The sequence below is a fragment of the Allobosea sp. P4_C6 genome (assembly GCF_056402015.1).
This window is the reverse complement of sequence record NZ_JBFUIF010000001.1, coordinates 111,463-336,132: the sequence shown is the minus strand read 5'-3', so window position 1 is coordinate 336,132 and position 224,670 is coordinate 111,463. Positions and strand designations below refer to the sequence as shown.

At 67.0% G+C, this 224,670-nt stretch carries 207 protein-coding genes, 1 tRNA gene and 2 pseudogenes (1 of these 210 only partly in view); 97 read left to right on the top strand and 113 right to left on the bottom strand.

All coding sequences use genetic code 11. The features are described from left to right. Positions 1–121 precede the first annotated feature (121 nt). Entirely contained in the window at positions 122–481 is a 360-nt protein-coding gene (locus tag AC1DVA_RS01630) for a DUF1127 domain-containing protein (protein WP_265052200.1), read from the bottom strand. Positions 482–663: 182 nt separating this feature from the next. Between AC1DVA_RS01630 and AC1DVA_RS01625 the strand changes: the two genes are divergently transcribed. Next, positions 664–1,545, top strand: a complete 882-nt coding sequence (locus AC1DVA_RS01625; protein ID WP_265052199.1) for a LysR substrate-binding domain-containing protein — start codon at positions 664–666, stop codon at positions 1,543–1,545. Positions 1,546–1,566: 21 nt separating this feature from the next. Here the strand turns inward: AC1DVA_RS01625 and AC1DVA_RS01620 are convergent, their stop codons facing one another. From AC1DVA_RS01620 to AC1DVA_RS01605, 4 genes and pseudogenes are all read right to left on the bottom strand, one after another. Further along, positions 1,567–1,743, bottom strand: coding sequence for a Flp family type IVb pilin (locus tag AC1DVA_RS01620; protein ID WP_265052198.1), 177 nt, complete (start codon positions 1,741–1,743; stop codon positions 1,567–1,569). A 95-nt stretch (positions 1,744–1,838) separates the two neighbouring features. Beyond that, positions 1,839–3,218, bottom strand: a complete 1,380-nt coding sequence (locus tag AC1DVA_RS01615; RefSeq protein WP_476804754.1) for a glutamate--cysteine ligase — start codon at positions 3,216–3,218, stop codon at positions 1,839–1,841. Between the two features lie 176 nt (positions 3,219–3,394). Continuing rightward, a pseudogene (locus AC1DVA_RS01610) lies at positions 3,395–4,563 on the bottom strand (carboxylate-amine ligase). Positions 4,564–4,667: 104 nt separating this feature from the next. After that, positions 4,668–5,414, bottom strand: a complete 747-nt coding sequence (locus AC1DVA_RS01605; RefSeq protein WP_476804753.1) for a 16S rRNA (uracil(1498)-N(3))-methyltransferase — start codon at positions 5,412–5,414, stop codon at positions 4,668–4,670. Positions 5,415–5,609: 195 nt separating this feature from the next. Between AC1DVA_RS01605 and AC1DVA_RS01600 the strand changes: the two genes are divergently transcribed. Together AC1DVA_RS01600 and ubiA are read left to right on the top strand one after the other, a co-directional pair. After that, on the top strand, positions 5,610–6,089 hold the full coding sequence (locus tag AC1DVA_RS01600) for a hypothetical protein (protein WP_476804752.1): 480 nt from the start codon (positions 5,610–5,612) through the stop codon (positions 6,087–6,089). Positions 6,090–6,103: 14 nt separating this feature from the next. After that, on the top strand, positions 6,104–7,075 hold the full coding sequence (gene ubiA / locus AC1DVA_RS01595; protein ID WP_476804751.1) for a 4-hydroxybenzoate octaprenyltransferase: 972 nt from the start codon (positions 6,104–6,106) through the stop codon (positions 7,073–7,075). Here the strand turns inward: ubiA and AC1DVA_RS01590 are convergent. After that, on the bottom strand, positions 7,072–7,593 hold the full coding sequence (locus tag AC1DVA_RS01590; RefSeq protein ID WP_476804750.1) for a DUF6101 family protein: 522 nt from the start codon (positions 7,591–7,593) through the stop codon (positions 7,072–7,074). The genes ubiA and AC1DVA_RS01590 overlap by 4 nt on opposite strands. Positions 7,594–7,850: 257 nt before the next feature. Between AC1DVA_RS01590 and AC1DVA_RS01585 the strand changes: the two genes are divergently transcribed. The 5 genes from AC1DVA_RS01585 (at position 7,851) to lpxK (ending at position 12,081) form a co-directional block, all read left to right on the top strand. Further along, positions 7,851–8,669, top strand: a complete 819-nt coding sequence (locus tag AC1DVA_RS01585) for a 3'(2'),5'-bisphosphate nucleotidase CysQ (RefSeq protein ID WP_476804771.1) — start codon at positions 7,851–7,853, stop codon at positions 8,667–8,669. A gap of 89 nt (positions 8,670–8,758) precedes the next feature. Next, a complete protein-coding gene (locus tag AC1DVA_RS01580) occupies positions 8,759–9,001 on the top strand; it encodes a DUF4170 domain-containing protein (protein ID WP_265052191.1) in 243 nt (80 codons plus the stop codon). A 28-nt stretch (positions 9,002–9,029) separates the two neighbouring features. After that, complete coding sequence (locus AC1DVA_RS01575; RefSeq protein WP_476804749.1) at positions 9,030–9,767, top strand: lysophospholipid acyltransferase family protein; 738 nt, start codon at positions 9,030–9,032, stop codon at positions 9,765–9,767. Next, positions 9,764–11,068 (top strand): 3-deoxy-D-manno-octulosonic acid transferase, encoded by a 1,305-nt coding sequence (locus AC1DVA_RS01570; protein ID WP_265052189.1) that lies wholly within the window; start codon positions 9,764–9,766, stop codon positions 11,066–11,068. The genes AC1DVA_RS01575 and AC1DVA_RS01570 overlap by 4 nt, the downstream gene beginning before the upstream one ends. Continuing rightward, entirely contained in the window at positions 11,068–12,081 is a 1,014-nt protein-coding gene (lpxK, locus tag AC1DVA_RS01565) for a tetraacyldisaccharide 4'-kinase (protein WP_476804748.1), read from the top strand. Before AC1DVA_RS01570 ends, lpxK begins: the two co-directional genes overlap by 1 nt. Here lpxK and AC1DVA_RS01560 read toward each other — a convergent pair. Next, on the bottom strand, positions 12,058–12,279 hold the full coding sequence (locus AC1DVA_RS01560) for a DUF2093 domain-containing protein (protein ID WP_265052187.1): 222 nt from the start codon (positions 12,277–12,279) through the stop codon (positions 12,058–12,060). The genes lpxK and AC1DVA_RS01560 overlap by 24 nt on opposite strands. A gap of 110 nt (positions 12,280–12,389) precedes the next feature. On the opposite strand from AC1DVA_RS01560, the gene AC1DVA_RS01555 reads away from it, so the two are divergent. Then, positions 12,390–13,202, top strand: a complete 813-nt coding sequence (locus AC1DVA_RS01555; protein ID WP_265052186.1) for a dienelactone hydrolase family protein — start codon at positions 12,390–12,392, stop codon at positions 13,200–13,202. 3 nt (positions 13,203–13,205) lie between these two features. On the opposite strand, the gene xseA is transcribed toward AC1DVA_RS01555, so the two are convergent. Further along, entirely contained in the window at positions 13,206–14,798 is a 1,593-nt protein-coding gene (xseA, locus tag AC1DVA_RS01550) for an exodeoxyribonuclease VII large subunit (protein ID WP_476804747.1), read from the bottom strand. 93 nt (positions 14,799–14,891) lie between these two features. Here xseA and purD point away from each other — a divergent pair, with 93 nt between their 5' ends. The 3 genes from purD to AC1DVA_RS01535 are packed head-to-tail and all read left to right on the top strand — an operon-like array spanning position 14,892 to position 18,016. Further along, entirely contained in the window at positions 14,892–16,169 is a 1,278-nt protein-coding gene (gene purD / locus AC1DVA_RS01545) for a phosphoribosylamine--glycine ligase (RefSeq protein WP_476804746.1), read from the top strand. 9 nt (positions 16,170–16,178) lie between these two features. Next, the gene (locus AC1DVA_RS01540; RefSeq protein ID WP_476804745.1) at positions 16,179–17,117 is read left to right on the top strand and encodes an alpha/beta fold hydrolase; all 939 of its coding nucleotides are present in this window, start codon (positions 16,179–16,181) and stop codon (positions 17,115–17,117) included. Positions 17,118–17,140: 23 nt separating this feature from the next. Beyond that, positions 17,141–18,016: a patatin-like phospholipase family protein gene (locus AC1DVA_RS01535; RefSeq protein WP_265052182.1), complete on the top strand. Its 876-nt coding sequence runs from the start codon at positions 17,141–17,143 to the stop codon at positions 18,014–18,016. Here the strand turns inward: AC1DVA_RS01535 and AC1DVA_RS01530 are convergent. Next, positions 17,976–18,830: an ArsR/SmtB family transcription factor gene (locus AC1DVA_RS01530; protein WP_265052181.1), complete on the bottom strand. Its 855-nt coding sequence runs from the start codon at positions 18,828–18,830 to the stop codon at positions 17,976–17,978. The two genes, AC1DVA_RS01535 and AC1DVA_RS01530, sit on opposite strands and share 41 nt — an antisense overlap. On the opposite strand from AC1DVA_RS01530, the gene AC1DVA_RS01525 reads away from it, so the two are divergent. Further along, positions 18,829–19,572, top strand: coding sequence for a sulfite exporter TauE/SafE family protein (locus AC1DVA_RS01525; protein ID WP_476804744.1), 744 nt, complete (start codon positions 18,829–18,831; stop codon positions 19,570–19,572). The genes AC1DVA_RS01530 and AC1DVA_RS01525 overlap by 2 nt on opposite strands. Before the next feature lie 102 nt (positions 19,573–19,674). Further along, positions 19,675–19,926 (top strand): hypothetical protein, encoded by a 252-nt coding sequence (locus AC1DVA_RS01520; RefSeq protein WP_476804743.1) that lies wholly within the window; start codon positions 19,675–19,677, stop codon positions 19,924–19,926. Positions 19,927–19,929: 3 nt separating this feature from the next. Here AC1DVA_RS01520 and AC1DVA_RS01515 read toward each other — a convergent pair whose 3' ends face one another. After that, positions 19,930–20,394: a nucleoside deaminase gene (locus tag AC1DVA_RS01515; protein WP_476804742.1), complete on the bottom strand. Its 465-nt coding sequence runs from the start codon at positions 20,392–20,394 to the stop codon at positions 19,930–19,932. Between the two features lie 236 nt (positions 20,395–20,630). Here AC1DVA_RS01515 and AC1DVA_RS01510 point away from each other — a divergent pair, with 236 nt between their 5' ends. The 4 genes from AC1DVA_RS01510 to AC1DVA_RS01495 all read left to right on the top strand — a co-directional run bounded on the left by AC1DVA_RS01510 (position 20,631) and on the right by AC1DVA_RS01495 (position 24,632). Further along, positions 20,631–22,883: a pseudouridine synthase gene (locus tag AC1DVA_RS01510; protein WP_476804741.1), complete on the top strand. Its 2,253-nt coding sequence runs from the start codon at positions 20,631–20,633 to the stop codon at positions 22,881–22,883. Between the two features lie 3 nt (positions 22,884–22,886). After that, positions 22,887–23,447 (top strand): 16S rRNA (guanine(966)-N(2))-methyltransferase RsmD, encoded by a 561-nt coding sequence (gene rsmD / locus AC1DVA_RS01505; RefSeq protein WP_265052177.1) that lies wholly within the window; start codon positions 22,887–22,889, stop codon positions 23,445–23,447. 163 nt (positions 23,448–23,610) lie between these two features. Next, the gene (locus AC1DVA_RS01500; protein ID WP_476804740.1) at positions 23,611–24,261 is read left to right on the top strand and encodes a hypothetical protein; all 651 of its coding nucleotides are present in this window, start codon (positions 23,611–23,613) and stop codon (positions 24,259–24,261) included. Positions 24,262–24,275: 14 nt separating this feature from the next. Continuing rightward, positions 24,276–24,632: a DUF2019 domain-containing protein gene (locus tag AC1DVA_RS01495; RefSeq protein WP_320109539.1), complete on the top strand. Its 357-nt coding sequence runs from the start codon at positions 24,276–24,278 to the stop codon at positions 24,630–24,632. 46 nt (positions 24,633–24,678) lie between these two features. Here AC1DVA_RS01495 and mutL read toward each other — a convergent pair whose 3' ends face one another. The 9 genes from mutL to AC1DVA_RS01450 form a co-directional block, all read right to left on the bottom strand. Further along, positions 24,679–26,484 carry a DNA mismatch repair endonuclease MutL gene (gene mutL / locus AC1DVA_RS01490; protein ID WP_476804739.1) on the bottom strand — a complete coding sequence of 602 codons (1,806 nt, stop codon included), beginning with the start codon at positions 26,482–26,484 and terminating at the stop codon, positions 24,679–24,681. A gap of 174 nt (positions 26,485–26,658) precedes the next feature. Beyond that, entirely contained in the window at positions 26,659–27,984 is a 1,326-nt protein-coding gene (locus AC1DVA_RS01485; RefSeq protein ID WP_265052174.1) for a glucose-6-phosphate isomerase, read from the bottom strand. A 36-nt stretch (positions 27,985–28,020) separates the two neighbouring features. Next, on the bottom strand, positions 28,021–29,316 hold the full coding sequence (locus AC1DVA_RS01480; RefSeq protein ID WP_265052173.1) for a M16 family metallopeptidase: 1,296 nt from the start codon (positions 29,314–29,316) through the stop codon (positions 28,021–28,023). A 58-nt stretch (positions 29,317–29,374) separates the two neighbouring features. Continuing rightward, positions 29,375–30,664: a M16 family metallopeptidase gene (locus AC1DVA_RS01475; RefSeq protein ID WP_476804738.1), complete on the bottom strand. Its 1,290-nt coding sequence runs from the start codon at positions 30,662–30,664 to the stop codon at positions 29,375–29,377. Positions 30,665–30,784: 120 nt separating this feature from the next. Continuing rightward, a complete protein-coding gene (locus AC1DVA_RS01470; protein ID WP_265052171.1) occupies positions 30,785–31,441 on the bottom strand; it encodes a hypothetical protein in 657 nt (218 codons plus the stop codon). A gap of 72 nt (positions 31,442–31,513) precedes the next feature. Next, entirely contained in the window at positions 31,514–31,999 is a 486-nt protein-coding gene (lspA, locus tag AC1DVA_RS01465) for a signal peptidase II (RefSeq protein ID WP_265052170.1), read from the bottom strand. Next, the gene (ileS, locus tag AC1DVA_RS01460) at positions 31,999–35,076 is read right to left on the bottom strand and encodes an isoleucine--tRNA ligase (RefSeq protein ID WP_476804737.1); all 3,078 of its coding nucleotides are present in this window, start codon (positions 35,074–35,076) and stop codon (positions 31,999–32,001) included. Before ileS ends, lspA begins: the two co-directional genes overlap by 1 nt. Positions 35,077–35,282: 206 nt before the next feature. Next, positions 35,283–36,281, bottom strand: a complete 999-nt coding sequence (locus tag AC1DVA_RS01455; protein ID WP_265052168.1) for a bifunctional riboflavin kinase/FAD synthetase — start codon at positions 36,279–36,281, stop codon at positions 35,283–35,285. A 95-nt stretch (positions 36,282–36,376) separates the two neighbouring features. Then, entirely contained in the window at positions 36,377–36,832 is a 456-nt protein-coding gene (locus AC1DVA_RS01450) for a MaoC family dehydratase (protein ID WP_265052167.1), read from the bottom strand. A gap of 253 nt (positions 36,833–37,085) precedes the next feature. Between AC1DVA_RS01450 and AC1DVA_RS01445 the strand changes: the two genes are divergently transcribed. After that, on the top strand, positions 37,086–37,472 hold the full coding sequence (locus AC1DVA_RS01445) for a response regulator (RefSeq protein ID WP_265052166.1): 387 nt from the start codon (positions 37,086–37,088) through the stop codon (positions 37,470–37,472). A 103-nt stretch (positions 37,473–37,575) separates the two neighbouring features. Here the strand turns inward: AC1DVA_RS01445 and AC1DVA_RS01440 are convergent, their stop codons facing one another. The 3 genes from AC1DVA_RS01440 to AC1DVA_RS01430 form a co-directional block, all read right to left on the bottom strand. Further along, entirely contained in the window at positions 37,576–38,445 is an 870-nt protein-coding gene (locus AC1DVA_RS01440; protein ID WP_476804736.1) for a TIGR01459 family HAD-type hydrolase, read from the bottom strand. Positions 38,446–38,553: 108 nt separating this feature from the next. Next, a complete protein-coding gene (locus AC1DVA_RS01435; RefSeq protein ID WP_476804735.1) occupies positions 38,554–40,044 on the bottom strand; it encodes an EAL domain-containing protein in 1,491 nt (496 codons plus the stop codon). A 140-nt stretch (positions 40,045–40,184) separates the two neighbouring features. Then, positions 40,185–41,978, bottom strand: coding sequence for a tetratricopeptide repeat protein (locus AC1DVA_RS01430; protein WP_476804734.1), 1,794 nt, complete (start codon positions 41,976–41,978; stop codon positions 40,185–40,187). Positions 41,979–42,156: 178 nt separating this feature from the next. Between AC1DVA_RS01430 and aptA the strand changes: the two genes are divergently transcribed. Beyond that, the gene (aptA, locus tag AC1DVA_RS01425; RefSeq protein ID WP_265052162.1) at positions 42,157–43,497 is read left to right on the top strand and encodes an omega-aminotransferase AptA; all 1,341 of its coding nucleotides are present in this window, start codon (positions 42,157–42,159) and stop codon (positions 43,495–43,497) included. A 55-nt stretch (positions 43,498–43,552) separates the two neighbouring features. After that, a complete protein-coding gene (locus AC1DVA_RS01420) occupies positions 43,553–44,614 on the top strand; it encodes a serine hydrolase domain-containing protein (RefSeq protein WP_476804733.1) in 1,062 nt (353 codons plus the stop codon). 12 nt (positions 44,615–44,626) lie between these two features. Here the strand turns inward: AC1DVA_RS01420 and AC1DVA_RS01415 are convergent, their stop codons facing one another. The 5 genes from AC1DVA_RS01415 to AC1DVA_RS01395 form a co-directional block, all read right to left on the bottom strand. After that, positions 44,627–45,121, bottom strand: coding sequence for a peptide deformylase (locus tag AC1DVA_RS01415; protein ID WP_476804732.1), 495 nt, complete (start codon positions 45,119–45,121; stop codon positions 44,627–44,629). A 16-nt stretch (positions 45,122–45,137) separates the two neighbouring features. Continuing rightward, complete coding sequence (locus AC1DVA_RS01410; RefSeq protein WP_476804731.1) at positions 45,138–47,342, bottom strand: FAD-dependent oxidoreductase; 2,205 nt, start codon at positions 47,340–47,342, stop codon at positions 45,138–45,140. A gap of 167 nt (positions 47,343–47,509) precedes the next feature. Further along, positions 47,510–48,718: an acetyl-CoA C-acetyltransferase gene (locus AC1DVA_RS01405; RefSeq protein WP_265052158.1), complete on the bottom strand. Its 1,209-nt coding sequence runs from the start codon at positions 48,716–48,718 to the stop codon at positions 47,510–47,512. A gap of 136 nt (positions 48,719–48,854) precedes the next feature. After that, the gene (locus tag AC1DVA_RS01400; RefSeq protein ID WP_476804730.1) at positions 48,855–50,651 is read right to left on the bottom strand and encodes an acyl-CoA dehydrogenase C-terminal domain-containing protein; all 1,797 of its coding nucleotides are present in this window, start codon (positions 50,649–50,651) and stop codon (positions 48,855–48,857) included. A 195-nt stretch (positions 50,652–50,846) separates the two neighbouring features. Further along, positions 50,847–51,305, bottom strand: a complete 459-nt coding sequence (locus AC1DVA_RS01395) for a MerR family transcriptional regulator (protein WP_265052156.1) — start codon at positions 51,303–51,305, stop codon at positions 50,847–50,849. A gap of 347 nt (positions 51,306–51,652) precedes the next feature. On the opposite strand from AC1DVA_RS01395, the gene AC1DVA_RS01390 reads away from it, so the two are divergent. The 3 genes from AC1DVA_RS01390 (at position 51,653) to AC1DVA_RS01380 (ending at position 56,905) form a co-directional block, all read left to right on the top strand. After that, on the top strand, positions 51,653–55,030 hold the full coding sequence (locus tag AC1DVA_RS01390) for a hypothetical protein (RefSeq protein WP_476804729.1): 3,378 nt from the start codon (positions 51,653–51,655) through the stop codon (positions 55,028–55,030). A gap of 178 nt (positions 55,031–55,208) precedes the next feature. Continuing rightward, positions 55,209–56,138: a sulfite exporter TauE/SafE family protein gene (locus tag AC1DVA_RS01385; protein WP_265052154.1), complete on the top strand. Its 930-nt coding sequence runs from the start codon at positions 55,209–55,211 to the stop codon at positions 56,136–56,138. After that, the gene (locus tag AC1DVA_RS01380) at positions 56,135–56,905 is read left to right on the top strand and encodes a TIGR02186 family protein (RefSeq protein ID WP_265052153.1); all 771 of its coding nucleotides are present in this window, start codon (positions 56,135–56,137) and stop codon (positions 56,903–56,905) included. The genes AC1DVA_RS01385 and AC1DVA_RS01380 overlap by 4 nt, the downstream gene beginning before the upstream one ends. A gap of 169 nt (positions 56,906–57,074) precedes the next feature. Here the strand turns inward: AC1DVA_RS01380 and AC1DVA_RS01375 are convergent, their stop codons facing one another. After that, positions 57,075–58,319, bottom strand: coding sequence for a molybdopterin molybdotransferase MoeA (locus tag AC1DVA_RS01375; RefSeq protein ID WP_476804728.1), 1,245 nt, complete (start codon positions 58,317–58,319; stop codon positions 57,075–57,077). 182 nt (positions 58,320–58,501) lie between these two features. Here AC1DVA_RS01375 and AC1DVA_RS01370 point away from each other — a divergent pair, with 182 nt between their 5' ends. From AC1DVA_RS01370 to AC1DVA_RS01360, 3 genes are all read left to right on the top strand, one after another. Further along, complete coding sequence (locus AC1DVA_RS01370) at positions 58,502–58,729, top strand: sulfurtransferase TusA family protein (protein WP_265052151.1); 228 nt, start codon at positions 58,502–58,504, stop codon at positions 58,727–58,729. Between the two features lie 109 nt (positions 58,730–58,838). Then, entirely contained in the window at positions 58,839–59,954 is a 1,116-nt protein-coding gene (locus AC1DVA_RS01365) for an Mrp/NBP35 family ATP-binding protein (RefSeq protein WP_476804727.1), read from the top strand. Positions 59,955–60,199: 245 nt separating this feature from the next. Then, the gene (locus AC1DVA_RS01360) at positions 60,200–60,601 is read left to right on the top strand and encodes an SRPBCC family protein (protein ID WP_476804726.1); all 402 of its coding nucleotides are present in this window, start codon (positions 60,200–60,202) and stop codon (positions 60,599–60,601) included. Positions 60,602–60,616: 15 nt separating this feature from the next. On the opposite strand, the gene mobA is transcribed toward AC1DVA_RS01360, so the two are convergent. Both mobA and AC1DVA_RS01350 read right to left on the bottom strand, forming a co-directional pair. Continuing rightward, entirely contained in the window at positions 60,617–61,243 is a 627-nt protein-coding gene (gene mobA / locus AC1DVA_RS01355) for a molybdenum cofactor guanylyltransferase MobA (protein WP_476804725.1), read from the bottom strand. Positions 61,244–61,277: 34 nt separating this feature from the next. After that, positions 61,278–61,793: a DUF2478 domain-containing protein gene (locus AC1DVA_RS01350; protein ID WP_476804724.1), complete on the bottom strand. Its 516-nt coding sequence runs from the start codon at positions 61,791–61,793 to the stop codon at positions 61,278–61,280. A gap of 188 nt (positions 61,794–61,981) precedes the next feature. On the opposite strand from AC1DVA_RS01350, the gene AC1DVA_RS01345 reads away from it, so the two are divergent. Then, complete coding sequence (locus AC1DVA_RS01345) at positions 61,982–63,238, top strand: peptide ABC transporter permease (protein WP_476804723.1); 1,257 nt, start codon at positions 61,982–61,984, stop codon at positions 63,236–63,238. Between the two features lie 8 nt (positions 63,239–63,246). Here AC1DVA_RS01345 and argE read toward each other — a convergent pair whose 3' ends face one another. After that, complete coding sequence (argE, locus tag AC1DVA_RS01340; RefSeq protein WP_476804722.1) at positions 63,247–64,395, bottom strand: acetylornithine deacetylase; 1,149 nt, start codon at positions 64,393–64,395, stop codon at positions 63,247–63,249. 175 nt (positions 64,396–64,570) lie between these two features. Between argE and AC1DVA_RS01335 the strand changes: the two genes are divergently transcribed. After that, positions 64,571–65,539 carry a threonine ammonia-lyase gene (locus tag AC1DVA_RS01335; protein WP_476804721.1) on the top strand — a complete coding sequence of 323 codons (969 nt, stop codon included), beginning with the start codon at positions 64,571–64,573 and terminating at the stop codon, positions 65,537–65,539. A 9-nt stretch (positions 65,540–65,548) separates the two neighbouring features. Here the strand turns inward: AC1DVA_RS01335 and AC1DVA_RS01330 are convergent, their stop codons facing one another. Further along, complete coding sequence (locus tag AC1DVA_RS01330; RefSeq protein WP_331489861.1) at positions 65,549–65,956, bottom strand: peptidoglycan L,D-endopeptidase MepK; 408 nt, start codon at positions 65,954–65,956, stop codon at positions 65,549–65,551. A gap of 354 nt (positions 65,957–66,310) precedes the next feature. Here AC1DVA_RS01330 and AC1DVA_RS01325 point away from each other — a divergent pair, with 354 nt between their 5' ends. Together AC1DVA_RS01325 and AC1DVA_RS01320 are read left to right on the top strand one after the other, a co-directional pair. Next, complete coding sequence (locus tag AC1DVA_RS01325) at positions 66,311–67,483, top strand: M20 aminoacylase family protein (protein WP_476804720.1); 1,173 nt, start codon at positions 66,311–66,313, stop codon at positions 67,481–67,483. Between the two features lie 9 nt (positions 67,484–67,492). Further along, positions 67,493–68,599 (top strand): NAD(P)/FAD-dependent oxidoreductase, encoded by a 1,107-nt coding sequence (locus AC1DVA_RS01320; RefSeq protein ID WP_476804719.1) that lies wholly within the window; start codon positions 67,493–67,495, stop codon positions 68,597–68,599. A 134-nt stretch (positions 68,600–68,733) separates the two neighbouring features. Here the strand turns inward: AC1DVA_RS01320 and eda are convergent, their stop codons facing one another. The 8 genes from eda to AC1DVA_RS01280 form a co-directional block, all read right to left on the bottom strand. Continuing rightward, positions 68,734–69,378 carry a bifunctional 4-hydroxy-2-oxoglutarate aldolase/2-dehydro-3-deoxy-phosphogluconate aldolase gene (gene eda / locus AC1DVA_RS01315; RefSeq protein ID WP_476804718.1) on the bottom strand — a complete coding sequence of 215 codons (645 nt, stop codon included), beginning with the start codon at positions 69,376–69,378 and terminating at the stop codon, positions 68,734–68,736. Between the two features lie 39 nt (positions 69,379–69,417). Next, positions 69,418–70,104 (bottom strand): 6-phosphogluconolactonase, encoded by a 687-nt coding sequence (gene pgl / locus AC1DVA_RS01310; RefSeq protein ID WP_476804717.1) that lies wholly within the window; start codon positions 70,102–70,104, stop codon positions 69,418–69,420. After that, positions 70,104–71,606 carry a glucose-6-phosphate dehydrogenase gene (gene zwf, locus AC1DVA_RS01305; RefSeq protein ID WP_476804716.1) on the bottom strand — a complete coding sequence of 501 codons (1,503 nt, stop codon included), beginning with the start codon at positions 71,604–71,606 and terminating at the stop codon, positions 70,104–70,106. The genes pgl and zwf overlap by 1 nt, the downstream gene beginning before the upstream one ends. Before the next feature lie 170 nt (positions 71,607–71,776). Continuing rightward, on the bottom strand, positions 71,777–72,529 hold the full coding sequence (locus tag AC1DVA_RS01300) for an ABC transporter ATP-binding protein (protein ID WP_476804715.1): 753 nt from the start codon (positions 72,527–72,529) through the stop codon (positions 71,777–71,779). After that, positions 72,526–73,398, bottom strand: coding sequence for an ABC transporter ATP-binding protein (locus tag AC1DVA_RS01295; protein ID WP_476804714.1), 873 nt, complete (start codon positions 73,396–73,398; stop codon positions 72,526–72,528). The genes AC1DVA_RS01300 and AC1DVA_RS01295 overlap by 4 nt, the downstream gene beginning before the upstream one ends. 4 nt (positions 73,399–73,402) lie before the next feature. After that, positions 73,403–74,311: a nickel transporter permease gene (gene nikC, locus AC1DVA_RS01290; protein ID WP_265052137.1), complete on the bottom strand. Its 909-nt coding sequence runs from the start codon at positions 74,309–74,311 to the stop codon at positions 73,403–73,405. 10 nt (positions 74,312–74,321) lie between these two features. Beyond that, positions 74,322–75,386 carry an ABC transporter permease gene (locus tag AC1DVA_RS01285; RefSeq protein WP_476804713.1) on the bottom strand — a complete coding sequence of 355 codons (1,065 nt, stop codon included), beginning with the start codon at positions 75,384–75,386 and terminating at the stop codon, positions 74,322–74,324. A 140-nt stretch (positions 75,387–75,526) separates the two neighbouring features. Beyond that, the gene (locus tag AC1DVA_RS01280; RefSeq protein ID WP_476804712.1) at positions 75,527–77,119 is read right to left on the bottom strand and encodes an ABC transporter substrate-binding protein; all 1,593 of its coding nucleotides are present in this window, start codon (positions 77,117–77,119) and stop codon (positions 75,527–75,529) included. 245 nt (positions 77,120–77,364) lie between these two features. Between AC1DVA_RS01280 and AC1DVA_RS01275 the strand changes: the two genes are divergently transcribed. The 3 genes from AC1DVA_RS01275 to AC1DVA_RS01265 all read left to right on the top strand — a co-directional run bounded on the left by AC1DVA_RS01275 (position 77,365) and on the right by AC1DVA_RS01265 (position 84,238). Beyond that, positions 77,365–80,751, top strand: coding sequence for a transglutaminase family protein (locus tag AC1DVA_RS01275; RefSeq protein ID WP_476804711.1), 3,387 nt, complete (start codon positions 77,365–77,367; stop codon positions 80,749–80,751). A gap of 86 nt (positions 80,752–80,837) precedes the next feature. After that, positions 80,838–83,363, top strand: a complete 2,526-nt coding sequence (locus tag AC1DVA_RS01270) for a circularly permuted type 2 ATP-grasp protein (RefSeq protein ID WP_265052133.1) — start codon at positions 80,838–80,840, stop codon at positions 83,361–83,363. After that, on the top strand, positions 83,360–84,238 hold the full coding sequence (locus AC1DVA_RS01265; protein ID WP_476804710.1) for a transglutaminase family protein: 879 nt from the start codon (positions 83,360–83,362) through the stop codon (positions 84,236–84,238). Before AC1DVA_RS01270 ends, AC1DVA_RS01265 begins: the two co-directional genes overlap by 4 nt. 4 nt (positions 84,239–84,242) lie before the next feature. Here the strand turns inward: AC1DVA_RS01265 and AC1DVA_RS01260 are convergent, their stop codons facing one another. Beyond that, entirely contained in the window at positions 84,243–84,605 is a 363-nt protein-coding gene (locus tag AC1DVA_RS01260; protein ID WP_476804709.1) for a winged helix-turn-helix transcriptional regulator, read from the bottom strand. 99 nt (positions 84,606–84,704) lie between these two features. Between AC1DVA_RS01260 and AC1DVA_RS01255 the strand changes: the two genes are divergently transcribed. Then, positions 84,705–85,718 (top strand): zinc-binding alcohol dehydrogenase family protein, encoded by a 1,014-nt coding sequence (locus tag AC1DVA_RS01255; RefSeq protein WP_476804708.1) that lies wholly within the window; start codon positions 84,705–84,707, stop codon positions 85,716–85,718. A 24-nt stretch (positions 85,719–85,742) separates the two neighbouring features. Here AC1DVA_RS01255 and AC1DVA_RS01250 read toward each other — a convergent pair whose 3' ends face one another. The 3 genes from AC1DVA_RS01250 to AC1DVA_RS01240 all read right to left on the bottom strand — a co-directional run bounded on the left by AC1DVA_RS01250 (position 85,743) and on the right by AC1DVA_RS01240 (position 87,861). Beyond that, positions 85,743–86,075 (bottom strand): four-helix bundle copper-binding protein, encoded by a 333-nt coding sequence (locus AC1DVA_RS01250; protein ID WP_476804707.1) that lies wholly within the window; start codon positions 86,073–86,075, stop codon positions 85,743–85,745. A 62-nt stretch (positions 86,076–86,137) separates the two neighbouring features. Then, positions 86,138–87,583, bottom strand: a complete 1,446-nt coding sequence (locus AC1DVA_RS01245; protein ID WP_476804706.1) for an aldehyde dehydrogenase family protein — start codon at positions 87,581–87,583, stop codon at positions 86,138–86,140. Positions 87,584–87,708: 125 nt separating this feature from the next. After that, positions 87,709–87,861 carry a hypothetical protein gene (locus AC1DVA_RS01240; RefSeq protein WP_265052127.1) on the bottom strand — a complete coding sequence of 51 codons (153 nt, stop codon included), beginning with the start codon at positions 87,859–87,861 and terminating at the stop codon, positions 87,709–87,711. Positions 87,862–88,004: 143 nt separating this feature from the next. Here AC1DVA_RS01240 and AC1DVA_RS01235 point away from each other — a divergent pair, with 143 nt between their 5' ends. Next, positions 88,005–88,493 carry a pyridoxamine 5'-phosphate oxidase family protein gene (locus AC1DVA_RS01235; protein WP_265052126.1) on the top strand — a complete coding sequence of 163 codons (489 nt, stop codon included), beginning with the start codon at positions 88,005–88,007 and terminating at the stop codon, positions 88,491–88,493. A gap of 18 nt (positions 88,494–88,511) precedes the next feature. Here AC1DVA_RS01235 and AC1DVA_RS01230 read toward each other — a convergent pair whose 3' ends face one another. From AC1DVA_RS01230 to AC1DVA_RS01215, 4 genes are all read right to left on the bottom strand, one after another. Further along, entirely contained in the window at positions 88,512–89,204 is a 693-nt protein-coding gene (locus tag AC1DVA_RS01230; RefSeq protein WP_476804705.1) for a phosphatase PAP2 family protein, read from the bottom strand. Then, the gene (locus AC1DVA_RS01225) at positions 89,197–90,117 is read right to left on the bottom strand and encodes a diacylglycerol/lipid kinase family protein (protein WP_476804704.1); all 921 of its coding nucleotides are present in this window, start codon (positions 90,115–90,117) and stop codon (positions 89,197–89,199) included. Before AC1DVA_RS01225 ends, AC1DVA_RS01230 begins: the two co-directional genes overlap by 8 nt. Before the next feature lie 46 nt (positions 90,118–90,163). Then, positions 90,164–91,051 (bottom strand): transglutaminase-like domain-containing protein, encoded by an 888-nt coding sequence (locus AC1DVA_RS01220; RefSeq protein ID WP_476804703.1) that lies wholly within the window; start codon positions 91,049–91,051, stop codon positions 90,164–90,166. A 263-nt stretch (positions 91,052–91,314) separates the two neighbouring features. Continuing rightward, on the bottom strand, positions 91,315–91,695 hold the full coding sequence (locus AC1DVA_RS01215; protein ID WP_320109537.1) for a PRC-barrel domain-containing protein: 381 nt from the start codon (positions 91,693–91,695) through the stop codon (positions 91,315–91,317). A gap of 244 nt (positions 91,696–91,939) precedes the next feature. Between AC1DVA_RS01215 and AC1DVA_RS01210 the strand changes: the two genes are divergently transcribed. Beyond that, positions 91,940–92,200 carry a glycine zipper domain-containing protein gene (locus tag AC1DVA_RS01210; RefSeq protein WP_265052122.1) on the top strand — a complete coding sequence of 87 codons (261 nt, stop codon included), beginning with the start codon at positions 91,940–91,942 and terminating at the stop codon, positions 92,198–92,200. An 85-nt stretch (positions 92,201–92,285) separates the two neighbouring features. Here the strand turns inward: AC1DVA_RS01210 and hutC are convergent, their stop codons facing one another. Next, complete coding sequence (gene hutC / locus AC1DVA_RS01205) at positions 92,286–93,035, bottom strand: histidine utilization repressor (protein WP_265052121.1); 750 nt, start codon at positions 93,033–93,035, stop codon at positions 92,286–92,288. An 8-nt stretch (positions 93,036–93,043) separates the two neighbouring features. Beyond that, positions 93,044–94,411, bottom strand: coding sequence for a formimidoylglutamate deiminase (locus AC1DVA_RS01200; RefSeq protein WP_476804702.1), 1,368 nt, complete (start codon positions 94,409–94,411; stop codon positions 93,044–93,046). Positions 94,412–94,581: 170 nt separating this feature from the next. On the opposite strand from AC1DVA_RS01200, the gene hutI reads away from it, so the two are divergent. The 5 genes from hutI (at position 94,582) to AC1DVA_RS01175 (ending at position 100,495) form a co-directional block, all read left to right on the top strand. Further along, positions 94,582–95,748, top strand: a complete 1,167-nt coding sequence (gene hutI / locus AC1DVA_RS01195) for an imidazolonepropionase (RefSeq protein WP_265055025.1) — start codon at positions 94,582–94,584, stop codon at positions 95,746–95,748. After that, positions 95,745–97,277, top strand: coding sequence for a histidine ammonia-lyase (hutH, locus tag AC1DVA_RS01190; protein ID WP_476804701.1), 1,533 nt, complete (start codon positions 95,745–95,747; stop codon positions 97,275–97,277). Before hutI ends, hutH begins: the two co-directional genes overlap by 4 nt. Beyond that, positions 97,274–98,083 carry an N-formylglutamate deformylase gene (hutG, locus tag AC1DVA_RS01185; protein WP_265052118.1) on the top strand — a complete coding sequence of 270 codons (810 nt, stop codon included), beginning with the start codon at positions 97,274–97,276 and terminating at the stop codon, positions 98,081–98,083. The genes hutH and hutG overlap by 4 nt, the downstream gene beginning before the upstream one ends. Further along, complete coding sequence (gene hutU / locus AC1DVA_RS01180) at positions 98,080–99,747, top strand: urocanate hydratase (RefSeq protein ID WP_265052117.1); 1,668 nt, start codon at positions 98,080–98,082, stop codon at positions 99,745–99,747. Before hutG ends, hutU begins: the two co-directional genes overlap by 4 nt. 187 nt (positions 99,748–99,934) lie before the next feature. Beyond that, entirely contained in the window at positions 99,935–100,495 is a 561-nt protein-coding gene (locus AC1DVA_RS01175) for a HutD/Ves family protein (protein ID WP_476804700.1), read from the top strand. Positions 100,496–100,610: 115 nt separating this feature from the next. Here AC1DVA_RS01175 and AC1DVA_RS01170 read toward each other — a convergent pair whose 3' ends face one another. Continuing rightward, positions 100,611–101,690, bottom strand: coding sequence for a citrate synthase/methylcitrate synthase (locus AC1DVA_RS01170; protein WP_476804699.1), 1,080 nt, complete (start codon positions 101,688–101,690; stop codon positions 100,611–100,613). A gap of 85 nt (positions 101,691–101,775) precedes the next feature. On the opposite strand from AC1DVA_RS01170, the gene AC1DVA_RS01165 reads away from it, so the two are divergent. After that, positions 101,776–102,915 (top strand): citrate/2-methylcitrate synthase, encoded by a 1,140-nt coding sequence (locus AC1DVA_RS01165; protein WP_476804698.1) that lies wholly within the window; start codon positions 101,776–101,778, stop codon positions 102,913–102,915. Positions 102,916–103,067: 152 nt separating this feature from the next. On the opposite strand, the gene AC1DVA_RS01160 is transcribed toward AC1DVA_RS01165, so the two are convergent. The 9 genes from AC1DVA_RS01160 to AC1DVA_RS01120 form a co-directional block, all read right to left on the bottom strand. After that, positions 103,068–104,282 (bottom strand): class I SAM-dependent methyltransferase, encoded by a 1,215-nt coding sequence (locus AC1DVA_RS01160; RefSeq protein ID WP_476804697.1) that lies wholly within the window; start codon positions 104,280–104,282, stop codon positions 103,068–103,070. Positions 104,283–104,446: 164 nt separating this feature from the next. Continuing rightward, the gene (locus AC1DVA_RS01155) at positions 104,447–105,853 is read right to left on the bottom strand and encodes a TRAP transporter large permease (protein ID WP_476804696.1); all 1,407 of its coding nucleotides are present in this window, start codon (positions 105,851–105,853) and stop codon (positions 104,447–104,449) included. Between the two features lie 3 nt (positions 105,854–105,856). After that, complete coding sequence (locus AC1DVA_RS01150; protein WP_476804695.1) at positions 105,857–106,441, bottom strand: TRAP transporter small permease; 585 nt, start codon at positions 106,439–106,441, stop codon at positions 105,857–105,859. A 96-nt stretch (positions 106,442–106,537) separates the two neighbouring features. After that, on the bottom strand, positions 106,538–107,509 hold the full coding sequence (locus tag AC1DVA_RS01145) for a sialic acid TRAP transporter substrate-binding protein SiaP (RefSeq protein ID WP_265052110.1): 972 nt from the start codon (positions 107,507–107,509) through the stop codon (positions 106,538–106,540). Then, positions 107,506–108,303 (bottom strand): FadR/GntR family transcriptional regulator, encoded by a 798-nt coding sequence (locus tag AC1DVA_RS01140; protein ID WP_476804694.1) that lies wholly within the window; start codon positions 108,301–108,303, stop codon positions 107,506–107,508. The genes AC1DVA_RS01145 and AC1DVA_RS01140 overlap by 4 nt, the downstream gene beginning before the upstream one ends. A gap of 114 nt (positions 108,304–108,417) precedes the next feature. After that, positions 108,418–109,197 (bottom strand): ABC transporter ATP-binding protein, encoded by a 780-nt coding sequence (locus AC1DVA_RS01135; protein ID WP_265052108.1) that lies wholly within the window; start codon positions 109,195–109,197, stop codon positions 108,418–108,420. Then, the gene (locus tag AC1DVA_RS01130; RefSeq protein WP_476804693.1) at positions 109,194–109,967 is read right to left on the bottom strand and encodes an ABC transporter permease; all 774 of its coding nucleotides are present in this window, start codon (positions 109,965–109,967) and stop codon (positions 109,194–109,196) included. The genes AC1DVA_RS01135 and AC1DVA_RS01130 overlap by 4 nt, the downstream gene beginning before the upstream one ends. Continuing rightward, positions 109,964–110,479, bottom strand: a complete 516-nt coding sequence (locus AC1DVA_RS01125) for a mismatch-specific DNA-glycosylase (protein ID WP_265052106.1) — start codon at positions 110,477–110,479, stop codon at positions 109,964–109,966. The genes AC1DVA_RS01130 and AC1DVA_RS01125 overlap by 4 nt, the downstream gene beginning before the upstream one ends. Positions 110,480–110,489: 10 nt before the next feature. Next, a complete protein-coding gene (locus tag AC1DVA_RS01120) occupies positions 110,490–111,449 on the bottom strand; it encodes an ABC transporter substrate-binding protein (protein WP_265052105.1) in 960 nt (319 codons plus the stop codon). 239 nt (positions 111,450–111,688) lie between these two features. Between AC1DVA_RS01120 and AC1DVA_RS01115 the strand changes: the two genes are divergently transcribed. Then, positions 111,689–113,245: an acetolactate synthase large subunit gene (locus AC1DVA_RS01115; RefSeq protein ID WP_476804692.1), complete on the top strand. Its 1,557-nt coding sequence runs from the start codon at positions 111,689–111,691 to the stop codon at positions 113,243–113,245. 160 nt (positions 113,246–113,405) lie between these two features. Next, on the top strand, positions 113,406–114,152 hold the full coding sequence (locus tag AC1DVA_RS01110; protein WP_476804691.1) for an acetoacetate decarboxylase: 747 nt from the start codon (positions 113,406–113,408) through the stop codon (positions 114,150–114,152). A 10-nt stretch (positions 114,153–114,162) separates the two neighbouring features. Here the strand turns inward: AC1DVA_RS01110 and AC1DVA_RS01105 are convergent, their stop codons facing one another. The 3 genes from AC1DVA_RS01105 to AC1DVA_RS01095 all read right to left on the bottom strand — a co-directional run bounded on the left by AC1DVA_RS01105 (position 114,163) and on the right by AC1DVA_RS01095 (position 117,107). After that, positions 114,163–115,206, bottom strand: coding sequence for a histone deacetylase family protein (locus AC1DVA_RS01105; protein ID WP_476804690.1), 1,044 nt, complete (start codon positions 115,204–115,206; stop codon positions 114,163–114,165). A 126-nt stretch (positions 115,207–115,332) separates the two neighbouring features. Next, positions 115,333–115,932 carry a TetR/AcrR family transcriptional regulator gene (locus tag AC1DVA_RS01100; RefSeq protein WP_476804689.1) on the bottom strand — a complete coding sequence of 200 codons (600 nt, stop codon included), beginning with the start codon at positions 115,930–115,932 and terminating at the stop codon, positions 115,333–115,335. Beyond that, positions 115,929–117,107: an acyl-CoA dehydrogenase family protein gene (locus AC1DVA_RS01095; RefSeq protein ID WP_265052100.1), complete on the bottom strand. Its 1,179-nt coding sequence runs from the start codon at positions 117,105–117,107 to the stop codon at positions 115,929–115,931. The genes AC1DVA_RS01100 and AC1DVA_RS01095 overlap by 4 nt, the downstream gene beginning before the upstream one ends. Positions 117,108–117,344: 237 nt before the next feature. On the opposite strand from AC1DVA_RS01095, the gene AC1DVA_RS01090 reads away from it, so the two are divergent. Both AC1DVA_RS01090 and AC1DVA_RS01085 read left to right on the top strand, forming a co-directional pair. Further along, positions 117,345–118,922: an acyl-CoA carboxylase subunit beta gene (locus tag AC1DVA_RS01090; RefSeq protein WP_476804688.1), complete on the top strand. Its 1,578-nt coding sequence runs from the start codon at positions 117,345–117,347 to the stop codon at positions 118,920–118,922. A 205-nt stretch (positions 118,923–119,127) separates the two neighbouring features. Continuing rightward, complete coding sequence (locus AC1DVA_RS01085) at positions 119,128–121,119, top strand: acetyl/propionyl/methylcrotonyl-CoA carboxylase subunit alpha (protein WP_476804687.1); 1,992 nt, start codon at positions 119,128–119,130, stop codon at positions 121,117–121,119. Positions 121,120–121,156: 37 nt separating this feature from the next. On the opposite strand, the gene AC1DVA_RS01080 is transcribed toward AC1DVA_RS01085, so the two are convergent. The 7 genes from AC1DVA_RS01080 to AC1DVA_RS01050 all read right to left on the bottom strand — a co-directional run bounded on the left by AC1DVA_RS01080 (position 121,157) and on the right by AC1DVA_RS01050 (position 130,518). After that, positions 121,157–122,236 carry a diguanylate cyclase domain-containing protein gene (locus AC1DVA_RS01080; RefSeq protein WP_476804686.1) on the bottom strand — a complete coding sequence of 360 codons (1,080 nt, stop codon included), beginning with the start codon at positions 122,234–122,236 and terminating at the stop codon, positions 121,157–121,159. Between the two features lie 539 nt (positions 122,237–122,775). Then, complete coding sequence (locus AC1DVA_RS01075; RefSeq protein ID WP_476804685.1) at positions 122,776–123,732, bottom strand: succinylglutamate desuccinylase/aspartoacylase family protein; 957 nt, start codon at positions 123,730–123,732, stop codon at positions 122,776–122,778. A gap of 11 nt (positions 123,733–123,743) precedes the next feature. Continuing rightward, positions 123,744–124,565, bottom strand: coding sequence for an ABC transporter permease (locus tag AC1DVA_RS01070; protein WP_476804684.1), 822 nt, complete (start codon positions 124,563–124,565; stop codon positions 123,744–123,746). A 14-nt stretch (positions 124,566–124,579) separates the two neighbouring features. Then, entirely contained in the window at positions 124,580–125,515 is a 936-nt protein-coding gene (locus AC1DVA_RS01065) for an ABC transporter permease (RefSeq protein WP_476804683.1), read from the bottom strand. Positions 125,516–125,652: 137 nt separating this feature from the next. Further along, positions 125,653–127,239 (bottom strand): ABC transporter substrate-binding protein, encoded by a 1,587-nt coding sequence (locus AC1DVA_RS01060; RefSeq protein WP_476804770.1) that lies wholly within the window; start codon positions 127,237–127,239, stop codon positions 125,653–125,655. Positions 127,240–127,365: 126 nt separating this feature from the next. Continuing rightward, positions 127,366–128,982, bottom strand: coding sequence for an amidohydrolase (locus AC1DVA_RS01055; RefSeq protein WP_476804682.1), 1,617 nt, complete (start codon positions 128,980–128,982; stop codon positions 127,366–127,368). A gap of 51 nt (positions 128,983–129,033) precedes the next feature. Beyond that, on the bottom strand, positions 129,034–130,518 hold the full coding sequence (locus AC1DVA_RS01050; protein ID WP_265052091.1) for a M81 family metallopeptidase: 1,485 nt from the start codon (positions 130,516–130,518) through the stop codon (positions 129,034–129,036). A gap of 187 nt (positions 130,519–130,705) precedes the next feature. On the opposite strand from AC1DVA_RS01050, the gene AC1DVA_RS01045 reads away from it, so the two are divergent. The 3 genes from AC1DVA_RS01045 to AC1DVA_RS01035 all read left to right on the top strand — a co-directional run bounded on the left by AC1DVA_RS01045 (position 130,706) and on the right by AC1DVA_RS01035 (position 132,622). Beyond that, positions 130,706–131,728: a DNA topoisomerase IB gene (locus AC1DVA_RS01045; RefSeq protein WP_265052090.1), complete on the top strand. Its 1,023-nt coding sequence runs from the start codon at positions 130,706–130,708 to the stop codon at positions 131,726–131,728. A gap of 64 nt (positions 131,729–131,792) precedes the next feature. Continuing rightward, positions 131,793–132,083, top strand: coding sequence for a hypothetical protein (locus tag AC1DVA_RS01040; protein WP_476804681.1), 291 nt, complete (start codon positions 131,793–131,795; stop codon positions 132,081–132,083). Positions 132,084–132,415: 332 nt separating this feature from the next. Then, entirely contained in the window at positions 132,416–132,622 is a 207-nt protein-coding gene (locus AC1DVA_RS01035) for a hypothetical protein (protein ID WP_476804680.1), read from the top strand. Between the two features lie 270 nt (positions 132,623–132,892). Here the strand turns inward: AC1DVA_RS01035 and hemC are convergent, their stop codons facing one another. Then, entirely contained in the window at positions 132,893–133,831 is a 939-nt protein-coding gene (gene hemC / locus AC1DVA_RS01030) for a hydroxymethylbilane synthase (RefSeq protein WP_265052087.1), read from the bottom strand. A 104-nt stretch (positions 133,832–133,935) separates the two neighbouring features. Further along, positions 133,936–135,318 (bottom strand): aminotransferase-like domain-containing protein, encoded by a 1,383-nt coding sequence (locus AC1DVA_RS01025; RefSeq protein ID WP_265052086.1) that lies wholly within the window; start codon positions 135,316–135,318, stop codon positions 133,936–133,938. A gap of 151 nt (positions 135,319–135,469) precedes the next feature. Between AC1DVA_RS01025 and AC1DVA_RS01020 the strand changes: the two genes are divergently transcribed. The 16 genes from AC1DVA_RS01020 (at position 135,470) to AC1DVA_RS00945 (ending at position 152,410) form a co-directional block, all read left to right on the top strand. Then, positions 135,470–136,345, top strand: a complete 876-nt coding sequence (locus AC1DVA_RS01020; protein WP_476804679.1) for a DMT family transporter — start codon at positions 135,470–135,472, stop codon at positions 136,343–136,345. A 116-nt stretch (positions 136,346–136,461) separates the two neighbouring features. Then, positions 136,462–137,046 carry an ANTAR domain-containing response regulator gene (locus AC1DVA_RS01015; protein ID WP_265052085.1) on the top strand — a complete coding sequence of 195 codons (585 nt, stop codon included), beginning with the start codon at positions 136,462–136,464 and terminating at the stop codon, positions 137,044–137,046. Further along, positions 137,043–138,116 (top strand): CmpA/NrtA family ABC transporter substrate-binding protein, encoded by a 1,074-nt coding sequence (locus tag AC1DVA_RS01010; RefSeq protein WP_476804678.1) that lies wholly within the window; start codon positions 137,043–137,045, stop codon positions 138,114–138,116. Before AC1DVA_RS01015 ends, AC1DVA_RS01010 begins: the two co-directional genes overlap by 4 nt. Before the next feature lie 287 nt (positions 138,117–138,403). Then, positions 138,404–139,732, top strand: coding sequence for an ABC transporter substrate-binding protein (locus AC1DVA_RS01005; RefSeq protein ID WP_476804677.1), 1,329 nt, complete (start codon positions 138,404–138,406; stop codon positions 139,730–139,732). Between the two features lie 3 nt (positions 139,733–139,735). Beyond that, positions 139,736–140,950, top strand: coding sequence for an NAD(P)/FAD-dependent oxidoreductase (locus AC1DVA_RS01000; RefSeq protein WP_476804676.1), 1,215 nt, complete (start codon positions 139,736–139,738; stop codon positions 140,948–140,950). Next, entirely contained in the window at positions 140,950–143,637 is a 2,688-nt protein-coding gene (locus AC1DVA_RS00995; protein ID WP_476804675.1) for a molybdopterin-dependent oxidoreductase, read from the top strand. The genes AC1DVA_RS01000 and AC1DVA_RS00995 overlap by 1 nt, the downstream gene beginning before the upstream one ends. A gap of 41 nt (positions 143,638–143,678) precedes the next feature. Further along, positions 143,679–144,587, top strand: a complete 909-nt coding sequence (gene ntrB / locus AC1DVA_RS00990; protein WP_476804674.1) for a nitrate ABC transporter permease — start codon at positions 143,679–143,681, stop codon at positions 144,585–144,587. Positions 144,588–144,597: 10 nt separating this feature from the next. Next, positions 144,598–145,389 (top strand): ABC transporter ATP-binding protein, encoded by a 792-nt coding sequence (locus AC1DVA_RS00985; RefSeq protein ID WP_476804673.1) that lies wholly within the window; start codon positions 144,598–144,600, stop codon positions 145,387–145,389. A gap of 11 nt (positions 145,390–145,400) precedes the next feature. After that, entirely contained in the window at positions 145,401–145,823 is a 423-nt protein-coding gene (locus AC1DVA_RS00980) for a globin family protein (protein ID WP_476804672.1), read from the top strand. Positions 145,824–145,844: 21 nt separating this feature from the next. Further along, entirely contained in the window at positions 145,845–147,644 is a 1,800-nt protein-coding gene (locus AC1DVA_RS00975; RefSeq protein ID WP_476804671.1) for a NirA family protein, read from the top strand. Then, the gene (locus tag AC1DVA_RS00970) at positions 147,641–149,224 is read left to right on the top strand and encodes a sulfite reductase subunit alpha (RefSeq protein ID WP_476804670.1); all 1,584 of its coding nucleotides are present in this window, start codon (positions 147,641–147,643) and stop codon (positions 149,222–149,224) included. The genes AC1DVA_RS00975 and AC1DVA_RS00970 overlap by 4 nt, the downstream gene beginning before the upstream one ends. Before the next feature lie 308 nt (positions 149,225–149,532). Continuing rightward, positions 149,533–149,811, top strand: a complete 279-nt coding sequence (locus AC1DVA_RS00965; protein WP_476804669.1) for an AraC family ligand binding domain-containing protein — start codon at positions 149,533–149,535, stop codon at positions 149,809–149,811. Continuing rightward, a complete protein-coding gene (locus tag AC1DVA_RS00960) occupies positions 149,769–150,362 on the top strand; it encodes a helix-turn-helix transcriptional regulator (protein ID WP_476804668.1) in 594 nt (197 codons plus the stop codon). The genes AC1DVA_RS00965 and AC1DVA_RS00960 overlap by 43 nt, the downstream gene beginning before the upstream one ends. A 97-nt stretch (positions 150,363–150,459) precedes the next feature. Then, positions 150,460–151,185 carry an alanyl-tRNA editing protein gene (locus AC1DVA_RS00955; protein WP_476804667.1) on the top strand — a complete coding sequence of 242 codons (726 nt, stop codon included), beginning with the start codon at positions 150,460–150,462 and terminating at the stop codon, positions 151,183–151,185. 8 nt (positions 151,186–151,193) lie between these two features. Then, on the top strand, positions 151,194–152,129 hold the full coding sequence (locus AC1DVA_RS00950) for a DMT family transporter (protein ID WP_476804666.1): 936 nt from the start codon (positions 151,194–151,196) through the stop codon (positions 152,127–152,129). Continuing rightward, positions 152,126–152,410, top strand: a complete 285-nt coding sequence (locus AC1DVA_RS00945) for a hypothetical protein (protein ID WP_476804665.1) — start codon at positions 152,126–152,128, stop codon at positions 152,408–152,410. Before AC1DVA_RS00950 ends, AC1DVA_RS00945 begins: the two co-directional genes overlap by 4 nt. A gap of 213 nt (positions 152,411–152,623) precedes the next feature. Here AC1DVA_RS00945 and AC1DVA_RS00940 read toward each other — a convergent pair whose 3' ends face one another. The 13 genes and pseudogenes from AC1DVA_RS00940 to AC1DVA_RS00880 form a co-directional block, all read right to left on the bottom strand. Continuing rightward, positions 152,624–154,018, bottom strand: coding sequence for an FAD-dependent oxidoreductase (locus AC1DVA_RS00940; protein WP_476804664.1), 1,395 nt, complete (start codon positions 154,016–154,018; stop codon positions 152,624–152,626). Between the two features lie 59 nt (positions 154,019–154,077). Continuing rightward, positions 154,078–154,392 (bottom strand): ArsR/SmtB family transcription factor, encoded by a 315-nt coding sequence (locus tag AC1DVA_RS00935; protein ID WP_265052070.1) that lies wholly within the window; start codon positions 154,390–154,392, stop codon positions 154,078–154,080. 58 nt (positions 154,393–154,450) lie between these two features. Beyond that, positions 154,451–155,503 (bottom strand): ACR3 family arsenite efflux transporter, encoded by a 1,053-nt coding sequence (arsB, locus tag AC1DVA_RS00930; protein ID WP_476804663.1) that lies wholly within the window; start codon positions 155,501–155,503, stop codon positions 154,451–154,453. Between the two features lie 6 nt (positions 155,504–155,509). Next, positions 155,510–156,034 carry an arsenate reductase ArsC gene (locus AC1DVA_RS00925; RefSeq protein WP_476804662.1) on the bottom strand — a complete coding sequence of 175 codons (525 nt, stop codon included), beginning with the start codon at positions 156,032–156,034 and terminating at the stop codon, positions 155,510–155,512. Then, positions 156,027–156,383, bottom strand: a complete 357-nt coding sequence (locus AC1DVA_RS00920) for an ArsR/SmtB family transcription factor (protein ID WP_476804769.1) — start codon at positions 156,381–156,383, stop codon at positions 156,027–156,029. The genes AC1DVA_RS00925 and AC1DVA_RS00920 overlap by 8 nt, the downstream gene beginning before the upstream one ends. Before the next feature lie 563 nt (positions 156,384–156,946). Next, positions 156,947–157,522, bottom strand: a complete 576-nt coding sequence (locus tag AC1DVA_RS00915; protein WP_476804661.1) for a hypothetical protein — start codon at positions 157,520–157,522, stop codon at positions 156,947–156,949. Positions 157,523–157,716: 194 nt separating this feature from the next. Continuing rightward, a complete protein-coding gene (locus AC1DVA_RS00910) occupies positions 157,717–158,235 on the bottom strand; it encodes a SpoIIAA family protein (protein ID WP_476804660.1) in 519 nt (172 codons plus the stop codon). A 53-nt stretch (positions 158,236–158,288) separates the two neighbouring features. Continuing rightward, the gene (locus AC1DVA_RS00905) at positions 158,289–158,552 is read right to left on the bottom strand and encodes a hypothetical protein (protein ID WP_265052066.1); all 264 of its coding nucleotides are present in this window, start codon (positions 158,550–158,552) and stop codon (positions 158,289–158,291) included. A gap of 393 nt (positions 158,553–158,945) precedes the next feature. Next, a pseudogene (locus AC1DVA_RS00900) lies at positions 158,946–159,101 on the bottom strand (IS5/IS1182 family transposase); the annotation flags it as partial. Between the two features lie 133 nt (positions 159,102–159,234). Further along, positions 159,235–159,310: transfer RNA gene (locus AC1DVA_RS00895), tRNA-Thr, on the bottom strand. 78 nt (positions 159,311–159,388) lie between these two features. Beyond that, complete coding sequence (locus tag AC1DVA_RS00890) at positions 159,389–160,327, bottom strand: prephenate/arogenate dehydrogenase family protein (RefSeq protein ID WP_476804659.1); 939 nt, start codon at positions 160,325–160,327, stop codon at positions 159,389–159,391. Positions 160,328–160,332: 5 nt separating this feature from the next. Next, entirely contained in the window at positions 160,333–161,433 is a 1,101-nt protein-coding gene (gene hisC, locus AC1DVA_RS00885; protein ID WP_476804658.1) for a histidinol-phosphate transaminase, read from the bottom strand. Between the two features lie 39 nt (positions 161,434–161,472). Further along, positions 161,473–162,306, bottom strand: a complete 834-nt coding sequence (locus tag AC1DVA_RS00880; protein ID WP_476804657.1) for a chorismate mutase — start codon at positions 162,304–162,306, stop codon at positions 161,473–161,475. 173 nt (positions 162,307–162,479) lie between these two features. Here AC1DVA_RS00880 and metX point away from each other — a divergent pair, with 173 nt between their 5' ends. Both metX and metW read left to right on the top strand, forming a co-directional pair. Continuing rightward, positions 162,480–163,649, top strand: coding sequence for a homoserine O-acetyltransferase MetX (metX, locus tag AC1DVA_RS00875; protein WP_476804656.1), 1,170 nt, complete (start codon positions 162,480–162,482; stop codon positions 163,647–163,649). A gap of 196 nt (positions 163,650–163,845) precedes the next feature. Next, positions 163,846–164,478: a methionine biosynthesis protein MetW gene (metW, locus tag AC1DVA_RS00870; protein ID WP_476804655.1), complete on the top strand. Its 633-nt coding sequence runs from the start codon at positions 163,846–163,848 to the stop codon at positions 164,476–164,478. Here metW and AC1DVA_RS00865 read toward each other — a convergent pair. After that, the gene (locus AC1DVA_RS00865; protein WP_476804654.1) at positions 164,469–165,110 is read right to left on the bottom strand and encodes a class I SAM-dependent methyltransferase; all 642 of its coding nucleotides are present in this window, start codon (positions 165,108–165,110) and stop codon (positions 164,469–164,471) included. The two genes, metW and AC1DVA_RS00865, sit on opposite strands and share 10 nt — an antisense overlap. A gap of 148 nt (positions 165,111–165,258) precedes the next feature. Then, positions 165,259–167,877 (bottom strand): ATP-dependent chaperone ClpB, encoded by a 2,619-nt coding sequence (gene clpB, locus AC1DVA_RS00860; RefSeq protein WP_476804653.1) that lies wholly within the window; start codon positions 167,875–167,877, stop codon positions 165,259–165,261. 174 nt (positions 167,878–168,051) lie between these two features. On the opposite strand from clpB, the gene AC1DVA_RS00855 reads away from it, so the two are divergent. Both AC1DVA_RS00855 and AC1DVA_RS00850 read left to right on the top strand, forming a co-directional pair. Next, the gene (locus tag AC1DVA_RS00855) at positions 168,052–168,366 is read left to right on the top strand and encodes a DUF2293 domain-containing protein (RefSeq protein ID WP_265052058.1); all 315 of its coding nucleotides are present in this window, start codon (positions 168,052–168,054) and stop codon (positions 168,364–168,366) included. A gap of 80 nt (positions 168,367–168,446) precedes the next feature. Beyond that, entirely contained in the window at positions 168,447–169,232 is a 786-nt protein-coding gene (locus AC1DVA_RS00850) for an MOSC domain-containing protein (RefSeq protein ID WP_476804652.1), read from the top strand. Between the two features lie 66 nt (positions 169,233–169,298). Here AC1DVA_RS00850 and AC1DVA_RS00845 read toward each other — a convergent pair whose 3' ends face one another. The 6 genes from AC1DVA_RS00845 to otsA all read right to left on the bottom strand — a co-directional run bounded on the left by AC1DVA_RS00845 (position 169,299) and on the right by otsA (position 177,094). Continuing rightward, the gene (locus AC1DVA_RS00845) at positions 169,299–170,315 is read right to left on the bottom strand and encodes a DUF4167 domain-containing protein (protein WP_476804651.1); all 1,017 of its coding nucleotides are present in this window, start codon (positions 170,313–170,315) and stop codon (positions 169,299–169,301) included. A 405-nt stretch (positions 170,316–170,720) separates the two neighbouring features. After that, positions 170,721–171,560 carry a peptide chain release factor N(5)-glutamine methyltransferase gene (gene prmC / locus AC1DVA_RS00840; protein ID WP_476804650.1) on the bottom strand — a complete coding sequence of 280 codons (840 nt, stop codon included), beginning with the start codon at positions 171,558–171,560 and terminating at the stop codon, positions 170,721–170,723. Between the two features lie 62 nt (positions 171,561–171,622). Next, on the bottom strand, positions 171,623–171,874 hold the full coding sequence (locus AC1DVA_RS00835) for a hypothetical protein (RefSeq protein WP_476804649.1): 252 nt from the start codon (positions 171,872–171,874) through the stop codon (positions 171,623–171,625). A gap of 74 nt (positions 171,875–171,948) precedes the next feature. After that, complete coding sequence (gene prfA, locus AC1DVA_RS00830; protein ID WP_476804648.1) at positions 171,949–173,034, bottom strand: peptide chain release factor 1; 1,086 nt, start codon at positions 173,032–173,034, stop codon at positions 171,949–171,951. A gap of 52 nt (positions 173,035–173,086) precedes the next feature. Continuing rightward, positions 173,087–175,354 carry a phosphoenolpyruvate--protein phosphotransferase gene (ptsP, locus tag AC1DVA_RS00825; protein ID WP_265052052.1) on the bottom strand — a complete coding sequence of 756 codons (2,268 nt, stop codon included), beginning with the start codon at positions 175,352–175,354 and terminating at the stop codon, positions 173,087–173,089. A 183-nt stretch (positions 175,355–175,537) separates the two neighbouring features. After that, the gene (gene otsA / locus AC1DVA_RS00820) at positions 175,538–177,094 is read right to left on the bottom strand and encodes an alpha,alpha-trehalose-phosphate synthase (UDP-forming) (protein ID WP_476804647.1); all 1,557 of its coding nucleotides are present in this window, start codon (positions 177,092–177,094) and stop codon (positions 175,538–175,540) included. A gap of 279 nt (positions 177,095–177,373) precedes the next feature. Here otsA and otsB point away from each other — a divergent pair, with 279 nt between their 5' ends. Together otsB and AC1DVA_RS00810 are read left to right on the top strand one after the other, a co-directional pair. After that, complete coding sequence (gene otsB, locus AC1DVA_RS00815) at positions 177,374–178,174, top strand: trehalose-phosphatase (protein WP_265052050.1); 801 nt, start codon at positions 177,374–177,376, stop codon at positions 178,172–178,174. A gap of 2 nt (positions 178,175–178,176) precedes the next feature. Next, positions 178,177–180,018 (top strand): glycoside hydrolase family 15 protein, encoded by a 1,842-nt coding sequence (locus tag AC1DVA_RS00810; protein ID WP_476804646.1) that lies wholly within the window; start codon positions 178,177–178,179, stop codon positions 180,016–180,018. Positions 180,019–180,037: 19 nt separating this feature from the next. On the opposite strand, the gene AC1DVA_RS00805 is transcribed toward AC1DVA_RS00810, so the two are convergent. Next, the gene (locus AC1DVA_RS00805; RefSeq protein WP_476804645.1) at positions 180,038–180,262 is read right to left on the bottom strand and encodes a hypothetical protein; all 225 of its coding nucleotides are present in this window, start codon (positions 180,260–180,262) and stop codon (positions 180,038–180,040) included. Positions 180,263–180,373: 111 nt separating this feature from the next. Between AC1DVA_RS00805 and AC1DVA_RS00800 the strand changes: the two genes are divergently transcribed. Continuing rightward, positions 180,374–180,958, top strand: a complete 585-nt coding sequence (locus AC1DVA_RS00800) for a TetR/AcrR family transcriptional regulator (protein ID WP_476804644.1) — start codon at positions 180,374–180,376, stop codon at positions 180,956–180,958. A 7-nt stretch (positions 180,959–180,965) separates the two neighbouring features. Here AC1DVA_RS00800 and AC1DVA_RS00795 read toward each other — a convergent pair whose 3' ends face one another. Continuing rightward, complete coding sequence (locus tag AC1DVA_RS00795; RefSeq protein WP_476804643.1) at positions 180,966–182,174, bottom strand: M20 family metallopeptidase; 1,209 nt, start codon at positions 182,172–182,174, stop codon at positions 180,966–180,968. A gap of 187 nt (positions 182,175–182,361) precedes the next feature. Beyond that, positions 182,362–183,891 (bottom strand): catalase KatA, encoded by a 1,530-nt coding sequence (gene katA, locus AC1DVA_RS00790; RefSeq protein WP_476804642.1) that lies wholly within the window; start codon positions 183,889–183,891, stop codon positions 182,362–182,364. Between the two features lie 138 nt (positions 183,892–184,029). Between katA and AC1DVA_RS00785 the strand changes: the two genes are divergently transcribed. Continuing rightward, complete coding sequence (locus AC1DVA_RS00785; protein WP_265052045.1) at positions 184,030–184,980, top strand: hydrogen peroxide-inducible genes activator; 951 nt, start codon at positions 184,030–184,032, stop codon at positions 184,978–184,980. A 9-nt stretch (positions 184,981–184,989) separates the two neighbouring features. Here AC1DVA_RS00785 and AC1DVA_RS00780 read toward each other — a convergent pair whose 3' ends face one another. Genes AC1DVA_RS00780 through AC1DVA_RS00770 form a run of 3 tightly spaced genes read right to left on the bottom strand, consistent with a single transcriptional unit; the run spans position 184,990 to position 186,737 of the window. Next, positions 184,990–185,529, bottom strand: a complete 540-nt coding sequence (locus AC1DVA_RS00780; protein ID WP_265052044.1) for a chromate transporter — start codon at positions 185,527–185,529, stop codon at positions 184,990–184,992. Next, on the bottom strand, positions 185,529–186,095 hold the full coding sequence (locus tag AC1DVA_RS00775) for a chromate transporter (protein ID WP_265052043.1): 567 nt from the start codon (positions 186,093–186,095) through the stop codon (positions 185,529–185,531). The genes AC1DVA_RS00780 and AC1DVA_RS00775 overlap by 1 nt, the downstream gene beginning before the upstream one ends. Positions 186,096–186,104: 9 nt before the next feature. Then, a complete protein-coding gene (locus tag AC1DVA_RS00770; RefSeq protein ID WP_476804641.1) occupies positions 186,105–186,737 on the bottom strand; it encodes a LysE family translocator in 633 nt (210 codons plus the stop codon). A 178-nt stretch (positions 186,738–186,915) separates the two neighbouring features. Here AC1DVA_RS00770 and AC1DVA_RS00765 point away from each other — a divergent pair, with 178 nt between their 5' ends. Further along, entirely contained in the window at positions 186,916–187,491 is a 576-nt protein-coding gene (locus AC1DVA_RS00765; RefSeq protein ID WP_265052042.1) for a GNAT family acetyltransferase, read from the top strand. Between the two features lie 72 nt (positions 187,492–187,563). On the opposite strand, the gene AC1DVA_RS00760 is transcribed toward AC1DVA_RS00765, so the two are convergent. The 3 genes from AC1DVA_RS00760 to AC1DVA_RS00750 form a co-directional block, all read right to left on the bottom strand. Next, on the bottom strand, positions 187,564–188,070 hold the full coding sequence (locus tag AC1DVA_RS00760) for a DinB family protein (RefSeq protein WP_265052041.1): 507 nt from the start codon (positions 188,068–188,070) through the stop codon (positions 187,564–187,566). A gap of 13 nt (positions 188,071–188,083) precedes the next feature. Further along, a complete protein-coding gene (locus AC1DVA_RS00755; RefSeq protein ID WP_265052040.1) occupies positions 188,084–189,307 on the bottom strand; it encodes an NAD(P)/FAD-dependent oxidoreductase in 1,224 nt (407 codons plus the stop codon). A gap of 95 nt (positions 189,308–189,402) precedes the next feature. Further along, complete coding sequence (locus AC1DVA_RS00750) at positions 189,403–190,317, bottom strand: LysR family transcriptional regulator (RefSeq protein ID WP_265052039.1); 915 nt, start codon at positions 190,315–190,317, stop codon at positions 189,403–189,405. 150 nt (positions 190,318–190,467) lie between these two features. Between AC1DVA_RS00750 and amaB the strand changes: the two genes are divergently transcribed. The 4 genes from amaB to AC1DVA_RS00730 all read left to right on the top strand — a co-directional run bounded on the left by amaB (position 190,468) and on the right by AC1DVA_RS00730 (position 196,511). Beyond that, entirely contained in the window at positions 190,468–191,988 is a 1,521-nt protein-coding gene (gene amaB / locus AC1DVA_RS00745) for an L-piperidine-6-carboxylate dehydrogenase (RefSeq protein ID WP_265052038.1), read from the top strand. Between the two features lie 196 nt (positions 191,989–192,184). Continuing rightward, positions 192,185–193,381, top strand: a complete 1,197-nt coding sequence (locus AC1DVA_RS00740) for an acyl-CoA dehydrogenase (RefSeq protein WP_265052037.1) — start codon at positions 192,185–192,187, stop codon at positions 193,379–193,381. Between the two features lie 115 nt (positions 193,382–193,496). Continuing rightward, complete coding sequence (locus AC1DVA_RS00735) at positions 193,497–194,702, top strand: CaiB/BaiF CoA transferase family protein (protein WP_476804640.1); 1,206 nt, start codon at positions 193,497–193,499, stop codon at positions 194,700–194,702. A 132-nt stretch (positions 194,703–194,834) separates the two neighbouring features. Further along, positions 194,835–196,511 (top strand): thiamine pyrophosphate-binding protein, encoded by a 1,677-nt coding sequence (locus tag AC1DVA_RS00730; protein ID WP_476804639.1) that lies wholly within the window; start codon positions 194,835–194,837, stop codon positions 196,509–196,511. Here the strand turns inward: AC1DVA_RS00730 and AC1DVA_RS00725 are convergent. Both AC1DVA_RS00725 and AC1DVA_RS00720 read right to left on the bottom strand, forming a co-directional pair. Further along, positions 196,496–197,050: a cytochrome b gene (locus AC1DVA_RS00725; protein WP_476804638.1), complete on the bottom strand. Its 555-nt coding sequence runs from the start codon at positions 197,048–197,050 to the stop codon at positions 196,496–196,498. The two genes, AC1DVA_RS00730 and AC1DVA_RS00725, sit on opposite strands and share 16 nt — an antisense overlap. 11 nt (positions 197,051–197,061) lie before the next feature. Beyond that, positions 197,062–197,628: a YceI family protein gene (locus AC1DVA_RS00720; protein WP_476804637.1), complete on the bottom strand. Its 567-nt coding sequence runs from the start codon at positions 197,626–197,628 to the stop codon at positions 197,062–197,064. Between the two features lie 189 nt (positions 197,629–197,817). Between AC1DVA_RS00720 and AC1DVA_RS00715 the strand changes: the two genes are divergently transcribed. Next, positions 197,818–198,336 (top strand): hypothetical protein, encoded by a 519-nt coding sequence (locus AC1DVA_RS00715; protein WP_265052032.1) that lies wholly within the window; start codon positions 197,818–197,820, stop codon positions 198,334–198,336. On the opposite strand, the gene AC1DVA_RS00710 is transcribed toward AC1DVA_RS00715, so the two are convergent. From AC1DVA_RS00710 to AC1DVA_RS00690, 5 genes are all read right to left on the bottom strand, one after another. Further along, entirely contained in the window at positions 198,317–198,916 is a 600-nt protein-coding gene (locus AC1DVA_RS00710) for an HdeD family acid-resistance protein (RefSeq protein ID WP_476804636.1), read from the bottom strand. The two genes, AC1DVA_RS00715 and AC1DVA_RS00710, sit on opposite strands and share 20 nt — an antisense overlap. 159 nt (positions 198,917–199,075) lie before the next feature. Further along, positions 199,076–200,041, bottom strand: a complete 966-nt coding sequence (gene tal / locus AC1DVA_RS00705; protein ID WP_476804635.1) for a transaldolase — start codon at positions 200,039–200,041, stop codon at positions 199,076–199,078. 222 nt (positions 200,042–200,263) lie between these two features. Beyond that, on the bottom strand, positions 200,264–201,100 hold the full coding sequence (locus AC1DVA_RS00700) for a carbohydrate ABC transporter permease (RefSeq protein ID WP_265052029.1): 837 nt from the start codon (positions 201,098–201,100) through the stop codon (positions 200,264–200,266). Next, the gene (locus AC1DVA_RS00695) at positions 201,097–201,972 is read right to left on the bottom strand and encodes a carbohydrate ABC transporter permease (RefSeq protein ID WP_442865061.1); all 876 of its coding nucleotides are present in this window, start codon (positions 201,970–201,972) and stop codon (positions 201,097–201,099) included. Before AC1DVA_RS00695 ends, AC1DVA_RS00700 begins: the two co-directional genes overlap by 4 nt. A gap of 209 nt (positions 201,973–202,181) precedes the next feature. Further along, complete coding sequence (locus tag AC1DVA_RS00690) at positions 202,182–203,564, bottom strand: ABC transporter substrate-binding protein (protein ID WP_476804634.1); 1,383 nt, start codon at positions 203,562–203,564, stop codon at positions 202,182–202,184. Between the two features lie 240 nt (positions 203,565–203,804). On the opposite strand from AC1DVA_RS00690, the gene AC1DVA_RS00685 reads away from it, so the two are divergent. The 3 genes from AC1DVA_RS00685 (at position 203,805) to AC1DVA_RS00675 (ending at position 207,958) form a co-directional block, all read left to right on the top strand. Beyond that, entirely contained in the window at positions 203,805–204,797 is a 993-nt protein-coding gene (locus tag AC1DVA_RS00685) for an ABC transporter substrate-binding protein (RefSeq protein ID WP_476804633.1), read from the top strand. Positions 204,798–204,828: 31 nt separating this feature from the next. Continuing rightward, positions 204,829–206,580 carry an ABC transporter permease gene (locus AC1DVA_RS00680; protein WP_476804632.1) on the top strand — a complete coding sequence of 584 codons (1,752 nt, stop codon included), beginning with the start codon at positions 204,829–204,831 and terminating at the stop codon, positions 206,578–206,580. A 91-nt stretch (positions 206,581–206,671) separates the two neighbouring features. Next, positions 206,672–207,958: a GGDEF domain-containing response regulator gene (locus AC1DVA_RS00675; protein ID WP_476804631.1), complete on the top strand. Its 1,287-nt coding sequence runs from the start codon at positions 206,672–206,674 to the stop codon at positions 207,956–207,958. Between the two features lie 52 nt (positions 207,959–208,010). On the opposite strand, the gene AC1DVA_RS00670 is transcribed toward AC1DVA_RS00675, so the two are convergent. Further along, entirely contained in the window at positions 208,011–208,811 is an 801-nt protein-coding gene (locus AC1DVA_RS00670; protein WP_265052023.1) for an SDR family NAD(P)-dependent oxidoreductase, read from the bottom strand. Between the two features lie 193 nt (positions 208,812–209,004). On the opposite strand from AC1DVA_RS00670, the gene AC1DVA_RS00665 reads away from it, so the two are divergent. Then, a complete protein-coding gene (locus AC1DVA_RS00665) occupies positions 209,005–209,454 on the top strand; it encodes a MarR family winged helix-turn-helix transcriptional regulator (protein WP_265052022.1) in 450 nt (149 codons plus the stop codon). A gap of 19 nt (positions 209,455–209,473) precedes the next feature. Here the strand turns inward: AC1DVA_RS00665 and AC1DVA_RS00660 are convergent, their stop codons facing one another. Next, entirely contained in the window at positions 209,474–210,403 is a 930-nt protein-coding gene (locus AC1DVA_RS00660; protein WP_476804630.1) for a LysR family transcriptional regulator, read from the bottom strand. A gap of 123 nt (positions 210,404–210,526) precedes the next feature. Between AC1DVA_RS00660 and AC1DVA_RS00655 the strand changes: the two genes are divergently transcribed. The 9 genes from AC1DVA_RS00655 to AC1DVA_RS00615 all read left to right on the top strand — a co-directional run bounded on the left by AC1DVA_RS00655 (position 210,527) and on the right by AC1DVA_RS00615 (position 218,014). Then, entirely contained in the window at positions 210,527–212,023 is a 1,497-nt protein-coding gene (locus AC1DVA_RS00655; protein WP_476804629.1) for a CoA-acylating methylmalonate-semialdehyde dehydrogenase, read from the top strand. A gap of 23 nt (positions 212,024–212,046) precedes the next feature. Beyond that, positions 212,047–212,604, top strand: a complete 558-nt coding sequence (locus tag AC1DVA_RS00650) for a hypothetical protein (protein ID WP_476804628.1) — start codon at positions 212,047–212,049, stop codon at positions 212,602–212,604. Further along, positions 212,601–213,755, top strand: a complete 1,155-nt coding sequence (locus tag AC1DVA_RS00645; protein ID WP_476804627.1) for an isobutyryl-CoA dehydrogenase — start codon at positions 212,601–212,603, stop codon at positions 213,753–213,755. The genes AC1DVA_RS00650 and AC1DVA_RS00645 overlap by 4 nt, the downstream gene beginning before the upstream one ends. Positions 213,756–213,871: 116 nt before the next feature. Continuing rightward, complete coding sequence (gene mmsB / locus AC1DVA_RS00640; protein WP_476804626.1) at positions 213,872–214,759, top strand: 3-hydroxyisobutyrate dehydrogenase; 888 nt, start codon at positions 213,872–213,874, stop codon at positions 214,757–214,759. A 43-nt stretch (positions 214,760–214,802) separates the two neighbouring features. Next, entirely contained in the window at positions 214,803–215,759 is a 957-nt protein-coding gene (gene nudC, locus AC1DVA_RS00635) for an NAD(+) diphosphatase (protein WP_265052016.1), read from the top strand. Positions 215,760–215,813: 54 nt separating this feature from the next. Beyond that, positions 215,814–216,986, top strand: a complete 1,173-nt coding sequence (locus tag AC1DVA_RS00630) for an amidase (RefSeq protein ID WP_476804625.1) — start codon at positions 215,814–215,816, stop codon at positions 216,984–216,986. Next, positions 216,983–217,387, top strand: coding sequence for an oxalurate catabolism protein HpxZ (gene hpxZ / locus AC1DVA_RS00625; RefSeq protein WP_320109535.1), 405 nt, complete (start codon positions 216,983–216,985; stop codon positions 217,385–217,387). The genes AC1DVA_RS00630 and hpxZ overlap by 4 nt, the downstream gene beginning before the upstream one ends. Before the next feature lie 163 nt (positions 217,388–217,550). Further along, complete coding sequence (locus AC1DVA_RS00620; protein WP_442864902.1) at positions 217,551–217,778, top strand: helix-turn-helix domain-containing protein; 228 nt, start codon at positions 217,551–217,553, stop codon at positions 217,776–217,778. A gap of 5 nt (positions 217,779–217,783) precedes the next feature. Next, positions 217,784–218,014, top strand: a complete 231-nt coding sequence (locus tag AC1DVA_RS00615) for a hypothetical protein (protein ID WP_265052014.1) — start codon at positions 217,784–217,786, stop codon at positions 218,012–218,014. Positions 218,015–218,056: 42 nt separating this feature from the next. On the opposite strand, the gene AC1DVA_RS00610 is transcribed toward AC1DVA_RS00615, so the two are convergent. Both AC1DVA_RS00610 and AC1DVA_RS00605 read right to left on the bottom strand, forming a co-directional pair. Beyond that, on the bottom strand, positions 218,057–218,911 hold the full coding sequence (locus tag AC1DVA_RS00610; RefSeq protein WP_265052013.1) for a prephenate dehydratase: 855 nt from the start codon (positions 218,909–218,911) through the stop codon (positions 218,057–218,059). Between the two features lie 16 nt (positions 218,912–218,927). Continuing rightward, positions 218,928–219,662: a 3-deoxy-manno-octulosonate cytidylyltransferase gene (locus AC1DVA_RS00605; RefSeq protein WP_265052012.1), complete on the bottom strand. Its 735-nt coding sequence runs from the start codon at positions 219,660–219,662 to the stop codon at positions 218,928–218,930. Positions 219,663–219,865: 203 nt separating this feature from the next. Between AC1DVA_RS00605 and AC1DVA_RS00600 the strand changes: the two genes are divergently transcribed. The 4 genes from AC1DVA_RS00600 to AC1DVA_RS00585 all read left to right on the top strand — a co-directional run. Next, entirely contained in the window at positions 219,866–220,408 is a 543-nt protein-coding gene (locus AC1DVA_RS00600) for a c-type cytochrome (RefSeq protein ID WP_265052011.1), read from the top strand. A gap of 190 nt (positions 220,409–220,598) precedes the next feature. Beyond that, entirely contained in the window at positions 220,599–222,467 is a 1,869-nt protein-coding gene (locus AC1DVA_RS00595; protein ID WP_265052010.1) for an extracellular solute-binding protein, read from the top strand. Between the two features lie 172 nt (positions 222,468–222,639). Continuing rightward, positions 222,640–223,725, top strand: coding sequence for a microcin C ABC transporter permease YejB (locus tag AC1DVA_RS00590; RefSeq protein WP_265052009.1), 1,086 nt, complete (start codon positions 222,640–222,642; stop codon positions 223,723–223,725). A gap of 2 nt (positions 223,726–223,727) precedes the next feature. Continuing rightward, positions 223,728–224,670, top strand: the 5' portion of a protein-coding gene (locus AC1DVA_RS00585; RefSeq protein ID WP_476804624.1) for an ABC transporter permease. It continues 233 nt past the right edge of the window; the window shows 943 of its 1,176 coding nt (coding positions 1–943); the start codon lies at positions 223,728–223,730; the stop codon falls past the right edge of the window.

Below are 224,670 nucleotides of genomic sequence, written 5' to 3'. Positions count from 1 at the left end.
TGGGCAGATTTCCGTCAGAATGGTGAAATTTACGTTATTCGGCGAAGGAAACCGTCAACCAAGACATAAAAAAGGGCGGAAGCACGAAGCTCCCGCCCGCAGGGACGCTGGCGCCAAGGGGTCAGGCGCAGCGTGCAACCGCTAGATCGATGTTGGCCGCCCGTTTCGGGTGGGCCGGCGCATGGAGAAGCGCGTGCTCACGGCGGGCCGCGGCCGTGTCCGTCAGCGCCTGCGAACGATCCGCGAGGACGGCCGACGGGTCCTTGAACCACGGCGTCGCCAGCGCACCGGCGATATCGGAGCGCACGAGCCCGATGTCCTTGAGACCGCGCTCGTCGAGCTCGGCGAGGCGCATCACCTCGCGACGGTGGATGACGGCGCGAACGAATTGGGCAATCCCGCCGAAACCCACCGTGGCAATGCGCGTGATCCCAACCGAAACGGACGAGAGCGACTTCGCGGCAATGGTCATGAGCAGCATGACGGCCTCCTGGGGCGGACGGGTGAAAGGATGGTTCGGCATCTCCTCCCGGTCCGGACTCACCATTGACTGGGGGAACTCGGAGATTACGAAGACCATATCGAGGCTCTGGTCATCAGCCAAACGAATGGTTATGATGTCTCGCAACACTGAAATTGATGAACAGTGGATGGGGATCGCCAATGGCCCATGTGCTCGATGCCGATCAGCTCAAGACCTTTGTCGCCATCGCCGATACCGGCTCCTTCACCCGCGCCGCCGAGATCGTCTTCAAGACGCAGTCGGCGGTCTCGATGCAGATGAAGCGGCTCGAGGAGCGTGTCGGCCGCCCCCTGTTCGGGCGTGACGGTCGCCACGCCAAGCTGACGGAAGATGGCGAGCGCCTGCTCGATTATGCCCGCCGCATCGTCCGGCTGAACCTCGAATGCGTCGCCTCCTTCGCCGATGCCGACCTCAAGGGCCGCATTCGCCTCGGCGTGCCCGACGACTATGCCGACCGCTATCTGCCGGAGATCCTCGCCCGCTTCGCCCATTCGAACCCGCGCGCCGAGGTCACGGTCGTCTGCGAGCCGACCCCGATGCTGGCCGAGCGGATCGCGACCGGCGACATCGACCTCGCCATCATCACCCATGTCGAGAGCCGCGGTCAGGGCGAGATCATCCGGATCGAGCCGTTGCTCTGGGTCACCTCGGCACGCCATGGCGTCCATGAGGAGGATCCGTTGCCGCTGGCGCTGGGGCGGCCGACCTGCAACTGGCGACAGGCCGCGGTGGATGCGCTGGAGTCGAAGGGACGCCGCTTCCGCGTGCTCTATGCCAGCTGGAACTCGACGGCTGTCGGCGCTGCGGTGCTGGCGGGGCTGGCGGTTTCGGTGCTGCCGGAAAGCGCCGTCAGGCCGGGCATGCGCATCCTCGGCCCGTCCGAGGGTTACGCCACCCTGCCCTCGTGCAAGATCGGGTTGCTGCGCACCCGTTTTGACCCGTCGGTGCTCTCGAACGCGCTGGCCGAGCACATCATCCAGAGCCTGGACAATCTGGCGAGCTTCAAGACGGCGGCGGAATAAGGCGAGGCCCCGATCGGCGGGCTATTTCCCGAGGCCGGGGACAACGCCCTCGAACAGTGTGTTGAGGCGCGTGCCGATCAGCGTGACGGCACCGAGGATGACGATCGAAACCAGGCTGGCGATAAAAGCGTACTCGATCGACGTGGCGCCACGCTCGTCGCTCAAGAACCCCGCAAAGCTGGCGCCGATCTGCTTCATGCCGTTAGGTTATGCATGAAGTTTCCGCCAACTCGTTAATTTCGGCGGCAGAATGCGCCGGAAATCACGATTCCGGCGTGAGCCTGCGTGTCGAGCTAAAGGCTCAGCTCGGTCATGACCGGCTCGACCTTGCCGTTCCAGGCAGAGCGGAAGCGCTCCTCCAGGCGTTCTGCGAGACTTTGGCGGCGCGCCACGATCTCATGCACAGGCGCCAGGAAGACGCTCTCGTCCTGGCCCGCAGCGTTCCGGCTGGCGCGCCGGACGAGACCGGCGCGCGAGAGTTCGACCACCTCGGCCGCGATCTCGCTCAGCTTGCGGCCCGCGATCGTCGCGGCAAGCCCTTTCTTGGGAACGGCATCGCGGAGCGCCTGGCGCTCTTCCGCGCTCCAGCCCTTCACGATGTCCCAGGCGGCATCGAGGGCCGATTGGTCGTAGAGCAGCCCCACCCAGAACGCCGGCAGAGCGGTCAGCATGTCGGCGGGGCCGGCATCGGCGCCACGCATCTCGAGGAAGCGCTTCAGCCTGACTTCCGGGAACAGCGTCGAGAGATGATTGGCCCAGTCCGAGATGGTCGCACGCTCGCCCGGCAATTGCGGCAGCTTGCCGGCGAGCAGATCGCGGAAAGAGGCGCCGGCCACGTCATGATAGGTATCGCCGCGCTTGACGAAATACATGGGCACATCGAGCGCCCAGTCGACATAACCCTCGTAGGACATGCCCTCGTCGAAGGCGAAGGCGATCATGCCCGAGCGCGCATTGTCGGTATCTCGCCAGATCTCGGAGCGCATCGACTGGAAGCCGTTGAGCCTGCGCTCGAGGAAGGGCGAAGAGGCGAACAGCGCCGTCGCCAACGGCTGCAGGGCGAGCGAGACACGGAGCTTGCGCACCATGTCGGCCTCGGTGGCGAAGTCGAGATTGACCTGCACCGTGCAGGTCCGAAACATCATGTCGAGGCCGTGCGTGCCGACCTTCGGCATGTAGTTCGCCATGATCTTGTAACGGCCCTTGGGCATCATCGGCGTTTCGGCACGCGTCCAGAGCGGAGATGCGCCCAGCGCCGTGAAGGCGATGCCATGGGGGGCAGCGACGGCGTTCACGTCGGCGATATGCGCAGCGAGTTCGCTCTGCGTTTCATGCAGCGTGGCCAGGGGTGCGCCCGACAATTCGAACTGGCCGCCCGGCTCCAGCGAGATCGCGCCGCCGCCATCGGGGCCGGCGAGGCCGATGATGTTGCCGGCATCGAGGATCGGCTCCCAGCCGAGGCGCTGCTGCATGCCTTCCAGCAGCGCACGGATGCCGCCAGCTCCGGCGCGCCCCTCATAGGGAACGGGCGCGAGATCGCTGCGGTAGAACGGGAACTTCTCGTGCTCGGTGCCGATCCGGAAAGCGGATTCCGGTTTCTCGCCGGCTGCGATCCAGGAGACCAGTTCATCCTTCGAACCGATCGGGGTCGAATCGGACACGTCGCGAGCCATGGGTGCTCCGGCAGAACAGACATGAAGGACCCGCAGCCCACCGGTGGAAGCCGGGGGCAGCAGGTGCGGGAGGACACACATAGGCGAGCGCAGAACGCTCGACAACGACCCGGTCCTTGCATTCGCGAAAGGCCGTCCGGCGCTGGCAGCAGGCCTCGGAGTTGCCGGCAAGCCGTTCAGCCGGCGCGAAGCAGGCCCTGCGCTGCCTCTTCGCCGCACTCCACGCCCCCAACGCGGCGGGTTTCGGCGGCGATCCAATCGACCGTCGCGGCCAGCGCCGCTTGGTCGCCATCGCGCTGGCGGGACTCTTCGTGTGTCGCGAGCTGCCGGTCGGCGCTGGTGCCGTCGCGAGCGATGACACCGCACCGCGCCAGCTCGGCCTCGCAGCCGAGCGCCGAGGCATCCTCCGCCAGGCGGCCGATCCAGCCTTCCACGATATCCGCGACCGGGCGCATGCCGGTGCCGGCGCCATCGATGAAGCCGCCATGGATGCCGTAGCGCTGCGCCCGCCAGAAGTTCTCCAGCGCATGCCGCGCGTCGCCGGCGCCGGCCTCGCATTCACCGCCGGGTTGCGCAGGAGATAGCGGACGAGGCAGCGATAGAGCGCGGCGATCGCAAGCGTGTCCTCGAGGCGGGTGCAGCTGTCGGCGATGCGCAGCTCCAGCGTGGGATGGCGCATCGAGGGCCGCATGGCCCACCAGATGTAGCTCTCGTCCTTGATCGCACCGGAATTCACCAGTGCCGCGATATAGGACCGATACTCGTCCGGCTCGACGAAGAGTTCCGGCAATCCGGTGCGCGGCAACTCGGCATAGGCGGCGAGGCGATAGCCCATCAGCCCGGTGCGCCGCCCCTGCCAAAAGGGGGATGAGGTCGAGAGCGCCAGCAGCAGCGGCAGATACGGCATGATCCGCGCCATCAGCCGGATACGCTCGTCCTCGTCGGGCACCTCGACATGCACATGCAGCCCGCAGAGCTGGTTGCGGCTGCCGATCATCTGCAGTTCCTGCATCAGGCGATCGTAGCGAGCGGCCTCGGTGACGCGCTGCCGCGACCAGATCGCGCTGGGATGCGTGCCGGAAGCCAGCAGCAGCAGGCCGTGCCGTCCGGCTATATCTGCCAATCCCGAACGGAGCCTTGCGAGCGCCGATCGCGCTTCGCCCATCGTGGTGCAGATCGCGGTCGCGACTTCGATCTGCGATTGCAGCATCTCCCGCTGCACTTCATCCGGCAAGGCTTTTTGCGCATCGTCGATGAAGGCGGGCGGCACCTTGCGCACGGCGCCGCGGCTTGCGGCATCCGCCAGAAAATACTCTTCCTCGATTCCGAAGCGCTGCGCAGCCATCAATCCGTCCCGATCGGTTTCATCACACGGGGACGCAGTCGGCCCTTGTCCGGCAGCCACGCATGCCCCGCCTGATGAACGTCGCAGGGGCGCCGGCGTTCCGCTCAGCGCCGGGACCAGTCCCCGAGCGTGGCCTGGACCACGGCGAGCGCGGCGACCGCCGCGGTATCGGCGCGCAGGATGCGCGGGCCGAGCGAGATCGGCAGGGTGTTCGGCCGAGACCTGATCAACTGCCGTTCGGCCTCGTCGAAGCCGCCCTCCGGTCCGATCAGAACCGCCAGCGGTGCCGGTTCCCGCTCCGCCAGTGCCGCTATGGGACTCGCCTCCCCCGCGGCCTCGTCGCAGAAGATCAGCAGCCGCTCCGGCGCCAGAGAAGCAAGAGCGGCCTGCAGCGGCATTTCGGCCTCGACGGAGGGCAGGCTCAGGATTCCGCATTGCTCCGCCGCCTCGATGGCATTGGCGCGCATGCGGTCGAGGTTGAGACGCGAAACCTGCGTGCGCCGGGTGATGACCGGCTGGAGGACGCTTGCCCCCATCTCGACCGCCTTCTGCGCCATATAATCGAGGCGGGCATGCTTCAGCGGTGCGAAGAGACAGTGCAGATCCCCCGCAGGCGGCTGCGGCTTCACCTGTTTGACGAGGGCGAGCGTCGCCTGCTTGCGTCCCTCTGGCACGACGCTCGCCAGCCATTCTCCGTCGCGGCCGTTGAAGACGAGCACCGTATCGCCCGCCTTGAAGCGCAGGACGTTGAGCAGATAGTTCGCCTGCTCGCGCTCCAGCGGAAGCGCCACACCCGGTACCAAGGCTCCATCGATGAAGAGCCGATGGCGGGCGAAATCTGGGACGGACATGTGGGCAGGCGTCTCCGCAAAAGGGTAAAGCTGTTGAGAGCGGCGTGAAAAACGCCACAATCATCGATTAGCAGCGAGCCACTTCCGACATACGAAGAGTAGACTCGCTAGGGTCGTTCGCGTTAACAGCGCCCTGCTGTTAAGGACATATTTAAAGATCGGCCAGACCCGGCCGGCAAGCTGGAGAGGAACATCATGCGGCGCAGGATGGCATCAGGCGTAGTCGCGACGGTCGGCCTCGCCGTGGCTTCGTTCTTGTCCGCCGCACCCGCCAGCGCCCAGGTTTCCGGCTGCGAGCAGATCCAGAAGCTGCTCGTCGAGCGCCAGACGATCGTCGCCCGGCTCCAGGCTTCCCAGAAGGCCAAGAAGAAGATGACGCCGCAGGAAGCCTGCAGCACCTTCGGCCGGCTGGCCAACAACGGCGAGTCGGCCATCAAGTTCGCCACTGCGAACCAGGATTGGTGCCAGATTCCGCCTTCCTTCATCGACGGCATGAAGACCGACAATCAGAAAGTTCTGACGTTCCGCGGCCAGGCCTGCAATGCGGTCAAACAGCAGGCCGTGATGCAGCGGCGGGCCCAGCAGCAGGCGCAGGGCGCGAATCCGTTTGGCGGCGCCGATTCGATCACGAGTGGCGCCGGCGGTGGCCTGCGCGTTCCGCAAGGCGCGCTCTAACCGGCGAGCCGATCATGCCGGAGCCGGCACCGCTCCACGCCACTCCCGGAACTGACACCGTCCTGCCCGACGCGCTAAAAGGGCATTGGGTCGATACGTGGGCGCCACGCGCGACCCGTCCCTTTCTGAAGCTCGCCCGTATCGAGCGGCCGATCGGCTGGTGGCTCCTGCTGCTGCCGTGCTGGTGGGCGGCGGGGCTCGCCGCGATCGCCGCCGGCCGGCCCTATCCCGATCCCTGGCACAGCCTGCTCTTCCTGGTAGGCGCGGTCCTGATGCGCGGAGCCGGCTGCACCTTCAACGACATCATCGATCGCAAGCTCGATGCCGAGGTGGCGCGCACGCGCGGCCGGCCGCTGCCGTCCGGGCAAGTGACGGCCAAGGCCGCCGCGCTGTTCATGATCGCGTTGTCGCTCGGCGGGCTTGCCGTGCTGCTGCAGTTCAACCGCTTCACGATCCTGCTCGGCATCGGCTCGCTGGCGATCGTCGCGATCTATCCCTTCATGAAGCGGATCACGAACATGCCCCAGTTCGTGCTCGGGCTGGCCTTCTCCTGGGGTGGGCTGCTGGGCTGGAGCGCCGTCTTCGGACGGCTCGATCCGCCAGCCTATCTGATCTATGCGGCAGCGATCGCCTGGACGGTCGGCTACGACACGATCTATGCGATGCAGGACATCGAGGACGACGTCATCGCCGGCATCAAGTCGAGCGCCCGCTATTTCGGCGATCATACGCGCGAGGCCGTGGCGCTCTGCTTCGGGCTGGCGGTGGCGCTCACCGGTATCGCGATCTGGCTCGTCGGTGGCGGTGCCTTCGCCTGGCTTGGGCTCGCCGCCTTCGCCGCTCATCTCGGCCGGCAGGTCACGCGCCTTGCGGGCGCGAGCTCGCCCGAGGCCCTGGTGCTGTTCCGCTCGAACCGCAATGCGGGGCTGCTGCTGGCCGCCGGGCTGGCGCTCGACACGATCAGCCGGGCGCTGCTGGCAAGTTAGTCGGTCAGCCTGTCGCCGGAAACGATCACCGGCAGCTCCGCGATCCGCCCGGTCTTGCGACGCGTCAGGAAACGGGGGCGACGGCCATTGAGCAGGCCGTGGCGACGCCTGATCCGCACCGGGCCCAGCGCGACGCGGCCGATCTGCGGGAAGGGTTCGCTCACCACGCCGTCAGCAGTCTCGAGCAACAACGGCAAGCCGCTGGCGCGGCCGAAATCACGCCAGAGAGCGACGGCATCGGCCTCTTCGGCACAGGCGACCACGATGGAGCGGCCATCGCCGGCCGTCAGCGCAAGCTCGAAACGCTCGTCGTCACCCGCCGGGTTGGCGAGACGCAACGCGACCCCGCGCCAATTGGCGGAGCCGCGCAGGATCCGCACGGAAGCCAGGCGCTCGATCGCGGGCGCCACCGGCCGGGCCGGCATCGGGTTGCTGGAAACGATCGCTGTGGTTGTCGAGCCGCCGGGGAGATGCGGCGCAAAGCCACCCTCCCCGGCAGCCGGCGTGACGCTGGCCATCGGTTATAACGCCTCTCTCAATCCCTGCTGCTACGGAGCCCTCTGTCGATGCCGGGGCTCTCGTGCTTGCCAGATGAGGATGGTCGCCAGCCGTGTCCGAGCGCTTAAGGTGTTGGGTTAAAGGATGGTGTTTTCGCCCCTGGCGCGGTCCGTTGTGCTTGTTTCAGCTCTGATGCTTGACGGAATCTTTCGCAACCCGCCCGCATTTTCGGCTTGAAACCGCAACTTTCGCGACCGATACGAAGGGCATGAGTGCAATGACGCTACCGATCGCGGGCGAGCTGATGAAGGCGGCCTGCGAAAGCTGCCTGGAAGCCGGGGCCCTCGCACTGGATCTCTTCCGCCCGGGCGCGCAGACGGTGGCACGCACATGGTCCAAGAGCGGCGGCTCGCCGGTGACGGAGGCCGATATCGGCGTCGACACCTTCCTGCGCGTTCGCCTGTCGGCCCTGTTGCCGGAAGCTGCCTGGCTCTCCGAGGAGACGGTCGACGACGCCTTGCGCCTGTCGCACCGCTTCGTCTGGGTCGTCGATCCGATCGACGGCACACGCGCCTTCATGAGCGGCTCGCCGGACTGGGCCGTCTGTGTCGCGCTGCTGGACGCCGGGGAGCCGGTCCTCGGCATTGTCCACGCCCCCGCCTGCGACGCGACCTATACGGCACTGCGCGGCGGCGGCGCGAAGCGCAGCGGCGACACTATTCGAACCTCGCCGGCCGGTAGCCTTACCGGCGCAAGGATTGCCGGGCCCAAGCCGATGCTCGACGCGCTGGCGCAGTTCGAGCAGTTCGAGGCAGCCGCCAAGATCCCCTCGCTCGCGCTCAGGCTGACGCGCATCGCCGACGGCACGATCGACGCCGGGCTGATCTCGTCCGATGCACGCGACTGGGACCTCGCAGCGGCCGACCTCGTGTTGAGCGAGGCCGGCGGGCGGCTCAGCGACGCCACCGGAGGGGCTGTCGCCTATAACCGCCCCACTCCCGTGCATGGCATGCTGATTGCCAGCAATGGCGCGCTCGCGGCCCCGCTTCTGCATGCAGTCGGGCGGCTGCGCGACGGACAGACGCAGTCCGTCTGAGGCTTTTTTTGAAGGCTTGCCACCCGGCCCGCTCGCATGCGCAGCGCGGATGGCTTATGGGGGGCGCCAGAGCCCTGCAGGAGACACTGATGAGCGCGGAACCAGATCAGAAGCAGCTTCTCCATCTCGTCTTCGGCGGCGAGCTCGCCTCGCTGGAAGGCGTCACCTTCAAGGATCTGGCGAAGCTCGACATCGTCGGGATCTTCCCGAATTATGCCAGCGCCCACATGGCCTGGAAGGCCAAGGCCCAGCAAACGGTCGATCAGGCGCAGACGCGCTATTTCGTCGTGCATCTGCACCGCCTTCTCGACCCCGAAGCAACCAAGGCCTGAACCGGCACAGGATCTCGACGACAGGCAGATGGGGTTTTCCCTCCTCAAGACGCGCGCGGCGCAGGAAACGCTCGGCCGATTGCTGGCCGGCTATCTGCGCCTCGTGCAGCGCACCAACAAGATCGTCTTCGAACCGGCGGACATCTATGACGATGTCCGGCCGGAGCTGCCCGTCATCTTCGCGATGTGGCACGGCCAGCACATCATGATCCCCTTCGCCCGGCCGGACTGGATGCCGGCCTGCTCGCTGGTCTCCCGCCATGGCGATGGCGGCTTCAACGCCGTGGCGCTGCGCGAACTGGGGATCGGCGCGATCCGCGGCTCCGGCGCGCTGGGCAAGAAGGTGCGCGAAAAGGGCGGCGCCAGCGCCTTCCTGGCGATGGTGCGCCGTCTGGCGGCGGGCGACACGATGGTGCTGACCGCCGATATCCCCAAGCGAGCCCGCATCGCCGGCCCCGGCATCATCGCGCTGGCGCGCGCTTCCGGCCGGCCGATCCGCGCCGTCGCGGTCGTGACCAGCCGCCGCATCGACTTCAACAGCTGGGACCGCGCCTCGATCGGCCTGCCCTTCGGGCGCGGCGCGATCATCGTCGGCGAACCGATCCTGGTCGCGCGCGATGCCGACGAGGCGACGCAGGAAGCGGCCCGCCTCGCCCTCCAGGCGAGCCTCGACGACGTCCACGCCCGCGCCTATGCGCTCGTTGGCGGCCGCGATCCGGGCGCAGGCCTGCGTGAGCGGCAGCAGCCGGCCGGGGCGCCGGCATGAGCGGCAAGGGCGCGATCCTCAGGAGCTATCGCTACGCCACGGCCCTGCTCGAACCGGCCGCAGCCGGGCTGCTGCTGTGGCGCCGGCGGCGCGGCAAGGAGGATCCGGAGCGCCTGCCCGAACGCCGCGGCCATGCGGGGGTCAAGCGGCCGAACAAGCCCGTCGTCTGGCTGCATGGCGCCAGCGTCGGCGAGACGGTGACGCTGCTGCCGCTGATCGCCAAGCTGCAGAAGCGCGGCCTCGGCGTGCTGGTGACGTCCGGCACCGTCACCTCAGCCAAGCTCCTGGCGGCGCGGCTGCCCGCGGGCGTGATCCACCAGTACCTGCCGCTCGACGTGCCCCGCTATATGCGCCGCTTCCTCGATTACTGGCGGCCCGAGCTCTGCCTGATCTGCGAATCCGAGATCTGGCCCAATCTGCTGATCGAGGCGCAGCGCCGCACGATCCCGGTTGTCATGGTCAACGGGCGGATGTCCGAGCGCTCCTTCGCCCGCTGGTACAAGATGCCGAGGACCTCGCGCTTCCTGCTCTCCTGCTTCGAGGCGTGCCTCGCGCAGTCGCAGGGCGATGCGGAGCGGCTCGCCCAGCTCGGTGCGCCACGCGTCAGCGTCGCCGGCAACCTCAAATTCGATGTGCCGGCCCCGCCCGCCGAGCCGAACATGCTCGGGATCCTCGACGGCATGACGACCGGGCGCCCGGTCTGGATCGCCGCAAGCACGCATCCGGGCGAGGACGAACTCGTGCTCGCCGCCCATCTCGCGATCAAGCCCTATCTGCCGAAGCTCCTGACCATCATCGCGCCGCGCCATCCGCAACGCGGCCCCGATATCGAGGCGCTGGCGCAGGCCAACGGCGTCGCCATGTCGCGCCGGGCCACCGGTGAGAACCCGGAGCGCGATGTCGAGCTCTATGTCGCCGACACCGTCAACGAACTCGGGCTGTTCTACCGGCTGTCGCAGGTCGCCTTCCTCGGCGGCTCGCTGGTCGAAGGCATCGGCGGGCACAACCCGATCGAGCCTGCCAAGCTGGGCTGCGCGCTGCTGCACGGCCCCTACGTCCACAACAATGCCGAAATCTTCGGGGCCTTCGACCAGGATGGCGGCTCGCGCTCCGTCGCCGACGCGCAGGCCCTGGCGGGTGCCGTGCATCGCTGGCTAAGCGATCCGGCAAGCGCGCGGCAGGCAGCGCGGGCGGCGGCGCAGACGGCGACGCAGCTCGGCGGCGCGCTCAACCGCACGCTCCATGCCATCGAGCCGCTGCTGATGCGCGTGGCGCTCGGGCAGCGCGACCCCACCTCCTGATGCTCAGCGCGCCACGCTTCTGGTGGCTGCCTAAGCCGACGCTCCCCGCCTGGCTGCTCTGGCCGCTCGGCTGGCTCTATGGCGCGATCACACTGCGGCGCATGCGGCGAACCGGCTCCGATCTCCCCATCCCGGTCATCTGCGTCGGCAACTTCGTCGCCGGCGGCGCCGGCAAGACGCCGACGGCGATCGCCATCGCGGAGCTGCTGAACCGGCGCGGCGAGACGCCGTTCGTGCTGATGCGCGGCTATGGCGGCCGGCTGGCTGGCCCCGTCGAGGTCGATCCTGACTATCATGCCGCTGCCGATGTCGGCGACGAGCCGATGCTGATGGCGCGCCATGCCCGCACCGTCATCGCCCGCGACCGGGTTGCCGGCGCGCGGCTGGCCAATGGGCTCGGCGCCAGCGTGATCGTCATGGACGACGGCTTGCAGAACCCCTCGCTCACGAAGCGCCTCAGGCTGGCCGTGGTCGACGGGCTTTCAGGCGCGGGCAACGGGCTCTGCCTGCCGGCCGGTCCGCTGCGGGCGCCGCTCGCGGATCAGATCGGTGAGGCCGACGCCGTGATCGTCATCGGCGAGGGCGAGGCCGGCCGGCAGGTTGCGGCCGCCGCCCGGTCCCAGAGCCGGCCGGTCATTGTGGCCCGGCTGGAACCGCTGGGCACAGCGACCGAGCGGCTGAGGGGGCGAGACGTCCTGGCGCTTTCGGGAATCGGCAGACCGGAGAAGTTCGCCGTGACGCTGCGGGAAGCCGGCGCCCTCATTGTCGCGGAGCGAGCCTTCGGCGATCACCATGCCTATACGCAAGCCGATATCGCCCAAGTCACGGCCGAGGCGAAAAGGCGCGACGCGCTCATCGCCACCACGGAAAAGGACTGGACCAAGCTCGCGGCGCTCTGGCCGGAGACGGAGATCGATCGGATCGTCGTCGTGCCCGTCAGGCTCGTCTTCGCAGAGCCGGAGCGTCTCGAAGGCCTGCTCGCTGCTGCGTCAGGCGCGCCCGGCCCGGCGTAACCTGAGCAGGACCGCTTCCGGCGAGGCGTAAGCCTCCTGCCATTCGATGGACCAGTAGCGCAGCTCCTCCAGACGGATCGGCACGGACGTCACGGCGCAGCGTACGAAGGCGCCGGGCTTCATGACGCGGAACTCGCCGGGGCCGTAATCCAGGACCGCCTCGGGCCCGCTCGGAGGAAGACGCTCGCTGATGTTCATCAAATTCGTATCAAATCATTGATCGGGAAACGGAAAACCGGAATACTCCAGAGCTTGTGATAATCTTCTGGTCGGTGATGTCCAGTCTCAAGCGCCTTGCCGCGTGTCTGATGAGCCTTTTACTGCTTGGAGCCCCGGCCGCCCTGGCCGCCGGCTACGAGCGCGTCTCGCTTCCGCTGGACGACGGGCATCTCGAAGGCGTCTTCTACCGCCCAGCCGGACCGGGGCCTTTTCCAGCTGTGGTCGCGCTGCATGGTTGCGGCGGTCTGTGGCGCGAGCAAGGCAAATTGTCGGTGCGGCATATGGACTGGGGCGAGCGGCTCGCTGCTGCCGGTTTCGCCGTGCTGATGCCGGACAGCTACGGTTCGCGCGGGCTCGGCTCGCAATGCGGCGTCAAGGACCTGACCGTGCGCGCCGGGCGCGAGCGCGTGAGCGACGCCGCCGCTGCGCGGAACTGGCTGCAGCACCGCAGCGATATCCGGCCCGGCATGATCTCCCTGCTCGGCTGGTCGGGCGGCGGCTCGACGGTTCTGGCCGCGATCCGCAAGGACCGGCTTCCAACCGACGGGCGGCCGGATTTCAAGCGCGCCATCGCGTTCTATCCAGCCTGCCGCGTGCAATCGGAATCGCCGAGCTTCTCGGCCCGCCTGCCGTTGCTGATCCTGATGGGGGATGCCGACGACTGGACGCCGGCAGCGCCCTGCGGCTACCTCGCCAAGGCAGCGCAGGCGCGCGGCGAGCAGGTCGGCCTCGTGCTCTATCCCGGCGTCCTGCATGATTTCGACCATCCGCGCCTCGAGGTGAGAGAGCGCGACAACATCGCCTATTCCGCCAGCGGCACAGGCAAGGTCACGGTCGGCACCAACATGGCCGCGCGCGAGGATGCGCTGAAGCGCGTCAACACCTTCCTCAACGCGCCCTGAGCTTCAGAACAAATCGCCCTGCCCTGCCGGGGCCGGACCCTTGCGCAGCGGGCGCGGCGCCGGCTTCGGCCCGCCGGGCTCGCCTCCGGCCACGGTGACGCCGAAGCTGCCATCGCCGAGCTGCACCGTCAGCGCCCGGCCCGGAAGCGCTTCACCGACACTGCGCACCAGTGCGCCGGCCTCGTCGCGGATCAGGGCGTAACCACGCGCCAGCACGGTTTCGGGGCCGAGCGAGCGGATGAGCGTCCATAACGAGGCAAGACGATCGCCGCGCCGATGCAGGCTCTGCCCGAAGGCGCGCTCGGTCCGCTCGGCCAGTGCGGCACCGCGGTCGCGACGCTGGATCAGGCTCTGGCCGAAGGCGTTGCGGGCGCGCGCATCGAGTGTCGCCAGACGATCGCGGGCATGGGCGATGCGGGTGCGCTCCTTCTCCAATGCGTTCGTCCTGGCGTTGGCGAGGACGCGCGCAAAGCCAGCGAGTTCAGCCCTCAATTTGGCAAGCGCCACGCGGGGCGAACGCGCCTCCAGCCGGCGCGACAGGCCCTGCAGCGCCTGCTCATGAGCGCGGGCGTTGCGCGCCAGCGCCGGAGCCAGCCGTGTCCCGGCGAGGTCGAGTCGCTGACGCGGGCCGGACAGCACCGCTTCCGGCCCAGGAAGGGCGCGAGCCAGCGCCCTCAGGTCGCTGCGGCGGCGGTCGGAGAGGCGAAGCATCGCCCCGGCGTGGCGCCGCGACAGGTCCGCCACGAAGCTCATCAGTTCGGCGCGGACCGGCACGACCTTCTCGGCCGCGCCGGTCGGCGTCGGCGCGCGCAGATCGGCAGCGTGGTCGATCAGGGTCCAGTCGGTCTCGTGGCCGACAGCCGAGACGAGCGGGATGCCGGAGGTTGCGGCGGCGCGCACCACGACCTCCTCGTTGAAGCTCATCAGGTCTTCGAGCGAGCCGCCGCCGCGCGCGACGATGATGACGTCCGGTCTCGGGATGCGCCCGCCCTGCGCCAGCGCGTTGAAACCGGCGATGGCGTTGGCGACCTCCGCCGCACTGGTCTCGCCCTGCACCCTCACCGGCCAGACCAGGACATGGCGGGGGAAGCGATCCTCCAGCCGGTGCAGGATGTCGCGGATGACGGCGCCGGTCGGCGAGGTCACGACGCCGATGACGGAGGGCAGATAGGGGATGAGCTGCTTGCGCTCCTCGGCGAAGAGTCCCTCGGCCGCCAAGCGCTTGCGCCGCTCCTCCAGCAGCGCCATCAGCGCGCCGGCGCCGGCCAGCTCCAACGAATCGATGACGATCTGGTAGCTCGACTTGCCGGCGAAGGTGGTGATCTTGCCGGTGGCGATGACCTCCAGCCCCTCCTGCGGCCGCGTCTTCAGCCGGCCGAAGACGCCCTTCCAGATCACCGCGTCGATCTTGGCGTTGGTGTCCTTCAGCGAGAAATAGACATGGCCGGAAGCGACCGGGCCGCGATAGCCCGAAATCTCGCCGCGCACGCGCACGAAGCCGAAATTATCCTCGATGGTGCGCTTCAGCGCGCCGGAGAGGTCCGAGACGGACCATTCCGGGGCATTGCCGGTCGGCAGGGGCGATTCGGTGTTCATGACCGGACCATAACGGCCCTGCCCGCACAGCAGAAGCGTTGCCGCCGCAGCGATCGACCGCTATTGCGCCCGTGACGGAGCGGAGATGGCGCCATGAAAATTCTTCTGATCGGATCGGGCGGGCGGGAGCATGCGCTCGCCTGGGCGATATCGGCATCGCCGCTCTGCGACCTGCTGTTCATCGCGCCCGGCAATCCCGGCACGGCGCAATGCGGCGAGAACGTCGCGGTCGATGTCGCCGACCACAATGCGGTGATCGCCTTCGGCCGGTTGCAGGGCATCGACCTCGTCGTCGTCGGGCCTGAAGGGCCGCTTGTCGATGGCATCGCCGACGATCTCCGCCAGGCCGGGATCAAGGTCTTCGGCCCGTCGAAGGCGGCGGCGCAGCTCGAAGGCTCGAAGGGCTTCACCAAGGAGCTCTGCGCCGAATTCGCGATCCCGACCGCCGCCTTCGGGCGCTTCGGCGATGCGTCTTCCGCCAAGGCCTATGTCGCCGCTCAGGGCGCGCCGATCGTGATCAAGGCCGACGGGCTCGCCGCAGGCAAGGGCGTGATCATGGCCGAGACGCTGGACGAGGCGAATGAGGCCATCGACATGATGTTCGCCGGCGGGCTCGGCGAGGCCGGCGCCGAGGTGGTGGTCGAGGAATGGATGATCGGCGAGGAGGCCAGCTTCTTCGCCCTCTGCGACGGCACGCATGCGCTGGCGCTGGCCTCGGCGCAGGACCACAAGCGCGTCGGCGATGGCGACACCGGCCCCAACACCGGCGGCATGGGCGCCTATTCGCCCGCCCCCGTGATGACGCCCGCCATGGAAGAGCGCGTCATGGCCGAGATCATCAGGCCGACCCTCGCCGGAATGGCCAAGCGCGGCACGCCGTTCCAGGGCGTGCTCTTCGCCGGGCTGATGATCACGGCGCAAGGCCCCAAGCTGATCGAATACAATGTCCGCTTCGGCGACCCCGAATGCGAGGTGCTGATGCCGCGCCTCAAGAGCGACATCGTGCCGGCCCTGCTCGCGTCCTGCGACGGCGTGCTCGCCAGCGTCGATCTGCGCTGGCGCGACGAGGCGGCGCTGACCGTCGTGCTCGCGGCCAGGGGCTACCCGGCGAAGCCCGAAACCGGCAGCGTTATCCGTGGCGTCGAGAAGGCCGAAGCGCTGGACGACGTCCTCGTCTTCCATGCCGGCACCAAGCTGAAGGAAGGCGAACTCACCGCCAATGGCGGGCGCGTGCTCAACGTCGTCGGTCTCGGCAAGAGCGTGCGGGAGGCGCAGGTGCGGGCCTATGAGGCGGTCGACCGGATCGACTGGCCGGAGGGTTTCTGCCGTCGCGACATCGGCTGGCAGGCGGTGAAGCGCGAGCAAGGCTGACAGCTCGCCATGACCGGGTCTATGCTCCCGGCCATGGCGAACATCGACACGCTCTTCCCCGGCTTCAAGGCACACTGGATCGACGGGCCGATCGGCAAGATCTTCGCCCGCGTCGGCGGCGAAGGGCCGCCGCTGGTGCTGATCCATGGCTTCCCGCAGACCCATGCCGAATGGCACAGGCTCGCGCCGGAACTGGCCAAGACCCACACCGTCGTCTGCCCAGACCTGCGCGGCTATGGCTGGTCGGCGGCGCCGCATGGCGACGGAGGCAAGGCGACCTACACCAAGCGCGGCATGGGCGAGGACATCGTCGCGGTGATGCAGGCGCTCGGTCATCTGCGCTTCGGCGTGATCGGCCATGACCGCGGCGCGCGCGTCGCCTACCGGCTGGCCCTCGACCATCCCGGCCGCGTCGAGAAACTCGTGCTCCTCGATATCCTGCCGACCGTCTCGATGTGGGAGGGCATGGACGCCGCGCGCGCGATGCAGGTCTATCACTGGACCTTCCTGGCGCAGCCCGAGCCGGTGCCGGAGAACCTGATCAAGGCCGATCCGGTCGGCTGGCTCGACCACACCATCGCAAGCTGGAGCCGGGCAAAGAACCTCGACCTGTTCGACCCGCTGGCGATGCGATCCTACGCCGAATCCTTCAACGATCCCACGCGCATCCATGCGGCCTGCGAGGATTACCGGGCGGGCGCCACCACCGACATCGAGCATGACAAGGCCGATCTCGCCGAAGGCAAGCGCATCCTCTGCCCGACGCTGGTGCTCTGGGGCGAGGCTGGCATCCCGGCCAAGGGCGCGAGCCCGCTCGAGACGTGGCACCAGAGCTTCGCACCGCAGGCCGAGGGACAGGCGATCGACAGCGGGCATTTCCTGCCCGAGGAAAATCCGGAGGCGACGCTGGCGGCGCTGAAGCCCTTCCTGGCTCGGGCGGTGGCTTGAGGCAGAGGACGGGAACGGAAGGCATGCCGGGCTCCCGTACCGCCATCTCCTCACAAGGAACCGGTCGCGCGCCGGAAATCGCGCTCGTGCTGGGTGCCGGCGGTGCGCGAGGCCTCAGCCATATCGCGGTGCTGGAGGCCTTCGACGAACTTGGGCTCAAGCCGTCGCAGATCGCCGGCTGCTCGATCGGCGCCATCATCGGCGCGGCCTATGCCGCCGGCCTCTCCGGCCGTGACCTGCGCGAGCATGCGCTGCAGAGCTTCCGCGACCGGGCCCGCGTGATCGCAAAGCTGCTCGACGCCCGCGTCGGCAAGCTCACCGACCTCGTGCGCGGGCTTGGCAACCCCGTGCTGATCGACGGCGAGCGGCTGCTGGACCTGTTCTGGCCGGAGGCGGTGCCGGATCGCTTCGAGGAGCTGGCGATCCCCTTCACCGCCGTCGCGGCCGACTACCATCGCCATGCCGAGGTGCTGCTCGACGAGGGGCCGCTGACGCCGGCCGTCGCGGCCTCGCTCGCCATCCCCGGACTGGTGCGGCCGGTCGCGCTCGGCGGGCGCGTGCTGATCGACGGCGGCGCCATCGACCCCCTGCCCTATCAAGGCCTGCTGGCGCCCGGCCGCATCGTCATCGCTGTCGATGTCAGCGCACCCACAACGGCAACGAGCGACACGCGCATTCCCGGCGCCATGGAGGCGATCGTCGGGGCATCGCAGATCCTGACCCGGACGCTGGTCCAGAGCATGGTCGAGCGCCGGCCGCCCGATATCCTGATCCGGGCGGGCGCCGATCGCATCGGCGGGCTCGACTTCTTCAAGGCCAAGGCGATCCTCGCGGCGGCCGAGCCGATCAAGGACGAGGTCAAGCGAGCGCTGGCGCGCGCTCTCGCAGCGGCGGGCTGACGGTTTCCGGCGCATCGCAGCGGAAACCGGGAAGCGCCGCTTCGAGCACGGTGCGGCCGTCTTCCGTCAGGCTGACGGCGCGGCTGTCCTTGCGACGACGCACCCACTCCATCTCGAAGCAGCGGCAGGCCAGCGCCGCTGCGAGATGTCCGGCAAGATGCGGCCGCCGCTCGCTCCAGTCGAGACAGGGACGCAAGGCGGCGCGGCGGCTCCTGGCGCTTGCTTCGGGATCGACCCCGAGCGCGACGAAGATGGCTTTCCCCGAATTGGTCAGCGCATAGCCGCCTTCGCTGGCAGAGAGATGGTCGCCCGTCATCAGCGCGTCGTGGATGCCGATGCCGAGCCGGCCGGCGAAATGGTCGTAGCAGGTGCGGGCCTGGCTCAATTCGGCGCCGACGCGCGACGGCAGGCGCCGGCTCGTCCCGTCCAGATTGGCGAGCACCATCAGGCCTTCGAGCGCCGCTGCAACTTCCGGCCCGGCCAGCCTGTAATAGCGGTGGCGCCCCTGCACGGCGACGTCGATCAGGCTGCCCTGCATCAGCTTGGCGAGATGGCCGCTCGCAGTCTGCGGCGCGACGCCGGCTATCCAGGCGAGTTCCTTGGCCGTGAGCGCACGGCCGTCCATCAGCGTGTGCAGCATGTTGGCGCGGGCAGGATCGCCCATCAGATGGGCGATCTCGGCGAGGTAGGGACCTTGCGTGTTCATGGGCCGCATGATGCGCCAACCCGCCACCACCGCAAGCGGGAACGCTACGGCGCCGGCCGTAGCATCGGCCCGCGACAGCCGCCGCCCCCAATGCCACAAGCGGGACATGGACAACACGACTCTCCTCCTCTTCGTCACCGCGACCTTCGTGCTCGCCGGCTTCGTCAAGGGCGTGATCGGGCTGGGCTTGCCGACCATCGCGGTCGGCATTCTCGGCGTGGTCATGGCCCCGGCCCAAGCTGCGGCGCTGCTGGTCGTACCCAACCTCGTCACCAATGGCTGGCAGATCGCGACTGGCCCGAAGCTCTGCGCGACGCTGCGGCGGCTCTGGCCGATGCTCGCAACCATCTGCTTGGGCACCTGGGCCGGCGCGGGCCTGTTGCAGCAGCAGAAGGACGGCTCCGCGACGCTCTGGCTCGGTCTGGCTTTGGTGCTCTATGCGCTTGTCGGGCTGAAGGCGGCGAAGCTGCGCGTGCCGCCGGCCTGGGAAGGCTGGCTCGGCCCCGTCATCGGCTTCACGACCGGCGTCGTCACCGCCGCGACCGGCGTCTTCGTGCTGCCGGCCGTGCCCTATCTGCAGGCACTCGGCTTCGACAAGGACGAGCTGGTGCAGGCGCTCGGCATCTCCTTCATCGTCTCGACGCTGGCGCTCTCCCTCGGATTGATCGGCGCCGGCGCGCTCAACGGCACAGTCGCCTGGCAATCGCTGCTGGCTCTTGTGCCCGCACTGGCAGGCATGGGCGCGGGCCAGTTCATCCGTAGCCGCATCTCGCCCGCGACCTTCAAGATCTGCTTCTTCGCCGGTCTCTTGGCGCTCGGCGCCTATCTCTGCTGGCGCGGTCTTGCCTGACGGCGCGCATCTTGCTTCACGACCCTGGACCACCTCGCCGGCCGTTAACGCTGCGCTAACCATACGGGCGCAGCCTCGGCGGGCAGCAACAGGAGCGCCTGCATGGATGCCTTCACCATGGTCGTCATGGCCTGCGTCGCTGGGGAGCCCCAGTGCACGACCGCGCGGATCAGCGAGATGGAGTTCACCACCGCCCAGGCTTGCGAAGCGCGGGTCGACGACATCATCGGCACGATGACCAAGGAATTCGGCAAGCGCCCCGAGTTCAAGGGCCGGCAGGTGACCTACGACGTCTCCTGCATGGACCGCATACAGCTCGCGCAGAAGTTCGGCATCACCTCGTCGGACACCTGAGGCTCAGCGCCGCTCGCGGAAGAAATCCCGGAGTAGCGCCGCGGCATCGGTCTCGCGCAGGCCGCCATAGATTTCCGGCACATGGTGGCAGGTCGGGCTCTCATAGAGCCTGACGCCGTTCTCGATCGCGCCACCCTTCGGATCGCCCGCGCCGAAATAGAGCCGCCTGATCCGGGCGAAGGAAATCGCGGCGGCGCACATCGGGCAGGGCTCGAGCGTGACGTAGAGATCGCAGCCGATCAGTCGCTCGCTGCCGATCGCCTCGCAGGCGCGACGCAGCGCCAGCATCTCGGCATGGGCGGTCGGATCCTTCAATTCCAGCGTACGATTGCCGGCGCGGGCGAGGACCGCGCCGTCGCGCACCACCACCGCGCCGACCGGCACCTCGCCGCGCAGGGCGGCCGCTTTCGCCTCGTCGAAGGCGAGCGCCATCGCGTCTGGCGCGGGAGACGGTTTCGGCTGCGGCATCATCAACCCCTGCTTTGGCGCTCGCAGCGAGGAAAAGCCTCTGCTACAAGCGCCGGTCATAGAGCCGGATCCGATCAGGTGGGATCAACCTGATCGGTGAATCCGTCTCTCAGATATTGATAGAGAACGCGTTATCCGATCAGATTGCGTCGCAAGCTGATCGGCGCGCGCTCTAGCGAATAAGCGAGCCAGGCCTCTCCGCAAAGCGGTTGTGCTCGGCCGGCTCAGGAGCAACCATGAAAGACGACAGCAACAACAGAGGCCGCGGCCCCCACAAGGGCGGTGGCGCCGGCGGCCGTGGCCCCGGCAAGGGCTTCGGCGGCAAGGGCTTCGGCGGCCGTTCCGGCGGGGAAAGCCGTGGGCCGGCGCGTGACGGCGAACGCAAGCCGTTTCGGGCTCACTCCGCCAGCGACGGGCGCCCCGCCCGCGATGGCGAGCGCAAACCGTTCCGCGGCCATTCGGCCGGCGACGAGCGCCCGGCCCGCCGTTTCGAGCGACCGGCCGGCAGCGAGGGCGAAGCCCCGCGTCCGCGCCGCTTCGACGGTGAAAGGCCCGCCCGCTTCAAGCCGGAAGGCGAGGGCCGCAGTTTCCGCGAGCGTTCGGGCGATGAGCGGCCCCGGCGCCCGGCAGGAGCGGGCGATCGCCCCTTCCCGTCTCGCGACAGGGCGCAGGGCGGCGCCGACCGGCCGCCGCGCGGCGAGGGCCGCGACGGCGAGAAGCGTTTTTCGCGGCCGCGCACGCCGCGCTTCGAAGGTGGCGGAGGCCATGACGAGCGGCCGCGCCGTTCGCACGACGCCGCACCCGAGCGCAAGCTGATCACGGCGGAGGAGCCGGAGCGGATCGCCAAGGTGATGGCGCGCGCCGGTGTCGCCTCGCGCCGCGACAGCGAGGCGATGATCGCGGAAGGCCGCGTCAGCGTGAACGGCACGGTGCTGGAAAGCCCGGCCCTCGACGTGAAGCCGACCGATATCGTGCTGGTCGACGGCGAGCCCTTGCCGGCGCGCGAGCGCACGCGGCTGTGGCTCTACCACAAGCCCCGCGGCGTGGTGACGACCAATTTCGACCCGGAAGGCCGGCCGACCGTCTTCGACGCGCTGCCGGAGGACCTGCCGCGCGTGCTGACCATCGGCCGGCTCGACATCAACACCGAGGGCCTGCTGCTTCTGACCAACGACGGCGGGCTGGCGCGGGTGCTGGAGCTGCCGGAGACTGGCTGGCTCAGGCGCTACCGCGTGCGCGCCTTCGGCGAGGTGACGCAGGACGTGCTCGACACGGTGAAGGACGGCGTCACCATCGACGGCATCCATTACGGGCCGGTGACCGCCCGCTTCGAGCGCCAGCAGGGCTTCAACACCTGGCTGACGGTCGATCTGCGCGAGGGCAAGAACCGCGAGGTCAAGACGGTGCTCGAGCATCTCGGGCTGACGGTGAACCGGCTGATCCGCATCTCCTTCGGCCCCTTCCAACTCGGCGACCTGCCCGAGGGAGAGGCCGACGAGATCCGCTCGCGCGTGCTGCAGGACCAGCTCGGCACCGAGCTCGCCGCCCAGGCCGGCGCCGACTTCGAATCGCCGCGCCGCGACGCACTGCCCGCCGCGCCGCGCCCGGCTCCGGCGGGCGACGACCGCCCGCGGCGCCGCCGCGACGAAACGGGACGCGATGGCGAACCGGCCCGCGCGCCCTTACGCGGCGACAAGCCGTGGACCCGCACGGTCTGGCGCGATGCCGAGACCGAGCCGCAGCGCGAGCGGAAGGCACCGCCGCGCCGTGGCGCCGACCCCAAGCTGGAACGCCAGAGCCGCGAGGAGAGCGGCGGCGTCGCGCGCCGGCGCGACAAGGCCATCGCCGATCCCAAGGGCCGGCGCGTGCTGGTCGAGCGTGTCGCCGCCCCCGCGCGCGCGGAGCCGGAGGCACCGCGCGAGAGCAAGCGCAGGCCCGATCGCAAGCCGCGCCAGGAACGGGGCAGCGCCGAGGCTCGGCCTCCGCGCTCCTTCGACCGCCCGAGCGGCGGCGAGAGACCGGCGCGACGCCCGCGCGAGGACGCCGGAGCGCGAGACCGCGCCGATGAGCGGCCCTGGCAGGATCGCGCGCCGCGCGGGGACCGCCCCGACCGCGCCCCTCGCGACGGAGCCGAGCGCCCTGCCCGCCGCTTCAGCGAGCGGCCGGCCGAGGATCGCCCCCGCAGCCGCAGCTTCGATGACAAGCCCGGTGGCGGCAGAAGCTTCGGCGGCGGCAAGAGCTTCGGCGCCCGTTCCTCCGAGCGACCTTCTGATGACCGGCCGCGTGGCCGCAGCTTCGGCGACAAGCCGGGCGGCGGCAAAGGCTTCGGCGGCAAGAGCTTCGGCGCCCGCTCCTCCGAGCGGCCGGCCGGCGGCGGACGCCCCTTCGGCGGCAAGCCGGGCGGCGGGCGGCCTGGTGGTGGCAAGGGCCCGCGCCCCGGCGGCGGTGGCAGAGGTCCGCGCCCTGGCAGTGGCGGTAACCGCGGCTAAGCGATGCGGATCGTCGGCGGACGCCTGGGCGGCCGGCCACTGGCCGGCCCGAAACCGGGGATCGGCAGCATCCGGCCGACCTCGGACCGCCTGCGCGAATCCCTGTTCAACGTGCTCGCCCATGCCTATGGCGATGCGATCGAGGGCGCGCGCGTGCTCGATCTCTTCGCCGGCACGGGAGCTCTCGGCTTCGAGGCGCTGTCGCGCGGCGCCGGCTTCGCCCTGCTCGTCGATGACGGGACGGAGGCCCGCGGCATCATCCGCGAGAACCAGATGGCGCTGGGCATCGCCGGCTTCAGCCGCATCTTCCGGCGCGACGCGACCAAGCTCGGCCCGATCACCGGCATGACCCCCTTCGGCCTCGTCTTCTGCGACCCGCCCTACCGCAAGGGGCTGGGCGAAAAGGCTCTGGTCTCGGCCCGCGAAGGCGGCTGGCTGGAGCCGGAGGCGCTGATCGTGCTGGAAGAGGCGGCGGATGCCGAGATCGTCCTGCCCGAGGGCTTCGAGGAGCTGGAGCGGCGGGGTTATGGCGAGACGCAGGTGATGGTGCTGCGGGCCTCATAGAGCCACGGCGGCGCCAGCGAACTTATCCCCACCCGCTGTTTCGCGCTTAGTCTCCGCATCCGCCGCGGAGACCCAGCGCCGGATGCCCACCCTACGATCCATCGAACCTTGCGGGCACGCTGCCCGCCACCATGCCGTTGCTTGCCGGCTCGCCGGCGATCGCATGATGCGTGCCCTCGCCCGCCTGCAGGCGCTGATCGAGAAGGGCGGCTTCAATCCGGATCAACCGCGTGTTCCGGCGGGCAGCCCCGAGGGCGGCCAATGGGGTGGCGGCGAGGGCTCCGGCCAAAGCCGGCAGCCCGGCATCGGCGACAATGGCGGCCCGGCGCTCGACCTGCCCAAGGATACAGCGAGGGGCCAGCCTTCAAAGACACAGGCCGCAAAGGCGCTGGCCAAAGCGATCGCGCTTCAGGCTCTGCGCCGAGCAGGTCCGGTCGGCGTCGTCATTACAGCGATCGAAGTGGGGCACTGGCTCTATACGGAGTATCCCTCGATCCGCTCCTATCAGGACGAGCCGAAGTCGCTCGACGAGTTGCAGCAGCATGTCGGTCAGCAGCGACCGGGCTATGACGACCACCATATCGTCGAACAGCACACGCGGTTGAACCAGGACTTTTCGCGCTCCATGATCGATAGCGTCGAGAATGTGGTCAGTATCCCGCGATACAAGCACCACGAGATCAGCGGGTGGTATGGTAGGCGAAACTGGAAGCTCGGCATGCAGACGCCACGCGACTATCTTCGAGGCAGAGACTGGTCGGAGCATGTGCGGATCGGTCATCAAGCCTTGCGGCAGTTTAAGGTGCTCAAATGATGCGGCAACGAGATTTGAAGTCCCTGTCGAACGCCGAGATCGTGCGACTTTTTGAACAGCTCTGCATCGAGCAATACGATGCGATCGAGCGTAACGAAAACGCACGAGCCAATCGCCTAATCTTGAAAACATGGGCTCTGGCAACTGAACTCAAATCCCGTCGTGGAGATCAGAGGCGCGTCCTCATGGAACTCTTTGGTCACCCCAACATGCAAGTCCGCCTGACGGCTGCGCATGCCAATCTCGCGGTCGACTACGTCGCTGCGCGACGCGAACTTCAGGCCATCGTCGACGAGCAATGGTTTCCACAAGCCGGCGATGCCGGCATGACGCTGGACAATCTCGATTCCGGTTTCTATCGACCGAGTTGATCGCAGTCGCGCCGGGCCCCCATCCGCCGGCGCCGTGATCGTTCCCTCACCGCCGCCCGAACAGCCGCTCGATATCGCTGAGCTTCAGCTCGACATAGGTCGGGCGGCCGTGATTGCACTGGCCGGAATTCGGCGTGATCTCCATCTCGCGCAGCAGCGCGTCCATTTCCTCGGGGCGCATCCGGCGGCCGGCGCGGACCGAGTTGTGGCAGGCCATCGTCGCCAGCACATGGTCGAGCCGGCGCTCCAAGGAGCCGGCCGTGCCATGCTCGGCCAGCGCATCGGCGACATCGCGGACGAGGCGCTGGAGATTGCCGCCGGCGAGCTGGGCCGGCGCCTCGCGCACCAGCACCGCGCCCGGGCCGAAGGCTTCGATGACGAGGCCGAGGCTTTCAAGCTCGCTCCCGGCAGCGACCAGCCGGTCGGCATCGACGGGGTCGAGTTCGACCACCTCGGGCAGCAACAAGGGCTGGCGGGCGATGCCGGAGCGGGCACGCTCGGCTTTCAGCCGCTCATAGACCAGCCGCTCATGGGCGGCGTGCTGGTCGACGATGACGACACCCTCGCGGGTCTGGGCGACGATATAGGTTTCGTGGAGCTGGGCGCGCGGGGCGCCGAGCGGCCGGTCGAGCGCGTCGGCTGACGGCTCGGCGAGATGCGCGCGGGCATCGGCGGAAGGCGCGGCGAAATCGGAGAAGCCGGATTGCGGCGGTGAGTACGAGGCCGACGCTGCGGCACTCCAGCCCGGCGTCTCCGGAAAAGCGGGACGCGGGATGGCGTTGCCGCTGCCGCCCATCGAGAAAACGGCGCGGAAGGCATCGAGCGTGCGCGCGCCACCGGTCGTGGTGGCGCGGTGGCCGGCGGCGGCGAGCGCCGCCTTCAGGCCGGAGACGACGAGGCCGCGCACCAGCGCCGGATCGCGGAAGCGCACCTCGCTCTTGGCCGGATGGACGTTGACGTCGACCGAGCGCGGATCGCAGCCGACATCGACGAAGAGCACCGGATGCCGGTCGGAAGGGACGACGTCGGCATAGGCTCCGCGCACGGCCGAGAGCAGCAGCTTGTCGCGCACCGGGCGGCCGTTGACCGCGAGATGCACGCCGGCCGAGGTGCCGCGATGGAAGGTCGGCAGGCCAGCGAAACCGCTGATGCGGAAGCCTTCGCGCTCGGCATCGATCTTCAGCGCATTCTCGGGGAAGTCCCGGCCGAGCGCGCGGCCGAGGCGGCGCAGAAGCCCTTCCTCGCCGAGCGGCTCGGCCGCCCAGTCGAAGGCGCTGACATGCTCGCCTTCGAGCGAAAAGCGGATCTCGGGATGGGCGATGGCGAGGCGCTGCAGCATCTCGGAAACGGCCTGCGCCTCGGCGCGGTCGCTCTTCAGGAATTTGAGGCGCGCCGGGGTGAAGATGAAGAGGTCGCTGACCTCGATCCGCGTGCCGGGCGCGGCGGCAACGGGGCGGACCACGCCCTTCTCGCCGGCCTCGACGACGAGGCCGTGCCCTTGCGGCGCTTCGCGCCGGCGGGTCGCGATCGAAAGCCGCGCCACCGAGCCGATGGAGGGCAGCGCCTCGCCGCGGAAGCCGAGCGAGCGAATCGCGAAGAGGTCCCCCTCGGGCAGCTTCGAGGTGGCGTGGCGCTCGACCGCGAGTTCGAGGTCTTCCGGCGTCATGCCGGCGCCGTCGTCGACGACGCGGATCAGCTCGCGCCCGCCGCCCGCGATGGTGACGGCGATCGCGCGCGCGCCGGCATCGATCGCGTTCTCGACCAGTTCCTTCACGGCCGCTGCCGGGCGCTCGATCACCTCGCCGGCGGCGATGCGGTCGACCAGGACGGGATCGAGGCGGCGGACGGTCATGGACTCGCCGTCATTCCGGGGCTTCGCGTCAGCGAAGAGCCCGGAATCCATGAACACCGGAGCTTGCCGACAGGGGCTGCTGCGGTCGAGGGAACCATGTCGGACCTGCGGTTATGGGTTCCGGGCTCAGGCCTTCGGCCTGCCCCGGAATGACAATGCGGCCAGCCGATTCGCTCAGCTGCGCCCCTCGGCAAGATAGCTCTTGGCGAGGAGCTTCGCCTCCTCCACCGCGGGCTGGTCGAAGGGATCCACACCCATGGCGTAGCCGGTCAGGATCGTCTCCAGCATGAAATGCATCAGCACCTCGCCATGGCTGGTCTCGTCGATCCGCTCGACATGGAAGCGGCGGACCGCGCAGCCATTCTTGGCGAAGGTGTCGATCATGGCGATGCCCTGCGCCGCCACCAGATCGCCGATCGTCTTGCCGGCGAAATCGGCCTGCCCGATCTTCTCCGCCAGGGCTGCGTCGATCTTCGGACCCTTGCCCTTCACGTTCGTGGTCAAGACCGTGAAGAACTTGTCCTTCGGCCCGGCGAGATAGAGCTGCTGCTGCGAATGCTGGTCGACGGGGCCGAGCGCGCCGACCGGCTGCGTGCCCTGCCCGTCCTTGCCGAGGCTCTCGGCCCAGAGCTGCATCCACCAGCGGGTGAGCAGCGCCAGCTTGTCGGCATAGGGCATGAGCACGGCGATGTTCTTGCCGGAGCGCATGGCGGCGAGGTGAAGCGCGGCTCCGACCGCCGAGGGCGTCTCGCGGACATCCTTGCCGGCCAGCAGCGGCGCCACCGCCCTTGCCGCGCCAAGCCGCAGCGCCTCGATGTCGAGGCCGAGCACGGCGGCCGGCAGCAGGCCGCAATTGGTCAATACCGAATAGCGGCCGCCGACATCGGTGTGGTGCTCGAGGAAGGGCGTGCCATAGGGTTCCAGCAGCGCGCGCAGCGGGTGCAGCTTGCCGGCTTTGGCCGGCTCGGACAGCCCCTGGAAGTGATCACCGATCTGCTTGTCGTCGAGATGCGCGCCCCGCAGCGCCTCGATCGCAGCGATCGACTGCAGAAGGGTCTCGCCGGTGCCGCCCGATTTCGAGATCGCGACGAACTTTGTCGTCTTGAGCGGCAGCCTGGCGAGCAGCGCCGCATATGTCGCCGGGTCGAGATTGTCGATGAAGTGGACGCGCGGGCCGGAGGTGAACTGGGAGAGGCCGGGGATGCCGTAGCCGGTGAGTTGCGCGAGAGTCTGGCCGCCCAGGCTGGAGCCGCCGGTGCCGAGCACGAGCACATCGGTGGTGCCGCCCTGCTTCAAGCGCTCGGCGGCAGCCTTCACGGGGCCGAGATCGGCCGTGTCGCTCGGCAGCTTCAGCAGCGGAAGCGAGCCATCCCTGGCCTGCCCCTGCAGCTTCGCCAGCGCAGGCTTGAGATCCCCCAGCGCCTTTTCGAAGGCCGCATCGGGAATGCCCCCTTTGCCGACCTTGGATTCGAGCGCGAGATCGAAGCTTTGCTGAAGCATGGGCACTATCCGTATCGACAGGAAGACAGGGCTATTTCAGACCAGCCCGACCGGCTTGCCAACCGCCTGGACGAGCAGGTCGGGATTGCCGAACAGGCGCTGCGCGACGCGCTTGACGTCGGCCAGCGTCACGGCAGCGAAGAGGCCATTGCGCCGGGCGAGGAAATCGGGCGTGTCGCCGCGCAAGGCGAGATGCAGCAATTCGCCGGCGATCTTCGGGGAGGTGTCGAAGCGCAGCGGGTAGGAGCCGATGATGTAGCGCTTGGCTTCCTCGACCTCATGTTCGGTCGGGCCCTCGCTGGCGAGCTTCATCATCTCCTCGCGGATCACCTTCATCGACTCTGCGGCGCGGTCGTTGCGGGTGGCCGTGCCGCCGACCAGCATGGCGCTCTCGCGCAGCGGCATCATGCTGGAGGAGACGCCATAGGCGAGGCCGCGCTTCTCGCGCACTTCCATGAAGAGGCGCGAGGTGAAGGCGGAGCCGCCGAGGATGTGGTTGAGCACGCTCGCGGGGATGAAGTCGGGGTCGTGCCACATCAGCCCCGGTCCCACGAAGCGCAGGACGGTCTGCGGCACGTCGAGATCGATGACATGTGTCTGGCCGAGGCCCTGGATCGGCAGCGGCTCGGAAGGGCGCGGACGCGCTTCCCCGGCCGGCAAGCCGCCGAACAGCAGGTCGAGGCGCCCGGCGAGCTCGGCAGCCGTGATGTCGCCGACCACGACGACCTTGAGCCCGCCGCGATCGAGCAGGTCCGGCGTCAGCACCCTGAGCGCCGGGGCTTCCAGTTTCGAGACGCTGTCGACATCGCCTTTCTCCGGCCGGCCGTAGGCATGGCCCGGGAAGGCCGCGGCGAAGAGTGCGTTGCGGCACATCACTTCGGGATTCTGTGCCTGGCGCTGCAGACCGGCGATGATCTGCGCCCGGACGCGGGCAACGGCGTCCGCATCGAAACGCGGCTGGTTGAGCGCCAGCGCCAGCAGTTCGAAGGCGGTGTCGCGGTGGCCCGCCAGGGTCTGCAGATGACCGTGGAAATCATCCCGGCGGGCCTCGAAGCCGAGGCTGATCGCGTGGTCCGCCAGCCGGCCCTGGAAGGCTTCGGCGTCGAGATTGCCGGCACCCTCGTCGAGGAGTCCCGAGATCAGATAGGCACTACCGGTCGCGTTCTCCGGATCCCGGCTGGCGCCGCCGTCGAAGGCGAAATCGACCGCGATCAACGGCAGGCTATGGTCTTCGACGAGCCAGGCCTCGATGCCGCCGGGCGAGCGGACGGTCTGGACCGCGATGGCGGGGCCGGCGGTATTGAGCTTGGGGGTCGGAATCGGCGCGTTCATGTCGCTTCCTGTCGGCGGGCCCTGAAGCCCGCCCGTTCGAAAGGGTAAGACCGCGAGGTCAGGCGGGCAGGAGCAGGCCGGTGACGCTGCGATCCGGCTTCAGATAGCGGCGGGCAGCCTCGACGACGGCGTCGCGGCTGATCGCCTCGATGCGCTGCGGCCAGGCGATTACGTCCTCGACGGTCTCGCCGACAGCCAGGGCCGAGCCGAAGATGCGGGCGAGCGAGGCCTGATTGTCGCGGGCAAAGATCGTCTCCGCGACGAGCCGCGTGCGGGCGCGCGCCAATTCGAGCTCGCTCGGCCCCTCAGCCAGGAAGGTCGCGAGGACGGCGTCGAGGCCTGCCTCCATCGCGGCCATCTCGACGCCCGGGCGCGGGCTCGCCGAGAGCTGGAAGGCCGAACGATCGACCATCGAGCCCATGAAATAAGCATTGGCGCCGGCCGCCAGCTCGTCCTCGACACAGAGCTTGCGGTAGAGCCGCGAGGTCGTGCCGCCGCCGAGGATCTCGGCGACGAGTTCGAGCGCCAGAACCTCGTCGCGGTCTCCGCTGGTGTAGGTCGGGGTCAGCCAGCCACGGCGCAGCGAGGGCTGCTGCACGCGGCGGTCGTTCAGCGTCACACGTCGCGAGGCGCGGGGCTCGGGCTCGATCGGGCGGCTGCGGACCGGCGCCGCGCCGCGGGCCGCGATCTTGCCATAGCTCTCCTCGGCGAGACGGCGCACCTCGGCGGCATCGGTGTCGCCGGCGACGACGAGGATCGCGTTCTCGGGCGTGTAGAAGCGCTGGTAATAGGCGAAGGCGTCGTCCCGGCTCAGGCCCTCGATCTCATGTTCCCAGCCGATGATCGGGGTGCCGTAGGGATGGTGGAAGAACAGCGTCGCGGAAAATTCCTCGCCGAGTTCGGCAGCCGGGTCGGAATCGACGCGCATGCGCCGCTCCTCCAGCACCACGTCGCGCTCCGGCGCGACGACGCTCTCGTCGAAGGAGAGACCGGTCATCCGGTCGGCCTCGTAGTCCATCATCGCGCGCAGATGCTCCTTTGGCACGCGCTGGAAATAGGCGGTGTAGTCGAAGGAGGTGAAGGCGTTCTCCTGGCCACCATAGCCGGCGACGATCTTGGAGAACTCGCCGGCGGGCCAGCGCTGCGTGCCCTTGAACATCAGGTGTTCAAGGAAATGCGCGATGCCCGACTTGCCGGCCGGATCATCCGCCGAGCCGTTGCGGTACCAGACCATGTGGGTGACGACCGGCGCGCGCTGGTCCTTCACGACCACGACATCGAGACCATTACCGAGGCGGAAGGACTCGACGGGCTCCGCCGCGTCGGGCTGGCGCGCGTGGATATTCACCTGATGCCGTCTCCTGCTCAGATAAGAAGGGGCGGGCACGATGCGCCCGCCCCAAAGAGAACTTGGTCAGCTTGCCCGGCTTCGGCAAGGGCTCGCCTCAGCCGATTCCGCGGATCGCCCCTATTCGGGTTTGATCTGCATCACCGGGCCTTGGCCGGTCACGAATTCGCGCTGGCCGACGGCCTGCTTGTCCTCGACCGGGCCACCGCGACCGGGGCCGAATGCGGCCGTGGCTGCCGGGCGACGATATCCGGTCGGCGGCTCGCTCAGCAGGCGACGCGGCGGCTCGCTGCCATAGGCCAGCGTCTCCTCGGCAGCCTGATTGCGGCGGGCAGCCAGATCCTTGCCGATGCGGATCGGCTGAATCTGGTTGTTATAGTTGCTGTGTTCCTCGACGATGGTCGGCGCCACCTCGCCCCGCGAGATCCGGCCGCGGCGCAGCTCTTCCTGCGACAGGACCGGGTTGTTGCGCGCCTTCTCCGTCAGCACATAGGCTGGGCGATTGGCCTCGTCCTTGCGGCGCTGGACGTCCGGATCATTGGGCCAGGCGGCACTGCGGGCGCTGGCAGGATCCTGCGGACGCGGCAGCGTCGAATTCGGCGGCACGACCAGCGGCGGCCGAGCGCGATACTCGATATCGCCGCCGGCACCACGGCCGCCAAAAGTTCCCTCGATCAGGTTCTTGAACAGCATGCCCTCCTGCGCAAAGGCAGGTTGAGCGGCCAGCACGAGCCCGCCGGCGAGCAGCAGATGCGTCACGCGGATGCGTTGCGCCATGTCAAATCTCCCTTTGGACGATCTCAAGACCCGCCTCAACCACGGAGGAGCGGCGAAAGGATGGCGAGACCGTCACTCAGCTGTCTTTTCCCCAGCCGGTCGGAAGGACTCATACAGGAGCCCGACCACGCCGACAACGATCGCGACATCGGCGATGTTGAAGATGTACCAGCTGAAATTACCCCAGTGAAAGTGAACGAAGTCCACAACCGCGCCGTAGACAGCACGATCAACGCCGTTGCCCAGCGCCCCACCGATGATCAGGGCGAGGCTCAGGACCGTCAGCCTGTCAGGACTGCGCCACATCCAGCGCCAGAGCCAGATGGCCGCGACGAAGGAGATCACCACCAGGAACCAGCGGCCGAGATCGGTGCCCTGCTGGAACAGGCCGTAGGAGATGCCGCGGTTCCAGGCGAGCACGATCGTCAGGAACGGGGCGAGATCGAAGGGGCCGTTCTCGGCCAGCCCGACATTGTAGAGCAGCCAGGATTTCAGGACCTGATCGGAGATGAAGACGATCAGGACCGTGGCCAGGCCGAGGCGGCGGGCAGGCGTCATCAGGCGCGCACTCCCAACTCCTTCAGCGCCTTCGCGTCGCGTGGCGTCACCTGCGGATAGGCCGGGTCGGCCGTCGCCGGGTCGAAATACTTCCAGGAACGGGCGCATTTGATGCCGTCGGCGCGATGCGGCACCACTGCCACGCCCGGCACATCGAGGAGACGGAAGGCCTCGGCCGGCCCCTCCCCGTTCTCGATGCGAACATCGGAGGTGATGCCGATCTCGGCGAGATCGACGCCCGACAGGGCTGCGTAGAGATCGGCGTCGGAAACGAAGACCTGGGGAGCAGCTTCAAGCGAGGAGCCGATCCGCTTGGCGGCGCGCTCAAGCTCGAGCGCGCCGGTGACGACGCGGCGGACGCGGCGGATCTTGCTCCAGCGCTCGGCGAGCTCGGGATCGAGCCAATCCTCCGGGGCGCGTGCGAAGAGTTCGAGATGGACCGAACCCTCGGCGGCCTTCTGCTCCGGGTAGCGTTCGAGCCAGGCTTCCTCGGAGGTAAAGACGAGGATCGGCGCCAGCCAGGTGGTGAGGCTGCGGAACAGATGATCGACCACCGTCAGCGCGCTCTTGCGGACGTGGCTCGACAGCGGGTCGCAGTAGAGCGCGTCCTTGCGGATGTCGAAATAGAAGGCCGACAGCTCGGTGTTCATGAACTGCGAGAGCAGCGTCACGACCTTCTTGTAGTCATAGGTGCGGTAGGCCTCCGCGACCTGCGGCCCCAGTTCCGCGAGCCGGTGCAGCATCAGCAGCTCCAGCTCCGGCATGGTCTGCACGTCGGAGACGCGGACATCCTCGCTGAAATGCGCGAGCGTGCCGAGCATCCAGCGCTGCGTGTTGCGCAGCTTGCGATAGGTCTCGACGAAGGTCTTCAGGATCTCCTTGCCGATGCGCAGATCGTCGGAATAATCCGCCGCCGCGACCCAGAGGCGCAGGATGTCGGCGCCGGAATCCTTGATGATGTCCTGAGGGGCGGTGACGTTGCCCTTCGACTTCGACATCTTCTCGCCCTTCTCGTCCAGGCAGAAGCCATGGGTCAGGACGATGTCGTAGGGCGCACGTCCGCGCGTGCCGCAGCTTTCAAGCAGGCTCGAATGGAACCAGCCGCGATGCTGGTCCGAGCCTTCGAGATACATCACGCGGTCCTTGCCGCCCTCGTCCTTGCGGCGGGCGCGCAGATCGGCCCGCTTCTCCAGGGTGAAGGCGTGGGTGGAGCCGGAGTCGAACCAGACGTCGAGCACGTCGGTGACGCGCTCATATTTCGCCGGATCATAGCCGAGCGGCTTCAGGAAGCGGGCGCCGTCGGTGTCGGTGAACCAGGCATCGGCGCCCTCGGCCTCGAAGGCCTCGGCAATGGCGGCGTTGACCTTCGCGTCGATGAGGATCTCCTTCGTCTCCTTCTCGACGAAGACGGTGATCGGCACGCCCCAGGCGCGCTGGCGCGAGACCACCCAGTCGGGCCGATTGGCGATCATGCCGTTGATGCGATTCTCGCCAGCGGCCGGCACCCACTCGGTTTCCTTGATCGCCTTCAGCGCGCGGTTGCGCAGCGTGTCGGCGTTGCCACCCGCGACCGGCTGCGGATCGGCTACGTCCGGCGCGCCGGCCTCGCCGATCGGCTTGTCCATGGCGATGAACCATTGCGGCGTGTTGCGGAAGATCACCGGCTTCTTCGAGCGCCAGGAATGCGGATACTGGTGCTTCAGGCGGCCGCGCGCGACGAGGTTGCCGGCCTCGACCAGCGCCTTGATGACGACGTCGTTGGCGTTGCCCTTCTCGCCCTTGTCGGTGATGACCTGCGCGCCCTCGAAGCCCGGAGCCTCCTTGGTGAAGCGGCCATCGGCATCGACGGTATAGGGGATGCGGGTCTCGATGCCTGCCTTCACAAGCTTCTGGCCGTTCGCCATCCAGACGTCGAAGTCTTCGCGACCGTGGCTCGGTGCCGTGTGAACGAAGCCGGTACCGGCTTCGTCGGTGACGTGATCACCATCGAGCAGCGGAACGTCGAAATCATAGCCGCGGCCGCGCAGCGGGTGAGCACAAAACATCGTTCTGAGCTCGTTGGCCTCAACGGCCTTGATCCGATGAAAGCTCGATACCTTGGCAGCCTTCAGGACGGATTCCGCCAGCTTGTCAGCGAGGACGAACTTGGCTCCCGGCTTCACCCAATTCCCTTCGGGCGCGTCGTCAACCTTGTACACGCCATAGGACAACTTGGAGGAGTAGGCGATCGCCCGATTACCGGGAATGGTCCAAGGCGTCGTCGTCCAGATAACGACCGAGCAATCGATAAGCGCATTCACCTCCTCAAGCTGCGTTTCAAGCGCGCTTGGGTCTTCCGGCGGCTTGCCGAACTCGTAAACCACCGGAGCCTGCTCAACATCGATGATCGGAAACGCCACGAAGATCGTGTCGCTCGTATGCTCCTCGTACTCGACCTCGGCCTCGGCGAGCGCCGTCTTCTCGACGACCGACCACATCACCGGCTTGGAGCCGCGATAGAGCTGGCCGGTCTCGGCGAACTTCATGATTTCGCGGGCGATCTGCGCCTCGGCGGGATAGGCCATGGTCAGATAGGGGTGGGCCCAGTCGCCCTCGACGCCGAGGCGCTTGAACTCCTGACGCTGCACGTCGACCCAGTGCTCGGCGAAGGCGCGGCATTCCTTGCGGAACTCGACGACATCAACGTCGTCCTTGTTCAGCCCCTTGGCGCGGTACTGCTCCTCGATCTTCCACTCGATCGGCAGTCCGTGGCAGTCCCAGCCGGGCACGTAGTTGGAATCGTAGCCGAGCATCTGCTGCGAGCGTGTGACGAGGTCCTTCAGGACCTTGTTGAGCGCATGGCCGATATGGATGTTGCCGTTGGCATAGGGCGGGCCGTCATGCAGGACGAAACGGTCCCGGCCCTGCCCGGCCTGGCGCAGCTTGCGGTAGAGGTCGAGCTTCGCCCAGCGGGCGAGCAGCTCCGGCTCGCGCTGCGGCAGGCCCGCGCGCATCGGGAATTCGGTCTGCGGCAGGAAGAGCGTCTGCGAATAGTCGACACTCTCGGCAACTTGGGCGGTCTTGGTGCTGTCAGTCATCATCCGGCTCGGGCAATCGGAACGGCGGGCCTTCGATCAGGCCCCGGCGCGTCCACTCTTGAAACGGGAAAAGCGGTCTTCAACCCGGACTGCGCAAGCGCCCGCGCCTGTCTAGCGCGAGGCGGCAGCCGGGCCCGTAATTCGCCGGGGAAAATCGATCAGCATGGCGCGTTCAGCGGGCATGAGGGGCTTCTAGCAGGCGCCGCTCACGGAAGGAAGGGCGGCGCGTCGAAAGCAGGGGCCTTGGTCAGAATGTCGCGCGCGCGGGCGCTGTCTGCGTCCATCTGCACGATCAGGGCATCGAGCGAGTCGAACTTCGCCTCGCCGCGCAACCAGTCGACAAAAGCGACTTCGACGCGCTTGCCGTAGAGATCGCCCGAGAAATCGAAGACGAATGTCTCCAGCCGCGGCGCGCCGTCGTCGAAGGTGGGGCGGCGGCCGAAGCTCGCGACGGCGTCATGCCAGGCGCCATCGATGCGCATGCGCACGGCATAGATGCCGTGGCGCAACCGGCAATCGCGAGCGAGGTGCATGTTGGCGGTGGGGTAGCCGAGTTCGCGGCCGCGCTTGTCGCCGTGAGCTACGAGCCCGCGCACGAACCAGGGGCGGCCCAGGAACGCTGCGGCGCGGGCGGCATCGCCCTCCTCCAATGCCTGGCGGATCAGCGTCGAAGACACCGCCTCGCCCTGCCACGCGAAGGGCGGGACGACCCTGACCGGGATGCCGGCCGCAAGGCAGTGAGCCTGCAGCATCTCCGGCGAACCGGTGCGGCCCTTGCCGAAATGGAAATCGTAACCGCAGACGAGGCCGGAGGCGCCCAGCCGGCCGATGAGCAGATCGTCCACGAAGCGCTCGGCGGGAATCGCCGCGATGTCGCGGTCGAAGGGCAGGACGAAGACTTGGGCCAGGCCGGAATCGGCCAGCAATTCGAGCTTGAGCTGCGGCGGCGTTAGCCGAAATACCGGCTCCTCCGGGCGGAAGACGCTGCGCGGATGCGGTTCGAAGGTGAAGGCGGCGGGCCTGGTTCCGAGGTCACTCGCCATGGCGCCCGCCACGCGCGCCAACTCGGCGTGGCCCCGATGGACGCCGTCGAAATTGCCGAGCGCCAGGACGGCGCCGCGCAGGCTATCGGGTATGGGCTTGTCGAGGTCGAGGACCACGGCCGCCGGCTCTGGGCGCAACGGCGCATCGGCTGGGGATGACATCGATCGAGAACGTCCGTCTGCCCGCGAAAGCCGGGCGTCGGTCGTCTTTGCGGCGAAGGCCGGCGAGGCGTCAAGGCCACGGCCGGCCGAACGCCTCAGGATTTCGGCCTCGGCGGCATCGCCACCCAGGCCTCGCCCTCCATCACCGCCTTGCCGTCAACCAGGCATTCGCAGAAGAAGCGCGCCCTGCGGCGCTCAGTGACGAGCTCGACGACCTCGACCCGGGCGGTGACGACATCCCCGATCTTCACGGGTGCCAGGAAGGTCAGCGTCTGCGAGAGATAGACGGCACCCGGCCCTGGCAGGCGCGTGCCTAGCAGCGCCGAGACGAGGCTCGCCGTCAGCATGCCATGGGCGATGCGCTGGCCGAACTTGGTGCCGGCAGCGAAATGATCGCACAGATGAATCGGATTGGCATCGCCCGACAGCTCGGCGAAGAGCGCGACATCGCGTTCCATCACGGTCCGCATCAGGCTCTCGTTCTGGCCGACGGCCAGATCCTCGAAGGCATGAACGGTATAGAGCGCGCCGGGCATCGGCTGAACTGTCATGGATCTCTCTCGGCTTGCAGGCGGCCCCCAGCCCCTGTCAGCGATCGGGTTAAGCATCTCGCAACTGCAATATGACGGCAATTGAACTTTGGTGCGGCGCGCCATCATGTCGTTACGTCACTCGGCAATCGGATTAACCGCTTCGCAACGTGCCGGAGCTATCACCGAATGCGAGTGGAGGCCGCCCCGAACGGGCGGCGTGGCGCTGGTATGTTCCGGCGCCGGAACCGCTGCACTGCCCTGGAGCGTCTCGATGGCTCTCGATCCAACCATGCCGATCCTCGTGGTCGACGACTACCAAACGATGATCCGCATCATCCGCAACCTGCTGAAGCAACTCGGCTTCGAGAATGTCGACGACGCCTCGGACGGCTCGGTGGCGATCGCCAAGATGCGCGACAAGAAATACGGGCTCGTGATCTCCGACTGGAACATGGAGCCGATGAGCGGTTTCGAGCTGCTCCAGAAGGTGCGCGAGGAGACGCGGCTGGCCGAGACGCCCTTCATCATCGTCACGGCCGAATCGAAGACCGAGAACGTCATCGCCGCCAAGAAGGCCGGCGTCAGCAACTACATCGTCAAGCCGTTCAACGCCCAGATGCTGAAGACCAAGATCGAATCGGTCTGCGTGGCCGCATAGAGCATTTCCGCGTTCTCAGCGCGAAATGCTCCACCTCTTTGTTGCGCCGCATTTTCTTCACGCGAACCGGTATCGACTTCGCTCGAAAATGCTCTGGCGCCGCTCACCAGACCAGATGCGGCATGGCATAAGCCGGGCGGTGCGTCTGCCGGCCAAACCAGCCGTGACGCTCCTCCCACGACGCTTCCATCAGATCCTGGGCGTGGATGCCCGCCAGCACCATGACGCCGGCCGCGCCGAAACCCTCGGCTCCGGCGATGTCGGTGCGGATCGCATCGCCCACGGCGCAGATCCTGTCGCGGGCGATCGGGGCACCGCGGTTCTCCTCGGCCGCGGCCAACGCTGCCTCGTAGATCGGCAGATGCGGCTTGCCGGCATAGATCACCTGCCCGCCGATCTCCTCATAGGCAAGCGCGACCGAACCGGCGCAGGGGATGATGCGGCCGCCGCGCTCGACGACGAGGTCTGGGTTGGCGCAGATCAGCGGCAGCTTCCGCGCGGCGAAGCCGGCCAGCAGATCGGCATAGGTCGCCGCCGTATCGTTCTCGTCGTCGAAGAGGCCGGTGCAGAGCACATACGCCGCCTCATCAGGGCCGGTTTCCCGCACGTCTAGACCCGCGGTCAGCGGCAGGTCGCGATCCGGACCGAGGCGGAACATCGATTCGCCGGCGCGTGCGCGGATCAGGGACCGGCAGACATCACCGGATGTGACGATCGCGTCCCAGGCCTCGCGCGGCACACCGAAATTGTCGAGCTGACCGACGATGACATCGCTCGGACGCGGCGCATTGGTGACGAGCACGACGCTGATGCCACGTTCGCGCATGCGCATCAGCGCCACGATCGACTCGCGATAGGCGGCAACGCCGTTATGCACCACGCCCCAGACGTCGCACAGGCAGAGATCGAAGCGGTCCGCGACCTCGGAAAAGCCCGATAGCGCGATGGTTGATGCGATCCCCGATGGCGACACTGTCTCGATCTCCGGCGGCTGGAAGCGATGCGGAAGCCGCCTCGCGCAGGCAGGTCTAGACGGGATTTGCAGAGAGCGGAACCGGATGTTGCGGCGCACCGCCGCGCGTCAGGCGGTGGCGCGGCGCAGGACGGAGCGGAAGGGCAGTCGCTCGGGGCGGCTTTCCGCCTGCTGAGTGGGTAGGGCCGGAGGCGGCTCGGCAGACACCATCGGACGCACGACGTCGTTTGCTGCGTCCTGCTGCGGGGCCTGCGACGAGACTGCCTGAGACAGCGCAGAAGCAGCCTCCGGCTCGGCGAAGACTTCCGGCTTGACCGGGCGCGGCGGAGAGAACGCCTGACCCTGCCCCATCGTGACGCCGAGCTCGATCATGTCGGCCGCCAGCGGGTTGTCCTCGACCTGCTCGGCGACGAGCGTGACCGATGCGCGGCCCATCATCGCCGCGAGATCGCCGGCCGCGATATCGCTGGCAATCCTGCCCTCGACATGGTCCCGCAGCAGCGCCGCCGGAGCCTTGACATAGCGCACGCCCCGCTCGAACAGCGCATGCGGATCGAGCCTGAGATCGACGAGATGATCGAGTGCGAAGCGCACGCCGTTCGCGGACATCGCGCCGAGCAGGCCGAGGCTGGTCGGATCAAGCTTGCGGAAGACGGCCTGCGGCATCTCGATGACGAGATGCCTGGTGTGGTCGCGATACTTGTCGAGAATGCGCGTCAGGGCGGCCAATGCGCGCGACGAATCCCAGGTCGCGGCGCTGAAATTGCAGGAGACGAAGATATCGCCATCCTTCGAGCCAAGATGCCGGGCGATCGCCAAGGCGCGCGTCAGGACAAGCGCATCGAGCGTCGGCCCGAAGCCGCGGGCTTCGACGGTATCGAGAAATTCATGCGGCAGAAGCAGCGTGTTCTCGTCGAGCCGCAGCCGCGCCAGCGCCTCATAGCCGCGGGTGCGGCGCTGCGGCAACGACACGATCGGCTGGAGGTGGACTTCGAGACGCCCCTCGCTGAGCGCGGTGCTGATGAGGGCGGCACGCTCGGCTTCGGCCTCTTCCCGGGCAACCTTGGCCGCGGCAGCGCGTTCGGCGGCGAGCTGTTCTGCCCGCGCGCGCCGCGCCGCTTCCGGATCGAGAACGACCTCGGGAATGGCTGAAGCCGCTGGCGCCGGCGCGGCTGCGGCCGGTTCGGGCAGGCGGGCCAGCACGTTCTCATGATCGGCCAGCGTCGTCGCCACCTGATGGATGAGATCGCCGAGGAGCCCGACCTCGGCGGTGAGCTCATGGATCGCCGCCCGCGCCGGCGCCGCATCGACATCCCGCATCGGCATCTGCTCGACACGCTGCGACAAGGCATCGAGACGGATGGCATTGGTGGCGAGCCGGACCTTGACCTCGCCGAGTCCGGCAAGAGCCTGCTCATGCCGCGCGAGGCCATAGCGCTCGAAGGCACGGATGGTGGCCAATACGCCAGCGCCCGAGGCGAGCAACCCCAACGCCGAGCCGAGCGCGCCAGGCAACAGGATCGTCATCACCGCGCCGGCCGAAAGGCCGGTGATCGCGCCGGCGAGAGGATGCAAGGCTTTCAAGCGCAAGGGGGCCACGGCAGCGTTCGCGCTACAAGGGTGGATCGGAAAGCGGGGAACGAATCACAACACTGAGCCGCAGAGTACCTGCGCGCACAATGTTATGCGAGCAGCGTCACATGGGAGCGCGGGCGCTCTGGGCGGCTTGCAGAAAACGCCTAGGACTTGTCGAGCCCGAGCGCGGTCAGGATTTTGCCCGTCACCTCTTCGGCGAACCCCTTTCGGGCCAGATAGGCGCGCGGATCCCTGGCGAAGAGCGGCGCCTTGTCGCGCAGCCCTGCGATGGCCTTGGCCTGTGCCGGCGAGTCGTCGTCCGATGCGGCGCGCAGTGCCTGGGCCAGCAGGCCGAACGGGCTGGTGTCGGCGGCGAGCGTGGCGGCATAGGTCTCGGAAACCTTCTTCGCCCCGATCAGATAGGCCCCCAGAAAGGCATAGAAATCGTAGCGCGGCGGGCGCCCGACACTCAGCGCCGTCGCGCGCTCGAGCAGCGGCAGCCCCTCGATCGGCCGGCCGAGCCGGACATAGAGCGACCCGAGATCGGCCATGATGTCGGGATCATAGGGATTGCGCGTCAGAGCTTCCCGCCCCTTCTGGATCGCCTCCTCGGTCGATCCGCGCAAGAGCAGGACCTTCATCATCGCCTGATAGGCGCGCGCGCCGGACGGAGCCAGGCGAATGGCAGTGAGAGCCGCGGCCAGCGCACGGTCGAGCGGTGAACGGCCCTTGTCGTCCAGGTTCTTGGGAACGAGGGTCTCGGGATTGAAACCGGAGCCGTGCTCGCCAAGCGTCATGATCGCAAGATGGGCCCAGGCAGGATAGAAGCCCGGCTCCTGCTCCACCAGTTTTTCGAGGCAAGAGCGGGCGGCGAGAAGGTCGTCCGGCAACATCGAGCGCCGGGCATCGAAGGATTGCAGGACGCAGCCAACCGCCGGTGTCGGCGGCGACTGGCGCGCATCGGCCGGGATGATGCCGAACGGCTCGATCAGCCTTGTCGCCAGCCTGCGGGCCATCTCGGCAAGGTCGGATTCCTGCAGCAGTTCGAGCGATGGCCGGCCGGAGGACGCCGTCCAGACGATGCGTCCGTCCCGAACGGAACGCAGGCGACCCAACCCCTCGACGCCGCCATCGACGGCCTGGACGTTCATCTCGAAAACATAGTCGACGTCGGCCGGCGCCGCCGCCCCTGGCGCAGGAGCCTTGATCGTCACGAGATCGTCGAAGCGGGCCATCGCATCGACGAGCAGATCGGAGAACCGGCGCAGGATGCCTGCCAGCTTGGGATCGGACGGCATGGTGGGGATCGTGATCGCGACGCGGACAAGCTGCAGTGAAGCTGCGATGCCCTGCGGTGTGCCCGCGCCCTGTTCTATTCCCGCCGTTTTGGCCGAAGCGAGCTCGGCCGGCGCGTCGGGCAGCGCCAGATACCACCAGCCGAGCGCGAGAAGGCCGAGCGCGAGCGCCGCAATGGTAGCCACGGACCACCGACGCGCGGCGACGCGATCGGCGGGTTTTGCGGCCCGTGGCGCCGCCATGGTGTCCTCGTCCCGACGGACGGGAGCCGGAACCCAACCAATCTCTTCATTCGCGTCGACGATCTCGAAAACGGGAACGTATCCGCCGACCGGCATAGAGATCCCGACCGGATCGCCCTGGCCCTCGCCGCCATAATACTGCGTCAACGCACGCCTGAGCCGGCCCGCCTCTACCCTGACGATCGGGTCGATCTGAGGGTTGAAGTCGGCCGGCCGGCCGAGACCCTCGACGGCTATTGTGTAGCCCTTCAATTCGGCGGCGCGGCCTTCGATCGTGCGCTCGACGATGAAGCTCAGGAAAGCCGAAAGCTGAGGCGCGGCGCGAAAAGCGTCGGACGCAAGGACACGGGCCAGCTCCGCGCGGATGATCGCTGCGGCCCGTTCGTCCAGCCGTCCAGGATCACCATCGCCTTCTATCATCGGGGTCCGTTCAGTCTGCGCCCCAAGTGGGGAGATTACGCCATCGACGACCTAACGTCACGTGCAGCCTTGCCCAGACCGCTATTTGTCCGGTGCAGCCATGGCGCACCATGATGGCGATTTACAGCCCGCTTTCGCCTGCTAGGTTCAACGAAGGTTAATCCACAGGGGCCCTTCGATGACTTCAGCACCTTCCGCCATCGGCACGCCGAACGATCTCGAAGCCTATTGGATGCCGTTCACGGCCAATCGGTCGTTCAAGAAGAACCCGCGCATGGTCGCGCGGGCCGAGGGCATGTTCTACTATACGCCGGACAACAAGCCGGTCATGGACGGCACGGCGGGCCTGTGGTGCTGCAATGCCGGCCACGCCCGCGAGCCGATCATCCAGGCGATCCAGGCGCAGGCGCGCGAGCTCGACTACGCGCCGTCCTTCCAATACGGCCACCCGAAGGTGTTTGCCGCCGCCGCCCGGATCGCGGCGCTGGCGCCAGGCGATCTCGACCATGTCTTCTTCGCCGGCTCGGGCTCGGAAGCGGCTGATTCGGCCCTCAAGATCGCGCTTGCCTATTGGAACGTCTCGGGCAAGGGCTCGAAAACCCGTCTGATCGGCCGCGAACGTGGCTATCACGGCGTCGGCTTCGGCGGCATCTCGGTCGGCGGCATGGTCAACAACCGCAAGTTCTTCGGTGGATTGCTGACCGGCACCGACCATATCGCCCACACCTATGACCGCGAGAAGCAGGCCTTCAGCAAGGGCGAGCCGGAATACGGCGCGCATTTCGCGGATGATCTCGAACGCGTCGTCGCGCTGCATGACGCCTCGACCATCGCCGCCGTCATCGTCGAGCCGATGGCGGGATCCACCGGCGCGCTGCCGCCGCCGAAGGGCTATCTCAAGCGCCTGCGCGAGATCTGCGACAAGCACGGCATCCTGCTGATCTTCGACGAGGTCATCACCGGCTTCGGCCGCCTCGGCTTCGCCTTCGCCTCGGAGCGCTACGGCGTTATCCCGGACATGATCACCTTCGCCAAGGGCGTGACCTCCGGCACCGTGCCGATGGGCGGCGTGATCGTGCGCAAGCATATCTACGACGCCTTCATGAACGGCCCGGACAACGTCATCGAGCTGTTTCACGGCTACACCTATTCGGGCCACCCGCTGGCAGCGGCCGCTTCGCTGGCGGCCCTCGACATCTATCGCGAGGAAGGGCTGTTCGAGCGCGCCCGTGCGATGGAGGATGCCTGGGCCGATGCGGTGATGAGCCTGAAGGGCGAGCCCAACGTCGTCGACATCCGCACACTCGGCCTCGTCGGCGCCGTCGATCTCGCTCCGCGCGCGGAAGGCGCGGGCAAGCGCGGCTACGAGGCGATGGACCGTGCCTTCCGCGAGGAAGGGCTGATGGTCCGCACCGCCGCCGACACGATCGCCTTCTCGCCGCCGCTGATCATCACGGAAAGCCAGGTCGGCGAACTGGTCGAGAAGCTGCGCCGGGTGATCCGGGCTGTGGCGAACTGATTCGCACCAGGCCATGGACCGCCGCGCTTTCCTGGCAGCGACGGGCATGGCCCTTATGGCTGCCCCTGTCGCCGCACGACAATCGACGAGAGAGTGGCAGAGCCTCTCGCTCGTCGAGGCCGGTTTCCGGGCAGATGCCGGCGAACGCATCGACAAGGCCTTCGCCGCTGGAGAGCTGAAAGGCCTCCACGGCGTTGTCGTGCTTCGACACGGCAAGATCGCACTCGAGCGATACTTCCCCGGCGCCGACGAGATCTGGGGCGATAGCCGCGGCGTCGTCGCCTTCGATGCCGGCGAATTGCACGACCTGCGCTCGGTCTCGAAAAGCATCGTGGGGCTGCTCTACGGAATCGCGCTCGCGGACGGGCTGGTGCCAGGGCCGACCGCGCCCTTGCTGGCGAGCTTCCCGGAATACCCGGACCTCGCCGCCGACGCGGCCCGCCAGCAATTGCGCGTATCGCATGTGCTCGCGATGACCATGGGCACGCAGTGGGACGAATCCCTGCCCTATAGCGATCCGCGCAACAGCGAGATCGCCATGGAACGCGCTCCGGATCGCTATCGCTTCATCCTCAACCGGCCGATCGACCGGCCGCCCGGGGAGGCCTGGACCTATAGCGGCGGCGCAACCGCGCTGCTCGGCCATCTGATCGCGAAGGGCAGCGGCATGCCACTCGGTTCGTTTGCCCGCGAGCGCCTGTTCGCCCCGCTGGGCATCGGCGATTTCGCCTGGATCAAGGGCTCGAACGGCGTGGAGGCCGCGGCTTCCGGCCTGCGCCTGCGCCCGCGCGATCTCGCCGCCATCGGCCAGCTGCTGCTCGACAAGGGCGCATATGGCGGCCGGCAGGTCGTCCCCGCCGATTGGCTGGAGGCGAGCCTGACCTCGCGCATCAGGACGGGCGACGGCCTCGATTACGGTTATCACTGGTACTTGCCGCGCTATGGCACACCCTCGGTGCGATACGGCGCCTTCGGCAATGGCGGCCAGCGCCTGGTCGTCGCACCGGACCTCGATATTGTCGTCGCGGTCACCGCCGGCAATTATAACCAGCCGAATGGCTGGCAGACATCGGTGAAGCTGACGAACGAGTTCGTCTTCGGCGGGTTGGCGCGATAGCCGGCGATCAGTTCACCCGCGCCCCAGCTTGTTGTAGCGCGCGACCAGCCGGTCGCGCTTGAGGCGCGACAGGCGGTCGATCCAGAAGATGCCGTCAAGCTGGTCGATCTCGTGCTGATGGCAGATCGCCCGAAAGCCTTCCGCTGCCTCGGTCCGCTCGACGCCGTCGAGATCGCGATAGCCTATCGTCACCCGCGCCGCGCGCTCGATCTCGTCGACTACGCCCGGCATCGAGACGCTGCCCTCGCCATGGCGGATCGTCTCGGACGACGCCTCGGCGACGACCGGATTGACGTAGACCGCGACCTCGCCCGGCGTCAGCTCCAGCACGACCAGCCGCAGCGGCACGCCGATATGCGGCGCGGTGATGCCGACGCCCGGCGCCGCCCGCATCGTATCGCGCAGATCATCGGCAAGCGCCCGCAAATCGGCGTCGAAACGGATGACGGGCTCGGCCACCACGCGCAGACGCGGATCCGGGAACCGCACGATCTGGCGGATAGCCATGGGCGGCGGCTCGTCGTCAGGCCGCCGCCTTCTTCTCCGCCGTGGCGTAGAAGCTCTCGCCGGTCTTGGCCATGCGCTTCAGCAGCCGGTTCGGCTTGAAGCGCTCGCCATGGGCCTTGGCCAGCTTCTCGCAGAGCTTCACGAAGACGGCCGCGCCCATGTTGTCGATGTAGGAGAGCGTGCCGCCCGAGTAAGGCGCGAAGCCGAAGCCGATGATCGAGCCGACATCGGCCTCGCGCGGATCGGTGACGACGCTTTCCTCATAGGTACGGGCTGCTTCCAGGGCCTGCGTGACGAGCAGGCGCTGCTGCAGCTCCTCCATGTCGACGCTTTCCGGATCGAGCCGCTTGCCGACGAGATCGGCCAGGCCCGGCCAGAGCCGCTTCGGCCCGGCTTCCGGATAATCGTAGAAGCCCTTCTTATTCTTGCGGCCCAGCCGCCCGTGCTTCTCGACCATGTCGGAAAGCAGCTTCTCCTGCGCCGGATCGACGGCAGCGTCGCCGAGTTGGGCCTTGGTGGCCTTCAGCACCTTCCAGGCGAGATCGACCGCGACCTCGTCATTGAGCGAGAGCGGGCCGACCGGCATGCCGGCCTGCTTGCCGGCAGCCTCGATCATCGCCGGCGGCACGCCCTCCATCAGCATGAGATGGCCTTCGCGGATGTAGTTGCCGACGCAGCGATTGGCATAGAAGCCGCGGGTGTCGTTGACGACGATTGCCGTCTTCTTGATGGCGCGGACATAATCCAGCGCCATGGCGAGCGCCTTCTTGCCCGTCTTCTTGGCCATGATGACCTCGACCAGCAGCATTTTCTCGACCGGCGAGAAGAAATGGATGCCGATGAAGTTCTTCGGGCGCTGGCTGTTTTCCGCGAGGCCGGTGATCGGCAGCGTCGAGGTGTTGGAGCCGAAAATGGTGCGCGGGCCGACCACGGCCTCGACCTCGGCGATGACCGCGGCCTTGACCTTCGGATCCTCGAACACGGCCTCGACGATCAGGTCGCAGCCCTTGAGGTCGGTATAGTCGGACGAGGCCTTGATGCGGCCAAGCAGCGCGTCGCGGTCGGCGGTCTTGGCGCGGCCCTTCATGATCTGGTCGGAGACCAGCTTGTGCGAATAGGCCTTGCCCTTCTCAGCCGCCTCGATGTCCCTGTCGATTAGCACGACGTCCAGGCCAGCCTGCGCCGTGACATAGGCGATGCCGGCGCCCATGAAGCCGGCGCCGATGACGCCGACCTTCTTGAGCTTGGAGGGCGGCACGTCGGCCGGGCGGCGGGCGCCCTTGTTCAGCTCCTGCATCGAGACGAAGAGCGAGCGGATCATCGAGGCCGCCTCCTTCGTCCGCAGAATCTTGGCGAAGTAGCGGCTCTCGACCTTCAGCGCGAGATCGATGGGCAGTTGCAGCCCCTCATAAACAGCCGAGAGGATGGCGCGGGCGGCCGGATAGTTGTCGTTGGTCTCGCGACGATAGATCGCGTTGGCCGGCGGCCAGATCTGCATGCCGGCTGGCGAATGCACCTTGTTGGAGGGCAGCTTGAAGCCCTTCTGGTCCCAGGGCGCGGTCGCCTGCGGGTTGGCCTTGAGCCAGTCCTTGGCGTTCTGGACGATGTCGGCGCGCGGCACGACGGCGTGGACGAGGCCGGAATTGCGCGCCGGCAGCGACTTCACCTGCTCGCCCTTGAACATCATCTGGAGCGCGTCGCCGGTCTGCATCAGACGCGCGACGCGCTGGGTGCCGCCGGCGCCGGGGAAGAGCCCGACCTTGATCTCGGGCAGGCCGACGCGGGTCGAGGCATCGTCCGAAACGACACGGTACTGGCAGGACAACGAGAGTTCGAAGGCCCCGCCGAGGCAGACGCCATGGATCGCGGCGGCGAAGGGCTTCCCGCAGGTCTCGAGCTTGCGGTAGAGCAGCGAGAGCTTGCGGCTCTCGTCGAAGAAGCTCTGCATCGCGACCGCCTCGCCCTTCTCCTTGGCGAGTTTCACATAGAGATCGCGCAGGCCCTGGAGCATGGTGAGGTCGGCGCCGCCGGAGAAGCTCTCCTTGCCGGAGGTGACGACGCAGCCCTTGATGGCTTCGTCAGCGGCGACCTTGTCGACGATCTGGTTCAGCTCCTCCATCGCCTCGGGGGTGATGACGTTCATCGAGCGGCCCGGCATGTCCCAGGTCGCGACGGCGATACCGTCGGCGTCGGTCTCGAAGCGGAAATTGGTGAGGTTCATCTGAAATCCTCCCTCGTCATTCCGGGGCCGAGCGCAGCGAGGAGCCCGGAACCCATGAACGACGTGTGATGTTGTTTGCTGCGGCAGCCGCTGCGCCTCTTCCGCAGCGGCTGGTGGTCATGGGTTCCGGGCTCGCCGCTATGCGGCGCCCCGGAATGACGGCGGCGCTAGACCCTCTCAATGATGGTCGCAACGCCCATTCCGACCGCGACGCAGAGCGTCACCAGCGCGGTCTGCTTGTCCTGCCGCTCCAGCTCGTCGAGCACGGTGCCGAGCACCATCGCGCCGGTCGCGCCCAGCGGGTGGCCCATCGCGATGGCGCCGCCGTTGACGTTCAGAACGTCGTCGTCGATGTCGAGCGCCTGCTGATAGCGCAGGACCACGGAGGAGAAGGCCTCGTTCAGCTCGAAGAGGTCGATGTCCTTCAAGGTCATGCCGGCCTTCTTCAGCACGAGCTGGGTGACGTCGATCGGGCCGGTCAGCATCAGCGCGAGGTCGGAGCCGACCGTGGCGAAGGCCTTGATGCGAGCGCGCGGCTTCAGGCCCGCCGCGCGGCCAGCGCGCTTCGAGCCGACGAGGACGGCCGCCGCGCCATCGACGATGCCCGACGAATTGCCGGCGTGGTGGACGTGGTTGACGAACTCGACATCCGGATGCGCGGCAGTCGCGACCGCATCGAAGCCGCCCATCTCACCCATCTGGACGAAGGAGGCCTTCAGCGCGGCCAGCGCCTGCATGTTGGCCTCGGGACGAATGGTTTCGTCGTGGTCGAGGATGATGAGGCCGTTGACGTCGGTCACGGGGATGATCGAGTTCTTGAAGCGTCCTTCCTTCCAGGCCTTGGCGGCGCGCTGGTGGGAGCGGACGGCGAAGGCGTCGACATCGTCGCGCGAGAAACCATATTTCGTCGCGATCAGGTCGGCCGAGATGCCCTGCGGCATGAAATAGGTGTCGATCGCGACACTGGGGTCGACGGCGATGCCGAAGCCGGAGGCGCCCATGCCGACGCGGGACATGGATTCGACGCCGCCGCCGATCGCCATCTCCTTCTGGCCGGACATGACCTGCGCTGCCGCGAGATTCACCGCATCGAGGCCGGAGGCGCAGAAGCGGTTGATCTGCACGCCCGGCACTTCCTTGCCGTAGCCGGCCTTGAGCGCGACCGTGCGGGCGATGTCGGCCGCAGCCTCCCCGACCGGATCGACGCAGCCGAGCACCACATCCTCGACGAGCAGCGGATCGAGGTTGCTGCGGTCCTTGATAGCGCGCAGGGCCTGCGTGCCCAACTCGATCGCCGTGACCTCGTGCAGCGAGCCATCGGCCTTGCCCTTGCCGCGCGGCGTGCGGACGTGATCGTAGATGAATGCGTCTGCCATTTGGTGGCCTCCCGGGGCGCCGTCGGCCGGCGCGTTCTGGTGCCGGACGTCATGGTCGGGCTTGTCCCGACCATCTCGTCATCCAGCGGGTTCTGCAAGAGATGCCCGGGTCGAGCCCGGGCATGACAGTCGATCGTCAGAACTGCTCAGGCGTCAGCGCCATGGTCGTATCGGCACCGGCAGTGATCCGCGCCAGATGCGCGGCAGTCTCGGGCAAGGTGCGCTCCATGAAGAAGCGGGCCGTGACCAGCTTGGCGTTCATCCGCTCGGTCGCGCCGTTGGCGCCGGCCTTGAGCTTCTCCTGCGCGACCTTGGCCATCCTCGCCCACATGTAGCCGAGCGAGACCAGACCGAGCAGGTGCATGAAGTCGTTCGCCCCCGCGCCGGCATTGTCCGGCTTGGCGAGCGCGTTGTTCATGAACCACATCGCCGCCTGCTGGAGATGGCCGAGCGAGACCTGGAGCGGCCCGAGCAGAGGCTTCAGAGCCTCGTCCTCGGCGTTGTCCTTCAGGAAGCCGCCGACCTCGTTGAAGAAGGCCATGATGGCACGCCCGCCGTCGCGGCCGAGCTTGCGGCCGACGAGATCCATGGCCTGCACACCGTTGGCGCCCTCATAGATCATGGCGATGCGGGCATCGCGGACGAACTGCTCGACGCCGGTCTCGGCGATGTAGCCGTGGCCGCCGAACATCTGCTGCGCCTTCACGGCATTGTCGAAGCCGATATCGGTGAGCACGCCCTTGAGCACCGGTGTCATCAGGCCGAGCTGGTCGTCGGCCGCCTGGCGCTCGGCGGCATCGCCCGAGCGATGGGCGATGTCGGATTGCAGCGCGTTCCAGAGCACGAAGGCACGGGCGGCCTCGTTGAACGCCCTGATCGACATCAGCGTGCGGCGCACGTCGGGATGGACGATGATCGGGTCGGCCGGCTTGTCGGCTGCCTGGGCGCCGGTCAGCGCCCTGCCCTGCAGGCGTTCCTTGGCGTAGACGACGGCATTCTGGTAGGCGACCTCGGACTGGGCGAGTCCCTGGATGGCGACGCCGAGACGGGCCTCGTTCATCATCACGAACATGGCGTTGAGGCCCTTGTTCTCGGCGCCTATGAGCCAGCCCTGCGCACCCTCATAGTTCATGACGCAGGTCGAATTGCCGTGAATGCCCATCTTGTGCTCGATCGAGCCGCAGGAGACGTGGTTGTTCTCCCCGACGGAGCCGTCCGCGCCGACCTGGTTGCGCGGCACGACGAAGAGCGAGATGCCCTTCACGCCGGCCGGCGCGCCCTCGATGCGGGCAAGCACGAGGTGGATGATGTTCTCGGTGATGTCCTGCTCGCCGGCCGAGATGAAGATCTTGGTGCCGGTCAGCCCGTAGGAGCCGTCGCCGTTCGGCACGGCCTTGGTCTTGAGCAGGCCGAGATCGGTGCCGCAATGCGGCTCGGTCAGGTTCATCGTGCCCGACCAGGTGCCTTCGATCATCTTCGGCAGATAGGCCCGCTTCTGCTCGTCGGAGCCATGGACGTAGAGCGCGGCGATCGCGCCCATGGTCAGGCCCGGATACATGGCGAAGGCCATGTTCGCGGCGGAGGCATATTCGTTCATCACGGCGCCGAGCGTGTAGGGCAGGCCCTGGCCGCCATATTCGGGGTCCATGGCGAGGCCGATCCAGCCGCCGCCGGCATAGGCCTCATAGGCCGCCTTGAAGCCTTTCGGCGTCGTCACCCGGCCGTCGGGATGGCGCGTGCAGCCCTCCTGGTCGCCGGAATAGTTGATCGGCTGAAGGACTTCCTCGCAGAGCTTGGCGCCCTCGCCGAGCACAGCCTCGACCACATCCGCGCTCGCATCGGCGAAGCCCGGGAGATTGTTGTAGCGCTCGATGTTGAAAACGTCGTTGAGCAGGAAAAGCGTATCGTCGACGGGCGCCTTGTAGACCGGCATCTGGTCCTCCCTCTCGTCGCTGAGCGGCACTTCGTCAACCGGGCCGCTTGAAGATGGTTCATATATAAACAATCCCGGTCGACATGCAACCGGGTACACCGCCTTTTTGTCGTTCTGCGGACGGCCGCTGGGCATGCGGCATAAAAAAACCCCGGCAAAGCCGGGGTTTCGTGGGTAGCCAGAACGAAAAGGAGATCAGGCTTTCGGGAAGCGGGCGAGCGAAGCCTCAAGCTCCGAGATCGCGCTTTCGATCTCGGCACGCTGGCTGCGCAGCAGCTCGAGCTGCTCGACGATCTGGTCGCGGCTGAGCTGAAGGCCACCGACATTGGCGGCCTTGTCCCCGGCCCCGCCCTTCTTGTCCTCATTGGCGAGCATGGCGCGGATCTCGACCAGCGTGAAGCCGAGCTGCTTGCCCTTGAGGATCAATGCGAGCCGCGCGCGATCGCGCGCAGAATAGATGCGCACCATCCCCGAACGCGTCGGCGTGATCAGGCCGCGCGACTCGTAGAAGCGAAGGGTACGCAGCGTGACGTCGAAGTCGCGAGCGAGATCGCTGATGGTGAATTCGCCGGCCTCATCGGCCTCGGCGGGTGCGTTTATAGAGCGGGCTTCATGACTCGAAGAACCCGCCATAGCCAGGCTTTGGCGCGACATGGAGGTCTCGTTCCTTGCGGGAGATCGAATCGCTGCCCATACGGCAGCATCGATCAGGATACCTCCTCATACGGAAGACGCTTTCGTTGCGTCAGGTAATACGTCGCTTTGCCCGGGTAAGTTACCGTTACATCGCGGCCCGGCCGATGTTCCCATGAGTCAATGGCGGAAAATTAACGGTTCGGAAGCCGTTTCTTAACTCGTTGTTTACCATGGCCGTCAAATGTCGGGAACGCGCATCGGCGTCGTCAACATTATCTTCACGACTGCCCAGGTTCGCGCGGCGGGTTTGCGGCATCAGGGGGCCGCACCCGACGTGGAGATCGGCCCCGTAGGCGAGCGAGAACATGGCCAACAGCTTGCCCTGGAGCGTCAAGGGCGTTGATCCCCGGACGCGCGACGCGGCAAAGGCAGCGGCACGGCGCGCCGGCATGACGCTCGGCGAATGGCTCGACCACAAGATCCGCGACGAGAGCGGGGAGCCCGAGTTCGCCCCGACACCGACACCCGCCAAGCCCGAGCAGCTGGATATCGCGGCCCTTTCCGAAAGGCTCGCACGCCTGTCCCAGGGACAGATGGATACCGCGCCGCGCAACGCCGTTCCCGACCTGTCGCGTTTCGAACTCGATGCCGTGGTCAACCAGGCCGCCAGCATCGAACGCCTGACCCGGGAGGCCAGCACCCGCACCGCGGGCGCGCTCGATTCCATCGCCCGCTGGATCGAGAAGACCGAAGACCGCATGTCGTCGAGCGAGCGCGGCTCCGCCGAACGACAGGAGCGCGCGACCAGCGTCATCGCCGAGACGATCAAAACGATGGGCGAACGCATCGCCGACATCGAGCGGCGCAGCCAGGAGATCCAGCAGAACCGGGCCGAGCATTCGCCGCGTCTCGCCTTCAGCCGCGACGGGCTGGCGGCGGCCGTCACCGACATCCGCACGCGCCAGCGCGTTCTCGACACCGAGGAAACCGTGCCCTCGCGTGCCGCAAGCGTCGCGCCGGAACGTATCTCCGCGTTGCGGGAGGATTTGCGGGAGCTGGAATCGAGACTCTCCCTCGGGACCCGGCGCACCTCGGCACAGCGCCCCGCCGCTCCGCAGCCGCGCCAGGCGGACACCAGCATCATCGAGAACAAGATCGCCGGCCTCGCCGAGCGTCTCGACCGCTTCGACCGGCGCGACCAGTTCGAACCTTTGCTCAAGCCCCTGGCCCGGATCGAGGCCGAGGTCTCGCGGCTGTCGCAGGATCGCACGGGCGACAGCTATCAGCGCTTCCAGCTCGAAATCGCGCATCTCGCCGCCAAGATCGACGCGCTCGCGGCGCGCGGCGGCGAGACGGCCAACCTCGACCCGGTGATGCGCGACATCGCGGAGCTGCGCAGCCTGGTCGCATCCGGCGGCCAGGATCACCGGCTCGAGGACCTCGCCCAGCAGGTCGCCTCGCTCGGCTTCGAGATCGGCCGGTTGCGCGAAATCCAGCCGGACCCGCGGGAGATGCGTACGCTCTCGGCTGCGATCGAGGACGTGCGCAGCACGGTCCTGTCCAGCCGGCCACAGGACTTCGACGCCGCGCCCCTGGCTTCGCTCGCGACGCAGATCGAAATGCTGTCGCGCAAGTTCGACGACGTCACGGCGCAGCGGCATGGCGACCATCTCGACGATCGCATCGACGCCTTGCAGCACCGCATCGAGCTCCTCGCCGAGCAGGGCCCATCCGCCGTCACCCGCCAGATCGAAGCGCTGGCCGGCCGGATCGAGAGCCTCGCCGCATCGAGCCAGCTCAACCGCATGGTCGGCACAGGCGACCCGGCGACGCCGGTCGATCTCGGCCCGATCGAGCAGATGCTGCGCCATCTCGCCGACAAGATCGACGAAGCCGGCGCCCCCGGCGCCGACTCGCAATCGTTCGAAGCCCTGGAACAGCAGATTTCAGGCATTGCAACTCGCCTCGACGAGGCGGCAGCGACACGTACGGCCGAAACCGGCATCGAGCGCACGCTGCAGGATCTCGTCGTGCATCTGCGGTCGATGCGCGAGGAGACTGCGGCCGAGCGGGCGGCCCTCGTCCAGGCGACCAGCACGGCCGCGGCGCCCGGCAAGGGCATCGCCGAGCTGTCGAACCTCGTCACCGGCCTGCGCGACACCCATGTCTCGTCCGAGCGCCAGACGCAGGATGCGCTGGGCGCCGTCCACATGTCGCTCGAGGCGATCATGGGCCGGCTCTCCGGGCTGGAGGCCGAGCTGCAAGGCGAGCGCCGGAATGCACCCCCCCGCGCTCAGACAATGGCGCGTGCCGAGGAGACGACCGGCCGCGCGCCTGCTGCTCCCGCTCGCGAAAGCACCGGCCCCTCCGTCAGCGCCGCCGCTCAGGATCGCTTTGGGGCGCCTGCCTCCTCCTCCCGCGTCGAGAGCGCTCCGACGCTGCCGAATACGGCCTTCGACCTGCCGCTGGAGCCGGGCTCCGGCCGTCCCCGCCCCGAAAGCAATGTCGCCACAGGTCAGGACCAGCAATCGGTCCGCCAGAGCCTGATCGCCGCCGCGCGGCGCTCGGCGAAAGCTGCCAGCGAGGCGGCAGCGAGCGCGCCCTCGGCCAGCCTTGAGCCGACAACGAAAAGCTCCGGCCGGCTCAAGGAAATCCTGGAGAAGCGCAAGCGGCCGCTGCTGCTCGGTCTCGCCGCGCTCGTCCTGGCGATGGGCACGGCCCACATCGTCACCGGTGCGCTGCGCGGCGACGGCACCAAAACCGCCAACGCGAACGGCGAAGCGCGCAGCCTCGTCGCTCCGCCGGTGGCCCAGCCGGAAGCGCCGGCCGAGCCGTCGCAGGCGCCGGTCAAGGATCAGGCTGCGGCTAAGGACCAGTCCTCGGCACTGTCGTCGGCTCCCCCGAATCCGGCGCCGGCCATTGTTGCGCCGGCCATCGTTGCGCCGGAACAGATTGCGGCCTTGCCCCCCGGTCCTGTCGGTCCGGCCGCGATGGACAGCCAGGCGGCTCCTGCCCCGGCGACGGAATCGAATGTGCAGGCGGTGACCGGCCTCGGCGACCTGCCGGCGGGCTTCGGCAGTGCCGGGCTGCGCAAGGCCGCCTTCGATGGCGATGCGCGCGCCGTCTACGAGCTGGCAAGCAAGGCCGTCGACGGTCCCGCCGCCCAACGCGATGCCAAGCTCGCGCTGCGGCTGTTCGAGCGCGCGGCCGTGGCGGGGCTCGCTCCTGCCCAGTTCCGCGTCGGCAACATGTTCGAGAAGGGCATCGGCACGCAGCGCGATCTCGCGCTCGCCCGCATCTGGTACCAGCGCTCCGCCGAGCGTGGCAACGCCAAGGCGATGCACAACCTTGCGGTGCTCCACGCCGAGGGCGTCTCCGGCAAGGCGGACTATGCAGTCGCGACCGAGTGGTTCCGCCGCGCCGCCGAGCTCGGGGTGCGCGACAGCCAGTACAATCTCGCGGTCCTGCTCGGCCGCGGCCTCGGGGCGCCGACCGATCTCGCCCAATCCTTCGTCTGGTTCTCGGTGGCCGCCACGCAGGGCGACGAGGATGCCGGCCGCAAGCGCGACGAGGTCGCCCAGCGCATGAAGCCGGAAGAGCTCGCCGCCGCCAAGGCGACCGCCAGCAACTGGAAGCCCAAGGCGCTCGATGCCGTCGCCAACGACGTGACGCCGCCGGCCAAGGGCTGGGACGCCGGCCCGACCGCAGCGGCAGCCAAGCCGAACAAGCCGGCGCGGAGTTGAGCCCGGCGCCGGCGCGTCATGCTTTCGACGTGTTGACGCGGCAAGCAGAACGATAGTCTCTTGAGGCGGGCCGGTAGCGGCCCGTCTTCCATTTCAGCAACATCTTTTAACCTGGGCGGTTCAGTCTGGGACAAATCGGTGCAAGCAGCGGCTATGCACCCGCCTGCGAGGGGTAAGAGTGCAGATTTACCTGCCGATCGCCGAGCTTCCGATCAGCGTGCTGATGGTGCTCGGCCTGAGCGGCGCGGTCGGCTTCATCTCCGGCCTGTTCGGCGTCGGCGGCGGCTTCCTGCTCACGCCCCTCCTGATCTTCCTCGACATTCCCCCCGCCGTCGCGGTCGCGACGGTCGCGGCGCAGGTCGCCGGCTCGTCGATGACCGGGGTGCTGACCTATCTCAGGCGCAAGGCGCTCGACCTCAAGCTCGGGGGCGTCCTGGTCTCGGGCGGCATCGTCGGAACGGTCCTCGGCGTGCTGTTCTTCAATACGATGCGCCGGCTCGGCCAGCTCGAGCTCGTCATCACGCTGTCCTATGTCACGCTGTTCTCGATCATCGGCGGGCTGATGCTCTACGATGCGCTGCGCGCCATGCTGCGCGTCCGAGCCGGCAAGCCGGCGCGGCTGAAGCGGCGCGGCGGCATGCATCCCTGGTGGATGGGCCTGCCCTTCCGCCAGCGCTTCTATCGCTCCGGCCTGTATTGCAGCGTCCTGCCTATCGCCCTGCTCGCCATCATCATCGGCTTCATCGGCGCCGTGCTCGGCGTCGGTGGCGGGTTCATCCTGGTGCCCGGCCTGATCTACTTCTTCCGGATTCCGCCGGCCGTGGTGGTCGGCACCTCGCTCTTCCAGATCCTGGTGACGATGACGGGCGCGACCATCCTGCATGCGGTCACCAACCAGTCGGTCGACCTCATCCTCGCGACGCTCCTGCTTCTGGGCGGCGTCATCGGCGCGCAGTTCGGCGGACGGGCGGCGCGCAACCTCAACGTCGAGTCCTTCCGGCTCCTGCTGGCGCTGCTGATCCTCTCGGTCGGCCTGCGCTTCGCCATCGAGCTCTTCATTCCGCCGAACGAGCCCTTCTCGGTCGTTGTGCCGGAGAGCGCGCGATGAAGCGGGTCCTCGGCCTCCTCGCCGCGCTCTGCGCCGGTCTCGCGACAGTGGCGGCCCGGGCCGAGACGCTGATCGCCGCGATGTCGAGCCACCAGATCCAGATCACCTCGAACTACACCGGCAGCCAGCTGACGGTCTTCGGACTGGTCGAGCGCGACGGACGCACGGTCTCGCGCGGCGATCCCTACGACATCATCGTCACGGTCCGCGGGCCCCGGCGCATGCTGCTGGTGCGCGAGAAGGAGCGGCTCGGCCCGATCTGGATCAACCGGACGCAGCGGCGCTTCCCTGACAACCCGGTCTTCCTGCACGTCGCCAGCAACCGGCCGATCGCCGAGATGATGAACGCTGAGACCGCACGTCGCGGCCGCATCGGCCTCGCCAATGCCGAACTGCCGCAGGGAAACTGGGTCGATCTCGATCCCAGTTCGATCCGCTTCCGCGAAAGCCTCACCCGGATCATGCAGGCGAAGGACCTGTACGGCTACGAGGAACGCGGCGTCACCTTCCTGTCGAACGCCTTGTTCAGCGCGCCGATCGACATCCCGGCCACGGCGCCGACCGGCTCCTACACCGTCGACATCGTGCTGTATTCCGGCGGGGTTCCGCTGGCGCGCCAGCAGACCAGCTTCGAGGTGATCAAGACCGGCATCGAGCAGCGCCTCGCTTCCGGAGCCTATGACTGGCCGCTGCTCTATGGTTTCGCGACGGCGCTGCTGGCGCTGCTCCTCGGCTGGGGAGCGAGCGTCGTATTCCGACGCGATTGAGGCGGGCGGCCGCGCTGGAGCCTGCTTCGTTTTCAGGGGAATGCGGGTCATCCCGGCCGGAGCGAAGCGGAGGGCCGGGATCCAAGCCTGAACCTCTATCGGCGGCGTTCCGGCATGGATCCCGGGTCAGGCCCGGGATGACGCCGTGGTTCCGTGAAAAATCAGCGAGCTAGTCGAGCAGACCGCCATAAGGCAGGAAGGCGACGCTCTCGCCCTCTTCCAGTTGCTCGACATGCTCGGCCAGCACGACAAGCCCGTCCGACTGCGCGAGCGAGGCGAGCGAGCCGGCGCCTTCGCCCGGATGCTTGCGCGCGATTACGACTCCATCGTCACGCCGTTCGATGCTCACGCGCAGGAACTCGCGCCGCCCGCCCTTCTTGCGATGACGGAAGCCCGCCGTGACCGGCAGGGCGACTGATGCCTCGAAGGCCGTGCCAGCAAGCCGGGCCAGCACCGGCCGGGCGATGAACATGAAGCCCACGAAAACGGCAACCGGATTGCCGGGCAGGCCGATGAAGGGCGTGCCGGCGACCGACCCGACGGCGATCGGCTTGCCCGGCTTGATCGCGACGCGCCAGAGATCGAGCGCCCCGCAGGCGGCCACCGCATCCTTGACGTGATCGGCCTCTCCGACGGACACGCCGCCGGAGGTGACGACGAGGTCGCAGGCGCCGGCCGCCTCGCGCAAATGCCGCTCCAGCTCGGCGGGTTCGTCACGCAGGATGCCGAGATCGGCGACATCGGCGCCCGCTCGCGCCAACAGGGCGCGCAGCATCGCCCGGTTTGCGTCGTAGATCGCCCCCAGCGCGAGGGGCTGCCCAGGCTCGGTCAGCTCGTCGCCGGTCGAGAACACGGCCACGCGCGGGCGACGCCGCACCCGGACGTGATCCAGCCCCAGTGCCGCCAGCAGGCCGAGGTCCTGCGGCCTCAGGCGTCGCCCCGCCGGCAAGGCCACCTGCCCGCGCGCGATATCCTCGCCTGCCAAGCGCAGATTAGCACCGCGCTTCAGGCCGGGAGGCAGACTGACCTCCCCGCCGTTCGGCGTGACATCCTCCTGCATGACGACAGTGTCGGCGCCGGCCGGAATCGGCGCGCCGGTGAAGATGCGCCAGGCGCCCCGCCCGAGCATTCCGCCCGTATCGCCCGCCGCGCTGCGGCCGAGGATCGGGAGACGGGTTTCAGCGCCGGGCGAGAGATCGGCAGAGCGGACGGCATAACCGTCGACCGCCGAATTGGAGAAAAGCGGCAGATCGAACGGCGCGATCACGGCCTCGGCCAGGGTGCGGCCATCTGCTTCGCCCAGGGGCAGAGCGAGAGCATCGGCCACCGGCGCGACCAGCGCGGCCGCGCGAGCCCCGGCTTGCTCGACAGTGATGAGCCCGGAATCCGTCCGGGCGCCGCTCAGCCGCGCCATCACGGCCCTCGCCCGCTTCGGCTCTTCGCTAGCATCGCCGCCGGCACTCCGTGTTATCCTGCCCGACCTTCATCGTCGCGGCGACGAGGCGGGTCAAGCATGCGGCATGGCGGCGGTTGCTCCAACCCGAACAGCCGTCCTATGAAGCAGGGCGACGACAACGGCCCGGCGGGCGCGAGACCATGGACACCATTCCGCTCGATCTGCGCGGCCTGAAATGCCCGCTTCCGGTGCTGCGCGTGCGCAAGGCGCTTCGCGGCGCGCGGGCCGGCAGCCTGCTCGTCGTGCAATGCACCGATCCGATGACGGTGATCGACCTGCCTAATCTCGCGCGCGAAACGGGCGATGCCATCGAGTTGCAGGGGGATGCGGACGGCGCCCTCGTCTTCCATATTCGCAAGGCGGCCTAGACAACCGCGTCATGCTCGGGCTTGACCCGAGCATCTCCTCGAAGAGATTCTCGGCTCTGCGCTGCGCTCCGCCCGAGAACGACGCTTCCGACAAACGGAGTTCGACAACGTGACCGTCTCCCAAGCCGATGTCCTGCGGGCGCTCGAACTGGTGAAGCTGCCGGCAAGCGGGCAATCGCTCGCCGCCTCCGGCCGCATCGGCGATATCCTGGTCGATGGCGGCAAGGTGATCTTCGCCATCGGCATCGACGCGACCGAGGCCGGCGCGATGGAGCCGGTGCGCAAGGCGGCCGAAAGCGCGGTCGGCGGCTTGCCGGGCGTGACCCAGGTCCTCGTCGGGCTGACCGCGGACAAGGCAGCGGCTTCGGCGGGCATGCAAGCCCGGCAACAGGCGCAGCGCCCCGGCCCCGGCGGCGCGCCCAAGCCTACCGGCGTTCCGGGCGTGAAGCAGATCATCGCCGTCGCCAGCGGCAAGGGCGGCGTCGGAAAGTCGACCACCGCGGCCAATCTCGCCGTCGCGCTCTCGACGCTCGGCCTCAAGGTCGGCGTGCTCGATTCCGACATCTACGGGCCGTCCATGCCCAAGATATTCGGCATCACCGGCAAGCCCCAGCTCGTCTCCGGCCGGACTCTGGCGCCGATGGAGGCCTATGGGCTCAAGGTGATGTCGATCGGCTTCCTCGTCGACGAGGAGACGCCGATGATCTGGCGTGGGCCGATGGTGATCTCGGCGATCACGCAGATGTTGCGCGAGGTCGCCTGGGGAGAGCTCGACATCCTCGTCGTGGACATGCCGCCCGGCACCGGCGATGCGCAGCTCACCATGGCCCAGCAGGTGCCGCTCGCCGGCGCCGTCATCGTCTCGACGCCGCAGGACCTGGCCCTGCTCGACGCGCGCCGTGGCGTCGCGATGTTCAGGAAGGTCGCGGTGCCGATCCTCGGCATCGTCGAGAACATGAGCTATTTTATCTGCCCGCAATGCGGGCACCAGTCCGATATCTTCGCCCATGGCGGGGCGCGGCACGAGGCCGAGCGGCTCCATATTCCCTTCCTCGGCGAGATCCCGCTGGCCATGCCGATCCGCGAGACCTCCGACGGCGGCCGGCCAATCGTCGCCAGCGACCCGCAGAGCTCGCATGCCAAGGCCTATATCGCGGTGGCGCGACAGGTGCAGGCCGGCCTCGGCGGCGCCATGCGGGCAGCACCCCGGATCGTCATCGAGTAGCGCCGACCGGCCGATGTCGGGGCTTGACAAACCGGCGTATATGTTCTTCTTTTGTTCTAGTTATATATCAGCTTTTCACGGCATCACGCCGTCATCCGGGACTTGATCCGGGATCCATGCCGAAGCGCTTCCGATGGAGGTTCAGGCATGGATCCCGGCTCTCCACGGAGTTCACCCTTGGGCCGACCAAAAGGCCGGACCCGAGGGCTCCGGCTGGGATGACCCGCGTTGGAAAGGACAGAGCCATGCCCGTCCAGCACGCCCGCCATATCGGCATCGGCATCGATCGCCCGGTGGAGGAGGTATATGCCTTCCTGGCCGAACCGGCGAATTTCCCGCAATGGGCCGAAGGCCTCGGTCATAGTTTCGTGCATGTCGAAGGAATGACCTGGCGCGCCGAGACGCCGACGGGGCCGATGCGCGTCCTGTTCAGCGAGCCGAACAATCACGGCGTGCTCGACCATGCCGTGATCCCCGAGCATGGGCCGGCCATGCACAACCCGATGCGGGTCGTCGCCAATGGCGACGGCGCCGAGCTGGTGTTCACGCTGTTCCAGCGCGAGGGCGTGTCCGACGACGAGATGGCGCGCGACGCGGCCATGGTGTCCCGCGATCTCGCGGCGCTGAAGGCCTTGCTGGAGCGATAATGTCCGCCGCCGTGGCTAGATCGGCAACCCCGCGAGGCGTTCCGCTTCGATCAGGTCTTCCGGCGAATTGATGTTGAAGAAGGGATCGTACGGCTCGGCCGGCCACTCGGCGACGGCAACGCCCTGCGCCTGCGTCCAGCGGCTGATCTTGCGTTCACCGGTCGCCAAGGCCTGGCGCAGCTCCTCTCGCAGCGAGACGGGCCAGAGCCCGATGGCATGGTGCGCCTGCCCGGCGGAGGCGGCGCAGGCGAGCGGCGTAACGGCCGCGATGCGGGCCCGGTGCAGACGCGCAGCAAGATCGGTCGGGATGAACGGCGTATCGGCCGCGATGCTCAGCAGCCAGCCCATGTCCGGCCGATGGCCGGCGAGCCAGTCGAGGCCGGCCAGGATGCCAGCAAGGGGGCCTGCGAAATCCGGCACCGTATCGGCGACGACCGGCAGGCCGCATGCCGCGAAGCGGGCTGGATCGCCATTGGCATTGAGGAGAAGGCCGTCGCACTGCTCACCGAGCCGCCCGATGACATGGGCGAGGATCGGCCGGCCGGCGAGCATCTTCAGGGCCTTGTCGCCGCCGCCCATCCGGCGCGCGAGGCCGCCCGCGAGGATGAGGCCGAGCGTGGGCGGCAGCGTGGTGCCGGTCATGCCAGACAATCCCGGGGCCGCGCCACGGCGCCGGTCAGGCAGCGAGCCGGATCGCGGCCGCGACCCAGCGTTCGACCGCCACAGCGTCGGCCGCCAGCTCGACCCAGTCGTCTCCGGCGAAATCACGCCAGGCCGGCAGGAAATCGTGCCGTACCGCGATCAGCACTGGCAAGCCGGCCATCACCGCATCGGCGATCTCCTGGCGCAGCCCCTCGCCCAGTGCTTCCTGCTTGCCGAACTTGTTGACGATGACGAGATCGACCCGCTCGGCCAGCGCGCCGGCAAAAGCGGCCGAGGCAGCGGCAAGCCCGGCCGCATCCAGATGGCAACCTGCTGCGGCGGCGCCGAGATCCTGGCTGATCGGGAAGCGCCGGCCGCTGCCGAGATCCTCAAGCGACATCGCCATGCAGCGATCGTCGCAGGCATCATCATTGTGCTGGACGACCCCACCGAGACGCAGACCGCGCTGCCTCAACTGCGCCGCCAATCCGTGCATGAAGGCGTCGATCGCGGAACCGCTCGCATAAGGAATGGCAGCCAGCATCGTCATGCCGGATTCCTCTCACGAACGGCCGCGCGACGCCAGAGGCGGTGGCTGGAAGACTATGTTACGCGACCGAGAGATGCCGGCGCAGTGTTGCGCCGCACCTACAGTCGTGCGCTTACAGTCTCGCTAGGGTGGCGAAGGTTTGTCTCGGGCAACCGGGCCGGCCGCTGCCCATCACGCCGTCGGAACGCATGATCCGCAACAACGCCCAAACCCCGCTCGACCCGGCGACCGACGCCGCACTGCTGCTGCGGCGCATCGGCTTCGGCACGCTCGCGCTCGTCCTACCGCTGGCGGCGCTGGTCTCGCGCCGTGCCGCCGTGGTGCTCGTGCCGATCGGCATCGCGCTGCTGATCATCGCGGCGCTGGTCGAAGAGCCCGGCAGGTTCGCCGGCGCGTTCAAGGAAGCCGTGCTCAGCCGCCCGGGCCTGATCCTGCTCGGCCTCGTGGCTTGGGCGTTCCTCTCGCTGGTGTGGAGCCCCTTCCCGGCTGCCGCGGCCGAGAAGGCCGGCAATCTGATGCTCGCCGTCGTGCTCGGCTTTGCCGGTCTTTCCGCCCTGCCCGAGCGGATGCGCTCCTCGAACCTGAACCTCTCGCCGCTCGGCACCGGCAGCGCCGGCATCTTCGCGCTCGGGCTGATCATCATCGCGGCGCTCAGGCATGCCGAAACGCCGCCCGGCGCGGTCGAGCGCGGCGTCTCGGTCGTTCTCATCACGGCCTGGCCGGCGCTCGCCTGGCTGCTGTCACGCGAAAGGGGGATGAGCGCGCTCGGCCTCGCGCTCGTCGTGGCGCTGCTGGCGCTGACGCGCTTCGAGGACGGCGAGACCGTCGCGATGATCTTCGGGGCCGTGGCCTTCGGGGCCGTGACGGCCAGCCGCGAGCGGGCCGCGCAGGTGATCGCCACGATCATCGCCGGGCTGATGCTGTTCGCGCCGATCCTGCCCTTCCTGCTCGCGCCGCTGGTATCGGCACTGCCCGACAGCGCCGACGGCTTCGCGCAGATGCTCTCGATCTGGGCGGATGTGATCCGCCAGTCGCCGATCGAGCTCGTCACGGGGCACGGGCTCGACACGGTCGTCCGCGGCCAGATGAACGGGACGCTGCCGCAGCCGGCGCCGGCCACGCTGCTGTTCGAGACCTGGTATGAGCTCGGGCTGGTCGGCGCCGCAGCCGCCGCCGCCTGTCTCTATTTCGCGATCCGCGCCGCCGGCCGGATGCCGGGGGCGCTGGCTGCCGGCGGCGTCGCGGCCTTCACCACGGCCTTTGCGCTCAGCGTCTTCGGCTTCGCGCCATTGCTGCCGTGGTGGCTGATGACGCTGACCTCCGTCGTGCTGCTGTTCGGCGCCATCGCCCGCGGCCAGTACCGGACCGACCGGCCGGCGGTGCCGCTGCCGATGCGTCCCGCCAGCCATAAGCGGCCAAAAGCGGGCGAACCGCCCGCAGCCTGACGGCTGCCTCAGCGGGAGAGCTCGGCGATAAGCGCGCGCTGGAACGTGGCGCCAGCTTCGAGCTGCGAGACGGCGATGAACTCGTCCGGTTGATGCGCCTGGGCGATGTCGCCGGGACCGCAGACGACGGTCGACCAGCCGGCGCGCTGGAACAGCCCGCCTTCGGTTCCGTAGGCGACGACATGGCTGCCATTGTCGCCGGTGAGCCGCCGGCAGAGCGCCTCGGCCGCACCGTCCGTCTCGGGGCCCATGGCGGGTGTGTTCGAGGTGATCTCGAAGCCGATGCCGCTTTTGGGCGCGATCGCCTGCATCCGCGCCTCGATCTCGGCGAGCCTGGCGCGATAGCGGGCGGCGTAGTCCTCATGGCTGTCGCCGGGGACGCAGCGCACCTCATGGGCGAAGGTGCAGTGCTCCGCCGTGATGTTCACCGCCGTGCCGCCCTGGACGACGCCGACATGCAGCGTGCTGTAGGGCGGCTCGAAGCCGTTATCGGGCGCCGCGGCCTTGTTCTGCGCCATCACCTCGTTGTGCCAGTGGATCAGCTCGCCCGCGACCATCACGGCGGGCACACCGATATCGACGCGGCTTGAATGCACGGCGTGACCGCGCACGGTCGTGCGCATCCGCATGGCGCCCTTGTGGCCGGTCACGACCTGCATCATGGAGGGCTCGCCGACGATCACGGCCGCGGGATTCATCCCATCAGCCTGCATCGCCTCGATCATCACCCTCGCGCCCCGGCAGCCGACCTCCTCGTCATAGGAGAGCGCGATATGGATCGGCCGCTTCAGCGGCGCCGCCAGCATCTCCGGCACGAGCGCCAGCGCGATCGCGTCAAAGCCCTTCATGTCGCAGGCACCGCGGCCATAGAGCCTGCCGCCGCGCTCGGTCAGGGTCCAGGGGTCGGACGTCCAGGCCTGCCCGGCTACCGGCACGACGTCGGTATGGCCGGAGAGCACGACGCCGCCATCGCCCTTCGGCCCGATCGTCGCATAGAGATTGGCCTTCTGCCCGTCCTCGCTCGGCGCGAGCCTGCTCTCGACGCCAAGCAAGGCGAGATAGTCGCGGCAGAAATGGATCAGGTCGAGATTGCTGCGCTGCGATTCCGTGTTGAACGAAACCAGCTTCGCAAGCATCTCTTTCGGCGTCATCGTCATCGCATCCCTCTTCCAAAGGCCCTGCTGCGCGCAGGTTTCGTGACAGCAAGCTAGGACCTGCCAGGGAGCAGGGACAAGGCGAAACCCGTCTCGCTCGCGCTTGACGGCCTTGCACGGGACGCGCTCTCGTGCGGCAACAGGTGCCGCCGCGCCCAGAACAGGACCGAAACCCGCCATGCCGTTCGATGTCACCCTCGCCGATATCCAGGCTGCCGCCGTTCGTATCGCCGGCAAGGTCCGCCGCACGCCGACCTATCACAGCGCCGGCCTGTCGGAGCGGCTCGGGGTCGAGACTTGGGTGAAGCTCGAAAGCCTGCAGCTCGGCGGCTCCTTCAAGGTGCGCGGCTGCTTCAACAAGCTGGCGGCGCTGAGCGCTGCCGAGCTGGCGCGCGGCGTCGTCACCGTCTCCGGCGGCAACCACGCCATCGCTGTCTCGCTCGTCGCGCGGGCGGTCGGCACCCGGGCGCTGGTGCTGATGCCGAAGGCGACGCCGGCCCTCAACATCCGGCTGACCGAGGAGGCCGGCGGCGAGGTCGAGCTCTGCGACGATTCGATCGCCGCCTTCGCCAAGGCCGAGGACTATGCCGCAGCGGGCATGATCCACGTCCATTCCTATGACGACCCGGCGATCATCGCGGGCCATGGCACGCTGGGGCTCGAACTCGCCGCCGATGCCGGCGGGCGCATCGACCATGTCTTCATCTCGATCGGCGGCGGCGGTTTCTCGGCCGGGGTCGGCGCGGCTCTGAAGGGGCTCGACCCGGCGGTGCGGCTGCACGGCGTCGAGACCGAGGGCGCGACGACGATGACGCAGGCGCTCGCCGCCGGTGAGCCCGTCCCGATCCGCTCGACCTCGATCGCACGCACGCTTGGAGCGCCCTTCGCCACCGAGCGCACCATGGCGGCTGCACGGCAATTCCTCGAGGAGATCGTCGTGGTTCCGGATGCGGACGCGGTGCGGGAACTGGTCTGGGTGCTGCAGAACGAGCGCGTGCTGGTCGAGCCGGCGGCCGCCTGCGTGGTGGCCGCCGCGCTGGCGCGCAAAGAGAAGTTCCGACCCGGAGAGCGCGTTTGCCTCGTGCTCTGCGGATCGAACGTCGCGATCGAGGATATCGCGCGCTGGCGGACCGAATTCGGGCTCTGAACGGTTAGATCAACCGCCGTTGCGGGCCAGCTTCGCGTAGCGGCTGCGCTTGCCGGCGGAGGCATAGCGGCTGCGCTTCTGGCCGTGCCAGGAGACCTCGCGCTCGCCGATATCGGCATGAACGAGGCCGTTGGAGTAGGTACCCACACCGCCGACATTTTCGAGCGCGCGGGCGATCGCAGCCGCTTTCCGTGGCGAGGTCCCCAGCGGCCGGAAATCGATCGCCTTGCCGCTATAGTGCTGCGAATGGCGGGCGTGGCGGCCGCCGCAGGTCGAGGTGATCTGGATCGGCCCGATTTTCGCGATGAGCTCGGCGACCATCGCCAGCGTCTCGGGCTTGAGGCAGCCCAGGCCCTTGACCTGAGGCTGAAAGGAAATTTTCTCGGAGGGAATGTTGGCCAGGGCCACCGCAGGCAAGAAACCGAACATCAACGCAAGCAACAACGAACGACGCATCATCTACCAAACATGAGAAGGGGGAAAGGAATGATCAGGTCAGAGATTCTCGATGACCTGAGCGAACGCCGCCTCCGCTATTGGCAAAGGAAGGCCAAATCATGGCTGGCGGCTTTCCGATCTATTACGTAGATGCAATCCAAGAGGCCTTCGGAGCGGAATCAACGGCACATCATCTTGTCAGATCACTGACCGCCATTCCGCAAAGGCCCGCCCCCTGCGCGCTGCCGGCTTGGACAGGCGGGCCGGGCCTGGGCTAGCGTGCGGACGGCACCCGCTTTCTGCGCGGCGCCCCATGCTATCTCAGAGGATACGATGCCCAAGACCGACATCATCGCGGCGCTGACTCCGGAAATCACCGCGATCCGCCGCGACATCCACCGCCACCCCGAGCTGATGTACGACGTTCACCGGACTGCCGGCCTCGTCGCCGACAAGCTCAAGGAATGGGGCGTCGACGAAGTCGTCACCGGCATCGGCCAGACCGGCGTGGTCGGGATCATCAAGGGCAAGGGCCAGAATTCCGGCAAGGTCATCGGCATGCGCGCCGACATGGACGCCCTGCCGATCCATGAGGAGACCAATCTCGAGCACCGCTCGACCGTGCCTGGCAAGATGCATGCCTGCGGCCATGACGGCCACACCGCCATGCTGCTCGGCGCCGCGAAGTACCTGTCCGAGACCCGCGACTTCGACGGCACCGCCGTGCTGATCTTCCAGCCTGCGGAGGAAGGCGGTGCCGGCGCCAAGGCGATGATCGACGACGGGCTGATCACCCGCTTCGGCGTGCAGGAGGTCTACGGCATGCACAACAGGCCGGGGCTCGCGCTCGGCCGCTTCGAGATCACCAAGGGGCCGGCGATGGCCGCAGCCGACCGCATTCACATCAAGATCGAGGGCAAGGGCGGACACGCGGCAGCACCGCACAACGTCAACGACCCGATCGTCGCCTCCTGCGCTCTTGTCAGCGCCCTGCAGACGGTCGCCTCGCGCAATGCCGACCCGCTCGAATCCATCGTCGTCTCGGTCACCGCGCTCAATGCCGGCGAGGCCTTCAACGTCATTCCGCAGACGGCGGAGATCAAGGGCTCGGTGCGCACGCTGACGCCGAAGACGCGCGAACTCGCGCAGAAGCGCATCACCGAGATCGTCGAGGGCGTGATGAAGGCCTTCGGCATGAAGTACGATCTCGAATACCATCTCGGTTATCCCGTGACCTTCAACCATGCCGGCCAGACCGATTTCGTGACCAGCGTCGCCAAGGAAGTCTTCGGGTCGGATGCAATCACCACCGACATCCCGCCGACCATGGGCTCGGAGGACTTCTCCTACATGCTGGAGGAGCGCCCCGGCGCCTTCATCAACATCGGCAACGGCGACTCGGCGGGGCTGCACCACCCGGCCTATGAGTTCAACGATGCGGCGATCCCCGTCGGCGTGAACTACTGGGCGAGCCTGATCGAGATCGCCATGCCGCAGCGGGCCTGACGCCTCACGATGAGCGACATCGATTGCCTGGTGATCGGGGCCGGCGTCGTCGGCCTCGCGGTGGCCCGCGCGCTGGCGCTGGCCGGCCGCGAGGTCGTCATCGCCGAGGCTGCCGACGGCATCGGCACCCAGACCTCGGCGCGCAACTCCGAGGTCATCCATGCCGGGATCTACTACCCGCCCGGCTCGCTGAAGGCCCGTGTCTGCGTCGAGGGCCGTCAACAGCTCTACCGCTACCTCGAAGAGCGCGGCCTGCCGCACAAGGCCTGCGGCAAGCTGATCGTCGCCACCTCCCAGGCGCAGAAGCCGGCGCTGGAGACGATCATGGCGCGGGCGAAAGCCTCCGGCGTCGATTCGCTGCGCTGGCTCTCGGGCGCCGAGGCCAAGGCGATGGAGCCGGAGGTGCGCTGCGAGATCGCCCTGCTCTCACCCGAGACCGGCGTCGTCGACAGCCATGCGCTGATGCTCTCGCTGCTCGGCGAGTGCGAGGCGGCCGGCGGCTCGCTTGCGCTGAACACGCCGATCGCCGGTTGGCGGCGCGAGGCGGAGGGTTTCAGCGTCGATTTCGGCGGCGCGGAGCCCGCGACCTATTCCGTGCGGACGATCGTCAATTCGGCGGGGCACGGCGCGCCGAAGCTGCTGGGCCTGCTCCCAGGCTTCCCGGCCGAGCATGTACCGGTCCAGCACTACGCGAAGGGCAACTACTTCGCGCTGACCGGGCGGCAGCCCTTCAGCCATCTGGTCTATCCGGTGCCGGAAGCGGCCGGCCTGGGCATCCACGCCACGATCGACATGGGTGGGCGCGTCAAGTTCGGCCCCGATGTCGAATGGGTCGGGAGTGACCAGGATCTGGTGGTCGACCCGGCGCGGGCGGAGAAGTTCTACGCGGCGATCCGGACCTACTGGCCGGCATTGCTGGATGGAGCGCTGGTCGCCGACTATGCCGGCATCCGACCGAAGCTGCACGGCCCGACCGAGCCGATGCCGGATTTCCGCATCGACGGACCGGAGGTGCATGGGGTGGCGGAGCTGGTCAACCTCTTGGGCATCGAGAGCCCGGGGCTGACGAGTTCGCTAGCGATCGCGGAGATGGTGCGGGAGAAGCTGGCGGCATAGAGCGCGTCATGCTCGGGCTTGACCCGAGCATCTCATGCCGAAAGAAACTCCAGAGCCGCATCCTGCCAGAGATTCTCGGGTCTGCGCTTCGCTCCGCCCGAGAATGACGCAGGGCGTACGCGCATGCGGCGAAGTCAGCTCCGTGCCTTCACAAACGCTTCCTTCGCCTCGCGCGCCAGCGTTGTGATGCGGCTCCAGTCGCCGGCGGCGATCGCATCGGCCGGGACGAGCCAGGAGCCGCCGACGCAGATCACCTGCGGCAAAGCGAGGTAATCACCGAGGTTCTTGAGGCCGACGCCGCCGGTCGGGCAGAAGCTCATCTGCGGGAACGGGCCGGAGAGCGCCTTCAGTGCCGGCGGGCCGCCGGCCTGCTCGGCCGGGAAGAACTTGGCGGTGGTCCGGCCGGCCGCGACCGCGCGCATGCAGTCAGACGCCGTGGCGACGCCCGGCAGCCAGGGCAAGCCCGCCTCGCGCAAAGCCGCATCGACGCCTTCGCTGAAGCCGGGGCTGACCACGGCCTGCGCGCCGGCATCCTTGACCTGCGTCACCTGGGCCGGAGTCACCACCGTGCCGGCCACGGCCAATGCCTTCGGCACCGACTTCGCGATGGCGGCAAGCGCCTCCATCGCCCCGGGACGGCGCAGCGTGACCTCGACGACGTCGATGCCGCCGGCGACCAGCGCATGGGCGAGATCCACAGCACGCGAGGCGTCCTCGATCACGACGACAGGGATCACGCCGCAGCTCTTCAACCGGGCAATCGCGGCAGTTTCGTCCATGGCCTCGTCTTTCAATCGATTTGAGCGGGTGAGCGGGCTCTACTCCTTCGCCCAGTAGACGTCGAGCCCCTGCTCGCGGCCGATCAGCATGTCGACCGGCAGCGGTGCCTTGCGGTTGGAGGCCTCCTTGAGGACGGCTTCCTTGGCGCCGCCGGAGACGAGCAGGCCCGCCCAGCCGGCATGGACGAGGCGCGCCGGCGAGAGCGACAGTCGTGGCGGCAGGCCGGGCGGGCGCGCGACGACGATGCCGCTATCGGGCACCGCGCTGAACGTGGCCTCGGCGCCGGGAAAGAGCGAGGCGACGTGACCATCCGCGCCCATGCCGCTGACAAGCAGGTCGAGCGGCGGAAGTTCGGCAAGTCGCGCGCCAAGCAGGGCTGCCGCAGCCTCGATATCGCTGCCGTGGCCGTGGAAGGAGATGAAACCGGCGCGTCCCTCGGCCAGCGGCGCGAACTGCTCTCGGATCATGCGCTCGTTCGAGGCCTCGTCGTCGGACGCGACGAAGCGCTCGTCGGTCGGCAGCAGCGTGACCTTGTCCCAGGCGAGATCTTTCTGCCCGAGAGCGGCGAGAAAGCGCGCCGGCGTCGTGCCGCCGGGGACTGCGAGCAGCGCCTTGCCCTTCTCGGCGATGACCTCCCGCAACCGCACCGCGACGGCCTCGGCCAGCGCCTCGGAGGCGTCGGCAAGGGTGGCGAAACGCTGCCAGGCAAGCGGGCCGGCCGTCATCAGACGAAATCCGGATCGGCCCAGGAACGGCCGTCGCGCTCGATCAGACCGATCGCCTGCGACGGCCCCCAGGAGCCGGCGGCATAGCGATGCGGATGCGGGCTGTAATCCTGCCAGCCGGCGATGATCGGATCGACCCAGGTCCAGGCCTGTTCGACCTCGTCGCGATGCATGAACAGGGTCTGGTCGCCGCGGATCACATCCGTCAGGAGGCGCTCATAGGCATCCGGCGTGCGCTCGTCGAAGGCGGTGGAATAGCGCAGGTCGAGCTGGCGCGGCACGATCTTGAGGCGTCCGGAGCCCGGCACCTTCATCATCAGCTGGAGCTGGACGCCGTCGTTCGGCTGCAGGCGGATGAAGAGGCGGTTGGCGTCGAGCCGGTCGCAGGTGCCGTTGCCGAAAATCGAGTGCGGCACCGGCTTGAAGGTGACCGCGATCTCGGAGTAGCGCTGCGCCATGCGCTTGCCGGTGCGCAAATAGATCGGCACGCCGGCCCAGCGCCAGTTGTCGATCTCGCAGCGCACGGCAACGAAGGTCTCGGTGTTGCTGCCGTGGCCTAGCTCCTCGGCATAGCCGCGAACACGCTGGCCGTCGATCTGGCCAGGCCCGTACTGGCCGCGCACGGTGTAGCGCTGGACGTCAGGCCCGACGATGGGACGCAGCGCCTTCAGCACCTTGATCTTCTCGTCTCGGACGGCGCCGGCTTCCAGCATGTTCGGCGGCTCGATAGCGAAGAGAGTGAGCAGCTGCATGAGATGGTTCTGCACCATGTCGCGCATATGCCCGGCCTTGTCGTAATAGCCGGCGCGGCTTTCGAGACCGACCGTCTCGGCCACGGTGATCTGGACGTGATCGATGTCGCGGCTCGACCAGGACCGCTCGAACAGCGTGTTGGCGAAGCGCAGGACGAGCAGGTTCTGCACCGTCTCCTTGCCGAGATAGTGATCGATCCGGTAAGTGCGGCTTTCGGGCAGGATACGCCCCACGGCGTCGTTGATCTGGCGCGCCGAGGCGAGATCGCGGCCGAGCGGCTTCTCGAGGATGACGCGCGAGGTCGGCGTCAGGATATCGGCCTTGGCGAGGTTCTCGCAGATCGGGATGAAGAGATCGGGCGGGGTCGAGAGATAGAAGGAGCGGACGCGCTCGCTGTCGCCCAGCGCCTTCTTCAGCGCCTTGTAGGTCTCCGGCTGGACCGCATCGAGCAGCACCATGGTGAGCCTGCGCAGGAAGGACTCGACCTGATCCTTCGGGATGCCTTCCTCATGGAGCCGCTGGGCGATCTGCTTCGGCAGGCCCTCGACATCCTCCTCCTTGCGGACGATCGCGAAGATGCGGCTTTCCTCGGGCAGAACCCCTTCGCGATTGCGCTGGCCAAGAGCCGGAAAGAGCTTGCGCAAGGCGAGATCGCCGCCTGCGCCGAAGATCACCAGATCGAAGGGCGGGACCGGCGTCCTCTCCGGAATGCTCTCGGGCCGAAGCGCATTGTCGACGATGGCGTCCATGGAACTCACAACTCCGTAAGGCGGTGCCGGTTTCGTAATGCCGGCGCAAAGCCTTGCCGCTCGACCGGCCTGTGTCGAACGCGAAGCGCATAGCGCAAGGCTGCGACCAGAGTGAGACGATTTGGCCCCGCTGCAAAGAGGCAATGGCGCTCGGCCGTTGCGCGTCCCGTTCAGCCGGCGCGGCTGAACCCCGCGCTCGCCGCCAGAAGCTGCTGCGCATAAGCCGTCTGAGGCTGGCGCGCGGCCAGCGTCTCGACGGTCATCTCCTCGACGGCGCGGCCGAACTGCATGACCAGCAGCCGCTCGCACATATGGCCGACGACCGCGAGATCATGGCTGACGAGGATATAGGTCAGTTTGCGCTCCTGCCTGAGCGCCGCGAGCAGGTTCAGCACCTCGGCCTGGATCGAGACGTCGAGCGCCGAGGTCGGCTCGTCGAGCAGCAGGATCGACGGTTCGAGCACGAGGGCGCGAGCGATGGCGACGCGCTGGCGCTGGCCGCCAGAGAGCTGGTGCGGATAGCGGAAGCGGAAGGAAGCGGGAAGGCCGACATCGGAGAGCGCCTTGCCGATGCGCGCCTCGGCATCGCGGGCACCGTGGATGGCGAGCGGCTCGGCCAGGGTGTCGTCCACGGTCTTCTTGGGATGGAGCGAGCCATAGGGGTCCTGAAAGACCATCTGGACATGGCGGTAGAAGGCCTTGTCCCGGACCTTGGGCTGCGCCGCGCCTTCGATCGCGACCGCGCCGCCCCAGTCGCGGTTGAGGCCGGAGAGCACGCGCAGCACGGTCGACTTGCCGGAGCCGGACTCGCCGACCAGGCCGTAGCTCTCGCCATGGTTCACGGTGAAGGAGAGATCCTTCACGACATGGGAATCGCCGAAGGAGACGTTGAGCTTGTCGACGGAGATCGCAGCGTTCGTCATGCCAGCCAGGCCGGGTCGCGGTTGAGGGTGGCGAGCTTCGCCCGGGGATGGCCGAGGTCCGGCAGGCATTCGAGCAGGCCGAGCGTGTAGGGATGGCGCCGGCTGCGTGCGGAAGGGTCGGCGAGCTCGGCCGCCGGCAGCGTCTCCATGACCTTGCCGCCATACATGACGATGACGCGGTCGCAGAAGGATTGCACCAGATGCAGGTCGTGGCTGATGAAGATCAGCCCCATGCCGCGCTCGGTCACGAGATCGTCGAGGATCTTGAGGATCTGGAGCTGGACGGTGACGTCGAGCGCCGAGGTCGGCTCGTCGGCGATCAGGATCTCGGGCTCGGCGATCAGCATCATCGCGATCATGACGCGCTGGCCCATGCCGCCTGAAACCTCGTGCGGGTAGAGGTCGTAGACGCGCGCGGGCTCGCGGATCTGCACCTGCTCCAGCATGGCGAGGCTGCGCTCGCGCGCCTCGCGGCCGCCGGCCTTGCGGTGGATGCGATAGGCCTCGGCGATCTGGCTGCCGACAGTCTGGACCGGGTTCAGCGAGAATTTCGGGTCCTGCATGACCATGGAGATGTGCCGGCCACGCAGCTTGCGCCGTGCGCCCTTGTCCATCGTCATCAGGTCCTGGCCGCGGAAGCTCATGGCGTCGGCGCTGACGACGCCGGGCTGCGGGATCAGGTCGAGGATGGCCCGGCCGGTCATCGACTTGCCGGAACCGGACTCGCCGACGATGCCGAGGCGCTCGCGCCCGAGCGTGAAAGAGAGCCCGCGCACGGCATGGACGATGCCGGTCGCGGTGTGGAAATCGACCTTGAGATTGTCGACTTCGAGAAGCGGCTGTTCGCTCGTCATGGCCTCGCGCGTCATGGCTTCACCTGGCATCCATGACGTCGCGCAAGCCATCGCCGAGCAGGTTGAAGCCGAGCGCGACGACGCAGATGGCGAGGCCGGGGAAGGTCGCGACCCACCACTGGTCGAAGATCTGCTCGCGCCCGGCCGAGATCATCGCGCCCCATTCCGGCATGGGCGGCTGCGCGCCGAGGCCGAGGAAGCCGAGGCCCGCGGCGGTGAGGATGATGCCGGCCATGTCAAAAGTGGTGCGCACGATCAGCGAGGGCATGCACATCGGCACGACATGCTTCCAGATGATGCGGGCGCGAGAGGCGCCCTGCAGGCGCATCGCCTCGATGTAATCCTGGTTGCGGATCACCATGGTCTCGGCGCGGGCGACGCGGGCGTAGGGCGGCCAGGTCGTGATCGCGATGGCGATGATGGCGTTGACGATGCCTGGCCCGAGCGCCGCGACGAAGGCCAGCGCCAGCACGAGACGCGGGAAGGCCAGGAAGACGTCGGTGATGCGCATCAGCAGCCGGTCGACCCAGCCGCCGAAATAGCCGGAAACGGCGCCGATCAGCAGGCCGAAGGGCCCGACCGTGACGACGACCAGCAGCACGATGACCAGCGTGATACGCGTGCCGTAGACGATACGGCTGAAGATGTCGCGCCCGAGCGCGTCGGTGCCGAACCAGTTGGTCATGGAGGGCGGCAGCAGCCGCTTGTCGAGTGCCTGGGCGAGCGGGTCGAAAGGCGCGATCAGCGGCGCGAAGGCGGCGACCAGCAGCAACAGGACGATGATGGCGAGGCCTGCCACCGCCATCGGGTTGCGCCGGAAGGCGAGCCATTGCCGATAGAGCTGGCCGAGCCGGGCCTGTCGGCGCGACTCCGGTGAATCGCTGATAAGCCAGGCATGCAAGCCGGCGGAGGGGGAGGTGTCGCTCATATCCGCCTCCTCAGCGCACGCGCGGATCGGCCAGCCGGCCGATGATGTCGGTCAGCAGATTGACCGCGATGAAGACGACGCCGACCACCAGCGTGCCGCCGAGCACCGCGTTCATGTCGGCATTGAGCAGGGCGTTGGTGAGATAGCGGCCGAGCCCCGGCCAAGCGAAGATCGTCTCGGTCAGCACCGAGCCTTCGAGCAGGTGCATGTAGGACAGCGCGATCACGGTGAAGAGCGGCACGGCGGCGTTGCGCAGGGCGTGGCGCCAGATCACCGCCGTTTCGGAGACGCCCTTCACGCGGGCGGCGACGACATATTGCTGCTGCAGCTCGCTGATCATGAAGCTGCGGGTCATGCGGCTGATATAGGCGACGGAGAGCAGGCCGAGGACGAGCGCCGGCAAGATCAGATGCGAGAAGGCATCCCAGAAGGCTTCCCATTCGCCTTCCAGTGCCGCGTCGATGAGGATCACGCCGGTGCGGGTGGTGACGATGTCCTGCCAGACCACGGAGATGCGGCCGGGCCCCGCGACCCAGCCGAGCTTGGCGTAGAACAGCAGGAGCGCCATCAGGCCGATCCAGAAGACCGGCACGGAATAGCCGACGAGGCCGACGACGCGGGCCACCTGATCCTGCCAGCGCCCCTGATTGACCGCCGCGAGGATGCCGAGCGGCACGCCGATCAGCACGCCGATCACCGTCCCCAGCGTGGCGAGCTCCAGCGTCGCCGGGAAGACGCGCCTGATGTCCTCGGTGACCGGATTCGAGGTCAGCACGGAGGTGCCGAGGTTCCCGGTGAAGACCTTGCCGATATAGATGGCGAATTGCTGCCAGAGCGGCTTGTCGAGGCCGAGATCGATGCGCGCCGCCTCATAGGTCTCGGGGCGGGCATTGTCGCCGACGACGGCGAGCACCGGGTCGATCGGGATGACGCGGGCGATGAAGAAGGTGACGAGCAGCAGGCCGAACATGGTTATGGCCACGGTCGTCAGCTCGCGGGAGAGCACACGGGCCCATCGGCGTAGCGCGCCGGCAGCCGATGGTTTGCGGACGGAAGTTTGCGTCACGGCCGTCATGACCCGCCTCCGATTCTTGTGGTTGCCAGGGCGCTTCGGGCAGCTACGGGGCGCGAAGCAGGAGCGGGCCGGGACAGGGCATGGCAAAGGCGCCCGCCGCGGCTTTGGCGCCGCAGCGGGTCTCCCACCCCTGACAGGACTCAGTTCTTGACGATGGTCGCGTAGAAGTTGGTGTCCGAGCTCGGTCCGATGACCCAGCCGTTCACGTTCTTGCGCTCGGCCGAGACCTCGATCTGCTGGAACATGATGACGAAGGGCGAGACCTTCTGGTGGTCGCGCTGCAGCGCCTCATAGGTGGTCGTACGCTTGGCGGCATCAGATTCCAGCACCGCGCCCTGCGTGACCTTGGTCATGTCCGGGATATCCCAGGCATTGCGCCAGGCCAGTGTCTTCGACTTCGCCTCCTCGCCATTGTCCTCGTTGATGGCGAAGGTCTCGGCATTGGTGTGCGGGTCGAGATAGTCCGGACCCCACTGGCCGATATAGATGTCATGTGTGCGGGCGCGGTACTTGGTCAGGGTCTGCTTGCCATCGCCCGGGATGATCTCGAGCTTGACGCCGGCCTGGGCCCAGGTCGCCTGGATCGCCTGGGCGATGTCGGTGATCGGCGCGACGGAGCGGGTATCCATGGTGACGGTGAAGCCGTTGGCGAGGCCGGCCTTGGCCAGGAGCTCCTTCGCCTTGGCGACGTCGAGCTTGTAGGGCTTGTCCGAGATCGCCCCGAGGAAGCCCTGCGGCAGGAAGGATTCGTGGCCCTTATAGGTACCTTCGACGATGTTCTTCTCGATCGAGCCGTAATCGACCAACAGCTTCAGCGCCTCGCGCACCTCGGGCTTGGCGAGGTTCTGGTTCTTCTGGTTAAGGCCGAGATAGAGGATGTAGCCCTTGTCGCCCTGGACGATCTTGATGGCGTCATTGCTCTTGACCGCCGCAAGCTGGTCCTTGGAGAGGTTGCGGGCGATGTCGATGTCGCCCTTCTCCAGCAACAGGCGCTGCGAGGCGGGCTCGGCGACATGGCGGACGACGACGCGCTTGCTCTTCGGCGCGCCCTTGTACCAGCTCTCATTGGCGTCGAGCGTATATTGCTCGTTCGGCCGGTAGCTGCGGACCTTGTAGGCGCCGGAGCCGGCCGAATTGAGCTTCAGCCAGCCATTGCCCCAGTCGCCATCCTTCTCGTTGGCCTTGACCAGCTTGGTGTCGACGATCGAGGCGACGCCCGAGGTCAGGCAGTTGTAGAAGAAGGTCGGAGCGAAGGGCTTGGAGACGGTGATCTGGACGGTGTTCTCGTCGAGCGCCTTGACCTTGTCGAGCACGTTCTCGGCGACGAAGCCGAACTGGCGCAGGATGAAGCCCGGCGACTTGTTCAGTGTCACGGCGCGCTGGAAGGAATAGACGACGTCGGCGGCGGTCAGCGGGTTTCCGGAGTGAAACTTGACGCCTTTGCGCAGCTTGAAGGTGTAGGTCAGGTTGTCGGGGGTGACGGTCCAGCTCTCGGCCAGTTCCGGGACGAGCGCGTTGTTGTTGGCGATATCGACGCCGATGAGCTTGTCATAGGCGTTGGCACCAACCTCGACGCCGGAGAACTCGAAGGCCTCGGCCGGGTCCAACGTGATGATGTCGTCGATCTGCTTGGCCATGACGACCGTGTCCTTCGGCGTCTGCGCGAAGGCCGCCGTCGTCGTCATCAGCGCGGTAAAGGCCGAAACGGCCATCAACTTGGCTACGTGACGCATCGAATTCCCCGTTGTTCGTATCTGCGGGCCGCCAAACAGCCCATTGCGCGCTATCTGGAACCACTCCGCCGCGACTGTCCAGCCATCGGCGGATCATGCGCACGCCATTGTGCACATCTCTTGGGCAGATACTGCCCGCACCGCCGACCCCATCTCCATAACGGCGCTTTGCGCGCGTCTGCCGGCTCGCTAACCTGTCTTCGTCGGCGGTTTCCGCCCTTGCCAGCGTCCAGGAGAGCCGAGCCTTGGCCATCATCGCCGCGCTGAACCACGTTACGCATTACCGCTATGACCGGCCGGTCACGCTGGGGCCGCAGATCATCCGCCTGCGGCCGGCACCGCATTGCCGCGCCGCGATCCAGAGCTATTCGCTGAAGGTGTCGCCCGCGCAGCATTTCGTGAACTGGCAGCAGGACCCCGCCGGCAACTGGCTGGCGCGCTTCGTCTTTCCCGAGCCGGTCAACGAGTTCCGCATCGAGGTCGACGTCGTCACCGAGCTGTCGATCATCAACCCGTTCGATTTCTTCGTCGAAACCGACGCCGAGACCTTCCCCTTCACCTACACGCAGGACCTGCGCGAAGAGCTCGCCCCCTATCTCGTCACGGAGCCGGTCGGCCCGCTGCTCGAAGCCTTCCTGGCCGAACTGCCGACGGAGCCCGTCAACACCGTCAACTTCGTCGTCGATCTCAATGCGCGGCTGCAGCGCCTGATCGCCTACGGCATCCGCATGGAGCCGGGCGTGCAGGAGCCGGAGCATACGCTGTCGATCCGCTCCGGCTCCTGCCGCGATACGAGCTGGCTCTTGGTGCAGGCGCTCAGGAATCTCGGCCTCGCCACCCGTTTCGTCTCCGGCTACCTGATCCAGATGAAGGCCGACATCGATCCGCTCGAGGGCCCGCGCGGAACGGACAAGGACTTCACCGACCTGCACGCCTGGGCGGAGGTTTATATTCCCGGTGCCGGCTGGGTCGGGCTCGATCCGACATCCGGGCTTCTCACCGGCGAAGGCCATTTGCCGCTGGCGGCCACCGCGCATTATCGCGCCGCCGCGCCTGTCAGCGGCGTGGCGAGCTATGCCGAGACCACCTTCGACTTCCACATGAGCGTCGAGCGCGTGCATGAGGTGCCGCGCATCACCCTGCCCTTCTCGGACGAATCCTGGACCGAGCTCGACCGGCTCGGCGAGCAGGTCGAGACCGATCTTCAGGCGCAGGATGTCCGCCTCACCATGGGCGGCGAGCCGACCTTCGTCTCGATCGACGACCAGACCGGCGAAGAGTGGAACATCGACGCCGTCGGACCGACCAAGCGCCAGCGGGCGGACACGCTGATCCGGCGCCTGCGCCAGCGCTTCGCGCCGGGCGGCATGCTGCATTACGGCCAGGGCAAGTGGTATCCGGGCGAGAGCCTGCCGCGCTGGGCCTTCGCCCTGTACTGGCGCCGCGATGGCGAGCCGATCTGGCGCAATGCCGATCTCATCGCCCGCGAGCCGGGCGCACAGACGGGCGGCGATCGCGAACTTGAGACCAAAGCCACCACGCATGACGCCGAGGCCTTGGCCAAGGGCCTATCGGACAAGCTCGGCCTCGGCGCCGACTATGTGCTGCCGGCCTATGAGGACACCGGCCACTGGTTGCTGAAGGAGGCGCAGCTCCCGGACAATGTCGACCCGCTCGATCCGCGCCTGGCCGATCCGGAGGAGCGGGCGCGGATGGCGCAGGTCTTCCAGCTCGGCCTCGGCAATCCGCGTGGCTATGTCATCCCGGTGCAGCGCTGGCAGGCGGCGGCGAGCGACCGGCGCTGGCGCTCCGAGAAGTGGCGGCTGCGCCGCGGCAAGCTGTTCCTCGTGCCGGGCGATTCCCCCGTCGGCTACCGGCTGCCGCTCGGCTCGCTGCCGGTGGTGCCCAAGGCCGAGTATCCGCATATCCATCCGCAGGACCCAATGGAGCCGCGGCAGCCCCTCGCCCCGGCGGGATCATCCGGGCCTGCACCCGCCGCGGGCGCCGGAAGCCCGCCGGCGCCGGCCGCGCCGACGAGCTTCGCCCCGCATCCGCAGATGGTGCGCGCCGTCGAGACCGCAAACGGCTCCGCGCAGGATCGGCGCGAGCAGGAGATCGGCGGCGAGCATGTCCGTACCGCGCTCAGCCTCGAGATCCGCGACAATGTGGTGTGCGTCTTCCTGCCGCCGGTCGAGCAGTTGGAGGATTATCTCGATCTCGTCGCCTCGGTGGAGGCGGTTGCCGAGGAATTGGGCCAGCCCGTCCATATCGAGGGCTATGCCCCGCCCTTCGACCCGCGCCTCAATGTCATCAAGGTCACGCCCGACCCCGGCGTGATCGAGGTCAACATCCACCCGGCGACGGACTGGCGCGACGCCGTCGCGATCACGCAGGGCGTCTATGAGGAGGCGCGGCTTTCGCGGCTCTGCGCCGAGAAGTTCATGGTCGACGGGCGCCATACCGGCACCGGCGGCGGCAACCATGTCGTGCTCGGCGGCGTGACGCCTGCCGATTCGCCCTTCCTGCGCCGGCCGGACCTCCTGAAGAGCATCGTGCTCTACTGGAACCGGCACCCCTCGCTGTCCTATCTGTTCTCGGGCCTGTTCATCGGCCCGACCAGCCAGGCTCCGCGCATCGACGAGGCCCGGCAGGACCAGCTCTACGAGCTGGAGCTCGCGATGGCGCAGGTTCCGAAGGCGGGCGAGACGCCGATCCCGCTCTGGCTGGTCGACCGGCTCTTCCGCAATCTTCTCGTCGACGTCTCCGGCAACACGCACCGCACCGAGATCTGCATCGACAAGCTCTATTCGCCGGACGGGCCGACGGGGCGGCTCGGGCTGATCGAGTTCCGCGGCTTCGAGATGCCGCCGGATTCGCGCATGTCGCTCGCCCAGCAATTGCTGCTGCGGGCGCTGGTCGCCTGGTTCTGGCGCGAGCCGCAGGAGGGCAAGCTGGTGCGCTGGGGCACGGCCCTGCACGACCGCTTCATGCTGCCCGAGATGGCCTGGCGGGATTTCCAGGATGTGCTCGCCGATCTCAAGCGCGCCGGCTACGCCTTCGATCCGGTTTGGTTCGAGGCACAGGCCGAATTCCGCTTCCCCTTCTTCGGCAAGGTCGCGCATGGCGGGGTCGAGATCGAGATCCGGCAGGCGCTCGAGCCCTGGCACGTCATGGGCGAGGAGGGCGCGATCGGCGGCACGGTGCGCTATGTCGATAGCTCGGTGGAACGCCTTCAGGTCAAGGCAAAGGGCTTCGTGCTCGGCCGCCATCTGATCACCTGCAACGGGCGGCGCCTGCCGATGACCGAGACCGGCTCGTCGGGCGAAGCGATCGCGGCCGTGCGCTTCAAGGCCTGGCAGCCGGCCTCGGGCCTGCATCCGACGATCCCCGTGCACGCGCCGCTGACCTTCGACATCGTCGACAGCTGGGTGGGCCGCTCGCTGGGTGGCTGCGTCTATCATGTCGCCCATCCGGGCGGTCGCAATTACGAGACACCGCCTGTGAATTCCTACGAAGCGGAGGCGAGACGGCTCGCACGGTTCGAGGCGATCGGTCATAGTCCCGGCGCTCTGGCGATTCCGTCGGAGGAAAGCAGCGCCGAATTCCCGCTCACGCTGGATCTGAGGCGCTAGAGCAGGCTTTTTCATTGGCGCGAGCTTTATCGTTCGGCGGTTTCCTGCCGGACGGAAAGCGCGCTAGCGGGGGTTAGACCAAGCGGATGGCTGTGCAGAGCCGCACCCGGTCGGGGGGACGCAGCAGAGCCGAGCGGCGCGCCGCGCTGCTCGCCGGCTATCGCCCCTTCCCCGGCGCCTTTGACGAGTTCGTCGATGCAGCCGGCACCGTTCGCCCGCATTGGGAGCCGTTCCTGGCGGAATGGTGCGCGCTGACGCCGGCCGAGCTCTCGCAGCGTTTCGGGCTGGCGGACCGGCATGTCCGCGACACCGGCGTCTCCTACCGCGTCCACGGCGACATCGACGCGAACGACCCGGGCTCCGGCGAGCGCTCATGGCCGCTTTCGCATGTGCCGCTCGTCATCCCCGAAGCGGAATGGCAGGTGATCGCGGCGGGCGTGACGCAGCGCGCGCAACTGCTGTCGACGCTGCTCGACGACATCTACGGACCGGGCGAGCTGATCGCGAACGGCCTGTTGCCTGCCGCCATCGTCACCGGCAGCCCCGACTACCTACGCCCGCTCCACGGTGCGCCGGGGGGCGGCGCGCTTCAGATTTACGCCGCCGATCTTGGACGCGGCCCCGACGGGCGCTGGTGGGTGCTGCAGGACCGGACGCAGGCGCCTTCGGGCGCCGGCTATGCGCTGGAGAACCGGCTGGCGCTTGCCCGCGCCTTCCCTGACATGTTCCGCAGCATGAACATCGAACGGCTGGCGGCCTTCTTCCAGGGTTTACGGGCCGGGCTCGTCGCGCGCTCGAAGCGGGTCGAGCCGCGCATCTGCCTGCTCACACCCGGCCCGCTCAACGAAAGCTATTTCGAGCAGGCCTATCTCGCGCGCTATCTCGGTTTCCTGCTGGTCGAGGGCGGCGACCTGCTGATGCGCGAGGGGCGCGTGCATGTGCGCACCATCGCGGGGCTGAAGCGGGCCGACGTGATCTGGCGGCGGATCGACGGCGATTTCGCCGATCCACTCGAACTCAATGCCCGCTCGGCGCTCGGCGTGGCCGGGCTCGTCGAGGCTGTCAGGCAGGGCCATGTCCATGTCGCCAACGGGCTCGGTTCCGGCGTCGTCGAGGCCCGCGCCCTGATGGGGTTCATGCCGGCCATCGCCGAGCAGCTCACCGGCGAGGAGCTGATCCTGCCGAATGTCGCGACCTGGTGGTGCGGCCAGCCGCAGGAGCGGCAGGCCGTGCTCGACCGGCTCGGTGAAATGAGCGTCGCGCCCGCCTTCCGCAGCGCCGGCGGCGGGTTCGACACGGCCCCGATCCTGGCCGGCGATCTGGCGGCGGCCGAGCGCGACGCGCTGCGCCAGCGCATCGAGGAGCGCGGCATGGACTATGTCGGGCAGGAGGTGGTGCGGCTCTCGACCATGCCGGTCTTCCAGAACGGCCGGCTCGAACCCCACCCGATGACGCTGCGCGTCTTCGCCGCCGCGACGCCGGAAGGCTGGAAGGTGATGCCTGGCGGCTTCTGCCGCATCTCCGACGAGCCCGATGCGCGCGCCGTCAGCATGCGCAACGGCGTGCGTTCCAGCGATGTCTGGATCACCTCGGAGGAGCCCGTCGCGCAGATCAGCCTGCTGCCGACGCCCGATCGCATCAGCATCCGCCGCTTCACCGGCACGCTGCCGAGCCGCGCCGCCGACAATCTGTTCTGGCTCGGGCGCTATCTGGAGCGCGGCGAAGCGGTCCTGCGCCTGGTGCGCGCGCTGCTCGGCAGGCTGATCGACGCGGACCCGGCGCCCGGGCGCAACGATACGGTGCGGCAGCTCGGGAGCATGCTCGTCGCCTGGGGCGCGGCAGCCGGCGGACAGGGCCAGAGGAATCCGGCCGCCCAGGCCTATGCGGCGCTCTACAGCCTCGACGACTATGGTTCCGCCGCAGCCTCGGTGCGCGAGGCGAGGCGCACGGCCTCGGTGATCCGGGAACGGCTCTCGGTCGATGCCTGGCGGCTGTTCGGCGATCTGCAGCGCCAGCTCCTTCCCGAGGAAGGGCGCAAGCCGAGCGAAGGCGAGACCTACGAGATCGCCGATCGGGCGCTGAAGACGCTCGCCGCCTTCTCCGGCCTCAGCCAGGAGAACATGGTGCGCGGTCCCGGCTGGCGCTTCCTCGACATCGGCCGGCGTCTGGAGCGCGGCGTCGCGACCTGCCGCTTCGCCCGGCAGTTCGCCGACAGCCATGCGTCGGGCGACAGCCTCGACGCCCTGCTCGACCTGACGGATTCGCAGATCACCTACCGCTCGCGCTACCTGCTCGGCGCCAGCCTGCAGCCGGTGCTCGATCTGGTGATGCTCGACCCCTATAATCCGCGCTCTGTCGCGTTCCAGGTCGAGCGGCTCGACGCCGAGATCGCCGACCTGCCGACGCTCGCCGATGACGGCATGCTGGAAGCGCCGCGCCGGCTGGTGCTGCGCCTCGCCGCCGATTGCCGCACCACCGAGGCGGGGCGCCTCGACCGGACCAGCATCCTGCTGTTCGAGCAACTGCTGATGGGTCTCTCCAGCGCCATCGCCGACCGCTATTTCCTGCAGAACAGCGGGCCCGAGGGCTCGCGGATGACGGGCATCGCGTGATCTACGATCTCCGCCACGTCACCACCTATGGCTACAGCCGGCAGGTGCCCTTCGCTCGCTGCATCATGCGGCTGCTGCCGCATGACGGCGGCGGCCAGATCGTGCGCAAGGCCGAGCTCTCGATCTCGCCCAGGCCGGCGGAGCGCAACGACGGCATCTGCTTCTTCGGCAACCGGATGACGGCTGTCACCATCACCAAGCCCCACCGGGAATTGAAGGTGGAGATGCGTGCCCGGATCGAGGTTCAGCGGCCGACACCACCGCATGCCGGCCTGACGCGCGGCTGGGAAGAGGTCGCCAAGCTGGCGTTGGCGTCGAGCAGCCTGGCTCCGGTTTCGCCGGCCCATCATCTTTATCCGAGCCGGCTCGTCCCCCAGGTTCAGGCGGTGATCGCCTATGCCGATGAAAGCTTCGGCGGAAAGCGGCCGGTGCTCGAAGCCGCCTGCGAGCTGATGGCGCGGATCCGGCGCGACTTCACCTATGATCCGGAGGCGACCGAGGTCACGACCCCGATCGCCGAGGCCTTCGCCCAGCGGCACGGCGTCTGCCAGGACTTCGCCCATATCATGATCGGCGGCCTGCGGGGTCTGGGCCTGCCTGCCGCCTATGTCAGCGGCTATATCCGCACCATCCCGCCGCCCGGGGAAAAGCGGCTGGAAGGCTCCGATGCCAGCCATGCCTGGGTGATGCTCTGGTGCGGCCCGGAAACCGGCTGGATCGGACTCGACCCGACCAACGACCTGATCGTCGCGGACGACCATATCGTCACCGCCATCGGCCGGGACTATGCCGATGTGGCTCCGCTCGACGGCGTCGTGATCGGCCCCGGTTCGCAGAAGATCGGCATCGCAGTGGATGTAATCCCGGTCGGCTGACCGCTCAGGCGGCCTTGTCCGCCGAGGCCGCCTGCGGCGTTCGCGCATGAGCCTCGCCCCAGATTTTCAACGCCATGATGACCGGCTCCAGCGTGCGCCCCTTGGCGGAAAGGCTGTATTCGACGCGCGGCGGCACCTCGGGATAGACGACCCGTACGACCAGCCCGTCCGCTTCGAGCTCGCGCAATTGCGTCGTCAGCATGCGCTGGGTCACGCCGGGAATGCGCCGCCGTATCTCGTTGAAGCGCAGCGTCCCGCCCATCAGGTGATAGAGCGCGATACCCTTCCATTTGCCGCCGATCAGGCCGAGCGCCGCCTCGACCGGGCAGCCGGCTGAGCAATAAGGCTCCTGGAAACGCGGCGGCATGACGGTATCCTTTTCGACACTATAGGCTGAAATTGTGCGTTCTTGCGCCCGTCGATGGTTATGCGCATTTCGCCGCTATCGCAACGCAGGAGAGACGCCATGCGCGCCGTCGGATACCGCCAATCGCAGCCCATCATCGCCGAGACCAGCCTGATCGATCTCGACCTGCCCGAGCCGGTGGCGGACGGGCGCGACCTGCTGGTCGAGGTCAAGGCGGTCTCGGTCAATCCGGTCGACACCAAAGTGCGGTTGGGCAACCAGCCGACAGAAGGACATGCGAAAGTGCTGGGCTGGGATGCGGCTGGTATCGTCAAGGCGGTCGGCCCGCAGGTGACCGATTTCAAGCCGGGCGACGCCGTGTTCTATGCCGGCGCGATCGACCGGCCGGGCTCGAATGCCGAATTCCACCTCGTCGACGAACGCATCGTCGGCCCCAAGCCGGAGACACTGAGCTTCGCGGAGGCCGCGGCGCTGCCGCTCACCGCCATCACCGCCTGGGAAATGCTGTTCAACCGGCTCGACATCCGCAAGCCGGTGCCGGGCGGGGCCCATGCGCTCCTGATCATCGGCGGAGCCGGCGGCGTCGGCTCGGCCGCGATCCAGCTCGCGCGCAAGCTCACCGACGTCACGGTTATCGCGACCGCGTCACGTCCCGAGACACAGAGCTGGGCACAGCAGCTCGGCGCGCATCATGTGATCGACCACACGAAGCCGCTGCCGGCGCAGATCGCAGCGCTCGGCATCGGGGCGCCGGCTTTCGTCTTCTCGACGACGCATACCGACGCGCATCTCGCCGGAATCGTCGAACTGCTGGCACCGCAGGGACGGCTCGGCCTGATCGACGATCCGAAGGCGCTCGACGCCAACTCGCTGAAGCGCAAGAGCCTGTCACTGCACTGGGAGCTGATGTTCACCCGCTCGCTGTTCAAGACTGCGGATATGGACGAGCAGGGCAAGCTGCTGGCAGAGGTGTCGCGCCTCGTCGATGACGGCACGATCCGGACCACGCTCGCCGAGCATTTCGGCCCGATCAACGCCGCCAATCTCAAGCGGGCGCACGCGCTGATCGAGAGCAATCGCGCCAGGGGCAAGATCGTGCTGGACGGTTTCTGAGAGAGCCCGCCGCGCGACCGGCTGTCACGCGATCAGGGCAGCACAGGCACTGGCACAAGACCGGCAGGCCGCGACGCAGGAGTCCATGCCACCGACGCGCTCGCAGTCGGCGGCGCAGGCCCCGCAGACCTCCGCGCATTCGCTCGCCAGATGGCGGCCATGGACCGAGTCCATCAGCAGCAGATGCGCCGTGGTGCGGCAGATTTCGGCGCAGGCCAGCATCAGCGTGAGATGCCCGCGCTCGGCATGGGCTCCGCCGACGGCGAGACAATGCGTCGTCGCCATGCTGTGGCAGTGCTTGTAGCAGTCGAGCGCGAGGTCGGCGGCGTTGCGCGTCTTCGGGTCGAGGTGGTGCATGTCGCGGCTCCGATCGGGAAGAGTTCCCGATCAACTGCCGCGACAGCCCGCTGTTCCGGCGATCAGGCCAGCGTGTAGGCCGTCTTGACCGTGGTGTAGAACTCCTTGGCGTAGGCGCCCTGCTCGCGCGAGCCGTAGCTGGAGCCCTTCCGGCCGCCGAACGGCACGTGGTAATCGACGCCCGCGGTCGGCAGGTTGACCATCACCATGCCCGCCTCGCTGTTGCGCTTGAAGTGCGTCGCATACTTCAACGAGGTCGTGCAGATGCCGGAGGAAAGGCCGAACTCGGTGTCGTTGGCGAGGCTGAGCGCTTCCTCGTAATCCTTGACGCGGACGATGTTCGCGACAGGGCCGAAGACCTCCTCGCGCGAGATGCGCATGGCGTTGGTGGTCTCGGTGAACAGCGCCGGCTGCAGATAGAAGCCGGGGGTCTCGCGCTTCAGCAGCTCGCCGCCGAAGACCAGCTTGCCGCCCTCGTCCTTGGCGATCTGGATGTATTTCAGGTCCTGGTCGAGCTGGCTCTGGTCGACGACCGGGCCGATATGGGTGCCGCTCTTCAACGCATCGTCGACGACGACGCCCTTCAGCCGCTCGATGCAGGCCTCGACGAACTTGTCATGGATGCCAGCCTGCACGATCAGGCGCGAGGAGGCGGTGCAGCGCTGGCCGGTGGAGAAGAAGGCGCCGTTGACCGCGACTTCCACCGCCGTCTTGAGATCGGCGTCATCGAGCACGACGAGCGGGTTCTTGCCGCCCATCTCGAGCTGGACCTTCTTCATCGGGTTTCCGGCGATGCAGGCAGCGGCGACCTTGCGACCGGTCGCGACAGAGCCGGTGAAGGAGATCGCCTGCACGTCCTTGTGCTCGAGCAGCGCCTGGCCGACGACCGAGCCGCGGCCCATGACGAGGTTGAGCGCGCCCTTCGGCAGGCCGGCACGCTGGATGATGTCGACCAGCGCCCAGGCCGAGCCGGGCACCAGATCGGCCGGCTTGATGACGACGCAATTGCCCCAGGCGAGAGCCGGCGCAATCTTCCAGGCCGGGATCGCGATCGGGAAGTTCCAGGGCGTGATCATGCCGACGATGCCGACCGGCTCACGCGTGATCTCGACGCCGACGCCGGGGCGCACCGAGGGCACGGCCTCGCCGCCGAGCCGCAGGCATTCACCGGCGAAGAAGGCGAAGACCTGGCCGGCGCGGGTGGCTTCGCCGATGCCCTCGGCAAGGGTCTTGCCCTCCTCGCGCGAGAGCAGGCGACCAAGCTCGTCCTTGCGGGCGAGGATCTCGTCCGAGGCCTTCTTCAGGATCTCGTAGCGTTCCTGCGGGGTCGTGCGGCTCCAGGACGGGAAAGCGGCCTTTGCAGCGGCAACCGCATTATTGAGGTCCTCGACCGAGCCCTGGGCATACTCGCCGACGACGTCGTTGGTGTCGGAGGGGTTGATGTTGCGCGAGGCGTTGGATGCACCGGCCCATTCGCCGGCGATGAGGTTCTTGAAGGGCGCGTTCATCTCGTTCTCCCACGAAACTGGCTCGTGGCAGGGTGTTAGCGCCTTTGAGCCGTGAAGGCCAATGCCACCCCGTCAAGCGGCCACCCGCTGGCCGCATCGCCGGGGCGGGCAAGAAGGCTGTGCGCCTACTTCTCCTTGATCGACAGCCCGTTCTTGCCGACCGAGATCTCCACGCCGTCAGGCTGCTTCTTTTCCTGGTAGAGCGAATAGCCGGTCACGGCGAGGGCGGCGACAAGGACGACGACGAGGACGACCAGCAGATTGCGCGAAGCGAGCATGAAGTTTCCTTGAAGAAGCGGCCGAGCGGCAGCGCCCTCCAAACGTCGGCCGCAGGACAATGTTCCGCGAAGGGGAACGTTGCTACGCCGCCGGCGTTCCCATTCGGCGCGGGCCGTGGAATAATCGCGCGCTGGAGGGAGCGATGGCCGAGACCGAACTGCAAGAGAGAATCTGGACGGCGCTGGCCGCGCATCCCGTCTACATGGTCTCGCTGCTGGCCGAGAACGACATCAAGACGCGGCCGATGTCGGGGCATCTCGACCGCGATCACCATCGGCTGCTCTTCATCAGCCACCGCCACACCGGCATCGTCGGGGCAGCGCTCCGCTCGCCCTCCGTCTCGATCGCGATCAGCCACGAGGACCGGAACTTCTATGCCGCGATCTCGTGCTCGGCTTCCGAGGTGCCCAGCCGGGAGACGCTGCGCCAGCTCTGGACGCCGATGGCCAGCGCCTGGTTCCCCAACGGCCCGGACGACCCCGACGCCACGCTGCTGGCGCTGACGCCGATCTCGGCCGAGATCTGGGACGGCCCTTCGAGCAGCGTGCTGGTCGCCTTCAAGCTGGCGACGGCGAAAATCCTGGGCCGTACGCCCGATCTCGGCGTCAACGCGACCATCGACATGCGCTGAACCCGACCGCGGCGCGGGTCAGGCCGGGTCGGAGGCCGCCATCTTGCGGCCGAGCCAGGCGATCGCGATGCTCGACCAGGCGATGCCGAGGCACCAGCCGCCGATGACATCTGTCGGCCAGTGAACGCCGAGATAGATCCGGCTCAGGCCGATCAGCACGATCATCACCCACGCCAAAACGATGCACAGGCGCTTGATGTCCTCGCGCCGCGAGGCGAGGCCGACGAAGCCCGCGATGCTGAGCAGCGTCACCGCCGAAAGGAAGGCGTGCCCGCTCGGGAAGCTGGCGGTGAAGGTGAGCGCCGCGTGGGTGACGACATCGGGGCGCTCGCGTCCGATCACGATCTTCAGGCCGTTGCTGGCCAGCAGGGCCGCGAGCAGGCTGACGACAAGGCCGATGGCGAGGTGGCGGAAGCCGCACAGCCAGAGCGCCAGCGTCGCCGTCGTCGCCATGAAGAACAGGCCGACGAAGCTGCCGAGCGCGGTCATGTCCCGCACGGCTTCCTGGAACCAGGCCGGACCGATCGGCACGGCCGGATTGGCCGGATCGCGGAACAGCATGATCAACCTGGTGTCGAAGGCGAAGCTGCGGTCCGACGCGATGAAGGCGGCGAGACCGAGAAACGCCAACGCCGCCGCGACCGGCACGAGGACGCGCGGCTGCCACCAGGACGACGATGCCCAGGACAAGGCGTGCGCAGGCTCAGACATGGTGGCTTTCACTCCGGAGGCTGGTCGGCCGCGCAGCAATGACGGTCAACGCCCGGGGTAGCAAGCCATAGGCCAACGGGCCGACCTTGCGCTCCACTTCGCCGTCGAAGGTGATGTGCCCGCGCCGCTTGTCGCGGCGGGCGAGCGTCACGGCGTTGCCCGTGAACGAGCTCAGATTCTGCGAGGAGCGCCAGCGACCGGAGGCGACGGACAAAGCCGCCTTGCTGCGCGAATAGAGGCCACCGGCATTCAGTACATGAACCTCGAAGATACCGCCATCGAGCTTATCGCGCCGCCACTCGGACCCGTCGAAGCGGTTGACGGTGACCAGCACCGCATCGGCCTCGACGACGTGGCTCTCCTCGCCGACGGCGATCTCGACCGTGATCGGGCGGGTGAACAGGATCGAGCGTGTCGCGGCCACACCGAAGGCGGCGGCCCGGCTGAACGGGAAGCGGCGGCGCGCATATTCGCGCTCGCGAGCCATGAGACTGAAGAAACCCATGCCCGAGATCGAATGGAAGAGCCGGTCGTTGACCCTGCCCACATCCATCGCCACGGGCTCGCCATGGCAGAGCGCCTCGACCTGCTGCTCCAGCGAGCCGAACAGGCCGAGATCGCGGCCGAGCACGTTGACGGTCCCCATCGGAAGAATGCCGACCGGGCGATCCGCCTGAATCAGAATGGGTAAAGCACCGTTGATCGTGCCATCGCCGCCAGCGAGGACCGGTATCGTCTGATCCTTCTCGATCGCCAGGGACAGCGCGCTGCCGATCTCGCGCGGCAGAACCAGCTTGACCTCTGCATGGCAGCTATGAGCGGCGAAGGCCGCCTGAAGACGCGCCGCAAAAGCATCGGCACCGGCCTCCAGGACCGCGCCGGCGCGAGCGTTGACGACAACGGTGTGACGCATGGTGCAGGCGAAGATAGGCGCCTGCCCCGCGGACACAAGGGCAGCCCTATGCCGCCGCCGGGTGGGCGTCGAACTGCGCCGGCATTGGACGCCTCAACGGCATCGGCGTTTCCTGGACCTCTTCGGTGATCACCTCGAAACGCTGCAGCGTGTGGCTGCCGAAGGAGCTGATCATCGCCACATCGGTTGCGTCGCGGCCGCGCGCGATGACGATTCGGCCGATGCGCGGCTCGTTGTGGCGGGCGTCGAAGGTGTACCAGCGCCCGCCGAGGAAGACCTCGAACCAGGCGTTGAAGTCCATCGGCGCCGGATCGGGCGGCACGCCGATATCACCGAGATAGCCGTTGCAGTAGCGCGCCGGGATGTTCATGCAGCGGCAGAGCGCGACGGCGAGATGGGCGAAATCCCGGCAGACGCCGATCCGCTCCTCGAAGGCTTCGGCCGCCGTGCGCGTGTTGCGGGCGAAATGATAGCCGAAGGTCAGGTGATTGTGGACGAAGTCCACGATCGCCTGCACGCGCTGCCAGCCCGGCTGGACCTGACCGAACAGGGACCAGGCCTGCCCGAAGAGCTTGTCGGTTTCGCAGTAACGGCTGCCGAGCAGATAGACGAGCACATCATCGGGCAGGCGCGAGGGCTGCACTTCGCGCGCGGCCGGGTTGACGGGGTCCACCTCGCCGGAATCATGCATGACGCCTTCCGACTCCAGGCGGATGCCGCCGGGCGGCGCGACCATGCGCCGGCAGATATTGCCGAAGGCGTCGAGATGCTGCGTGACGGTGATCGGAAGCGACGGATCGGCAAGCGCGCTCACCCGCATCTCGTCGGGCATGGTCAGATCGTGGCGCCGCGACGGATGAACGTCCAGCAGCGTCACCAACGGCATCTCATGAGCGCAAACCAACTCGATCCGATAGCCATAACGGATGCGCATCTGGTCTCTCCTGATGTGAGGGACGGCTACATCGCGACAGCGTCACAGCAGCTCATCGGGTCTCGAATTCCCCCACGCAAAAGACGCGCTGGGGCGGGCTCGGGTTCCCGGGTTCAGCCGAAAAAACGCAACGCCGGATCTCCTTCGGGGCCGAGCAAAAGGCACCGTCAAAAAAGAAGATGCGGGCCTTTCGGCCCGCATCCCGCCGCCACGGCGGTTCGGCTGGGGGGATAGCAACCGCCGCGACCTGCGTCTGGCAGCCGCTACATCATCCAGTAGGGCATCGTGCCGTAATAGTCGTGGACACGCTTGCCGTAAGCCTTGTCCTCCCAGTCGGGCTCACCCTCGCTGTCGTACATCGGGGCGGCTTCGAGCTTTTCCTTTGTGAGAGGCACGACATAGCCACCGCGCTGCGGGTCATAGTCGAGAACGCTCCACGGGATCGGATGGTACTTCTCGCCAAGCCCGAGAAAGCCGCCAAAGGACATGATGGCGTAGGCGACCTTGCCGGTCTGCTTGTCGAGCATCACGTCATAGATTTCGCCGAGATGGTCGCCACCCGCATTGTAGACGTCGGTGCCTGCGACGCGGGCGCCGGCAATCAGCGGATTGGACGTCGTGGTGGACGTGGTGGACATCGTCATGTCGGTTCCTCCAAGTGGTCGGTCGCACATCGCTGCAGCGCTGAAACTTGCCTTCTCAACGTCTCGCCGATGCGAAAGGTTCCGGCATTTTTCGGCGAGTTTCTGTGCAATCCTCCTGCAGCGAACGTCCTGCTCTTAGCTCTTACGGGCGCGGTCCCCGCGCGCGCCGGGAACCTTTGCCCGCGTGACGGGTTTGGGGTTCCGAAGTTCGATCGCCGTTTTGTGAAGAAGAGGAACAGGCAGCATGAAAAAGTTCATGGTCATCGTGGGTCTCGCCGCCGCCATCGGCGCCTGCACCCCGCGTGAACAGAATGCGGGCACTGGTGCTCTGATCGGCGCAGGCGCAGGCGCCATCATCGGCGGCGCAGCGACGGGCCGGGCGGGCGGCGCCCTGGCAGGCGCGGCCATCGGCGGCGCGAGCGGTGCGCTCATTGGCGGCGCGGCGACGCGTCAGACCTGCTACGGCCGCGACGAGTGGGGCCGGCGCTTCGCTTACGAGTGCTGAACTATTTCCCGATCGCCTGAAGGGAAGGCTCGCCAATCCGGCGGGCCTTTTTTTCTTTCGAGGAGGGTCTGCTGCTGCGAGCGTCTCAGACCTGTCCATAGGGGCCGAAACGCCCGACGAAACGATGGCGGAAGCCCGGATAGAGCAGGCGCACGGCGGTGACCGGCTGCGCCTGGTTCCAGGTGCGACGCTCGACCAGCAGGCAGGGTTCGCCGACCGTGACATCCAGCAAGGCCGCCTCCTCGGGCCCCGCTCCGACGGCGCTGATCGCATGCTCCGCCTGCGACCAGAGGCTGTGCCGGAGCAGCCAGTCGCCGGGCGGCGTTTCGGCGAAGTCTTCCTCGGCCACTCCCGGGATGCCGGCGGCGTGGATGATGCGCTCCTCCAGCACATGCGGTTTTCCGCCGGCGCGATGCAGCACGACGAGGTGAGCTACCTTGTCGGAACGCTTCAACCCGAACCGCTCCGCGACCTCGGACGAAGGACGCCCATCTTCACGCGAGAGCACGTCGTAGGCATAGGCCTGGCCAAGCTGGCTCACCTCCTCCGGGATCGAGAGGATGTCGAGCATGGCGTGGCTCGCCGGAGGGCTCGCGACGATGGTTCCCGAGCGGCGCCGACGCACGATGAGCCCCTCGCGCGCCAGCTGCACCAAAGCGCGGTGCACGGTCATCCGCGAGGCGCCGAGCTGTTCCATCAGGGCATGTTCGGGCGGCACGCTGGTGCCGGGTGGCCATTCCCCGCTGAGCACGAGATCGCGGATCGCGCGCCGGATCTGGTCGTAGACCGGCCCGGCGCCGTCCAGTTTCACCGCGTCGAGCCGGGTCTCGGTCATCGTGCTTCCTAAGCTGCCGCGAGCAGGCGCCGCATCACGCCGGCAAAGCGCGCACGCACCGAATCGCGGGCGGTATGCCGACCCTCGGTCACTACCCTCCTGCCACCGACAACGACATCGCGCAAAGGCAGGGCGTTGGCGGCGAAGATCGCGCTGTCGAGCGCCTCCGCGCCAGACTTCCCGACGATGGCGGGGTGATCGACATCGAGCGTGATGAAGTCGGCACGGCAGCCCTGTGCGATCGCGCCGATCGCGCGGCCGCAGGCCTGCGCGCCGCCGGCGCACGCCGCCTGCCAGAGCGCGACACCCGTCGAGGCGCCCTCCTCGGCGTAGAGCGCGCGGCGGCGATCACGCAGGCGCTGCGAATATTCGAGCTGCCGCAATTCCGCACCGGCATCGATCTGGATGTTGGAATCGCTGCCGACCCCGAACGCACCGCCCGCATCGCGGTAGCGGACACCGTCAAAGATTCCGTCGCCGAGGCTCGATTCGGTGATCGGGCACAGGCCGGCCACCGCACCGCTGCGAGCAATGCCGTCGCGCTCGGCATCGGTCAGATGGGTGGCGTGGATCAGGCACCAGCGGCGGTCGAGCGGGATCGTGTCGATCAGCAGTTCGACTGGGCGCTTGCCCATGATCTTCACGCTGTCGTCGACCTCGCGCATCTGCTCGGCGATGTGGATATGCACCGGCTCGCCTGGCCGGAGCGAGGAAACCCAGCCGAGATCGTCGAGCGCGACCGCGCGCAGCGAATGCGGCGCGACGCCGAGCCGCGCATCCGGCAGATCCCGAATAGCCGCCGCGCTGCCCTCCAGCAGGCGCTGGTAAGACTCGCGATCGTTGACGAAGCGGCGCTGGCCGTGGACCGAAGGCGCCTCACCGAAATTGCCGAAGCGATAGAGCACCGGCAGCAGGGTAAGGCCGAGCCCGGTTTCAGCGGCGGCTGCGGCGACCGCCTGCCCCATCGCCGCGATGTTAGCGTAAGGGCGCCCATCCTTGTCGTGGTGGAGGTAGTGGAATTCGGCGAGTGCCGTGAAGCCGCCTTCGAGCATCTCGACGAAAGCCTGCGCGGCGATGGCCTGCACGTCATCGGGATCGAGCCGGTCGAGGAAGCGATACATCACCTCGCGCCAGGTCCAGAAGGAATCCTCCGGCGCGCCGCGCTGCTCGGACAGGCCCGCCATGCCGCGCTGGAAGGCGTGGCTGTGGAGGTTCGGCATGCCCGGCAGCGCCATTCCGGCGAAGCTATGCCCTGCATCCACCGGCGCGGCGCCAGGCTCGACGGCCGTGATGACGCCGCCTTCGATGGTGATTTTCACATTGCTGGCAAAGCCTTGTGGCAGAAGCGCCTCGGCCAGATGCAGGGTTTTGGTCACGCCATCGCTCCATGGATTAATTGCATATGCAATTAAGCACTTGCCATTTGCATATGCAATTAGATAGCATATTCGAAATCGAAGGATAGCGGGGAGGATGCGACGTGGCGAAGGCGCCGGGCGAAACGCTGGCTTGCGACAAGCTCTGGACGAATGCGCGGCTGGCGACGATGTCACCCACGGCCGGCGCACCCTACGGCGCCATCGAGGATGGCGTGATCGCAGCCAGCGACGGGCGCATCGTCCATGCCGGCCCGCGCTCGGAGGCGCCGGCCTTCGCGGCGGCCGAGACGATCGATTGCGCGGGACGCTGGATCACGCCCGGGCTGATCGATTGCCACACCCATCTCGTCTATGGCGGCGACCGCGCGCATGAGTTCGAACTGCGCCTGCAGGGCGCGACCTATGAGGAGATCGCACGCGCCGGCGGCGGCATCCTCTCCACGGTCACCGCGACCCGCAATGCGAGCGAGGACGAGCTTTTCGCATCGGCCGACCGGCGCCTTGCCGCGCTGATCGCCGAGGGCATCACCACCGTCGAGATCAAATCCGGTTACGGGCTGGAGCAGGCCGCCGAGCTGAAGCAGCTTCGTGTCGCACGCCGGATCGGCCGCGAGCGGCCGGTGACGGTGCGCACGACATTCCTCGGCGCCCACGCCGTGCCGCCGGAGTACAAAGGCCGCTCGGGCAACTACACCGCGCTCGTTGCCGGGCCGATGCTCGATGCCGTCGCAGCCGAGGGGCTGGCCGATGCGGTCGACGCCTTCTGCGAGGGCATCGCCTTCTCGCCCGACGAAACCCGCCAGGTCTTCGCCGCCGCCAAGGCCAAGGGCCTCGCGATCAAGGTCCATGCCGAGCAGCTCTCCAACCTCAACGGCGCCAAGCTCGCCGCCGAGATGGGGGCGCTCTCCGCCGACCATCTCGAATATCTCGACGAGGCCGGGGTCGAAGCGATGGCCAAGGCCGGCACGGTCGCGGTCGTGTTGCCCGGCGCCTTCTATTTCCTGCGCGAGACGCAAGTGCCGCCGATCGCGCTGCTGCGGAAGCACGGCGTCGCCATCGCGCTCGCGACCGATGCCAATCCCGGTTCCTCGCCGCTGACCTCGCCGCTGCTCGTGCTGAACATGGCCTGCACCCTCTTCCGCATGACGCCGGAGGAAGCGCTAGCCGGCCTGACCCGCCACGCCGCCAAGGCGCTCGGCCTGCAGGACGAAATCGGCACGCTGGAGGCCGGCAAGCGCTGCGACCTCGCGATCTGGGACATCGAACGCCCGGCCGAGCTCGCCTACCGCATCGGTTTCAACCCGCTTCACACCCGCATCTGGAACGGACAATGACGACGCTTTCCCTGATCCCCGGCGCCGCCGGCCTCACCGACTGGCGTGCCATCCTCGACGGCGCCGTCGCTTCGCTCGCCGGAGACAGCGCCGCCTCCATCGCGTCGGGACAGAAGATCGTCGAGGAGATCGTCGCGGCCGGCACCGTGACCTATGGCGTCAACACCGGCTTCGGCAAGCTCGCCAGCGTTCGCATCGCAGATGCCGACCTCGCCACGCTCCAGCGCAACCTCATTCTCTCGCACGCAGTCGGCACCGGCCCCGCCTTGCCCGACGGCGTCGTGCGCCTGCTGCTGGCAATGAAGGCGGCGAGCCTGGCGCGCGGCGCCTCCGGCGTGCGGCCGGTCGTGGTCGAGGCGCTGGTCGCCGCGCTCAAGGCCGATGCCCTGCCGGTCATCCCCGCCAAGGGCTCGGTCGGCGCCTCCGGCGACCTCGCCCCGCTCGCCCATATGACCGCAGCCCTGATGGGCGTCGGCGAGGTCAGGCTGAAGGGCGAGACGCTGCCCGCCGCCGAGGCGCTGAAGCGCGCCGGCCTGGCGCCGCTGACGCTCGGCGCCAAGGAAGGGCTCGCGCTCATCAACGGCACGCAGGTTTCGACGACACTCGCGCTGACCGGCCTTGCCGCCATCACCCGCGTCTTCGACGCGGCGCTGGTGGCCGGCGCACTTTCGGTCGATGCGCTGAAGGGCTCGGACACACCGTTCGATCCGCGCATCCAGAGCCTGCGCGGCCAGCCGGGCCAGATCAAGGTCGCCAGGATCCTGCTCGAGCTCATTGCCGGCAGCGCGATCCGCGAGAGCCACCGCCATGGCGACAGCAAGGTGCAGGATCCCTACTCGCTGCGCTGCCAGCCACAGGTGATGGGCGCGGTTCACGGCCTGCTGGGGAGCGTCGCGGCGACGCTCGGGATCGAGGCCAACGCCGTCACCGACAACCCGCTGGTGCTCGGGCCGGGAGAAATCGTCTCGGGCGGCAATTTCCACGCCGAGCCTGTCGCCTTCGCCGCCGACATGTTGGCGATGGGCGTCTGCGAAATCGGCAACCTCTCCGAGCGGCGCATGGCGCTGCTGGTCGACCCCGTCATGAGCGGGCTGCCGCCCTTCCTCGCCCGCGACGCCGGATTGAATTCCGGCTTCATGATCGCGCAGGTCACGGCCGCGGCCCTAGCCTCCGAGAACAAGCAGAAGGCCTATCCGGCTTCGGTCGACACCATCCCGACCTCCGCCAACCAGGAAGACCACGTCTCGATGGCAACGCATGGCGCCTTCCGCCTGATCGACATGGCTCGCAATGCCGCGAGCATCATCGGCGTCGAGCTGATGGCGGCTGCGGAAGCGATCGAACACCACCGGCCGCTCAAGACCAGCGCACGACTGGAGCCGGTGCTGACGCTGCTACGCGAGAAGATCGCCCCGCTGACCGAGGATCGCTACCTTGCGCCAGACCTCGCTGCGGCAACCGAGTTCGTTCTCTCAGGCGCCTTCGGCAAGGCGGCCGGCCTCGACAGCTTCGCGGAGTTCGGGGCGTGAGTGCGGACGTTGTCGCGGTCACGCGAGGCTCCTCCCCGCTCATCCTCTCCATGCCGCATCCCGGCACGGCGCTGCCGCCGGAGGTCGGAGCGGCGCTGAACGAGCGCGGCCGGCAGGTCGAGGACACTGACTGGCATATGCGCCAGCTCTACGGCTTCGCAGATCGTTTCGCGCCCACCGTCGTCGAAGCGCAGCTCTCGCGCTTCGTGATCGACCTCAACCGCGACCCCGCCGGCGTCTCGCTCTATCCGGGGCAGGCGACGACCGAGCTCGTGCCGGGCACGACCTTCGACGGCGCGCCGATCTGGCTGATGACACCGGACGCCGCCGAGATCGAGCGGCGCAAGGCTGCCTATTTCCAGCCCTATCATCAGGCGCTCGCTGCCGAGATCGACCGGGTGAAGGCCGAGCACGGGTACTGCCTGCTCTGGGACTGCCACTCGATCAAGTCGGAGATTTCGCGCCTGTTCGAGGGCACGCTGCCGACGCTGAACCTCGGCACCAATTCCGGCGAGAGCGCCGCCCATTCGGTCGAGGCGGCAGCCGTCGCCGCCATGGCGGGCCACCCCTTCACGCAGATCGTCAACGGCCGCTTCAAGGGCGGCTGGATCACGCGCCATTACGGGCGCCCGCATAGCCGCGTGCACGCGCTGCAGATGGAAATCGCGCTCTCGGCCTATCTCACCGAAGAGGCCGCTCCCTGGACCTTCGACGCGCCGAAGGCCGCCCTGCTTCAGACCGCCTTATCCGCCACCATCGAAGCCGCCCTCGGCGCGGCCGCTGCCCTCGAACGGAGCCGCTCATGACCCGCCTCGACAACACCCGCACCATCCGCGCCGCGACCGGCACCGACCTCACTGCCAAGAGCTGGCTGACCGAAGCGCCGCTGCGCATGCTGATGAACAATCTCGACCCCGACGTCGCCGAGAACCCGCATGAGCTCGTCGTTTATGGCGGTATCGGCCGGGCCGCGCGCAGCTGGGAGGATTTCGACCGCATCGTCGCGACGCTGCGCCAGCTCGAAGCGGACGAGACGCTGCTCGTCCAGTCCGGCAAGCCGGTCGGCGTCTTCCGCACGCACAAGGATGCGCCGCGCGTGCTGATCGCCAATTCCAACCTCGTGCCGCATTGGGCGAACTGGGACCATTTCAACGAGCTCGATAAGAAGGGGCTCGCGATGTACGGCCAGATGACGGCCGGTTCCTGGATCTATATCGGGACGCAGGGCATCGTGCAGGGCACCTACGAGACCTTCGTCGAGGCGGGGCGCCAGCACTACAATGGCAGCCTCAAGGGCAAATGGGTGCTGACCGGCGGGCTCGGCGGCATGGGCGGCGCGCAGCCGCTGGCGGCGGTGATGGCCGGCGCCTCCTGCCTCGCCGTCGAGTGCAACCCGGACTCGATCGATTTCCGCCTGCGCACCCGCTACCTCGACGAAAAGGCTGGGACGCTCGACGAGGCGCTCGAGATGATCGCCCGTTGGACCAAGGCCGGCGAGGCGAAGTCAGTCGGACTGCTCGGCAACTGCGCCGAGATCCTGCCCGAGATGGTTCGCCGCGGCATCCGGCCCGACATGGTCACCGACCAGACATCGGCCCACGACCCCGTCAACGGCTACCTGCCGAAGGGCTGGACCATGGGCGAGTGGAAGCAGCGGCGCGAGGGCAACCCCAAGGCGGTCGAGAAGGCGGCGCGCGCCTCGATGCGTGAGCATGTCGAGGCGATGATCGCCTTCCAGGACATGGGCATCCCGACCTTCGACTATGGCAACAATATCCGCCAGGTCGCCAAGGAGGAGGGGCTGGAGAACGCCTTCGCCTTCCCCGGCTTCGTGCCGGCCTATATCCGCCCGCTGTTCTGCCGTGGCGTCGGCCCCTTCCGCTGGGCCGCGCTGTCGGGCGATCCGGAGGACATCTACAAGACCGACGCCAAGGTGAAGGAGCTGACCCCCGGCAACACGCATCTGCACAACTGGCTCGACATGGCGCGCGAGCGCATCGCCTTCCAGGGTGTGCCGGCGCGCATCTGCTGGGTCGGCCTCGGCGACCGCCACCGGCTGGGTCTCGCCTTCAACGAGATGGTCCGGAACGGCGAGCTCAAGGCCCCGGTCGTGATCGGCCGCGACCACCTCGACTCCGGCTCGGTCGCCTCGCCGAACCGCGAGACGGAAGCGATGAAGGACGGTTCGGATGCCGTCTCCGATTGGCCGCTGCTCAACGCCCTGCTCAACACGGCGTCGGGCGCGACCTGGGTCTCGCTGCACCATGGCGGCGGCGTCGGCATGGGCTTCTCGCAGCATTCGGGCGTCGTCATCTGCGCGGATGGCACGGACGATGCCGCCGCCCGCCTCGGGCGTGTGCTGTGGAACGACCCCGCGACCGGCGTGATGCGCCATGCCGATGCCGGCTACGACATCGCGCTGGATTGCGCCCGCGAGAAGGGGCTGAACCTGCCGGGGATTCTGGGCTGAGCCAGCCTCGCTGTCATTCAGGGGCGGCGCATCAGCGCCGAACCCGGAACCCAGAACCGAGACCGGTTTTCCCGTGAGCTCGGCCTACCTACCGGCTTTTTCGGGTAGGGTATCGGTTCTGGGTTCCAGGCTCATGGCTTCGCCATCCCCGGAATGACGCTGTGGTTCCGAGCGGAGAACAAGCAACATGCGCATCATCCGCGCCGCCGACTGCAAGGTCATGCCGTGGAAGAACGGCGGCGGCACCACCACAGAAATCGCGGTTTTTCCCGAGGGAGCCCCCCTCAGCGATTTCGGCTGGCGCATCTCGATGGCGCATGTGGGCACAGACGGGCCGTTCTCGTCCTTCCCCGGTATCGACCGGACCTTGTCGCTGCTGACCGGCAACGGCATCCATCTCGCCTTCGGCGATGGCGAGACGGTCGCGCTCGACAAGGGGACCGAGCCCTTCTTCTTCGCTGCCGACCGAGCCGTCGATGGCGTGCTGGTCGATGGGCCGATCGACGATCTCAACGTGATGAGCCGGCGCGGGGCGTGGAGCCACAAAGTCGAGCGCCTGCCCGGCGGATCGCACGAGATCGCGAACGAGCGTGGATTGCTGGTTCTGGTCGCGCGCCGCGGCGTTTGGCAAGTGAACGGCTCGGCTTTGGCTGCCGGGGACAGCGCGGTCCTCCCGGCACCCACAACCGTCTCGTTGCGCGCCGAAAGCGGCGGCGAACTCTTCGCCATCCGCCTTTCGCGGGCCTGACCTATGCCGTCATTCTCGGGCGGAGCGCGGCTCCGACCCGAGAACCTCTTGCCGGAGAAGGCACTGGTTCAAGAGATACTCAGGTCAAGCCCGAGCATGACGCCCTTCCCTCACCTCACGCCGCCTGCCGCGGCTGCGGGCCGACATAGACCGATTGCGGGCGGATCAGCTTACCGCCGGCGATCTGCTCCTTGGCATGGGCGAGCCAGCCCATCGTGCGACCGAGCGCGAAGACGCAGGTGAAGGAGTCCGGCGTGAAGCCGAGCGCTTCCAGCAGCAGCGCCGTGTAGAACTCGACATTGGTCTCGAGCGTCCGGTTCGGTTTGCGCTCGCGCAGGATGGCGAGCGCCGCCTGCTCGACGGCCTCGGCCAGCGCGAGACGCCCGCTATCGGCACCGAGCCGGCGGATCGCGCCCTTCAGCGCATCGGCGCGCGGATCGCGCACACGGTAGATGCGGTGGCCGAAGCCCATCAGCCGGTCACCGCGATCGAGCGCCGTTTCCAGCCAGGCCCGAGCATTGGCGGGCGTGCCGATCGCATCGAGCATCTCGATCACCGGGCCGGGCGCGCCGCCATGGAGCGGGCCCTTCAGCGCACTGACGCCAGCGAGCACGGCCGAGACGAGCCCCGCGCGGGTCGAGGCAACGACGCGAGCGGCGAAGGTCGAGGCGTTGAGGCCGTGATCAGCGACCGTGACAAGATAGGTATCGAGCGCGGCGGCCTGCTGCTTCGTCGGCGCCGTGCTCGTCAGCATGCGCAGCGTATCGGCGGCCTGCGACAGGGACGGATCGGGCGCGACTGGCACGAGCCCCTGCCGCAGGCGCAGGGACGCGGCGGTGAAGACGGCAGGCGCAGCCAGAAGCCGCAGCACCGTGCCGGCGTCCTCGCCATCGGGAATCAGCGCAGTCATCGCCCGGATCATCTCGACCGGGCCGAGTGTAACGGGCACCGCCGCCTTGGCGACGACCGTCTCGAACAGCTCCTGCCGGGCCGAGCCCAGCGCCGCCGGCAGGTCCTTCATGGCGGGCAGGTCCGGCACGAAGCCGTCGAGCATCAGCGCAGCCATCTCCTCGAAGGAGGTGTGGCCCGCCAGCTCATCCAGGCTGTGGCCGCGCACCACCAGCCGGCCCGCTGCTCCATCAACCTCCGAGAGCACGGTGTGGGCGGCAACGACGTCTTCAAGGCCATCGGACATGGCGATCTCTCCTACAAACGATGGCTTGAGGATTGGGAGCTTCATCGCTAGAATCAATCTTGAACAATATAATCAATGTATTTCGATGACCGACTGGCTGACGGCGCAACAGGTGATGGCGCGACTCGGGCTGAAGCCGCAGACGCTCTATGCCTATGTCAGCCGCGGGCTGATCGAGGCGCGCGGCGACGCGGACGATTCGCGCCGCCGGCTCTACCGGGCCGAGGATGTGGCGCGGCTGGAGCACCGCAAGGCGCGCGGGCGGAAGCCTGCCGCGATCGCGGAGGATGCGATCGCCTTCGGCGAGCCGATCCTGGCGTCCTCCATCGCCACGATCCAGCGCGGCAAGCTCTGGTATCGCGGGCAAGATGCCGAACAGCTCGCGCAGACGGCTAAGCTGGAGGATGTCGCGCGGCTGCTGTGGGATTGCGGCTCGCAGCGCTTTCCACCGCTGTTCACGCTCGTCCCGGAGGCTCCTGCCCTGCAGCGGATCTTCGGCGTGATCGCCACGCGGGCCGCAGGCGACACCGCCATGGCGGGGCGTGCCAGAAAGGCGCTTTATCTCGAAGCGGCCTCGGTGCTCGACGCGCTGGTCGATGCCATCGCCGGACGGCCTGGACAGGGTCCCATCCATCACCGGTTGGCGCAGGCCTGGGGATGCGATGCGGCTGGCGCCGACCTGATCCGCCGGGCGCTGGTGCTGCTCGCCGACCACGAACTCAACGCCTCGACCTTCGCGGTGCGCGTCGCCGCCTCGACCCGCGCATCCCTCGCAGCCTGCGTGCTGGCCGGGCTCGCGACGCTGTCGGGACCGCTGCATGGCGGCATGACGCCGCGCGTGCTCGGGCTGATGCGGGAGATCGCGAGCGAGGGCGCCGAGCCCGCGATTTCCGCCCGCCTCGCGGCCGGCATGCCGCTGCCCGGTTTCGGCCATCCGCTCTATCCGGACGGCGACCCGCGAGCGCGAGGGTTGCTCGCCGTGTTCACGCTGCCTCCGGCCTATGAAGAGGCTCGCCGCGCCGTTACCGCACTCACCGGCGAGGAGCCCAATATCGACTTCGTGCTGACGGCGATCGCCACCGCGTTGAGGCTCTCGTCCGACGTTCCCTTCCAGATCTTCGCCGCCGCGCGCTGCACGGGCTGGATCGCCCATGCGCTGGAGCAGAACGAGACGGGGCGGCTGATCCGCCCCCGCGCCCGTTATGTCGGCCCGGAGCCGGCTTGAAGCCCATTCATTTTCTGCGCAACTACGGGGTCATCCCGGGCTTGACCCGGGATCCATTCCGGAACGCTTCCGAGGAAGTTCAGGCATGGATCCCGGATCTCCGCTTCGCTGCGTCCGGGATGACCCGCGTTTCAACACGAGCACCGTGCGCTCTACGCCACCCTGCCGAGCGCGCCCTCTCGCTCCGCGATATATCCGCGCGTGATCGGTAAGCCGTCGAGCTTCTTCGCCAGCTGGAACTGGAAGACGACGAGATCGTCATGCCGGAAGCTCGCCTCGCAAGCAGCGAGATAGAACTCCCACATGCGGGCAAAGCGCTCGTCATACATCGCCACCGCCTCATTGCGCCGGGCGAGGAAGTTCTCGCGCCAGGCCTTCAGCGTTTCGGCGTAATGGATGCGCAGCACCTCGACATCGGTGATCACAAGCCCTTCCTTCTCGATCGCCGCCGAAACCTCCGACATGGCGGGGATGTAGCCTCCGGGGAAAATATATTTGGCGATGAAGGGGTTGGTGGCGCCGGGCGGCGACGAGCGGCCGATGGTGTGGATCAGCGCCACGCCGTCATCGCTCAGCAATTCGCGGATCTTGCGGAAGTAGTCGCGATAATAGCCGACGCCGACATGCTCGAACATGCCGACCGAGACGATACGGTCGAAGGGCTCGGCCAGATGGCGATAATCCTGCAGACGGAATTCCACCGGCAGGCCGGAATCCGCGCCCCGCTGCTTGGCGATGGCGAGCTGTTCTTCGGACAGAGTGATGCCAGTGACCGCGGCGCCGGTCTCGCCGGCGATCGACAAGGCCATGCCGCCCCAGCCGCAGCCGATGTCGAGCACGCGCTGGCCCGGCTGCACATCGAGCTTCGCTATGATGTGGCGCTTCTTGGCGAGCTGAGCCTCGGCCAGCGTGACGCCGGGCCGCTCGAAATAGGCGCAGGAATACTGCATGTCCCTGTCGAGGAAGAGCCGGAAGAAATCGCTCTTCAGGTCGTAGTGATGCGCGACGTTGCGCTTCGCCAGCGCGGGCGTGTTGTGCTGATGGAAGCGCCGCACCGCGGTGCGCAAGCCCGTCAGCACCTTGCCCCAGCCCTGCGGGCGGGCCTTGTGCATAGCCGCGACCAGCGCATCCAGCAGATCGTAGAGCGAGCCTTGCTCGACCACGACGCGCCCGTCCATCACGGCCTCGCCCAAAGCGAGTTCGGGATTGAGCGCAAGTTTCAGTTCAGTCGGCGCATCCACGATCCGCATGCGCAATCGCGGTGCGGCGCCCTGCCCGATCGACTGCAGCGTGCCATCGGGAAAAACAACATCGATACGTGGCTCGATCGCGAGCCGAGACAACATCCTGGCAATCAGCGAATGCATTGGCCCCACCTTCGGCAGCGCCCCTTTCGCCAAAAGATGGCAAGCCTCTATGTGTTCGTAACGAGGCCTTCGTGCAAGGCAGCCCTACGCCTGCGGCATGACCGCGCAGGCGAGGTATATCAGTTCTGCATCGGCGTCAGGTCGCCGCCATGCGTTTCCCGATCCTAGCGAAGCATGCCCATCGTCCGCGGCAGCCAGAGCGTCAGCTCCGGGATGAAAGTGATGGCGATGAGGGCCGCGAAGAGCGGTATCAGCCATGGCAAGATCGCCATCGTCGTCTGCTCGACGGATAGCTTGGCCACCCGCGAGAGCACGAACAACACCATACCGAGCGGCGGGTGGAGCAGGCCGATCATCAGGTTCAGCGTCATGATCAGCCCGAAATGGATCGGGTCGACGCCGAGCTTGAGCGCGATCGGCAGCAGGATCGGCACGACGATGGTGATCGCCGCGATGGTGTCGAGGAAGCAGCCGATGAAGAGCAGCAGCAGATTCACCAGGATCAGGAAGACCCATTTGTTCTGGGTCAGGCCGAGGATCGCGTCGGAGAGGATCTGCGCCGTGTTCGAGACCGTGAGCAGCCATGCGAAGATCGAGGCGGCCGTGACGATGAAGAGCACCGAGGCGGTCGTCTCGATCGTGTCGAACGTCGCTTTGGCGAGCGAGCGCATGGTCATCGAGCGATAGCGCACGAGGCCGAGGAAGAGCGACCAGATCACGGCTGCGGCGGCGGCCTCCGTCGGCGTGAACCAGCCCAGCGTCATGCCGCCGATCAGGATCACCGGCGTCATCAGCGCCATAACCGCCGAGAAGTCGAAATAGTAGTCGAGCGCGAGCAGAGCGGCGAGCGCGAGCCCGATCGCGACGTTCTCGGACAGCCCCGCCCAGACGAGGAGATAGGCGAGGATGGGGAAGCCCATCACGACGAGCACTTCGAGCCCGGCATTGCCGATCTGCCTCAGCGAAAACGGCGAATCTGAGCCCCAGTTGCGCAGCCGGGCGAAGATCGTGACCGTCGCCATCATGAACAGCGTCATCACCACGCCGGGGATCACGCCGCCGAGGAAGAGCGCGCCGATCGAGGTATTGGCCATCATGCCGTAGATGACGAAGGGCAGCGAAGGCGGGATGATCGGGCCCAGCGTCGCGGAAGCGGCGGTGACGCCGACCGCGACGTCCATCGGATAGCCGTGGTCCTTCATCGCCTTGATCTCGATGGTGCCGATACCGGCCGCATCGGCGATCGCGGTGCCCGACATGCCGGAGAAGATCACCGAACCGATGATGTTCACCTGGGCGAGGCCGCCGCGCATCCAGCCGACCAGCGCCACGGCGAAGGCGTAGATCCGGCCGGTCACGCCGGCGATGTTCATCAGGTTGCCGGCGAGGATGAAGAACGGCACCGCCAGTAGCGGGAAGCTCTCGACACCGGCGATCATGCGCTGGGCCATGATGACGTCCGGCACGGTGCCGGTCGCGATGATGTAGGTGAGCGAGGCGACCGCCATCGAGATGGCGACGGGAACGCCGAAGATCATCAGGGCGAGGAAGGTTCCGACGAGGATCAGCATGGATCAGGCCTCCGATCCGTCGAAAGCGGCGGGGTTTTCGAGGACGGAGTAGCCGCGGCGCCAGTTCTGCCAGGCGACCTGCAGGGCTCGCAGCGTCATCAGCGCGAAGGCGGCGAGCACGGAATAGAAGACGATCGATTTCGGCAGATCGACCGTGGTCATCATCTCGTCCGGGATGAGGGAGGCGTATTTCCAGACCAGCCAGGTGGCGTAGCCGAGGAAGCCGATGCGGATGGCATCGACCGCCGTCGCCAAGGCACGGCCAACCGGTTTCGGCACGTAGCGATAGAGGAAATCGACCTGGATATGGCGCGAAGCGCGTACGCAGAGCGAGGAACCGAGGAAGACGACGACGATCAGGGCGTAGATCGCGATCTCCTCCGTCCAGGCCAGGCTGTTGTTGAGGACGTAGCGCGTGAAAAACTGCGCCACGACGCAAGTGACCATCAGCCAGAAGACGGCGAGCGTCGCCCAATCCTCAACCCCATAGCACGAAAGATCGGCCGGCGGAGGCGGCTCATCGAAGACGTGAGCGATCTCCTCGATCGTCACCTGAGTATGGACTTCCGGCTGGCTGGCGCTTGTCACGGGGAACCTCTCGGCACGTCAGGCGCGTCGGATCGACAAGGGTGAGAGACGGCCCGGCAGTCGCCAGCCGAGCCGCGGAGCTGGGCGGCAGCCGCCTTACTTGATCGCCTGGATGCGATCCCAATCGGCCTTGCGGTAGCCGAACTGCTCGAAGGTGACGTTCTTCTGGACGTTGGCGAGGAAGTCGGCCTTGTCGATCTCTGTCACCGTCAGGCCCTTGTCCTTGAAGAGCTGGACCAGCTTCACCTCATCGGCCTGGATCTTCTTGGTCGTGCGCTCGGCCGCCTCCTGCGCGACGTCAGTGAAGATCTTGCGATCCTCAGGCGAGAGCTTGTCCCAGAGCTGCTTGGCGACGACCGTGTTGAGGTGGTCGACGATGTGGCCGGTCAGGACGATGTGCTTCTGCACCTCGTAGAACTTCTTGGCCTCGATGGTCGTCAGCGGGTTCTCCTGCGCCTCGACCGTGCCGTTCTGGAGCGCGAGATAGACCTCGGCGAAGGCTATCGGAGCGGTGTTGGCGCCGCAGGCGCGCGGCATGGCGAGATAGGCCGGCACGTCGGGCACGCGGATCTTGAGCCCCTTCATGTCGGCGCAGGCCTTGATCGGCTTGTTCGAGGTGGTGTGGCGCGTGCCGTAATAGCTGACAGCGACGATCTGGTGCCCGCTCTTCTCCTGATAGCCCTTCGCCATCTCCTTGAAGATGTCGGTCTTGGTGTAGGCGAGGAGATGCTCGGGATTGCGGAAGGTGAAGGGGTAGTAGGTCACGCCGATCGGCGGATAGGCGCGTGCCGCGAAGCTCGATCCGGAAATGATGATGTCGACGGTGCCGAGCGTCAGGCCCTGGTTGATGTCGGTCTCCTTGCCGAGCTGCGAGGCTGGATAGACCGTGATCTCGTATTTGCCGTTGGTGCGCTTCTTGAACTCGTCGGCCGCCCAGACGGACTCGGTGTGGAACGGCTCCGACGTCTCGTAGACATGGGCCCATTTCAGTTTGGTCTGCGCCTGCGCGGGCGCGCCGAGCAGGCCGAGGCCGGCGGCGAGCGCGGCCACGGTGAGATAGGTCTTCATCGGGCTTCTCCCTGTTTGCGTTTCAATCCCGTGATGCGCCCGTTCTTCTTGTTCGGGTCGGCCTTGGCGCCGGCCGGCCCGTTGCTCTTTCCAGCATCGCCGAAGCTCTGCGAAAAGCGTTCCTGTGAGTTCTGCAGATGCCGGCGCATCGCCTCGCGCGCCGCCGCCCCGTCGCCCCGCGCCAAAGCGTCGCGGATCGCCCGGTGCTCGGCCACCGCGCGGCGCCACGAGTCGGGGCTTTCGAAATAGCGGGCAAGCTGCCGGAAATACGGGCTGATGCGCTGGTCGAAGAGATCGCCGACGCAACGGACCAATACGCCGTTGCGGAGAATGCCGGCCAGCGCGACGTGGAAGGAGCGGTCGAGTGCGACGAGATCGTCGCTGCTCAGTCCCGATGCGGCCATCTGCTCCAGGACCATGTCGAGAGCCGCGATATCGGCGGGCTCGACAAGGCCCACGGCGTCCGAGCAGATCGCGCTCTCGATCAGCTCGCGCGCCTTCAGAACCTCGAACGGGCCTTCGGGAGCCCGGTCGCTCCAGAGCCGGGCGATGGCCTGAACCGGCGGATCGACGACATAGACGCCCGAGCCCATGCGAATGCGGACGCGGCCCTCGACCTCCAGCGCGATCAGCGCCTCGCGGACCGACGGGCGCGAGACGCCGAGCTTGTCGGCAAGCTCGCGCTCGGACGGCAACCGGCTACCGACCGGGAACTCGCCGCTCTCGATGAGATGGCGAAGCTGGTCGGCTATCTGACGATACAGGCGTGACGTCTCGACGGCCTCGATCGGCACGGACGGCTCCCCGGTTCCCTCTCGATGACCCCGGTTCGTGCCGGGGTCGTTTTGGCCATGTGGTCAGGCCAATTCAGGCGAGGGAAACAAAGGTGCGACAATCTGTCAACCGGCTTAGTGGTCGGCGGCGATGACCTCGGCCCGGATTTCCTCGACCAGCCGTTCCTTGAGGGAGACGAATTCCGGCGTGGTCTTGATCGTGTAGGGCCGCGGATGCGGCAGGTTGACCGGGATGTCGGCCTTGATCCGCCCCGGACGCGCGCTCATCACCACGACGCGGGAGCCGACGAAGATCGCCTCCTCGATGTCATGGGTGACGAAGAGCACCGTCTTCTGCTCGCGTTCCCAGATGCCGAGCAGCATCTCCTGCATCAGCGCACGCGTCTGGTTGTCGAGCGCGCCGAAGGGCTCGTCGAGCAGCAGGATCTTGGGGTCGTTGGCGAGCGCACGGGCAATCGCCGTGCGCTGCTGCATGCCGCCCGAAAGCTGCTTCGGGAAATGGTCGACGAAGCCGGAAAGCCCGACGCGCGCCGCCCAGTCGCGAGCGATCTTCAGCCGCTGCGTTTCGGAAACGCCCTTCTCGCGCAGGCCGAAGGCGATGTTCTGCTGCACGGTGAGCCAGGGAAAGAGCGTGTAGCTTTGGAAGACGAAGCCGCGATCGGCGCCGGGCCCCAAGACCGGGGCGCCGTCCAGCATGATGCGCCCCTCGCTCGCCGTCTCCAGCCCGCCGATGATGCGCAGTAAGGTCGACTTGCCGCAGCCGGAGGGGCCGAGGATGGTGATGAAATCGTTGTCCGCGACGGTGAGCGAGGTCGGCATCAGCGCGCGCGTCGGCTCGCCGCCGCGCTGGCCCGGGAAGACCTTGCCGACGTTCTCGATGACTAGCTTGCTCATGCGCGCGCCCATGGAAAGAGGCGCTGGTTGACCGCCTTGAAGAGGAAATCCGAGACCAGCCCGATCAGGCCGATCACGATGATGCCGAAGATGATCTGCCCGGTGTTCAGCAGCGCCTGGCTGTCGGTGATCATGTGGCCGATGCCCGACGAGGAGCCGATCAGCTCGGCGACGATGACATAGGTCCAGGCCCAGCCGAGCACGAGGCGGAAGATTTCGGCGATCTCGGGCGCCGCATTCGGCAACATCACGCGGCGCACCACCGAGCTGTCGGTCGCGCCCAGCGTATAGGCGGCATCTACGAGATCGCGCCGGATCGAGCCGACCGAGACCGCGATCATCAGGATGAGCTGGAAGACCGAGCCGATGAAGATGACGAGCAGCTTCTGCGTCTCGCCGATGCCGGCCCACAGGATCAGCAAGGGGATGAAGGCAGAGGCCGGCAGATAGCGCGCAAAGGAGACGAACGGCTCCAGGAACGCCTCGATCGGCTTGTAGGCACCCATCAGGATGCCGAGAGGCAGGGCGACGATGACGGCGATGATGAAGCCGCCGAGGACGCGCCAGATCGTCATCATGATGTCGAAACTGAAGCCGTAGCGCACCAGCAGGTTGTAGCCCTCGGCGACCATGGTCAGCGGATCGGCCAGGAAGAGGCGCTGGACGTAGCCGCCGAAGGTCGCGACCGACCAGAGCGCGACGAAGAGTACGAAGAAGGCCAGGCCATAGCCGATGCGGGCCGTGGCGGAGACGGGTTGCAAAGGTCTCATCGCGCTGTCGTTCCGGTCACGGCCATGGCCAGTTGCTTCCAGGGTTCGATCGACCAGAAGCCGGCGGCAGCGCCGGAGGTCGAGGGGAGGATATAGATTTTGGCGCCCGCCAGTTTTCCGGGCTGAAGCCCGTAGGCGAGACGGCCTTCGCGAATTCCGAGCGCGGCCTGCGCGGCGCGCTTGCCGTTGAAGGCGACGATACCGGGCGTGCTGGCTGCAATCCGCGCCGTGAAGCCAGCCACGTCGAAATGGCCGCCTCGCAGCGCCGAGTCGGGGCCGGAGGTTCGCTTGGCGACATCGGTGAGGCCGATGCCGTAGCGCGGCAGGCTCCGGAACTCTTCCGGCGCCAGCTTCACCGGCAGCAGCCCGGTCTGGTGAAGCACCGTCCAGAACTTGTTGCCGGGGCCGGCATAATAGGCTCTCCGCCGGGCCGAGACGGCCCCGGCCTGCGTGCCGCAGAAGACGACGCGCAGGCCGGGTTCGAGGACGTCCGGAAGGATGTCTTCCGTCACGCGTCGGCGTTCACTTGCCGGCGACGAACTTCGTGTCGACCAGCGAGGCGAGATCAGGCTTGGCCTTGATCAGGCCGATCTCGAGCAGCAGGTCGGCGGCCTTGGCCGAGAAGGCCTGCCAGTCGCCGGCGAAGAACGCCTTGTTGCCCTCGGCATCGGACCAGCGCAGGAACGCGGCCGACTTGCCGAACTGCTCGCCGGTCTGCTTCACATCCGCGCCCATGATCTCATAGGCCTTGGCCGGGTCCTTCTTGATCATCTCCAGCGCCTCGAAATAGCTCTGGGTCAGCGCTGCCGCGGCCTTGTCGTTGACGAGGAAGGCCGGCGTGCAGCCGAAGGTGTCCATCACCATAGGGTATTCGAGCGTGGTCGCGATGATCTTGCCGGCATCGGGCTTGTCGCGGACGGAGGAGAGATAGGGCTCATAGGTCATGGCGGCGTCGTTCTGGCCGGCGATGAAGGCCTGCGCGGCCGGGCCGGGCTCCATGTTGACGACGCTGACATCCTTCACCGACAGGCCGTTCTCCTTGAGGAACCAGGCCAGCGCGAAATAGGGCGAGGTGCCGGGCGCCGAGGCCGCCACCGTCTTGCCCTTGAGGTCCTTGATCGAGCCGACACCGCTGCGCACGGCCATGCCGTCGGCGCCGTAGCTCTTGTCGAGCTGGAAGATCTGCTTGGTCTTGATGCCAGCGGCATCCCAGACGATCCAGGTCTCGACCGTCGTCGCGGCGCACTGGATGTCGCCCGAGGCGATGGCGAGGTGGCGATCCTTCTGCGGGATCTTCTTGATCGTCACGTCGAGGCCGTTCTTCGCGAAGATGCCGGCTTCCTTGGCGAGAACCAGCGGCGCGAAGCCGGTCCAGCCGGAGATGCCGATATTCACCTTGGTCTGTGCCTGAGCGCCGCCCGCCGCCAGGAGCGCGGCAAGGCCAAAGCCGACTGCGGCGCCCATGCGCTTGAATGCTGCCATGATCGAAACCCTTCCCCTGTTTTGCGGCGAACGCGCCACTCAGGACGCTAGACAGCGTCATTCGCGGCGGGATGCAACCTTCGTTCCAAATCAGGTTAAATGCATATGCAAATCCGTCAAGCGGCCGATCAGCGTCGCTTGGGAAAGCCATGACATTCTCTCGTTTGACAGGGCGGGAGGAATTTCCTCCCCTCTCGCCCGCTGGCGCAAGGGCGCCCTTTCGAGTCGAGGTTTCCAGTATGAACGGCGCCGACCGCCTTTGCGACACGCTCCTGATCAACGGCGTCGATACCTGCTTCGCCAATCCCGGCACGTCCGAGATGCATTTCGTCGCGGCGCTCGACCGCAAGCCGCAGATGCGCTGCGTGCTCGGCCTGTTCGAGGGCGTGGTGACCGGCGCAGCCGACGGCTATGCCCGCATGGCCGACAAGCCCGCCGCCACGTTGCTGCATTGCGGGCCGGGCATGGCGAATGCGCTGGCCAACATGCACAATGCGCGGCGCGCCCGCACGCCGATGATCAACGTCGTCGGCGACCATGCGACCTACCATCTCGTCCATGACGCGCCGCTGACCAGCGACATCGAGAGCCTCGCGCATCCGATGTCGCATTTCGTCCGGCGCATCGCCACGGCGGAGGACGTCGGCCCGGCAATCGGCGAGGCCTATGTCGCCTCGCTGACGCTGCCGGGCGTCACCACCGTGATCCTGCCGGCCGACTGCGCCTGGGGCAGCGTCGAGCCGGCCGATCTCAAGCCGACGACGTTGCCGGCATTGAAGAGCGTCGATTCCGCCGCGATCCGCGCGGTCGCAGCCGGCCTGCGCAAACACGGCGCGCGCGCCGCGATCATGCTGACGGGCCTTGCCCTGCGCGAGAAGCCGATGGAGATGGCGGCGCGCATCTGCGCTTCGACGGGTGCCAAGGTCTTCAGCCAGATGTCGAACGGGCGCATCCAGCGCGGCGCCGGCCGCGTCGCCATGCCCAAGGTCTTCTATCCGATCGACAAGGCGCTCGAGCAGTTGAAGGACATCGACTATCTCGTGCTCGTCGGCGCGCAGACCCCGGTCGGCTTCTTCGCCTATCCGGGCAAGCCGGGCCGCCTGATCCATGACGGCTGCGAGGTCGCGACGCTGGCCAGCCCCGGTGACGACCTGCCGGCATCGATCACCGCGCTCGCCGAGGAGATGGGCGCGACGAAGATCGCCCCCGCCTATATCGCCCCGCCGCGCAAGGAGCAGCCGGCGCTGCCGACCGGCAAGCTCGACGCCGACAAGGCCTGCGCCATCGTCTCGGCGCTGCTGCCGGAGAACTGCATCGTCTGCGACGAGTCGGTCTCCTCGGGCCGCAGCTTCTACTATGACTGCCACAGCGCGCCGCAGCACGACTACATCCAGCTCACCGGCGGCGCGATCGGCGAAGGCATCCCGCTCGCCATCGGCGCGGCCGTGGCCTGCCCGGACCGCAAGGTCATCGGCATGCAGGCCGACGGCTCGGGCATGTACACGGTGCAGGGGCTTTGGACGCAGGCGCGCGAGAACCTCGACATCGTCACCGTCGTCTTCGCCAACCGGACCTACCAGATCCTGCACGGCGAGATGCGCGCCGTCGGCGTCAACGATTTCGGCCGCAACGCCACGCTGATGCTGAACATCGACGAGCCGGCGCTGGACTGGGTCTCTATGGCCAAGGGCATGGGCGTGGAAGCAGCGCGTGCCACGACGGCCGAGGAGTTCACCAGCCTTTTCAAGGCGGCGCTGGCCAAGAAGGGGCCGTTCCTGATCGAGGCGGTGATCTGAGAAGCCGTTCGGGACAAAGCACCCTCCACCCGAGGAACACGGGTGGAGGGTGATCTTTGCGCGAGCCATGAGGAGAAGCTTCCCTATTCATCCGGTCCCCATCAATCTGTATCGGGGCCCCTGCCAGAGTTGCGGCTGATTTCCAGAAGGAGCGACCAGCATGAATCGGGACGAGATCCTCAAGGCGCCGTCGATGCCGGTCTTCAGCCCGAGCTACCCGCATCCGCCAAACCGCTTCATCAAGCGGGAATATCTGATCATCACCTACGAGACCGACCTCGAGATCATCCGCGCCGCGCTGCCGGAGCCACTCGAACCCGCACCCGGCAACCTCGTCTTTTATGAATGGATGAAGATGCCGGATTCTTCCGGCTTCGGCGATTACGAGGAAAGCGGCACCGGCATCCGGGCGATCTACAACGGCGAGCCCTGCAATTTCTCCGTCCAGATGTATCTCGACGACGAGCCGCCCATCACCGGCGGACGCGAGATCTGGGGCTTTCCCAAGAAATACGGCGTGCCGCGCCTCGGCGTGATGAAAGATACCCTGACCGGAACGCTGCATTATGACGGCGAACGCGTGGCGATGGGCACGATGACCTACAAGCATCGGAGCCTCGAGGACCAGCTCGACAAGGTCCGCGACGGCATTGCCGGGCTGAACGTCAACCTGAAGCTGCTGCCCGATGTCGACGGCTCGCCAAAGGTGGCGCAACTCGTCGGCTATAACCTCACCGACATCACGGTCCACGGCGCCTGGGAGGGCGAGGCGCGACTGCACCTCATCCCGCATGTCAACTGCCGGGTCGCCGATTTTCCGGTGCGGAGGATCGTGAGCGCACGCCACCAGGTCGTCGACTTCACCCTGCCTTTTGGCCGGGTGCTGCACGACTACCTGGCGGAGTGACGCCGAAGCCCTATTGCTTGAACCCACCCAGGAATGCATCGAGGCAGTCGCCGATCGCCTCGATGGCGTAGCCGCCTTCCTGCACGACGAGCGTCGGCAGGCCCAGGCCCTTCACCTGCCGGCCGATCGTGCCGAAATCGCTTGCCTCCAGCTTCAGCACGCCGATCGGATCGTCCTTGTGCGCGTCGTAGCCGAGCGCGACGACCAGCACCTCGGCGCCGAAATCGCGGATCGCCTTGCCGGCGCGGTCGACGGCAGCCTGCATCTCGGCCCCGCCGGCTCCGTGCGCCAGCGGCAGGTTGAAGTTGAAGCCCTCGCCCGGCCCGTTGCCGCGCTCGTCCTCATAGCCGGTGAAGAAGGGATAGTAGTTCACCGGATCGGCATGGACGGAGATCGTCAGCACATCGTCGCGGCGATAGAAGATCTGCTGCGTGCCGTCGCCGTGATGGGCATCGGCGTCGAGGATCGCGACCTTACCGAATTTGGAGCGCAGGCGCTGGGCGGCGACGGCCGAGTTGTTGATGTAGCAGAAGCCCGAGGCCCGGTCGGCACGGGCGTGGTGCCCTGAGGGCCGGCACAGCGAATAGACCGCGCGCTCGCCCGCCAGGACCGCATCGGCACCGGAGACTGCGGTCTCGGCCGAGCGCAGCGTGGAATGCCAGCAATGCTCGCCGACCGGCACCGAGAGATCGCCGAGATACCAGCCCATCTGTCCGACGATGCCGGTCGGCCGGCAGGGCGGGCGGACATCCTCGTCCGAACGGCCGCTCCAATAGGGGAAGGTGTTGGGCCAGGCTTCAGGGCCGCGCTCGGGCAGGTCCTTCCAGCGGTCCCACAGTCCCTCGAGGAAGCGCACGAAGCCCTCGTCATGGATTTTCAGGATCGGATCGACGCCATGAGCCGCCGGCTGCTCCGGCGTGATGCCATGCTTCGCCAGCGCGCCGAGCAGCCGCTCGGTCCGTTCCGGCAGGTCCTTGGGAGCGACGACCTTGCCGAAGCGCATATATTGCTGGGGATCATGAAGAGCTTGATCGGGGTGGTAGAAGGCGCGCATCAGGCGAAGCATCCTCGTCAGACAACGAGGCAACCAACGACCTCGCGGCGCGATGCTAGCACGGCAGCGGCGCCCGTCAGCAGCGTCGGTGCGATCCGCCTCTGCGTTGGCGGCGGAACGGCCCGTTCATGAGATCGGCGACAACAACGCCGCGAACTCGCGCGCGAGCGCATCGATCTCGAAACGCTCCGGCCGGTACCAGTCGGTCGAGCCGTTGAGCGCGCCCAGCAGGAAATTGCGCAGGACGTCCGGCGAGCGCCCGACCGGCAGCGTGCCGGCCTGCTGCAGTTCGGCGATCAACTCGCTCCAGACCTCCTCGTAGGCGCGGCGCACGGCCCGCACGCTCGCCGGCGCCGGCGCGGCGCCGAAATTGAACACCTTGATGCTGGCGGTGGTGTAGTCGCCATGGCCGTGCAGCGCCGCGAGATGACCGCGAATGGCCGCCTCCAGCCTCTGCCGCGGCGGCGCACCCTCCGTCGCAACGAGCGCCGCGACGACGCCCTCGTGCACGAAGCGGACGCCGTCATTCACCACCGCCTCGACGATCTCCTCCTTTGAGGCGAAATGGTAATAGAGGCTCGCCTTGCGGATGCCGACGGCCTCGGCGATCTCGCGCAACGTGGTCTGATGGTAGCCGCCATTGCGCAGCAGGCGCGCGGCATGGTCGAGGATCAGGCGGCGCGAGCCACCTTCGGGTGCTGCCCGCGCGATTTGGGCTTCGCTCACAGCCGCTTCGCGACCTCTTCCAGCATGACCTCGGTCGCGCCGCCGCCGATGGACTGGACGCGCGCGTCGCGGGTCATGCGCTCGATCGCGCTTTCGCGCATATAGCCCATGCCGCCGTGGAACTGCAGGCAGTCATACATGACTTCATTGACCAGCTCGCCGCAGTAGGCCTTGACCATCGAAACCTCGCGGGTGGCATCGAAGCCCTGCGCATCGAGCCAGGCGGCATGGTAGACGAGCTGGCGGCCGGCCTCGACCTTGCCCGCCAGTTCCGCAAGGCGCTGGCGGATCGCCTGCTTCTCCCAGAGCGGCGCGCCGAAGGCCTTGCGCGTCTTCACATAGTCCAGTGTCAGGTCGAGGGCGGCCTGCGACTCGCCGATCGCCATGGCGCCGATCACGGTGCGCTCGTTCTGGAAATTGCTCATGATCGCGTAGAAGCCGCGCCCCTCCTGCCCGAGCAGATTCTCGGCCGGCACGCGGCAATCGACGAAGGACAGCTCGGCCGTATCCGACGAGCGCCAGCCATGCTTGTCGAGCGCGCGCGAGACAGAAAAGCCGGGCGTGCCCTTCTCGACGAGGAAGATCGAGACCGACTGCGAGGGCCGGCCCTGCGGATCGGTCTTGGCGGCGACGCAGTAGAGATCGGCATGGACGCCGTTGGTGATGAACATCTTGGCGCCGTTGAGGACGTAGTGGTCGCCCTCGCGCCGCGCGGTGGTGCGGATGCCCTTCACGTCCGAGCCGGCATCGGGCTCGGTGACGGCGACAGCGACGATCTTCTCGCCGGCGATGATGGCGGGCAGGTACTTGTCCTTCTGCGCCTGACTGCCGGCATTGGCGATGTGGACCGAGGCCATGTCGGTATGGACCAGCGCCGTGATGGCGACGCCCGAGAAGGTCGAGCGTCCCAGTTCCTCCGCCAGCACGACGGTCGCCATCGTGTCCATCTCGGAGCCGCCATATTCGGCGGGGTAGCGGATGCCGAAGAAGCCGAGCTCGCCCATCTTGCGCAGCACGGCGCGCGGGACGAAGCCGTCCTCTTCCCATTGCAGGGCGTGCGGCTTGATCTCGGTCTCAACGAAGCGGCGGACCTGATCGCGCAGCGCCTCGTGCTCCTCGGTGAAATAGGGCGAACGACGGGCGCCTTCGCCTGCAAGCTTCTCGACTGCCGACATCACGTCCTCCTGCTTGACCGCGGCGCCGCGATCTGACTACCTACCGGACGGTAGGTGAATGTCGCAGCGAGATCAAGACGCCCATTCTACCTTGGATCGACGGAAACCCGTCATTCCGGACAAGCCGCGACAGCGGCGCTGATCCGGAATCCATCATAGAGCACGATGCCCTTCGATGGATTCCGGGTCTCCGCTTCGCTGCGCCCGGAATGACGGCGGCTTTGGAGGAGTGCGCCCATGTCTGAGACAGCATCGCAAGCTGCAACGGCCCCTCCCCCGCTCTCCGCCATGCTGGAGACATTGCGCGAGCGCCATAGCCTCGTTGCCCAAGGCGGCGGCGAGAAGCTCCGCGCCCGCCACAAGTCTCGCGGCAAGATCATGGTGCGCGAGCGCATCGATCTGCTGCTCGATCCACAGACGCCTTTCCTCGAATTGTCGCCACTGGCGGCCCACGGCCTTTATGGCAACGAAGTACCGGGCGCCGGCATCGTCATCGGGATCGGGATAGTCGCGGGGCGCGCCTGCATGCTGATCGCGAACGACGCGACGGTGAAGGGCGGCTCCTTTTTTGCGGAGACGGTCCGCAAGCATCTGCGCGCGCAGGAGATCGCAGAGGAACATCGGCTGCCCTGCCTCTATCTCGTGGATTGCGGCGGCGCATTCCTGCCCGAGCAAGACCGTGTCTTCCCCGATCGCGACCATTTCGGCGGCAGCTTCTACAACCAGTGCCGGATGTCGGCAGCGGGCATCCCGCAGATATCGATCGTCTTCGGCGGCGCGACGGCCGGGGGCGCCTATATCCCGGCGCTGTCCGACCAGGTCATCATGGTCAAGGGCACCGGCCGCATCCACCTCGGCGGCCCGCCGATCGTGAAGGCAGTGATCCATGAGATCGTCGATGGCGAGACGCTGGGCGGCGCCGAGATGCACACGCTCGTCTCCGGCGTCAGCGATCATCTCGTCGAGAGCGAGATGGAAGGCCTCGCCAAACTGCGCGAGATCGTCGGTGCGCTCAGCGAGATCGGACGCATCGCGCCGCCTCCACAGCCGGCCGCCGCGCCGAGGCTCGATCCGGCGGAGCTCGTCGACATCGTGCCGACCGATCTGCGCCGGCCCTACGACATCAGCGAGGTCATCGCCCGCATCGTCGACAACAGCGCCTTCAGCGCCTTCAAGCCCGATTACGGTGCAACGCTCGTCACCGGCTTCGCCCATATTCACGGCTACCCGGTCGGCATCCTCGCCAATAACGGCGTGCTGTTCTCCGAGTCCGCGATCAAGGGCGCGCATTTCATCGAGCTTTGCGACCAGCGCCAGATCCCGATCCTCTTCCTGCAGAACATCACCGGCTTCATGGTCGGCACCGAGGCCGAGCGTGGCGGCATCGCCAAGCACTCGGCCAAGCTGGTCTATGCCGTCTCGAATGCGCGCGTGCCGAAATACACCGTGCTGATCGGCGGATCGTATGGCGCCGGCAATTACGGCATGTGCGGTCGCGGTTTCCGGCCGCGCTTCCTGTTCTCCTGGCCGAATGCCCGCATCGCGACGATGAGCCCGGAGGTGGCGGCGACGGTGGTGACGGAGCTGCGCCGGCAGTCCCTGAAGGGCTCGGGCGACGAAGCCGCCATCGCCGAACTCGACAAGCGCACGCGCGCGCAGTTCGAGGAGCAGAGCGATCCCTATTACGCCACGGCCCGGCTCTGGGACGACGGCATCATCGAGCCCCAGCAGACGCGCGACGTGCTCGGCCTGTGCCTCGCTCTTTCGGCGGGCGAGGCCCGCGACACCGGCCCCCGGCCGGTCTACCGGATGTGATGACGATGCTCGGGAACCTCCGCCGTCATTCCGGGGCATTGCATAGCAATGAGCCCGGAACCCAGAATCGACGCCTTCACAGAACGAGGCCTATCGGCCCGTCGCTCCTTCTTGTTCCCGCATCGGTTCTGGGTTCCGGGCTCGCCGCTACGCGGCGCCCCGGAATGACGGATGCGGCTCCAGCGCGCTTCCGGCGAGGCATCTGATGTTCGACACCCTCCTCATCGCCAATCGCGGCGAGATCGCCTGCCGGATCATCCGGACCTGCCGCAAGCTCGGCATCCGCACCGTCGCGGTCTATTCGGACGCCGACAAGGATGCGCTGCATGTGCGACTCGCCGATCGGGCCGTGCGTATCGGTCCGGCTCCGGCGCGCGATTCCTATCTCCGCGCCGACCGCATCATCGAAGCGGCGCTCGCGACGGGCACGCAGGCGATCCACCCGGGCTATGGCTTCCTCTCCGAGCGTCTCGACCTGATCGCCGCCTGCGAGGCGAACGGCATCGCCTTCGTCGGCCCCTCGGCTGGCGCCATCGAGGCGATGGGCGATAAGATCCGCTCCAAGCAGATCGCGCGCGAAGCCGGCGCGCCCGGCGTTCCCGGCTATGACGGCGCCGATCAGGCGCCCGGGACGCTGAAGCGCGAGGCATTGCGCGTCGGCCTGCCGGTGATGGTCAAGGCTTCGGCCGGCGGTGGCGGCAAGGGCATCCGCAAGGTCGAGAGCCAAGCCGAGCTGGACAACGCCATCATTGCCGCCAGCCGCGAGGCAGAGGCCGCCTTCGGCGATGGGCGCCTGCTGATCGAGAAATTCGTGACGCGGCCGCGCCATGTCGAGGTGCAGGTCGCCGGCGACAGGTACGGCAACATCGTCCATCTGTTCGAGCGCGACTGCTCGGTGCAGCGCTCGAACCAGAAGCTGCTCGAGGAGGCGCCGGCGCCGAACCTCAAGCCGGAGGCGCGCGCCGCGCTGCATGCGCACGCGCTGAAACTCTCGCGTGCCATTTCCTACGACAATCTCGGCACGGTGGAGTTTCTGGTCGATGCCGTGACGCAGGAGGTGTTCTTCCTCGAGATGAACACGCGGCTTCAGGTCGAGCATCCCGTGACGGAGGCGATCACGGGGCTCGATCTGGTCGAATGGCAGATCCGGATCGCGGCCGGCGAAACCCTGCCGCGCTGTCAGGAGGAGATCACCTGCGCCGGCCACGCCATCGAGGCGCGGCTGACGGCCGAACGGGCGGATGAAGGCTTTCGACCGGATACCGGCACGATTGCGCTCTGGCGCGAGCCGGAGGGCCTGCGCGTCGACAGCGGCGTCGAGACCGGAAGCACCGTCTCGCCCTTCTACGATTCGATGCTCGCCAAGGTCATCGCCTACGGCCCCGACCGTGACGCCGCCCGGCGGCTGCTCGCCGATGGCCTCGAGCGAATGACGGTGCTCGGCCCGGCGACGATCCGGCCCTTCCTGATCGACGCGTTGAGGGAGCCGGCTTTCGCGGATGGCGAGGCGACGACGCTCTTCATCGGGGAAACCTGGCCTGGCGGCTGGCAGCCCTCGGCCGGCGACGCCGCGGAACGGGACGCCATCGCCGCCGCGATCTGGCTTTCGACCCGGGGGCAGGTTCCGGCCGGACCGTGGGGCACGCTGACGAATTTCCGCGTCCTCGCTCCGGCGGGCAGGCTTGGCGCCTGCCATCTCGTACTGACGTCGGCGGGCGAGGCACGACCGTTGCGCGCAGAGGCGCTTCACAGCGGCTTCCGCATGACGATCGGCGAACGACAGTTCGATATCGCCGTCATCGACGACGCGGCCGGTGGAACATCGCGATCCGTGCTGCTCGACGGCCAGCGCCGGTCGATCGATGCGGTGCTCGATCGCACCGGGATTTTCCTGCGTCACGGCACCTTCGAGGGGCGCATCGACATCATGCTCGCGGTAGTGGCCGCCGCAGCCGCGCGCGATGCGCAGGGACATGGCGGAGACTCCATCCGTGCGACCATGCCCGGCACCGTCGCGGCCATCCATGTCGGCGAAGGAGACAGCGTCATCGCCGGTCAGGTCGTCGCCGTGCTCGAATCGATGAAGCTCTTCATGGAGCTGAAGAGCCCGATAGCCGGAACGGTCGCCCGCATCGCGACGAAGGCGGGAGCGACGGCGGCAGCCGGCGAACTGCTGATCGCGCTAGACCCTGCCTGATCGGCCGCCTGACGTCACCGGTCAGGGCGACATCGTCCTAGGCAGCGATCATGCTGCGCCCCTTGCCGGCGCGCTTGGCGCCGTAGAGGGCCTGATCGGCCGAGCGCTTGAGGGTCTCGACCGTCCAGCGTTCCGAATCCTGCGCCGACATGACCGCGACGCCGACGCTGGCACCGACAGATGCGAACTGGCCGAGCACCGTGAACGGCGCCTGGAGAACGGACAAGGCCCGGTCGGCCACATCCGACAGCACCGCGACATCGTCGGTTCCGCGCACGACGATCGCGAATTCGTCTCCGCCGAGGCGCGCCACGACGTCGCCCGGCCGCGTGACGCCCTGGAGCCGCGCAGCGACCTGCTTGAGCAGATCGTCACCGCCATGATGGCCATGCCGGTCGTTGACCTGCTTGAAGCCGTCGAGATCGAGCAGGAGCAGGCCGAGCGCCTGTCCCCCGGCGCAGGCTTCGTCGAGGACGCGGTCCAGCCCCCTGCGATTGGCGAGCCCGGTGAGCGGATCGTGGCTGGCCGCGAAATCCAGCTCGCGCCGCACCATCATCAGCTCCTCGAACTGGCCGATGATGTGATCGGAGCTTTCGAAGATCGAATAGAGATAGACGGCGAGCAGGATGCTGAGCGCCTGGTACAGCGCATCGCCCGAGAGCAGGAAGGCGGCGATCTGAGCCCCGATGGCGAGCGAGGAAAGCCCGGCGCAGATCCAGTAGCGCAGCGTGCGCAGGTATGAGCCGGCCGTCAGCGCCATGTTGAGGCCGAGGCTGAGCACGAAGCCGCCGGGATGGCCGAGATAGGCGGCCGTGATGGTCAAGGTCGCGATGACGCCGGTGAACGCGAAGGCCGTGTAGGCGTAGCCCTTCTCCCAGCGCCGCGCCTCTTCCAGCGTCAGCTTCTGCGCGGGGTCGCGACGCTTGAAGCCGATGATGTTGACGATGCGCGCGATCGTCGTCAGCACGCCGGCGCCGGTGAGCCACCAGAAGATCGGCTCGGCCGTCTGAACGGCCATGATGGCGGAGCCGATGATCAGGCCGGCCGCGATGCAGAGGATTTGCGGCAAGGCGGCGAAGAGACGCGAGATGATCTCGATCTCGATTTCGGCGGGCAACCGCGTCGCTCGCCTGCGGGGCCTCATCAGCAGGTGCATAGTATTATTTAATAGCTCTACGGGCCTAAGACTCCGTCAGCCCGATCCCGGGCCTTTTAACGATCCGGCGGAAAGCGGCTCAGCTTCCGTTCATCGCTCGCAGGCTAGAACGGCCGCACTCTCGTCGCCGGCCACTGGCCGCGGCGAGACAATGGAAAGGGAAGACCATGTCGCGCCACGGGCTGGTCCTCTCGGCATTCGCCGGGGCCATGCTGCTGTCGGCCATTCCGGCCGGCGCTCAGTATTACGACCCCTATCGCCCCCCGCCGCCCTACGGCTATGACCGGCCGCCACCGCCCTATGGCTACGACAGGCCGCCTCCGCCATCCTACGGTTACGGATACGACCGGCCGCGCTACAGGCCGCGTTACGGCAATATTTGCGTCACCGGCCGGGGAGAATGCCCGACGCCGCCGCTGCCCTATGGCGCAGGCTGCGGCTGCTACATCCCGGCTTCGGACAGAAGCGCGGCGTCGTCCAGTGACCGACGCGACCTGATCTCACGGCCGGCGGTGGCTTGCGCTGCCGAGATAGCAGATGCCCTCGCCGGGCTTGGCCTTGGGATTGGGGAAGATGATGAAACCGTCGCGCGGCATCGCCACGATGCTGCCGTCGGCGCGGCGGGCGATGGGCGTGCCCTTCGCGACCCGGTCGCCTGTCTTCCACGTTCCCTCGACGCGATCGCCCTCCGCCTCGCAGATGACGAGATCGTCCATATGGACGACGAGGCGCTTCTCGGCGGCCGGAGCGGCCTCGTCCGTCAGCCCGACATGCGCGAGCACGTTGCGGATCGCCTTGTAACCGACATCGACCGAGGTCGGGTCGTCATGGCGGCCGCATTCCAGCGTCACGCCATAGCCGCCGGCAAAGCGCATGAACTCGGTGGTGCCGTAGCCTTCCGTCACGGCCAGCCTGGGCAGGTTCAGGCGCTCGCGCGCCGCGATCAGGCGGACATAGATGTCGAGCCAGCCATGGATCATCAGGTCGACGCCGAGGCTGGCGGCAAAGGCTGCCTCGGCCGGGCCATGGCGGAACGGCTCGAGATCGCCGCGATTGTCCTCCGGTCCGAAGAAGACGAAGGGCACGCCCTCCCCGGTGAAGGAGTGGACGTCGAGCAGGATGTCGTGCTGGCGCAGGATGGCGGAGAGGCGATTGCCGATCCGGTCCTCGTTGTCGACCGGTTGCGGCCGCTCGCGCAGGTCGCGGTTGAGGTTGCGATCCCCCTCGCGGGTATCCTGCCGATAGGCCTTCGGATTGGCGACGGGCAGGAATGTGACCTCGCCGCGCTGAATCGAGACGCGGCCGGCACGGCAATCCTCGACGACGCGGGCGATCGCATTCGGCCCGCAGGTTTCGTTGCCATGGACGGCACCGAGCACGAGGAGCTTCGGCCCGGCCTTCAGCCCATGGAAGCGAATGGTCTCGAGCGGCGGATCGATCAGGTCTGGCGTGGTCATAGGCTCTGCTATCAGGCTTTGCGAAGCTGCGAGTGGGGGTCGAGGATGTCGCGCAGACCGTCACCCAGAAGGTTGAGGCCGAGCACGGTCATGAAGATGGCGAGACCCGGAAAAACCGAGATCCAGGGCGCGGTGGTGATCTGGTCGCGCGCATCCGAGAGCATGCTGCCCCAGCTCGGGAAAGGCGGGCGGATGCCGAGTCCCAGGAAGGACAGCGCGGCCTCCGCCAGCACGGCGCCGCCCATGCCGAGCGTGCCGATGACGATGATCGGGCCGGCGATGTTGGGCAGGATCTGCAGCAGCATGATCCGCAGGTTGCTCGAGCCGAAGGAGCGCGCCGCCTCGACATAGCCCTGCTGCTTGATCGACAGCGTCGCAGCCCGCGACAGCCGGCAGGTATAGGACCAGTTGGTCAGGCCGAGCGCGATCAGAAGGCTGGTCAGGCCCGGCTGGAGGATCGCCATGATGGCGAGCGCGAAGACCAGCGAGGGGATCGACAGCATGAGGTTGGTCAGGCCGTTGACGAAATCGTCCCACCAGCCGCCGAAATACCCCGCCGACATGCCCAACGCCACGCCGATCACCGTGTTGATCATCTGCGAGACGATGCCGACCGTCAGCGAGATGCGGGCGCCGTGGAGCACCCGGCTGTAGATGTCGCGACCCTGCGCATCCGTGCCGAACCAGAACTCGGCGCCGGGCGGAACCTCGGCATTCATCAGATTGGCATCCATGACGGGATCGGTATGCGCCAGCCAGGGCGCCAGCGTCCCGCCGACCACGACGGCGGCGAAGAGCACGCCACCGATCCAGAGATTGGCTCGGAATTTCATCTGCTGCCCAACCTCTAGGTATATTTGATGCGCGGATCGATCAGAGCGCAGAGCACGTCCACGATGATGTTCACGACGAGGAAGAAAAGCACGAGCAGCAGGATGCAGGCCTGGACAACGGGAATGTCGCGCAGCGACACGCTGTCGACCAGCAGCGAGCCGATGCCCGGCCAAGCGAAAAGCTTCTCGATCACGACGGCGCCGCCCATGATCGAGCCGAACTGCAGGCCCAGCGTCGTCAGCACGATGACCATCGCGTTGCGCGCCACATGCCAGCGCATCACCCGGACCTCGCTGTTGCCCTTGGCGCGAGCAGTGCGGACGAAGTCCGCGTTCATGACCTCGAGCACGGCAGCCCGCGTCGTGCGGGCCAGCAGCGCGAGTGGCGCCACGCCGAGCGCGACCGCCGGCAGCACGATGTAACGCGGATTGCCTTCGCCATAGCCGAAGCTGGGAAACCAGCCGAGAACCAGCGCGAAGGCATACATCAACATCAGCCCGAGCCAGAACTGCGGCAGGGACAGGCCCGACACGGCGACGAACATCGATTGCATGTCGAGCCAGCCGCCCGGTTTCAGCGCAGCCAGGAAGCCGAGCGGAATGCCGAGGGCGATGGCGAACACCATTGCGGCGACGGCCAGCTGCAGACTGGGCCAGATCCGCTCGAGCAGAGAATTGATCACCGGCTGGCGGGTGCGGAACGAGGTGCCGAGATCGAGAGTCGCAAGCTTCGCGGCGTATTTCGCAAAACGCACATGGAGGGGATCGTCGAGGCCGAATTGCTTGTTCATGCGCGCGACCTGCTCTGCATCGACGACCGAACGGCCATCGGACATCTGGGTCGAGGCGAAATCGCCGGGAATGACGCTGAACATCACGAAGACAAGCCCCGCTACCGCAAGCAGGATCGGGATGGCCTGCAGCAGACGGCGGACGACATAGGGCAGCATGATCAACTCCTGATCGCCGCCGCAAGGCGGACTCAGGTCAAGGCTCGAAAGTCTCCGTCACCCCGGACGGACGGCGAGGCCGCACCGATCCGGGATGACGGATGTCTTCGAGCTGGCGGGAACCTCCGCGGAGGCGCTTACTTCGCCGCGGGCGAAGACGCGTCGACCCAGAGATCCTCGTAGCGCTGGAGCGCGAGCTCGGTCGCGTTCGGCTGCAGGCCGCGCAGCCAGGGCTGATAGGCCAGCACCGCCTTGTTGTAGTTGAAGAACCAGACCGGAGCCTCGTCCTGCAGCATGGCGTTGGCCTTCCTGAGCATGCCGAGCTGCTTGGCCGGATCGCTCTCGGCCGCGGCCGCGTCGATCAGCTTGTCGTATTCGGCGTTCTTGAAGGTGGTGTAGTTGCAGGAGGAACGTGGCGTGGCGGAATGGAAGCACTTCAGCCGCGTCAACGCATCCGGGCCGGAGGTGTTGGACCAGATATAGGCCTGAAAATCGCCCTTCGCGACGACGCCACCGAGCGCCGAGGTCTCGACCGGCTTGACCTTCACCTTGATGCCGACCTTGGCGAGCATCGGGATCGTCGCCTCGACGATCGGGATACCCCAGCTTTCGTTCGGCGTCGCGGTCCACTCGAACTCGAAACCGTCGGGATAGCCGGCTTCGACGAGCAGCTTCTTGGCCTTCTCGGGATCGAAGGCGTAGGGCTTGGCGTCCTTGTCGAAAGCCGGGACCGAACTCGGCAGCCAGCTTACCGCGCGATAGGCCTTGTCGCGGACGAGGCGCTTGATGATGAGTTCGCTGTCGATCGCATGGTTGATCGCCTGGCGCACCCGCTTGTCGGAGAAGGGCTTGAACTCCGGGTTCATGCCCATGTTGCGGGTGAAGACCTCGGCGACCTCCAGGATGCCCTTGGAGAGGTTCGGATCGGCCTTGTAGGCGACATACTGGGTCGAACCGAGGATCGAGACGTCGATCTCCTTGTTGCGGAAGGCAACGTCGCGTGCAGCTGCCTCGCCCATCGGCGAAATCACCAGCTTGTCGGCATAGGGCTTGCCGGGCTTGTAGTACTTCTCCCAGCGATCGAAGACCATGCGCGAACCGGGCACGTGCTCGACGAACTTGAACGGCCCCAGGCCGATCGGCTTGTTGAAGAAGTCCGGCTCCTGCGCCTCCTTGGCCGGCAGGATCGCAGTGGTCGCGCTGTAGAACAGGAAGCCCGGATCGACCTTGTCGGTCATCGTCATCTCGACGGTGGAATCGTCCACCTTCTTCAGGCCCGAGATCTCCTTGGCCTGGCCCTTCTGAACCTCCGTCGCACCCTTGATACGGGCGACGTAGAGGGCGCCCGGATAGTTCTTCGATCCGTCCATGATGCGGGTGAAGGACCAGATCACATCGTCAGCAGTGAGCTTGCGACCATTATGGAAAAAGGCCTCGCGCAGCTTGAGGGTATAGGTCAGGCCGTCGGCCGAAGCCGTGACGCTTTCCGCGACTTCCGGCATCGGCTTGCCGGCGTTCGAATCCCAGCGGAACAGCATGCCATGCAGCGCGTAGCCGTAGATCTCGTCCTGGATCTGGTTCGAGACGTGGCTGTCATTGCTGACGAAGGACGCGCCATAAGGCGCCGTGAAGCGGATCGTCCCGCCGCGGCGCGGCTCCTGGGCCTGCGCCTGCACCGTAAAGGCCGCCAGCGTCAGCGCTGTGGCGAAGGCAAGTTTCTTCAACAACACGATTATTCCTCCCGTTTTATCCGCTCCGGCTGATCCGGAGTTTTTTGCTTCCAAGTGGAACCATAGCGGCTGAGCCGCGCATGTCTTCCCCGTCCGCTCAATTTTTTGGCATGACTTCCATCAACGCTCGTAGACCACTTCGCCGCCGAGGATGGTCAGATCGCAGCGCGTATCCTTGAGGATGTCGGCCGGATCGGCTTCGAGCAGGTTGCGCGAGAACACTGCGACGTCGGCAAGGAAGCCCGGAGCGAGACGCCCCTTCACGTTCTCCTGCTTCTGCGAGAAGGCGCCGAACTCGGTGTAGGCCTGAAGGGCTTCCTCGATCGAGACGCGCTGGCCTTCATCCATCACCGTGCCCTTCCAGGTCTGGCGGGTCAGCATGGTGTGGAAGTTCGGGAAGGGATTGGGGTCGCAGACCGGCGCGTCGCTGCCGGTCGCAGGCTTCAGGCCGAGATCAAACCAGGTGCGGAAGGGATAGCTCGGCAGCGCGCGCTCCGGGCCGAGCACCTTGACGTAGGCGTCGCCGAAATCATGGATGAAGACCTGCTGCGGGCAGGGATAGATGCCGGCCTTGACCATGCGCTCGTGCTGGGCCGGCGTCGAGAAGCCGCAATGCTCGATGCGGTGGCGCCGGTCGGGGTCCGGATAGGCGGCAAGCGCTTTCTCATAGGCGGTGATGAGCTGCTCGATCGCCGCGTCGCCGATGGCGTGGCAGGCGAGCTGGTAGCCCTTCCTGTGGGCGTCGAGCACCATGCGCTCGAGCTCGGCATCGTCCCACATCCACACGCCGGTGGTCTTGTCCTCGCCGAGATAGGGCTCCGTCATCCAGGCGGTGCGCCCGCCGGCCGAGCCGTCGAGGAAGAGCTTGACCGCACCGACCATCAACATGTCGTCGCCGGTGCCCGAGATCAGCCCGGCGTCGTAGCATTGGGGCACGATCGAGCGGCCGTCATCGCCCAGCAATGTCAGCCAGGTACGGACCGGCAGGCGCCCGTCGCGCTTGGCACGATGATAGGCCGCGATCTCGCGGAAACCACCCTTCTGGCCGACAGCGGCATCCATGCAGCTGGTGATGCCGAGCGAGAGCAGATAGCGGCCGCCGCGCTCGATGCCGGCGATGATGTCCTCCTCGGTCGCGGCGGGGACCGCAGCCTGCACCGGAGCGCGGGCATTTTCGGCAAGCAGGCCAGTCAGGCGGCCGTTCTGCTGCTCGATCAGCCCGCCCTGCGGTGTCGGGGACTTCTCGTCGATGCCGCCGAGACGGAGCGCCTCGGAGTTGCAGATCGCGATATGGCCGCAGGCCCGCACCAGCATTACCGGGTTGTTCGGGGCCGCGCGGTCGAGTTCCTCGCGATAGGGGTGGCGGCCGGTATCGAGCTTGGTCTGGTCGTAGCCGCGCGAGAGGATCCATTCGCCGGGCTTCAGCGTCGCGGCGCGGGCCGAGATGGCGCCGAGCAGCGCCTCCAGCGTCGGCGCCGCCTCAGGCTTGGAATCGACCCAGCCCATGGTCATGCCGAGCGAGACGAGATGCAGATGCGAGTCGTTGAGACCCGGCGTCGCCAGCCGGCCCTTCAGATCGATCACGCGGGTCTGCGGCCCGACGAGAGGTGCGATCTCGCTATCCGGCCCGGCCGCCAGCACCCTGCCCTGCCAGATCGCCAGCGCCTCGACGACGCCATCCTCGCGCCCGCACCAGATCGGCCCGTTGCGCAGCACGATATCGGCATGAACCGCCATGGTTTCTCTCCTCATCCAGTCTTGTCGTCGCCGGCTTTTCGCAGCCCGGCGTCAGATATCATCGAGCGGGAAGATCGGCCTGCGCACCTTGCGGTAGGGCCGCTCCTTGAAATTGCGGGTCGAAAGCGCGCCGGTGTCGACCTCCAGCACCTCGTGCGCGATCGGCTCGAAGGCGGCTCGGAAATGCTGCATCGACTTGACGATCACGGTCGATTTCCGGGTCGGATCGACACCGAGCGAGGTGAACTGGGCGAGGTCGGTCGCCTGGCCGTTATGGGTGATGACGACGATCTCAACATCATCGACCCGCAGCAGCGCCGAGAGGCCGTAGTTGCGCCAGACGCCGCCTGCCATCGGGCCGTAGCAGATGAAATGTCCGTCCGTGATCGCGACGACATGGGCGTCAAGATCGAGCGGACCGCCGCCCATGCTCGGATCGACCTTGCCACCCAGCCTGAGCTTGACGCGGTTGCCGACACCGGCCGCCTGCGCGGCCAGCGCCGCTTCTGGGTCGCAGATCGCATGGAAGCCGACATTCTTCAGTCGTGCGTCGAGAACAGCGCGCAGCAGGTTGGTCGCGTCGCCATAGGCGCCGGAGCCGGGGTTATCGGAATAGTCCGAGATCACCAGCGGCTTGTAGCCGGGTTTGCCGGCATCGGCCTCGCCGGCCTTGGCTGCAGCGATGGCTTCCGCGAGCGGCGTGAAATGGATCGAGGAAAAGCGGCGCTGCTCCCAGGCGTAGTCCATCAGTTCTTCGGCGATGGCCTGCGCCTTGCCGCGATCATCGGCTGTCACTGCGATGGAAGGGCCGATGTCGTGAACATCGGCAGAAGAGAAGCCGGCCTGGACGCTGACCACGAGCGCGTCTCCCGCGGCTTCCAGCACATCGCCACGGCGCAGCAACTCCAGGAAAGGCGGCGAGGTGGTGCGCCCGCCATCGAGCGCATAGAGGATCGGGCGCCGGGCAAGCGCGACCTTCGGCCGGATCTCACCCTTCATGGCGCGCTCCAGCAGTTCCGCCGCCTGCCAGGTCCGCTCGTACTGGTCGATATGCGGATAGGTTCGGTAGGAAATCAGCGCATTGGCATTATCCGCCATGAGCTGCGTGACCGTGGCGTGCAGGTCGAGCACCGCGACGACCGGCACATCAGGGCCGATGCGCTTGCGCAGGCGCGCCAGCAATTCGCCCTCGCCATCATCGGAGCTTTCCGTCGCCATGGCGCCGTGCAGATGCAGCAGCACGCCGTCGACACCATCGGCGGCATCGACGATGTGAGCGGCGAAGACATCGAAGGCGGCATCGGTCACGCGGCCGGAAGGGTTGGCGCCGGTCACGAGCGGATGCGTGAGGCTCCAGCCGAACTTGTCGGCTGCCTCGAAGGCAGCACCCATCGAGGTACGCGTGCCGCGGAAAGCCCCGGGAATCGCGTTGCCCAGAAAGACGCCATGCGCCCGGAAGGTGGCCTCGTCCGTGAGCTGAACACTGAAGGTGTTCGTCTCGTGCATGAACTCAGCGATCAGTACGCGCCGCGCCATTGTCCCCTCAGACTCCCCGTTCAAATTTTTTGACACTCTTGGCGAGCCGCCCGGCCATTTCTACCGATTTCCGCGCATATGCGTCCTCTGGCGGGAGCGCTTGCCGAATTGTGGTGAATATGCTCGACTTGGCGGAACCAACCCGGCGATGGCGCATTCTCCGCAGCAGAAATCTGCGAGCACCGCCATGCCGGCTTCCCAGCACGCTAAACCACGCCCGCCCTCGACGCGACTGCGGCGTGTTTCGTCGGACGAACTGACGATCCGGCGCGTCCGGCATGGCCGCTCCTTCGGCTATCGCGATGAGGACGACGCGAAGATCACGGATGAGAGCACGCTGGCCCGCATCCGCTCCCTCGCCATTCCCCCGGCCTATCAGGGTGTCCGCATCGCCGCCGATCCACGCGCGCACCTGCAGGCCGTCGGCCATGACGAAGCCGGGCGTATTCAGCATCGCTACCACCCGGAGTGGGAGAAGGTGCGCGAGCGGCGCAAACTGAAACGCCTCGCCCAGCTGATCGCGGCCCTGCCGAAGCTGCGCGCCCGGATCGTAGCCGACATGAAGGCGCGCACGCTATCGCAGGAAAAAGCCCTCGCCTGCGCCGCGGCCATCATCGACCGCGGCCATCTGCGCGTCGGCAACGAGGCCTACGCCAAGGCCAATGGCAGCCACGGCACCTCGACGCTGCTCAAGCGGCATGTGACGCTGACGGGGACGCGGGTCGCGCTCCATTTCCGCGGCAAGAGCGGCAAGGACATCGCCTGCGCGATCGACGAGGCGCCGCTCGCGCGAGCGCTGGCGCGCATCGCCGCGTTGCCGGGGCGGCGGCTGCTGCAATATCGCCGCGAGGACGGCTCGGTGGCGGCGATCCATGCGACCGATATCAACGCCTATCTCAAGACCGCCTGCAGCCTCCCGATCAGCAGCAAGGACCTGCGAATGCTCGCCGCCAACGCCGCCGCGGCGGAGCTTCTGCTGGCCGGCGAAGTGATGGCGACCGAAACCGGGCGCAAGCGCCAGCTCGCCGACATCATGCGCGCGATCTCGGAGCGGCTGGTCAACACGCCTGCTGTGGTCCGCAAGAGCTATGTCCACGCCATCGTCATCGAGGCCTATGCCAGCGGCCGGCTGCAGCGCAGCTACGCGAAGGCGCGTGCCCGGCCGGGCTGTTCGCGGATCGAGCGCGCGCTCGGGCTGCTCGCGGCCTGACCTGCCGGGAACAATGCCGCGGCTCGGGGCTTGGTCGGGAAAGCCCTTCCACAGGAGAGCCGACATGGCCGAGCCCGACAGAAAGCGTGAAAACCCTGCCCTGCTCGACGATGAGCGCAAGGTCTCCAATCCGGCCGAGGCCGGCATCGACACCGATCCAGCCAGCCACCGCGTCAGCGACCGGACAAATGTCCATGATGCCGGCAGCGACGCCAACGACACGCCGGACGGGCTGACGGAATCGGAAGAGGCCGTTCGGCAGGCCGCCGAAGACATCCCGACCGGCAGCTCGCCCAGCGGACCGACCGAGTCGGTGCCGGTTTTCGATCGCGGCTCGCTTCCGCCCAAGGTCTGAGCGGCAGCGGAGGAGAATGACGTGGCCAACCTCATCGGTTCGCAAAAACCCGTCGGGACAACGCAGCGGAGATGAGTTCCATGGCGGGAGACTGGAGTTTCATCGTTTGGATCGTCGTAATCGCGATTCCGCTTGGAATCGGCTTCTCAGCCTTTTGGGCGCGCTCGCGCGGGCCCGGTGCGGCCATGCTCGACAAGCCCGGCGCCGACGATCCGCGTGACCCGATCTAAGCACTTGAGATCGCGACGTTATTAAATTTCTCGCATTTTTGGGGAACCTGCCGGGCCGATTCGACGTTCCGTCGCCGCTGAATCTTCGCGGCGGAGACGGACATGGACAAAGACAGAATCAAGCGGATCGCTCGTGCGATGTGCCGGGCAGCGCGCCTGGACCCCGACAAGCCGGCCGGCAACAAGGGGCCCTATACGATTTCGATGCGGGAACCCGGTTATGAAAGCCCGCAGCCGGCCTGGATGCTGTTCCGCCAGGAGGCGGCGCTGTTTGCCGCCCGTCACCGCGATGTCGCGGTAAGGCTCTAAGAAAACCCCAAGCGGTCGCTCGCCTGCAGGCGAAGGTGGCCATGACAAGGCCCGGTACTCCGATCAGGAGGCCGGGCCTTTTCTGTCGGCAACAGCTGCTCTCGCGTTGCCGGAACGAGAGCCTCTGCATTTTCGTGGAAAGGCTCGTCATCCCGGACGGAGCGAAGCGCAGATCCGGGATCCATGTTGAACCTCGACCGGACGCGCTCCGGCATGGATCCCGGGTCAAGCCCGGGATGACGCCTGGGTTCCGGACAAAACCAGCACGCTCTAGAGCGTCTTGAAGGTCGGATAGTAGCCGCGATAGCTCTTCTCGAGAATCGCTCCGCCGCCGCGCTCTTTCAGGATTTCTGCAACGGCGAGGCCGAGTTCCCGTGCCTGTTCAGGCGCGGCGCTGTCGCTGGCGACGACGCGTTCCGCGCCGTCGACGGAGGTGACCTGCGCGTGGAGCGTCAGGCGATCGCCTTCCCAACTCGCGCAGGCGCCGACCGGCAGGCTGCAGCCTGCCCCCAGCGCATGCATCATCTCGCGCTCGGCTTCCACCTCGGCACGCGTTTTCGGGCACTGGATCGCCTGCAGGATCTCGATCACCGCAGCATCGTCGGCGCGGGCTTCAAGTCCAAGCGCTCCCTGCCCCACGGCATAGGGAAACAGCGACGAGGCCAGAACCTCCGACGAAGCCTCGTCCAGTCCGAGGCGGCGTAGGCCGGCTTGGGCGAGAATCACGGCATCAAGAGCATCCTCGCCCCCGATCTTGGCGAGGCGCGGCCCGACATTGCCCCGAATGGGAACGACGGTGACATCGGGCCGCAGATTCAGGATCTGGGCGCGGCGCCGCAGCGAACCGGTGCCGACCCGCGCGCCCTGGCGGAGCGAGGCCATCGTCACACCGCAAAGCGCATCGCGCGGGTCCTCCCGCGGCGGCACGGAAGCGAGAACGAGCCCATCATGCAGGGTCGTCGGCAGATCCTTCAGCGAATGGACGACGAAATCGACCTCACGGCGCACGAGCTGCTGCTCGTGCTCGACGGCGAAGACGCCGACCATGCCGAATTGATGGAATTCGGAGACGCGGTCGCGATCCGCGATCGTCGCGATCTGGCAGAGGGTGAATTCCGTCTCCGGGAACTTCTCCCGGATCAGCCCCATGACGTGGTTGGTCTGGGCCATCGCCAGCGGGCTGCGGCGCGTGCCGATCCTCAGATGCATGCCTTGAAACTTTCGATCCTATCCGGCCGGGCCGGTTGCGGGGTCTATAACAGGGGGGCCGCGGGCTGACGAGAGCGACTCATGCAGGCAAGCGCTGCGCCGGCTCAGCCTGTGGCGGCTCCGCCCTGCCGCAACTGCTCGAACCCTTGCCGCAGCACTTCCATGACGCGCGGATCGCGCGATTGGGCCACGTTGAAGCGCATGAAGCCACCGGCGCTCTGCGAGACGCTGAAGACGTTGCCGGGCGCCAGAACGACCTCCTGCGCCACGGCCAGCCGGGCCAGCTCGGCGGAATCGACGCCTTCGGGCAGGCTGCACCAGAGATAGAAGCCGCCGCGCGGCATCAGCCAGGGCCGGATGCCGAGCTCCTCCAGCCGGCCCGCGATCTCGCGCCGTGCCTGCGTGAGGCGGCGGCGCACCTCCTCCATATGCTTGCGGTAACCGCCTCCAGCGAGGACGCCCGCGATCAGATCGGCCGCGACCGGGCTCGGCCCGCCGAAATTCGTGGCGAGCTGGAAATCGATGAGGCCTTCGATCCAGTCGGATCTTGCGGCAATGTAGCCGCAACGCACGGAGGCCGAGAGCGTCTTCGAGAAGCTACCGATCCGTATGACCCGATCGAGTCCATCCAACAAAGCGAGGCGCGGCGAAGGCTCCGGTTCGAAATCGGCGAAGATCTCATCCTCGACGATCGTCAGGCCATGAGCAGCTGCAGCTTGCAGGATGCGGAAGGCCGTCTGCGGCGAGAGGCTCGCGCCGGTCGGATTGTGCAGCCCGGAATTGGTGATGTAGAGACGCGGTCGCTCGGCAGCGGCCAACGCCTCGAACGCGACGGCATCGGGCCCGGACGGGGTATAGGGCACGCCGAGAACGCGGAGCTGATGCGCCCGCAAGAGGGCCTGGAAATTGAAATAGCAGGGATCGTCGACCAGGACCGTATCGCCCGGCCGCAGCAGAAAACGGCAGACCAGATCGAGAGCCTGCGTGCCCGAGCCGGTCAGCATCAACTGCTCCGGGCCGACTGCCAGCCCCTGCTCGACGAAGCGGCCGAGCAGATGGCGGCGCAAATCCGATGACCCGCGCGTGCTGCCATAATCGGACAGCAGCGCATCCGGGGCCCGTGCCAGCGCGCGAAAGCCCCGACGAAGCGCCTCCCCCGGCATCCAGTCGGCCGGCAACCAGCCACAGCCAGGCTTGAGGGCGGTGTCCTCCGCATCGAGCGACTGCCGGGAAACCCAGAACGGATCGACAGCGCGCTCGCGCGGCGATGCGGCCTGCGTCAGCGTCAAGGGCGGCAGGCCATTGCCGGTGACATAGAAACCCGAGCCATGGCGGGCACGGATCAGGCCTTCGGCCGCCAACCGGTCATAGGCCTCGACGATGGTCGATGGCGAAACCCGCATCGTTGCGGCGAAACGGCGGATCGACGGCAGCCGGTCGCCGGGAGCCAGCGACCGCGCCGCGAGCCTGTCCCGAACGGCCGCCATGACGGCCGCCGTGCGTCCGGGCCGGCTCGTCGTTTCTTCCGTTGCCACAACTGTCATGCTGTCCATAGCCATACAGTTTGCCATGATTGTATCAGACTGTCGCTATCGTCGTGGTCCGAAGCCGCCTAAGCCGTCGACGGAACAGGACTGGATGACGACGATGCAGCAGGGATGGGCCGGCAAGGGCTGGGGCAGCGGCCTTCTGGGCGTGTTGATCTTCAGCGGCTCCCTGCCGGCGACGCGCGTCGCCGTCGGCAGCTTCTCGCCACTCTTCCTCACCTCCGCCCGCGCCGTGATCGCGGCGCTGCTGGGCGGCGCCTTCCTCGTCCTGCTGCGGCAAAAGCGGCCGAGCGGCTCCGATCTCGGCCCGCTTGCCATCGTGTCGATCGGCGTCGTCCTTGGCTTTCCGCTACTGACGGCGCTGGCGCTGCAGCACATCAATGCCGCGCGCTCGATCGTGTTCATCGGCCTGCTGCCGCTGGCGACCGCACTCTTCGGCGTGCTGCGCGGCGGCGAGCGACCGAAACCGGCCTTCTGGCTGTTCTCGGTGGTCGGCGCGGCGACCGTCGCCGGCTTCGCTCTCGTCCATAGCGAGGGCGGTTCACTGACCGGTGACCTGCTGATGATCGCCGCCGTCCTGCTCTGCGGGCTCGGCTATGCCGAAGGTGCCGGGCTCTCGCGACGGCTCGGAGGCTGGCAGGTGATCTCCTGGGCATTGCTGCTGTCGCTGCCGGCGATGGGCCTGCTCGCGCTGCTATTCCTGCCGGCCTCCTGGCAAGGGATCGGGACGCCGGCCTGGCTTGGGCTCGCCTATGTCTCGGTCTTCAGCATGCTGGTGGGCTTCGTCTTCTGGTATCGCGGGCTGGCGCTCGGCGGCATCGCCGGGGTGGGGCAGCTTCAGCTCCTCCAGCCCTTCTTCGGCCTGATGCTCGCCGGCCTGCTGCTGCACGAGCCCGTCGCCTGGACGATGATCGCCGCAACGGGCGTGGTGGTGCTCTGCGTCGCCGGGGCCAAGCGTTTCGCCTGACCCAGCCAACTCATGGTCAACCGGCACAGCCTCGTACACTGGCCGGTTCCGACCGCAGTGGCACGATTCCTGATTGGCATGATTCCGGGTCGTCCACCGGGAACCACTGAACAGGCATGGTGCCAAATCTGCGGATCCTCATCGTCGATGCAAACCAGGTTCGGGCCGCCATCATCGAGGACGGCCTGCGGGACGCAGGCTACCAGCACCTCATCCGCGTCTCGGTGACCACCGGGCTGGTCGCGGCGATAGAGGCTCACGATCCCGATGTCGTCGTGATCGACCTGGAGGACCCCAGCCGCGACGCGCTGGCCGACATGTTTCTGGTGAGCAAGCACATCCGGCGGCCGATCACCATGTTCGTGGACCAGTCGGACTCCGCGTCGATCGAGGCGGCGGTGGAAGCCGGCGTGTCCGCCTATATCGTCGACGGGCTGAAGAAGGAGCGGATGCAGCCAATCCTGCAGACCTGCATCAGCCGCTTCAACGCCTTCCGCAAGCTGCGCGAGGAACTCGACGACGCCCGCTCGCAGCTGGAGGACCGCAAGACGATCGATCGCGCCAAGAGCATCGTCATGCGGCTGAAGGGCCTCTCGGAGGAAGAGGCCTACGCGCTGATGCGCCGCACCGCGATGAACGAGAAGAGAAAACTCGTCGACATCGCCCGCTCCCTCATCACCGCCGCGGAGATGCTCAAATGACGACGCTGCACCTGCGGGTCGGCTTCATGCCGCTGGTCGATTGCGCGCTGGTGGTGCTGGCGAAGGACGAGGGCTTCGCCGAGGCCGAAGGGCTCAATCTCGAACTGGTCCGCGAGGTCTCCTGGTCGAACCTCCGCGACAAGCTGAACGTAAGGCTGTTCGACGCTGCCCATATGCTCGGACCCGCCGCCATTGCCGCGACGCTGGGTATCGGCGGGGTGAAGGCTCCGATGGCGGTTCCGATCGCGCTCAACCGGGATGGCGCCGCGATCACCCTGTCGCTGCGGCGTTTCGAGGAATTGTCGCGCCTTGCCGATGGCGACCTGGCCGATACCGCCGTCTCGGCCCGGGCGCTCGCCGCCATGGTCGCGCGCCGCAAGGCCTCCGGCCTGCCTCCCCTGACATTCGCCGCGGTCTTCGGCTTCTCGATGCATATCTACCTTCTGTGCGAATGGCTGGAGAAGGGCGGGCTCAAGCTCGGCGAGGACATCCGCTTCGAGGTGGTGCCGCCGCCGCAGACCGTGGAAGCACTGGCCAGCGGCCGGGTCGATGGATTCTGCGCAGGCGCGCCCTGGAATTCGGCTGCCGTGGCCGCGGGTGTCGGCGCGATGGTGCATGCCAGCGTCGATCTACGGCGCAACTGTCACGACAAGGTCCTGGCCTGGCGTGCCGACGACGTGGAGCGACGCCTCGCGGCGGTCTCAAAGCTCGGCACAGCACTTCTCAAGGCGAGCGATTGGGCCTGTCACCCCGAGAATTTCGGCCGCATGGCGCATCACCTCTCGGCCCAAGACCGGCTCGCCCTCCCCGCCGCGCTGATCGAGCGCATCCTGCATGGGGAACTGATCCAGGGCGCCGATCGGCCACCGCGCCTTATCGACCGCTTCATCCGCTTCGACCGGGAGGCGCTGCGCCCCGATCCGGACGATGCCGGCTGGGTGCTCGCGGGCATGGAGCGCGCAGGCCAGATCGTCGCGCAGCCGCAGATGCAGGAGATCGCCCGAGGCGTATTCCTCCCCGCCTCTTTCGAAGGCATTCTGGCAGCCAATCGGATCATGCCCAAAGAATAGGCGAGTGCGCCTCTCTTGTGCGACGCAACAAGGCGCTCGTGCGGGAGGAGCGGCGAGCCGGAAACTCGCAAGCTGTTGCAATTCAAAGCTCCAGCTGAGGTGAGCCAGTTGGCACGGTCCTTGTAAGGCTTACTGCGACGCGGCCAATGCTGCCCGCGCCGCCCCTGATCCGGAAGATACAGCAACGTCGCTGTCGGAATGCGCCTGCCAAGGCGTCTTTCGCGCGGCGTTTTTCGCGTTCGGGCTGGTGCGGAACGAGTGGCTTTCCAGCAACCGAGAGGCGACCGATGACGAACACCACCGATACCGGCATCAGCCAGGCCGCTTCGAAGCAGGCCAGCCCGAGCCGCCGCCGTTTCCTGCAGCTGTCCGGCACGGCCGGGCTGCTCGCGGCGACGAAGGCCGCCCTGCCCTCCGGCGCCTTCGCGCAAGGAGCCGGTCCCGAGGTCAAGGGAACGCGCCTCGGCTACATCGCCCTCACCGATGCCTCGCCGCTGATCATCGCGAAGGAGAAGGGCCTCTTCGCCAAATACGGCCTGCCCGACATGGACATCTCCAAGCAGGCCTCCTGGGGCGCGACGCGCGACAACATGGCGCTCGGCTTCAAGAACAACGGCATCGACGGCGGCCACATCCTGCGGCCGAAGACGCATCTCTATTCGACCGGCAAGGTGATGCAGAACGGCCAGCCCCTGCCGATGTACACGCTGCTGAACCTCAACGAGGACGGGCAGGCGATCTCGGTCTCCAACGAGTACAAGGACCTCAACGTCCAGAAGGATTCCTCGCCGCTGAAGCAGGCCTTCGAGCGCAAGAAGGCGGCCGGCAAGGAACTCACCGCCGCGATGACCTTCCCGGGCGGGACGCACGACCTCTGGATTCGCTACTGGCTCGCCGCCGGCGGCATCGATCCCGACACCGACATCAAGGTCATCACGGTGCCGCCGCCGCAGATGGTGGCGAACATGAAGGTCGGCACGATGGATTGCTTCTGCGTCGGCGAGCCCTGGAACGAACAGCTCGTCAACCAGAACATCGGCTACACCGCGCTGACGACCGGTGAGCTCTGGTCCCGCCATCCCGAGAAGATCCTCGGCATGCGCGCCGACTTCGTCGATGCCAATCCGAGGGCGACGCAGGCGATCCTGATGGCCGTGATGGAGGCCCAGATGTGGGCCGACAAGATGGAGAACCGCCAGGAGCTCGCCGAGATCGTCGGCCGGCGCCAGTGGTTCAACGTCCCCACCGGCGACATCAACAAGCGCCTGCTCGGCGACATCAACTACGGCAACGGGCGCGAGGCGAAGGGCACCAATCTCTACATGAAGTTCTGGGGCGAAGGCGGCTCGACCTCCTATCCCTGGAAGAGCCTCGACACATGGTTCGTCACCGAGAACATCCGCTGGGGCAAGTTCGAGCCGACGATCGACATCAAGGCGCTGGTCGACAAGACCAACCGCGCCGATCTCTGGCGCGAGGCCGCGAAGACGCTCGGCGTCGCCGGCGCGCCGACCGCGGATTCCCGCGGCGTGGAGACCTTCTTCGACGGCGTGACATTCGATCCCGCCGCACCGCTCGACTACCTCAAGGCACTCAAGATCAAGCGGGTGGCCTGAACCATGGCCGAGCCCCTGATCATCGTCGGCAACGGCATGGCCGCGACGCGGCTGGTCGACGAGCTCAGCCAGCGCGCGCTCGGCCGCTATTCCGTCGCGGTGATCGGGGACGAGCCGCGGCTTGCCTATAACCGGGTCCTGCTCTCGCCGCTGCTGGCGGGCGAGATCGGCGAGCCGGACATCGAACTCAAGCCGGCCGCATGGTGGGGCGCGCGCGGGGTGTCGACCTTCTACGGCCGGCCAGTCGAGGCGATCGATCGCGCGGCGCGGACGGTCACGCTCCAGGGCGGGCCGACGCTGCCCTATGGCAAGCTCGTGCTCGCAACCGGCTCGACACCGTTGCGACCGCCGTTCCCAGGGGGCGAACTCAAGGGCGTCGTCACCTTCCGCGACACCGCCGATGTCGGGACGATGCGAGCCTATGCCGAAAGCGGCGCGCGCATCGTCGTCATCGGCGGCGGACTGCTCGGGCTCGAAGCCGCCTATGGTCTGGCGCAGGCCGGGGGCGAGGTCACGCTGCTGCACCTCGTCGATCGGCTGATGGAACGCCAGCTCGACCATGAGGGCGCCGGGCTGCTCGCCGCCGCGATGGCGGCGCGGGGCATCGATGTGCGCCTGAGGGCGGAGACGAAGGGCTTTGCCGGCAACGGCCATGTCGAGGCGGTCGAGCTGGCTGACGGCACGACGATCGCCGCCGATCTCGTCGTCATCGCCATCGGCGTGCGTCCGAATACCGGGCTCGCCCGCGCTGCCGGTCTCGGCACCAATCGCGGCATCCTCGTCGATGACGGCCTCGCCACCGACGACCCCGCCATCTTCGCCATCGGTGAATGCGCCGAGCATCGCGGCCTCGCCTACGGGCTGGTCGAGCCGGCCTATGAGCAGGCGCGGGCGCTCGCCTTGCGGCTTGCCGGCCGCGAGGGCGCCTATCGGGGTTCGCTGCTCTCGACCAATCTCAAGGTGTCCGGCGTCGGCGTCTTCTCCGCCGGCGAGTTCGAGGGTGGCGTGGGCACCGAGACGGTGGTGCTGCGCGATCCCGCTGCCGGGGTCTATCGCAAGTTCGTGCTGCGCGATGGCAGGCTCGCCGGCTGCGTGCTCGTCGGCGATACGCAGGGCGCGCTGTTCTATCTCGGCCTGATCCGCTCGGGGCAGGACATCAGCGCGATCCGCGCCGAACTGCCCTTCGGAGAAGGCTACTGCATCGGGGAAGCCGCCTGATGCGCCACGACGCTCCCCTCTCCCCAACCGCCGTACGCACGACCTGCCCCTATTGCGGGGTCGGCTGCGGCGTGCTGGCGACTCCGGACGGGCTGGGAGGCGCAGCCATCGCGGGAGACACGGATCATCCGGCCAATCGGGGACGGCTCTGCTCCAAGGGCTCGGCCCTCGGCGAGACGCTGGGGCTCGGCAGCCGGGTGCTGCATCCGCTGAAGCGGAACGCCGCCGGGGACTATGACAGGGTCGGCTGGGGTGAGGCGCTCGACGCCGTCGCCGCGGGGTTGCGGTCGATCGCCGACGAGCACGGCCCCGAGGCGATCRCCTTCTATCTCTCCGGCCAGCTCCTGACCGAGGACTATTACGTCGCCAACAAGCTGATGAAGGGCTTCATCGGCTCGCCCCATGTCGACACCAATTCGCGCCTGTGCATGGCCTCGACCGTCGCCGCGCAGCGCCGGGTCTTCGGCTCGGACACGGTGCCCGGCGCCTATGAGGATTTCGACAGCGCCGACCTGATCGTCCTCGTCGGTTCCAACACCGCCTGGTGCCATCCGATCCTGTTCCGCCGCATGCAGGACAATCGGCGGCAGCGCGGCGCACGCCTCGTCGTGCTCGATCCGCGCGTCACCGCCACGGCTGATGACTCCGACATGGTGCTGGCGTTGAAGCCCGGCTCCGACGCCGCGCTCTTCGCGGGGCTCCTTGTCCATCTCGCCGATCGTGGCCTCATCGACCGCACTTACGTCACGCGCCATGTCGCGGGCTTCGACGAGGCGCTAGCCAATGCGCAAGAAATCGCGCCCGACATCGCCGCCGTTTCCGCCGCCACCGGCCTCTCCGAGGAGCGGATCGCAGCTTTCTACGACCTCTGGGCCAGCACGCCGCATGTCGTCACCGCCTGGAGCCAGGGCGTCAACCAGTCGGCACAGGGCACCGACAAAGTCGCGGCAATCCTGCACTGCCATCTCGCCACCGGCCGGATCGGCCGCCCCGGCTGCGGCCCCTTCTCGCTGACCGGTCAGCCCAATGCGATGGGTGGGCGCGAGGTCGGTGGGCTCGCGAACATGCTGGCCGCCCATATGGGCTACGCGCCCGAGGAGATCGACCGCATCCGCCGCTTCTGGAGGGGGCCGAACATGGCCCGCCGCGAGGGGCTGAAAGCCGTCCAGATGCTGGATGCCGTCGCGGAAGGCCGCATCCGCGGGATGTGGGTGATGGCGACGAACCCCGCCGTCTCCCTGCCGCAGGCCGACAAGGTGCGCGCCGCGCTCGCCGGGCTCGACCTCTTCATCGTCTCCGAGAACGTGCTCTCGAACGACACGCTATCAGCCAGGCCGCACTACATCCTGCCGGCGGCGGCCTGGGGCGAGAAGGACGGCACCGTCACCAATTCCGAACGCCGCATCTCCCGTCAGCGTGCCTTCCTGCCGCTGCCGGGTGAGGTGAAGCCGGATTGGTGGATCGTCTGCGAGGTCGCGAAACGGCTGGGTTTCGGCGAGGCGTTCGCTTACGCAGGGCCTCACGAAATCTATGCCGAGCACGCGGCCCTCTCAGCCTTCGAAAACGACGGTACGCGCGACTTCGACATCGGCGCCCATGCCAGCCTCGATCACGCGGATTACGATGCGCTCCAGCCGGTACAATGGCCCGTGCCGGCGCATCGACCCAAAGGCACGGCAAGGCTCTTCGCGGAGGGAGGCTTCTTCGGCCCCGCACGCCGCGCGCAGATGCGCAGGCTCGCGGTACCGAAGCTCGCCTCCGAAACCAGCGAGGCCTTCCCGCTGTTGCTCAACACCGGCCGCGTCCGCGACCACTGGCACACGATGACCCGCACGGGCCTGAGCCCCCGGCTCAGTGCCCATATCGCCGAGCCCTCCGTCTCGGTCCATCCGGCCGACATCGCCCGCTTCGGGTTGAATGAGGGCGGTTTCGCGCGCATCGCCGGAGTGCAGGGCAACGCAGTGCTAAAGGTGGTCGCGGACAAGGGCGTCGCCCAGGGATCACTTTTCGCGCCGATCCATTGGTCCGGGGAAACAGCCTCCAACGCCCGGATCGGGGCATTGACGCAGCCGCTCTGCGATCCCTTCTCCGGCCAGCCCGAGATGAAGGCGACCCCGGTTTCCATGGCGCCGGTCACCTATCGCTCCGAGGGCTTCGTCCTGTCGCGCGAACCCTTTGCCCTGCCGGCCGGGAGCTGGTGGGCACGGCTTGCCGTGCAAGGCGGCGAAGGCCGGCTTTTCGCCACCGACGCCGCCATCGACACGATAATGGCGCTCATACGCGACCGTTTCGGCGCCGAGGGGCTGACCGAGCTGATCGACCGTGACGGCGGCAGCTATCGCTGCGCCGTGCTGCGCGAGGGCCGGCTCGCGGCCGCGCTTTTCCTTGCGCCCACGGGCTGCGCACCGCTCTGGGACACGGTCAAGACCGCCTTCGCCGATCCGACAGCGACCGTGGAGAGCCGGTTCGCCCTGCTCTCCGGGCGCCGCCCCGGCGGGCCTGACCCCGGACCGACCGTCTGTGCCTGCTTCGGCGTGGGCCTGAATGCGATCCGCGCTGCCTTCGAGGCCGGCGCCGCGACGGCCGAAGAGATCGGAATTCAGCTCAAAGCGGGGACCAATTGCGGGTCCTGCCTTCCCGAAATCGGCCGCATCGGCGCGCAGGCACGCGCGAGCGAAGCGGCATGACGCACGCGACGGAACAGCTCGGTCAGAGGAGAGACTGGAACATGGCTCAGCCTGCCTTGAAAAGCACGATCGCGGGCGCGACGGTGGTCGCGCTCCCGGGCAAGACGCCGGACGTGGTGGCCTTGCCGGCCGGGCGCTCACAGCCCTTCGCGGCGAAACTTCTTCCATGGGGAAAAAGCGCCCTCGTCAACCTGCTGCCGCCCCTGATCACGGTCGCGCTGATCCTGCTGTTCTGGCAGCTCGCCGCGCACGGGCCGCAATCCTCGCTGCCGCCGCCTACGAAGATCTGGGAGGAGGCGAAGGACCTGATCACCGAGCCGTTCTACTGGGCGGGCTCGCAGGATATCGGGTTGGGCTGGCGCATCCTCGTCTCGCTGCAGCGTGTCGCCATCGGCTTCAGCCTGGCAGCCGTGGTCGGCGTGCTGCTCGGCACGCTGGTCGGTCAATCCGTCTGGGCGATGCGTGGCCTCGATCCGGTCTTCCAGGTGCTGCGCACCGTGCCGCCGCTCGCCTGGCTGCCGCTTTCGCTGGCCGCCTTCCGCGACAGCCAGCCCTCGGCGATCTTCGTGATCTTCATCACCGCGATCTGGCCGGTGATCATCAACACGGCAGTCGGCATCCGCAACATCCCGCAGGACTACCGGAACGTCGCCAAGGTTCTGCGGCTGAACCAGATCGAGTTCTTCTACAAGATCATGGTGCCCTCGGCCGCGCCCTACATCTTCACGGGCCTGAGGATCGGCGCCGGCCTGTCCTGGCTCGCCATCGTCGCCGCGGAGATGCTGACCGGCGGCGTCGGCATCGGCTTCTTCATCTGGGATGCGTGGAACTCCTCGCGCCTGTCCGACATCATCGTGGCCCTCGTCTATATCGGCGTGGTCGGCTTCCTGCTCGACCGCCTCGTCGCTCTCGTCGGCCATGTCGTCACCCGCGGCACCGCGACGAATTGAGGGCGAAACGATGAGCTATCTCAAGATCGACCATGTCGACAAACGCTTCCAGCGCGGCACCGCCACGACGGAGGTCCTGAAGGACATCAGCCTCGTCATCGACAAGGGCGAGTTCGTCTCGATCATCGGCCATTCCGGCTGCGGCAAGTCGACCTTGCTGAACATCATCGCGGGGCTCACCCCCGCGAGCACCGGCGGCATCCTGCTGGAAGGCAAGGAGGTCAATTCGCCGGGGCCGGACCGGGCCGTGGTCTTCCAGAACCATTCGCTGCTGCCCTGGCTCACCGTCTACGACAACATCGCGCTCGCCGTGAACAAGGTCTTCGGCCGCGTGAAGAACCGGGCCGAGCGGCATGACTGGATCATGCACAAGCTCGATCTCGTCCAGATGGCCCATGCGAAGGACAAGCGGCCCGGCGAAATCTCCGGCGGCATGAAGCAGCGCGTCGGCATCGCACGCGGACTTTCCATGGAGCCGAAGATCCTGCTGCTCGACGAGCCCTTCGGCGCGCTGGACGCGCTGACCCGCGCGCATCTGCAGGATTCGGTGATGCAGATCCATGCCGCGCTGGGAAACACGATGATCATGATCACCCATGACGTCGACGAGGCAGTGCTGCTCTCCGACCGGATCGTGATGATGACCAACGGCCCCTCCGCCCGCATCGGCGAGGTGCTCGACGTGCGCCTCGCCCGGCCGCGCAAGCGCCTCGAGCTTGTCTCCGACCGCACCTACATCGCCGCTCGCGAGGCGGTGCTGAGGTTCCTCTACGAGCGCCACCGCTTCGTCGAAGCCGCCTGAGGAAGCCAGTCATGACCCCCGACCAGGTTTCCGAGATCAGGGCGAGCTTCTCCAAGGTCGCCCCCATTGCCGAACAGGCCGCCGCCTTGTTCTACGGCCGCCTGTTCGAGATCGCGCCCGAAGTCCGCCCGCTGTTCAAAGCGAGCGACATGAAGGAGCAGGGCCGCAAGCTCATGGGCACGCTCGCCGTCGTGGTGAAGGGGCTCGACGACCTGCCCGCCCTGATGCCGGCGGTGAATGCGCTGGCGGTCAAGCACAACGGCTATGGCGTGACCGCGGCCCATTACGCGCCGGTCGGCGCGGCGCTGCTCTGGACGCTGGAGCAGGGGCTCGGCGAGGGCTTCACCCCTGCCGTCAGGGACGCCTGGACGAATGCTTACGGCACCCTGTCCGGCGCGATGATCGCGGCTGCCGGCCAGAACACAACGGCCTGATCCGTCAGCCGGAGCACAATGATGAGTGACGATTTCACCCCCGACCAGAAGCGCTATCTCGAAGGTTTCACGAGCGGCATGCAGTCGGCCCGCACGGCGCGCGGGCTGGGGCCGCTCGGCGGTACGCCCGGCGCGGGCGGCAAGGCCGCGCCCTCGGGGCCGGATAAGGAGCATCAGGAAGCGCAGGCAAAGACCGTCGCGGCCGGCGGGAAGCTCGTCGATCAGGAGAAGTGGAAGGCGGCCGAGCATCCCTTTGATGCCTATGCTCGCTTCAAGGACCAGGCGAATGCCGGCATCTATCCGAAGCCTGAGGACAATTTCCGCTGGCGCTATCACGGCCTGTTCTATGTCGCCCCGGCGCAGAACAGCTATATGTGCCGCCTGCGCATCCCCAACGGCATCCTCAAGGCCTGGCAGTTTGCGGGCGTCGCCGATCTCGCCGAGACGCTTTGCGGCCCGTACTCCCATGTCACCACCCGCGCCAATCTGCAGGTGCGCGAGATCCCGGCCGAGAACGCGGCTGCGCTCCTGGAAGGCCTCGCCGATCTCGGCCTCACCGCCAAGGGCTCGGGCGCCGACAACATCCGCAACGTCACGGGCTCGGCCACGGCCGGCATCGACCCGCTCGAACTGCTGGATACCCGGCCGCATGCCCGCGCCTGGCACCACCACATCCTGAACGACCGCTCGCTCTACGGGCTGCCGCGCAAGTTCAACGTCGCCTTCGACGGCGCCGGCTCGATCGCGACGCTGGAGGACACCAACGACATCGGCTTCCAGGCGATCGAGGTCGGCGAGGGCGCCGTCTTCGAGGGCCAGCCGGTCGAGCCCGGCATCTGGTATCGCCTCGCGCTCGGCGGCATCACCGGCCACAAGGACCTCGCCCGCGATACCGGCGTCATCGTCGCCCCGTCCGACGCGATCGCGGTCTCGGACGCGATCGTCCGCGTCTTCATCGCCAACGGCAACCGCACCGACCGCAACAAGTCACGTCTGAAATATGTGCTCGACGCCTGGGGCTTCGAGACCTTCCTGAAGGCGGTCGAGGAGAAGCTCGGCCGCAAGCTGGTCCGGCTCGATACGGCCTTCGTCAAGCCGCGCCCGGTCTATGATCGGCTCGGCCATATCGGCGTGCATGCGCAGGCGCAAGCCGGCCGCAACTGGATCGGCGTGGCGCTGCCGGTCGGCAAGCTCACCGTCCAGCAGATGCGTGTCATCGCCTCGATCTCGCAAGCCTGCGGCGATGGCGATATCCGCCTCACCGTCTGGCAGAACCTGCTGATCTCGGGCGTGCCGGACAGCAAGGTCGAGGACGTCATCGCCAATCTCCAGGCGATCGGCCTCTCGGCGGAGACCTCGATCCTGCGTGCCGGGCTGATCGCCTGCACCGGCGCCACGGGGTGCAAATTCGCCGGTGCCCACACCAAGGAGGATGCGCTGGCGATCGCCGCCCATTGCGAGCCGCGGATCACGCTGGATACGCCCGTCAACATCCACCTGACCGGCTGCCACAACTCCTGCGCCCAGCATTACATCGGCGATCTCGGGCTGATCGGCGCCAAGGTGCCGGTCAGCGACGAGGGCGACACGGTGCCGGGCTATCACGTCTTCGTCGGTGGCGGCTTCGGCGTCGAGGGCGGCATCGGCCGCGAATTCCGCACCGATGTGAAGGCGGAAGACGCGCCGGCGCTGGTCGAGTCGATCCTGCGTGCCTGGCAGACGCATCGTGCCGCGCCCGACGAGAGCTTCGTCGCCTTCGCCCGCCGCCACGAGATCGAGGCGCTACAGGCGCTGGTCGCGCAGACGGGAGAAGCGGCATGACCGTCCAGACTGCCAATCCGATCGTCCAGGTCCTGCCGGAGACCGCGCCCTTCAGCGAGGAACAGCGCTCCTGGCTGAATGGCTTCTTCGCCGGCCTGCTCTCGCTCGACAATGCCGGCGTCACCGCGCTGTCGCCGGCCGAGAATGCCGCCGTGATGGGCGAGGCCGATGACGGCGCGCCCTGGCACGATCCGTCGATGGAGATGGCCGAGCGCATGAAGCTGGCCGAGGGCAAGCCATTCCCACGCAAGCTCTTTGCCGCGATGGCGCAGCAGGATTGCGGCCAGTGTGGCTATGTCTGCGAGACCTATTCGGCTGCGATCGCAGACGGCAAGGAGCCGCGGCTGAACCTCTGCGCGCCCGGCGGCAAGGATACGCTGCGGATGCTGAAGACGCTGACGGAGGAGGCGGGTTCCGCCCCTGCCGCCGCTCCGGCCGAGGATGCTCCGGCGGAGCCGCTCGGCCCGCTCGGCCGCTGCCGCGAGAACCCGGCCTTCGCCACCTTCCTGTCGCGCCGCAAGCTCAATGGCGAGGGTTCCGAGAAGGAGACCTGGCATGTCGAGTTCGATCTCACCGAATGCGGGCTCGACTACATCGTCGGCGACGCTTTCGGCATTGTCGCGCAGAACGATCCGCGTCTGGCGGATGCGGTCATCGCGCTGCTCGGCGCCCGGCCAGACGCGATCATCGACGGCAAGAGCCTGCGCGACATCCTGATCGCCGACCGCGCCCTCGGCCCCGCGCCCGACGCGCTGTTCCAGCTGATCTCCTATGTCACCGGCGGAGAGACCCGCACCAAGGCCAAGCGCCTCACGACCGGCGAGGATCCCGATGGCGATCTCGACCGCCTCGACGTGCTCGGCACGCTGCACAAATTCTCGCAAGCCAGGCTCTCTGCTGAAGCCTTCGTCGAGGCGCTCGATCCGCTGCAGCCCAGACTCTACTCGATCTCATCCTCGCATGTCGCGACGCCCGGCCGCATCACGCTGACGGTGGACATGGTGCGTTACAAGATCGGCACCCGCCCGCGCTGGGGCGTGGCGTCCACCTTCCTGGGCGAGCGCGTGCGTCCCGGCGACAAGGTGCCGGTCTATGTCCAGCGGGCGCATGGCTTCGGACTGCCGGCCACCCCCGAGACCCCCGTCATCATGTGCGGCCCCGGCACCGGCGTCGCGCCGTTCCGCGCCTTCCTGCATGACCGCAAGGCGACGAAAGCCTCTGGCAGGAATTGGCTGTTCTTCGGCCATCAGCGCCGCGCCAGCGATTTCTTCTACGAGGAGGAGCTCAACGCAATGAAGCAGGAGGGAGTGCTGACCAACCTCACCCTTGCCTGGTCGCGCGACGGCACCGACAAGATCTACGTCCAGGATCGCATGCGCGAGCGCGGGGCGGAACTCTTCGCCTGGTTGGAACAGGGCGCGCATTTCTATGTCTGCGGCGATGCCAAGCGCATGGCCAAGGATGTCGAGCGCGCCCTGGTGGATATCGTCGCCGAGCATGGCGGGCGCTCGAGCGACGAAGCCGTCGCCTATGTCGCGTCCCTGCGGAAGCTGGGGCGCTACCAGGCCGATGTCTATTAGCAGACGCCGGTTCGCACGGATCGAAAGGACGCTGCCACGATGATCAACCCCTGACATCGGACAGTCGATCGAGGCGCCGACGCTGCAAATGTGAAATGTCGCGCAAGATGGAATCGGGAACGAAGCGCGTTCGGCCGCGACGGCATGGGGCACTCTCGATGGTCTCGCTGCCACTGCCAGAGCGACATGCCGGCGCGTTCATCGCCCCGCGCCTGAAGCTGCCCATCGTGCCCTTGGTAATCCTCCAGCGTTGCGATCTCGGCACGATCGTTGCACGATCGAGGCTCTCCTGACGACCGGATCGGATCTTGGCCCGTACGGACCTGCGCAATTCGTCCCGCTACTGGCGCGACCCTCGGGTTCCGGGCCTGAGTTGTCTCGTCGCCGACTTCACCAGCCACGACTACGCGCCCCACAGCCACGAGGCCTTCGTCGTTGCGGTGACAGAGGTCGGCTGCGCCGAGTTCAAGAGCCGGGGACGGAGCGACGAAGCCCGAACTTCGACGCTGCTCGTGTTCAACCCTGACGAGCCTCATTCCGGACGGTGGGCCGGAGCGAACGCTGGCTCTATCGCGGGCTCTATCTGACACCATCCGCGATCGAGACGCTCAATGCCGCGCTCGGGCTCGACGCGACGGCCTATTTCTGCCGCAACACCTTTCACGACGCCGATCTGATCGAGGCCTTCCTCGGATTGCACCGCGTTCTCGACGACGGCAACGATCCTTTCGAGGAGCGCGAGTTGCTGCTGCGCAGTTTCGGAACCCTGATCCGGCGCCACGCCGCAGGCGAGCCCAGTCTTTCGCTGCCGGCGCGCGATGCCAGCAAGGTGACCCATGTCCGCGATGTCATGCGCGAACGTCACATGGAGGAGCTCACCCTGGAGGAGCTCGGCGCCTCGGTCGGCCTCACTCCGTTCCAGTTGATCGCGGTGTTCAAGCGCACCACGGGCCTGACGCCGCACTCATATCTGACACAACTGCGCCTGAGGGCTGCGATCGCCGCGCTTGGCCGCGGCACGAACATCGCCGCCGCGGCCCTCGATGCCGGCTTCTACGACCAGAGCGCGCTGACGCGGCATTTCAAGCGCAGCTACGGCATCACCCCGCTGCAATGGGTGCGCGCGACCGCCGGCTGATCCCCTTTCTCAATTTTCGCCAATAGCCGCGCGGTTCAACGCGCCAATCTCGTCCTCGAGCAGATGCCCTGTCGGCACTGCGGAAAGGATGAGACGCATGTCCCGCTATTTCTGCCTCGACAATCCGGAGGTCCCGACACTCGCGACTCATGTCGTCGAGGCGGGGCCGGGCTGGGCGGTTCTCGCGGAAAGCCCGTTCTATCCGGGCGGCGGCGGGCAATTGCCCGATCGCGGCGCGCTGGCGTGGGCCGGCGGCGAGGTGGCGGTCGCCGGCTTCGAGAACGAGGGAGGCCGGTTTCGGCACCTGCTCGCCGACCCCGTCGAACTGCCGGCCGGCCCCGTGGAAGCCCGGGTCGACCCGGCTTTTCGCAAGCTGATGCGTGCGCTCCACACGGATCTGCACATCGTCAACGCGGTGGTCTTCCAGGGTTTCGACGGCGCGCTCGTCACCGGCGTCCAGATGAACGAGGACGGCACGGCGCGCATCGATTTCGACCTGCCGGATGCCGACAACGACCGCCTGCGCGCGATTGAGGAGCCGGTCAACGCGCTCATCCGGCAAGACCTCGCCGTCCGGCAGGACTATCTCCCCGAGGCCGCGGCCTTCGCCGAACCGGGGTTGATCCGCTCGCGCTCGGTCGCCCCGCCGCCGACCGCGGATGGGCAGGTGCGCATCGTCGAGATCGTCGGGCTCGACCGTCAGGCCTGCGGCGGCACCCATCTCGCCACGACCGGCGGTTCGCCGCCGATCCGCATCCTGAAGATCGACAACAAAGGCCGCCACAACCGGCGCCTGCGGATTGGCCTCGCAGGCACTCCGTGAGGCCGGCGATGTCGATCCTCGGGCGCCTCTGGGGCCAGCCGCTGTTGCTGCTTCCCTTGCCGCCCCTGTTCTGGGCCGGCAACCTCGCGCTCGGACGGGCGCTCGCAGACTCGTTCCCGCCGGTCTCGCTCGCGGTCGGACGATGGCTCGTCGCGCTCGCCTGCCTGGCGCCCTTCGTGCTCGGCGCGCTCAGTGCGCAACGGCAAGCGCTCTTTCGCGCCCGCTGGCTCGTCCTGGCCTGCGGCGCCTTCGGCATCGCCGGCTACAATGCGCTCGGCTATCTCGCCCTGCAGAGCGCCCCCGCTGCCAGCGTCGCCTTCCTCAACTCGACCCTGCCGCTGATGGTGCCGCTGGCGGCTTTCGCGCTCGGGGTCGAGCGCGTCTCGGCCCGCACGCTCGCCGGCGTCGCCATCTCCTTCGCGGGTGTGGCGTGGATCGTCGCGCGCGGCGAGCCGTCGACCCTGTCGCGGCTGGGCATCAGCGGCGGCGAGCCGCTGGTCTTGGTCGCGGTCGCCAATTACGCGGTGTACTCGGTGCTGCTGCGCCGCCGCGCCGCCGATCTCGATCCGCTCGTCTTCCTGGCGGCGACGATGGTGGCGGGGCTTTTCGTGCTGCTGCCGTTCTGGATCTGGGAACTGGCGCGGGGCGCGACAATCCCGACCGGGCCCGGCCCGCTCGCCGCCGTGCTCTATATCGGCATCTTCGCCTCGCTGCTGGCCTTCGTCATCTGGAACCGCTGCGTCGCAACGCTGGGGCCGAGCGTCACCGGGGCCTCCTTCCACCTCGTCGCCCTGTTCACCGCCGTGCTCGCCTTCCTGCTGCTGGGCGAGCCCGTGCGTCCGTTCCACTTCGTCGGCGCCGCGCTGATCCTGTGCGGCTTCGGCCTCGCGGCGACCAGCGGCCGGCCTTCCGCCTCCCGCCCCTCCGGAGCCCTCAAATCATGACCGTCTTCTCCCATGAGTCCTTCGCCGATCACGAGCAAGTGGTGTTCGTCTCCGACGAGGCCGAACTCTACCCGCCCGCCATGCGCCCGACCGGCCTGTCCATCGCCTATAATCTCGCAGTCACCGTTTTCGGCGGGTTCGCGCCTTTCATCACCACCTGGCTGATCGTCCAGACGGGAAGCGCCCTCGCGCCGGCCTGGTACGTGATGCTGGCAGCCGCTATCAGCCTGAGCGCCTTGATGATGGGCCGCAACTTGCTGAAGGAGAGCTTCGGCCGCTGATCGGGGCAGCGGCACCAATCCGACGGACGGCAGATCGCGTTGAAGCGTCCGCGTATCGACGCCTGCGATGTCGGCGCAGTTCGGCGACATCGCAAGCTGAAGGGCCGGCCTCCTGATCCTGCCGTAGCGCAAAGAACCTGGGTAACGCCCGAGCGAGGATGAGCCCGATCCTTGCAGCAGGGACCGGGCTCGTTTCCGAATCGGCAAGTGTCGTTATTGCGTTTGAACGGCCTCGCCGATCTTCGACGAGCTGTCACAGCCGCAACCCGCCTTGCCCTGCGTTTTGGCGGAAGCGTCGTCGACGCAGCAGGCGTCCGAGCCGCCCGGAGCCGGACCTCCGCAGCAACCGCCCGTGCTTTCAGGCGCAGCCGTGCATACGCCCGTTTCCGGCAGAACGAGCTGGACATCGTCGGCCGCCGCCATGTCGCTAGCGATTGCGGCAACGACCGACCGGACCTGCTCGTAGCCGGTCAGCATCAGGAACGTCGGCGCGCGGCCATAGCTTTTGATCCCCACGGTGTAGAAGCCCGGCTCCGGGTGGGACAGCTCGCGATGCCCGTGCGGGGGCACCGAACCGCAAGAGTGCAGGTTTGGATCGATCATCGGGCCGAGCGCCTTTGCGCTCTCCAGCCACGGATCGAGCTCGATGCGCAATTCACGGGTCAATGCCAGATCGGGACGCTGCCCCGTACACACCACGATCTGGTCGACGGACCCGACCGTGCGAAGGCCATCAGGCGTCTCGCCATCGAGAACGAGTTGGCCGCTCGCCTCGCGCACCGCGGTGACTGCGAAACTGGCGACGAGCTCGATGCTGCCCCCTTCGACGAGCTGCCGCAGCCTCTGCCCCAGGTCGCCTCGTGCGGCGAGCTGATCGTTGGCGCCGCCGCCATAGACACGGGACAGGTTGTTGCCGCGGGTCAGCCAGATCGCTTTGGTGGCAGGTTCGGTGGCCGCGAGCGTGGTCAGGTCGAGCAGGACGTTTGCGGCGGAATGCCCGGCGCCGACGACGACCGTGGTGCGCCCGGCATAGCGTGCCCGGTCGCGGCCGAACACATCCGGGATGCTGTAGGCGATCCGATCGGCAAAGGTCTCCTCGCCTTCAGCAGCGATGCCACCTGCTCCGAGCGGGTTTGGTGACGTCCAGGTCCCCGAGGCGTCGATCACCGCCCTCGCGAGCTCGCGGCGGACGCGCCCTTCGGCGTCGACGATCGTCAGCTGGAAGGGGCGCAGCTCACGGTCACGGCTGACCACCTTATCGACGCCGCGCCGCCCGATGCCCTTGACGCGCGCTCCATACTCGATGACCGGCGCCAGCTCAGGCGTCTGCGAAAGCGGAGCAAGGTATTCGCCGACGAGGTCGGCGCCCGTCGGATAGACCGTTGCGTCAGGCTCCCGCCATCCTGCCTTCTCCAGCAGCGAACGCGCAGCCGGACCGACATTGTAGGCCCACGGCGAGAAGAGCCGAACATGACCCCAATCGCTGACGCTCGCGCCAGCCGCAGCGCCGGCTTCGTAGACCTTCACGGCAAGGCCGCGAGCGATGAGGTTGGCCGCGGCGGCAAGGCCGACAGGGCCGGCGCCGATGACGGCCACAGGCAGTTTCATCATGACACTATATCCCGTTATTCTAGAAGGACGGAATTATAAGGCAAATAGAAAGCCGCTCACGCGGCCCGATCGGATGGCAAGCAGGCTTCATCGGCGCAGCATTCGTCCGCGAGGAAGCCCAGCAAGGCGGTCATTGCAGGGTATTCGGCTCGGCAGATCAATGTCGTGGCCTGCCGCTCCTGTGAGACCAATCCGTTGTGCACGAGGCGCTGAAGATGGTGCGAGAGGGTCGAGGCGGGAATGCCCAAACGCTCCTGCACCTGGTTGACCGGCAGGCCGCCATGGCCGGCACGGACGAGGACCCGGTAGAGTTCAAGGCGGGTCGGATTACCGAGCGCCTCAAGCTGTTTTGCTGCTTCTTCGACTTTCATGGAAATAGACTGCGCCGCTCTTGAGAAGCCGTCAAGCCATATTTCGACAATTATCGAATCATTCGGCGGCCTGCGCCTTTCGAACTCTGCTTCCGCGCTCGTACCAGCCTTTCGACCCGTTCACGATCCAGACCACGGTGAGCATGGCGGGAACCTCGATCAGCACGCCAACGACGGTGGCGAGCGCCGCGCCAGAGTTGAAGCCAAAGAGACTGATCGCGGCAGCGACCGCCAGCTCAAAGAAGTTCGACGCGCCGATCAGCGCCGATGGACCGGCGACGCAGTGCTGCTCGCCGGCAACCCGGTTCAGCAGGTAGGCGAGACCGGCATTGAAATAGACCTGGATCAGGATCGGCACCGCCAGGAGCGCGATCACCATCGGCTGCGCCAGGATCTGCTCGCCCTGAAAACCGAAGAGCAAGACGAGGGTGGCGAGCAGCGCCACGAGGGAGGCCGGGCCAAGCCGGCCGAGCAGGCGATCCAGCGCCGCCTGCCCGCCGCCCGCCAGAACACGACTGCGGACGACTTGTGCAACCATCACCGGGATCACGATGTAGAGGATGACGGAGAGAATGAGCGTGCCCCACGGCACCGTGATCGCCGACAGGCCGAGCAGCAGTCCGACGATCGGGGCGAAGGCGACGACCATGATCGCGTCATTGAGCGCGACCTGGCTGAGCGTGAAATGCGGCTCGCCTTTCGTCAGATTCGACCAGACGAAGACCATGGCGGTGCAAGGCGCCGCCGCCAGGATGATGAGCCCGGCAATATAGCTGTTGATCTGGTCGGCCGGCAGCCAGGGCCGGAACAGCCAGGCGATGAAGAGCCAGCCCAGCGCAGCCATCGAGAACGGCTTCACCGCCCAGTTGATGAAGAGCGTGACGCCGATCCCGCGCCAATGCCTGCCAACCTGTCCAAGTGCCGCGAAGTCGATCTTCAGCAGCATGGGAATGACCATCAACCAGATGAGCACGGCCACCGGCAGGTTGACCCTGGCGATCTCGGCCGCACCGATCGCATGAAACAAGCCGGGCATGACATGCCCGAGCGCGATGCCGACGACGATGCACAGTGCGACCCACACCGTGAGGTAGCGTTCGAAAGTAGACATGTGGCCTCAGGCGCCGTTTGCGCGGTTGCTGGCGCCTTCCAGCGCGCCGATCTGCCGAATGCGCTGTGCCAACGCCATCGCGTCGAGGCTGGCGACCGGCAGTGCGAGAAGCACATTGATGCGATTGCGCAGGTAGCGCAGCGCCGTCACGAAGGCGCGCTCGCGCTCGATCTCGGTGCCTTCGACATTCGAGGGGTCTTCGATGCCCCAGTGTGCGGTGATCGGCTGCCCCGGCCAGAAAGGGCAGGCTTCGCCGGCCGCCTGGTCGCAAACCGTGATGACCATATCCATGACCGGTGCGTCAGCCGCCGCAAACACGTCCCAGGTCTTCGAAGACAGGCCCATGGTCCCGATGCCCTCGGCCTCGAGTGCCTTGAGCGCCAACGGCTTCGGACCGGGACCACCTTCACTACCGGCGGAAAAGGCGCGAAAGCGACCCTCGCCAAGATGATTGAGCAGAGCTTCCGCCATGATCGAGCGCGCGGAGTTGTGAGTGCAGAGAAAGAGCACGTTGTGAACGCGGTCAGGCATCGGTTGTGACCTTTGTAGGACAGCAAGGGCTGAGTTCGGCCAGCAGTGGCGCGCAGATCTCCGCGCGGCCGCCGCAGCAATCCTTGAGGAGGAACGCGACGACGGAACGCAGGCCATCGAGGTTGGCCCGGTAGACGACGGAGCGGCTGAAGCGCTCTGAACGGATAAGCCCCGCTCGGCTCAGAATGCCGAGATGCGACGACATCGTGTTGTGCGGGACATTCAGGCGCCGGGCGACCTCGCCGGCAGGCAGGCCCTCAGGCTCGGCCGTTACCAACAGGCGAAAAACATCGAGGCGGGTGCCCTGCGCCAGGGCGGCCAGCGAAAGGATGACGTGTTCATTTTCCATATGTCGAGACTTATCGACATAATAGCGGCAAGGCAAGACGACTTTACGCCAGCGCTCGGATTGGCAACCTGATCAGGTTTACGAACGGCAGGCTCGCCTCTGTTCCCCGTCGAAGTCAGCAGCCGGGTCAGCCGGCTGCTCGAAGGTAGCACTGCGCCATGAGCGGCACTTGGAACGCCGCCCAAAAGCAGACCTGCGCTGCGCGACCGGGTCAGGACGTGAGCGGGTCCATCCAAGGCATTTGAAGGACAGTGCCTGGCGATGGGATTAGGCCCAAGGCGGCTTCCGAGGAGTGGTCCCGTCAGCCCCGTTTTTCCTATCGGCAGATGCACTCACCTTCCGCCCAGCGCACCAACGTCAGAGCCAAAGTCAAAAAGACTGCTCGATCAGCGGCTCACGAAAATGCGGGCGGCAGCAGTGGCTCGGGATCGCCATCGAACTGCTACAGCGCTCACATGCGCGATGCAGACGACCAGCGCCCCATCTCCCGAAACAATGCTGACGCTGCTCCGCCGATGGTATCGGCTGCGAGCGTGCCGAGCAGCCCTGCACGGATGGGAGGTTTACCAGCGCCGACCATAATGCCCGACAACTGGTCGGTTATTGTAATATGCGGCGCGACCGATGGCGGCACGCCGATTCTGATAGGCGTAGTGCCGAACGACCGGCCGGCCATAATAGCCTCGGCCGTAGTAGCCGCGGCCATAGTAGCCGCCACCTCCATAATAGGTGGGAGCCGAGGTGTTGTAGTAGACGGCTTGCGGATAGCCGGTGACGGTTGCGGGTTGGCAGTATTCGCTGCCGCTATAGATGGTGCGGTAGGAGGTGGTGCTGTAGCCGCCATTGCCATAGTAGCCGTAGGTAGGCTGTGCTGCGTAGCCATAACCATAGGCAGGCGCTGTTGCGAGCGCCCCCGCCACGAACCCGATCCCGGCTGCGACGGCCCGGCCGCCATAGTAACCACCTCGGTATCCGCCGTAGTACCCGCCTCGATAACCTCCATAATAACCGCCTCGGTAACCTCCGTAATAACCTACCCCGATACCACGTCGGTATTGGGCTTCGGCGTCACTCGATGTGAGGGCAAAACAACCAAGGCCGATTAAGGCGGCGACATGTATGGGAAGCAGCTTGGTCATAGCTTCACCTTTACAAAGCCCGCCACCAGATCGCTGTCGCGCGGCTGACGGACCTGATCCGCGCGGCATCTCGATGAAATCCTTAACGCCTCGTTATAGAGTGTTTACTCTGATGAGTCCTGATCTGAGTTCCTGATCGCGTGAGATTGACGAAAGGTCAGGCGACAAACGATGGCGTTGCGGGGCCACTTTATCTAGCCGGCCGCCAACCACACCAAGGCCTGCGCTTTTTCCCCAGACGGGAATTGCCGAATTTCTGCCGCTACGAAGTGCTTCGCTATATGCGGCATGATTTGAAGGAGCTCGCTGTCCGTAACTATGGCGATACGAGCGATTTTGCGGTGATGATCCTTTACGAAACGAAGGTGCGATACCAATGCGCCGAAGCTTTCCCAACCCGGGAAAGCCTTCGCGAGCAGCATCAGCCCGGTAAGTCGACCACTGGCTGCGATATACGGGTCGATCTCCTCCGATAGTCTCTCAAAATCGGATTGTCCGAGCGGTCCATGCGGCGACAGAATGGCAATTCCCTCGTCGCGTCGCAGTTCGATTTCGATCATGTGCCACCCAACTGTCGTCTCAGAAATTCTCATCCCGTCGAAGTTGCTGAAGCGCAGCAGACCTATCCCCGCTTCACGCAGCGCCGAAACGAAACTGGGTCCCGCCTGGATTCCGGTGAGCCCCACGAAGGCCGCCAGCCCGAGCGTCGTCATGAGGCCCACCGCATCCGGGGGAATCCGCTGGGCGGCGAGCTGCTGAACCCACGCTACTTGGGAAGGCAGTCGACATTATAGGCGATGATGATTTCGCCGGGGCCGCCCTTGCCGATGCTTCTCAGGTCTTCCAAGCCGCTCTTCAGTTTGGTGCCTGCTTCTTTCAAGCTTTCTTCCAGCTTTGACTTGGCCACTTTGCATCGATCTTCGCTCGAGAATTCCTGAAATACGACAGTCGGCATCAACCTCCATTCCGCCCTGTCGTTGGAAGCCGCAGGATTGACCGAGTAAGAGAAGACATACATCAGAATCCACATAGGCCTGCTCCCGCTTCAATGGGCTGACCGACTCCGCGGCCGCCGCCTGGTCAATCAATCGTTTTCAGTATCTCACGAGCGAGGCGGTCCAGATGGTCGCCGCCGAGGTGGGCCGGCGGGAAACCGGAGCGAATGGATCGAGACGGAAGCTAAGCCGACACGGACACCTCCAAATGCCAGCAGGGCCAAGCGTCGCCGCCGGCGAGGATTTCTTTGGGAGGAACTGCCGCCGGCAGCGCCCCAATAAAGGGGCCATTCAGCGCGTGATCAGAGCAGCGATCAATCCGGGCGACAATTGACCTTAGGGACAGGGCGGACGCTGGGCAGCGCATCGGACCTTCGCGATCGACGCTGTCGCGCGGCACGCCGAACGGGCGGCGGAACTGCCGAAGCTCCCCTTGCGCAGGTGTGGAGATCGCGGTCGTGGCCGCAGGCAAACTCGGAGCGCCTGAAGGTGCCATCGCTGCGCCGCGTTTTGTCGAAGGTCGGGATATGCGGCTGGATCCCACGCTCATGAACCAACCAGGCAAGGTTCTCTGCCGAGCCATGCGGTCGACGCAATCTACCGACGATGGGTTTGGAGGCCAATGGACCGGCCCGGACAGCCAAGCGCGCGAACCGGTTATCACATCCGATCTGATCGGATGGTTCGGCCATTGTTGCACGGTCTCGGAGGGGCAAATGGTGCCGCAAGAGGGATTCGAACCCCCGACCCCCTCATTACGAATGAGGTGCTCTACCAGCTGAGCTATTGCGGCAACGGGTGGCGCTGTACCAGCCGGCGGGGTGCTTGGCAAGCCGTGACCGGCACTCCCGCGCAGCCATCCGCGGTCTTTTCAGTCCTTGCGCAGCTTCTCCGTCTCCGGCTTCTCCTGGCCGAGCGCGACGATGCCGCGGCGGATGGCGCGGGTGCGGGTGAAATGCTTGTGCAGCGTCTCGCCGTCGCCGTAGCGGATCGCGCGGGTCAGCAGCGCCAGGTCCTCGTTGAAGCGGCCGAGCATCTCCAACACCGCCTCCTTGTTGTGCAGGAAAACGTCGCGCCACATCGTCGGATCGGAGGCCGCGATGCGGGTGAAATCGCGGAAGCCGCCGGCCGAGAATTTGATCACCTCGGACTGGGTCACCGCCTCCAGATCCTCGGCCGTTCCGACGATGTTGTAGGCGATGAGATGCGGCAGGTGGCTGGTGACGGCGAGCACCAGATCATGATGCTGGGCGCTCATCACCTCCACGAGCGCGCCCATCCCCTCCCAGAACTGGCGCGTTCTGGCGATTGCCGCGGGGTCGGTTCCCTCGGGCGGGGTCAGGATGCACCAGCGGTTGAGGAAGAGGCTGGGGAAGCCGGCATCGGGGCCGGAATTCTCCGTGCCAGCGACAGGATGGGCCGGGACGAAGGAGACGCCTTCCGGCAGATGCGGCAGCACGGCGTCGACGACCGAGCCCTTGACCGACCCGACATCGGAGACGATCGCGCCCGGCTTCAGCTCGGATGCGATCTCGGCAGCCACCGAGCCACATGCGCCGACGGGAACGCAGAAGATGATGTGATCGGCATCGCGGGCTGCCTCCGCCGCTGTGTCAGTGACGGCATGGCCAAGGCCGAGCTCTCGCGCCCGCTTGCGGACGGCCTCGTCGCGATCGGCCAGCACGATCGTGGCGGCGAGGTTCAGCTCCTTCGCCGCGCGCGCGATCGAGGAGCCGATCAGCCCGATACCGATGATGGCGAGACGAGCGAAGACCGGTTCGGAGCGACGCGGCGCGAAGCTTTCCGCCATTTCGATCAAGCCTTGAGGAAATCGGCGAGCGCGGCGACGACGAGGCGGTTCGCCTCCTCGGAGCCGATGGTCATGCGCAGCGCATCCGGCAGGCCATAGCCGCCGACGGCGCGCAGGATGAGGCCGCGCTGAGTCAAGAAGGCGTCGGCCTCCTTCGCGGTCTTGCCGGGCGTCTTGGTGAAATGGATCAGGACGAAATTGCCGACCGAGGGGGTGACGGTGAGGCCGAGCTTCTCCAACTCGGCCGTCGTCCAGGCCAGCCACTTCTCGTTGTGCTCGAGCGCGGCGGCGACATGGGCCTCGTCGGCGACGGCGGCGGCTCCCGCCTCGATAGCGGCGCCGTTGACGTTGAAGGGGCCGCGGATGCGCTCGAGTGCGTCGATGATATGGGCCGGGGCATAGATCCAGCCGATGCGGAGATTGGCGAGGCCGTAGATCTTCGAGAAGGTGCGGGTCATCACGACATTCTCGCTCTCAGCGACGAGCTCGATGCCGGAGGCGTAGTCGTTGCGGCGGACATATTCGGCATAGGCCGCGTCGAGAACGAGCAGGACATGCGGCGGCAGGCCGGCCTGCAGGCGCTTGACCTCGTCGAAGGGCAGATAGGTGCCGGTCGGGTTGTTGGGGTTGGCGAGGAAGACGATCTTCGTCTTCGGCGTCACCGCCGCCAGGATGCCGTCGACATCGGCCATGTAGTTCTTCTCGGGCACGACGACCGCCTTGCCGCCCATGGCAAGGATGGCGATGCGATAGACCAGGAAGCCGTACTGGCTGTAGATGCCCTCGTCGCCCGCGCCGAGATATGCCTTGGTGACGAGCTCCAGCAGTTCATCCGAGCCGTTGCCGCAGATGATCCGCGCGGGATCGAGGCCATAGCGGCCGGCGATCGCCTGCTTGAGCTTGCTCGACGTGCCGTCGGGATAGAGCTCCAGCTTGGCGGCGAGGCCCTCAAAAGCGGCAATCGCCTTCGGGCTCGGGCCGAGCGGGGTCTCATTGGAGGAAAGCTTGTGCAGCTTCACGCCGGCAGGCGCGGCCGACTTGCCGGGAACATAGGCCTCGATGTCGAGGACGCCGGGACGGGGAACGGGGCGGGAAGCGCTCGTCATGGTGATGGACCTTGCAGCGGAAAGCAGTACCGAGCCCGCTCAGCGGGCGGATTTGACGGCGAAGCGGGCGGCGTGGCTGCCAACCTCGGAGAAGTCGCTGAGACCGGCCGGCGCCAGCGCATTGCGGATAACGGCTTGGTCGACCTCGCCGGAGGCGGCCACCAGCAGCGAGAGATGCGAACCATCGGCGGCCGAGGCCGAGACCTCGGCCAGATGTTCGGCGAGGCCGTGTCGCAACGCCTCCGACCAGCGCTCGACGCGGGCGGCGTAGAGCACGATCTCGCGTACGGCGGCATCGGTCAGCGGCTTGGCGATGCAGTAAACCGGCGTGCCGGCCGGATGGTCCGGCCGCTCGATGAAGGGCAGGCGCGCGATGATCTTCGGCCGGTCAGGCCCGATCAGGTCGCGCCACCAGATGCCGGCGCTGGCACCCTGGTCCATGCGGAAGATACCGAGATCGCCGGCCGACTCCGCCACGGTGCGGATGACCGCACGCGCATCTTCATGCGGGACGAAGGGCACGGTGAAGCCGAAATGGAAACGGGCGGAATCCCGCATCGCCGCATCGCCGCCGGAGACGTCGGCATGGACGGAGTAGTTCGCCTGCACATAGGTGAAGGTCGCGATGATGATGCGCCAGATACTCTCGACCGTGTCGAGCGGCAGCAACCCCTTATGCCTCAAGGCGAGGCGCTTCATCATGTCGGCCTCGCGGCCGGGGCGGAAGGCGGAGCCGGAAGCCTGGGTCTTCTTGACCGAGATCAGCGTCTCGATGATCTGCGAGCGCTCCATCAGCAGCGCATGCATCTCGCTGTCGATACGGTCGATCCCGGCGCGCAGGTCGGCGAGGGTCGTGGGGGCGGCTTCGGTCATGGGCAAGGACGCGCTTTCCGGCAAGGCCACGCTCCTTAGCGCCCCGGCGCGGCCTTGGCAAAGCCGGCTGCGCAGTCCCGCGTTGACAGCGGCGCGCCGGCGCGGCATCGCTAGAGTTCGATTTTCCGAACGCCTGGACCGGCAAGACAAATCAGACTGTCGATGCGGACGAAATGAGCGATCTCTCCCCCAGCCTGGCCGATCCGCAAAAGGAGGCCAACGAGCCTTCGAGCCCGGTCGCTCGTTTCGGTTCAGACACGCCGCTGCTGATGGATTGCGGTGTCGTGCTCGACCAGTGGCAGATCGCCTACCAGACCTATGGCGAATTGAATGCCGACAAAACGAACGCGGTCCTGGTCTGCCACGCCCTGACCGGCGACCAGTATGTCGCGAGCCGCAATCCGATCACCGGCAAGGGCGGCTGGTGGACCGCGATGATCGGTCCGGGCAAGCCGATCGACACCGACCGTTTCTTCGTGATCTGCGCCAATGTCATTGGCGGCTGCACCGGCACGACCGGGCCTGCCTCTACGAACCCAGAGACCGGCCAGCCCTGGGGCCTCTCCTTCCCGGTCGTCACCATTCGCGACATGGTGCGGGCGCAAGCCGCGCTGGTCGACTCGCTGGGCATCGAGACGCTGTTCTGCGTCGCCGGCGGCTCGATGGGCGGCATGCAGGTGCTGCAATGGGCGGCGAGCTATCCGAGCCGCGTGTTCTCGGCGCTGCCGCTGGCGACCGGCGCCAAGCATTCGGCCCAGAACATCGCCTTCCACGAGGTCGGCCGGCAGGCGGTGATGGCCGATCCCGACTGGCGGCGGGGGCGCTATCTCGAAGAGGGCACGCGACCCTCCAAAGGCCTCTCGGTGGCGCGGATGGGCGCGCACATCACCTATCTCTCGGAGCAGGCGCTACACCGCAAGTTCGGCCGCAAGCTGCAGGACCGGGAGGCGCCGACCTTCTCCTTCGACGCGGACTTCCAGGTGGAGAGCTATCTGCGCCATCAGGGCTTAAGCTTCGTCGAGCGCTTCGACGCCAACTCCTATCTCTACGTCACGAGGGCGATGGATTATTTCGACCTCGCCGACGACCATGACGGCGTGCTGGCGCGCGCCTTCACGGGCACGAAGACACGTTTCTGTGTGGCGTCCTTCACGTCGGACTGGCTGTTCCCCACTGCCGACTCGCGCGCGATCGTTCATGCGCTCAATGCGGCCGGCGCCTCGGTCTCCTTCGTCGAACTGGAAAGCGACAAGGGGCACGACGCCTTCCTGCTGGAAGAGCCCAATCTTTTCGCGACGACACGCGGCTTCATCGGCGCGGCGGCACGGGCACGCGGACTGTGAGGATGCGGAAACTCCGTCATTCCGGGGCATCGCGCAGCGATGAGCCCGGAACCCAGAACCGATGCCGTTCATTCAGAGGGCGTCGGCCGGCAGGCGGCTTGATGACCGGAAACCGCGGTTCTGGGTTCCGGGCTCGCCCCGGCGGGGCGCCCCGGAATGACGGGGGCGGATCCCGCGCGCAAGAAAGCCTTTCCGGATGACCCTCCCCGACACCCAGACCAACCGAATCGACCTTAAGCTCGTCGCCGAGATGGTGCAGCCAGGCACACGCGTGCTCGATGTCGGCTGCGGCGATGGCGCGCTGCTCGCTCTGCTGGCCGAGACCCGCAACGTCGATGCGCGCGGCATCGAGCTCTCGCGTGAGGGCGTGGCCGATTGCGTGACGCGCGGACTCTCGGTGATCCAGGGCGATGCCGACACCGACCTCGCCGACTACCCGGACGACAGCTTCGACTACGTCATCCTCTCCCAGACGATCCAGGCGACGCGCAATCCGCGGCTTGTGCTGGAACAGATGCTGCGGATCGGCCGGCACGCCATCATCTCCTTCCCGAATTTCGGGCATTGGCGGATGCGCAGCCAGGTGTTCTTCCAGGGGCGGATGCCGGTGACCGACGCCCTGCCCTATACGTGGTGGGACACGCCCAACATCCATTTCTGCACGATCCGCGATTTCGTTACGCTCTGCGACGTGATCGGCGCCAAGAAGGAGCGCGCCGTGGCGCTCGATGCCGCCGGCGGCAAGGTCGGCGTCAACGCGCCCTGGTGGTTCTGGAACCTGTTCGGCGCGCAGGCGGTGTTCCTGCTGAAGCGCTCCCGTCAAGCCTGAGACGGACGCCGGAACGCGACATCGTACAGCCCGGCCGGCTGGAAGGCGAAGAAGGCCATGGGCCAGTTCGCCGCGCGGGCGAAATCGGTCGCCGCCCGGTGGACGCCGTATCGGCCGAGCCACGGGTCGATATGGGCGAAGTCGTTGAAGGCCAGATAGCCGCCCGGCTTGACCTTGGGTGCCGCGGCGAGCGCATCGCGGTGGCAGCCTTCGTAGGAATGGTCGGCGTCGATGTAGATGAAATCGAAATGCCCGTCCGGAAAGGTCGCGATCACCTCGTGGGTCAAGCCCAGATGGCGGATGACCTCGGGCCCGGCCAGGCTTCGCGGATCGAACCAGGAATCATCGATGTCGATGAGGTGCAGCTCGGCCGGGTTGCTGCGGGCCAGGATATCGCGGGCGAAATCGCCGCGATAGGTGCCGAGCTCGGCGATCCGCCCTCCCTTCGGCAAAAGATCGAGCATCGCCTCGCGCGAGGCACAGAAACGACAATCGGCGAGCAGTGCGTCCGGCAACGGCCCCGAGCACGGCACATCACCGAGGCTTCGCGCGACGCGATAGGCACGGCGCACCGGAGCCGGCAGGCGCGTACGCACCCGCATTTCCAGCCGTTTCAAGGTTTCCCGCAGCAAGAACTCTCCTCTTCGCGCTCAAAGCCGCCGCAAGGCGTTAGCAGAGAAGGGCCGCCGCCGCCAAGCTCCGAGCCGGCGGCGCTCACAGCCGCGATCCCGACGAGGGAGCGGGATACGCCGAAGCGTGTCCGCCCCGGCGCCGTGATCCTCAGTTCAACGCCACACCCGCCGGCCGCTTCTCCTTCACGCCGGGAACGGAACCCAGCATCAGCGAGCCCGGGCCGACGGTGACGGGGACCGTCTCGCCGTCCACGATGTCGCCGGCGAGGATCGCTTCCGCCAGCGGGTCCTGTACCGACTTCTGGATCACGCGCTTAAGCGGACGCGCGCCATAGGCCGGGTCGTAGCCCTTCTCCGCCAGCCACTCGCGCGCTTCCTTGGAGAGCTCGAGCGTGATCTTCCGATCGGTCAGAAGCTTCGCGAGGCGCGCCATCTGGATATCGACGATGGCGCCCATGTCCTGCCGCCGCAGGCGGTGGAACAGGATGATGTCGTCGATCCGGTTCAGGAACTCCGGTCGGAAAGCATGGCGGACCACGCCCATGACCTCGTCGCGAACCGCGTCGCTGTCCTGCCCCTCGGGCTGGTTCACCAGATACTCCGAACCGAGGTTCGAGGTCATGATGATCAGCACGTTGCGGAAATCGACCGTGCGACCCTGCCCGTCGGTCAGGCGCCCGTCGTCGAGGACCTGCAACAGGACGTTGAACACGTCCGGATGCGCCTTCTCGACCTCGTCGAAGAGCACGACCTGATAGGGCCGGCGGCGCACCGCCTCGGTCAACGCCCCGCCCTCCTCATAGCCGACATAGCCGGGAGGCGCGCCGATCAGCCGGGCGACCGAGTGCTTCTCCATGTATTCGGACATGTCGATGCGCACGAGCGCCGTGTCGTCGTCGAACAGGAACGAAGCCAGCGCCTTGGTCAGCTCGGTCTTGCCGACGCCGGTGGGGCCGAGGAACATGAAGGAACCGATCGGGCGGTTAGGATCCTGCAGGCCGGCACGCGCCCTGCGGACGGCGGTCGAGACCGCTTCCACCGCCTCGCGCTGGCCGACGACGCGGGAGGCCAGAACCTCCTCCATGCGCAGCAGCTTCTCCTTCTCGCCTTCGAGCATGCGGTCGACCGGCACACCGGTCCAGCGACTGACGACCTGCGCAACATGGTCCGGCGTTACGGCCTCCTCGACCATGCCGGCATCGTCGCCCTTCGCCTCGACCTCCGCGAGCTGCTTTTCGAGCCCGGGGATCTCGCCATAGGCGAGCTCGCCGGCGCGCTGGTACTCACCCTTGCGCTGGGCCTGGGCGAGCTCGTTGCGGGCATTGTCGAGCTTCGTCTTGATCTCCGCGGCCTTGCCGAGCTTGTCCTTCTCGGCCTTCCACTTGGTGGTGATCGTGTCGGAGCGCGTCTCCAGATCGGCCAGCTCGGATTCGAGCCGCTTCAGCCGCTCTTTCGAGCCCGCGTCGCTTTCCTTCTTCAGCGCCTCCTGCTCGATCTTGAGCCGGACGATCTCGCGGTCGATCGAATCCAGCTCCTCGGGCTTGGAATCGACCTGCATGCGCAGCCGGGCCGAGGCCTCGTCGACAAGGTCGATCGCCTTGTCCGGCAGGAAGCGGTCGGTGATGTAGCGGTTCGACAGCGTCGCGGCCGAGACCAGCGCCGAGTCGGTGATGCGGACGCGATGGTGCTGCTCGTACTTCTCCTTCAGGCCGCGCAGGATCGAGATGGTGTCCTCGACCGTCGGCTCGTCGACGAAGACGGGCTGGAAGCGCCGCGCCAATGCGGCGTCCTTCTCGACGTATTTGCGGTACTCGTCGAGCGTGGTCGCGCCGACGCAATGCAGGTCGCCGCGCGCCAGCGCCGGCTTCAGCAGGTTCGACGCATCCATCGCGCCGTCGGTCTTACCGGCGCCGACGAGGGTGTGCATCTCGTCGATGAACAGGATGACGCCGCCATCCGAGGAGGAGACCTCGGTCAGCACGGCCTTCAGCCGCTCCTCGAACTCGCCGCGATATTTCGCGCCGGCGATCAGCGAGCCCATGTCGAGCGCGAGCAGTTCCTTGTCCTTCAGGCTCTCGGGCACGTCGCCATTGACGATGCGCAGCGCGAGGCCCTCGGCGATGGCGGTCTTGCCGACGCCGGGCTCGCCGATCAAGACCGGGTTGTTCTTGGTCCGGCGCGAGAGAACCTGGATGGTGCGGCGAATCTCCTCGTCGCGGCCGATGACCGGGTCGAGCTTGCCGTCGCGGGCCGCTGCGGTCAGGTCACGCGCGTATTTCTTCAGCGCATCATAGGCCTGCTCGGCCGACGCGGAATCGGCGGTACGGCCCTTGCGGATCGCCTCGATTGCGGCGTTAAGCGCCTGCGGCGTGACGCCGGCCTTGGAGAGCGCCTTGCCGGCCTCGGTGTCCTTCTCGATCGCAAGAGCAAGCAAGAGCCGCTCGACCGTGACGAAGCTGTCGCCGGCTTTCTCTGCCGCCTTCTCGGCGGTGTCGAAGACGCGGGCGAGGCCTGGCGTCAGGTTGAGTCCGCCGGAGCCGCCCGAGACCTTCGGCAGCTTCGCCAGCGCCTGGTCGACGAGTTGCAGCGCGACGCGCGCCTGACCGCCGGCCCGGTCGATCAGACCCGCCGCCATGCCTTCGTTGTCGTCGAGCAGCGCCTTCAGCAAATGCTCGGGCGTGAACTGCTGGTGCCCCTCGCGCAACGCGATGGTCTGGGCCGCCTGCAGGAAGCCTTTCGCCCTGTCGGTATATTTCTCGATATTCATTCAGATCACTCCGCCCGCAGGCTGCGCCCCGTGGCGACGCGAACCTGCTGCCTTTCATCAGGATAGGGCGCCGCGATGGGCCGCCCTTCGCCCTCCAAGATAGTGTGACATTGGCGCAACGGAAGAGGGCCTCCGCACAATTGACCTGGCGCATGCGGCAGGCACAGATCGGGCATGGCCGGGACCAAGCGACAGCAGGCGATTCGTCGGGCGTTGAGAGCGCTGGCGCCCGGCATCCCGTTGTCCGACGCCGAGGCGGTGGTCACGCTGGCGGAACGGCGGCACATGAAGGGCCTGCCGCCGTCCACCGCGCTCTGGCTGGCGCTCGGCAGCCATGTCCGCCACGTCCATACCGACTACGAGCGCCTGCTGGCCGAAGGCTACGATCGCGACGCCGCCCGCTTCTTCGTCGCCGACGAGACCGATGCAGCGCTTGCCGGCTGGGGCTGCCAGCGCTCGGTCAGCGACGCAGAGGACGAGCCGGATTGATCGAAACGGATACAAGAATTGATCTGTCAGGGCCGGCCGGCGAGGCTATGGTCCGCCACCCTGTCTTGCCGAGTTCGACCATGCGCATCGAAACGCTCTATCGCTACCCCGTGAAGGGGCTCTCGCCGGAACGGCTCCAGCGCGCCGAGCTGCCGACGGAGGGGTATTTCCCCGGCGACCGACTGTTCGCCATCGAGAACGGAGTATCGGGCTTCGATCCTGCCGAGCCGGTGCACCAGCCGAAGATCAAGTACCTCATGCTGATGCGCAACGAGTCACTGGCCCGGCTGCGCAGCCGTTATGACGACGCGAGCGCCGATCTCGTCATCAGTCAGGATGGCGAGGAGGTCCTGCGTGCCGCGACGGGAAGCGAGGCCGGCCACACGGCCATCACCCGTTTCTTCGAGGGCTTCATGCCAGACGAGCTGCGCGGAGAGCCGAAGCTGCTGACGGCGCCGGCAACCTACCGCTTCACGGATTCCCGTTCGGGCTTCGTCTCGATCATCAACCTCGCCAGCGTCGCCGATCTCGAACAGCGCCTCGGCCGACCCGTCGATCCGCTGCGCTTTCGCGGCAACCTGATGGTGAGCGGGCTCGCACCCTGGGCCGAGAACGATCTCGTCGGCCGCGACCTCTCCGGCCCGGGCGGCCTGCAACTGCATGTGATCAAGCGGATCGAACGCTGCGCCGCCACCAATGTCGACCCCGAAACCGGCGCGCGCGACATGCAGATCCCGAAGGCGCTGATGAAGAATTACGGCCATGTCGATTGCGGCATCTACTGCCGCATCGTCGCCGGCGGGACGCTGCAGGAAGGCGACGTGCTGGCGCCGGCACAAGTGCCGGCCGAACTCGGCATCGCCTGAGCAAGAGCCCAACAGAAAAGGGCCCTCGCGGGCCCCTTTCCAAACGTATCGATCAGTCGTTCCGGCTTACTCGGCCGAACCATCCGTCTCGGAACCGAGTGCATCCATGACCTCGCGCGGCGAACGGCGGCGACGCGTGCGCTTGGGCGCCGCCTCCCCCGCAACGTCCGTCGCAGGTTCTGCCGGAGCAGCAACCGGCTCGGCCGGAGCAGTCTCGACCGGCGCCGCGACCCGCACAGGGTTGGTCAGGAAGGACGGCAGCGCGGCGGCGACGTCATCGCCCGCATCGCTCTCGACCTCACGCTCGCGACGCGGACGGCGCTCGCGCTGGGGACGCTCGGGGCGCCGTTCGCTCTGGATCTGCTCGGGAGCAGCCTCGGCCGGAGCGTCGCCACCGACAGGGATATCGGAACGCGGCGCATCGGGACGTGGCGCGTAACCGCCGGGAACACCACCCTGCCCCGCTTCGGCATTGCGATCGAAGCGGCGCTCGCCACGATCCTGACGATCGAAGCGACGGTCGTTATTGTTGTTGGTGTTGGTGTTGTTGCGGTCGTTGTTATTGAAGCGCTCGCGGCGGTTCGGCCGGTCGAAACGCTGGCCGCCCTGCTGTTGACCGTCGCCGGCCTCGCCTTCGACACGCTGGCTGTGGCCGTTGTAGCCATTCTGGCCGTTATGCCCGTTCGGCGCGCGGAAATCAGGCTGCGGCCCGCTGCCGGGCTGGAACGCGCCTGGCTGGAAGGACTGGCCGTCATCGTCGCCTTCCTCGTCGCCCTCTTCCGCATCCTCGTTGAAGGCGCGGTTCGGCGGGAAGGAATGGCCGAATTGCTGGGCCATCTGCTCCTGCGCGGCGAGCAGGATGCGATAATAATGCTCGGCGTGCTGGAAATAACCCTCAGCCGCGACCGTATCGCCCGAAGACTGGGCGTCACGCGCAAGCTGCAGATACTTCTCTGCGACATGCTGTGCCGTGCCCCGGACCTTTACGTCCGGACCGTTCGACTCATAGCTACGCTGCAGTGGATTTGGAGATTTGCGGTTACCGTTATTGTTGTTGCCACTATTATTGTTACGGCCGCGCATACGCCGGTTCTGACCTGGTCTCATTCGCGTCTGTCTCGCGCTCTTTGCTCAAAGCAACCGTGGTGCCGTCATGCGCGTTGCGACACACAGCGGGTTGCGACGCTGCGTCGGCTTGAGTTGACCCGAAGGGGCGATACGCCGTTTCTGGTCTTCACGCGCTCTTTTCCAAAAAAGGGGCCTTAACCCCATGAGCCGATCGGCGCCACAACGCCTTCGGGGCTCCATCCGGCTTGTCAGCTACATCGTTCCAGGAAGACGCCTGCAAACGATGCCGAGTTCGAGCAAATCCTGTACGATCGGGAACTGCCCAGAGGCTCGGCACTGACGCCACCAGCTTCGGCTGAATGCTGCATAGCTGCTTTTGGCGGCCTCTCCAAGCGAAATCGACCAAAAGCCTGTGCATTCTCAAGCGACCGTGAAGATCAGCGCCCTTTCATGCCCACCGAGATCGCTCCTGCTGCCCAGGAATTCGAGCCCGCCTTCGCGCATCAGAGCGACGACGTCCGTGCCCTGCCCGGCCCCGATCTCGAAGACGATGATGCCGCCCGGCGCAAGCAACGCAGGCAAGGTCCGGGCGAAGATTCGATAGGGCTTCAGACCGTCACTTCCGCCGTCGAGCGCCAGAAGCGGGTCGTGCTCGCGCACCTCGACGGACAAGGTGGCGATCTCGGCCGACGGGATATAGGGCGGATTGGAAAGAATCACATCGAAGCGACCGGCCAGACCCTCCGTCCAGTCGCCTTGCCTGAACGTCGCACGCTCCGCCATGCCATTGAGGGCCGCATTGCCGGCAGCCGTAAGCGCGGCCTCCTCCGACAGATCGACGCCGAGCCCTGTCGCACGCGGCAACTCGCTCAGGAGCGCAATGAGGAGGCAGCCCGTGCCGGTGCCGAGGTCGAGAAGCGACAGGGGTTCGTGGCGGCGGTCGGCCAGCTGCTTCAAAGTCGCTTCGACGATTGTTTCGCTATCGGGCCGCGGTTCCAGCGTCGCGGGCGAGAGTCGGAACGGTAGGCCCCAGAATTCGCGCTCGCCGAGAATTCGCCAGACCGGCTCGCCTGCGAGGCGCCGGCTTGCGAAGCCATCCAGCCGCGCAAGTGCCTCAACCGGCAAGAGCATGTCGGGATCGGGGTTCTCGGTGGCAAGGCTGCCTTCGACGAGAAGACGAGCGTCCAGTCCCGGGGTCGCCGAGCCGGCCCGCAGGAGACGTTGCACAAGAAGACGCCGCGCCTCCCTTACGGTCGGCACGGCGCCCTCCCCTGACCAATCGATGCCGGCGGGCGAACCGCGCGCCGGATCCGAATCGCCTATCAGCTGTTGCCCTGCATCTTCTGGTCGACGCACAGCTTCATCTTGGTGTTGATGGAAGCCTTGCTTTCGTGGGCGCCCTTCATCTCCATCTGGCAAGCCTTGCGAGCCTGCGACTGGGTCATAGCACCCTGTATCGCTGCCGGCTGGCCGGAGGTCATCTTCTGAAAGGTCTTTTCCTGAGCCTGCGAGGCGCCGCTCATCGCGAGCGCCATCATGCCGGCCATCGCGACTGTCGAAATCGTCTTGATCATGGGAGGGTCCCCCCTTTGCTGGTGTCGATACGACATCAACGCCGGCAGGGCGATTTGGTTTCATCGCCACGCTTTCACGACGACCCTTCTTCCGCCAGCAGCCTTGCCTGATGCTCGGCGGTCAGCGCATCGACGACCTCGTCGAGAACCAGACCCTGCATCATCTCGTCGAGCTTGTAGAGCGTCAGGTTGATGCGATGGTCGGTGACCCGCCCCTGCGGGAAATTATAGGTCCGGATGCGTTCCGAGCGATCGCCCGAGCCGACCTGCGAGCGCCGGTCCGCCGACCGCTCGGCATCGATCCGCATGCGCTCCATGTCGAAGAGCTTCGCGCGCAGCAACTCATAGGCCCTTGCCTTGTTCTTGTGCTGCGAGCGCTCGTCCTGGACCAGCACGACGGTGTTGGTCGGGATGTGGGTCAGGCGTACCGCCGATTCCGTCTTGTTGACGTGCTGGCCGCCGGCACCGCCCGAACGCAGCGTGTCGATGCGGATATCGGCGTCGTTGAGCGTGACATCGACTTCGCTCGCGAGCGGCAGGGTCGCCACCGTCGCAGCCGAGGTATGGATGCGCCCGCTCGTTTCGGTGTCCGGCACGCGCTGGACGCGATGGACGCCGGATTCGAATTTGAGGCGGGCATAGACGCCGCGCCCGTTGATCTCGGCAATGACTTCCTTGTAGCCGCCGACCGTGCCTTCGCTCTCGGACAGCACATCGACGCTCCAGCCCTTCTGGGCGGCGTAGCGCTGGTACATGCGCAGCAGATCACCCGCGAAGAGCGAGGCTTCGTCCCCGCCGGTGCCGGCCCGGATCTCGAGGATGACACCGCGCTCGTCGGCGGCGTCCTTCGGCAGCAGCGCGATCAGGATTTCGCGGGCGCGCGCCTCGATTTCGACCCGGGCGGCGTCGCGCTCCTCATAGGCGAGATCCCGGAACTCGGCATCGGTGGCGGGGTCGGCGATCAGGGACTCCGCCTCGTCGAGCGAGAGCTGAGCCTGCCGCCAGGCGGCGATCGCCGCGACGACCGGATCGAGCTCGGAGAGTTCCTTGGCAAGCTCGACAGTCCGCACGGGATCGCTCGCGTGATTGATCTCCTCGGTCGCAGCGGCATGGCGCGCCACGATGCCGTCGAGACGATCCTGGGGAAGCTGAAGGGACATGGAGAACTCTTGAAACGATGGAGAAGAGGCCGCGGAGCGAAAGCGAGCGTCGCTAGACCGGGACCTTGAACTCGGCAGCGAAGGCGGCGAGATGCGGGCGCAGGCTGGTGGCGCCCTCGGGCGAAGCGAGCATCCAGTCCATGCGCTCGCGCAGCTTGCCGACATCGAGCACGCGCAGCATCGCCTTGACCGGGCCGATCGACGCGGCCGACATCGAGAAGCCGCGATAGCCCAGCCCTATCAGGGCCATGGTCTCAAGCGGCTTGCCGCCCATCTCGCCGCAGACGGTCACCGGGCAGCCGGTTTCCGACGCCGCCTCGACGATCCGCCGCAGAGCCCTTAGTGCGCCGACGCCGAGCGGATCGAAGCGATCCGCGACGCGCTTGTTCTCGCGATCGGCCGCGAACAGGAACTGCATGAGGTCGTTGGTGCCGATCGACAGGAAATCGGCCTCGCGCGCGATCTCCGGCAGCTCGAACAGCAATGAGGGAACCTCGACCATCACGCCGACGCGCAGATCGCGCGGCGGGGCAACGCCCTGCTTCTCCAGCATCGCCTGTTCGCGGCGGATGATCATGCGGGCGCGGCGAAACTCGTCCGTCGTCGCCACCATCGGCAGCATGATCTTGAGATCGCGCCCGGCGCCGGCGCGCAGCATCGCGCGGAGCTGCGCGCGCAGCAGCCGCGGCTTGTCGAGGCCGATGCGGATCGCCCGCCAGCCGAGCGCCGGGTTCTCCTCCTCGACGCGCTCCATATAGGGCAGCACCTTGTCGCCGCCGATGTCGAGCGTGCGGAAGGTCACGGGCAGTTCCCCCGCCGCGTTCAGCACCGCGGCGTAGAGGGCCTGCTGCTCGGCGGTGGTCGGCATGTGCTGCGCCACCATGAACTGCAGCTCGGTGCGGAAAAGGCCGATGCCGGAGGCGGCGGTCGCCTCGATGTTCGGCATGTCGACGATCAGGCCGGCATTGATCTGCAGCGTGATCTCGATGCCGTCCCGGGTGGCGGACGGCAGCTGCTTCAGCTTCTCGTACTGCTTCTGCTTGCGGGCGCGCAGCCGGGCCTTGTCCTTGTAGGCGTTCTCGACGTCCGGCTGCGGGCGGATCTGCACCTCGCCGGCCTGGCCGTCGACGATGATGGCATCGCCGACCTGGACGAGGGCGGTGGCGTTCACGACCTCGCCGACCGCCGGAATGCCGAGCGCCCGCGCGACGATCGCGATATGGCTGGTCGGGCCGCCTTCCTCCAGCACGAGGCCGCGCAGATGCGAGCGGTCATAGTCGAGCAGCGCCGCAGGCCCCATCGAACGGGCGACGAGAATGGCATTTTCCGGCAGGTTCTCGCGCGCGACACCGTTCGCCTTGCCGACGAGGGTGCGCAGCAACCGGTTGGCGAGGTCGTCGAGATCATGCAGCCGCTCCCGCAGATAGGGATCGGTCTGGCGCAGCATCTTGGCGCGGGTGTCGGATTGGACGCGCTCGACGGCGGCCTCGGCGGTCAGGCCGGTCACGACGACCTCGCGCATGCGGCGCAGCCAGCCCTGGTCATGAGCGAACATGCGGAAGGTCTCGAGCACGTCGCGGTGCTCGCCGGTATGGGCGACGTCGCCGCGCTCCACCAGTTCGTCGATCGAGGCGCGCATCTCGCCGATCGCGGCTTCCAGGCGCCCGATCTCGGCGGCCGGATTCTCGGCGATGAGGTTGGTGATGGCGACGCGCGGCTCGTGCAGCACGGCATGACCGAGGCCGACACCATCCGCCAGCGCGACGCCGACGCCATGGATCGGCCGGTCGAGGCCGATGGAGGCACCGGGCGCGGCCAGGGACTTCAGCCCGCCGGCCGCGATCATCTCCGCCATCAGCATGGCGGTGGTCTGGAGAGTTTCGATCTCCTCTTCCGAGTAGATCCGGGTGGCCCGGTTCTGGATGACGAGCACGCCCATGACGGCGCCGCCGCGCAGGATCGGCACGCCGAGGAAGGAGCGATAGACCTCTTCGCCCGTCTCCGGCCGGTAGGAGAAGGAGGGATGCGCCTGCGCGTCCGAGAGCGCCAGCGGCTCCGCCTCGCTCGCGATCAGGCCGACGAGGCCCTCGCCGGCGCGCATGGTGGTGAGGTGAACGGCTTCGCGATTGAGGCCTTCGGTGGCGTAGAGCTCGAGCGAGCCGTCCTCTCGCAGGACATAGACTGAGCAGACTTCCGCGACGAGATTGCCGGCGATCAGGACGACGAGCCTGTCGAGCCGCTCCTGCGGGCTGATCGATGCCGCCATGACCTCGCGGAGGCGGCGCAACAGAACGCCCGGTCCTCCGAGAGCACCTCGCATCGATCTCAGCCCTCCGCCCGCCTCCTCAGCCATCGACGATACGATGCCTGTCCAGACCTGAGTCGCCCAACCCGGTCCTGCTGCCTTCTAGCGACCAAAGACCTTATTCGGCAAGAGCCGCGAGCAGGCTGTGAAACATCACCCCAAGATTTCGACCGCTTTTGCGATGGTTGGGCAAAGGTCTCATGACTGCACCAGCGCCAGATGAGGAGCGGCCGCCGCCGTTCCTTTCCGCCGTGATGCTGCCGAGACCTTGCGCCCCTTGGCCACTTGCGGCGGCCGCTGGACAATGGCCGCGTCCCCGCGTACGCCCCGCCGCACGCCCGCCTTCGCTTTCCTGGGCTCGGCTTCCTCAATCGGCACGTTGCCGTCTCCCGCCAATACGGCCAGATAGCGCTGCGTCCACCAATCGATATCCGTGGCGGCGATCGTCGCGTAGAGCGCCTCGAAACGGCGTATGCGCTCCGATTTCGGCATGGCGAGGGCCGTGCGGATCGCTTCCGCCACTTCATGGGTGTCGTAGGGATTGACGATCAGCGCCTCACGCATCTGATGAGCAGCGCCGGCGAAGCGCGAGAGCACGAGCACGCCCGGATCGGCTGGATCCTGCGCCGCGATATACTCCTTCGCCACGAGATTCATGCCGTCGCGCATCGGCGTGACCAGCCCGACCTGAGCGCGGCGATAGAAACCGGCGAGCGCACTGCGCGAATAGGCCTTCTTGACGACGCGGATCGGCGTCCAGTCGAACTCGCCGAGCTGCGCGTTCAAACGCCCCGCGACCTCATCCGAAAGTCGGTCGAGCTCGGCATATTCGGGCACGTCGCTGCGCGAAGGCGGCGCGATCTGCAAAAGGCTGACCCTGCCGCGATGCTCGGGGTGGCTGCGCATGAAATCGCCGAAGGCTTCGAGGCGCTGCACTATGCCCTTCGAATAGTCGAGCCGGTCGACGCCGACGACGAGCTTGCGCTCGCCGAGCGATTCCCGCGTGGCGCGCAGTGGCGTCGGCGCCTGCCGCGTCGAGGCGGCGGCGAGGCGGCGAAACGATTCGACATCGATGCCGATCGGGAACGCCTGCACCGCAGTTTCGCGTGTGCCGAGCCGGACGCGCTGCCCGTCGGTGCGGCCGCCGCACAACGACACCAGCCCGCCGATCAGGTTGCGGGCATCGACCTCCGTCTGCATGCCAACCAGATCGTAGGCGGCGAGCGTGCGGATCAGCGTCGCGCTGAACGGCAAGGCCCCGATCACGTCGGCCGACGGCCAGGGGATGTGATGGAAATAGCCGATCCGATTGTTGACGCCGCGCCGGCGCAGCTCGGCGGCCAGCGGGATGAGGTGATAGTCGTGGATCCAGATGATGTCATCGGGCTGGATCATGGCCGCCAGCGCCTTGCCGAAGCGGCGGTTGACGCCGAGATAACCCATGTAATCGCTGCGCCGGAAATCAGTCAGCCCGAGCCGGTAGTGCATCAGGGGCCAAAGGGCCCGGTTCGAGAAGCCGAGATAATAGCTCTGCCGCTCCGCCTCGCTGAGATCGGTCACGGCGTAGGTCACGTTGCCGCGCTGGACCTGCTTGATCTCGTTCGTCGCCGTTTCGCTGATGTTGCCGCTCCAGCCGAACCACAGCCCTCCGCGCTGCTCGAGAGCCTCGCGCAACGCCACCGCGAGCCCGCCTGCCGTTGCCTTTTCGTGACGATCAGGGATGGTGACGCGGTTCGAAACGACGATCAGGCGCATAGCGACGAATTTCTCCAGGGGGGCCGCCCGATTTTCGCCATCGGCGGCAGGAACAGAACGCCCGCAAAGGCGTAATGTTTCCGGGGTGCAGAGCTGGCCGCATGGCGAAGCGGGGGCAGCCCTGCGGTGAAATCGTGGTCGCCACTATCAGGCGATGAGTAGAGCGAGGCAACCCCAAGGACGTTTTTTCCGCGCCGTGGGCCCGCACGGCGCAGAGCGAAAGGATTGCCAGCGAAGGCAGCCGTTCTTCTGCCGTCTTCCCTGTCCAGATAGAGAACGATGACGATATTGATCGAAACGGAAACTGTTCCCGGCACCCGCGATATCGATGCGGGGGCGCAGCAGATCGCTCTGTTTTTGGACTTCGACGGAACGCTCGTCGAAATCGCGCCGTCGCCGGAGGACGTTCAGCTCGATCGGCGCGTTGCTCCGGCGCTCGAAGCCTTGCGCCAGCAGCTCGGCGGAGCGCTCGCGCTCGTCTCCGGGCGCCCCATCGCCTTCCTCGACGAGATGCTCACGCCGTATCGGTTCGACATCGCCGGCCTGCACGGGGCGCAGATAAGGCAGGGCGACGAGATCCGCTCCCAATCCGATGTCCCGGAGAATATGCGCGAGGCCGTGCGCGACCTCGTCCGGTTCGCCAACAGCCATGTCGGCATCATCGTCGAAGACAAGCGCATCTCGGCTGCGCTGCATTGGCGGCTCGCGCCGGAACTGAAGGACGAGGCGCTCGATCTGATGCGCAAGGCCGCGGCCAAGCTCGGACCGGGCGTGCGCCTGCAGGAAGGCAAGTCCGTGGCGGAGCTGGTTCCGGCCGGGGCGAGCAAGGGCAACGCCATCGCCTGGCTGATGGCGACGCCGGCTTATGCGGGGCGGCGCCCCGTCTTCATTGGCGACGACATCACCGACGAGGACGGCTTCGAGGCTGTCAACGCCATGGGCGGCCTCTCGATCCGGATCGGCGCCGACCGGGAAAGCCTCGCGGCAATCCGGCTCGCTTCGCCCACCGCCTTGCGGCATATCCTTCTCGAGGCTGCCGAGAACGGCGGCCTCACTGCCTCCAGCTTTTCCCAGGACTGATCATGACCGTAACGACTTCGGCTGCGGGGCAGCACTCCGCCTCGCTCGACCTTGGCGTGATCGGCAACTGCTCGATCGCCGCGCTCATCGACCGGCGCGCCCGCATCGTGTGGGGCTGCTTTCCGCGCTTCGACCGCGACCCGGTGTTCTGCTCGCTGATCGACAACCAGGCCAATGACGGCAACGCCGAGCCCGAGAAAGGCTTTTTCGGCATCGAACTCGTCGGCATGACCCGCTGCGAGCAGGGCTATCTCGACAACACCGCGATCCTCTCCTCGGTGCTCTCGGACGACCAGGGCAACGCCATCGAGATTCTCGACTTCGCGCCGCGCTTCGTGCGCTACGAGCGCTCCTTCCGTCCGCCGCAGCTCGTGCGCCGCGTGCGGCGGATTTCGGGCCGCCCGCGCATCCGCGTCCTGGTCAAGCCCTGCCTCGGCATCGGCGAGGAGCCGGACGAATTCACGCGCGGCTCCAACCATGTCCGCTTCGTCGGTGCCGACCAGACCATCCGGCTGACCACGAACGCACCGCTCTCCTATGTCGTGGAGAGCACGCCCTTCGCCGTCGACCAGTCCTATTCCTTCTTTATCGGCTCCGACGAGGCGCTGCGCGCCGAGATCGAGACCACGTCCCGCGAGTTCCTCGACAAGACCACCGACTACTGGCGCGATTGGGTCCGTTCGCTCTCGATCCCCTTCGAATATCAGCGCGAGGTGATCCGTGCGGCGATCACGCTCAAGCTCTGCTCCTTCGAGGAAACCGGCGCGATCGTGGCGGCGCTGACGACCTCGATCCCGGAAGCACCGGGCACGCAGCGCAACTGGGATTACCGCTATTGCTGGCTGCGCGACGCCTATTTCGTCGTGCATGCGCTGAACCGGCTCGGCACGACGCGGACGATGGAGGACTATCTCGGCTTCATCACCAACATCGTCGACACCTTCTCGGAGAGCGGCGCCGAGCATCTGCCGCCGCTCTACCCGATCACGCGCGGTGGGACGCTGCTCGAATTCGAAGCCTCGAACCTGGCGGGCTATCGCGGGCACCAGCCGGTGCGCTTCGGCAACGGCGCGGCGACGCAGATCCAGAACGACGGCTACGGCGCGGTCGTGCTGGCGGCGACGCATTCATTCTTCGACCGGCGCCTGATCCAGCCGGGCAAGGATACATTGTTCGGCCAACTTGAGCGCATGGGCGAGATCGCCATCGCCGTCTTCGACAAGCCCGATGCCGGCCCCTGGGAGCTGCGCGAGAAGGAGGCCGTGCATTCCTTCTCCAGCGTGATGTGCTGGGCCGCCTGCGACCGGCTCGCCCGCATCGCCGGCACGCTCGGGCGCGCCGACCGGAAGGAATACTGGAAGGGAGAGGCAAGACGGCTCAAGAACATCATCGCCGAGCAGATCTGGAACGAGGAGAAGGGGCATTTCGTCTCGACCTTCGGCGGATCCGAGCTCGATGCGACGCTGCTGCTGCTGGCCGAGCTCGGCTTCGTCAAACCGGACGACGCCCGTTTCATCGCGACCGTCGAGGCGATCGGGCGCGATCTGAAGCGGGGCGACCTGATGTTGCGCTACGCCACGCAGGACGATTTCGGCTTCATGCATACCGGCTTCCTGATCTGCGCCTTCTGGTATGTCGATGCGCTGAACGCCATCGGCCGCAGCGAGGAGGCCAAGGAGCTGTTCGATCGCATCCTCAAGCGGCGCAACAGCTTCGGCCTGCTATCCGAGGATGCCGATCTCAAGACCGGCGAGCTCTGGGGCAATTTCCCGCAGACCTATTCGATGGTCGGGCTGATCAATTCGGCGATGCGCCTCAGCCGCAATTGGGAAGAGGCCTTCTGAGCCCCGGCTGGCGCAGGGATCAGCGTGGCGAACCGACGCGGAAAGCCACCGGGATCACGGCATAGACCATCACCAGCACCATCGGCGGCACGGCCAGCGCCGTGACGCCCAATGTCGGCCAGCCCTGCGTGAACGGCATGATCGCCATCAGCAGCACGTTGATCGCGGCATAGGCGCCGAGGGTGGCGACGACCAGAAAGCGCAGCCGAGCGAGAAATCGCGACAGAGAAGAAGGCGTGCCCATGAGAGTGACCTTGTCTGGAACGAAACGTATCGTTTCTATTTGATTGAATTAAACGGCCCGTTTCGTTATGTCAAGAAGCGGGCTGCACCGAAGCCCGGAATGGTGGAAAGCATGACGGAGCCGAATACGAAGCGCCGCGCCTCGATCGGCGCACGACGCAGCCCGGAGACGGAGGCCGCCGTGAAGGCGGCGGCGCGGGCCCTTCTCTCGGAGAAGGGCTATGCGGGTTTCTCGATCGAGGAGGTCGCCCGCCGCGCCGGTGCCGGCAAGCCGACGATCTATCGCTGGTGGCCGAACAAGGCCGAGCTCTTCATCGCGATCTACGGAGCGGACAAGGACGCGGCGATCCCGGTGCCGGACACGGGATCGCTTCGCGACGATCTCTTACGCTACACGAAGGACCTCTGGCGCTTCTGGCGCGAGGATACGGCGGGCCGTGTCTTCCGGGGGCTGATCGCCGAAGCCCAGACCAGCGAGACCGCCCTCGCCGCTCTGCGCTTCAAGTTCATGCCGGAGAGGTTGGCTTCACCCCGCAAGATGTTCGTCCGCGCCGCCGAGCGCGGCGCGTTCGCTGCTGAGGAGATCGACGACCGGCTCGAACTCTGGGTCGGCTTCAACTGGCTGCATGTGCTGACCGACCGGCTGAGCGAGGACGAGCCCTCGCTCCCGCGCAAGATCGCCCTGCTCTGCCGCTGAGCGCGGCTTATTCCACCCTGGCGGCAGCCCGCATCACGGCGAGTGCCAGCACCTGCGCCGCCGGCACGAGGCTCTCGACTTCCAGGAACTCGTCCGGCGTATGGGCCATGCCGCCGATCGGGCCGACGCTGCACAGCGTCGGAGTGCCCTGCGCGGCGGTGAAGCCGGAATCGGCGCAGCCGCCGGTGAACTCCGCCGTGACGCCAATGCCGAAGGCGGCGGCCGCCTCGCGATAGGTGTCATAGAGCGCGGCCGATTCCGGCGAGCGCTCGAGCGGCAGGAATTCGCCCTTGATCGAGAGGACGGCGCTGGTACCCACGACCTCGGGCGCCTCGACGATGGCCTTGATCTTGCCGACCATCTCGTCGCGCTGGGCGGCGGTGACATAGCGCAGGTCGATCTCGCACCAGGCGTGAGGCGCGATAGTGTTGACGGTCTGGCCGCCGCCGATCAGGCCGACATTGACGGTGACGCCCTTTTCCAGATCGGTGAGGCCCTGAAGCTTCGGGATCTTGTGGCCGAGATCGACGATGGCCGAGGCGCCCTTCTCGTAGTTCGCGCCGGAATGGGCCGGCTTGCCGGTGAACTCGGCGCGCATGAAGACACCGCCCTTGCGGCCACTGGTGACCGACTGCTTGTGATCCCTGGCGAAATCGGTGCCCGCCGGCAGGCGGCTGGGCTCGGCGTTGAAGACGCAGCGCGACTCGCGCGCCGCCGCCTCGATCACCGGCCGCGAGGATGGCGAGCCGATCTCCTCGTCGCTGGTGGTCAGCATCAGGATCGGCGCGGAAACTCCGCCGCATTCGGCGAAGGCGGCTGCGACGAAGGCCGAGATGACGATGCCGCCCTTCATGTCGGCGACGCCCGGCCCATAGGCGCGCGAGCCCTTGATGGTGAAGGGCCGGCGCGTCGGCTCGCCCTGCGGGAAGACGGTGTCGCGATGGCCGAGCAGCAGTACCGGCCGCTGGTCGTTGGCGGTGGGGTTGGGCAGGCGCGCCTTCACCGCGTCGCCGAAGCGGGTATCCGGCACGATCTCGACATCGAGCCCGTTCGCCTTGTGGAAGCGCGCGACGACCTCGCCGGCCCTGTCGACACCGGCCTTGTCGTAGGAGCCCGAGTCGGTATCGACCATCTCGCGCAGCAGCGCGACCATCCCTTCCTTGCGGCTCGCCAGCCACTCGGTGACTTTCTGTTCCTCGGGGGTCAAGGCGCTCATCGGCTCACTCGCAGTCGTTCCGCATGGGACAATGCAGCGAGCTTACTGGCTGCGGCCACATGGGCAATGGCAGATGGCCGCGGCGATGCCATTCATGCCGCGCATGCCGCCCGCTCCGAGCAATTGCGGGCAACAAAAAGGGGCCGCGCAGGAAGCGCGGCCCCTTTTTTCGGTCGGCGTTAGCGAATTACTCCGCCGCTTCCTGCGGCGTGTTCTCGGTCACCGAGATCGCCGGACGAGCCCGGCCATCCGATCTGGCGAGCGCGCGGCGCACGCCGTTGCCGTAATCCGGGTGGACCCTGTCGAAATGCGCGAGCTGGCGCTCCTCGATCTCCTGCGGGATGCCGCCCATCGCCGCGGCGATATTGGAGAACAGGCGCTCCTTCTGGCCGGCGTTGAACAGGTTGAACAGGGCGCGCGGCTGGCCGTAATCGTCGTTGCCGATGCGATGGTTGTAGCGGTCGGCATCGCCCGAGATCTTCAGCGGCGGCTCCTTGGCGGAGGGCTGCTCGACCGGGCCGCTGAAGGAGTTCGGCTCGTAATAGGCGTTCGGATGGCCGGTGCGGATACCGCCATACGTGTTCATCTGGCCGTCGCGGTGATAGTGATGCACCGGGCATTGCGGCTGGTTGACCGGGATATTCTCGTAATGCGTGCCGAGCCGGTGGCGATGGGCGTCGGCATAGGAGAAGACGCGGGCCTGCAGCATCTTGTCGGGCGAGAAGCCGATGCCGGGCACGATGTTCGACGGCGAAAAGGCCGCGTTCTCGATCTCGGCGAAATAGTTCTCCGGGTTGCGGTTGAGCTCCATCACGCCAATGTCGATCGGCGGATAATCCGCATGCGGCCAGACCTTGGTGAGATCGAAGGGGTTGTAGGAGGTCTTCTCGGCGTCCAGTTCCGGCATAATCTGGACCTGGACCTTCCACTTCGGAAACTCGCCGCGCTCCAGCGCGTTGAACAGGTCCTCCTGGGTGGACTCACGCGTCTTGCCGATGACCTTCTCGGCTTCCTCGTTCGTCCAGTGCCTGTGGCCCTGCAGGGTCTTGAAGTGGAACTTCACCCAATAGCGCTCGCCATTGTCGTTCCAGAACGAATAGGTGTGCGAGCCGTAGCCGTTGATGTGGCGCACATCGGTCGGCAGGCCGCGATCCGACATCAGGATGGTGACCTGATGCAGGCTCTCAGGGCTCAGCGACCAGAAATCCCACATCGCGGTGGGCGAGCGCATGTTGGTCTTGGGATGCCGCTTCTGGGTGTGGATGAAGTCGGGGAACTTCACGGGATCGCGCACGAAGAAGACCGGCGTGTTGTTGCCGACGAGGTCCCAGTTGCCTTCCGGCGTGTAGAACTTGATCGCGAAGCCGCGCACGTCGCGCTCGGCGTCGGCCGCACCCATCTCGCCCGCCACCGTCGAGAAGCGCAGGATCAGCGGGGTCTCGGTGCCCGGCTGCAGAGCCTTGGCCTTGGTGTATTTCGAGATGTCGCCGGTGATCTTCAGCGTGCCATGCGCCCCCCACCCCTTGGCATGGACGGCGCGCTCCGGAATGCGCTCGCGGTTCTGGTGCGCCAGCTTCTCGATGAGCTGATAATCCTGGAGGAGAACCGGACCGCGCTCGCCGGCCGTGATCGAATTCTGATTGTCGGGAATCGGCGCGCCAGCCGTCGTCGTCATGGTGACGCCGGTCTTCGGGTTCCTCGGATCATTGGCGGACATGGCTCATTTCCCTCCTTACGAGCAGCCGGCCGCTGCGCAGTCTGCGCAGCGGTTTGGAATTGGAGGAAGTAACAGCGCTTTGTGACGACAATGTCCAATACCGTTTACGGCGGTCCACGATAAGTTTATCAAATCGCCATGATTACACTGAAGCAGCTTCGCTATTTCGCCGCTCTCGCGCGCTACCGCCATTTCGGCCGCGCTGCGCAGGAGTGCCATGTCAGCCAGCCGGCATTGTCGCTCCAGATTCAGGAGCTCGAAGCCTTTCTCGGCTGCCAGCTCGTCGAGCGCCGGCGCGGCGCCATCGCGTTGACCGAAATGGGCACGGAGATCGCCGAGCGCGGCCGCCGAATCCTGCTGGAGACGAGCGATCTCGTCGACCATGCCCGCCATCGCCGCAGCCTGCTCGGCGGCGAGCTCGATCTCGGCGTCATTCCCTCGATCGCGCCCTATCTGCTGCCGGCGACGCTGCCGCTGCTGCAGCGGCGCTACCCGGCCCTGGATCTGAGACTCCGCGAGACACAGACGGCGACCCTGCTCGATGACCTGATCGAGGGTGGGCTCGACGTCGCCCTGCTCTCGCTGCCGATCGAACGCGCCGGTATAGAAACCCTGCCGCTGTTCGACGATCCCTTCCTGCTGGCCGTGCCGGCTGAAGCCCAGCCCAACGCCGCCCCCTTCCGTCCGGATGCGCCGTTCGCCGGCGAGAATCTGCTGCTGCTCGAGGAAGGCCACTGCCTGCGCGACCAGGCGCTGAGCTTCTGCCGCACCACGCCCGGCGGCTCGCGCCGGCAATACGGCGCCTCCAGCCTCTCGACTATCATGCAGATGGTGGCCAACGGCTTCGGCACCACGCTGATGCCGGCGATGGCCCTGCCGATCGAATTCAGGCCGGACATGCCGGTCAGGCTCTTCCGCTTCGCGGCCCCAGGGCCGAGCCGCTCGATCGGCCTCGCATGGCGCCGGACCTCGCCGCGCAAGGCCGATTTCGAAGCGCTCGGCGCGATCCTGGCGGAGGTCGGCACCACGCTCACCGGCGACCGGCTGCCAGCCGCCGAGCCCGGCACGATCAAGCTGATCGCGGCCTAGTCGCCCGGCTCAGACCAGGCCGGCATACCAGGCCGCAACGTAGACGGCCGTACCCGCCGCCATCGGCACGAGCGGGTTGATCTTCGAGCGATAGGTCACGAACGCGGTCGCCGCCGTGATGACGAAACCGAAGAGGCCGGCATCGGCGGCGATCGTCGCGACAGCGCCGCTCGCGAGCATCAGGCCGAGCGCAATCGGCACCAGCGCCAGCGTGACGATCCGGACGATGCGGTTGTCGCTGAAGCGCTGCAGTCCGCGGCTGCTGGCGAGCGCCAGCAGCGAGGATGGGATCAACATGGCGGCCGTCGCGACCAGCAGGCCGCTCGTCCCGGCGACATGCCAGCCGACGATGCTGGCGAGCATGACATTCGGCCCCGGCGCCGTCTGGGCGATGGCGAAGAGGCGGGCGAAGGTCGGCGCGTCCATCCAGCCGAGGATGTCGACGATCTGGCGATGGATTTCCGGCACGACGGCATTGGCGCCGCCGATCGCCATCAGCGAGATCGTACCGAAGGTGATGACGAGCTGGCCGAAGACGCTGCGTTCCATCAGACCCGCCGCGCTCCCAATGAGGCCGCGGCAAGGCCGAGAGGCACCAGCACCAGCAAAGTCGGCAGCATCGGCAGCCGCAGCACGCCGATGGCGAGAAAGGCCGCAGCGGCCATCACCCAGGCCCAGCGGGCGAGACCGGCCTTCGTCAGAAGGCGCAAGGCCGTGCCGAGGATGAGCCCGGCGGCGCTCGCCGCCGCGCCTGTCAACGCCACCTGCGCCAGCGGGTGATCGGAAACGGCATCGTAGATGTTTGCGATCGCGACCAGCGAGAGCAGCGGCATCGCCATCAGGGCGAAGACGCAGGTCAGCGCCCCCATGGTCCCGCGAAAGCGGTCGCCGAGCATCACGGCGGCATTGACGGTGTTGGCGCCCGGCAGCGCCTGGCAGATGCCCATCAGCTCGGCATAGCCGCGATCATCCAGCCAGTTGCGCTCGGCCACGATGATATGGCGCGCCACCGGCCCGACGCCGCCGAAGCCCATCAATCCGATCTTGAGGAAACCGGTAAACAGCGCCGACAGGGAGGGCGGAGGCGCGTCCGTGGCGGTTTCGAGGGCTGACATCGACGGTTGCTAGCGCCGCGATTCCATCGCCATGCGCAGGGCGAAACCGGCGAGCACCGTGCCCATCAGCCAGCGCTGCACCAGAGACCAGAACGGCCGGGTGCGCAGGAAGAGCGCGATGCTGCCCGCCGCCGTCGCGATCAGCGCGTTGACGCTGCCGCTGACCAGGATCTGGACGAGACCGAGCACCAGCGACTGGCCGAGCACATGGCCAGCGGCCGGGTCGATGAACTGCGGGAGAAGCGCGAGGTAGAACATCGCGATCTTCGGGTTGAGCAGGCTGGTCAGGAAGCCCATGGCGAAAAGCTTGCGCGGCCCGTCATGCGGCAGGTCGCGGACATGGAAGGGCGAGCGAGCGCCCGGCCGTACCGCCTGCCAGGCGAGCCAGAGCAGATAGGCCGCGCCGCCCAATCTGAGCGCGTCATAGGCGTATGGGACGGCGAAAAGCAGCGCCGTGATGCCGAAGGCGGCGCAGAACATGTAGACGAAGAAACCCAGGATCACGCCGCAGAGAGAGATCAGCCCGGCGCCCCTGCCCTGCGCGATCGAGCGCGAGATCAGGTAGATCATGTTGGGGCCGGGCGTGAGCACCATGCCGAGAGCGATCAAGGCGAAGGTGACGAGAGTCGTCGTCTCAGGCATGGCGAAACGCTCCTGCGATGTCGAGCGCTTGGAGCATGGATCGGAAAGACCGACAATCGGCATCGCCGCAGGAGCGGCCATGCAGCCTTTCGATGGATTTGGGCAGCGGCCCGAAGCGCCTGGGCGGAACCGTAGAAGGTGCCAGCGGTTGTCGCCTGCAAGCGGATTGGGGGGAAACATGACGCTGTTCAGCCGGCTGCTCTACACGATCATCTCCTTCGCGCTGCTCGGGGCGTCGATCATATTGATCGGCGTCGCGGTCTGGCGGACATCCAACGGCTTCTGGACCGGCGACGGCGCGCTCGACACCATGCTCGACGCGATCGGCCTCGTGATCATCGCGGTCGCCGTCGCCGATGTCGGCAAGTTCCTGTTCGAGGAAGAGGTGATCGCCGATCGCGAGATGCGCCAACCGGCGGAAGCGCGGGGATCGCTGACCAAGTTCATGTCGATCATGATCGTGGCGCTCTCGCTGGAATCGCTGGTGCTGATCGCCAAGACTTCGCGCGAAACCATGCGCGACCTCGTCTATCCCGGCCTCTTGGTGTTGCTCGCCGTGCTGGCGCTTGTGGGGCTGGGTCTGTTCCAGAGGCTCAGCCAGAATGCGACGGCTGCCATGCCGCCGGATCGCGAGGAAAGCGAGGGCGAAGCCGAGAGCGTTGAATCGAGGCCCTCGACGCAAGGCCCCAAACGCGGGTCATCCCAGCCGAAGCGAAGCGCAGAGCCGGGATCCATGCCTGAGCCCATCCGATAGGCGTTCAGGCGCGCGTCATCCCGGGTCTCCCCGCGGTCGCCCGGGACGACGCCCGCCTGAAACGAAACGTCCTCACCGTGGCTCGTCGACGAGGAAGAGGTCAGTATCGTCCGGCTTGGCGCCGGCAGCGGTCAGCATCGCGTGGATCTGGCCGCGATGATGGGTCTGGTGATTGAACAGATGGGCGATCGCGAAGGCGCGTGGCTTGCCCATCTCGCGGCCGGCGGCGCCAGAGTACCAGATCAGCGTGCCGCGCAGCCAATCGGCCTCGATGCTCTCCGCCCAGGAGAGGATCGCCTCGTCGCGCTGGCGGCGACGCGCGCAGAACTGGGTCCAGTCCTCGAAATAGACAGCGGAATCGCGCCCGCCAACGGCCGGCTTCTCGCTGCCCGTCAGACGGCTGAGCCAGGTCTCGTCGGCCCAGAGCAGATGGTTGAAGGTGCCGTGGATCGACTTGAAGAAGGCGCCGCGGTCGAGCTTGCGCGCCTCGTCGCTCAGCCCGTCGGCCGCGGCCAGCAGGCTCCGGTTCTGCCAGGCATTGTAGCGGGCCAAGGTCTGGACAAAAGCGGGGTCGACCATGGCTGCCTCCTCGTCAGATGACGTTGGCCTCCTTCAGCGGCCTGCCCGCAACGATGCGCTCGTGGCCGAGATCGGCAAGGTCGAGCGAGCGATAGCGGCCATGCGCGATATACTCGGCGAGGCCGCGCCCGACCGCCGGTGATTGCTGCAGGCCGTGCCCCGAGAAGCCGTTGGCGAGGTAAAGATTCGGCAGGCCGATGGCAGGGCCGACGATGGCGTTATGGTCGAGCCCGCACATGTCGTAGGGGCCGGCCCAGGCGCGGCCGGGCTTGATCTGCTCGAAAGCCGGAATGCGATGAGCGAGCGATGGCCAGACCACTTCCTCGAAGAAGGCCCAGTCTATGTCCTCGGCGCCGGGATCGGTCTCGATCCATTCGACGTCCTGCTCCTGCGTGAGCGGTGAGCAACTGCCGATGAAGAGCTGGCCGTCGCTGCCGCGCTGACCCTCGGGCCGGCACCACGCGCCGGTCGCATCGATCAGCAGCGGGCAGTTCCCCACATCGCCCTTGCAGGTAAAGGTGAAGACGTAGCGCTTCATCGACTTCACGGGGATATCGATGCCGGCGGTGGCCGCGAGCCTTGCGCCATGGGTGCCGCTGGCGTTGACGACAGCGCCGCAGGCGATGCGGCTGCCATCCGCGAGTTCGACCGCGGTGACGCGCCCGCCTTCGCTGATGTAGCGGGCTACTTCGCCCTGCCGATATTCGACGCCGAGGCTGCGCGCCTTCTTGCGGAAGGCCTGGAGCAGGGCCCAGCCGTCGAACCAGCCCTCGCCGCTGACGCCGAAGGTGCCGCAGGCGAGATCATCGACATTGAGCCAGGGGAAGCGCTGCTTCAGGACGGCAGGATCGTAGAGGGCGATGTCGGCCCCCTCTGCCGCCTGCAGCTTCTGGTTGGCCTTGAGGATCGGCGCGCCGGCTTCGCTCGCGAGATAGAGATAGCCGCCTTCATGCAGGTCGATCGCCGGCACGTCGCCATCAACAGCCAGATGGCTGCCGATGCTGCGCAGGAAATCGATGCCGAAGAGCGAGATGCGGATGTTCACCGCGCTGGAAAACTGCTGGCGGATCGAGGCGGCCGAGAGCGCGGACGCCGAGAAACGGTAGGTCGGGTCCTTCTCGATCACCACGACACGGCCTGTGAAGCCGGGATCGGCTGCGAGATGATAGGCGACGGAGGAGCCGATCGCGGCACCGCCGCAGATCACGACATCGGCGCTTTCGGAGACGGGCGGCATGGCAGGCCTCGCGCGGACCGGCTCCGTGACGGAAAGCCGGGTTGGTGAATTTCGCGCATGAATGACTGAGGCTCGCGCGCTTGTCGAGAGGTGCTCTAAGTCGCCGGAGCACATTCTCCGAGCAGCCAGTCGCGGAAAGCCACCACGGTCGGCAGGTTCGCCTTCTCTTCGGGATAGACGAGATAATAGCCGTCCCTGCCCGTCACCGGCCGATCGATGGGGATGACCAGCGAGCCCGAGCGCAGTTCCTCCTCGACGAGGAAACGCGGCACGATGGCGAGCCCGAGCCCCGCCACCGCCGCCTGCGCGATCATGGCGAACTGCTCGAAGCGCGGCCCCATCAACGCCCGCTCGGGCGCCAACCCCTGCTGCTCCAGCCAGTTCGCCCAGGCGCGCGGCCGCGTCGATTGCTGGAGCAGCGGCACGCGCAGCATGTCGGCCGGGGCGACGATGCCGGCGCGCGCGATCAGGGACGGCGCGGCGACGGGCACGACCTCTTCTCCCATCAGCCGGTGCAGCCGCGCGCCGGGCCAATTCTCGGCGCCGAAATGCACGGCGGCATCGACCTGCTCGCGGGCGAAGTCGAAGGGGACGAGCCGCGTGGTGAAGTTGATGGTGATGCCGGGATGCGCCTCGGTGAAACGCGGCAGGCGCGGAATCAGCCAGCGCGTGCCGAAGGTCGGCAAGGTGGCGAGGTGGAGCACGCCGGCGGCCCCGCGGAAGGCCATGGCGGAGACGGTCGCCGCGGCGAGTCGGGACAGGCCGTCGCGGATATCGGCGGCATAGGCAGCGCCCGCGGCGGTCAGGCTGACGCGCTTCTTCACACGCTCGAACAGGCTGACGCCGAGCGTCTTTTCCAGATGGGCCACCTGACGGCTGACCGCGCCCTGCGTCAGGCTGAGTTCCTCAGCCGCGCGGGTGAAGCTGCCATGCCGGGCAGCAGCCTCGAAAGCTGCGAGCGCCGAGAGGGAGGGGACCGAGAGGCGGCCGGGAACCAGTGCATCATCCATGACAATTACTCACCAAGTGGTGAGAACATATCGGTTGCCGTCCGCCCATGAAAGAGGGCATTCTCCCGCCCCAAAGCGTGGCGACCTGGTTTCCGCGCCCTTCTGTCATGCGCCCCCAGGGCATCCGCTCGCGACCGCTGGAAGACAAAGATGGCCACATCCCTGCCGAAAGACACGCTCGCCCTGCTCAAGCGCCTCGGCGTCTCCAACTCGGCCTATGCCGATGCCGGCCTGTCTGCCCGCTCGCCGATCACCGGCGAGACCGTGACGACCCTGCGCGAGACGTCACCGGCGGAAGCGGAGGCCGCGATCGGCCGGGCGCAGTCGGCCTTCCTGGCCTGGCGCAAGGTGCCGGCGCCGCGGCGCGGCGAGTTCGTCCGCCTGCTCGGCGAGGAGCTGCGCGCCGCCAAGGCCGATCTCGGCCTGCTGGTGACGCTGGAAGCCGGCAAGGTGACCTCCGAGGGCCTCGGCGAAGTGCAGGAGATGATCGACATCTGCGACTTCGCGGTCGGCCTGTCGCGCCAGCTCTACGGCCTGACCATCGCCACCGAGCGCCCGAACCATCGCATGATGGAGACCTGGCACCCAATTGGCATCTGCGGCGTGATCTCGGCGTTCAACTTCCCGGTCGCCGTCTGGTCGTGGAACGCCGCGCTCGCCTTCGTCTGCGGCGACAGCGTCGTCTGGAAGCCTTCCGAGAAGACCCCACTGACCGCGCTCGCCGTGCAGGCCATCGTCGAGAAGACGATGAAGCGCTTCGGCCCGGAAGCGCCGGTCGGCCTCTCGGAAATCCTGATCGGTGGCCGCGAGCTCGGCGACATCCTTGTCCAGGACCATCGCGTCCCGGTCGTCTCGGCCACCGGCTCGACCCGCATGGGCAAGGAAGTCGGCCAGAAGCTCGCCGCGCGTTTCGCCCGCGCCATTCTCGAGCTCGGCGGCAACAATGCCGCGATCGTCGCCCCCTCTGCCGACCTCGACATCGCGCTGCGCGGCATCGCCTTCGCCGCGATGGGCACGGCCGGCCAGCGCTGCACCACGCTGCGCCGCCTGATCGTTCATGAGAGCGTCTATGACGCGCTCGTGCCGAAGCTCGCCAAGGTCTACGGCTCGGTGAAGATCGGCGATCCCCGCGAAGCCGGCGTGTTGGTCGGCCCGCTGGTCGACGAAGCCGCCTATCACGGCATGCAGAAGGCGCTGTCCGAGGCCAAGGCCGAGGGCGGCAAGGTCCATGGCGGCGAGAAGGTCGATGTCGGCTCGGGCGGTTTCTATGTCCGTCCGGCGCTCGTCGAGATGCCCAAGCAGTGCGGCCCGGTCGAGCGCGAGACCTTCGCCCCGATCCTCTACGTCATGAAGTACCAGACCATCGAGCAGGCGATCGCGCTGCAGAACGCGGTCGGCGCCGGCCTGTCCTCCTCGATCTTCACGCTGAACATGCGCGAGGCCGAACTCTTCGTCTCCGATGAGGGCTCGGATTGCGGCATCGCCAACGTCAATATCGGCCCCTCGGGCGCCGAGATCGGCGGCGCGTTCGGCGGCGAGAAGGAAACGGGCGGCGGCCGCGAGGCCGGCTCGGACGCCTGGAAGGCCTATATGCGCCGCGCCACCAACACCGTGAACTACGGCACCACGCTGCCGCTGGCGCAGGGCGTCAGCTTCGACGTGGATGCGTGATCGATAGATAAGGAAACACCACCGTCATTCCGGGGCGCCGCGTGAGCGGCGAGCCCGGAACCCAGAACCGATGCCCTCTCCAAGAGGGTCGAACCGTTCCACTGATCTGGATTCTGTTCCGCGGCTCTGGATTCCGGGCTCTTCGCTCCGCGAAGCCCCGGAATGACGGCTCTGGAATCTGAGGGAGACGAAAACCATGGCCGGCAGCCACAAGCTCGCGCAGTTCACCTGGGACGATGCCTATCTGCTCGACGAGCAGCTGAACGAGGACGAGCGGCTGATCCGCGACACGGCCCGCGCCTATGCGCAGGAGAAGCTCGCTCCCCGCATCCACGACGCCTATCTCGACGAGAAGACCGACCGCTCGATCTTCAACGAGATGGGCGAGCTCGGCCTGCTCGGCGTCACCGTGCCGGAGGAATATGGCTGCGCTGGCGCCAACTACGTCTCCTACGGCCTCGTCGCGCGTGAGGTCGAGCGCATCGACTCCGGCTACCGCTCGATGATGTCGGTGCAGTCCTCGCTCGTGATGTATCCGATCTTCGCCTATGGCAGCGAGGAGCAGCGCAAGAAGTACCTGCCGAAACTGGGCTCCGGCGAATGGGTCGGCTGCTTCGGCCTGACCGAGCCGGATGCCGGCTCCGACCCCGGCGGCATGAAGACCCGCGCCGAGAAGGTCGCCGATGGCTACAGGCTGACCGGTTCGAAGATGTGGATCTCGAACTCGCCGATCGCCGACGTCTTCGTCGTCTGGGCGAAATCGGCCGCGCATGACAACCAGATTCGCGGCTTCATCCTCGAAAAGGGCATGAAGGGCCTCTCCGCGCCGAAGATCGGCGGCAAGCTTTCGCTGCGCGCCTCGATCACCGGCGAGGTCGTGATGGACGGCGTCATCGTTCCGGAAGAGAATCTGCTGCCGAACGTCTCAGGGCTCTCCGGCCCGTTCGGCTGCCTCAACCGCGCTCGCTACGGCATCTCCTGGGGCGTGATGGGCGCCGCCGAGGATTGCTTCCACCGTGCCCGCCAGTACGGGCTCGACCGCAAGCAGTTCAACAAGCCGCTCGCCCAGACGCAGCTCTACCAGAAGAAGCTGGCGGACATGCTGACCGAGATCACGCTCGGCCTGCAGGGCAGCTTGCGCGTCGGGCGCCTGCTCGACGACGGCAAGATGGCGCCGGAGATGATCTCCCTGGTGAAGCGCAACAATTGCGGCAAGGCGCTCGACATCGCCCGCCAGGCCCGCGACATGCACGGCGGCAACGGTATCCAGATCGAGTACCATGTGATGCGCCACGCCGCGAACCTCGAGACGGTGAACACCTATGAGGGCACGCATGACGTCCACGCGCTGATCCTCGGCCGGGCGATCACCGGCCTGCAGGCGTTCTTCTGAAACCCGCCCGTCATCCCGGCCGCAGCGAAGCGAAGCGCCGGGATCCATCGTAGAGCTCGTCGCCTTACGATGGATCCCGGGACAAGCCCGGGATGACGGCGCTCAGGCTGTGTCCATGTCCCTTCCCACGCCCCCCACCCCTCCCCTCGCCGGCCTGCGCGTCCTCGAACTGGCGCGTATCCTCGCAGGTCCCTGGATCGGCCAGCTCCTGGCCGATCTCGGCGCCGATGTCGTCAAGGTCGAGGCGCCCGAGGGCGACGACACCCGCAAATGGGGCCCGCCCTTCGTCGAGGGCATTGGCGACGAGCATCTCTCCGCCGCCTATTTCCACGCCGCCAATCGCGGCAAGCGCTCGATCACGGCCGATTTTCGCACGGCAGAGGGGCAGGCGCTGGTGAAGCGGCTCGCAGCCCATACCGATGTCGTCATCGAGAACTTCAAGGTCGGCGGCCTCGCCAAATACGGGCTCGACGCCGCCTCTCTGCGCCGGGAATTCCCGCGCCTCGTCTACTGCTCCGTCACTGGCTTCGGGCAGGACGGACCCTATGCGCCGCGCGCCGGCTACGACTTCCTGGTCCAGGGCATGGGCGGGGCGATGTCGATCACCGGCGAGCCTGCGGGCGCGCCGATGAAGGCTGGCTATGCGGTCGCCGACATCTACACCGGGCTCTATGCGTCGGTGGGCATCCTCTCGGCGCTGCGCCAGCGCGACACGACCGGCGAAGGCGCGACGCTCGACCTTGCTTTGCTCGATTCCCAGGTCGCGGTTCTCGGCAACCAGGCGATGAACTATCTCGTCTCGGGCAATCCGCCGCCGAGGCTCGGCAACGCGCACCCCAACATCGTGCCCTATGACGTCTTCCCGGTCGCGGACGGCCATATCATCATCGCCACCGGCAATGACGGGCAGTGGCGGAAGCTCTGCGAAGTGCTCGGCGAGCCGGGGTTGGCCGCGCAGCCGGACTACATCGACAACAAGTCACGGGTGAAGAACCGCGTCGCGCTGACCGCGCGGTTGCACGCGCTCTGCCAGCGTTACGCCAAGGCCGATCTGCTGGCCGCGCTGGAGAAGGTCGGCGTGCCGGCCGGTCCGATCAACGATATCAGCGAGGTCTTCGACGACCCGCAGGTTGTCGCGCGCGGCGTCAAGGTCGAGTTGCCGAGCGCGGCGGCAAAGGCCGGCGTGATCCCGACCGTCGCCTCGCCGATCGTGATGAACGGCGTGCGGCAAGTGGCGACGCGGCCAAGCCCCGGGCTCGGCGAGCATGCAGACGACATCCTGAACGATCCGGCCTGGGGCGGAGCGCCCGGCGGCCAATGATAGACACAGCCCTCACCCTGAGGAGCCGCGCAGCGGCGTCTCGAAGGATAGTCCAGCGCGCTCTGGAGCATCCTTCGAGACGCGGGCTCCGCCCGCTCCTCAGGATGAGGCCTCGCAAAAAGGGCAGCGAACATGGCTAATCGCACTGGCGGGCAGATCCTCGTCGACCAGCTCATCCTCCATGGCGCCACCGACGCCTTCTGCGTGCCGGGAGAGAGCTATCTCGCCGTGCTCGACGCGCTGCACGACGCCTCGATGAAGGTCACCATCTGCCGGGCCGAGGGCGGCGCCTGCATGATGGCGGAAGCCGCCGGCAAGCTCACCGGCAAGCCCGGTATCTGCTTCGTGACGCGCGGCCCCGGCGCCACCAACGCCTCTCCCGGCGTCCATATCGCCGACCAGGATTCGACCCCGCTCATCCTCTTCGTCGGCCAGATCGACGGCAGCATGCGCGAGCGCGAGGCCTTCCAGGAACTCGATTACCGCGCCGTCTTCGGCACCATGACGAAATGGGCGACCGAGATCGACGATGCCGCACGCATCCCGGAGATCATCAGCCGTGCCTTCCATGTCGCGACCTCCGGCCGCCCCGGCCCGGTGGTGATCGCGCTGCCCGAGGACGTGCTGACCGATCTCGCGGATGTTGCCGACGCCGAGCCGTATCAGGTCACCGAGCAACACCCCTCGGCGGTCCAGATCGACGAGCTCGCCAAGCGCTTCGCCGCGGCCAAGGCGCCGATCGCCATCCTCGGCGGCTCGCGCTGGAGCCCTGAGACGATCGCGCAGTTCCAGGCTTTCGCCGAGCGTTTCGACCTGCCGGTGGCGGTCTCGTTCCGCCGGCAGATGCTGTTCCCGGCCGATCATCCGAACTTCGCCGGTGATCTCGGCATCGGCCCGAACCCGAAGCTGCTCGCCCGCATCAAGGAGAGCGATCTCGTCCTGTTGATCGGCGGGCGGCTGTCGGAGATGCCGAGCCAGTCCTACACCCTGTTCGGCATCCCGAACCCGGGGCGGCCGCTGGTGCATGTCCATGCCGATCCGGAAGAGCTCGGCCGGGTCTATCGCCCGGCGCTCGCGATCAACGCTTCGCCGGCCGGCTTCTGTGCCGCGCTGAAAGCGATCGAGCCGCCGCAGGCGCCGGCCTGGGCTGGAGCGGCCGCGGCTGCGCATGAGAATTATATCGCCTGGAGCGAGCAGCCGGCGCCGGTGCCGGGCGAATTCCACCCCGGCGAGATGGTGCGCTGGCTGCGCAGCCAGCTGCCGGACGACGCCATCCTCTGCAATGGCGCCGGCAACTACGCCACCTGGGTCCACCGCTTCCATCGCTTCAACAAGTTCGCGACGCAGCTCGCCCCGACCTGCGGCTCGATGGGCTATGGCGTGCCCGCGGCGATCGGCGCCAAGCGCATCTTCCCCGAGCGCACGGTCATCGCCTTCGCTGGCGACGGCTGCTTCCTGATGAACGGTCAGGATTTCGCGACGGCCGTGCAATACGACCTGCCCGTCATCGTCGTCGTGGTCGATAACGGCATGTACGGCACGATCCGCATGCACCAGGAGCGCGAATACCCCGGCCGTGTGTCGGCGACGACGCTGAAGAACCCGGATTTTGCTGCTTACGCCAAGGCCTTCGGCGGCCATGGCGAGCGCGTCGAGACGACGGCCGAGTTCGCGCCGGCCTTCGAGCGCGCGGTGAAGAGCGGCAAGCCCGCGATCATCCACTGCCTGCTCGATCCCGAGGCAATCACCCCGGCCAAGTCGCTCTCGACGATCCGTGCCGAGGCTTTCGCCGCTCAACGCAAGGACTGAGAGCGGGCAAACCAGATCCGCTGCATCAGCCCGTCCTTCAGGACGAACTGGTGCAGCAAAGCCGCGCCCGCATGGATGAAGGCGAGCGCGGCCATGACGTCGAAAAGCGTCGCATGCGCCTGCAGCATCGCCTGGTATGTCTTCGGGTCCGGGCCGATCGGATGGGGCACTGAGAAGGCCCCGAAGAACAGCGTTGGAATCTGGATCGGCGCCGCCGCCGTCATCAGGAAGCCGGTGACCGGCAGCGCCAGCAGGCAGAGATAGAGCGCGGCCTGCACTGCGGCGGCYGTGGCGCGCTGCCAGCGCGGCATCGGGACGGGTTCYGGCGTCGGCAGCACGAACCGAGCGGCAAGCCGCAGCAGAACGAGCCCGCCGAGGGTCAGCCCGAACGACTTGTGCCACTGATAGAGGGCGAAACGACTGAGCAGGTCGCGCGTCTCGTCGCCCATCAGGCGGGAAAGCCCGTACTGCATCCCGATGAGCGCTACGGTGGCCCAATGCAGCAGGATGAGGAGCGGATGCCAGTTGCGAGGCCGCATCGCTGCGTATCCTAGCGCGAGATCACGCCCTTGATGTCGATCTCGACCTGATCGTCGATGATGTTCACGTCGCGGCCGATCTCGAAAGCAGCGCGCGAAAAGGTTGCGGTGGCGCGGAAGGGAAGATTACCGCTGCCACGTGCCGCAGCCGGATCGCGGTCGGCGACGGCGTTCACCGTGACCGGCTGCGATGTCCCCCGGATCGTTAGTTGCCCCCGGATTGACAGGCCGCGCTCGCCGGTCCGCACGACCTCCTGCGAGACGAAGCTCGCCACCGGATAGCGGGCGACATCGAGCATGCTCTGCCCCTTGATGAAGCCGTCGACGAGGTCGGTCCCCGTATGCAGCGACGCCGTCTGGATCGTCATCCGGATGCGGCTGCGTTCGGGCCGGTCGAAGTCGAGCGCGATAGCGCCGTCGACACGGTCGAAGAGGCCGGTCGCGGTCTGCACGCCGAAGCGCCGCGCCACGAAGGCGACCTCGCCAGCCCCTTTCGACAACGACCAGCTTTCCTGCGCGATGGCCATGGCGGAGAGCGGCCCGAGGAAGGCCAATGCAAGGAGCGCACGCTTCGTCATGGCAGGGGATCCTTCGCTACCGATGCGGCGGCATCTTAGGCGCGACTTCGCGGCGGAGCAGTGGCGAACACGCGGTTGTGAGCAAGGCGCGCGATCGGCGGCAAAGATTCTTAACCGCATCGGTGAACCCGAACCGAACCTTTTGCGACCACTCGTCGTTGATACGGCGACGATGCGGAGGACAAGGCGATGGCACGGGCAAGGATGATGCGATGGGCGATGGCCGCGGCGCTCGTCGTCTCGGCTGCTCCCGGCGCGCAAGCGGCCGGCCTGTTCGACGAACTGGCGCGTGCGATCTTCGGTGGCGGGCCGCGCCTGCGGGCCTCACCGATCTATGAATTGGACGAGGCGCCGCGGATGCGTGCGCCGCGGCCGCGTGCCCCGGAAGCAGCCTCCAAGCCGAAGCCGCCGGTCGTCCAGCTCGATCCCCAGACCGACCGCCAATGGTATCTCAAGGACCCGACGCTGCGGCGTGGCGATATCGTCGTCACCGCGGGCGGCGTGCTGGTCTATCAGGGGCGTGATGCCGACGCGCTGCACTCCGCCGATTTCGTGGCGCTGGGTGGCGGCGATTCGAAGGGCTGGAAGCAGCAGTTGCAGGCTGCCGCGGCCGGCGGACGCAACATGTTCGACAATGGACAGGCTGTCGCCCCATCGGCAGGTAAGCGCACCGAGGCGACCGCCAGCGCTACGGCTTCCGCGGACTGACACCATCGAAGGTCGAGCGGATGGCGCGCGCCAGCGCGATCGCCGCCCAGCCCTGGAAGATCAGCTCGATCGCGAAGAAGGTGCCGAGCACCCACAGGCTCGAGCCGGGCCATTGTGCCAGGATCATCCCGCCGAGCAGCAGGGACAAGGCTCCCGAAAAGGCGATCCAACCCCAATGGGGCAGTTGACGATTCTGGAAGGCGACGACGAGGCGCAGGACGCCGGTCGCGACCAGCGCGGCGCCAGCCAGCAGCGTCAGCGAGGCGGTGGCGACCAGCGGGTTGACGAAGGTGACCACGCCGACCGCGACATAGAGCACGCCGATCAGGATATGCAGCAGGCGGCTTTTCCAGGCCTGATGGCGGAAGGCGTCGATCAGCACGACGATGCCGCCGACGAAGATCATCGCGCCGAACCAGATCGCGCTGGCGACGCTGAGCAGCGCCACCGCGCCGAGCCCGAGCACGCCGAGAATGACGAGCGCGATGCCCGCGGCCATCAGCCAGCCCCAGTTCCGCCGGAGCGGGATGAGATGCGTGCCGAGGGAGGGCGGGCTGGAAACCTGCGACGGTGTGCTCATGTCGGCCGACTCCGTTCCGGGCGGGCCGCGATAGCGGGAACCGCTTCGTTGGACTGCTGCGCATGAGAACCCCGCGCGGCGGTTGCGTCAATGATTTGCCGCAAGCCTGGCGCGCGAGACGTCGCTCCCCTCGGAAATCGCGCTTCCCCTCCGTCGGCTTCAGCCGAGCTTTTCGGCGACGAGCCTGCGCAGGCCGCGCAGGTCCTTGACGAAGCCGCGGATGCCTTCCGCCAGCTTCTCGGTACCCATCGCATCCTCGTTCATCGCGAAGCGGAAGGCCTTCTCGTCGAGCACGATCGGCTTCGTGTAACTCGATACCGACTGGGGCGACGCCGCCGGTGACAGCTTGCGCGGGAGATCTCCCGTCGCAGCGGCGAGTTCGTCCAGCAGGCTGGGGCCGATGGTCAGCCGGTCGCAGCCGGCCAGGGCCTCGATCTCCCCGATATTGCGGAAAGACGCCCCCATCACCACGGTCTTGATGCCGAACGTCTTGTAATAGGCGTAGATGCTCTTCACCGAGACGACGCCGGGATCGGTCTCGGCCGTGTAGGGGCCGCCGCCCGCCTTGACGTGCCAATCGAGGATGCGCCCGACGAAGGGCGAGATCAGGAAGGCCTTGGCATCGGCCGCCGCAACCGCCTGCGGCAGCGCGAACAACAGGGTCAGGTTGCAGTCGATGCCTTCCGCCTGCAGCACCTTGGCCGCCTGCAGCCCCTCCCAGGTCGAGGCGATCTTGATCAGGATGCGATCCTTGCCGACGCCGCGCTCCTTGTAGGCCGCGATGATGGCGCGGGCCTTCTCGATGCTCGCCTGCGTGTCGAAGGAGAGATCGGCATCGACCTCGGTGGAGACGCGGCCGGGCACGATCTTGGTCAGCTCCGTGCCGAAGCTCACTGCCAGCCGGTCGCAGACGGCGTGGACTGCCTTCTCGCCACCCTGCTTCTTACCCCAGCCGATCGCCTCGTCGACGAGATGGGCATAGGCCGGCGTCTCGACAGCCTTCAGGATCAAGGTCGGGTTGGTCGTGCAGTCGACGGGCTTCAACCGGCGCACGGCCTCGATGTCGCCGGTGTCGGCGACGACGGTGGTCATCTCGCGGAGCTGGTCGAGCTTGGAGGCGGTCATCGATCTATCCTCGGCAATTCTTCTTGTCGTAACGCATTCACTGTGGCGCCTGTTCATCGCGATGGCGAGAGCGATGAAGCAATCCGGCCATGCAGCGGGCTTGCGCGCACGTCATGCCCGGGCCTGACCCGGGCATCTCTGGAAGGAGGGGGCGCCTCTTCCTGCAAGAGATTCTCGGGTCTGCGTTTCGCCTCGCCCGAGAATGACGACTGGGAACGGCCCTCAGCTCTTCACCGCTCCCGAGGTGAGGCCACCGACCATGTTCTTGCGGAACATGTAGTAGATGACGGCCGGCGGGATGGCGTAGAGCAGGCCCGCCGCCATCAGCAGGTTCCAGGGCGCATCGTCAGCCGAGAGGAAGAGGCCGAGACCGACCGCAAGCGGCACCGCCCTCTCCGAAGAGAGCAGCAGGAAAGCGTAGAGATACTCGTTCCAGGCGAGCAGCAGCGCATAGATGCCGATCACCACCATGGAGGGCTTCATCAACGGCAGGTAGACCAGCCGGAAGAGCTGGATCGAGGTGGCGCCGTCCATCACCGCCGCTTCGTCGAGCTCCTTGGGCAGCTTGTCGGAAGCCTGCTTCAGCACCCAGATCGCATAGGGCGAGGCCAGCGCGACCATCGCCAGGATCAGCGAGGCCTGCGTGTTGAGCAGCCCGTAGGAGCCCATCGCCTTGTACATGGGGATCGCGAGGAAGGCGGCCGGGATGAGATAGGTCGCGAGCGCCAGGTTCATGATCGTGCGCCCGCCCTTCACCTTGAGCCGGGCAATGGCGAAGGCGGCGAAGGTGGCGACGAACAGCGTGATCAGCCCCGTCGAGACCGCGATGAAGAAGCTGTTGAACATCTGCAGCCAGAAATTGTGCAGGTAGTAATGCTGCTGCTTGAAGACGATCTGGAAGTTCTGCAGCGTCGGCTGGTCGGGCCAGAGCTTGCCGGCCAGCATCGATTCCTGGTTCGAGATCGACAGCACGAACAGGTGGTAGATCGGCAGCAGCGTCCAGACCAGGACGGGAATCGCGATCAGCAGCAGCTTGCCTTCGTCGAGAACCTTTTTCATGCGTCGGCTCCCTTCGACAGGCGCTTCACCATGACGAAGACCATGGGCAGGATCAGAGGCATGGCGACGATGATCGAGGCGATGCCGAGATCGAGGTTGTTGTTGCGCATGTAGCGGATGCCGAGCGTGGCCAGCACATGGTTTAGGTCGCCGGGCCCGCCGCCGGTGAGCAGGTAGACGCTGTTGAAATCGCCCAGCGTCCAGATCATCGAGAGCATGGTCGAGGTGACGTAGAGCGTCGCCAGCGACGGCCAGGTGATGAAGCGGAACTGCTGCCAGCGATTGGCGCCGTCGACGCTCGCGGCCTCGTAGAGGTCCTGCGCGATGGCGAGCCGGCCGGTGATCAGGATCAGCGTCCAGAACGGCAGCGACTTCCAGATATGGACGAAAATCGAGCACATGAAGGCGAGCGTCGGATCGGTCAGCCAGCCCGGCCCTTCCATGATGCCGAACCACTGGAAGAGCTGCTGGTTCACCATGCCGTTCTCGGGGTTCAGCATCACCCGGAAGGACAGGATCGTCGGAATCGACGGCACCGCCCAAGGCAGGATGAACAGCACCAGCACGATGCGGATCCAGGCGCGCTGCTGCACGAAGAAGCCGGACAGCAACAGCGCGATGAGGAATTTCAGGTTCACCGCCACGAACAGGAACACGATCGTGTTGACGACGGTGCGCAGGAAGATCGGATCGGCGAAGAGGGCCTTGTAGGAATTCCAGTTGAGGCCGAGCCAGAGGCCGTAGGCCACCGGATAGACCACCATCACAGCAAAGACGAGCACATAGGGCGCCAGCATGATCGCGCCCCACATCGCGCGGTCACGCGTGAAGCCGGATTTATCCTCGCGCGGTGCCGAAAGCGGCGCTGTCATGGCGGCAGTGCTCATGGACTCTCCCTGGAATTGTCACCCGGTGAAAGATCCGCCGCGGCAAGCATTGCCGCGGCGGACAAAGGAAGCAAGCGAAACGAGCGCGGGATTCAGATCGCCGGGCCGGACAGGCGTATCCGCCCCGACGATCCATCTCTTTGTTCCGGCGTCGGATTTCCCCGAAAAGTGGGCTCCACTTTTCGGGCCGATGCCTAGCCCGCGATCTGCTTGATGCGAGCGATCATCTCGTCCACGGCCTGCTCGGCCGGGACCTTGTCCTGAACCACGCGGTTCACGGCCTTGGCCCAGACGTTCTCGGCGTTCACGGTCGTGAAGTTGTAGTTGTAGACGAACTGGAACGGCACGGTGCCGTCCTTGTACTGCTTGTAGACGACCGCGCGATGCGGGTCCTTGCCATCGGACCAGAACGGCGCCTCGATGCCCTTCAGCGTCGTCGGCACCCAGCGGCCGGCCGAACCCTCGACGAAGGGCCGCAGGTTCTCGTCCTTCATGAAGAAGGCCATGAACTCCTTGGCGCGCTTCTTGTTCTTGGCGTCGGCGAAGATCACCGCCGTCTTGACCGCGGCGAGGTTGGTCATCTTGCTGCCGTCGGCCTTGAGCGGGAACTCGGCCGTGCGGATGTTGTCCTCGTAGTTCTTCTTGGCCTGTGCCCGCTGCTCGGCCGTGAGCGAGGGGTTGTTCATGTCGTCCATGTGCTTGCCGGCGATCGAGATCGTGGCGTTGTGCGTGGCGACGGTGGTGCGGTTGTGGAAGGCGACGTTGTTGTCCGGGTCGAGCCAGTTGACCGAGGACGGCGGCGTGCAGYCGCGCTGGAAGATGTTGGCGTAGGACTTAACCGCCTCGACCATCGCCTTCTTGTTCTCGGGCTGGTCGAGCACAATCTTGCCGTTCTCGTCGACGACCTTGGCGTTATAGGCGTTTGCGAAGGTCAGGAAGGAATAGAAGGTGTCGGAGGCGGCGATGCCCATCGGATGGCCGATGCCATAGATGCGCTTGCCCTTGGCGCGCATGGAACCCTGCACCTTGTCGCACCAGAAATCCCAGTAGCCATCCCAGGTCTTCGGGATGTCGGCCTCCTTGAAGCCGGCCTCCTCCAGCATGTCCTTCCAGTAGGTGATGTGCATCATCTGCTGCTCGACCGGGAAGGCGTAATACGACTTCTTGCCGGCCTTGCCGTTCATCAGGAAGGTGGTCGAGAGCGCCATCGGCTGGAACTCCGACTTCATCGGCTCGATCACGTCGGAGACGTCCTCGAGCTTGCCGTCATAGGCCCATTTGCCGGTCGTGCGGAAATCATAGGTGGTGCAGAAACCGACGTCGGGCGGCGTGCCGGCATCGACCGCGCCGACCGATTTCGTCACGCAATCCTCGGTCGCGTAGAGCGAGAGCTCGACCTTGACGCCCGTCGCCTTCTGGAACTTGTCGACGACTGCGAGCAGCGCGTCGTCCTCGCCCTTGTAGAAGCCCTTGGTGAACCAGGCGGTCAGCGTTTCCTGCGCCGCGGCAGCACCCGACCAGCCGGCGACCACCGCCGCGACCGCCGTGCCCATGGCGAAATGCCGAACCAGTTTCATGTCATACCCTCCCCGTTTAAACCGTTTTAATCCGACGTTTTTGACCGTCTTGCCGGGAGCCTAATCGAAAAGCCCCGCGTGAAACAAGCGGGGGCCCGCTTATAAATACTATTTTTTGAAGCTCCCGGAGAACGCGCCAGCAGCCGGTGTTTGGGAGCTCCGCCTTCATGGAACTGTCATGCACGGGGTCTACCGGCTGCGCCATCTCGCACAGGCGATCCAAGACGGACGGAGACACACATGCAGCGCAAATCCTTGAGCGCCTTCACCTTCGCAGCCGGCCTGGCGGCGACCGCGCTCGCCCCCTCCGCGGCCTCGGCTGCCGAAGGCAAGCTGGTCCTCTACACCAGCCAGCCGAACACCGACGCGCAGCAGACGATCGACGCCTTCAAGGCGAAATATCCGAAAGTCGATGTCTCCTTCGTCCGCGACGGCACGCCGCGCATCATGGCGAAGCTCAAGGCCGAGTTCGAGGCCGGCGCCCCCCAGGCCGACGTCCTCCTCATCGCCGATTCAGTGACGATGGAAGGCCTCAAGAAGGACGACCGGCTGCTCGCCCATGACAAGGCGGACGTCGCCGCCTATCCGGCCGGCGTGCACGACCCCAAGAAGATGTGGTTCGCGACCAAGCTGATCACCACCGGCATAGTCTACAACACCAAGGCCGGGATGAAGCCGACGAGCTGGACCGACCTGACCGAGGCTGAGGCGAAGAACCAGCTCGCCATGCCGAGCCCGCTGAACTCCGGCGCCGCGCTGATCCACACGATCACGCTGACGGGCAACCTCAAGGAGGGCTGGAGCTTCTACGAGAAGCTGAAGGAGAACGGGACGCTGGCCGCCGGCGCCAATGGCGACATCCTGCGGCAGGTCGCGACCGGCGAGAAGCTCTACGGCATGATCGTCGACTTCATGCCGATCCGCGAGAAGGCCAAGGGCGCGCCGGTCGAGTTCGTCTTCCCGAGCGAGGGCGTGTCCGCCGTCAGCGAGCCGGTCGCGATCCTGAAGAGCACCAAGAACTCCGAAGCCGCCAAGGCCTTCATCGACTTCCTGCTGTCGAAGGACGGGCAGGAACTCGCCCTGAAGCAGGGCTATGTCGCTGCTCATCCCGATGTCGCGCTCCCGGCCGGCTACCCGGCGCGCAGCGCGATCAAGCTGATGTCCTTCGACGCGGCCAAGGCGCTGGCCGACGAGGCCGCGGCGCGCAAGCGCTTCAGCTCGATCTTCGAGTGATGCCTGACAGCATGCTAAGGCTGGCGACGAAATGACGCTGGCCATCGACCGAAACGGGAAGCGGGAGCCCGCCATCGCGGCCCCGCTTCTTCCGCGCCTGCGGCTGCCGGACGGCCTCGGCCTGCCGGCGCTCGTCATCGCCGTCGCGCTGCTGCTCGGCGGCCTGCCCTTTTTCCGGTTGATCCTGGCGGCCTTCGCGCCCGGCTGGCAGTTCGCGCCGGAAGCCGCCTTCGCCGAGATGGCGAGCCGCTCCGCCGTAAACGCGACCTGGCACACGCTGGAGACCGCCTGCCTCTCCGCGCTCGGCGCGCTCGTCGTCGGCGGCATCGTCGCGCTGACGCTCGGCGTCACCGATGTCCGAGGCAAGCGCCCGCTCGCCTTCGCCTTCGTGTTCTCGATGATGATCGCGCCGCAGGTCGCCGCGCTCGCCTTCCTCAGCCTGCTCGCACCGAACTCGCCGATCCTGTCGCTTATCGGCCTCGCGCCCGCGCCGGGTACACCGAACCCGCTGCTGGGCCGCGGCGGCATCATCCTGGTGATGGCCCTGCACCATGCGCCGCTCGTCGCGATCACGCTCTGGACCGGCCTGCGCAGCATCCCGCAATCGCTGATCGAGGCGGCGCAGATGGAAGGCGCCTCGAACGCCACCATCACCGCCCGCATCGTCATTCCCGTGCTGCGGCCGCAGATTGTCGCGGCCGGGCTCATCGCCTTCGTCGCGGGCGTCGGCAATTTCGGTATCCCCGCCCTGCTCGGCCTGCCGGTGAACTATCTGACGTTGCCGACGCTGATTTACCGCCGGCTGTCGAGCTTCGGCCCGTCCAGCCTCGGCGAGACGGCGGCGCTCGCGGTATTGGTCGGCGTGGTGGCGGCGCTCGGCATCATCGCGGGAACGCTCGTCGCCAGCCGCCAGCGCGGCAAGGTCGAGATCGAACGGCCGCTCGAACCCTTCTGGCTGCTCGGCTCCGCGCGCCCCTTCGTCGCCGCCGGGCTCTGGTTGCTGCTGGCGCTGAAGCTCGGCCTACCGCTCATCGCCCTGCTCAGCGAAGCGCTGACGCCGGCGCTCGGCGTCGCGCTGTCCTGGCAGACTCTGACCTTCGATAAATTCACCGAGGTGCTGCTGCGGCAGGCGGTGACCATGCGCGCCTTCCGCAACTCGCTGCTCTTCGCCGGCGCCGCAGCGCTGATCCTGGCCTTCCTTGCGATCGCCTTCGCCTATGCCCTCGAAAGGCGGCTCGGCAAGCTGAGGCGCCCGGTCGAGCTGATGATCGAATTGCCCTATGCCTTGCCGGGCGTGGTGCTTGCCATCGCCTGCATCCTGATCTTCCTCAAGCCGCTGCCGCTGATCGGCGTCAGCATCTACGGCACGCCCTTCATCATCCTCTTCGCCTATCTCGCGCGCTTCCTGCCGCTGGCACTGAAGGCGCCCGTCGCGGCCATGGCTCAGATCGAGGCGCATCACGAGGAGGCGGCCAAGCTCGACGGCGCCAATCTCTGGCAGATGCTGCGCTTCATCGTCGCGCCGATCCTGGCGCCTGCGGCAGCGGTGTCGGCGCTGATGGTCTTCCTCGTCGCTTTCAACGAGCTCACCGTCTCGGCCCTGCTCTGGTCCTCCGGTACGGAGACGCTCGGTGTCGTGCTCTTCAGCCTGAAGGAAGCGGGTCTTGCCGGCGAGGCCGCCGCCGTCGCCATCAGCGCATCCACCATCATCCTGGTCGCGATGCTGATCCTCGATCTGCTCGGACGCCATCTGCCGCAGAACATCCTGCCCTGGCGGCTCTAGACCGCGCCACCGGGAGGCAGATCGCGGCGGTTTGGCCGTGACGAAAAATTAAGCTCGGGGACGCCCTAGATGCAGCATGGGTGCCCTTACGATGCTTCAGACCAGACAAGAACCGACAGCCGACGACCGCAGGATTCTCGTCATCGAGGACTCCCGAACCTTCTCGCTGGCGCTGCGGCAGTTCCTCCAAGCGGAGACCGGGCTGCCCGTCACGACCTGCGGCTCCCTCAAGGATCTGAGCGAGATCATCGTCGCGGCGCCCGGCGCCTATGCGATCGCCGTCGTCGACCTCAACCTGCCCGATGCGCCGCGCGGCGAGGCGCTGGACTGGACCGTCACCCACGGCATCCCGTCCGTCGTGTTCACCGCTACCTTCGATCTCGCCACGCGCGGGCGGATCATGGAGCGGGAGGTCATCGACTACGTCCTGAAGGACAATGAATTCGCGCTCAGCAATCTCGTCAACACGGTCAAGCGCGCGCTGAACAACCGCAACACCCGCATCCTCGTCGTCGACGACACACGCACGACCCGCAAGGTGCTCGCCCGCATGCTGTCGATCCAGCAATATGCGGTGGTCGAGGCCGGCTCCGGGCAGGAGGCGCTGACGATCCTGGACGCGAACCCGGACATCCAGCTCGTGGTCAGCGACTACTACATGCCCGACATGGACGGCTTCGAACTGGCGCACCGCATCCGTCGCCGCCATCCGCAGGTCCGGCTGCTCGGCATCTCGTCCTCGACGGATCGGACGACCTCGGCCGGCTTCCTGAAAGCGGGCGCGCACGACTTCGTCTCACGCCCCTTCGTGCTCGAGGAGCTGCAATGCCGCATCGCCTCGAATGTCGAGACGCTGACGCAGCTCAAGCAGCTGCAGGACCTTGCGGCGCGCGACTTCCTGACCGGGCTGTTCAATCGCCGACACTTCTTCGAGCGCGGCCGCAAGCTCGTCGAAGAAGCGCGCGAGATGGGGGTGCCGGTCTCGATCGCCATCCTCGACATCGACCATTTCAAGCGCCTGAATGACCGCTACGGCCATGATGGCGGCGACAGGGCGCTGACGGCGGTCGCGCGCAGCCTGAGCGTCTCGGCCGAGCGCGGCTTCAACCTTCTCGCCCGGGTCGGCGGCGAGGAGTTCGCCATCCTGTTCCCCGGCGCAGATCTCGCTGAAGCGACGCGGCTCTGCGACGACATCCGGGAAGCCATCGCCCGCGAAACGGTGAAGCTGGGCGAGGACACGCTGGCGCTCACGGTTTCGCTCGGCGTCGCCACGATCGGCCCGGAGGACGAGCTCGATATCTGTCTCGGCCGGGCGGATCGCGCGCTCTACGCCGCCAAGCAGAGCGGCCGGAACCGGGTCTGCGCCGACGCGGCCTGAGCCTCCGGCAAGCCGCCTCTCCGCGAGGCGACCTGCCGAAAGCGCGATCGCGTCAGGCGGCTGCGTAGCGCGGCGCCGCATTCTTCGTCTGCGACGCGGCGACCAGCGTCGCGCGCGCCTCGTCGAACGTGGCCCAGAGCGCTTCATCCCCAACGGACGGCCAGGTGATCGTCTCGCCGGCGGCAAGCCCGGCGAGCGCAGCGTCCACCATGCCTTCGGTCGTCATGATCTTCTCGGGGTCGAAACTCGCCAGGGGCACGCCGGCCAGCTCCCAGATCTCGGTCGCCGTCGCCGGCGGATGGACGCTCTGGACCTTCACGGCGGTTCCTTCCAGCTCGGACTGCAGGCCGCGGGTGAAAGCGAGGACATAGGCCTTCGTGCCGCTATAGACCGCGCTGTGCGGCAGCGAATGAAGGCTCAGGATCGAGGCGATATTGACGAGCGTGCCGCGGTTGCGCGCGACGAAGCCCGGCAGCACGGCATGGGTCAGGCGCGTCAGCGCGCCGATGTTCAAGGCGATCTGCGCGGCCGAATCCGAGGCGGGCGCCTGTGCGATCGGCGCGAAACGGGCGATACCGGCATTGTTGACCAGCAGCTCGATATCGTCGCGGGCGGCCAGATCCTTCTCGACGCGCGCGAGATCGGCCTCGTCACCGAGATCGGCGACCAGGATTTCGGCGTTGCGGCCATGGGCGGAGGCGATCCGCCCCGCCACCTCCTCCAGCCGGTCGCGCCGGCGGGCGATCAGCAGCAGATCATAGCCGCGCGCCGCCAGCCTGTCGGCATAGACGGCGCCGATACCGGAGGATGCGCCGGTGACGACGGCGAGCTTGCGATGGGAAGGCGTGCTCATGAGGGAATTCCATTTCATTGAGTACTCAACTTATTTGTTGAGCGCTCAATGAAATGGTGAGGCCCGGACCCTTTTCAATAGTGTTGTGCTCAACCATTTTAGGGGCATGAACAAGAAGCCAGATTCTGGGGCGCCGTTCGGCTGCGTGGACATACCGGAGACGTTCTTCCAGCTCGCCTGCACGAACACGGCCATGCGCCGCGCCACCCGGCGGCTCGGCCAGATCTATGACGATGCCATCGCGCCGCTCGGCCTGAAGGCGACGCAGTTCGGCCTGCTCGTCGCCATCGACGGCCTGACGGAAGACGGAAAGGGGCCGACGCTCAACGAGATCGCTGCCCGCCAGCTCATCCAGATCTCGGCCCTCACCCACGCATTGCGGCCATTGGTGCGGGACGGGCTGGTCGCACTGCACGCCGATCTGGAGGACCGCCGCAGCAAGCGGGCGGTCTTGACGCCGGCTGGCGAGGGGCGCCTGCAGCAGGCCGTCTCGCATTGGGCTCAGGCCAATGGCCGGGTCGAGGCGACGCTCGGCCCCGGCGTTGCGGAAGGGCTGCGGGCGCTTGCCGATCTGATCTCGTCCGAGAGCTTCCTCGATGCCTATCGCAGCGGCCGGCCGCTCGACCCGCCACGCCGCGGCTGAGGAAAAGCTGCGCCGCGGGCTATTCGGCCGCAGTGCGCTGCTCCTGTCTCGGCTCGCCCAGCATCAAGGCACGCGACGCCTTCGCCTCGCGCACGACGAAGTCGACGATCGCGCGCACCCGCGCCACATCCTTCAGATCGGCATGCACCAGCAGCCAGAAGGAGCGCGTGATCTGCACCGTCTCGGGCAGCACGGGCACGAGGCGCGGCTCACCCTCCGCCATGAAGTGGTGGATCACGCCGATGCCGGCGCCGGCCACCACCGCATTCATCTGCGCGATGACGCTCGAGCTCTGGACATGGGCGCGCAAGCCCTTGGCGACCTCGTCGAGATAGTCGAGTTCGGGCGTGAAGATCAGGTCGTCGATATAACCGACGATGCGATGCTCGAAGAGATCGTCGGGCTTGGTCACCGGCGGCATCGACGCGAGATAGTCCGGCGAGCCGTAGAGGCCGAGGCGATAGTCCGAGAGCTTGCGGGCGACGACCTTGCCCTCCTTGGGGGGCGCCAGCGTGATCGCGACATCGGCCTCGCGTTTCGACAGCGAGAGCAGCCGGGGCATCGCGATGAGCTGGATTTCGAGCCCGGGATAGGACCTTGCGAAGGCAGCCAGCCGCGGCGCCAGGAAGGCGGTGCCGAAACCATCGGGCGCCCCGATCCTGACCGTGCCTGACAAAGCCATGTCGGCCCCGCCGATATCGCTCTGGATCGCCAGCGCCTCGGTCTCCATGCTCTCGGCCTTGGCGAGCAGGCGCTCGCCATGCGCGGTCAGCGTATAACCCTGCGGGCGCCGCTCGAAGAGCTTGGCCTTCAGTGCCTCCTCAAGCGAGGTGATCCGGCGCGAAACGGTGGCATGATCGGCGCCAAGCCGGCGGGCCGCAGCCGTCAGGCGCCCGGATCGCGCCACAGCCAGAAAGAAACGGAGATCGTCCCAGTCGAAGCGCTCCAAGGCGTCCTCCCCATATTTGTTTTTTTGCACGACCGACGTTTAACACTCGCTATAGCCGTGCACAAACGAGAATGGTAGGGAGTCGGCAAGATCACAACACCACCAATTCGCAGGGAGGGCGCGATGCGTCAGGTCGGACATTTCATCGGCGGCAAGCAGGTCGCCGGCACCTCGGGGCGCAGCTCCGACATCTTCCAGCCGATGGACGGCAGCGTGATCGGCAAGGTCGCCCTCGCCTCCACCGCCGAACTCGACGCCGCCGTGCAGAACGCGGCGGAAGCGCAGCCGAAATGGGCAGCCGTCAACCCGCAGCGCCGCGCCCGCGTGCTGATGAAGTTCCTCGACCTCATCGCCCAGAACAACGACGAGCTGGCCGAGCTGCTCGCCCGCGAGCATGGCAAGACCATTCCCGACGCCAAGGGCGACATCCAGCGCGGCGTCGAGGTCGTCGAATTCTCGCTCGGCGTCCCCAACCTGATGAAGGGCGAGTTCACCGACGGCGCAGGCCCCGGCATCGACATCTATTCGCTGCGCCAGCCGCTCGGCGTCGTCGCCGGCATCACGCCGTTCAACTTCCCGGCGATGATCCCGCTCTGGAAGCTCGGCCCCGCGATCGCCTGCGGCAACGCCTTCATCCTGAAGCCCTCCGAGCGCGATCCGGGCGTGCCGATGCGCCTGGCGGAACTGTTCATCGAGGCGGGCGGCCCTCCCGGCATCCTCAACGTCGTCAACGGCGACAAGGAAGCGGTCGACGCCATCCTCGACCATCCCGAGATCAAGGCCATCGGCTTCGTCGGCTCGACGCCGATCGCCGAGTACATCTACGCCCGCGGCTGCGCCAATGGTAAGCGCGTGCAGTGCTTCGGCGGCGCCAAGAACCACATGGTCATCATGCCCGACGCCGACATGGACCAGGCGGTCGACGCGCTGATCGGCGCCGGCTACGGCTCCGCCGGCGAGCGCTGCATGGCGATCTCAGTCGCGGTTCCCGTGGGCAAGGCCACGGCCGACGAGCTGGTGAAGCGCCTGATCCCGCGCGTCGAGAGCCTCAAGGTCGGCCCTTCGACCGATCTGACGGCCGATTACGGCCCCGTCGTCACCAAGGCGGCGATGGAGAAGATCAAGTCCTATGTCGACATCGGCTTGCAGGAAGGCGCGACGCTCGCCGTCGACGGACGCGGCTTCAGGATGCAGGGCTACGAGAACGGCTTCTATGTCGGCGGCTGCCTGTTCGACAACGTCACCAAGGACATGCGCATCTACAAGGAAGAGATCTTCGGGCCGGTGCTGTCGGTCGTGCGCGCCGACAGCTATGACGAGGCGCTGAAGCTCACCAACGACCACGAATACGGCAACGGCACCGCGATCTACACCCGCGACGGCGATGCCGCGCGCGATTTCGCCTCGAAGGTGCAGGTCGGCATGGTCGGCATCAACGTGCCGATCCCGGTTCCGCTCGCCTACTACACCTTCGGCGGCTGGAAGCGCTCCTCTTTCGGCGACCTCAACCAGCACGGCCCGGACTCGATCCGCTTCTATACCAAGACGAAGACGGTGACCGCGCGCTGGCCGAGCGGTATCAAGGACGGCGCCAGCTTCGTCATCCCGACGATGAACTGACGGCGCCACCGGCGGAGGAGGCCATGGAGCGATCGCTGCGCATCATCGCATCGTCGCTCGCCCTCCTCTGCGGGTCGACGCTGCCCGCGCCGGCCCAGCCGTCCGCGGCGGAAGCCTCGCCGCCTTTCGACGACGCTTCGTGCGAACCTGGGCTCATCGAGCACATGACGCTCGATGAAGCTCAGCAGCGTCACTGTCGCCAGTTGCTGCAGGGCCGGATCGAGGCGATGCGGCAGCGCAGCCGGGAGCATGTCCGGCAGGTGATCGAGGACAATCGGATCAGGCGGGAGCGCGAGGCCAGCCTGTCGCCTCCGCCTTCCCCACCCGTGACGGTCGAGAGCTTTATCAGCCGCGGCGACCTCGCCTATGGCGACGTGGTGGTGACGGATGGCGGACCGCGCGTCTTCGTCGGCAAGCCGGGCGAGCCGCCCGCTCCCGACGATTTCGTTGCGCTCGACGCGCCGCGCTCGCCCCATCGCGGCCGCACCAGACCCTATGACGGAGCCTATCCCGAGCGCCGGCAGATCGTATCGCCGAAGCCGCAACGGACGGCTCCCAGCTTTCAGGAGCGCCAGCCTTGAGCCCGTTTTCCCTGACCGAAGACCAGATCGCCATCCGCGATATGGCGCAGGATTTCGCCGCAGAGACGCTCGCCCCCCATGCAATGCGCTGGGACGAGGAGAAGCATTTCCCGGTCGAGGAGATGCGCGCGGCCGCAGCGCTCGGCATGGGTGGCATCTATATCCAGGAGGATGTCGGCGGCTCCGGCCTCTCGCGCCTCGACGCCGCCCTGATCTTCGAAGCGCTGTCGACCGGCTGCCCGACGGTCGCGGCCTATATCTCGATCCACAACATGTGCGCCTGGATGATCGACCGCTACGGCTCCGATGAGCAGCGGCAGCGCTTCCTGCCGAAGCTGTGCACGATGGAGCACCTCGCCAGCTATTGCCTGACCGAGCCCGGCGCCGGCTCCGACGCCGCCGCGCTGAAGACCAAGGCCACGCTCGACGGCGACCATTACGTCCTCGACGGGCAGAAGCAGTTCATCTCCGGTGCCGGCGTCTCCGACATCTACGTCGTGATGGCGCGCACCGGCGAACCCGGCCCCTCGGGCATCTCGACCCTCGTCGTCGAGAAGGACACGCCCGGCCTCTCCTTCGGCGCCAACGAGAAGAAGATGGGCTGGAACGCCCAGCCGACCCGGGCGGTGATCCTGGAGAATTGCCGCGTGCCTGTGGCGAACCGGCTCGGCCCGGAAGGGATCGGCTTCAAGATCGCCATGGCCGGCCTGGACGGCGGGCGGCTCAATATCGGCGCCTGCTCGATCGGCGGCGCGCAGGGCGCACTCGACAAGGCCATCGCCTATGCCAAGGAACGCAAGGCCTTCGGCTCGGCCATCGCCGATTTCCAGGCGCTGCAGTTCAAGCTCGCCGACATGGCGACCGAGCTGGAAGCGGCCCGCACCTTGCTGTGGCGCGCGGCCTCGGCGCTCGACGCCAAGGCGCCGGACGCGACCAAGCTCTGCGCCATGGCCAAGCGCATCGCCACCGATACCGGCTTCGACGTCGCCAACGACGCCCTGCAGATCCATGGCGGCTACGGCTATCTCGCCGATTACGGCATCGAGAAGATCGTCCGCGACCTGCGCGTCCACCAGATCCTCGAAGGCACCAACGAGGTGATGCGGATGATCGTGGCGCGCGGGCTGGTCGGGCGGGCGAAAGGGAATTGACGCCGAACGGCAATCCGCGATCGCAAGACGAGAAAGCGCTTTTTTCTGATGACGGTCTCGGGCCTGCTCTTCGAGCAATCCGAGATGGCACCAAGAACGACGAGAGGAAACGCAGCATGACCAACATCGCCTTCATCGGCCTCGGCAACATGGGCGGCCCGATGGCCGGCAACCTCGTCAAGGCCGGGCACAGCGTCAAAGCTTTCGATCTCGTGCAGGCGTCTAAGGATGCCGCCGCGGAGATGGGAGTCGGGATCGCGGATTCGGCCAAGGACGCGGTCGCGGATGCCGAGGTCATCGTCACCATGCTGCCGGCCGGCAAGCATGTGCTCTCGGTCTGGGCCGATATCCTGCCGGCGGTGAAGCCCGGCACGCTGCTGATCGATTCCTCGACCATCGACGTCGAGAGCGCGCGCAAGGCGCATGCGCTCGCTGGCGACCATGGCTGCCTCTCGCTGGATGCCCCGGTCTCGGGCGGCACCGGCGGTGCCAAGGGCGCGACGCTGACCTTCATGGTCGGCGGGACGGAAGAAGCGTTCGGACAGGGCGGGCCGATCCTCGCCAAGATGGGCCGCAAGATCGTGCATTGCGGCGGCGCCGGCAACGGACAGGCCGCCAAGATCTGCAACAACATGATCCTCGGCATCTCGATGATCGGCGTCTCCGAGGCCTTCGTGCTGGCCGAGAAGCTCGGCCTGTCGCATCAGGCACTGTTCGATGTCGCCTCGACCTCGTCGGGCCAATGCTGGTCGCTGACGACCTATTGCCCGGTGCCGGGCCCGGTGCCGACCTCGCCCGCCAACAACGACTACAAGCCGGGCTTCGCCTCGGCGCTGATGCTGAAGGACCTGAAGCTGTCGCAGGAAGCGGCGCAGGCGGCCGGCGCCTCGACGCCGCTCGGTGCTGCCGCGGCACAGCTTTTCGGGCTGCACAATGCCTGGGGCGAAGGTGGCACGGATTTCTCCGGCATCATCCATCTCCTGCGCGGGCGCGGGCAGGCGTGAGACGCGCTTGCGCGGCGGGGCTGAGCGGGTCTAGACCCGAGTCATGAACGACGCTCCCGCCCGCCGCGAACGCTCCTCCCAGACCGGGTTCGCGATCAACCGGCTCGACCGGCGCGAGGATTTGCGCAGCAAGCCCGACGCGGTGACGGCGCTCCGCCACCGTTCGGACACGCGCATCGTGGCCGTGGCCGGCGAAACGCCGATTCTCAAGCGCCTCGACGGCGACGCCTTCTCGGTCTGGTTCAGCCATGGCGAGACCGAGATGCTCGGCCCTGCCGCCGAGGAAATCTTCCTCGGCATGACCGAGGACGGCACGCCACGCTTCGCCCGCCTGCTCGACAAGGCCCTGATCGAGCCCTTGAAGGAGCGGCCCGAGCTGCTGCTGACCGATCTGCGCTCGGTCGCGCTCAAGCGCATCGTGCCGGAGGACGAGGTCGGGCCGCTCGGCGAGGCCAAGGCCGTGCTCGACTGGCATGCCCGCCACCATTTCTGCGCGCAATGCGGCGGGCCGACCGTGGCCGGCGCCTCGGGCTGGCGGCGCGAATGTACTGCCTGCGGCGCGATGCATTTCCCGCGCACCGATCCCGTCGTGATCATGCTGGTGACGCGCGGCGATGCCTGCCTGCTGGCCCGGCAGGCCCGCTTCGCACCGGGCATGTATTCCTGCATCGCCGGGTTCGTCGAGCCGGGCGAGACGCTCGAGGACGCCGTCCGGCGCGAAAGCTGGGAGGAGGCTGGCCTCAGGGTCGGCGCCGTCCGCTACATCGCCTCGCAGCCCTGGCCCTTCCCCTCCTCGATCATGATCGGCTGCATCGCCGAGGCGCTCGGCGACGAGATCACGCTCGACATGACCGAGCTGGAAGCCGGGCGCTGGTTCCCGCGCGAGGAAGTGCTGCAGATGCTGAACGGCGAGCACCCGGACGGTCTCGCATGCCCGCAGCACATCGCCATCGCCAATACGCTGGTGCGAGCCTGGGCGCTCGAGGGCGAGCGTATCTGACGCACCGCGCGCATTGCGCCATCCCACTGAAGACCAGCCTTTGCGGAGCCTTGAATGACGGACCCGGCCAACGCCTTCGTTCCCGGGCCCCGCGCCCGCCTTGCCGGCCGTCCCGGTGGTCCGCTGTCGGGATTGACCTTCGCGGTCAAGGATTTGTTCGACGTGGCCGGAGTGCCGACCGGCGGCGGCAACCATGACTGGGCCAAGGCGAATCCCATCCCGGAGCGCCACGCCTCGGTCGTGCAGACGCTGCTCGACGCCGGCGCCGACCTGATCGGCAAGACGATCACGGACGAGGTTTCGCTCGGCATCCTCGGCGAGAACGCCTTCGACGGCACACCGCTCAACAGCGCCGCGCCCGATCGGGTGCCGGGCGGCTCGTCCTCAGGCTCGGCCGCAGCCGTTGCCGCGGGCTTGTGCGACACCGCGCTGGGCACGGATACCGGCGGTTCCATGCGCGTGCCGTCGAGCTTCTGCGGCCTCTATGGCATCAGGCCGACGCATGGCCGGCTCGACCTGACAGGGTTGATGCCGCAGGCGCCGAGCTCGGACACGGTCGGCTGGTTCGCACGCGACGCCGAGACCTTCGCGCGGGTCGGTACTGTCTTGCTCGGCGAGAAGCCGGGGCCGCTGCCGACGAAGCTGCTCATCGCGGTCGATGCCTTCGCCTTCGCCGATCCCGAAGTCGGCGCCGCGTTGCGGCCGATGGTCGAGAAGCTCGAACGGATCGTCGGGCCGGGGCGCGAGGAGATCATGGCCCCGCAGGGCCTCTCGGTCTGGGCGCGGGCGCAGCGCAGCCTGCAGCCGGTCGAAGCCTGGCAGACCTTCAAGCCCTGGATCGAGCAGCACAATCCGCGCATGGCCTTCAGCGTCGTTGCCGGGCTGATCGCGGGCTCCCAGGTTCCGGCGAGCGAGCGCAACTGGGCGGCGCTGATGCGCGAGGAGGCAAGGGCGCGGCTTCGCCACCTGCTGCCACCCGGCACCATTCTCTGCCTGCCGACCACGCCGTTTCCCGCGCCCTTGCGCGGCCTCTCCACGCCTGTTCTGCAGCCGATGCGAGACCGCATCACCTGCCTTTGCGCCCAAGGCGGCCTGACCGGCTCGCCGCAGGTTAGCCTGCCCGGCGCGACGATCGACGGCGCGCCGGTCGGCCTCTCGATCATCGGCGGGCGCGGCACCGACGCCAGCCTGATCGCCGTCGCCCAAGCCATGGAAGCTATCGCGTGACCGACTTGACCCCGAACCTGCCCGAAATCGTCGCCGAGATCAGCGCCCTGTTCGAGCGCTACGAGCAGGCGCTGGTCGACAAGGACGTCGATGTACTCGACGCGTCCTTCTGGAACAGCCCGCACACGATCCGCTATGCGCTGGGAGAGAACGGCTACGGCTTCTCCGAAATCCATGCCCATCGCGTCGCCCGTCCGCCGGGGCCGGGCATCAAGGAGAAGCGGATTCGGCTGGAGATCCTGACGCTCGGCCGCGACCTTGCCACGGTGAACCTCGAATTCAAGGTGCGCGGGCGCGAGGTGGTCGGCCGCCAGAGCCAGACCTGGGTGCGCTTCCCCGATCAGGGCTGGAAAGTCGTCTCGGCCCATGTCTCGACGATGGAGGGGCCACGCCCCTGGTAAGGCCGGTTTCAGGCGGATTTGACGCCGGGCGCGACGAGCGAAGCGGACGCTTCGGCGACCACGCCGGCTCTTAGGCACCTTGTCTTTAGCACTCCTTAACCATCAAGGGCGCCCCCTTGCATGGTCGATAGGGCTTCCGGGGGGCTCGGAAAGGACCGCGACCATGCATAACCTCGATCCTGAACAGGCTATCGTGGAGCAACTCGTCGGCCTGCCTGTCGCCGACGTCGAACGTGATCTGATTCTCGCCACGCTGCGCGAAACCGGTGGCAACCGTACTCATGCCGCCGGTCTGCTCGGCATCGCCATCCGCACGCTGCGCAACAAGATCAACAGCTATACGGCCGAGGGCTATGACGTGCCCGAAGCGCTCCAGACGTCGGGGCAGTGATGGCCATGCGCCAGACTTCCGCGGACGGGATGGCGGCCGGCCATCTCGTCGCCTCGACCACCACGGCGGCACTGCTGCGCTGCCTTCTCCACAAGCGCGTGCTGACGCCGGCGGATATCCGGGAGATCTACGAGACGGCGCTGCTCCTGCTCGAACAGCAGCAAGGCGCCACACCGGAACATGCGGCCGCCTTCATTGCCGCGCGTGCGGCGATCGAGGACGGCCTCGCCCGCTGATCGGCGGGCGCCGCCGCGGCCTGGCAACCCGTCGGCAGCGCCTTACTCGGCGGCTTCCTCGATCGTCGAGCGGAACTCGTTGGCGGGATAGACGCCCATGATCTTCATCTCCTTGGAGAAGTAGGAGAGCTCATCGAGCGCGCGCCGGAGCGCCGGATCGTCGGGATGCCCCTCGACATCGGCATAGAACATGGTCGCGGCGAAAAGGCCGTCGACCATGTAGCTTTCCAGCTTCGTCATGTTGACGCCGTTGGTGGCGAAACCGCCCATCGCCTTGTAGAGGGCGGCGGGAATGTTGCGGACGCGGAACATCAGCGTCGTCACCGTCTTGCCGACGCCCTGACGGGCATATTCCGGATATTTCGAGAGCACGACGAAGCGAGTGGTGTTGTGCTTCTCATCCTCGATGTCCTCCATCAGGATATCGAGCCCATAGACCTCCGCCGCGATGCGCGGGGCGATCGCCGCGCGGGTCACGTCGCCGGCTTCCGCGACCTGGCGGGCGGAGCCGGCCGTATCGGCCGCGACCTCGGCCTTGAGGCCCAGCTTGCGGATGATCTTCCGGCACTGGCCGAGCGCGTGGATATGGCTCTGCACCGTCTGGATCGTCGCCAGCGTTGCACCCGGAACGCCCATCAGGTGAAAGCGGATCGGCAGGAAATGCTCGCCGATGATGTGCAGGCCCGAGCGCGGCAGCAGATGGTGGATGTCGGCGACGCGGCCGGCGATCGAATTGTCGATCGGGATCATGCCATAGCGCGCCTTGCCGTCGCTGACCGCGGCGAGCGCATCCTCGAAGGTGGCGCAGGGCAGGAGCTCACAGTCCGGAAACACCTGGAGAGCCGCCTGGGAAGAGAAGGCTCCGGGCTCACCCTGGTAGGATACGACGAAGGACATTGGACGCTCAGGCTCCTCAACGGGACTTCAGGATCGCGCGGGCGCGATCGAGATCGGGCGGTGTATCGACGCCACGCGGCACGTGGTCGATGACCATGACGTCGATGCGCATGCCGTCTTCGAGCGCGCGCAGCTGTTCAAGCTTCTCGCGCAGCTCGAGCGGCGACTGCGGCAGGCTGACGAAGCGGTCGAGCGCGGCGCGGCGATAGGCATAGAGACCGACATGATGGTAGAGCGGCCCCTCGCCCGCCGGCGCGGTCGCGCGCGTAAAGTAAAGCGCACGCATATGGCCGGGAGCGATCTCGCTGCCGATGAGCTTCACGACGCTCGGCGCCGTCTTCTCCTCCTCGTCGGTGATCACGCCTGCAAGCGTCGCGATATCCACAGCCGGATCGGCAAGCGGCTTCACCGCGGCGGCGATCGCAGACGGCTCCAGCGTCGGGAAATCGCCCTGGACGTTGACGATGATGTCGTAGCGCCGCTGCGGGTCCAGGATGTCGGCGGCTTCCTTGATGCGGTCCGAACCCGTCTGGTGGTCGGCGCTGGTCATCACCGCCTTGCCGCCGGCCGCCTCGATGGCGGCGGCGATCTCAGGCGTGTCGGTCGCCACCGCGACATCTCCCACGCCAGCTTCGACGGCCCGGCGCCAGACATGCACGATCATCGGCTCGCCGTTGATGTCGGCGAGCGGCTTGCCGGGCAGGCGCGTCGCCTGCATGCGGGCGGGAATCAGGATCAGCGGATTCGACATGTTTCCGGGTGGGCTCGGCTGGAGGGCCGCAGATCGCGGCGGGCGGCGTCAAAAAGTCTCAAAGCGGAGCGTGCTTATACGAGTTGCAATGAAGCGCGCAAAGCGGTTAAGCAACGGCGGAGGCTGGAGGCTTTCGAGACTTCGGCTATGCGCTATCTCGTCTCCCGGGCTTCGGCCGCGGAGGGCACCAAGGTTCGGATACGATGAATATCGAAGCCAACAAGATCGCCGGCGCGGTTCTCTCCACGCTGCTTGTCGTGATGAGCCTCAACATGGCGGCGGGCATCGTCTTCGCGCCGAAGAAGCCTGCCGTGACCGGCTTCGATCTGCCGAGCGAAGAGCCGGCCGCCGCAGGCGGTGGCGCCGCTGCGGCTGCAGCCGAGGAGCCGATCGCGGTGCGCCTCGCCAAGGCCGACCCGGCCAAGGGCGAGAAGGCCACCGGCGCCTGCAAGGCCTGCCATACCTTCGAGAAGGGGGGCGCCAACAAGGTCGGCCCGCATCTCTTCGACGTTTATGGCCGCAGCGAAGGCTCGGTCGCGGGCTTCGGCTATTCGGCCGCGATGAAGGGCCGCAACGACAAGAGCTGGGACGCCGACGCTCTCGACCACTTCCTGAAGAACCCGAAGGCCTATGTGCCCGGCACCGCGATGGCCTTCGCCGGCATCAGCAAGCCCGAGACCCGCGCCGACGTGGTCGCCTATCTCAACACTCTGGCGGACGCGCCGAAGCCGCTGCCGAAGCCCTGAGCGGCCGGGCACTGCGACCATTCGCTGCTGACAAGCCGGGCTTTTGCCCGGCTTTTTGTTTGGCCACGCCTTGCTCCCGCCTTCGGCTTGCCCGCACAATCCGATCCTTGCCCATCCTTGCCGGCCATTGCCGTATCCAGCCGCGCGGGCGAGATAGGAAGGCTGCGAATCAGACGGGAGACGCGAAACGATGGCGATGCGCATCACACGCCGCAGGTTGCTGGAAGCCGCAGGTGCCGCGACTGTCGCGGGAGCCCTGCCCGGCCTTCCCGGAGCGGCGCTGGCGCAGGATGCCGAGTCGCATGGGCTCTCGACCTTCGGCGAACTCGCACTGCCGCCGGACTTTCCGCATTTCGCCTATGTGAACCCCAAGGCCCCGAAAGGCGGCCTGCTGACGGTCCAGATCAAGCGGGCCGGCGGCAACCAGAGCTTCGACACCTTCAACACGCTTAACACCTTCGTGCTCCAGGGCGATGGCGCGGCCGGCATGGATGCCTGCTTCGACAGCCTGATGGCCGGTTCCGGCGACGAGCCGGGCTCCCTCTACGGGCTGCTGGCGAAGAGCGTCGCAGTCTCGCCGGACAAGCTGACCTATCGCTTCCGCCTGCGGCCCGAAGCGCGCTTCCATGACGGCGCGCGGGTGACGGCACGAGACGCCGCCTTCTCGATGAACATCCTGAAGGCGAAAGGCCATCCCTCCTTCCGGCTGATCCTGAACGAGCTCGTCTCGTCCGAGGCCGAGAGCGACGACATTCTCGTGGTGAAGCTCTCAGCCAAGCGTAGCCGCGACCTCCATCTCGTCGTCGCCGGCCTGCCGGTGTTCTCGGAGAAATACTGGTCGACGCGGGATTTCAGCGCCTCGACGCTGGAACCGCCGCTGGGTTCGGGCGCCTACAAGGTCGGGCGCTTCGAGCAGGGCCGCTTCATCGAGTTCGAGCGGGTGCCGGACTATTGGGGCAAGGACCTGCCGGTGAACGTCGGCACCAATAATTTCGACCGGGTGCGCTGGGAGTATTTCCGCGACCGGCAGGTGGCGTTCGAGGCGTTCAAGAGCGGCGTCATCACTTTCCAGGAAGAGTTCACCTCCCGCATCTGGGCGACGGGCTATGATTTCCCGGCGCTGCACGAGGGCAAGGTCAAGAAGGAGGCGCTGCCGAAGACCGAGCCGGTCGGTTCGCAGGGCTGGATCTACAACACCCGGCGCGAGAAATTCGCCGATCCGCGCATTCGCGAGGCGCTGGGGCTCGCGTTCGACTTCGAATGGACGCGCAAGACCATCATGTTCGGCTCCTATGAGCGCATGACGTCCTATTTCGAGAACTCTGATTCCAAGGCGGTCGGCAAGCCCTCGCCGGAGGAGCTGGCCCTGCTGGAGCCCTTCCGCGGCAAGGTGCCGGACGAGGTCTTCGGCGAGCCCTTCCTGCCGCCGGTCTCGGACGGCTCGGGCAGCGACCGCAACCTGCTGCGCAAGGCCGACGAGATGCTGCGTGCCGCCGGCTGCAAGCGCGACGGCAATGTGCTGAAGCTGCCGAACGGCCAGCCCTTCGAGATCGAGTTCCTCGATTCCAACCCGGCCCTGCAGCCGCACACGCAGCCCTTCCAGGCCAATCTCAAGCGCCTCGGCATCAACGCGACCTCGCGCCTCGTCGACCCCGCCCAGTATCAGCGCCGAATCGACGAGTTCGACTTCGACATCATCAGCCGCGCGCTCTCGGGCAGCGCGATCCCCAGCGACACGCTACGCGTCGTGTTCGGTTCGGAAGCGGCCAAGACGAGGGGGTCGCGCAATGCCGCCGGCATCTCCAGCCCCGCCATCGACGCGATGATCGAGAGGATCGGCCAGGCGCACAGCTATGCCGAGGTCGTCGTCGCCGCGAAATGCCTCGACAGACTGCTTCGCGCCGGGCGCTACTGGATTCCGATGTGGTGGAACGACGAGGAATGGCTGGCCTATTGGGACATGTACGACCGGCCGCAGACCAAGCCGAAATTCTCCTCCGGCGCTCCCGCGATCTGGTGGTACGACGCCGAGAAGGCCAAGCGGATCGGAAAGGCGTGATGGTGCGGACACTCGCCGTCATTCCGGGGCTTCGCGAAGCGAAGAGCCCGGAACCCAGAACCAATGTCACTGATCGACGGGGCGCAAACGGTTTCTGCTTCTTGATGAAGGGTATCGGTTCTGGATTCCGGGCTCAGGCCTGCGGCCTGCCCCGGAATGACGGCGGAGCCCCATGCTGAGCTATATCGCCCGGCGCCTCGCGCTCATGGTGCCGACGCTGTTCGGCATCCTGCTCGTCTCCTTCGTCATCGTGCAGTTCGCGCCGGGCGGCCCGGTCGAGCGCGTGATCTCGCAGCTCCAGAACCCGAACAGCGGCGCGTCCGACCGCGTCGGCGGCGGCCAGATGGGCGATGCCGGGGCGCAGGGCGAGGCCTCCGCCTATCGCGGCGCGCAGGGGCTCGATCCCGCCTTCATCAAGGAGCTGGAGAAGCAGTTCGGCTTCGACAAGCCGGCGCATGAGCGCTTCCTGAAAATGCTCGGCGATTACGCCCGCTTCGATTTCGGCCGCAGCTATTTCCGCGATGCGCCGGTGCTGCAGCTCATCAAGGAGAAGCTGCCGGTCTCGATCACGCTCGGCCTGTGGATGACGCTGATCTCCTACGCCATCTCCATCCCGCTCGGCATCCGCAAGGCGGTGAAGGAGGGCTCGCGCTTCGACACCTGGACCAGCGCCGTCGTCATCGTCGGATACGCGATCCCGAGCTTCCTCTTCGCCATTCTGCTGATCGTGCTCTTCGCCGGCGGCTCCTTCTGGCAGATCTTCCCGCTCAGGGGCCTGACCTCGGACAACTGGTCCGAGCTCAGCCTCTTCGGCAAGGCGAAGGACTATCTCTGGCACATCACGCTGCCGGTGCTGGCCATGGCGCTCGGCGCCTTCGCCACCTCGACGCTGTTGACGAAGAACTCGTTCCTCGACGAGATCCGGAAGCAGTACGTGCTGACCGCGCGGATGAAGGGGCTGTCGGAACGCGGCGTGCTCTACGGCCATGTCTTCCGCAATGCCATGCTGATCGTCATCGCCGGCTTCCCCGGCGCCTTCGTGCACGCGCTCTTCGCTGGCTCGCTGCTGATCGAGACGATCTTCTCGCTCGACGGGCTCGGGCTTCTCTCCTTCGAGGCGATCGTCAACCGCGACTATCCCGTCGTCTTCGCCAATCTCTACATCTTCTCGCTGATCGGCCTCGTCGTGCACCTGATCACCGACCTGACCTATAGCTGGGTCGATCCCCGCATCGACTTCGAAAGCCGGGAGGCGTGAGCATGAGCGACACGCTGATCGACGCTCCGCCCCCGGCCCTGCGCGGCGACATTCCGCTCGCGCCGGCCGAGGCCAAGCAGGGCTGGCTCAAGCTCTCGCCGATCAACCGGCGCCGGTTGAACAACTTCAAGGCCAACAGGCGCGGCTGGTGGTCGCTCTGGCTCTTCCTCGCCCTGTTCCTGCTCTCGCTGGTCGCGGAGTTCATCGCCAACGACCAGCCGCTGGCCGTGCGCTACAAGGGCGAATGGCTGTTCCCGGTCGCGATGAACTATCCGGAGGAGAAGTTCGGCGGCTTCCTCGCCACCACCGATTACCGCGACCCGGTGATCGCCAAGGAGATCGCCGCCAACGGCTTCGCGATCTGGCCGCCGATCCGCTACTCCTACCGCACGCATAATCTCGACCTGCCCGTCCCCGCCCCGGCCCCGCCGACCTGGATGCTCAAGGACGAGCAGTGCAAGCCGATCGCGCAGCGCACAGGTGGCTCCACCTGCCGCGACCTCGAATGGAACTGGCTCGGCACCGACGACCAGGGCCGCGACGTGGTCGCGCGATTGATCTACGGCTTCCGCATCTCGGTGCTGTTCGGGCTGATCCTGTGCGCCTTCTCCTCGGTGATCGGCATCGCCGCCGGCGCCATCCAGGGCTATTTCGGCGGCTGGACCGACCTGATCTTCCAGCGGCTGATCGAGATCTGGACCTCTATCCCCGCGCTTTACCTGCTGATCATCGTGGCCGCCATCATCACGCCGAGCTTCTTCGTGCTGCTCGGCATCCTCCTGCTGTTCTCCTGGGTGGCGCTGGTCGGCGTGGTGCGGGCCGAGTTCCTGCGGGCGCGCAACTTCGAATATGTGCGGGCGGCGCGCGCGCTCGGGCTTTCCAATCGCACGATCATGGTCCGGCATCTCCTGCCCAACGCGATGGTGGCGACGCTGACCTTCCTGC

Excerpts from the sequence above, each read along its gene's own strand:
- AC1DVA_RS01630 (WP_265052200.1), bottom strand. The coding sequence starts at position 481 with ATGCTGCTCATGACCATTGCCGCGAAGTCGCTCTCGTCCGTTTCGGTT.
- AC1DVA_RS01625 (WP_265052199.1), top strand. The coding sequence starts at position 664 with ATGGCCCATGTGCTCGATGCCGATCAGCTCAAGACCTTTGTCGCCATC.
- AC1DVA_RS01620 (WP_265052198.1), bottom strand. The coding sequence starts at position 1,743 with ATGAAGCAGATCGGCGCCAGCTTTGCGGGGTTCTTGAGCGACGAGCGT.
- AC1DVA_RS01615 (WP_476804754.1), bottom strand. The coding sequence starts at position 3,218 with ATGGCTCGCGACGTGTCCGATTCGACCCCGATCGGTTCGAAGGATGAA.
- AC1DVA_RS01605 (WP_476804753.1), bottom strand. The coding sequence starts at position 5,414 with ATGTCCGTCCCAGATTTCGCCCGCCATCGGCTCTTCATCGATGGAGCC.
- AC1DVA_RS01600 (WP_476804752.1), top strand. The coding sequence starts at position 5,610 with ATGCGGCGCAGGATGGCATCAGGCGTAGTCGCGACGGTCGGCCTCGCC.
- ubiA (WP_476804751.1), top strand. The coding sequence starts at position 6,104 with ATGCCGGAGCCGGCACCGCTCCACGCCACTCCCGGAACTGACACCGTC.
- AC1DVA_RS01590 (WP_476804750.1), bottom strand. The coding sequence starts at position 7,593 with ATGGCCAGCGTCACGCCGGCTGCCGGGGAGGGTGGCTTTGCGCCGCAT.
- AC1DVA_RS01585 (WP_476804771.1), top strand. The coding sequence starts at position 7,851 with ATGACGCTACCGATCGCGGGCGAGCTGATGAAGGCGGCCTGCGAAAGC.
- AC1DVA_RS01580 (WP_265052191.1), top strand. The coding sequence starts at position 8,759 with ATGAGCGCGGAACCAGATCAGAAGCAGCTTCTCCATCTCGTCTTCGGC.
- AC1DVA_RS01575 (WP_476804749.1), top strand. The coding sequence starts at position 9,030 with ATGGGGTTTTCCCTCCTCAAGACGCGCGCGGCGCAGGAAACGCTCGGC.
- AC1DVA_RS01570 (WP_265052189.1), top strand. The coding sequence starts at position 9,764 with ATGAGCGGCAAGGGCGCGATCCTCAGGAGCTATCGCTACGCCACGGCC.
- lpxK (WP_476804748.1), top strand. The coding sequence starts at position 11,068 with ATGCTCAGCGCGCCACGCTTCTGGTGGCTGCCTAAGCCGACGCTCCCC.
- AC1DVA_RS01560 (WP_265052187.1), bottom strand. The coding sequence starts at position 12,279 with ATGAACATCAGCGAGCGTCTTCCTCCGAGCGGGCCCGAGGCGGTCCTG.
- AC1DVA_RS01555 (WP_265052186.1), top strand. The coding sequence starts at position 12,390 with ATGAGCCTTTTACTGCTTGGAGCCCCGGCCGCCCTGGCCGCCGGCTAC.
- xseA (WP_476804747.1), bottom strand. The coding sequence starts at position 14,798 with ATGAACACCGAATCGCCCCTGCCGACCGGCAATGCCCCGGAATGGTCC.
- purD (WP_476804746.1), top strand. The coding sequence starts at position 14,892 with ATGAAAATTCTTCTGATCGGATCGGGCGGGCGGGAGCATGCGCTCGCC.
- AC1DVA_RS01540 (WP_476804745.1), top strand. The coding sequence starts at position 16,179 with ATGACCGGGTCTATGCTCCCGGCCATGGCGAACATCGACACGCTCTTC.
- AC1DVA_RS01535 (WP_265052182.1), top strand. The coding sequence starts at position 17,141 with ATGCCGGGCTCCCGTACCGCCATCTCCTCACAAGGAACCGGTCGCGCG.
- AC1DVA_RS01525 (WP_476804744.1), top strand. The coding sequence starts at position 18,829 with ATGGACAACACGACTCTCCTCCTCTTCGTCACCGCGACCTTCGTGCTC.
- AC1DVA_RS01530 (WP_265052181.1), bottom strand. The coding sequence starts at position 18,830 with ATGTCCCGCTTGTGGCATTGGGGGCGGCGGCTGTCGCGGGCCGATGCT.
- AC1DVA_RS01520 (WP_476804743.1), top strand. The coding sequence starts at position 19,675 with ATGGATGCCTTCACCATGGTCGTCATGGCCTGCGTCGCTGGGGAGCCC.
- AC1DVA_RS01515 (WP_476804742.1), bottom strand. The coding sequence starts at position 20,394 with ATGCCGCAGCCGAAACCGTCTCCCGCGCCAGACGCGATGGCGCTCGCC.
- AC1DVA_RS01510 (WP_476804741.1), top strand. The coding sequence starts at position 20,631 with ATGAAAGACGACAGCAACAACAGAGGCCGCGGCCCCCACAAGGGCGGT.
- rsmD (WP_265052177.1), top strand. The coding sequence starts at position 22,887 with ATGCGGATCGTCGGCGGACGCCTGGGCGGCCGGCCACTGGCCGGCCCG.
- AC1DVA_RS01500 (WP_476804740.1), top strand. The coding sequence starts at position 23,611 with ATGATGCGTGCCCTCGCCCGCCTGCAGGCGCTGATCGAGAAGGGCGGC.
- mutL (WP_476804739.1), bottom strand. The coding sequence starts at position 26,484 with ATGACCGTCCGCCGCCTCGATCCCGTCCTGGTCGACCGCATCGCCGCC.
- AC1DVA_RS01485 (WP_265052174.1), bottom strand. The coding sequence starts at position 27,984 with ATGCTTCAGCAAAGCTTCGATCTCGCGCTCGAATCCAAGGTCGGCAAA.
- AC1DVA_RS01480 (WP_265052173.1), bottom strand. The coding sequence starts at position 29,316 with ATGAACGCGCCGATTCCGACCCCCAAGCTCAATACCGCCGGCCCCGCC.
- AC1DVA_RS01470 (WP_265052171.1), bottom strand. The coding sequence starts at position 31,441 with ATGGCGCAACGCATCCGCGTGACGCATCTGCTGCTCGCCGGCGGGCTC.
- lspA (WP_265052170.1), bottom strand. The coding sequence starts at position 31,999 with ATGACGCCTGCCCGCCGCCTCGGCCTGGCCACGGTCCTGATCGTCTTC.
- ileS (WP_476804737.1), bottom strand. The coding sequence starts at position 35,076 with ATGACTGACAGCACCAAGACCGCCCAAGTTGCCGAGAGTGTCGACTAT.
- AC1DVA_RS01455 (WP_265052168.1), bottom strand. The coding sequence starts at position 36,281 with ATGTCATCCCCAGCCGATGCGCCGTTGCGCCCAGAGCCGGCGGCCGTG.
- AC1DVA_RS01450 (WP_265052167.1), bottom strand. The coding sequence starts at position 36,832 with ATGACAGTTCAGCCGATGCCCGGCGCGCTCTATACCGTTCATGCCTTC.
- AC1DVA_RS01445 (WP_265052166.1), top strand. The coding sequence starts at position 37,086 with ATGGCTCTCGATCCAACCATGCCGATCCTCGTGGTCGACGACTACCAA.
- AC1DVA_RS01430 (WP_476804734.1), bottom strand. The coding sequence starts at position 41,978 with ATGATAGAAGGCGATGGTGATCCTGGACGGCTGGACGAACGGGCCGCA.
- aptA (WP_265052162.1), top strand. The coding sequence starts at position 42,157 with ATGACTTCAGCACCTTCCGCCATCGGCACGCCGAACGATCTCGAAGCC.
- AC1DVA_RS01420 (WP_476804733.1), top strand. The coding sequence starts at position 43,553 with ATGGCTGCCCCTGTCGCCGCACGACAATCGACGAGAGAGTGGCAGAGC.
- AC1DVA_RS01415 (WP_476804732.1), bottom strand. The coding sequence starts at position 45,121 with ATGGCTATCCGCCAGATCGTGCGGTTCCCGGATCCGCGTCTGCGCGTG.
- AC1DVA_RS01410 (WP_476804731.1), bottom strand. The coding sequence starts at position 47,342 with ATGAACCTCACCAATTTCCGCTTCGAGACCGACGCCGACGGTATCGCC.
- AC1DVA_RS01405 (WP_265052158.1), bottom strand. The coding sequence starts at position 48,718 with ATGGCAGACGCATTCATCTACGATCACGTCCGCACGCCGCGCGGCAAG.
- AC1DVA_RS01400 (WP_476804730.1), bottom strand. The coding sequence starts at position 50,651 with ATGCCGGTCTACAAGGCGCCCGTCGACGATACGCTTTTCCTGCTCAAC.
- AC1DVA_RS01395 (WP_265052156.1), bottom strand. The coding sequence starts at position 51,305 with ATGTCGCGCCAAAGCCTGGCTATGGCGGGTTCTTCGAGTCATGAAGCC.
- AC1DVA_RS01390 (WP_476804729.1), top strand. The coding sequence starts at position 51,653 with ATGGCCAACAGCTTGCCCTGGAGCGTCAAGGGCGTTGATCCCCGGACG.
- AC1DVA_RS01380 (WP_265052153.1), top strand. The coding sequence starts at position 56,135 with ATGAAGCGGGTCCTCGGCCTCCTCGCCGCGCTCTGCGCCGGTCTCGCG.
- AC1DVA_RS01375 (WP_476804728.1), bottom strand. The coding sequence starts at position 58,319 with ATGGCGCGGCTGAGCGGCGCCCGGACGGATTCCGGGCTCATCACTGTC.
- AC1DVA_RS01370 (WP_265052151.1), top strand. The coding sequence starts at position 58,502 with ATGGACACCATTCCGCTCGATCTGCGCGGCCTGAAATGCCCGCTTCCG.
- AC1DVA_RS01360 (WP_476804726.1), top strand. The coding sequence starts at position 60,200 with ATGCCCGTCCAGCACGCCCGCCATATCGGCATCGGCATCGATCGCCCG.
- mobA (WP_476804725.1), bottom strand. The coding sequence starts at position 61,243 with ATGACCGGCACCACGCTGCCGCCCACGCTCGGCCTCATCCTCGCGGGC.
- AC1DVA_RS01350 (WP_476804724.1), bottom strand. The coding sequence starts at position 61,793 with ATGACGATGCTGGCTGCCATTCCTTATGCGAGCGGTTCCGCGATCGAC.
- AC1DVA_RS01345 (WP_476804723.1), top strand. The coding sequence starts at position 61,982 with ATGATCCGCAACAACGCCCAAACCCCGCTCGACCCGGCGACCGACGCC.
- argE (WP_476804722.1), bottom strand. The coding sequence starts at position 64,395 with ATGACGATGACGCCGAAAGAGATGCTTGCGAAGCTGGTTTCGTTCAAC.
- AC1DVA_RS01335 (WP_476804721.1), top strand. The coding sequence starts at position 64,571 with ATGCCGTTCGATGTCACCCTCGCCGATATCCAGGCTGCCGCCGTTCGT.
- AC1DVA_RS01325 (WP_476804720.1), top strand. The coding sequence starts at position 66,311 with ATGCCCAAGACCGACATCATCGCGGCGCTGACTCCGGAAATCACCGCG.
- AC1DVA_RS01320 (WP_476804719.1), top strand. The coding sequence starts at position 67,493 with ATGAGCGACATCGATTGCCTGGTGATCGGGGCCGGCGTCGTCGGCCTC.
- eda (WP_476804718.1), bottom strand. The coding sequence starts at position 69,378 with ATGGACGAAACTGCCGCGATTGCCCGGTTGAAGAGCTGCGGCGTGATC.
- pgl (WP_476804717.1), bottom strand. The coding sequence starts at position 70,104 with ATGACGGCCGGCCCGCTTGCCTGGCAGCGTTTCGCCACCCTTGCCGAC.
- zwf (WP_476804716.1), bottom strand. The coding sequence starts at position 71,606 with ATGGACGCCATCGTCGACAATGCGCTTCGGCCCGAGAGCATTCCGGAG.
- AC1DVA_RS01300 (WP_476804715.1), bottom strand. The coding sequence starts at position 72,529 with ATGACGAACGCTGCGATCTCCGTCGACAAGCTCAACGTCTCCTTCGGC.
- AC1DVA_RS01295 (WP_476804714.1), bottom strand. The coding sequence starts at position 73,398 with ATGACGCGCGAGGCCATGACGAGCGAACAGCCGCTTCTCGAAGTCGAC.
- nikC (WP_265052137.1), bottom strand. The coding sequence starts at position 74,311 with ATGAGCGACACCTCCCCCTCCGCCGGCTTGCATGCCTGGCTTATCAGC.
- AC1DVA_RS01285 (WP_476804713.1), bottom strand. The coding sequence starts at position 75,386 with ATGACGGCCGTGACGCAAACTTCCGTCCGCAAACCATCGGCTGCCGGC.
- AC1DVA_RS01280 (WP_476804712.1), bottom strand. The coding sequence starts at position 77,119 with ATGCGTCACGTAGCCAAGTTGATGGCCGTTTCGGCCTTTACCGCGCTG.
- AC1DVA_RS01270 (WP_265052133.1), top strand. The coding sequence starts at position 80,838 with ATGGCTGTGCAGAGCCGCACCCGGTCGGGGGGACGCAGCAGAGCCGAG.
- AC1DVA_RS01260 (WP_476804709.1), bottom strand. The coding sequence starts at position 84,605 with ATGCCGCCGCGTTTCCAGGAGCCTTATTGCTCAGCCGGCTGCCCGGTC.
- AC1DVA_RS01255 (WP_476804708.1), top strand. The coding sequence starts at position 84,705 with ATGCGCGCCGTCGGATACCGCCAATCGCAGCCCATCATCGCCGAGACC.
- AC1DVA_RS01250 (WP_476804707.1), bottom strand. The coding sequence starts at position 86,075 with ATGCACCACCTCGACCCGAAGACGCGCAACGCCGCCGACCTCGCGCTC.
- AC1DVA_RS01245 (WP_476804706.1), bottom strand. The coding sequence starts at position 87,583 with ATGAACGCGCCCTTCAAGAACCTCATCGCCGGCGAATGGGCCGGTGCA.
- AC1DVA_RS01240 (WP_265052127.1), bottom strand. The coding sequence starts at position 87,861 with ATGCTCGCTTCGCGCAATCTGCTGGTCGTCCTCGTCGTCGTCCTTGTC.
- AC1DVA_RS01235 (WP_265052126.1), top strand. The coding sequence starts at position 88,005 with ATGGCCGAGACCGAACTGCAAGAGAGAATCTGGACGGCGCTGGCCGCG.
- AC1DVA_RS01230 (WP_476804705.1), bottom strand. The coding sequence starts at position 89,204 with ATGTCTGAGCCTGCGCACGCCTTGTCCTGGGCATCGTCGTCCTGGTGG.
- AC1DVA_RS01225 (WP_476804704.1), bottom strand. The coding sequence starts at position 90,117 with ATGCGTCACACCGTTGTCGTCAACGCTCGCGCCGGCGCGGTCCTGGAG.
- AC1DVA_RS01220 (WP_476804703.1), bottom strand. The coding sequence starts at position 91,051 with ATGCGCATCCGTTATGGCTATCGGATCGAGTTGGTTTGCGCTCATGAG.
- AC1DVA_RS01215 (WP_320109537.1), bottom strand. The coding sequence starts at position 91,695 with ATGACGATGTCCACCACGTCCACCACGACGTCCAATCCGCTGATTGCC.
- AC1DVA_RS01210 (WP_265052122.1), top strand. The coding sequence starts at position 91,940 with ATGAAAAAGTTCATGGTCATCGTGGGTCTCGCCGCCGCCATCGGCGCC.
- hutC (WP_265052121.1), bottom strand. The coding sequence starts at position 93,035 with ATGACCGAGACCCGGCTCGACGCGGTGAAACTGGACGGCGCCGGGCCG.
- hutI (WP_265055025.1), top strand. The coding sequence starts at position 94,582 with ATGTCACCCACGGCCGGCGCACCCTACGGCGCCATCGAGGATGGCGTG.
- hutH (WP_476804701.1), top strand. The coding sequence starts at position 95,745 with ATGACGACGCTTTCCCTGATCCCCGGCGCCGCCGGCCTCACCGACTGG.
- hutU (WP_265052117.1), top strand. The coding sequence starts at position 98,080 with ATGACCCGCCTCGACAACACCCGCACCATCCGCGCCGCGACCGGCACC.
- AC1DVA_RS01175 (WP_476804700.1), top strand. The coding sequence starts at position 99,935 with ATGCGCATCATCCGCGCCGCCGACTGCAAGGTCATGCCGTGGAAGAAC.
- AC1DVA_RS01170 (WP_476804699.1), bottom strand. The coding sequence starts at position 101,690 with ATGTCCGATGGCCTTGAAGACGTCGTTGCCGCCCACACCGTGCTCTCG.
- AC1DVA_RS01165 (WP_476804698.1), top strand. The coding sequence starts at position 101,776 with ATGACCGACTGGCTGACGGCGCAACAGGTGATGGCGCGACTCGGGCTG.
- AC1DVA_RS01160 (WP_476804697.1), bottom strand. The coding sequence starts at position 104,282 with ATGCATTCGCTGATTGCCAGGATGTTGTCTCGGCTCGCGATCGAGCCA.
- AC1DVA_RS01155 (WP_476804696.1), bottom strand. The coding sequence starts at position 105,853 with ATGCTGATCCTCGTCGGAACCTTCCTCGCCCTGATGATCTTCGGCGTT.
- AC1DVA_RS01145 (WP_265052110.1), bottom strand. The coding sequence starts at position 107,509 with ATGAAGACCTATCTCACCGTGGCCGCGCTCGCCGCCGGCCTCGGCCTG.
- AC1DVA_RS01135 (WP_265052108.1), bottom strand. The coding sequence starts at position 109,197 with ATGAGCAAGCTAGTCATCGAGAACGTCGGCAAGGTCTTCCCGGGCCAG.
- AC1DVA_RS01130 (WP_476804693.1), bottom strand. The coding sequence starts at position 109,967 with ATGAGACCTTTGCAACCCGTCTCCGCCACGGCCCGCATCGGCTATGGC.
- AC1DVA_RS01120 (WP_265052105.1), bottom strand. The coding sequence starts at position 111,449 with ATGGCAGCATTCAAGCGCATGGGCGCCGCAGTCGGCTTTGGCCTTGCC.
- AC1DVA_RS01115 (WP_476804692.1), top strand. The coding sequence starts at position 111,689 with ATGAACGGCGCCGACCGCCTTTGCGACACGCTCCTGATCAACGGCGTC.
- AC1DVA_RS01110 (WP_476804691.1), top strand. The coding sequence starts at position 113,406 with ATGAATCGGGACGAGATCCTCAAGGCGCCGTCGATGCCGGTCTTCAGC.
- AC1DVA_RS01105 (WP_476804690.1), bottom strand. The coding sequence starts at position 115,206 with ATGCGCGCCTTCTACCACCCCGATCAAGCTCTTCATGATCCCCAGCAA.
- AC1DVA_RS01095 (WP_265052100.1), bottom strand. The coding sequence starts at position 117,107 with ATGTCGGCAGTCGAGAAGCTTGCAGGCGAAGGCGCCCGTCGTTCGCCC.
- AC1DVA_RS01090 (WP_476804688.1), top strand. The coding sequence starts at position 117,345 with ATGTCTGAGACAGCATCGCAAGCTGCAACGGCCCCTCCCCCGCTCTCC.
- AC1DVA_RS01085 (WP_476804687.1), top strand. The coding sequence starts at position 119,128 with ATGTTCGACACCCTCCTCATCGCCAATCGCGGCGAGATCGCCTGCCGG.
- AC1DVA_RS01075 (WP_476804685.1), bottom strand. The coding sequence starts at position 123,732 with ATGACCACGCCAGACCTGATCGATCCGCCGCTCGAGACCATTCGCTTC.
- AC1DVA_RS01070 (WP_476804684.1), bottom strand. The coding sequence starts at position 124,565 with ATGAAATTCCGAGCCAATCTCTGGATCGGTGGCGTGCTCTTCGCCGCC.
- AC1DVA_RS01065 (WP_476804683.1), bottom strand. The coding sequence starts at position 125,515 with ATGCTGCCCTATGTCGTCCGCCGTCTGCTGCAGGCCATCCCGATCCTG.
- AC1DVA_RS01055 (WP_476804682.1), bottom strand. The coding sequence starts at position 128,982 with ATGGCGGTTCATGCCGATATCGTGCTGCGCAACGGGCCGATCTGGTGC.
- AC1DVA_RS01050 (WP_265052091.1), bottom strand. The coding sequence starts at position 130,518 with ATGGCGCGGCGCGTACTGATCGCTGAGTTCATGCACGAGACGAACACC.
- AC1DVA_RS01045 (WP_265052090.1), top strand. The coding sequence starts at position 130,706 with ATGCCGGCTTCCCAGCACGCTAAACCACGCCCGCCCTCGACGCGACTG.
- AC1DVA_RS01040 (WP_476804681.1), top strand. The coding sequence starts at position 131,793 with ATGGCCGAGCCCGACAGAAAGCGTGAAAACCCTGCCCTGCTCGACGAT.
- AC1DVA_RS01035 (WP_476804680.1), top strand. The coding sequence starts at position 132,416 with ATGGACAAAGACAGAATCAAGCGGATCGCTCGTGCGATGTGCCGGGCA.
- hemC (WP_265052087.1), bottom strand. The coding sequence starts at position 133,831 with ATGCATCTGAGGATCGGCACGCGCCGCAGCCCGCTGGCGATGGCCCAG.
- AC1DVA_RS01025 (WP_265052086.1), bottom strand. The coding sequence starts at position 135,318 with ATGGCGGCCGTTCGGGACAGGCTCGCGGCGCGGTCGCTGGCTCCCGGC.
- AC1DVA_RS01020 (WP_476804679.1), top strand. The coding sequence starts at position 135,470 with ATGACGACGATGCAGCAGGGATGGGCCGGCAAGGGCTGGGGCAGCGGC.
- AC1DVA_RS01015 (WP_265052085.1), top strand. The coding sequence starts at position 136,462 with ATGGTGCCAAATCTGCGGATCCTCATCGTCGATGCAAACCAGGTTCGG.
- AC1DVA_RS01010 (WP_476804678.1), top strand. The coding sequence starts at position 137,043 with ATGACGACGCTGCACCTGCGGGTCGGCTTCATGCCGCTGGTCGATTGC.
- AC1DVA_RS01005 (WP_476804677.1), top strand. The coding sequence starts at position 138,404 with ATGACGAACACCACCGATACCGGCATCAGCCAGGCCGCTTCGAAGCAG.
- AC1DVA_RS01000 (WP_476804676.1), top strand. The coding sequence starts at position 139,736 with ATGGCCGAGCCCCTGATCATCGTCGGCAACGGCATGGCCGCGACGCGG.
- ntrB (WP_476804674.1), top strand. The coding sequence starts at position 143,679 with ATGGCTCAGCCTGCCTTGAAAAGCACGATCGCGGGCGCGACGGTGGTC.
- AC1DVA_RS00985 (WP_476804673.1), top strand. The coding sequence starts at position 144,598 with ATGAGCTATCTCAAGATCGACCATGTCGACAAACGCTTCCAGCGCGGC.
- AC1DVA_RS00980 (WP_476804672.1), top strand. The coding sequence starts at position 145,401 with ATGACCCCCGACCAGGTTTCCGAGATCAGGGCGAGCTTCTCCAAGGTC.
- AC1DVA_RS00975 (WP_476804671.1), top strand. The coding sequence starts at position 145,845 with ATGAGTGACGATTTCACCCCCGACCAGAAGCGCTATCTCGAAGGTTTC.
- AC1DVA_RS00970 (WP_476804670.1), top strand. The coding sequence starts at position 147,641 with ATGACCGTCCAGACTGCCAATCCGATCGTCCAGGTCCTGCCGGAGACC.
- AC1DVA_RS00955 (WP_476804667.1), top strand. The coding sequence starts at position 150,460 with ATGTCCCGCTATTTCTGCCTCGACAATCCGGAGGTCCCGACACTCGCG.
- AC1DVA_RS00950 (WP_476804666.1), top strand. The coding sequence starts at position 151,194 with ATGTCGATCCTCGGGCGCCTCTGGGGCCAGCCGCTGTTGCTGCTTCCC.
- AC1DVA_RS00945 (WP_476804665.1), top strand. The coding sequence starts at position 152,126 with ATGACCGTCTTCTCCCATGAGTCCTTCGCCGATCACGAGCAAGTGGTG.
- AC1DVA_RS00940 (WP_476804664.1), bottom strand. The coding sequence starts at position 154,018 with ATGAAACTGCCTGTGGCCGTCATCGGCGCCGGCCCTGTCGGCCTTGCC.
- AC1DVA_RS00935 (WP_265052070.1), bottom strand. The coding sequence starts at position 154,392 with ATGAAAGTCGAAGAAGCAGCAAAACAGCTTGAGGCGCTCGGTAATCCG.
- arsB (WP_476804663.1), bottom strand. The coding sequence starts at position 155,503 with ATGTCTACTTTCGAACGCTACCTCACGGTGTGGGTCGCACTGTGCATC.
- AC1DVA_RS00925 (WP_476804662.1), bottom strand. The coding sequence starts at position 156,034 with ATGCCTGACCGCGTTCACAACGTGCTCTTTCTCTGCACTCACAACTCC.
- AC1DVA_RS00920 (WP_476804769.1), bottom strand. The coding sequence starts at position 156,383 with ATGGAAAATGAACACGTCATCCTTTCGCTGGCCGCCCTGGCGCAGGGC.
- AC1DVA_RS00915 (WP_476804661.1), bottom strand. The coding sequence starts at position 157,522 with ATGACCAAGCTGCTTCCCATACATGTCGCCGCCTTAATCGGCCTTGGT.
- AC1DVA_RS00910 (WP_476804660.1), bottom strand. The coding sequence starts at position 158,235 with ATGACGACGCTCGGGCTGGCGGCCTTCGTGGGGCTCACCGGAATCCAG.
- AC1DVA_RS00905 (WP_265052066.1), bottom strand. The coding sequence starts at position 158,552 with ATGTGGATTCTGATGTATGTCTTCTCTTACTCGGTCAATCCTGCGGCT.
- AC1DVA_RS00890 (WP_476804659.1), bottom strand. The coding sequence starts at position 160,327 with ATGGCGGAAAGCTTCGCGCCGCGTCGCTCCGAACCGGTCTTCGCTCGT.
- hisC (WP_476804658.1), bottom strand. The coding sequence starts at position 161,433 with ATGACGAGCGCTTCCCGCCCCGTTCCCCGTCCCGGCGTCCTCGACATC.
- AC1DVA_RS00880 (WP_476804657.1), bottom strand. The coding sequence starts at position 162,306 with ATGACCGAAGCCGCCCCCACGACCCTCGCCGACCTGCGCGCCGGGATC.
- metX (WP_476804656.1), top strand. The coding sequence starts at position 162,480 with ATGAGCGATCTCTCCCCCAGCCTGGCCGATCCGCAAAAGGAGGCCAAC.
- metW (WP_476804655.1), top strand. The coding sequence starts at position 163,846 with ATGACCCTCCCCGACACCCAGACCAACCGAATCGACCTTAAGCTCGTC.
- clpB (WP_476804653.1), bottom strand. The coding sequence starts at position 167,877 with ATGAATATCGAGAAATATACCGACAGGGCGAAAGGCTTCCTGCAGGCG.
- AC1DVA_RS00855 (WP_265052058.1), top strand. The coding sequence starts at position 168,052 with ATGGCCGGGACCAAGCGACAGCAGGCGATTCGTCGGGCGTTGAGAGCG.
- AC1DVA_RS00850 (WP_476804652.1), top strand. The coding sequence starts at position 168,447 with ATGCGCATCGAAACGCTCTATCGCTACCCCGTGAAGGGGCTCTCGCCG.
- AC1DVA_RS00845 (WP_476804651.1), bottom strand. The coding sequence starts at position 170,315 with ATGCGCGGCCGTAACAATAATAGTGGCAACAACAATAACGGTAACCGC.
- AC1DVA_RS00835 (WP_476804649.1), bottom strand. The coding sequence starts at position 171,874 with ATGATCAAGACGATTTCGACAGTCGCGATGGCCGGCATGATGGCGCTC.
- prfA (WP_476804648.1), bottom strand. The coding sequence starts at position 173,034 with ATGTCCCTTCAGCTTCCCCAGGATCGTCTCGACGGCATCGTGGCGCGC.
- ptsP (WP_265052052.1), bottom strand. The coding sequence starts at position 175,354 with ATGCGAGGTGCTCTCGGAGGACCGGGCGTTCTGTTGCGCCGCCTCCGC.
- otsA (WP_476804647.1), bottom strand. The coding sequence starts at position 177,094 with ATGCGCCTGATCGTCGTTTCGAACCGCGTCACCATCCCTGATCGTCAC.
- otsB (WP_265052050.1), top strand. The coding sequence starts at position 177,374 with ATGACGATATTGATCGAAACGGAAACTGTTCCCGGCACCCGCGATATC.
- AC1DVA_RS00810 (WP_476804646.1), top strand. The coding sequence starts at position 178,177 with ATGACCGTAACGACTTCGGCTGCGGGGCAGCACTCCGCCTCGCTCGAC.
- AC1DVA_RS00805 (WP_476804645.1), bottom strand. The coding sequence starts at position 180,262 with ATGGGCACGCCTTCTTCTCTGTCGCGATTTCTCGCTCGGCTGCGCTTT.
- AC1DVA_RS00800 (WP_476804644.1), top strand. The coding sequence starts at position 180,374 with ATGACGGAGCCGAATACGAAGCGCCGCGCCTCGATCGGCGCACGACGC.
- AC1DVA_RS00795 (WP_476804643.1), bottom strand. The coding sequence starts at position 182,174 with ATGAGCGCCTTGACCCCCGAGGAACAGAAAGTCACCGAGTGGCTGGCG.
- katA (WP_476804642.1), bottom strand. The coding sequence starts at position 183,891 with ATGTCCGCCAATGATCCGAGGAACCCGAAGACCGGCGTCACCATGACG.
- AC1DVA_RS00785 (WP_265052045.1), top strand. The coding sequence starts at position 184,030 with ATGATTACACTGAAGCAGCTTCGCTATTTCGCCGCTCTCGCGCGCTAC.
- AC1DVA_RS00780 (WP_265052044.1), bottom strand. The coding sequence starts at position 185,529 with ATGGAACGCAGCGTCTTCGGCCAGCTCGTCATCACCTTCGGTACGATC.
- AC1DVA_RS00775 (WP_265052043.1), bottom strand. The coding sequence starts at position 186,095 with ATGTCAGCCCTCGAAACCGCCACGGACGCGCCTCCGCCCTCCCTGTCG.
- AC1DVA_RS00770 (WP_476804641.1), bottom strand. The coding sequence starts at position 186,737 with ATGCCTGAGACGACGACTCTCGTCACCTTCGCCTTGATCGCTCTCGGC.
- AC1DVA_RS00765 (WP_265052042.1), top strand. The coding sequence starts at position 186,916 with ATGACGCTGTTCAGCCGGCTGCTCTACACGATCATCTCCTTCGCGCTG.
- AC1DVA_RS00760 (WP_265052041.1), bottom strand. The coding sequence starts at position 188,070 with ATGGTCGACCCCGCTTTTGTCCAGACCTTGGCCCGCTACAATGCCTGG.
- AC1DVA_RS00755 (WP_265052040.1), bottom strand. The coding sequence starts at position 189,307 with ATGCCGCCCGTCTCCGAAAGCGCCGATGTCGTGATCTGCGGCGGTGCC.
- AC1DVA_RS00750 (WP_265052039.1), bottom strand. The coding sequence starts at position 190,317 with ATGGATGATGCACTGGTTCCCGGCCGCCTCTCGGTCCCCTCCCTCTCG.
- amaB (WP_265052038.1), top strand. The coding sequence starts at position 190,468 with ATGGCCACATCCCTGCCGAAAGACACGCTCGCCCTGCTCAAGCGCCTC.
- AC1DVA_RS00740 (WP_265052037.1), top strand. The coding sequence starts at position 192,185 with ATGGCCGGCAGCCACAAGCTCGCGCAGTTCACCTGGGACGATGCCTAT.
- AC1DVA_RS00735 (WP_476804640.1), top strand. The coding sequence starts at position 193,497 with ATGTCCCTTCCCACGCCCCCCACCCCTCCCCTCGCCGGCCTGCGCGTC.
- AC1DVA_RS00730 (WP_476804639.1), top strand. The coding sequence starts at position 194,835 with ATGGCTAATCGCACTGGCGGGCAGATCCTCGTCGACCAGCTCATCCTC.
- AC1DVA_RS00720 (WP_476804637.1), bottom strand. The coding sequence starts at position 197,628 with ATGACGAAGCGTGCGCTCCTTGCATTGGCCTTCCTCGGGCCGCTCTCC.
- AC1DVA_RS00715 (WP_265052032.1), top strand. The coding sequence starts at position 197,818 with ATGGCACGGGCAAGGATGATGCGATGGGCGATGGCCGCGGCGCTCGTC.
- AC1DVA_RS00710 (WP_476804636.1), bottom strand. The coding sequence starts at position 198,916 with ATGAGCACACCGTCGCAGGTTTCCAGCCCGCCCTCCCTCGGCACGCAT.
- tal (WP_476804635.1), bottom strand. The coding sequence starts at position 200,041 with ATGACCGCCTCCAAGCTCGACCAGCTCCGCGAGATGACCACCGTCGTC.
- AC1DVA_RS00700 (WP_265052029.1), bottom strand. The coding sequence starts at position 201,100 with ATGAAAAAGGTTCTCGACGAAGGCAAGCTGCTGCTGATCGCGATTCCC.
- AC1DVA_RS00695 (WP_442865061.1), bottom strand. The coding sequence starts at position 201,972 with ATGACAGCGCCGCTTTCGGCACCGCGCGAGGATAAATCCGGCTTCACG.
- AC1DVA_RS00685 (WP_476804633.1), top strand. The coding sequence starts at position 203,805 with ATGCAGCGCAAATCCTTGAGCGCCTTCACCTTCGCAGCCGGCCTGGCG.
- AC1DVA_RS00680 (WP_476804632.1), top strand. The coding sequence starts at position 204,829 with ATGACGCTGGCCATCGACCGAAACGGGAAGCGGGAGCCCGCCATCGCG.
- AC1DVA_RS00675 (WP_476804631.1), top strand. The coding sequence starts at position 206,672 with ATGCTTCAGACCAGACAAGAACCGACAGCCGACGACCGCAGGATTCTC.
- AC1DVA_RS00670 (WP_265052023.1), bottom strand. The coding sequence starts at position 208,811 with ATGAGCACGCCTTCCCATCGCAAGCTCGCCGTCGTCACCGGCGCATCC.
- AC1DVA_RS00665 (WP_265052022.1), top strand. The coding sequence starts at position 209,005 with ATGCGCCGCGCCACCCGGCGGCTCGGCCAGATCTATGACGATGCCATC.
- AC1DVA_RS00655 (WP_476804629.1), top strand. The coding sequence starts at position 210,527 with ATGCGTCAGGTCGGACATTTCATCGGCGGCAAGCAGGTCGCCGGCACC.
- AC1DVA_RS00650 (WP_476804628.1), top strand. The coding sequence starts at position 212,047 with ATGGAGCGATCGCTGCGCATCATCGCATCGTCGCTCGCCCTCCTCTGC.
- mmsB (WP_476804626.1), top strand. The coding sequence starts at position 213,872 with ATGACCAACATCGCCTTCATCGGCCTCGGCAACATGGGCGGCCCGATG.
- nudC (WP_265052016.1), top strand. The coding sequence starts at position 214,803 with ATGAACGACGCTCCCGCCCGCCGCGAACGCTCCTCCCAGACCGGGTTC.
- AC1DVA_RS00630 (WP_476804625.1), top strand. The coding sequence starts at position 215,814 with ATGACGGACCCGGCCAACGCCTTCGTTCCCGGGCCCCGCGCCCGCCTT.
- AC1DVA_RS00620 (WP_442864902.1), top strand. The coding sequence starts at position 217,551 with ATGCATAACCTCGATCCTGAACAGGCTATCGTGGAGCAACTCGTCGGC.
- AC1DVA_RS00615 (WP_265052014.1), top strand. The coding sequence starts at position 217,784 with ATGCGCCAGACTTCCGCGGACGGGATGGCGGCCGGCCATCTCGTCGCC.
- AC1DVA_RS00610 (WP_265052013.1), bottom strand. The coding sequence starts at position 218,911 with ATGTCCTTCGTCGTATCCTACCAGGGTGAGCCCGGAGCCTTCTCTTCC.
- AC1DVA_RS00605 (WP_265052012.1), bottom strand. The coding sequence starts at position 219,662 with ATGTCGAATCCGCTGATCCTGATTCCCGCCCGCATGCAGGCGACGCGC.
- AC1DVA_RS00600 (WP_265052011.1), top strand. The coding sequence starts at position 219,866 with ATGAATATCGAAGCCAACAAGATCGCCGGCGCGGTTCTCTCCACGCTG.
- AC1DVA_RS00595 (WP_265052010.1), top strand. The coding sequence starts at position 220,599 with ATGGCGATGCGCATCACACGCCGCAGGTTGCTGGAAGCCGCAGGTGCC.
- AC1DVA_RS00590 (WP_265052009.1), top strand. The coding sequence starts at position 222,640 with ATGCTGAGCTATATCGCCCGGCGCCTCGCGCTCATGGTGCCGACGCTG.